Annotated in this window: 229 protein-coding genes, 3 pseudogenes, 1 riboswitch and 1 other annotated feature (2 of these 234 only partly in view); of the genes and pseudogenes, 41 read left to right on the top strand and 191 right to left on the bottom strand. The window is 57.7% G+C overall.

Features of this window, described 5'->3' with window-relative positions:
* The 43 genes from FOI68_RS01680 to FOI68_RS01470 all read right to left on the bottom strand — a co-directional run.
* Positions 1–414, bottom strand: the 5' portion of a protein-coding gene (locus tag FOI68_RS01680) for a response regulator transcription factor (protein WP_029099554.1). Its footprint begins 303 nt before the window's first position; only the first 414 of its 717 coding nucleotides appear in the window; it begins with the start codon at positions 412–414; its stop codon lies off the left edge, out of view.
* A 96-nt stretch (positions 415–510) separates the two neighbouring features.
* Positions 511–1740, bottom strand: coding sequence for a cytochrome c biogenesis protein CcsA (gene ccsA / locus FOI68_RS01675; RefSeq protein ID WP_029099553.1), 1230 nt, complete (start codon positions 1738–1740; stop codon positions 511–513).
* Between the two features lie 25 nt (positions 1741–1765).
* On the bottom strand, positions 1766–3421 hold the full coding sequence (gene resB / locus FOI68_RS01670) for a cytochrome c biogenesis protein ResB (protein WP_035297857.1): 1656 nt from the start codon (positions 3419–3421) through the stop codon (positions 1766–1768).
* 12 nt (positions 3422–3433) lie between these two features.
* Complete coding sequence (gene resA, locus FOI68_RS01665; RefSeq protein ID WP_029099551.1) at positions 3434–3958, bottom strand: thiol-disulfide oxidoreductase ResA; 525 nt, start codon at positions 3956–3958, stop codon at positions 3434–3436.
* Between the two features lie 122 nt (positions 3959–4080).
* Positions 4081–4830, bottom strand: coding sequence for a pseudouridine synthase (locus tag FOI68_RS01660; protein ID WP_029099550.1), 750 nt, complete (start codon positions 4828–4830; stop codon positions 4081–4083).
* A 104-nt stretch (positions 4831–4934) separates the two neighbouring features.
* Positions 4935–5468, bottom strand: a complete 534-nt coding sequence (locus FOI68_RS01655; protein WP_035297860.1) for a spore maturation protein — start codon at positions 5466–5468, stop codon at positions 4935–4937.
* Between the two features lie 15 nt (positions 5469–5483).
* Positions 5484–6074 (bottom strand): nucleoside recognition domain-containing protein, encoded by a 591-nt coding sequence (locus FOI68_RS01650; RefSeq protein WP_029099548.1) that lies wholly within the window; start codon positions 6072–6074, stop codon positions 5484–5486.
* On the bottom strand, positions 6067–7227 hold the full coding sequence (locus tag FOI68_RS01645) for a D-alanyl-D-alanine carboxypeptidase family protein (protein ID WP_143862140.1): 1161 nt from the start codon (positions 7225–7227) through the stop codon (positions 6067–6069). Before FOI68_RS01645 ends, FOI68_RS01650 begins: the two co-directional genes overlap by 8 nt.
* An 89-nt stretch (positions 7228–7316) precedes the next feature.
* On the bottom strand, positions 7317–7901 hold the full coding sequence (gene scpB / locus FOI68_RS01640) for an SMC-Scp complex subunit ScpB (protein ID WP_029099546.1): 585 nt from the start codon (positions 7899–7901) through the stop codon (positions 7317–7319).
* Positions 7891–8658: a segregation/condensation protein A gene (locus FOI68_RS01635; protein WP_143862139.1), complete on the bottom strand. Its 768-nt coding sequence runs from the start codon at positions 8656–8658 to the stop codon at positions 7891–7893. Before FOI68_RS01635 ends, scpB begins: the two co-directional genes overlap by 11 nt.
* Before the next feature lie 25 nt (positions 8659–8683).
* The gene (locus FOI68_RS01630; RefSeq protein WP_143862138.1) at positions 8684–9358 is read right to left on the bottom strand and encodes a site-2 protease family protein; all 675 of its coding nucleotides are present in this window, start codon (positions 9356–9358) and stop codon (positions 8684–8686) included.
* 132 nt (positions 9359–9490) lie between these two features.
* Positions 9491–10228, bottom strand: coding sequence for an alanyl-tRNA editing protein (locus FOI68_RS01625; RefSeq protein ID WP_044898933.1), 738 nt, complete (start codon positions 10226–10228; stop codon positions 9491–9493).
* Between the two features lie 402 nt (positions 10229–10630).
* Complete coding sequence (locus FOI68_RS01620) at positions 10631–11065, bottom strand: peptidylprolyl isomerase (RefSeq protein ID WP_029099542.1); 435 nt, start codon at positions 11063–11065, stop codon at positions 10631–10633.
* A gap of 26 nt (positions 11066–11091) precedes the next feature.
* A complete protein-coding gene (locus tag FOI68_RS01615) occupies positions 11092–13407 on the bottom strand; it encodes a GGDEF domain-containing protein (protein WP_143862137.1) in 2316 nt (771 codons plus the stop codon).
* A gap of 139 nt (positions 13408–13546) precedes the next feature.
* Positions 13547–14869 (bottom strand): diaminopimelate decarboxylase, encoded by a 1323-nt coding sequence (gene lysA / locus FOI68_RS01610; RefSeq protein WP_029099541.1) that lies wholly within the window; start codon positions 14867–14869, stop codon positions 13547–13549.
* 193 nt (positions 14870–15062) lie between these two features.
* Positions 15063–16535 carry a spore germination protein gene (locus tag FOI68_RS01605; RefSeq protein WP_044898936.1) on the bottom strand — a complete coding sequence of 491 codons (1473 nt, stop codon included), beginning with the start codon at positions 16533–16535 and terminating at the stop codon, positions 15063–15065.
* Positions 16462–17103: a stage V sporulation protein SpoVABEA gene (gene spoVAEA, locus FOI68_RS01600; protein ID WP_029099753.1), complete on the bottom strand. Its 642-nt coding sequence runs from the start codon at positions 17101–17103 to the stop codon at positions 16462–16464. The genes FOI68_RS01605 and spoVAEA overlap by 74 nt, the downstream gene beginning before the upstream one ends.
* A gap of 29 nt (positions 17104–17132) precedes the next feature.
* A complete protein-coding gene (gene spoVAE, locus FOI68_RS01595) occupies positions 17133–17483 on the bottom strand; it encodes a stage V sporulation protein AE (RefSeq protein WP_143862136.1) in 351 nt (116 codons plus the stop codon).
* On the bottom strand, positions 17483–18511 hold the full coding sequence (gene spoVAD / locus FOI68_RS01590) for a stage V sporulation protein AD (protein ID WP_029099538.1): 1029 nt from the start codon (positions 18509–18511) through the stop codon (positions 17483–17485). Before spoVAD ends, spoVAE begins: the two co-directional genes overlap by 1 nt.
* 12 nt (positions 18512–18523) lie before the next feature.
* Entirely contained in the window at positions 18524–19003 is a 480-nt protein-coding gene (spoVAC, locus tag FOI68_RS01585; RefSeq protein WP_143862135.1) for a stage V sporulation protein AC, read from the bottom strand.
* Positions 19004–19118: 115 nt separating this feature from the next.
* Positions 19119–19538, bottom strand: coding sequence for a stage V sporulation protein AB (locus FOI68_RS01580; RefSeq protein WP_029099536.1), 420 nt, complete (start codon positions 19536–19538; stop codon positions 19119–19121).
* Complete coding sequence (locus FOI68_RS01575; RefSeq protein ID WP_035297879.1) at positions 19535–20149, bottom strand: stage V sporulation protein AA; 615 nt, start codon at positions 20147–20149, stop codon at positions 19535–19537. The genes FOI68_RS01580 and FOI68_RS01575 overlap by 4 nt, the downstream gene beginning before the upstream one ends.
* A gap of 112 nt (positions 20150–20261) precedes the next feature.
* On the bottom strand, positions 20262–21017 hold the full coding sequence (sigF, locus tag FOI68_RS01570; RefSeq protein ID WP_035297881.1) for an RNA polymerase sporulation sigma factor SigF: 756 nt from the start codon (positions 21015–21017) through the stop codon (positions 20262–20264).
* An 11-nt stretch (positions 21018–21028) separates the two neighbouring features.
* Positions 21029–21475, bottom strand: a complete 447-nt coding sequence (gene spoIIAB, locus FOI68_RS01565) for an anti-sigma F factor (RefSeq protein ID WP_029099533.1) — start codon at positions 21473–21475, stop codon at positions 21029–21031.
* A gap of 1 nt (position 21476) precedes the next feature.
* Positions 21477–21827, bottom strand: coding sequence for an anti-sigma F factor antagonist (spoIIAA, locus tag FOI68_RS01560; RefSeq protein ID WP_029099532.1), 351 nt, complete (start codon positions 21825–21827; stop codon positions 21477–21479).
* A gap of 149 nt (positions 21828–21976) precedes the next feature.
* The gene (locus tag FOI68_RS01555) at positions 21977–23167 is read right to left on the bottom strand and encodes a D-alanyl-D-alanine carboxypeptidase family protein (protein WP_044898940.1); all 1191 of its coding nucleotides are present in this window, start codon (positions 23165–23167) and stop codon (positions 21977–21979) included.
* 407 nt (positions 23168–23574) lie between these two features.
* Positions 23575–25575: a methyl-accepting chemotaxis protein gene (locus FOI68_RS01550; RefSeq protein ID WP_255433308.1), complete on the bottom strand. Its 2001-nt coding sequence runs from the start codon at positions 25573–25575 to the stop codon at positions 23575–23577.
* Between the two features lie 296 nt (positions 25576–25871).
* Positions 25872–26831, bottom strand: coding sequence for an ABC transporter ATP-binding protein (locus FOI68_RS01545; protein WP_035297887.1), 960 nt, complete (start codon positions 26829–26831; stop codon positions 25872–25874).
* A 15-nt stretch (positions 26832–26846) separates the two neighbouring features.
* On the bottom strand, positions 26847–27842 hold the full coding sequence (locus FOI68_RS01540) for an ABC transporter ATP-binding protein (RefSeq protein WP_044898942.1): 996 nt from the start codon (positions 27840–27842) through the stop codon (positions 26847–26849).
* Between the two features lie 14 nt (positions 27843–27856).
* A complete protein-coding gene (locus FOI68_RS01535) occupies positions 27857–28771 on the bottom strand; it encodes an ABC transporter permease (RefSeq protein ID WP_035297888.1) in 915 nt (304 codons plus the stop codon).
* Between the two features lie 6 nt (positions 28772–28777).
* A complete protein-coding gene (locus FOI68_RS01530) occupies positions 28778–29710 on the bottom strand; it encodes an ABC transporter permease (RefSeq protein WP_035297890.1) in 933 nt (310 codons plus the stop codon).
* 262 nt (positions 29711–29972) lie between these two features.
* Complete coding sequence (locus tag FOI68_RS01525; protein WP_143862134.1) at positions 29973–31613, bottom strand: peptide ABC transporter substrate-binding protein; 1641 nt, start codon at positions 31611–31613, stop codon at positions 29973–29975.
* Between the two features lie 120 nt (positions 31614–31733).
* Positions 31734–32204: an Lrp/AsnC family transcriptional regulator gene (locus tag FOI68_RS01520; RefSeq protein ID WP_029099523.1), complete on the bottom strand. Its 471-nt coding sequence runs from the start codon at positions 32202–32204 to the stop codon at positions 31734–31736.
* A 383-nt stretch (positions 32205–32587) separates the two neighbouring features.
* Positions 32588–33892 (bottom strand): pyrimidine-nucleoside phosphorylase, encoded by a 1305-nt coding sequence (locus FOI68_RS01515; RefSeq protein ID WP_044898944.1) that lies wholly within the window; start codon positions 33890–33892, stop codon positions 32588–32590.
* 35 nt (positions 33893–33927) lie between these two features.
* Positions 33928–34737 carry a purine-nucleoside phosphorylase gene (locus FOI68_RS01510; protein ID WP_029099521.1) on the bottom strand — a complete coding sequence of 270 codons (810 nt, stop codon included), beginning with the start codon at positions 34735–34737 and terminating at the stop codon, positions 33928–33930.
* A gap of 36 nt (positions 34738–34773) precedes the next feature.
* Positions 34774–35949 carry a phosphopentomutase gene (gene deoB, locus FOI68_RS01505; RefSeq protein WP_143862133.1) on the bottom strand — a complete coding sequence of 392 codons (1176 nt, stop codon included), beginning with the start codon at positions 35947–35949 and terminating at the stop codon, positions 34774–34776.
* A 70-nt stretch (positions 35950–36019) separates the two neighbouring features.
* Positions 36020–36907, bottom strand: a complete 888-nt coding sequence (xerD, locus tag FOI68_RS01500; protein ID WP_065066249.1) for a site-specific tyrosine recombinase XerD — start codon at positions 36905–36907, stop codon at positions 36020–36022.
* A gap of 87 nt (positions 36908–36994) precedes the next feature.
* Entirely contained in the window at positions 36995–37234 is a 240-nt protein-coding gene (locus tag FOI68_RS01495) for a YqzK family protein (RefSeq protein WP_029099518.1), read from the bottom strand.
* A gap of 69 nt (positions 37235–37303) precedes the next feature.
* Positions 37304–38434 (bottom strand): alanine dehydrogenase, encoded by a 1131-nt coding sequence (ald, locus tag FOI68_RS01490; RefSeq protein WP_143862239.1) that lies wholly within the window; start codon positions 38432–38434, stop codon positions 37304–37306.
* 116 nt (positions 38435–38550) lie between these two features.
* Positions 38551–39015 carry a ferric iron uptake transcriptional regulator gene (gene fur / locus FOI68_RS01485; protein ID WP_035289716.1) on the bottom strand — a complete coding sequence of 155 codons (465 nt, stop codon included), beginning with the start codon at positions 39013–39015 and terminating at the stop codon, positions 38551–38553.
* A gap of 94 nt (positions 39016–39109) precedes the next feature.
* Positions 39110–39736 carry a stage II sporulation protein M gene (gene spoIIM, locus FOI68_RS01480; RefSeq protein WP_143862132.1) on the bottom strand — a complete coding sequence of 209 codons (627 nt, stop codon included), beginning with the start codon at positions 39734–39736 and terminating at the stop codon, positions 39110–39112.
* A gap of 57 nt (positions 39737–39793) precedes the next feature.
* Positions 39794–40993, bottom strand: a complete 1200-nt coding sequence (locus tag FOI68_RS01475; RefSeq protein WP_143862131.1) for an endonuclease Q family protein — start codon at positions 40991–40993, stop codon at positions 39794–39796.
* Positions 40980–41537 (bottom strand): NUDIX domain-containing protein, encoded by a 558-nt coding sequence (locus tag FOI68_RS01470; protein WP_143862130.1) that lies wholly within the window; start codon positions 41535–41537, stop codon positions 40980–40982. Before FOI68_RS01470 ends, FOI68_RS01475 begins: the two co-directional genes overlap by 14 nt.
* Positions 41538–41642: 105 nt before the next feature.
* On the opposite strand from FOI68_RS01470, the pseudogene FOI68_RS24210 reads away from it, so the two are divergent.
* A pseudogene (locus FOI68_RS24210) lies at positions 41643–41696 on the top strand (Z-ring formation inhibitor MciZ); the annotation flags it as partial.
* 7 nt (positions 41697–41703) lie between these two features.
* Here the strand turns inward: FOI68_RS24210 and FOI68_RS01460 are convergent.
* The 12 genes from FOI68_RS01460 to FOI68_RS01405 all read right to left on the bottom strand — a co-directional run bounded on the left by FOI68_RS01460 (position 41704) and on the right by FOI68_RS01405 (position 59976).
* Complete coding sequence (locus FOI68_RS01460) at positions 41704–42891, bottom strand: DUF3866 family protein (protein WP_143862129.1); 1188 nt, start codon at positions 42889–42891, stop codon at positions 41704–41706.
* A gap of 208 nt (positions 42892–43099) precedes the next feature.
* Positions 43100–44215, bottom strand: coding sequence for a M20/M25/M40 family metallo-hydrolase (locus FOI68_RS01455; RefSeq protein WP_029099511.1), 1116 nt, complete (start codon positions 44213–44215; stop codon positions 43100–43102).
* A gap of 297 nt (positions 44216–44512) precedes the next feature.
* The gene (locus FOI68_RS01450; RefSeq protein ID WP_143862128.1) at positions 44513–46069 is read right to left on the bottom strand and encodes an acyl-CoA carboxylase subunit beta; all 1557 of its coding nucleotides are present in this window, start codon (positions 46067–46069) and stop codon (positions 44513–44515) included.
* A complete protein-coding gene (gene mce / locus FOI68_RS01445) occupies positions 46062–46913 on the bottom strand; it encodes a methylmalonyl-CoA epimerase (RefSeq protein ID WP_035289710.1) in 852 nt (283 codons plus the stop codon). The genes FOI68_RS01450 and mce overlap by 8 nt, the downstream gene beginning before the upstream one ends.
* Positions 46914–46957: 44 nt before the next feature.
* A complete protein-coding gene (locus tag FOI68_RS01440) occupies positions 46958–48610 on the bottom strand; it encodes an acyl-CoA mutase large subunit family protein (RefSeq protein WP_143862127.1) in 1653 nt (550 codons plus the stop codon).
* 317 nt (positions 48611–48927) lie between these two features.
* Positions 48928–51072 carry a copper amine oxidase N-terminal domain-containing protein gene (locus FOI68_RS01435; RefSeq protein WP_143862126.1) on the bottom strand — a complete coding sequence of 715 codons (2145 nt, stop codon included), beginning with the start codon at positions 51070–51072 and terminating at the stop codon, positions 48928–48930.
* Positions 51073–51587: 515 nt separating this feature from the next.
* On the bottom strand, positions 51588–52949 hold the full coding sequence (locus FOI68_RS01430; RefSeq protein ID WP_143862125.1) for a dihydrolipoamide acetyltransferase family protein: 1362 nt from the start codon (positions 52947–52949) through the stop codon (positions 51588–51590).
* A gap of 33 nt (positions 52950–52982) precedes the next feature.
* Entirely contained in the window at positions 52983–53966 is a 984-nt protein-coding gene (locus FOI68_RS01425; RefSeq protein ID WP_035297912.1) for an alpha-ketoacid dehydrogenase subunit beta, read from the bottom strand.
* A gap of 12 nt (positions 53967–53978) precedes the next feature.
* Positions 53979–54971, bottom strand: coding sequence for a thiamine pyrophosphate-dependent dehydrogenase E1 component subunit alpha (locus tag FOI68_RS01420; RefSeq protein WP_035297914.1), 993 nt, complete (start codon positions 54969–54971; stop codon positions 53979–53981).
* 27 nt (positions 54972–54998) lie between these two features.
* Positions 54999–56420, bottom strand: a complete 1422-nt coding sequence (lpdA, locus tag FOI68_RS01415; RefSeq protein WP_029099503.1) for a dihydrolipoyl dehydrogenase — start codon at positions 56418–56420, stop codon at positions 54999–55001.
* A gap of 169 nt (positions 56421–56589) precedes the next feature.
* The gene (locus FOI68_RS01410; RefSeq protein ID WP_044897632.1) at positions 56590–57681 is read right to left on the bottom strand and encodes a Glu/Leu/Phe/Val dehydrogenase dimerization domain-containing protein; all 1092 of its coding nucleotides are present in this window, start codon (positions 57679–57681) and stop codon (positions 56590–56592) included.
* A 228-nt stretch (positions 57682–57909) separates the two neighbouring features.
* On the bottom strand, positions 57910–59976 hold the full coding sequence (locus FOI68_RS01405) for a sigma 54-interacting transcriptional regulator (RefSeq protein ID WP_044897633.1): 2067 nt from the start codon (positions 59974–59976) through the stop codon (positions 57910–57912).
* Positions 59977–60126: 150 nt separating this feature from the next.
* On the opposite strand from FOI68_RS01405, the gene FOI68_RS01400 reads away from it, so the two are divergent.
* Positions 60127–60390, top strand: a complete 264-nt coding sequence (locus FOI68_RS01400; RefSeq protein WP_029099500.1) for a DUF2627 domain-containing protein — start codon at positions 60127–60129, stop codon at positions 60388–60390.
* A 22-nt stretch (positions 60391–60412) separates the two neighbouring features.
* Here the strand turns inward: FOI68_RS01400 and FOI68_RS01395 are convergent, their stop codons facing one another.
* The 8 genes from FOI68_RS01395 to FOI68_RS01360 all read right to left on the bottom strand — a co-directional run bounded on the left by FOI68_RS01395 (position 60413) and on the right by FOI68_RS01360 (position 66099).
* Complete coding sequence (locus tag FOI68_RS01395; protein ID WP_029099499.1) at positions 60413–61288, bottom strand: hypothetical protein; 876 nt, start codon at positions 61286–61288, stop codon at positions 60413–60415.
* The gene (locus tag FOI68_RS01390) at positions 61273–61962 is read right to left on the bottom strand and encodes a glycosyltransferase family 2 protein (protein ID WP_044897634.1); all 690 of its coding nucleotides are present in this window, start codon (positions 61960–61962) and stop codon (positions 61273–61275) included. The genes FOI68_RS01395 and FOI68_RS01390 overlap by 16 nt, the downstream gene beginning before the upstream one ends.
* On the bottom strand, positions 61949–62506 hold the full coding sequence (locus FOI68_RS01385; protein ID WP_044897635.1) for a copper transporter: 558 nt from the start codon (positions 62504–62506) through the stop codon (positions 61949–61951). The genes FOI68_RS01390 and FOI68_RS01385 overlap by 14 nt, the downstream gene beginning before the upstream one ends.
* Before the next feature lie 12 nt (positions 62507–62518).
* Entirely contained in the window at positions 62519–63655 is a 1137-nt protein-coding gene (steA, locus tag FOI68_RS01380; protein WP_044897643.1) for a putative cytokinetic ring protein SteA, read from the bottom strand.
* Between the two features lie 173 nt (positions 63656–63828).
* Entirely contained in the window at positions 63829–64005 is a 177-nt protein-coding gene (locus FOI68_RS01375) for a DUF2759 family protein (protein ID WP_065066239.1), read from the bottom strand.
* 156 nt (positions 64006–64161) lie between these two features.
* Entirely contained in the window at positions 64162–64938 is a 777-nt protein-coding gene (locus tag FOI68_RS01370) for a class I SAM-dependent methyltransferase (RefSeq protein ID WP_143862124.1), read from the bottom strand.
* Positions 64935–65309 (bottom strand): VOC family protein, encoded by a 375-nt coding sequence (locus FOI68_RS01365; RefSeq protein ID WP_143862123.1) that lies wholly within the window; start codon positions 65307–65309, stop codon positions 64935–64937. Before FOI68_RS01365 ends, FOI68_RS01370 begins: the two co-directional genes overlap by 4 nt.
* Before the next feature lies 1 nt (position 65310).
* On the bottom strand, positions 65311–66099 hold the full coding sequence (locus tag FOI68_RS01360) for a class I SAM-dependent methyltransferase (protein WP_143862122.1): 789 nt from the start codon (positions 66097–66099) through the stop codon (positions 65311–65313).
* A gap of 120 nt (positions 66100–66219) precedes the next feature.
* Between FOI68_RS01360 and FOI68_RS01355 the strand changes: the two genes are divergently transcribed.
* Entirely contained in the window at positions 66220–67086 is an 867-nt protein-coding gene (locus FOI68_RS01355; protein WP_143862121.1) for a LysR family transcriptional regulator, read from the top strand.
* On the opposite strand, the gene FOI68_RS01350 is transcribed toward FOI68_RS01355, so the two are convergent.
* The 4 genes from FOI68_RS01350 to FOI68_RS01335 all read right to left on the bottom strand — a co-directional run bounded on the left by FOI68_RS01350 (position 67083) and on the right by FOI68_RS01335 (position 70573).
* On the bottom strand, positions 67083–67904 hold the full coding sequence (locus tag FOI68_RS01350) for a metallophosphoesterase (protein WP_255433302.1): 822 nt from the start codon (positions 67902–67904) through the stop codon (positions 67083–67085). The two genes, FOI68_RS01355 and FOI68_RS01350, sit on opposite strands and share 4 nt — an antisense overlap.
* A gap of 34 nt (positions 67905–67938) precedes the next feature.
* A complete protein-coding gene (locus FOI68_RS01345; protein ID WP_143862119.1) occupies positions 67939–68517 on the bottom strand; it encodes a beta-class carbonic anhydrase in 579 nt (192 codons plus the stop codon).
* Between the two features lie 148 nt (positions 68518–68665).
* Positions 68666–69082, bottom strand: a complete 417-nt coding sequence (locus tag FOI68_RS01340) for a hypothetical protein (RefSeq protein ID WP_044897641.1) — start codon at positions 69080–69082, stop codon at positions 68666–68668.
* 24 nt (positions 69083–69106) lie between these two features.
* Positions 69107–70573, bottom strand: a complete 1467-nt coding sequence (locus tag FOI68_RS01335) for an FTR1 family iron permease (RefSeq protein WP_143862118.1) — start codon at positions 70571–70573, stop codon at positions 69107–69109.
* Positions 70574–70897: 324 nt separating this feature from the next.
* Here FOI68_RS01335 and FOI68_RS01330 point away from each other — a divergent pair, with 324 nt between their 5' ends.
* The gene (locus tag FOI68_RS01330) at positions 70898–71689 is read left to right on the top strand and encodes a stalk domain-containing protein (RefSeq protein WP_185973845.1); all 792 of its coding nucleotides are present in this window, start codon (positions 70898–70900) and stop codon (positions 71687–71689) included.
* Between the two features lie 241 nt (positions 71690–71930).
* Here FOI68_RS01330 and FOI68_RS01325 read toward each other — a convergent pair whose 3' ends face one another.
* The 3 genes from FOI68_RS01325 to spo0A form a co-directional block, all read right to left on the bottom strand.
* Positions 71931–73430, bottom strand: coding sequence for an ATP-binding protein (locus FOI68_RS01325; RefSeq protein WP_052660393.1), 1500 nt, complete (start codon positions 73428–73430; stop codon positions 71931–71933).
* A gap of 4 nt (positions 73431–73434) precedes the next feature.
* The gene (locus FOI68_RS01320) at positions 73435–73830 is read right to left on the bottom strand and encodes an ATP-binding protein (RefSeq protein ID WP_044900271.1); all 396 of its coding nucleotides are present in this window, start codon (positions 73828–73830) and stop codon (positions 73435–73437) included.
* 303 nt (positions 73831–74133) lie between these two features.
* Positions 74134–74922, bottom strand: coding sequence for a sporulation transcription factor Spo0A (spo0A, locus tag FOI68_RS01315; RefSeq protein ID WP_029099484.1), 789 nt, complete (start codon positions 74920–74922; stop codon positions 74134–74136).
* Between the two features lie 51 nt (positions 74923–74973).
* Between spo0A and FOI68_RS01310 the strand changes: the two genes are divergently transcribed.
* Positions 74974–75309 (top strand): hypothetical protein, encoded by a 336-nt coding sequence (locus FOI68_RS01310; RefSeq protein ID WP_143862116.1) that lies wholly within the window; start codon positions 74974–74976, stop codon positions 75307–75309.
* Positions 75310–75371: 62 nt separating this feature from the next.
* On the opposite strand, the gene spoIVB is transcribed toward FOI68_RS01310, so the two are convergent.
* The 27 genes from spoIVB to FOI68_RS01175 form a co-directional block, all read right to left on the bottom strand.
* Complete coding sequence (gene spoIVB, locus FOI68_RS01305) at positions 75372–76703, bottom strand: SpoIVB peptidase (RefSeq protein WP_029099482.1); 1332 nt, start codon at positions 76701–76703, stop codon at positions 75372–75374.
* A gap of 154 nt (positions 76704–76857) precedes the next feature.
* Positions 76858–78588: a DNA repair protein RecN gene (recN, locus tag FOI68_RS01300; RefSeq protein ID WP_029099481.1), complete on the bottom strand. Its 1731-nt coding sequence runs from the start codon at positions 78586–78588 to the stop codon at positions 76858–76860.
* Positions 78589–78603: 15 nt separating this feature from the next.
* The gene (ahrC, locus tag FOI68_RS01295; protein ID WP_029099480.1) at positions 78604–79053 is read right to left on the bottom strand and encodes a transcriptional regulator AhrC/ArgR; all 450 of its coding nucleotides are present in this window, start codon (positions 79051–79053) and stop codon (positions 78604–78606) included.
* A gap of 5 nt (positions 79054–79058) precedes the next feature.
* Positions 79059–79916, bottom strand: coding sequence for an NAD(+)/NADH kinase (locus tag FOI68_RS01290; RefSeq protein WP_029099479.1), 858 nt, complete (start codon positions 79914–79916; stop codon positions 79059–79061).
* 111 nt (positions 79917–80027) lie between these two features.
* Positions 80028–80840 carry a TlyA family RNA methyltransferase gene (locus FOI68_RS01285; protein ID WP_035297937.1) on the bottom strand — a complete coding sequence of 271 codons (813 nt, stop codon included), beginning with the start codon at positions 80838–80840 and terminating at the stop codon, positions 80028–80030.
* Positions 80837–82723 carry a 1-deoxy-D-xylulose-5-phosphate synthase gene (gene dxs / locus FOI68_RS01280; RefSeq protein WP_035297939.1) on the bottom strand — a complete coding sequence of 629 codons (1887 nt, stop codon included), beginning with the start codon at positions 82721–82723 and terminating at the stop codon, positions 80837–80839. The genes FOI68_RS01285 and dxs overlap by 4 nt, the downstream gene beginning before the upstream one ends.
* A gap of 282 nt (positions 82724–83005) precedes the next feature.
* Positions 83006–83902 (bottom strand): polyprenyl synthetase family protein, encoded by an 897-nt coding sequence (locus FOI68_RS01275; RefSeq protein WP_035297941.1) that lies wholly within the window; start codon positions 83900–83902, stop codon positions 83006–83008.
* Positions 83899–84156, bottom strand: a complete 258-nt coding sequence (locus FOI68_RS01270) for an exodeoxyribonuclease VII small subunit (protein ID WP_029099475.1) — start codon at positions 84154–84156, stop codon at positions 83899–83901. The genes FOI68_RS01275 and FOI68_RS01270 overlap by 4 nt, the downstream gene beginning before the upstream one ends.
* Positions 84125–85504, bottom strand: a complete 1380-nt coding sequence (xseA, locus tag FOI68_RS01265; protein WP_143862115.1) for an exodeoxyribonuclease VII large subunit — start codon at positions 85502–85504, stop codon at positions 84125–84127. The genes FOI68_RS01270 and xseA overlap by 32 nt, the downstream gene beginning before the upstream one ends.
* 12 nt (positions 85505–85516) lie before the next feature.
* Complete coding sequence (folD, locus tag FOI68_RS01260; protein ID WP_035297945.1) at positions 85517–86371, bottom strand: bifunctional methylenetetrahydrofolate dehydrogenase/methenyltetrahydrofolate cyclohydrolase FolD; 855 nt, start codon at positions 86369–86371, stop codon at positions 85517–85519.
* 87 nt (positions 86372–86458) lie between these two features.
* Positions 86459–87421: a tRNA (adenosine(37)-N6)-threonylcarbamoyltransferase complex transferase subunit TsaD gene (locus FOI68_RS01255; RefSeq protein WP_143862114.1), complete on the bottom strand. Its 963-nt coding sequence runs from the start codon at positions 87419–87421 to the stop codon at positions 86459–86461.
* Between the two features lie 18 nt (positions 87422–87439).
* Positions 87440–87844 (bottom strand): transcription antitermination factor NusB, encoded by a 405-nt coding sequence (nusB, locus tag FOI68_RS01250; protein WP_035297949.1) that lies wholly within the window; start codon positions 87842–87844, stop codon positions 87440–87442.
* Positions 87845–87895: 51 nt separating this feature from the next.
* Entirely contained in the window at positions 87896–88108 is a 213-nt protein-coding gene (locus FOI68_RS01245; RefSeq protein WP_029099470.1) for a DUF2273 domain-containing protein, read from the bottom strand.
* Positions 88109–88120: 12 nt separating this feature from the next.
* Positions 88121–88684: an alkaline shock response membrane anchor protein AmaP gene (gene amaP / locus FOI68_RS01240; protein WP_176703206.1), complete on the bottom strand. Its 564-nt coding sequence runs from the start codon at positions 88682–88684 to the stop codon at positions 88121–88123.
* 92 nt (positions 88685–88776) lie between these two features.
* Positions 88777–89187, bottom strand: a complete 411-nt coding sequence (locus tag FOI68_RS01235) for an Asp23/Gls24 family envelope stress response protein (protein ID WP_029099468.1) — start codon at positions 89185–89187, stop codon at positions 88777–88779.
* 71 nt (positions 89188–89258) lie between these two features.
* Positions 89259–90614 (bottom strand): acetyl-CoA carboxylase biotin carboxylase subunit, encoded by a 1356-nt coding sequence (accC, locus tag FOI68_RS01230; RefSeq protein WP_029099467.1) that lies wholly within the window; start codon positions 90612–90614, stop codon positions 89259–89261.
* 16 nt (positions 90615–90630) lie between these two features.
* A complete protein-coding gene (accB, locus tag FOI68_RS01225; RefSeq protein ID WP_029099466.1) occupies positions 90631–91125 on the bottom strand; it encodes an acetyl-CoA carboxylase biotin carboxyl carrier protein in 495 nt (164 codons plus the stop codon).
* Between the two features lie 232 nt (positions 91126–91357).
* A complete protein-coding gene (locus FOI68_RS01220) occupies positions 91358–92038 on the bottom strand; it encodes a SpoIIIAH-like family protein (RefSeq protein WP_029099465.1) in 681 nt (226 codons plus the stop codon).
* 12 nt (positions 92039–92050) lie between these two features.
* Positions 92051–92686, bottom strand: a complete 636-nt coding sequence (gene spoIIIAG, locus FOI68_RS01215) for a stage III sporulation protein AG (protein WP_029099464.1) — start codon at positions 92684–92686, stop codon at positions 92051–92053.
* Between the two features lie 30 nt (positions 92687–92716).
* Positions 92717–93373, bottom strand: a complete 657-nt coding sequence (gene spoIIIAF / locus FOI68_RS01210) for a stage III sporulation protein AF (protein ID WP_035297951.1) — start codon at positions 93371–93373, stop codon at positions 92717–92719.
* A gap of 9 nt (positions 93374–93382) precedes the next feature.
* Positions 93383–94573: a stage III sporulation protein AE gene (gene spoIIIAE, locus FOI68_RS01205; protein ID WP_035289701.1), complete on the bottom strand. Its 1191-nt coding sequence runs from the start codon at positions 94571–94573 to the stop codon at positions 93383–93385.
* A 12-nt stretch (positions 94574–94585) separates the two neighbouring features.
* Positions 94586–94975: a stage III sporulation protein AD gene (gene spoIIIAD, locus FOI68_RS01200; RefSeq protein ID WP_029099461.1), complete on the bottom strand. Its 390-nt coding sequence runs from the start codon at positions 94973–94975 to the stop codon at positions 94586–94588.
* 14 nt (positions 94976–94989) lie between these two features.
* Complete coding sequence (gene spoIIIAC, locus FOI68_RS01195) at positions 94990–95193, bottom strand: stage III sporulation protein AC (RefSeq protein WP_029099460.1); 204 nt, start codon at positions 95191–95193, stop codon at positions 94990–94992.
* 16 nt (positions 95194–95209) lie between these two features.
* The gene (gene spoIIIAB, locus FOI68_RS01190; RefSeq protein WP_029099459.1) at positions 95210–95728 is read right to left on the bottom strand and encodes a stage III sporulation protein SpoIIIAB; all 519 of its coding nucleotides are present in this window, start codon (positions 95726–95728) and stop codon (positions 95210–95212) included.
* Positions 95716–96678 (bottom strand): stage III sporulation protein AA, encoded by a 963-nt coding sequence (spoIIIAA, locus tag FOI68_RS01185; RefSeq protein ID WP_029099458.1) that lies wholly within the window; start codon positions 96676–96678, stop codon positions 95716–95718. The genes spoIIIAB and spoIIIAA overlap by 13 nt, the downstream gene beginning before the upstream one ends.
* Positions 96679–96896: 218 nt before the next feature.
* Positions 96897–97391, bottom strand: coding sequence for a CD1247 N-terminal domain-containing protein (locus FOI68_RS01180; protein WP_029099457.1), 495 nt, complete (start codon positions 97389–97391; stop codon positions 96897–96899).
* An 85-nt stretch (positions 97392–97476) separates the two neighbouring features.
* The gene (locus tag FOI68_RS01175; protein WP_029099456.1) at positions 97477–97740 is read right to left on the bottom strand and encodes a YqhV family protein; all 264 of its coding nucleotides are present in this window, start codon (positions 97738–97740) and stop codon (positions 97477–97479) included.
* A gap of 157 nt (positions 97741–97897) precedes the next feature.
* Here FOI68_RS01175 and comA point away from each other — a divergent pair, with 157 nt between their 5' ends.
* The 3 genes from comA to FOI68_RS01160 are packed head-to-tail and all read left to right on the top strand — an operon-like array spanning position 97898 to position 99927.
* Positions 97898–98719: a phosphosulfolactate synthase gene (gene comA, locus FOI68_RS01170; protein ID WP_044900281.1), complete on the top strand. Its 822-nt coding sequence runs from the start codon at positions 97898–97900 to the stop codon at positions 98717–98719.
* Positions 98710–99426, top strand: coding sequence for a 2-phosphosulfolactate phosphatase (locus FOI68_RS01165; RefSeq protein WP_143862112.1), 717 nt, complete (start codon positions 98710–98712; stop codon positions 99424–99426). Before comA ends, FOI68_RS01165 begins: the two co-directional genes overlap by 10 nt.
* Positions 99427–99462: 36 nt before the next feature.
* Positions 99463–99927: a DUF441 domain-containing protein gene (locus tag FOI68_RS01160; protein ID WP_143862111.1), complete on the top strand. Its 465-nt coding sequence runs from the start codon at positions 99463–99465 to the stop codon at positions 99925–99927.
* 142 nt (positions 99928–100069) lie between these two features.
* Here FOI68_RS01160 and efp read toward each other — a convergent pair whose 3' ends face one another.
* The 4 genes from efp to FOI68_RS01140 form a co-directional block, all read right to left on the bottom strand.
* Positions 100070–100627 carry an elongation factor P gene (gene efp, locus FOI68_RS01155; RefSeq protein WP_029099452.1) on the bottom strand — a complete coding sequence of 186 codons (558 nt, stop codon included), beginning with the start codon at positions 100625–100627 and terminating at the stop codon, positions 100070–100072.
* Between the two features lie 42 nt (positions 100628–100669).
* Complete coding sequence (locus tag FOI68_RS01150; protein WP_029099451.1) at positions 100670–101740, bottom strand: M24 family metallopeptidase; 1071 nt, start codon at positions 101738–101740, stop codon at positions 100670–100672.
* A 36-nt stretch (positions 101741–101776) separates the two neighbouring features.
* Positions 101777–102217 carry a type II 3-dehydroquinate dehydratase gene (gene aroQ, locus FOI68_RS01145; protein WP_035297963.1) on the bottom strand — a complete coding sequence of 147 codons (441 nt, stop codon included), beginning with the start codon at positions 102215–102217 and terminating at the stop codon, positions 101777–101779.
* Between the two features lie 100 nt (positions 102218–102317).
* A complete protein-coding gene (locus FOI68_RS01140) occupies positions 102318–102806 on the bottom strand; it encodes a YqhR family membrane protein (RefSeq protein WP_082059712.1) in 489 nt (162 codons plus the stop codon).
* Between the two features lie 136 nt (positions 102807–102942).
* Here FOI68_RS01140 and FOI68_RS01135 point away from each other — a divergent pair, with 136 nt between their 5' ends.
* On the top strand, positions 102943–103878 hold the full coding sequence (locus FOI68_RS01135) for a DUF1385 domain-containing protein (RefSeq protein ID WP_044900277.1): 936 nt from the start codon (positions 102943–102945) through the stop codon (positions 103876–103878).
* 36 nt (positions 103879–103914) lie between these two features.
* Positions 103915–104253: a hypothetical protein gene (locus FOI68_RS01130; RefSeq protein WP_029099447.1), complete on the top strand. Its 339-nt coding sequence runs from the start codon at positions 103915–103917 to the stop codon at positions 104251–104253.
* Between the two features lie 62 nt (positions 104254–104315).
* On the opposite strand, the gene FOI68_RS01125 is transcribed toward FOI68_RS01130, so the two are convergent.
* The 3 genes from FOI68_RS01125 to FOI68_RS01115 all read right to left on the bottom strand — a co-directional run bounded on the left by FOI68_RS01125 (position 104316) and on the right by FOI68_RS01115 (position 106486).
* Positions 104316–105263 (bottom strand): patatin-like phospholipase family protein, encoded by a 948-nt coding sequence (locus tag FOI68_RS01125; RefSeq protein WP_035297968.1) that lies wholly within the window; start codon positions 105261–105263, stop codon positions 104316–104318.
* A 113-nt stretch (positions 105264–105376) separates the two neighbouring features.
* Complete coding sequence (mntR, locus tag FOI68_RS01120) at positions 105377–105805, bottom strand: transcriptional regulator MntR (protein WP_029099446.1); 429 nt, start codon at positions 105803–105805, stop codon at positions 105377–105379.
* A gap of 123 nt (positions 105806–105928) precedes the next feature.
* On the bottom strand, positions 105929–106486 hold the full coding sequence (locus FOI68_RS01115; protein ID WP_029099445.1) for an NADPH-dependent FMN reductase: 558 nt from the start codon (positions 106484–106486) through the stop codon (positions 105929–105931).
* 197 nt (positions 106487–106683) lie between these two features.
* Between FOI68_RS01115 and FOI68_RS01110 the strand changes: the two genes are divergently transcribed.
* On the top strand, positions 106684–107715 hold the full coding sequence (locus FOI68_RS01110; RefSeq protein ID WP_029099444.1) for a hypothetical protein: 1032 nt from the start codon (positions 106684–106686) through the stop codon (positions 107713–107715).
* Between the two features lie 15 nt (positions 107716–107730).
* On the opposite strand, the gene FOI68_RS01105 is transcribed toward FOI68_RS01110, so the two are convergent.
* Both FOI68_RS01105 and FOI68_RS01100 read right to left on the bottom strand, forming a co-directional pair.
* Entirely contained in the window at positions 107731–109731 is a 2001-nt protein-coding gene (locus FOI68_RS01105; protein ID WP_143862110.1) for a PAS domain-containing sensor histidine kinase, read from the bottom strand.
* 369 nt (positions 109732–110100) lie between these two features.
* Positions 110101–111423 carry a M28 family peptidase gene (locus FOI68_RS01100; RefSeq protein WP_143862109.1) on the bottom strand — a complete coding sequence of 441 codons (1323 nt, stop codon included), beginning with the start codon at positions 111421–111423 and terminating at the stop codon, positions 110101–110103.
* A gap of 297 nt (positions 111424–111720) precedes the next feature.
* Between FOI68_RS01100 and dat the strand changes: the two genes are divergently transcribed.
* On the top strand, positions 111721–112572 hold the full coding sequence (gene dat, locus FOI68_RS01095; protein ID WP_029099442.1) for a D-amino-acid transaminase: 852 nt from the start codon (positions 111721–111723) through the stop codon (positions 112570–112572).
* Positions 112573–112962: 390 nt separating this feature from the next.
* Here dat and FOI68_RS01090 read toward each other — a convergent pair whose 3' ends face one another.
* From FOI68_RS01090 to gcvT, 8 genes are all read right to left on the bottom strand, one after another.
* Entirely contained in the window at positions 112963–114000 is a 1038-nt protein-coding gene (locus FOI68_RS01090) for an MFS transporter (protein ID WP_143862108.1), read from the bottom strand.
* Entirely contained in the window at positions 113987–114499 is a 513-nt protein-coding gene (locus FOI68_RS01085; RefSeq protein ID WP_143862107.1) for a MarR family transcriptional regulator, read from the bottom strand. Before FOI68_RS01085 ends, FOI68_RS01090 begins: the two co-directional genes overlap by 14 nt.
* A 412-nt stretch (positions 114500–114911) precedes the next feature.
* Positions 114912–115742, bottom strand: coding sequence for a lipoate--protein ligase family protein (locus FOI68_RS01080; protein ID WP_035297972.1), 831 nt, complete (start codon positions 115740–115742; stop codon positions 114912–114914).
* A gap of 81 nt (positions 115743–115823) precedes the next feature.
* Positions 115824–116894 carry an undecaprenyldiphospho-muramoylpentapeptide beta-N-acetylglucosaminyltransferase gene (locus FOI68_RS01075; RefSeq protein WP_143862106.1) on the bottom strand — a complete coding sequence of 357 codons (1071 nt, stop codon included), beginning with the start codon at positions 116892–116894 and terminating at the stop codon, positions 115824–115826.
* A 195-nt stretch (positions 116895–117089) separates the two neighbouring features.
* On the bottom strand, positions 117090–117989 hold the full coding sequence (locus FOI68_RS01070; RefSeq protein WP_143862105.1) for a class I SAM-dependent methyltransferase: 900 nt from the start codon (positions 117987–117989) through the stop codon (positions 117090–117092).
* Between the two features lie 331 nt (positions 117990–118320).
* The gene (gene gcvPB, locus FOI68_RS01065; protein WP_143862104.1) at positions 118321–119793 is read right to left on the bottom strand and encodes an aminomethyl-transferring glycine dehydrogenase subunit GcvPB; all 1473 of its coding nucleotides are present in this window, start codon (positions 119791–119793) and stop codon (positions 118321–118323) included.
* The gene (gene gcvPA, locus FOI68_RS01060; protein ID WP_044900246.1) at positions 119786–121138 is read right to left on the bottom strand and encodes an aminomethyl-transferring glycine dehydrogenase subunit GcvPA; all 1353 of its coding nucleotides are present in this window, start codon (positions 121136–121138) and stop codon (positions 119786–119788) included. The genes gcvPB and gcvPA overlap by 8 nt, the downstream gene beginning before the upstream one ends.
* Before the next feature lie 40 nt (positions 121139–121178).
* Positions 121179–122282: a glycine cleavage system aminomethyltransferase GcvT gene (gcvT, locus tag FOI68_RS01055; RefSeq protein ID WP_143862103.1), complete on the bottom strand. Its 1104-nt coding sequence runs from the start codon at positions 122280–122282 to the stop codon at positions 121179–121181.
* 347 nt (positions 122283–122629) lie between these two features.
* A riboswitch (glycine riboswitch) is annotated at positions 122630–122723 on the bottom strand.
* 219 nt (positions 122724–122942) lie between these two features.
* Here gcvT and FOI68_RS01050 point away from each other — a divergent pair.
* The 3 genes from FOI68_RS01050 to FOI68_RS01040 all read left to right on the top strand — a co-directional run bounded on the left by FOI68_RS01050 (position 122943) and on the right by FOI68_RS01040 (position 126850).
* Positions 122943–124646, top strand: coding sequence for a DEAD/DEAH box helicase (locus tag FOI68_RS01050; RefSeq protein WP_044900244.1), 1704 nt, complete (start codon positions 122943–122945; stop codon positions 124644–124646).
* A 78-nt stretch (positions 124647–124724) separates the two neighbouring features.
* Positions 124725–125867, top strand: a complete 1143-nt coding sequence (locus tag FOI68_RS01045) for a YqhG family protein (RefSeq protein WP_143862102.1) — start codon at positions 124725–124727, stop codon at positions 125865–125867.
* A gap of 110 nt (positions 125868–125977) precedes the next feature.
* A complete protein-coding gene (locus tag FOI68_RS01040; protein ID WP_255433297.1) occupies positions 125978–126850 on the top strand; it encodes a hypothetical protein in 873 nt (290 codons plus the stop codon).
* 91 nt (positions 126851–126941) lie between these two features.
* Here the strand turns inward: FOI68_RS01040 and FOI68_RS01035 are convergent, their stop codons facing one another.
* The 5 genes from FOI68_RS01035 to FOI68_RS01015 all read right to left on the bottom strand — a co-directional run bounded on the left by FOI68_RS01035 (position 126942) and on the right by FOI68_RS01015 (position 131012).
* The gene (locus FOI68_RS01035) at positions 126942–127196 is read right to left on the bottom strand and encodes a YkuS family protein (protein WP_029099432.1); all 255 of its coding nucleotides are present in this window, start codon (positions 127194–127196) and stop codon (positions 126942–126944) included.
* Between the two features lie 22 nt (positions 127197–127218).
* Complete coding sequence (locus FOI68_RS01030) at positions 127219–127380, bottom strand: YqzE family protein (RefSeq protein ID WP_143862101.1); 162 nt, start codon at positions 127378–127380, stop codon at positions 127219–127221.
* Between the two features lie 67 nt (positions 127381–127447).
* The gene (locus tag FOI68_RS01025; RefSeq protein ID WP_143862100.1) at positions 127448–127975 is read right to left on the bottom strand and encodes a shikimate kinase; all 528 of its coding nucleotides are present in this window, start codon (positions 127973–127975) and stop codon (positions 127448–127450) included.
* A 47-nt stretch (positions 127976–128022) separates the two neighbouring features.
* Positions 128023–129852 carry a stalk domain-containing protein gene (locus FOI68_RS01020; protein WP_143862099.1) on the bottom strand — a complete coding sequence of 610 codons (1830 nt, stop codon included), beginning with the start codon at positions 129850–129852 and terminating at the stop codon, positions 128023–128025.
* Positions 129853–130046: 194 nt separating this feature from the next.
* Complete coding sequence (locus FOI68_RS01015) at positions 130047–131012, bottom strand: helix-turn-helix transcriptional regulator (protein ID WP_143862098.1); 966 nt, start codon at positions 131010–131012, stop codon at positions 130047–130049.
* 150 nt (positions 131013–131162) lie between these two features.
* On the opposite strand from FOI68_RS01015, the gene modA reads away from it, so the two are divergent.
* From modA to FOI68_RS01000, 3 genes are read left to right on the top strand one after another with little or no spacing between them, the layout of a single operon-like run.
* Complete coding sequence (gene modA / locus FOI68_RS01010; protein ID WP_143862097.1) at positions 131163–131999, top strand: molybdate ABC transporter substrate-binding protein; 837 nt, start codon at positions 131163–131165, stop codon at positions 131997–131999.
* Complete coding sequence (gene modB / locus FOI68_RS01005) at positions 131996–132682, top strand: molybdate ABC transporter permease subunit (RefSeq protein WP_143862096.1); 687 nt, start codon at positions 131996–131998, stop codon at positions 132680–132682. Before modA ends, modB begins: the two co-directional genes overlap by 4 nt.
* Before the next feature lie 15 nt (positions 132683–132697).
* Positions 132698–133396 (top strand): ATP-binding cassette domain-containing protein, encoded by a 699-nt coding sequence (locus tag FOI68_RS01000; RefSeq protein WP_143862237.1) that lies wholly within the window; start codon positions 132698–132700, stop codon positions 133394–133396.
* Positions 133397–133499: 103 nt separating this feature from the next.
* Here the strand turns inward: FOI68_RS01000 and FOI68_RS00995 are convergent, their stop codons facing one another.
* Complete coding sequence (locus tag FOI68_RS00995) at positions 133500–134264, bottom strand: LamB/YcsF family protein (RefSeq protein WP_029099425.1); 765 nt, start codon at positions 134262–134264, stop codon at positions 133500–133502.
* Between the two features lie 132 nt (positions 134265–134396).
* Positions 134397–134753: a YlbG family protein gene (locus FOI68_RS00990; protein WP_029099424.1), complete on the bottom strand. Its 357-nt coding sequence runs from the start codon at positions 134751–134753 to the stop codon at positions 134397–134399.
* 103 nt (positions 134754–134856) lie between these two features.
* Here FOI68_RS00990 and FOI68_RS00985 point away from each other — a divergent pair, with 103 nt between their 5' ends.
* On the top strand, positions 134857–135180 hold the full coding sequence (locus tag FOI68_RS00985) for a hypothetical protein (protein WP_143862095.1): 324 nt from the start codon (positions 134857–134859) through the stop codon (positions 135178–135180).
* Here FOI68_RS00985 and FOI68_RS00980 read toward each other — a convergent pair.
* Complete coding sequence (locus FOI68_RS00980) at positions 135175–135630, bottom strand: YlbF/YmcA family competence regulator (protein ID WP_029099422.1); 456 nt, start codon at positions 135628–135630, stop codon at positions 135175–135177. The two genes, FOI68_RS00985 and FOI68_RS00980, sit on opposite strands and share 6 nt — an antisense overlap.
* 59 nt (positions 135631–135689) lie before the next feature.
* Positions 135690–137585, bottom strand: a complete 1896-nt coding sequence (locus FOI68_RS00975; protein WP_143862094.1) for a hypothetical protein — start codon at positions 137583–137585, stop codon at positions 135690–135692.
* A 72-nt stretch (positions 137586–137657) separates the two neighbouring features.
* On the opposite strand from FOI68_RS00975, the gene FOI68_RS00970 reads away from it, so the two are divergent.
* Positions 137658–138086 carry a protease complex subunit PrcB family protein gene (locus FOI68_RS00970; protein ID WP_044900237.1) on the top strand — a complete coding sequence of 143 codons (429 nt, stop codon included), beginning with the start codon at positions 137658–137660 and terminating at the stop codon, positions 138084–138086.
* A gap of 164 nt (positions 138087–138250) precedes the next feature.
* On the opposite strand, the gene FOI68_RS00965 is transcribed toward FOI68_RS00970, so the two are convergent.
* The 5 genes from FOI68_RS00965 to FOI68_RS24205 form a co-directional block, all read right to left on the bottom strand.
* A complete protein-coding gene (locus tag FOI68_RS00965) occupies positions 138251–138670 on the bottom strand; it encodes a hypothetical protein (RefSeq protein WP_029099419.1) in 420 nt (139 codons plus the stop codon).
* An 84-nt stretch (positions 138671–138754) separates the two neighbouring features.
* Positions 138755–139474, bottom strand: coding sequence for a thermonuclease family protein (locus FOI68_RS00960; protein ID WP_143862093.1), 720 nt, complete (start codon positions 139472–139474; stop codon positions 138755–138757).
* A gap of 334 nt (positions 139475–139808) precedes the next feature.
* Positions 139809–140858 (bottom strand): MerR family transcriptional regulator, encoded by a 1050-nt coding sequence (locus tag FOI68_RS00955; protein ID WP_143862092.1) that lies wholly within the window; start codon positions 140856–140858, stop codon positions 139809–139811.
* 306 nt (positions 140859–141164) lie between these two features.
* On the bottom strand, positions 141165–141608 hold the full coding sequence (locus FOI68_RS00950; RefSeq protein WP_029099416.1) for a CBS domain-containing protein: 444 nt from the start codon (positions 141606–141608) through the stop codon (positions 141165–141167).
* Between the two features lie 318 nt (positions 141609–141926).
* Positions 141927–142007 (bottom strand): putative holin-like toxin, encoded by an 81-nt coding sequence (locus tag FOI68_RS24205; RefSeq protein ID WP_171565708.1) that lies wholly within the window; start codon positions 142005–142007, stop codon positions 141927–141929.
* Positions 142008–142198: 191 nt separating this feature from the next.
* On the opposite strand from FOI68_RS24205, the gene FOI68_RS00945 reads away from it, so the two are divergent.
* Complete coding sequence (locus FOI68_RS00945) at positions 142199–142543, top strand: YugN family protein (RefSeq protein WP_029099415.1); 345 nt, start codon at positions 142199–142201, stop codon at positions 142541–142543.
* An 84-nt stretch (positions 142544–142627) separates the two neighbouring features.
* A complete protein-coding gene (ftsW, locus tag FOI68_RS00940; RefSeq protein ID WP_143862091.1) occupies positions 142628–143797 on the top strand; it encodes a putative lipid II flippase FtsW in 1170 nt (389 codons plus the stop codon).
* Between the two features lie 59 nt (positions 143798–143856).
* Here the strand turns inward: ftsW and FOI68_RS00935 are convergent, their stop codons facing one another.
* Together FOI68_RS00935 and FOI68_RS00930 are read right to left on the bottom strand one after the other, a co-directional pair.
* The gene (locus FOI68_RS00935) at positions 143857–144189 is read right to left on the bottom strand and encodes an Asp23/Gls24 family envelope stress response protein (RefSeq protein WP_029099413.1); all 333 of its coding nucleotides are present in this window, start codon (positions 144187–144189) and stop codon (positions 143857–143859) included.
* 52 nt (positions 144190–144241) lie between these two features.
* Positions 144242–145897, bottom strand: coding sequence for a thiamine pyrophosphate-binding protein (locus tag FOI68_RS00930; RefSeq protein ID WP_143862090.1), 1656 nt, complete (start codon positions 145895–145897; stop codon positions 144242–144244).
* Positions 145898–146022: 125 nt separating this feature from the next.
* Here FOI68_RS00930 and sleB point away from each other — a divergent pair, with 125 nt between their 5' ends.
* Positions 146023–146778, top strand: a complete 756-nt coding sequence (gene sleB, locus FOI68_RS00925; protein ID WP_029099411.1) for a spore cortex-lytic enzyme — start codon at positions 146023–146025, stop codon at positions 146776–146778.
* Positions 146779–146838: 60 nt separating this feature from the next.
* On the opposite strand, the gene FOI68_RS00920 is transcribed toward sleB, so the two are convergent.
* Positions 146839–147096: a hypothetical protein gene (locus FOI68_RS00920; RefSeq protein ID WP_044900230.1), complete on the bottom strand. Its 258-nt coding sequence runs from the start codon at positions 147094–147096 to the stop codon at positions 146839–146841.
* 170 nt (positions 147097–147266) lie between these two features.
* Between FOI68_RS00920 and cax the strand changes: the two genes are divergently transcribed.
* Positions 147267–148310 (top strand): calcium/proton exchanger, encoded by a 1044-nt coding sequence (gene cax, locus FOI68_RS00915; protein WP_035297997.1) that lies wholly within the window; start codon positions 147267–147269, stop codon positions 148308–148310.
* Positions 148311–148399: 89 nt separating this feature from the next.
* On the opposite strand, the gene fosX is transcribed toward cax, so the two are convergent.
* From fosX to FOI68_RS00850, 13 genes and pseudogenes are all read right to left on the bottom strand, one after another.
* On the bottom strand, positions 148400–148816 hold the full coding sequence (gene fosX, locus FOI68_RS00910) for a FosX/FosE/FosI family fosfomycin resistance hydrolase (RefSeq protein WP_143862089.1): 417 nt from the start codon (positions 148814–148816) through the stop codon (positions 148400–148402).
* A gap of 219 nt (positions 148817–149035) precedes the next feature.
* Positions 149036–149179, bottom strand: a pseudogene (locus FOI68_RS23855) (RNA polymerase sigma factor); the annotation flags it as partial.
* 200 nt (positions 149180–149379) lie between these two features.
* Positions 149380–150126 carry a 4'-phosphopantetheinyl transferase family protein gene (locus FOI68_RS00900; protein WP_185973844.1) on the bottom strand — a complete coding sequence of 249 codons (747 nt, stop codon included), beginning with the start codon at positions 150124–150126 and terminating at the stop codon, positions 149380–149382.
* A gap of 128 nt (positions 150127–150254) precedes the next feature.
* Positions 150255–150515 carry an acyl carrier protein gene (locus tag FOI68_RS00895; RefSeq protein ID WP_029099406.1) on the bottom strand — a complete coding sequence of 87 codons (261 nt, stop codon included), beginning with the start codon at positions 150513–150515 and terminating at the stop codon, positions 150255–150257.
* 13 nt (positions 150516–150528) lie between these two features.
* Positions 150529–151566: a 3-oxoacyl-ACP synthase III family protein gene (locus tag FOI68_RS00890; RefSeq protein ID WP_143862087.1), complete on the bottom strand. Its 1038-nt coding sequence runs from the start codon at positions 151564–151566 to the stop codon at positions 150529–150531.
* Positions 151567–153249, bottom strand: coding sequence for a thiamine pyrophosphate-binding protein (locus tag FOI68_RS00885; protein ID WP_143862086.1), 1683 nt, complete (start codon positions 153247–153249; stop codon positions 151567–151569). It lies immediately after the preceding gene.
* On the bottom strand, positions 153246–154502 hold the full coding sequence (locus tag FOI68_RS00880; protein WP_044900227.1) for an aldehyde dehydrogenase family protein: 1257 nt from the start codon (positions 154500–154502) through the stop codon (positions 153246–153248). Before FOI68_RS00880 ends, FOI68_RS00885 begins: the two co-directional genes overlap by 4 nt.
* Complete coding sequence (locus tag FOI68_RS00875; protein WP_143862085.1) at positions 154454–155908, bottom strand: class I adenylate-forming enzyme family protein; 1455 nt, start codon at positions 155906–155908, stop codon at positions 154454–154456. Before FOI68_RS00875 ends, FOI68_RS00880 begins: the two co-directional genes overlap by 49 nt.
* Positions 155909–155918: 10 nt before the next feature.
* The gene (locus FOI68_RS00870; RefSeq protein ID WP_143862084.1) at positions 155919–156830 is read right to left on the bottom strand and encodes a hypothetical protein; all 912 of its coding nucleotides are present in this window, start codon (positions 156828–156830) and stop codon (positions 155919–155921) included.
* Between the two features lie 12 nt (positions 156831–156842).
* On the bottom strand, positions 156843–157778 hold the full coding sequence (locus FOI68_RS00865; protein WP_029099400.1) for an ACP S-malonyltransferase: 936 nt from the start codon (positions 157776–157778) through the stop codon (positions 156843–156845).
* Positions 157779–157797: 19 nt separating this feature from the next.
* Positions 157798–158559, bottom strand: a complete 762-nt coding sequence (locus FOI68_RS00860; RefSeq protein WP_255433295.1) for an SDR family NAD(P)-dependent oxidoreductase — start codon at positions 158557–158559, stop codon at positions 157798–157800.
* Entirely contained in the window at positions 158540–159181 is a 642-nt protein-coding gene (locus FOI68_RS00855) for a GNAT family N-acetyltransferase (RefSeq protein ID WP_029099398.1), read from the bottom strand. Before FOI68_RS00855 ends, FOI68_RS00860 begins: the two co-directional genes overlap by 20 nt.
* 142 nt (positions 159182–159323) lie before the next feature.
* The gene (locus FOI68_RS00850; RefSeq protein ID WP_044900223.1) at positions 159324–159971 is read right to left on the bottom strand and encodes a response regulator transcription factor; all 648 of its coding nucleotides are present in this window, start codon (positions 159969–159971) and stop codon (positions 159324–159326) included.
* Positions 159972–160227: 256 nt separating this feature from the next.
* Here FOI68_RS00850 and FOI68_RS00845 point away from each other — a divergent pair, with 256 nt between their 5' ends.
* Complete coding sequence (locus FOI68_RS00845) at positions 160228–161274, top strand: helix-turn-helix transcriptional regulator (RefSeq protein WP_143862083.1); 1047 nt, start codon at positions 160228–160230, stop codon at positions 161272–161274.
* Here the strand turns inward: FOI68_RS00845 and ltaE are convergent.
* The 8 genes from ltaE to fabF are packed head-to-tail and all read right to left on the bottom strand — an operon-like array spanning position 161222 to position 180370.
* On the bottom strand, positions 161222–162268 hold the full coding sequence (ltaE, locus tag FOI68_RS00840) for a low-specificity L-threonine aldolase (protein ID WP_029099752.1): 1047 nt from the start codon (positions 162266–162268) through the stop codon (positions 161222–161224). The genes FOI68_RS00845 and ltaE overlap by 53 nt on opposite strands.
* Entirely contained in the window at positions 162249–163505 is a 1257-nt protein-coding gene (locus tag FOI68_RS00835) for an ATP-grasp domain-containing protein (RefSeq protein ID WP_143862082.1), read from the bottom strand. The genes ltaE and FOI68_RS00835 overlap by 20 nt, the downstream gene beginning before the upstream one ends.
* Entirely contained in the window at positions 163480–164535 is a 1056-nt protein-coding gene (locus FOI68_RS00830) for a cysteine synthase family protein (RefSeq protein ID WP_044900219.1), read from the bottom strand. The genes FOI68_RS00835 and FOI68_RS00830 overlap by 26 nt, the downstream gene beginning before the upstream one ends.
* Entirely contained in the window at positions 164535–165425 is an 891-nt protein-coding gene (locus FOI68_RS00825; protein WP_029099393.1) for a GHMP family kinase ATP-binding protein, read from the bottom strand. Before FOI68_RS00825 ends, FOI68_RS00830 begins: the two co-directional genes overlap by 1 nt.
* Positions 165422–166927 (bottom strand): argininosuccinate lyase, encoded by a 1506-nt coding sequence (locus FOI68_RS00820; protein ID WP_143862081.1) that lies wholly within the window; start codon positions 166925–166927, stop codon positions 165422–165424. Before FOI68_RS00820 ends, FOI68_RS00825 begins: the two co-directional genes overlap by 4 nt.
* The gene (locus tag FOI68_RS00815) at positions 166912–170889 is read right to left on the bottom strand and encodes a non-ribosomal peptide synthetase (RefSeq protein ID WP_160297167.1); all 3978 of its coding nucleotides are present in this window, start codon (positions 170887–170889) and stop codon (positions 166912–166914) included. The genes FOI68_RS00820 and FOI68_RS00815 overlap by 16 nt, the downstream gene beginning before the upstream one ends.
* A gap of 29 nt (positions 170890–170918) precedes the next feature.
* Positions 170919–179099 (bottom strand): non-ribosomal peptide synthetase, encoded by an 8181-nt coding sequence (locus tag FOI68_RS00810; RefSeq protein WP_143862080.1) that lies wholly within the window; start codon positions 179097–179099, stop codon positions 170919–170921.
* A 29-nt stretch (positions 179100–179128) separates the two neighbouring features.
* Positions 179129–180370 carry a beta-ketoacyl-ACP synthase II gene (gene fabF, locus FOI68_RS00805; RefSeq protein WP_044900214.1) on the bottom strand — a complete coding sequence of 414 codons (1242 nt, stop codon included), beginning with the start codon at positions 180368–180370 and terminating at the stop codon, positions 179129–179131.
* Between the two features lie 230 nt (positions 180371–180600).
* Here fabF and FOI68_RS00800 point away from each other — a divergent pair, with 230 nt between their 5' ends.
* The 4 genes from FOI68_RS00800 to FOI68_RS00785 are packed head-to-tail and all read left to right on the top strand — an operon-like array spanning position 180601 to position 184950.
* On the top strand, positions 180601–181332 hold the full coding sequence (locus FOI68_RS00800; RefSeq protein WP_029099390.1) for an ABC transporter ATP-binding protein: 732 nt from the start codon (positions 180601–180603) through the stop codon (positions 181330–181332).
* Positions 181292–183766 carry an ABC transporter permease gene (locus tag FOI68_RS00795; protein WP_185973843.1) on the top strand — a complete coding sequence of 825 codons (2475 nt, stop codon included), beginning with the start codon at positions 181292–181294 and terminating at the stop codon, positions 183764–183766. The genes FOI68_RS00800 and FOI68_RS00795 overlap by 41 nt, the downstream gene beginning before the upstream one ends.
* A 20-nt stretch (positions 183767–183786) precedes the next feature.
* Positions 183787–184290 (top strand): PadR family transcriptional regulator, encoded by a 504-nt coding sequence (locus FOI68_RS00790; protein ID WP_044900212.1) that lies wholly within the window; start codon positions 183787–183789, stop codon positions 184288–184290.
* Between the two features lie 15 nt (positions 184291–184305).
* On the top strand, positions 184306–184950 hold the full coding sequence (locus tag FOI68_RS00785; protein ID WP_143862078.1) for a hypothetical protein: 645 nt from the start codon (positions 184306–184308) through the stop codon (positions 184948–184950).
* 448 nt (positions 184951–185398) lie between these two features.
* Here the strand turns inward: FOI68_RS00785 and FOI68_RS00780 are convergent, their stop codons facing one another.
* The 7 genes from FOI68_RS00780 to FOI68_RS00750 all read right to left on the bottom strand — a co-directional run bounded on the left by FOI68_RS00780 (position 185399) and on the right by FOI68_RS00750 (position 193467).
* On the bottom strand, positions 185399–186736 hold the full coding sequence (locus FOI68_RS00780) for a sodium-dependent transporter (RefSeq protein ID WP_143862077.1): 1338 nt from the start codon (positions 186734–186736) through the stop codon (positions 185399–185401).
* A 64-nt stretch (positions 186737–186800) separates the two neighbouring features.
* Positions 186801–187052, bottom strand: a binding site (T-box leader).
* A 399-nt stretch (positions 187053–187451) separates the two neighbouring features.
* Positions 187452–187730 carry an Fpa/YlaN family protein gene (locus FOI68_RS00775; RefSeq protein WP_029099385.1) on the bottom strand — a complete coding sequence of 93 codons (279 nt, stop codon included), beginning with the start codon at positions 187728–187730 and terminating at the stop codon, positions 187452–187454.
* Between the two features lie 143 nt (positions 187731–187873).
* Complete coding sequence (gene glsA / locus FOI68_RS00770; protein WP_185973852.1) at positions 187874–188806, bottom strand: glutaminase A; 933 nt, start codon at positions 188804–188806, stop codon at positions 187874–187876.
* 108 nt (positions 188807–188914) lie between these two features.
* Positions 188915–189415 (bottom strand): NUDIX hydrolase, encoded by a 501-nt coding sequence (locus FOI68_RS00765; RefSeq protein WP_035289676.1) that lies wholly within the window; start codon positions 189413–189415, stop codon positions 188915–188917.
* Positions 189408–190580: a MalY/PatB family protein gene (locus FOI68_RS00760; RefSeq protein ID WP_255433294.1), complete on the bottom strand. Its 1173-nt coding sequence runs from the start codon at positions 190578–190580 to the stop codon at positions 189408–189410. Before FOI68_RS00760 ends, FOI68_RS00765 begins: the two co-directional genes overlap by 8 nt.
* 135 nt (positions 190581–190715) lie before the next feature.
* A complete protein-coding gene (locus FOI68_RS00755) occupies positions 190716–192245 on the bottom strand; it encodes an AbgT family transporter (protein ID WP_143862073.1) in 1530 nt (509 codons plus the stop codon).
* 13 nt (positions 192246–192258) lie between these two features.
* Complete coding sequence (locus tag FOI68_RS00750) at positions 192259–193467, bottom strand: M20 family metallopeptidase (RefSeq protein ID WP_143862072.1); 1209 nt, start codon at positions 193465–193467, stop codon at positions 192259–192261.
* Positions 193468–193700: 233 nt separating this feature from the next.
* Here FOI68_RS00750 and FOI68_RS00745 point away from each other — a divergent pair, with 233 nt between their 5' ends.
* Positions 193701–194207: a molybdopterin-binding protein gene (locus tag FOI68_RS00745; RefSeq protein WP_143862071.1), complete on the top strand. Its 507-nt coding sequence runs from the start codon at positions 193701–193703 to the stop codon at positions 194205–194207.
* Positions 194208–194374: 167 nt separating this feature from the next.
* On the opposite strand, the gene sda is transcribed toward FOI68_RS00745, so the two are convergent.
* On the bottom strand, positions 194375–194512 hold the full coding sequence (gene sda, locus FOI68_RS00740) for a sporulation histidine kinase inhibitor Sda (protein WP_029099378.1): 138 nt from the start codon (positions 194510–194512) through the stop codon (positions 194375–194377).
* 329 nt (positions 194513–194841) lie between these two features.
* Positions 194842–196053 (bottom strand): ornithine--oxo-acid transaminase, encoded by a 1212-nt coding sequence (locus FOI68_RS00735; protein ID WP_029099377.1) that lies wholly within the window; start codon positions 196051–196053, stop codon positions 194842–194844.
* A gap of 223 nt (positions 196054–196276) precedes the next feature.
* Here FOI68_RS00735 and FOI68_RS00730 point away from each other — a divergent pair, with 223 nt between their 5' ends.
* Positions 196277–197668, top strand: coding sequence for a sigma-54 interaction domain-containing protein (locus tag FOI68_RS00730; RefSeq protein ID WP_370512100.1), 1392 nt, complete (start codon positions 196277–196279; stop codon positions 197666–197668).
* Positions 197669–197856: 188 nt separating this feature from the next.
* Positions 197857–199260 (top strand): amino acid permease, encoded by a 1404-nt coding sequence (locus FOI68_RS00725; protein WP_143862070.1) that lies wholly within the window; start codon positions 197857–197859, stop codon positions 199258–199260.
* A 388-nt stretch (positions 199261–199648) separates the two neighbouring features.
* Here FOI68_RS00725 and FOI68_RS00720 read toward each other — a convergent pair whose 3' ends face one another.
* Positions 199649–200866, bottom strand: coding sequence for an MDR family MFS transporter (locus FOI68_RS00720; RefSeq protein WP_029099374.1), 1218 nt, complete (start codon positions 200864–200866; stop codon positions 199649–199651).
* A 131-nt stretch (positions 200867–200997) separates the two neighbouring features.
* Here FOI68_RS00720 and FOI68_RS00715 point away from each other — a divergent pair, with 131 nt between their 5' ends.
* On the top strand, positions 200998–201879 hold the full coding sequence (locus FOI68_RS00715) for a LysR family transcriptional regulator (RefSeq protein WP_029099373.1): 882 nt from the start codon (positions 200998–201000) through the stop codon (positions 201877–201879).
* Here FOI68_RS00715 and FOI68_RS00710 read toward each other — a convergent pair.
* Positions 201867–202538, bottom strand: a complete 672-nt coding sequence (locus FOI68_RS00710; protein ID WP_143862069.1) for a phosphatase PAP2 family protein — start codon at positions 202536–202538, stop codon at positions 201867–201869. The genes FOI68_RS00715 and FOI68_RS00710 overlap by 13 nt on opposite strands.
* Positions 202535–202996: a YaiI/YqxD family protein gene (locus FOI68_RS00705; RefSeq protein WP_143862068.1), complete on the bottom strand. Its 462-nt coding sequence runs from the start codon at positions 202994–202996 to the stop codon at positions 202535–202537. Before FOI68_RS00705 ends, FOI68_RS00710 begins: the two co-directional genes overlap by 4 nt.
* Positions 202997–203079: 83 nt before the next feature.
* On the opposite strand from FOI68_RS00705, the gene FOI68_RS00700 reads away from it, so the two are divergent.
* Positions 203080–203394 carry a hypothetical protein gene (locus tag FOI68_RS00700; RefSeq protein WP_029099371.1) on the top strand — a complete coding sequence of 105 codons (315 nt, stop codon included), beginning with the start codon at positions 203080–203082 and terminating at the stop codon, positions 203392–203394.
* 84 nt (positions 203395–203478) lie between these two features.
* On the opposite strand, the gene FOI68_RS00695 is transcribed toward FOI68_RS00700, so the two are convergent.
* Together FOI68_RS00695 and FOI68_RS00690 are read right to left on the bottom strand one after the other, a co-directional pair.
* Positions 203479–204399 (bottom strand): S8 family peptidase, encoded by a 921-nt coding sequence (locus tag FOI68_RS00695; protein WP_029099370.1) that lies wholly within the window; start codon positions 204397–204399, stop codon positions 203479–203481.
* A 218-nt stretch (positions 204400–204617) separates the two neighbouring features.
* Complete coding sequence (locus tag FOI68_RS00690; protein WP_029099369.1) at positions 204618–204716, bottom strand: YjcZ family sporulation protein; 99 nt, start codon at positions 204714–204716, stop codon at positions 204618–204620.
* A gap of 241 nt (positions 204717–204957) precedes the next feature.
* Between FOI68_RS00690 and shc the strand changes: the two genes are divergently transcribed.
* Positions 204958–206826, top strand: coding sequence for a squalene--hopene cyclase (gene shc / locus FOI68_RS00685; protein WP_143862067.1), 1869 nt, complete (start codon positions 204958–204960; stop codon positions 206824–206826).
* A 69-nt stretch (positions 206827–206895) separates the two neighbouring features.
* Here shc and FOI68_RS00680 read toward each other — a convergent pair whose 3' ends face one another.
* The 3 genes from FOI68_RS00680 to rnz form a co-directional block, all read right to left on the bottom strand.
* Entirely contained in the window at positions 206896–207516 is a 621-nt protein-coding gene (locus FOI68_RS00680) for a YczE/YyaS/YitT family protein (protein ID WP_051967959.1), read from the bottom strand.
* 90 nt (positions 207517–207606) lie between these two features.
* Entirely contained in the window at positions 207607–207831 is a 225-nt protein-coding gene (locus FOI68_RS00675) for a hypothetical protein (protein ID WP_029099366.1), read from the bottom strand.
* Positions 207832–207855: 24 nt separating this feature from the next.
* Positions 207856–208833, bottom strand: coding sequence for a ribonuclease Z (gene rnz, locus FOI68_RS00670; protein WP_143862066.1), 978 nt, complete (start codon positions 208831–208833; stop codon positions 207856–207858).
* Positions 208834–208967: 134 nt separating this feature from the next.
* Here rnz and FOI68_RS00665 point away from each other — a divergent pair, with 134 nt between their 5' ends.
* The 4 genes from FOI68_RS00665 to FOI68_RS00650 all read left to right on the top strand — a co-directional run bounded on the left by FOI68_RS00665 (position 208968) and on the right by FOI68_RS00650 (position 212080).
* Positions 208968–209960, top strand: a complete 993-nt coding sequence (locus FOI68_RS00665) for an ABC transporter substrate-binding protein (protein WP_143862065.1) — start codon at positions 208968–208970, stop codon at positions 209958–209960.
* Positions 209961–209965: 5 nt separating this feature from the next.
* On the top strand, positions 209966–210763 hold the full coding sequence (locus tag FOI68_RS00660) for an ABC transporter ATP-binding protein (RefSeq protein WP_029099363.1): 798 nt from the start codon (positions 209966–209968) through the stop codon (positions 210761–210763).
* On the top strand, positions 210750–211556 hold the full coding sequence (locus FOI68_RS00655) for an ABC transporter permease (RefSeq protein ID WP_143862064.1): 807 nt from the start codon (positions 210750–210752) through the stop codon (positions 211554–211556). Before FOI68_RS00660 ends, FOI68_RS00655 begins: the two co-directional genes overlap by 14 nt.
* 116 nt (positions 211557–211672) lie before the next feature.
* Positions 211673–212080, top strand: a complete 408-nt coding sequence (locus FOI68_RS00650) for an NUDIX hydrolase (RefSeq protein ID WP_370512099.1) — start codon at positions 211673–211675, stop codon at positions 212078–212080.
* Positions 212081–212095: 15 nt separating this feature from the next.
* Here the strand turns inward: FOI68_RS00650 and FOI68_RS00645 are convergent, their stop codons facing one another.
* From FOI68_RS00645 to FOI68_RS00635, 3 genes are all read right to left on the bottom strand, one after another.
* Positions 212096–212488 (bottom strand): VOC family protein, encoded by a 393-nt coding sequence (locus FOI68_RS00645; protein ID WP_065066172.1) that lies wholly within the window; start codon positions 212486–212488, stop codon positions 212096–212098.
* Between the two features lie 70 nt (positions 212489–212558).
* Complete coding sequence (locus FOI68_RS00640) at positions 212559–213524, bottom strand: tetratricopeptide repeat protein (protein ID WP_143862062.1); 966 nt, start codon at positions 213522–213524, stop codon at positions 212559–212561.
* Positions 213525–213629: 105 nt separating this feature from the next.
* Positions 213630–214004, bottom strand: coding sequence for a hypothetical protein (locus FOI68_RS00635; RefSeq protein ID WP_029099358.1), 375 nt, complete (start codon positions 214002–214004; stop codon positions 213630–213632).
* Positions 214005–214301: 297 nt separating this feature from the next.
* On the opposite strand from FOI68_RS00635, the gene FOI68_RS00630 reads away from it, so the two are divergent.
* Positions 214302–214736, top strand: coding sequence for a DUF2621 domain-containing protein (locus FOI68_RS00630; protein ID WP_029099357.1), 435 nt, complete (start codon positions 214302–214304; stop codon positions 214734–214736).
* Between the two features lie 77 nt (positions 214737–214813).
* Positions 214814–215053, top strand: a complete 240-nt coding sequence (locus FOI68_RS00625; protein ID WP_035298062.1) for a hypothetical protein — start codon at positions 214814–214816, stop codon at positions 215051–215053.
* A gap of 53 nt (positions 215054–215106) precedes the next feature.
* On the opposite strand, the gene FOI68_RS00620 is transcribed toward FOI68_RS00625, so the two are convergent.
* The 19 genes and pseudogenes from FOI68_RS00620 to FOI68_RS00530 form a co-directional block, all read right to left on the bottom strand.
* Positions 215107–215676, bottom strand: coding sequence for a DUF502 domain-containing protein (locus tag FOI68_RS00620; RefSeq protein WP_035298064.1), 570 nt, complete (start codon positions 215674–215676; stop codon positions 215107–215109).
* Positions 215677–215902: 226 nt separating this feature from the next.
* Positions 215903–217228, bottom strand: coding sequence for an LLM class flavin-dependent oxidoreductase (locus tag FOI68_RS00615; RefSeq protein ID WP_143862061.1), 1326 nt, complete (start codon positions 217226–217228; stop codon positions 215903–215905).
* A gap of 217 nt (positions 217229–217445) precedes the next feature.
* Entirely contained in the window at positions 217446–218009 is a 564-nt protein-coding gene (gene ssuE, locus FOI68_RS00610) for an NADPH-dependent FMN reductase (protein WP_035298066.1), read from the bottom strand.
* Between the two features lie 132 nt (positions 218010–218141).
* Complete coding sequence (locus FOI68_RS00605; protein WP_143862060.1) at positions 218142–219038, bottom strand: MetQ/NlpA family ABC transporter substrate-binding protein; 897 nt, start codon at positions 219036–219038, stop codon at positions 218142–218144.
* 68 nt (positions 219039–219106) lie between these two features.
* Complete coding sequence (locus FOI68_RS00600; protein WP_143862059.1) at positions 219107–219775, bottom strand: methionine ABC transporter permease; 669 nt, start codon at positions 219773–219775, stop codon at positions 219107–219109.
* Entirely contained in the window at positions 219772–220557 is a 786-nt protein-coding gene (locus FOI68_RS00595; protein ID WP_143862058.1) for a methionine ABC transporter ATP-binding protein, read from the bottom strand. The genes FOI68_RS00600 and FOI68_RS00595 overlap by 4 nt, the downstream gene beginning before the upstream one ends.
* A gap of 4 nt (positions 220558–220561) precedes the next feature.
* Positions 220562–221941: an LLM class flavin-dependent oxidoreductase gene (locus FOI68_RS00590; RefSeq protein ID WP_143862057.1), complete on the bottom strand. Its 1380-nt coding sequence runs from the start codon at positions 221939–221941 to the stop codon at positions 220562–220564.
* 112 nt (positions 221942–222053) lie between these two features.
* Positions 222054–222398, bottom strand: coding sequence for a hypothetical protein (locus FOI68_RS00585; RefSeq protein WP_143862056.1), 345 nt, complete (start codon positions 222396–222398; stop codon positions 222054–222056).
* 71 nt (positions 222399–222469) lie between these two features.
* Positions 222470–222946: a DinB family protein gene (locus FOI68_RS00580; RefSeq protein ID WP_143862055.1), complete on the bottom strand. Its 477-nt coding sequence runs from the start codon at positions 222944–222946 to the stop codon at positions 222470–222472.
* A gap of 26 nt (positions 222947–222972) precedes the next feature.
* A complete protein-coding gene (locus tag FOI68_RS00575) occupies positions 222973–224178 on the bottom strand; it encodes an amidohydrolase (protein ID WP_143862054.1) in 1206 nt (401 codons plus the stop codon).
* A gap of 21 nt (positions 224179–224199) precedes the next feature.
* Positions 224200–224706, bottom strand: coding sequence for a GNAT family N-acetyltransferase (locus FOI68_RS00570; RefSeq protein ID WP_143862235.1), 507 nt, complete (start codon positions 224704–224706; stop codon positions 224200–224202).
* Positions 224707–224711: 5 nt separating this feature from the next.
* Complete coding sequence (locus FOI68_RS00565) at positions 224712–225476, bottom strand: amino acid ABC transporter ATP-binding protein (RefSeq protein ID WP_143862053.1); 765 nt, start codon at positions 225474–225476, stop codon at positions 224712–224714.
* Positions 225473–226183, bottom strand: a complete 711-nt coding sequence (locus FOI68_RS00560) for an amino acid ABC transporter permease (protein WP_143862052.1) — start codon at positions 226181–226183, stop codon at positions 225473–225475. The genes FOI68_RS00565 and FOI68_RS00560 overlap by 4 nt, the downstream gene beginning before the upstream one ends.
* Positions 226184–226206: 23 nt before the next feature.
* Positions 226207–226830, bottom strand: a pseudogene (locus tag FOI68_RS00555) (amino acid ABC transporter permease); the annotation flags it as partial.
* Entirely contained in the window at positions 226749–227525 is a 777-nt protein-coding gene (locus FOI68_RS00550; RefSeq protein WP_143862051.1) for a transporter substrate-binding domain-containing protein, read from the bottom strand. The gene FOI68_RS00550 and the pseudogene FOI68_RS00555, both read right to left, overlap by 82 nt.
* A 23-nt stretch (positions 227526–227548) precedes the next feature.
* Positions 227549–228568, bottom strand: coding sequence for an LLM class flavin-dependent oxidoreductase (locus tag FOI68_RS00545; protein WP_143862050.1), 1020 nt, complete (start codon positions 228566–228568; stop codon positions 227549–227551).
* A gap of 127 nt (positions 228569–228695) precedes the next feature.
* The gene (locus FOI68_RS00540; protein WP_143862049.1) at positions 228696–229619 is read right to left on the bottom strand and encodes a LysR family transcriptional regulator; all 924 of its coding nucleotides are present in this window, start codon (positions 229617–229619) and stop codon (positions 228696–228698) included.
* Between the two features lie 34 nt (positions 229620–229653).
* On the bottom strand, positions 229654–229932 hold the full coding sequence (locus tag FOI68_RS00535; RefSeq protein WP_231558699.1) for a hypothetical protein: 279 nt from the start codon (positions 229930–229932) through the stop codon (positions 229654–229656).
* A gap of 270 nt (positions 229933–230202) precedes the next feature.
* A protein-coding gene (locus FOI68_RS00530; protein ID WP_029099341.1) for a CaiB/BaiF CoA transferase family protein crosses the window boundary here: on the bottom strand, positions 230203–230686 show its end. It continues 704 nt past the right edge of the window; the window shows 484 of its 1188 coding nt (coding positions 705–1188); the start codon falls outside the window, past its right edge; the stop codon is at positions 230203–230205.

Here is a 230686-nt window from a genome sequence, read left to right as displayed (position 1 = left end):
GACCGAATGGCTGTTGAACGTATCCGTCTTCAGGTACGCGGTAGCCGAAGAACGGCGCAGGATGGCCTTGACGCGGTAGACGACCTCACGCGGGCTGAACGGCTTGACGACGTAATCGTCCACGCCGGCCTCGAAGCCGTGAACGCGGTTGGTCTCTTCCCCTTTGGCTGTCAGCATGACGATCGGCGTCGCTTTGTGCTCGCGGATTTTTTGGCACACCTCGATACCGTCCATGCCAGGCAGCATCAAGTCGAGCAAAATGATGTCGTAGTCGGTCGCCAGCGCCATCTCCAACGCCTGTTCCCCGTTGTCCGCTTCGTCAATGACAAAAGCTTCTCGTTCCAGGTACATTTTCAACAGACGGCGAATGCGTTCCTCGTCATCCACCACTAGAATGCGTGCCGCTTTTTCCATACCATACACCTCTTGGGTCCATGTTATCAATCGAATGTGAATCAGATAGTCCAAAAAGCTGGCGGACAGACCAGCTTTTTGCGACGTATGCCTGCGCTACACCCCTGCGTAGGAATGCAGACCGGCGATCACCAGGTTGACCACCACCAGCGTGATCAGGATGATGACGAACCCGATGACGGACATCCAGGCCGATTTGGCGCCGATCCAGCCGCGCGACAGGCGCAGGTGGAGGTACGCGCTGTAAAACAGCCAGACGATCAGCGCCCACACTTCTTTGGGGTCCCAGCCCCAGAAGCGGCCCCATGCCTCTTCCGCCCAGATCATGGCGAAAATCAGCGCTCCCAGCGTAAACACGGGATAGCCGATGCTGATCGCGCGATAGCTGATTTCGTCCAGCAGTTCCGGATCGATGCCGTTCAGCGAAGGCTGCATGACCGCCCCCAGCCGTTTGCGGAAAACCAGCCGCAGGATACCGTACAGGACCAGACCGGAGATGACGGACCAGAGCATCGTATTCAGCTTCCGGGCCGCATCTTTGCCTTCCATCCAGGCGGGCGCCTCGAACAGCGGCGTCATCGGTCCCGCTTTGACAACCGTGGAGCCGTTCGGCGCGACGATGGCCGGCAGGGTGTACTCTACCTTCATTTTCTCCATCTGGCCCTGATTGTTCTCCTGCTCCTGGTTCAGCTCAAAGACGGTCTTGTGATCCAGGCGGGCAAACGTGGAGTCCATGCCGATGAAGCCGACCAGCATCAGCACCACGGCCAGGACAAATTCCAGCCAGCGGGTGCTCTTCGTCGCCCTGTCCTGCGGAACGGTCCGCACCAGGTACATCAGCCCGGCGGCAAAGCCGACCGCCAAAATGCCCTCGCCCAGCGCTGCCGTGGTCACGTGAATGTGCAGCCAGTAGCTCTGCAGCGCCGGGATCAGCGGCGTCACCTCTTTGGGGAAGACGTACGAGTACGCCAGCATGATGACCCCCAGCGGCAGCACGAACATGCCGATCACGGTCAGCTTGTAGATGCGGTAGATGATCAGGTAGGCCAGGATAATACAGTAGTCCAGAAACGCGATAAACTCAAACATGTTGCTGGTCGGGCTGTGGCCGCCGGCAATCCATCGCGTCACCACGTAGCCGGTTTGGGCGAGAAAGCCGATCACCGCCAGCCAGTAGGCGGTCCGGCCATACTTCAGTTCGTGCTGTTTCGGATCGCGTCCCGCCCAGTTCTTCCCCGTCATCGCGACGACGAACACAATCGACGAGAGCACGTACAGCACAAAGGCGATATCCAGTAGCCAATCACTCAGTTGGATGAGCTGCACGTCCAGTTACCCTCCTTGGAGCCGCTTACGCTTTCGATCTGTCTTCCAGCGCGATCGGCAGCTCCGTCTGTTCAATCAAAGTTTGCATCTCCCGGCGCAGCCCGTACCAGTTTTTGTTGGTGTGGCCAGCCAGGAGCAGCCGTCCCTCATGAAACTGCACCCATATCCGGCGGTGCTGCCAGAAGAAGCCCATCACCACGCCGATCATGAAGATGATCGCGCCGAAGTAGATCACGGGTACGGCCTTGTCGATGCGCACCATCAGTCCCGAGATGTCGATCAGGTCGGGCATCTTGATCTCCAGTGTGTAACGGGAGTCGGCTTTCTGCGTGATGATCGTGCCGCGCAGGTACACCATCTTCTCCCGCACGTTGTCTTTTTCCGAGATCACTTCCAGCGCGAACATCGGATTATTCGGCAGGTTGGTCTTCGTCGCCGGTTTGTTGTCCGGCCCCATGATAAAGTCGGGGAAGTACTCCAGTACGCGAACCTTGATCCCGTCGCCCACTTGCAGTTCCGGATTGGGCTCGTAGAGATCCAGCTTGATCGGCCCGACCGGTTTGCCACCGGCCTGCCTGTCGATCAGGACAAAATTGAGGGCGCCCAACTGCATCTCCTGCACGCCCGACTGGACCAAAGACAGGTCTTCATGGATCATGGGATGGTTCACCACGATCGGTCCCCGCTTCACCTCGACCAGTTCCGGCTTGGCACCGGGCAGATCGGCGTTTTTGTTCAGGTAGAGAATCGCGTCCGTCTGGAACTTTTTCGGAATCGCGCCCCCGTTCAGATCGAGCTTTTGCGGCATCTCTTCTTCCGACCAGTACTCGGTATGGTACGCCACGTTTTTTACGTAATACGGGGTATCCGGCACCGCCACCGTCTGCCCCTCGCGCACCCAGACGAACTGGTCCAGGTAAAAGCCGGGGATATTCCGCATCAGGACGCCAATCAGGAAAATAATCAGTCCAATGTGGTTGACGTAGGGCCCCCAGCGGCTGAAGCGCCCTTTTTCCGCCATCAGCGCGTCGCCGTCGCGGAAGATGCGGTAGCCTTTTTTCCGCAGGGCTTCGGCGGCCTTGTCGGCGACCGCACCCGGCTGCGTCTCGGCGGAAAGCTCCGCTTCGCCGTACAGCTTTTGCCCTTTCAGGAACGAGACATGCTGGTTGACGCGCGGTTTGTTCAGCGCCTTGTAGAGCGGGATCACCCTGTCCAGACTGCAGATGACCAGGGACGTGCCCAAGGCGACCAGCAGCGTGACAAACCACCACGACGAGTACATGTTGTGGAATCCCAACGCGTAGTAGATCTGCCCCAGCGTTCCGTAGGTCTCGCTGTAGAACCGGGCGACGTCCGCCTCCGTCGGCACCGGCACGGGGATGTACTGCTGCTGCGGAAAGATGGTACCGATGGCGGAGGCGATCAAGATAACGATGATGATGCCAATGGCGACCTTGACGGATGAGAAGGTGTTCCACACCCTGTCAATCAAGGTATTGGTATAGGTCTGGGATCGGCGGGCCATCCCTTCGTAACGCATGTCGGGAAAGGCGGCCTGTCCGACCTGTGCAGCCTCTCCGGTCTGTGCGGTCAGCTCCTGCTCCAGCGGCCTGCCGCACGATTCGCAGAGCAGCGTGCCGACCGGATTGGCATGTCCGCATTCACATTTTCGCTGATCCATGTTGCTCCTCTCTTACGGCAAGATTTTGGCCACTTTTTGGGCGATCATGTCCTCGTTCAACTGCCCGACGAAAATTTCCTTCACTTCTCCGTCCGGATCGATGAAAAACGTCGTCGGAATCGGTCCGATGCGATACAGCTTGGTGATTTGCGACTCGCGGTCCAGCAGGATCGGGAAGGTCACGCCAAACTGCTTCACAAACGGTTCCACGGTGATCGGCGATTCCCCGATGTTCACGCCCACAACCACCAGTCCCTTGTCTTTGTACGCTTCGTACTGCTTCTGCAGGGCGGGCATTTCCTGTTTACAGGGGCCGCACCACGTCCCCCAGAAGTTGAGCACGACGCCTTTTCCCCTCAAATCGGACAGGGTGATGGACGCGCCGTTTAGCTGTTCCAGGCTGAAATTGGGGGCGTCCCTGCCCACTTTCACGGCGTTGGGGTCCTTCACAAAGCTGGAATAGACGGCGAAGACCAGCGCCACCAGCAAAACGCCCAAAACAGCCACTCTGATGTATGTGCGATTGCTCTTGTCCATGAATGTCCAAACTCCCATCTGTGCCTGTTGCCGGCCTGTTTGCTTCCTTATTTTATTATAGCGTTCCTTGATTTTCCGCCAGCGCACAAGATATGAACAGATTTTGAACGTCTCGCGCCGGATCAGCGGCGGTGCGGCGGGATTTTGCGGTCCCGGGTCAGGCCCCGTTTCAACCGCTCCACTTCCGCCGTCGTCAGCGGCCGGTACTGTCCCGGCTCCAGTCCTTCCAGCGTGAGGAAGCCCAGCTTGACGCGCTCCAGGGTCAGCACCGGATGGCCGATCGCTTCACACATGCGGCGGACCTGGCGATTGCGCCCTTCGTGAATGGTCAGCTCCAGCAGCGCCCGATCCCCGGCGGCCGACGTCTTCAGCAGTCTTGCCCGCGCGGGAGCCGTCATGCCGTCCTCCAGCTTGATTCCGCGCGCCAGCCTGTCCACTTTTTCCGGGCTGGGCACTCCTCTCACCCAGGCGCGGTACACCTTGTCGATCTCGTACGAGGGGTGTGCCAGCATGTTGGCCAGTTCCCCGTCGTTTGTCATCAGCAGCAGGCCCGACGTGTCGTAGTCCAGCCGTCCCACCGGATAGACCCGTTCCTTTACTCCTTTCAGCAGATCGGTGACGACGCGCCGGCCCTGCGGATCGGAGACGCTGGTGATGACGCCGGTCGGCTTGTACAGCAGCAGGTAGACGTGCTGTTCCAGGCGAACCGGTCGGCCGTCCACGGCGATCCGGTCCGTGCCGGGATCGACCCGCGTTCCCAGTTCCCGCACCACTTTGCCGTTCACCTGCACCCGGCCCTGCACGATCAATTCTTCGCAGTGGCGGCGAGAGGCGACGCCGGCGTGTGCCAACACTTTTTGCAACCGTTCCATGGATGGTTCACCTCTACAACATCATACCCATTCTTACCAGTGTGGACAAGAAAAACGAAAAAACTTCCCTCGACCGGGAAGTTTTCCAGCCAGCCCATCACGGCTCAGCCAAAGACGTACGAAACGATCAGCAGCGAAAAGATCACGCCCGCCAGATCCGACCACAGCCCAACCCGCAGGGCGTACGCGGAATGGCGGATGCCTACCGCGCCGAAGTAGACGGTCAGCACGTACAGCGTCGTATCCGTGCTTCCCTGCATGGTGGCGGCCAGCCTGCCGATAAACGAATCGGGGCCGTACTGGGCGATGAGGTCGGTGGCCACCGCCAGCGACCCCGTGCCGGTGAGCGGGCGAAGCAGCGCGAGCGGGACGATCTCCTCCGGCACGTGCAGCACCGCGAGCAGCGGTTTCAGGACGGAGAGCAGCAGTTCCAGCGCTCCCGATTCACGGAACATCGTGACGGCCACCATCATCGCGATCAGATGGGGAAGGATGCGGATGGACGTGGTCAGCCCGCCTCTGGCTCCGTCGACAAACGTCTCGTACACGGGAATCCGCCTGTGCCAGCCGTACAGCAGCACGAACGCGATCGTGACCGGAATGGCCCACAGCGAGATCAGGGAAACCCATTGGTACATACCGGCTTCCCTCCTTTATTTCAGCCTGCGGGTGTGACGGTATCGGTACCAGCGATCCAGCAGCAGGGCGACAGCCGTGGCGCCGAACGACGCCAGCAGCGTCGTGCCCACGATTTCGACCGGATGGGCCGAACCGTACTGCATGCGAATCGCGATCATGGTCGTGGGAATCAGGGTAATGCTGGCCGTGTTGATCGCCAACAGCGTGCACATGGCCGGCGTGGCGTGCTGCTTGTCGGGATTCAGTTTTTGCAGTTCCTCCATCGCCTTCAGTCCCATCGGCGTGGCCGCGTTGCCCAGCCCGAGCAGATTGGCGCTCATGTTGGACAAAATGTAGGCCATGGCCGGATGTCCGTTCGGCACGTCGGGAAACAGCCGGTTGATGAGCGGCGCCAACAGCCGGGCGAGCACGTCCAGAAGCCCCGCTTTCTCGGCAATGCGCATCAAGCCCATCCAGAACGCCAGCACGCTTACCAGCCCGAACGCGACGGTCACCCCCGTTTTGGCTCCTTCAAACGCCGCCTGATTGACCGCATCCAGCCGTCCGTTGACGGCTGCCACCACGATGCTGATGACGATCAGGGCGAGCCAGATGACGTTAAGCACTCCACATCCCTCCCGCCATGATCTCCCAGACATGGTCCCAGAACGACCGCGTCCGCCCGGGCGTCGAAACCGGCGACGAATCCTGTACGGTGAGCGGCACCCGGCCGATCAACCGGTCACCGAGATACACCTGCAAAAACCCGACGTGACTGCCGACCATGCGCTTCGTCACGGACGGCTGAACCAGCTCCACCTGCGTGCGGAGCTGTTCGGCCTCGCCGTTTTGCAGCGGATAGGCGAACTCGTTGATCGTCACCAGGCGGAGGGACGGATCTTCTGCTGCAAAACTCGCCTGGACTGTTTGCCCCTTGGTAACGACCCTGCTCACGGCAAAGTGCTCAAACCCCCAGTCCAACAGCTTCATCGAGTCGTTCCAGTCATCCGGCGCATTGAGCGTAATCGCCGCCAACTGCCGACCGTCCCGCGTCGCGGAGGAAGCCAGACAGCGTTTGGCCAGCTTGGTGTAGCCGGTCTTCACTCCGTCCGCGCCGTTGTACAGATGTAGCAGCTTGTTTTTGTTCTGCAAGCGCCGGTCCCATTTTTCCCCTTCCCACGAGATGCTCTTCACCTTGGTCGAGACGATCTGGCGAAAGACGGGATTGTGCAGCGCGTAGGCGGAGAGCTTGGCCATATCCTCGGCGGTGGAATAGTGCATGTTGCTGTCGTCGAGACCGTGCGGATTGGTGAAGTTGGTGTGGGTCATGCCGATCAGCGCCGCCTTCTCATTCATCAGGTAGACGAATCCGGGCACCGATCCGCCGACGTGATGCGCCACGGCCACGGCGGCGTCGTTGCCGGAGCGGAGCATCAGCCCGTACAGCAATTCTTCGAGCGTCAGCTTTTCCCCCTGCTTGAGGTAGATCGAGGAGCCGTCCACCCCGACCGCCTCCTTTGGCACGGTCACGACGTCCTGAAGCCGGCCCGACTCGATCGCCACAATCGCCGTCATGGTTTTGGTCAGACTGGCGATCCGCATTTTTTTCGATCCGTTTTTGGCGTACAGGATGCGCCCGCTGGCCACATCGATCAGGGCGGCCGCTTCCGCGGAGACGTCGGGGGGGCCGTCTGCGGCCTCCACCTGCTGCTGCATGAAGAGCATCTGCAAAAAAAGAAAAACGACGAGTACGCCGGACAGTTTTTTCCGCACTTTCATAACGTCCTCCCCAACGATTGTAGTACCGGCAGTTTGTACCAGTATATGGGGACGAGTCGTTTGGTAGTACCGAAACTGTCCGCAGGCGACTAGTCGTTTGTCGTCTCTTCCGCTTTTCCGAACAGGGCTGACGCCTCCATCCGGGCTTCCTCGATGTTCAGGTTGACGGGCGGCTCGGGCAGATCGCTCAATTCCCGCAGCCCGAAATGTTCCAAAAACTCCTTGGTCGTGGCGTACAGGATCGGGCGCCCCACGCCTTCCGCCCGGCCCGCTTCGCGAATCAGCTGCTTGGAGAGCAGCGTGTTCAGCGCCTTTTCGCATTTGACGCCGCGAATCTCCTCGATTTCCGAGCGGGTGATGGGCTGCTTGTACGCGATGATCGCCAGCGTCTCCAACGCCGCCTGGGAAAGCGTGGACTGGCTGGGCGATGAAGCCAGCCGCTCAAAATAGGGTGCGTGCTCAGGCAGGGTGGTCAGTTGGTAGGCGCGGGCCACCTCCACGATCTGAATGCCGCGTCCCGCACGGCGAAAATCCGCTTTCATGTCCTCGATCAAATCGACGACCGTTTCTTCCGGCACTTCGATTATCTCGCTGATTTGCTTGGCGTCAATGCCCTCGTCGCCCGAGATGAACAGCAAGCCCTCGATGACGCCTTTCAGCTTGTCATAGTCCATCGCCTTGGGCTCCTTTCTCCGTATTCTCGCAGATCATGATGTCGTGAAACAGCTTGTGCTGCACGCAGGTAACGTGTTTGGCCTTCATCAGCTCCAGCAGGGCGAGAAACGTGGTGACGATCTCCGTGCGCGACGCCCCCGGCGAGAAAAGCTGGAAAAAGCGGATCATGCCGCCGCCCACCCGCAAAAGCTGCCGGATTTCCTGCATTCTGTCCTTGATGGAAATTTCGTCGCGCGACACCTTGGCAATCGGGTCCCTCTCCTTGACCCGCTTCACCAGCTTTTCCAGCGCGCTCAACAGGTCGTACAGGGTGACGTCCTTGATCGTCTGCTCCTCTTCGCGGACGTAGGGGGACAAGTCTTCCGCCGGACGCGTGAACACCTGGTTGCGCCCCGTCTCCATCTCGCGGAGCTGATCGGCCAACAGCTTGTACCGTTTGTACTCCAGCAGCCGCTGCACCAGTTCCTCGCGCGGGTCGGCCTCTTCCACGTCCATGTCCAAAAGCGGTTGAAACACGTGCTCTTCCTTTCGCGGCAGCAGCATCTTGCTTTTGATCGACAGCAGCGTGGCCGCCATCACGACGAACTCGCTGGCCACATCCAACTGAAGCTGCTGCATCGTGTCGATCGTCGCCAGATACTGCTCGGTAATCTCCGCGACCGGGATGTCGTAGATGTCCACCTCCGCCTTTTCGATCAGGTGCAGAAGCAGGTCGAGCGGGCCTTCAAAGGAATCTAGTTTGATGCTGTATGACACAAGTAACTCCCTCGTTTCCCACTGGCTAGAACAGCGATAAAATGGCGGTAGCCGCATCTACCACCCACGAGACGGTCATGCTCAGCGGCGCATTCAGAATCAGGCCCCGCAGAGCCGGCAGGAAGATCAGCAGCAGCAGGAGCCACGGTCCGTAAACCTCCAGCTTGTAAAAAAATCCGTCCCAGCGGCGCGGCGAAAGAAAGCGGACAATTTTGGAGCCGTCCAGGGGATGGATGGGCAGCAGGTTGAACACAAACAGCGCGCAGTTGATGAGCACGCAGTTGAACAGCGTTTCATGAATGGCGACGGCAGCCATTTCGTGCATGCTCGCCAGCACGTTCGACTTCACCACCCAGCCGTAGATCGTCATGAAGAAAACGGCCAGCACCAGGTTGATCAGCGGCCCGGCCGCCGACACGTAGACGATCCCCAGCCGTTTGTTGCCGCGGAACTGCAGCGGATTGATCGGCACGGGCTTGGCCCAGCCAAACGGTCCGAACAAAATCAAAATCAGCCCGAACGGATCGATGTGGGGAATCGGATTGAGCGTCAGGCGCCCTTCCCGCTTGGCCGTGTCATCCCCCAGCTTCCAGGCCACGTAGGCGTGCGCCCACTCGTGCAGCGTAAAGGCGATGACGAACGCGATCAAGCGAAACGGCACCGTCTCCCACTCAAAGTGAAACAGATTAGGAAAGTCCATTCCGTTCTCCTCCGAAAAAGTCGCTATCTTCTAGCATACCAGCAGACTCGGAGGGTTACAACCCCGAGTGCGGAGGAGAACGGGTCGCTCAGACAAGCAGCGCGCCTTTGGAGCGGGTGACCGGGAACGGGCTCATCCCCGCGCGTTTTCCATGTTGAGCGGGAGCACCCGCACTTCCAGCCGCTTGTTGTTCTTCCCTTTGCTTTTTACGTCCGTGATCTCCAACCGGCCGATCTCCCCGGTTCGTTTGACATGGGTGCCGCCGCACGCCTGCTCGTCTACGGAATCGATCGACACCAGCCGCACTTCCCTGATCGAGGGAGGCAGCAGGCTGACCACCGTTTTGATGATCCCGGGAATGCGCTCCGCCTCTTCCCTGCCGATGGTCCGGTACGAGATGGGATGATCGGCGGCGATCACGCGGTTGGTTTCCGCGACGATCTCATCCAGCTCCGCCGGCGTCAAGTCATGAAGCTGGTTAAAATCGATGCGGGCCCGCTCCGGGTAAATCTGGTTGCCGGTGCAGAGGGCGCCGTACTTCTCGTATACGACCGCAGCCAACACGTGCAGCGACGTGTGAAGACGCATCATTCCATACCGGCGCTGCCAGTCGATTCTGGCCGTGACCGGACCGGCCGCCAGTCCTTCCGGTTCCTTGACGTAATGGACGATCCGGCCGCCCTCCCGCTTCACCTGGTAGACGTCAAACAGCCGTCCGTCCTGTTCAAGCGTCCCGGTGTCGCATTCCTGTCCGCCGCCCGTCGGATAAAACACCGTCTGATCGAGGATCACCTTTTCTCCGGAAATCTCCACGATGCGAGCCGCGCATTCACAACGATAGCTGTCCTCCAAAAACAGTTCTGCTGTCACAAGACATCCCTCCGGATCCGTAGAAGTTAGTAAGCTAACTACGTTTGTGGAGCTGCAAAAAAACGGTTCATCATGCTGAACCGCTGCCCTGTCACGACCTGAGCCACTATCGGATGGCTGTGCCGCAAGTTGTCCGGTTTTTCCGCTCACGATATCGGTGTTTATTCACTACCTACGTTTTATCACAGGATCGAAAATGCTGTAAACCCAGAGAAACCCAGATGAACGAAGCGGCTCCTGCTCCCCCCCTCTCCGTTCTCCTGGCGCATGGGGACACGTCTGCCCTCTTGGCATGACAAAATCCCCTCCGGCAGACTGTCTTCGCCCCTGTCCTCACCTGGGCGTTTTCCCGCAGTCCACCGCGAGGGGATTCGATTGCGCAACGGATGTGTTCCCTTGCCGTTATTCGGCGAACACTTCCACTTTTTCCATTCTGTCGCCCTGCTTGATCGCATCCACGTGCTCCATGCCTTTCGTCACGCGGCCGAAAACGGTATGTACGCCGTCCAGGTGCGGGAAGGAGTCATAGCAGATGAAGAACTGGCTTCCGCCGGTATCCTTGCCCGCGTGCGCCATCGACAGGGAGCCGCGCAGATGCTTGTGCGGATTGCCTTCGGTCTCGCACTTGATGGTGTAGCCCGGTCCGCCGGTTCCCGTGCCGTACGGGCACCCGCCCTGCGCCACGAAGCCCGGGATGACGCGGTGGAACGTCAGGCCGTTGTAGAATCCGGAATTTGCCAATTTTTCAAAATTGGCCACCGTTCCCGGCGCTTCCTGATCGAACAGTTCCAGTTCGATCTGGTTGCCGTTTTCCATGGTGATCAGCGCTTTTTTCATTCCATTGCCTCCAGACTTGGGAAGAGTCATAACGCCCCCATTTTACCACGCTGCTCTGCCCGCGTCCAATCTCTTCCGCTGTCATTCGCTTCCGCGCACTCCCTGTCCTGGTCGGAGACAAAGACGGTTCCGGGCCGCTCCTTCGCCAGCCGTTTGACCCATGCCGCCTGCTGCGCGATTTCCTCCACGCTGCCAAACCTGCCGGGAAGCAGGCTGACGCCGGCCATCGACATCGACAGGATCGAGTCGTCGCTGACCCGCCGTTTCTCATAGATGTCGGCGAAGTACGCCCCGAACTGCTCGATCAGAAACGCGACGATCGGTTCCGCACACTCCGGGGTGGTGATGACGATAAAGTCGTCGCCGCCAATGTGGCCGATAAAATCGTGATGAGTGCCAAAGCGCTTCACCCCTTCTTTCAAGAGCGCCGCCGTCCGGACGATGATCTGATCGCCCACTTCGAAGCCGTACCGGTCGTTGAACCACTTGAACCTGTCGAGATCGCAGTAGATGACCGTCTGCGCCTCGTTTCGCCTGAGCCGATGATCCAGCACCCGCTCGATCTGCAGGTTGCCGGGCAGGCCGGTCAGCGGGTTGGCCGATGTAGCCAATTCCAGCTTGATGGAGGCCAATTTGTCCAAGAGACTCTGGACCGTGATGATGCCGACGTATTCCTCCTCCTCGCCGGTGATGATCACCACGTCGTAGAGGTGGTACGCGTCCCGGGCCATCGCCCGTTTGGCCACGTCGTCGATCTTGTCGTCCTTTTTGGCCGTGAGCGGATTGGTGTTCATGATGTGCGAAACGGGACGTTCGTAGTACAGCGGGATGCCGTACGGGCCGCCCAAGATCTTGTAGAGCTGAAAACGCATCACCAGTCCGATCGGCTTGCCGTCTTCCAGGACGACCACACTCTCGATCCGCTGGTTTTGTTCAAAGATGTGATGAACGCGCCGCACCTTGGCGTGTTTGTCGACGCACACCGTCTTGCTCAAAATGTCGGTCATATCGGGCGTCACCCCCAGCGGGATTGGCTCCCTTGCCGTGCGCGTTTCCTGCGCCGTGCGGATCACGTTCATCGCCCGGCCAGAGACCTGCGCCATCCCCCTCGCCGGCCGGCCCAGATAGTAGCCCTGGCCGTAGGGGACACCCAGTTCCATCAGCGTTTCCAGCTCCCGTTCGGTCTCGATCCCTTCGGCGATGATCTTGCACTTGACCTTTTCGGCGAACTGGACGAATGTCTCCAGCAGCGCCTGCTTGATCGAATCCACATCAATGTTGCGAATGAGCGACATGTCCAGTTTGATGTAGTCGGGGTAGATCTCCGTGATGGACTCGAGGCTGGAATACCCGGCCCCCGCGTCATCGACGGCGACCAGATACCCTTTTTTCCGGTATTCTTCGATGATCTTGCGGAACACCGCGTAATTGGTAATCGCGTGCCGCTCCGTGATCTCCAGCACGATGTTGCGGGGATTCAGCCTGTACCGTTCCAACAATCCCAACACGTCCCCCCGCAGCAGATACGGATCGTCAATCGCGCGTGGATCGATATTGATGAACAACTTTTGGCTGGTTTTCAGATAGCGCAGTTGTTCCAACGCCCGTTTGCGGCAGATGTGTTCCAGCCGAAACACCATATCCGTCTCTTCCGCGTAGGAGAACAGCGCCGCCGGGGAGTAAAAGGGCGTGTTCTGCGGCCCCCTGGCTAACGCCTCCCACCCGAGCGGTTCAGCGTCGCGCAGTGAGACGATCGGCATGTAGTGCATGTCGATGTTTTCGTCCTGAAGCAGGCGGTGAAACTGCGTCACATGGGTGTACTTCTCCGAGGTGACGCCGTATTTGGCCATGTGCACAGCATGCTTGACCGAGGTGTACATCTCCTTGACCACGTCAACACCCGGGAAACGGGCATACCCGATGTGGACCCGCAGGTCTTCGCGATGGACAAAACGGACCTGGCGGTTTACCTGCATCTCCATCCGTTCCTGAAAGCTGATCGACATCAGCCGGCACTCTTCCTCTTGAAAACCGGAGGAAAATGAGACGTAGACGGCAAAGTCGTCCCCCCACAGCCTTTGGATCGCCAACACCTTTCCCTTGATCTCAAACACGTCTCGGCAGACCTCGGGCAGCGTCCGCTCAAAAATATGCAGGACCCGCTTGGCGGCCGTGTCCCCGTACCGGTTTTCAATCGCCGTCATTTTGACGATGTCTGCGTAAAACAAAACAACGGCGGCGCCTTTGCCCACCTCCTGTGCAATCATGGATGTAAGGCGGGGGCGCCTGTCCAGGGAAAGGATGGAGAAGCGCTGAAGCCGATTGAGCAACGTCGACCACATGGTGGATCTTTCCTCCTCGCTCCCCAGTATGGCAGGCCACTCTTGAGATCATGTAAACCCACGATTAATAAATGGTGAACAATTCCCCGCCGGGACGCAAAAAGCCTTCCCGATGTCGGGAAGGCTTGAACGCGCTGTCTTATCGCAGCACCTGAGCGCGCTTGGGAAGCAGGTCGTGACGGATCAGATCGGCGAGGCTCTCCCGCTTCACCACCAGTTCCGCTTCGCCGTCTTTGACAAAGACGACCGCGGGGCGCGGGATCCGGTTGTAGTTGTTGGACATGGCGTAGCCGTAGGCGCCGGTGCTGGTGACGGCCAGGATGTCGCCCGCCTGTGCCGGCGGCAGGGTGACATCCCATATCAGCATGTCCCCCGTCTCGCAGCATTTGCCCGCGATGGAGACCTGTTCCGTCGCCGGTTCGTTCATGCGGTTGGCGACAGCCGCCTCGTATTGGGCCTGGTACAGCGCAGGCCGCAGGTTGTCGGTCATCCCGCCGTCCACGGCCAGGTATTTGCGCACGTCGGGAATCTCCTTGCGGGAGCCGATGCGATACAACGTGGTGCCCGCCTCTCCGACGATGCTGCGGCCCGGTTCGATCCACAGCTCCGGCAGCGGGATGTCACGGGCAGTCAGTTCCTGCCGCACGGCTGTCGTGATCGCCTTGACGTACTCCTCCGGCGGAAGCGGCGTGTCGCCCTCCACGTAGCGGATGCCGAAGCCGCCGCCGACGTTCAGCACTTGCGGGAGATAGCCGAACCGGTCCTTTGCTTCTCGCAGCAGTTCCGCCAACCGCTCGACGGCGACGATAAAGCCGTCCGTCTCGAAGATTTGCGAGCCGATGTGGCTGTGTACGCCCAGCAGGTTCAGCCAGGCGCTCTCGTGGGCCTGCTTGATCGCGTCCAGTGCCTGCCCGCTCTTGACGTCAAAGCCGAACTTGGAGTCCTGCTGGCCGGTGGAAATGTATTCGTGTGTATGCGCCTCCACGCCGGGCGTCACGCGCAGGAGCACCGCCACCCTCTCGTTTCGCTCCTCGCCCAACTGCCGGAGGATGTCCAGCTCGTAAAAATTGTCGACGACGAAACAGCCGATGCCGGCATCCAATGCCATGACAATTTCTTCCATTGATTTGTTGTTGCCGTGGAAGTGAATGCGCTCGGCGGGAAACCCGGCCTGCAGGGCGGTGTACAGCTCGCCGCCGGAGACGACGTCGAGAGACAGCCCTTCCTCCTCCACCAGCTTGCACATCGCCATCGTGCAAAACGCCTTGCTCGCATAGGCGACCTGAAAACGGAACCCGGACTGGCGGAACGCCTCCATGTACGCCCGGCATTTGCTGCGAATCAGCGCCTCATCGTACACGTACAGCGGCGTCCCGTACCGGGCAGCCAGCTCGGTGACATCACAGCCGCCGATTTCCAAATGTCCCAATTCGTTTACTCGACTTGTCCCGTGCAAAAACATCCCCAAATCCTCTCCAATCTCCTGCTGCATACCGTGCGGTTGCGTTGTGTCTTTATACAGAAAGGCAACTGAGCGCGATTCGCCAGTTGCCGTATCCACCTAGCATCCGTTAGGCTTACCATTCAATTTACTACAATAAAGTGCGTTTGACAATGGGTCGCGGCTTTTATTGTCAGAAAATTCCCCAACTGGTCTACTGCCGCGAGGAATCGGGGGAGCGGACGATGCTCGGCCGCCTGTTTTTCATCGGCACGGCCATGCGGATGACCACGTCCTTCATCGCCTTGTAGTTGAATGGAATGAACGGCCAGAGGTAGGGCGTATCCAGCGAGCGGGTGAAGGCCAAGCCCACCAGGACGACGGTCAGGCCAAGCATCAGGCCGGTCGTGGAAAAAAAGCCAACCATCAGGATGAGGAAGAGGCGGACCAGCCGATTGGCCTGCCCCAGCTCATAACTGGGGGTGGCGAACATGCCGACTGCGGCCACCGCCAGGTAGAGGATCACTTCGGGCACAAACAGGCCCACCTTGATGGCCACTTCCCCCACCAGAATCGCCGCGAGCAGGCCCATCGCGATCGACAGCGGCTGCGGCGTGTGAATCGCCGCCATCCGCATCAGATCGAGTCCCAATTCCGCCAGGACGAACTGCCCCAGCAGGGGGATTTCCGCCTTTTTCTTGATGCCGATGTAGGCGAGCTGATCCGGTATCATCGAGGGGTGCATCGCCAGAAGCAGCCAGACCGGCAGCAGAAAGACGGAGGCGAAAATCCCGAAAAAGCGCACCCAGCGCAGATAGGCACCGACGACAGGGGTTTGGCGGTACTCCTCGGCGTGCTGGACGTGATGAAAAAAGGTGGCGGGCGTGATCATGACGCTCGGCGACGTGTCCACGTAGACCAGCACGTGCCCCTCCAGCAGGTGGATCGCCGCCACGTCCGGCCGCTCCGTATAGCGGACGAGGGGAAACGGATTAAACGACTTGCCGATGATGAATTCCTCGACGGTTTTCTCCGCCATAGGAATGCCGTCGATCTGGATGTTTTGCAGACGGTGCCGCAGCTTCTGGACCAATTCCTCGTTAGCCACATCCTTGAGGTAGGCGAGGGCCACATCGGTTTTGGTCCGCTCCCCGATCTGCATGATTTCAAAACGCAGCCGCTCGTCGCGAATCCGCCGCCGCGTCAGAACGGTGTTGATCACCAGCGTTTCCGTAAACCCGTCGTGGGCGCCGCGGACGATTCGCTCCGTATCCGGCTCTTCCGGCTGACGGGTGGGCAGCACCTTCGCGTCCATGATGATCGCCTCGGGCGACCGGTCGATGATGATCCCCACTTGGCCGACGAGCAGCTTGTCCAAAAACTCGTCGGTGGTGGACACCTTGGTCAATTGATAGAACGGGATGTACTTGTGGTACAAATGCTCAAGCGCATTGGACTGCATGTCCCGCTCCCTCAAATTGTTCAGGTCGCGCATCACCTGGACGACGATGTCGGAACTGGCAAAGCCGTTTATGTAGTACAGCAGGAGACGTGTGCCGCCCACGGTAAACTCATGCACACCCACGTCAAAACTGATGCCCACCCCCAGCTTTTCATTCAGATACTCCTTGTTCTCTTCCACGCGTTCCGAGATGGGGCGCCGTTTCGTCGCGTCTTTCTGTGCCATGGGAACCGCTCCTTTCCAGTATCCATTTCACCGCAGTCAATGTGACCGGGCACCCCTTGTGCAGATGGTCCCTGCCCTGCATCTTGCCGACGTCACCGATGCCGATGATGTTGGGCACCTGCAGCGCGTTGAGGACGTCCACCGTATCCCCGTAAATGCGGTTTTCCAGCGAGCCGTCGGCAAATCCGTCCTTGTCCACCGCCTCGTCCACGATCCGCCCCCGGTTGTCGACCGAGACCCTTACCGACGCTCCCCTCACCCATTTGGTGTTGGAGGCGACGGCGATGGCGCCCAGGACCTCAATATCGGGATGCCGGACCACGTATTCGATCGCCCGTTCGCCCTGGCCCTGTCCAAAGTCGCCGTTGTCGTCAAACATGACCAGCACCGGATCGGAGGCGGCCATCTTGATCAGTTCCACCATCTGTTCGCCGGACAGGGGCGTGGGATTTCCCGCCGACAGGGAAATGGCGCGGCCGCCGACCTGCCGGGCGACGGTCTCGACCGCTTTTTGCGCGACGTGATCGCCGTCGGTTACCAGAATGACTTTTCGCCGTTGTCCGCCCATGAGGGTCACCGTCCCGCTCACGTCCGTTTTCAGCCTTTGGGTTTGAAGACAAGCGCCGCCAGGAATCCGAAGGCGATCGCTGCGGAGATCCCTGCGCTGGTAACCTCGAATATGCCGGTGACAACGCCGATCAGCCCGTGTTGTTCCGCTTCGCTGATCGCCCCGTGATAAAGCGCGTGGCCAAAGCTGGTGATCGGCACCATGACTCCGGCGCCGGCAAAGTCGATCAACCTGTCGTACACGCCGATAAAGTCCAGGACGACACCCGAGACGACCAGCGTGCTCATGACATGGGCAGGTGTCAGTTTGGCGACGTCCATGAGCAGTTGGCCCACGACGCAGATCAATCCGCCCACCACGAACGCAATGAGGTATTCCATTACGATTCTCCTCCTTCCAACGCCACGGCGTGGGCGATGCACGGGATGGAATTGCCCTGCTGGTAGCTGACCGGGCTGAGCAAAGCGCCGGTGGCGCACACCAGCACTTTTTTCAGCAGCCCTTTGTTCAACTGGTCGACGATGTAGCTGTAGGTGACCACGGCGCTGCTGGCACAGCCGCTGCCGCCCGCGAACACGTCCTGGTCGGGCGAATACACCATCAAGCCGCAGTCGTTGTATACCCCTTCCATGTCATACCCGTCCGTTTGCATCCATTCCTTGACGATGGGATACCCGACCGCGGCCAGGTCGCCCGTGACAATCAAATCGTAATCGCGCGGGGTACGGCCGGTGTCGGAGAAATGCGCCTGCAGGGTGGAGACGGCGGCAGGCGCCATCGCCGATCCCATGTCAAACGGGTCCTTCACGCCCATGTCCACCACTTTGCCGATGGTCGCATAGGTGATGCGCGGCCCGTTTCCGCCGATACCGACCAGTCCCGCCCCCGCCCCCGTCACGGTCCATTGGGCAGAGGGCGGCTTTTGTCCGCCGTATTCGGTCGGATAGCGGTATTGACGCTCGGCCGTCGCGTTGTGGCTGCTGCAGGCGGCGATCGCCCGGTTGACGTAGCCGGCGTTCACCAGCGCCGCCGCGTTCGCCAGGGTGAGCATTGACGTGGAGCAGGCGCCGTACATGCCCAGGAGCGGGATGGCCAACTGCTCCGCCGTAAAGTTGGTTGTAATGTTTTGGTTTAACAGGTCGCCGGCGACGATCACGTCGACATCCTGTTCGGTCAACCCGGCCTTGTCCAGGGCCAACTGCACCGCGTCCTCCATCAATTGGCGCTCCGCATTCTCCCAGCAATCCTGGCCGGCATACATGTCGTCATACACCTTGTCAAAAAACGTCCCCAGCGGCCCTTCCCCTTCCTTGGGCCCGACCGCCGTCGCCGAAGACACAAGCCGCACGTCCCTGGTAAACTGCCAGGTTTGCCGGCTGACCCGGAATTCCGCTGCTTGGCTACCCACCGTTTGTCCTCCTTACGTGAACATCTTCCAGAGTGTCTTCAGGACGCCCGCGACAAAGGCGGCCACCACGCCAAACACGATGACGGAGCCGGCCAGCTTGAACATGTTGCCGCCGACCCCCAGCACAAACCCCTCGCTGCGATGCTCAATCGCGGCCGAGGCGATCGAATTGGCAAACCCGGTCACCGGCACGGCCGAGCCCGCTCCCGCATACTGGCCGATGTTGTCGTAGACGCCCAAGCCGGTCAGCAGCACGGCCAAAAAGATCAGGGTGGCCACGGTCGGATTGCTTGCGGTTTTTTCCGTAAACCCGAAAAAGTTGATATAGATGTTCTGCAAGATTTGTCCCAAGAGGCAGATCGCCCCGCCTACCCAAAAGGCGCGCAGCGAGTTGAGCAGGACGTTTCGCTTCGGCTGGTATTTGGCCGCCTGCTGCTGATACAGTTGCTTCGTCATGGGCATCGATTTGGACGTTTTCGTCTTGGTCCCCATCTTGTTCACTCCTTCTGATCATAGGTGCCGCCGGTCCTGCCACCGTATGCATATGGTTCATCCATATGGTTCCTGTTTCTATTCACTTCTATGAATGGCTGTATTTTCCACGCGATTACAAGCGAAGCAGCCACTGCAGGAGCGAACCGCCGATCTTTCCAAAAACCATCGCCATCAGCAGGACGATCAGCTTTTCGTCCACGTTCAGCCTTTTCGCCAAAATCGGAAACACGTTCAGCACTTCGGTCAATCCCGCCGCCAGCGTGCCCACGAACACACCGGCCAAGAGGCCGTACAGAGAGGTGGTCACCAGCGGCAGACGGGCCACCCATTGAAAAAAGTCAGCCATCGTAAAAAAGAGGGCCCCGGCCACCAGCGCCCATTCCAGCGCCCGTATGTGGCGGTGGGCATTGGTCAACTGCGTCAGACGCGGAATGATGTCCAGCACGGTGATAAAGGCGACGAATCCGCTGCCGACAGCCACTCCCCCTCCCAGTCCGATCAGCACCAGCAGCAGATACTGCCAGGCGTTCATGATTTGGTCCGCTCGTTTTCCTTGTTTTCGTGCTGGATGTAATACTGGTCCAGGCTTTGCTGATACATGAACAGCTCCACCTCCAGCGGACTGGGTTCTTCCGTGATCCGTTTTTTAAACAAGTGATTAAAAAACAGCACCATCCCCAGTCCGATCCCGATCGAATAGGGGATTTGCAGCCACAGCGGCTGCTCGCTTGCCTGCCCGGTAATCAGGTAGTGGATCCGCTGATGGACCTGAAGCATGCTCACGTCCGTATGAAAGTTCATGATCGCGAGACCCGACCCGACGAACAGCAGCAGCCATACCGCGGCTACCAGCACCGGTTTGGGTCGTTTCCGCGGGTTGAGCACTTCCACGATGATCTGCGTCGATCCCTGAATCTCCAGACTGGCTTCCGGATAGGCGGTCCGGATCTTGCGAATCACCTGCATGATATCGATGATGATCAAATCGCCGTCTTCCGGCCGGACGCGATAGACAGGCATCCTCGCCAATGCCGCCTCCCGCTCCCCGTCCCAATAGAGCTGGCAGATGTCTCCCAGGGTGATCACCGCCTGCGGTTTGACAGACAACCGTTTTCGCAGTCGCAGAAACAAAGGTTCTTGCACGTCAACCCCTCCTTTGTGCCCTGCCGATCTTCCGCTAGTATGCGCCGTTTGCCGGCCCGGTCATGCAGTTAGGGAAAACGTTTGTGCGGCCACAAAAAAAGACCAGACGAGCTTACTGCTCAATCTGGTCCTTGATCGTCTGCAAAATGCGCTTTTCCAGCCTCGATACCTGCACTTGCGAGATGCCCAGCCGCTCTGCCACTTCCGATTGGGTCTGGTCCTTGTAGTAGCGCAGATAGACAATGAGCTGCTCCCGCTCGTTCAGCCGGCTGATGGCGTCCTTCAGAGCGATTTTTTCAAACCATCGGTTGACGCCGTCGTCGGCAATCTGGTCAATCAGCGTAATCGGATCGCCGTCGTTTTCAAACACCGTTTCGTGAATCGACGACGGCGCCCTGCTCGCTTCCTGGGCCAGCACCACCTCTTCCGGCGTGATGCCCACCGCCTCCGCCACTTCCGAAATGGTCGGCGACCGGCCGTACACTTTGTACAGCTCGTCTTTTGTCCGCCGCACCTTGTTGGCCGTCTCCTTGAGCGAGCGGCTCACCTTGACCGTCCCGTCGTCGCGCAAAAACCGCTGAATTTCCCCGATGATCATCGGCACGGCGTACGTGGAAAATTTGACGTCGTACGCCAGGTCAAACTTGTCCACGGCTTTCAGCAGGCCGATGCATCCGATCTGGAACAGGTCGTCCGCCTCGTAGCCGCGGTTGATAAAGCGCTGGACGACAGACCACACCAGCCGGATGTTGCTGTTGACGAGAAGCTCGCGGGCCTCGGCATCTCCATTCTGGCTTTTGGCAATCAATTCTTTTACTTGATCATTGGTCAGAAAGGGCTGACTGGCATTTTTGATATCGGCACCCATTGGCACTACCCCTAATTTTGCAAGGCTTTGGCACACGAAAGGCGTTTGGTCAGGCGAACGGTGGTTCCTTTTCCGACGGCTGTCACCACCTCCAGCGTGTCCATGAAATTTTCCATGATGGTAAAGCCCATGCCGGAGCGTTCCAGTTCCGGCTTGCTGGTGTAGAGCGGCTGCATGGCCAGATCGACGTCCTCGATGCCTTTACCTTGGTCTTCCACCACCAAATCGACCAGGCCGTCTTCGATGCTGACGGAGATGCGGACCACGCCTTCCGCGTTTTCGTCGTACCCGTGAATGATCGCGTTGGTAACCGCTTCGGACACAACCGTTTTGATTTCTTCCAACTCCTCGACCGTCACATCCAACTGCGAGATGAACGATGCGACGGCCACGCGGGCAAACGCCTCGTTTTGGCTCAGTGCGGCAAACGACACCGTCATGAAATTGCGCTTGGTCATCTTACGCCACCCCCAGTACGTGCAGCGCTTCCGCTTCGCTTTCGCGGAACTTGATCACCTTGAACAGGCCCGACATCTCAAAAATCCGGTAGATGGTCGGATTGATCGAACACACGACCATTTCGCCGGAGCGGGCGGAAATCTGCTTGTATCGGCCGAGAATGACTCCGATGCCAGAGCTGTCCATAAACGCCAAATCGGCCAGACTGAGTACGATGTGGCGTATATGCGGATTGCGCAGGATCTCATCCACTTTGCTGCGCAGTTCTTCCGCCGTGTGGTGATCCAGTTCTCCCTGCAAACGGACGACCAGCACGTCCTGCTTGGTTTCCGTGGCGATGCGTAGACTCATGGCTGACACACTCTCCTTCATCCCGTAGTTCTCTCTCTTTTCTTCCAGGCCCGTTCCATTTCCTGCCAGGCGACAAAAGAACAAAAAAATCGAGCAGCCGAAGGTCACATTCGTGGCAACTCGATTCTTTTCGCGATCGTGATGTCTGTTCAGTAGCCAATCAAGACGTGTTTTGTGGTTCGCTTGAGAATCTCCCACATGCCTGCCTTCTCTATCGATTGCTCCGGATAGAGATCAATTCGGCTCACTTCTTTGCCTTCCTTGGTTCGGATGAAGATGTGACCGACAATCTGGTCCTTGCTGACGGGCGCATACACCGTCGGATTCAAGACGACCTCCCTGGTGAAGTGATCAGGCGATTCGCCCCGCTTCATCAGCAGACTGACCGCTTGCGGCGTGATGACGTTCACCTGCGGATGCTTTCCCTTGTCCACGGTGATCGGCTGCACCACTTCTCCCTTTTTGTAGACCGGCTGCACCTGGAAGTGGGTAAACGCGTAGGTGAACAGCGTGGACACTTCCGCGTTGCGCGTCTTGGTGTCGGGTTCTCCCATCACGACGGCGATGACCCGCATGTTGTTGCGCTTGGCGGTTGCCGTCAGACAGTATTTGGCTTCGCTGGTGTAGCCCGTCTTCAGTCCGTCCACCCCTTCGTAAAACCGGACGAGACGGTTGGTGTTGACGAGCCAGAACGGATTGTCCGAGTCTTTTCGCAGATAGTCCTGATAGGTCCCGGTATATTTGGTGATCAGTTCATGTTTCAACAGCTCGCGGGACATGATCGCAATGTCCATCGCCGAGGAGTAATGATCGGGGGCCGGCAGGCCGTTGGAGTTCACAAAATGCGTATTCTTCATGCCGAGCTGCTTGGCTCGCTCGTTCATCCGGGCCACAAACGCCTCTTCCGTGCCGCCCAGATGCTCTGCCATGGCGACGGAGGCGTCATTGCCGGACGCGATCGCGATGCCCTTGATCATGTCATCGACAGTCATTTCTTCCCCGGGCTGCAAAAAAATTTGCGAGCCCCCCATCGACGCCGCCCGTTCGCTGGTGCGAACCTTGTCGGTAAGCTTGATCTCGCCCCGATCCAGCGCTTCCATGATCAGAAGCAGGGTCATCACTTTGGTGATGCTGGCGGGAGGCAGTTTTTCATGCGCGTTCTTCTCGAACAAAACGGTTCCCGTATCCGCTTCCATCAAGATGGCGGACGTCGCGCGCGGCGCGAAGTTCATCTCCTTTTGATCGGGTGCGGGCTTTTCGTTGGCAGCCACCGCCATCGGAGAAAAGAAAGCAACACATGTGACGAACACACACAAACCCAGATACAGCGTCCTTTTCATAGCATCCCCTTCCCTCCATTCATGGTTTTATTCTCACCAATCGGACAGGAAAATATTCACAAGGGGGAAAACGGCGTTTCGGCACAAAAAAATCCCCCTTCGCCTGGGCGAAAGGGGGCCGCAGATTGCGGACAAACCGATTGTATCGAAGGAGAAGCATGTTTCCAGCAGAGCGACTTGTGAGCCCTACCGAGCGGAGCATCGATTTGCGGGAAAAAGGAGCGCCACCTCTGAAGGGGCTTCGTAGCGATGCTACTTTGGCGATCCCCCGCAAATCGGTGCGGAGCGTGCAGTCTATGCGTCCCTGCTGGGCGAGCATGGAGCGGATGCCGGAAACGTGCTTCTCCCCCCCAGCAGTCTTTGTCTGCACACTAAGCCCCCTTCGCCTGGACGAAAGGGGGCCGCATTCAGATGACAAACTTGCGAACGTTGTCGGACAATTCGTCTGCCAGTGTTTTCAGTTGTTCCACATTTTCGCTGATTCGCGCGATAGCGTTCAGTTGTTCGTCGACCGTTTCCACGACGCCGCTCAGGGACTGGTTGATCTCGTCCGACATGGCGGAGAGCCGGTGCATCGAGCTGGTTACCACCTGGTTGCCGGCGGCCATCTCTTCCGAAGCGGCCGACATCGCTTCGCTCTGCTCCGCCGCCGACTGGATGTCGGAGACGATGTGCTGGAAGGCGACGCCCACCGACTCCACGGACTGCAGTCCGTCGCCGACCATCGCGACGATCTCGTCCATGTGGGTGCTCATGCCCATCGCGTCGTCGTTGATCGAATGGGCGATGGAGGCGATGCGTTCGGAGAAGGCGCTGCTCTCTTCCGCCAGCTTCCGCACTTCGCTGGCGACGACGGAAAAGCCGCGTCCCGCCTCGCCGGCGCGAGCTGCCTCGATTGCCGCATTGAGCGCCAGCAGGTTGGTCTGCGAGGCGATGCTTCTGATCATCTCCACGATGCTGGTGATCTGGCGGGCCCGGTCGCGCAGGCCATGCATCTGCCGGGCCGTCCGCTCCACTTCACCGGTCGCCTGCCGGACTGTGGAGATGACATTTTTCACCAGTTCCATCCCGTCCTGAGCCCGCTCGAAGGTGCGTGTCGTGGCCAGCGTCGTCGATTCAGCCGCTACCGCCACTTGTTCCACCCCTTGGGAAATCTCCGATACGGTTCGGACGGCCGCCGCCACCTCGCCCGTTTGCAGGGAGACCCGCTCGGAAATGGTGGTGACGTTTTCCGTAATGAGCTGAATGGCCCCTTTGTTTTGCTGCGCAAAGACCGACAGCTCGTCGGCAGCCGCGTTCAATCGGGCGGCTTGTCCCTGCACGAGGGAGATCAGCGTGCGCAGTTCCGCCACCATTTCGTTCATTTTTCGTCCCACCATGGCCAGTTCGTCGCTGCCTTTGACTTCGACCTCCACGTCAAACCGTCCGGCACCGATGCGCTCCATGTCCTGGGCGATGGCGTACAGCGACTGGCGGATGCGCTTGGCGAACCACCAGATCAGCAGGGCCGACAGGGCAATGACGGGAAGGCTGATCAGGGCGAAGTAGAGCCCCATGCCGTTTACGTCGCCGTACACCTCGTCGGTGCCGGTGGTCAGGACGACACTCCAGCCGAGCGACGGGATGGGCGCCAGCGCTGCGAAGGAGTCCGTCCCGTCCGCTTCGTACAGCAGGCTGCTGCTTTGCTTTTGTCCTGCCAGCTCGAGCATCTCCTCGTAGTCGCCATTTTCGGCCAACGAAAGCTTTCCGTTGTGTTCGCGGTCGTGGTGGGCGATCACCAGCCCGTCCGGCCGCACCACAAACGCGTACCCGGCCTGCATGAACGGAATCGACTCTACTTTGCTGACGATCGGCTCAATCGTAAAGCCGACCACCAGCACGCGGGAGGTATCCTTGTTTTTCTCGCCGACCGGCGCGGCGAGGTAGAGATAGCTTCTGTCGCTGCCCTGCACGATCTCTTCATCCGAGATGACTGGGGCCGCTGTCGAGACGGCCTGTTGAACGAACTTCTTCTGCTTGAAATCAGTCTCGCTTCGCCCCGTAAGCGAGTACAGTGCTTTTCCGCTGGCCGTATCCACCAGGTAGATTTTCGCAATCTCCTTGTGACTTTGACGCAGCAGATGGAACTGCTCCATGATCAGCGGCTCCATCTCCGTCGTCATTACGCGCTTGGACGCCGTATCCAGCGTAGAGTTCATCATGTCCTGAATCCAGTCTTCCATGCTGGCGGCATGCTGTTCCGCCAGCATTTTCGCCTGGGCGGACGTGATCCCGATCAGCGTCGACTTGGAAAGGGACAGCGCTATGTATTGAAGGGAACCAATAATGACCAAAACAAGAATAATGCCAAACGCAATCATTTGGGTGGCGAGGGACCCTTGGAGCTGTTCCTTCAGCGACCCCAGCACCCGGGGCGCATCACGCAGCCAACTCAGAGACTTTCCCTTTCCTCCAAAACGTATTCCTCGAATTCCTCGAAAACGCATTTCTCGAAAACGCGGCAGTCGTATTTTCCGCATGAGCAACAGCCCCCTTTTTCAATCAGCAGCTCCATATTATGCCAGGCAGGCGGTAAAGAAAAAAGCCTCCACGAACACGTTCAGGGTGTGATACCCGGTCGTTTCGCAGAGGCCACATTGTGCAGTGTTGTCAGGAAAAACAGGATTCCCAATCGGATTGATCGGGAATACCTGTCCTCGCGTTTCTAGTTGTATAAATGGCAGGCCGCGAAATGGCCCGGTTCCACTTCTTTCCAAACCGGCTCGACAGCGGCGCATTCCGGCATCGCCTTCGGGCAGCGGGTGCGGAAATGGCAGCCGCTCGGCGGATTCATCGGACTGGGCACGTCGCCCTGCAGGACGATGCGCTCCCGTTTGCGCTCCACTTCCGGGTCCGGAATCGGGATGGCCGACAGCAGCGCCTGGGTGTACGGATGGAGCGGTTTTTCGTAGAGCTTCTCACTATCGGCCAGCTCCACCATTTTGCCAAGGTACATGACGGCGACGCGGTCGGAGATGTACTTCACCATCGACAGGTCGTGGGCGATGAACATGTAGGTCAGGCCCATCTTTTCCTGAAGCTGCTGCAGCAGATTGACCACCTGTGCCTGCACCGACACGTCCAGCGCGGAGATCGGCTCGTCGCAGACGATAAACTTCGGCTCGACGGCCAATGCGCGGGCAATCCCGATCCGCTGGCGCTGGCCGCCGGAGAATTCGTGCGGGAACCGGTTCATGTGCTCCGGGTTCAGGCTGACCAGCGAAAGCAGCTCCTGGATTCGTTCCTTGCGCTTCTGGCCGGATGCCAGGCCGTGAATGTCCAGCGCCTCTCCGATGATGTCGCCCACCGTCATCCGCGGGTTGAGCGACGCGTACGGATCCTGGAAAATCATCTGCATGTTGCGGCGCATCGCTTTCATTTCCTGATGGTTCAGCTTCATCACGCTTTGGCCTTCAAACAGGACGTCGCCTGCCGTAGGCTCGTACAAACGAAGGATGGTACGGCCGGCCGTGGACTTGCCGCAGCCGGACTCCCCTACCACGCCGAGCGTTTCGCCGCGCTTGATCTCAAATGACAGATCGTTTACGGCTTTCAGGGTATTGTCACCGATCTTGAAAAATTTTTTCAGGTTGCGCACTTCAATCAGCGTATCGCGTTTCTCCACTGGTTACCCCTCCTCTTACGATCCTGCGCGGTTTTGCGCCAGCGGGTGCTGCAGCCAGCAGGCGGCGCGCTGCGTCGAGCTGATTTCTTTCAGTTCAGGATCGTACTCCTGGCAGACGCGCATGGCCGATTCGCAGCGGGCGGTAAATCCGCAGCCGACAGGAGGACGAAGCAGGTCCGGCGGAGTGCCGAAAATCGGCGTAAGCGGCTCGTCGCGTTTCAGGTCCAGGCGCGGAACGGAGCGCAGCAGCCCTTTGGTGTACGGATGCTGCGGGTTGTAGAAGATGTCGTCGACCGTTCCCGTCTCAATCACCTTGCCGGCGTACATGACGATGACGCGGTCGCACATCTCGGCCACGACACCCAGGTCGTGCGTGATCAGGATGATGGACGTGCCCGTCTTTTTCTGCAGGTCTTTCATCAGGTCCAAAATCTGCGCTTGAATCGTCACGTCCAGCGCCGTGGTCGGTTCGTCCGCAATCAGCAGCTTGGGCGAACAAGCGAGCGCAATGGCGATCATGGCGCGCTGCCGCATCCCCCCGGAAAATTCGTGCGGATACTGGTCTACGCGCTTTTCCGGCTGCGGGATGCCGACCATGGTCAAGAGTTCGATGGCACGCGCACGGGCGGCGGCGCGCGTCATCTTTTGGTGCTTGATCAACCCTTCCATAATCTGGTTGCCGACCGTCAGCGTCGGGTTCAGCGAGGTCATCGGGTCCTGGAAAATCATCCCGATTTCCTTGCCGCGAATCGCTTCCATCTCTTTGTTCGACTTCTTGACGATGCTCTGGCCGTTAAAGATGATATCCCCTTTTTTGATTTCACCCGGCGGCATGGGAATCAGTTTCATCAGGGTCTGCGCCGTCACGGACTTGCCGCAGCCGGACTCCCCTACGATCGCGACCGCTTCCCCCTTGTTTACGTGAAAGTTCACGCCGCGTACCGCTTTTACTTCCCCCGCGTACGTGTGGAAGGAGACATGTAGGTCTTTCACTTCAAGAATGCGTTCCATTGCGATGATCCCTCCTATTTGCGCAAGCGTGGGTCTACGGCGTCGCGCAGACCGTCACCGAACAGGTTAAATGCCAACATCGTAACGGAGATGAAGAGGGCCGGGAACATCAGCCGCCACGGATAGTACTTCATCGCCGCCAAGCCTTCGGACGACATCGTGCCCCACGATGCGACCGGCGCGGAAACCCCCAATCCGATGAAGGAAAGGAACGACTCGGTAAAGATCGCGGTCGGAACGGTCAAGCTCAACGTCACGATAATCGGCCCCAGCGCGTTGGGGATCAGGTGCTTGAAGATCAGACGGTTGTTGTCCGCACCGAGGGAACGGGCGGCCAGGACAAACTCCTGTGCTTTCAACTGGAGGATCTGTCCGCGGACAATCCGCGCCATCCCGATCCAGCCGGTAATGGTCAGGGCGATGATGATCGTCACAACCCCCTGCTCCATCACCACCATGAGCAGAATGACCACCAGCAGGTACGGAATCGCGTACAGAATATCGGCAATGCGCATCATGATTTCATCCACTTTGCCGCCGTAGAAACCGGCAATGCCGCCCCAGATCATCCCGATGATCAAGTCGATGAGGGCTGCGGCAAACCCTACTTCCAGCGAGATGCGGGCACCGTACCAGACGCGGACGAACACGTCACGCCCCAAGTCGTCGGTCCCAAACCAGTGTTCGGCCGACGGCGGTTTGTTCTTGCCGGCCAGGTTGGTCGTATAATAGTCGTGGGAACTGAAGATCGGGATGAAAATGGCACAGGCGACCAGCAGCAGGATAAAGATCAGGGAGGCCATGGCCACCTTGTTCATTTTCAGCCGGCGCCAGACGTCCGCCCAGAAAGAGAGGCTGGGACGCTTGATTTCCTCCGCCTGGCGAAGGTCGACGGATATTGGCTCGAAATGCTCTTTCGTCAGTTGCATGAATCATTACTCCCTTCCTGTGTCACTCAGCTTGATCCGAGGGTCAACCAGGGTGTACGCGATGTCTACGAGCAGAACCGCCGCGACGAGAATAATCGAGTAGAACACCGTCGTCCCCATGATGACGGTGTAGTCGCGGTTCGTGATGGAGAGAACGAACTCGCGTCCCAGTCCGGGGACCCCGAAAATGCGCTCGATGACAAACGCACCCGTCAAAATGTTGGCAACAAGCGGACCCAGGTAGGTAATGACAGGCAGGAGAGCGTTGCGAATCGCGTGCTTCACGGTAATCGTAAACGTGTTGAGGCCTTTCGCTTTGGCCGTCTTGATGTAGTCCTGGCTCAACACTTCCAGCATGTTGGAACGGGTCAGGCGGGCGATAAACGCCATCGGCATCGCAGACAGCGCGAGAGAAGGCAGGATGGTGTACTCAAACCCTTCCCACTTCGCAATAGGAAACCAGCCCCATTTAATTGCAAAGAAATATTGGTAAAATGATGCAAGGATAAAGCCGGGAACAGACAATCCGAGCACGGCGATCACCATGGCGGTATAGTCCTGCCATTTGTTGTGTTTCAACGCCGCGATGACCCCCAGCGTAATGCCTCCGAAGACAGCCAGCAGCAGCGCTTGCGCACCCAGGTGTGCCGACACGGGGAAGCCGCGGTTGATCATGTCATTGACCGTAGAGGATTTTTCCGTGAAAGACGGTCCCAAATCCCAGGTGATGATGCCCTTCAAGTAATCGAGATACTGCTCGTGCAGCGGCAGGTTCAGCTTGTATTTGGCCTCCAGCGCGGCACGAATTTCGTCCGGAACGTTTTTTTCCGACGTGAACGGACCGCCCGGCACCGCCTTCATGATGAAGAAGGTGGCCGTTACGATCAGGAAAAGCGAGAGAAGCATGAAAAAGATACGCTTGCCAAGATAACGGATCAAAAAACTTACCCCCTTGCAGATTGTTTGTTGCTTTCACGACCCATCTTTGCACTGCGTTCGCGCGGAATGCAGTGCAAAAATCGGCAGTGCAAATAACCCTTTGGTTCGATCTCTTGCACCCATCTTCTCTCTCTATCGGCCTGCTGCCGTCTGTCTCTTTGGAACCGGCCCGCAAAAGATAAGGTATATGGGGTTCCATATACCTTATCCCTGCAGAACCGGTTTCCTTCTGGGAACCGCTCAGGCGGCGGGGAAATCGAGATTACTCAATGTACGCCCATTTCCAGTCGACTCCGCCCAGACCATCGATCACGACGCCTTTGACATCGTCGTCCTTCACCCAGGAAAGGGTGTAGAAATAGATCGGCATGATGGGCATTTCGTCCATCAGGATCGCTTCCGCTTCGGCGAGGGTCTTCAAGCGCTGCTCTCCGGACTCCTTCGCGGATCGGTTCAGCAGCTCCTTGAACTTCGGATTTTCCCAACGGGTGTCGTTGTTGCCGCCATCCTTCTCTTTGTACAGCTCCAGGAAGTTGATCGGGTCGTTGAAGTCACCCAGCCAGCCCATGCGGCCGATCTGGAATTTCCCTTCGTGGAGGTCTTCCAGGTACACCTTCCACTCTTTGTTTTCCAGCTTCACTTCTACGCCGAGATTTTTCTTCCACTGGTCCTGAATCGCCTGGGCGATCTTTTGGTGCCCTTCGTTCGTGTTGTACGACAGGGTGATCGGCGGCAGCTTGGAAATGCCCAGCTCCTGCATGCCTTCGGCCAGAAGCTTTTTCGCCGTTTCCACGTCGTTGTCCTTGAAGTAGCCGTCCTTGTTCAGCGCCATCGACGGAGGCACTGCGCCCATGGCGGGGAGCTGGCCGGCCTGCAGGATGTTGTCAATCAGGGACTGGCGGTCGATCGCGTAGGCAAATGCCTTGCGGATCTTCACGTTGTTGAACGGCGGCTTCTCGGTGTTAAACTTGTACCAGTACGTACCCGCGATCGGCTGGGTCGTCATCTTGCCGGAGTCTTTCAGCGCCGGGATGGCATCCGTCGGCAGATTGCTCATCGGCGCGCCGGCCCAGTCGAGCTCGCCGTTTTCAAACATGGACAGCTCGGTGGTCTCGTCTTCCACCATGGAGAACTCGATGCGGTCCAGTTTTACGTTGTCCTTGTCCCAGTAATTGTCGTTTTTCACGAGCACCATCTTGCTCTTGTGCTCCCACGACTCCATCTTGAACGGGCCATTGCCCACGTGGGTGCTCGCTTCGTTCGCCCACTTCGGATTCGCTTCGACCACTTTTTTATTGACCGGATAATACGTTCTGAACGTGGTCAATTCAAGGAAAAACGGAGTCGGGTTTTCCAGTTTCACTTCCAGCGTCTTGTCGTCCAGCGCTTTCACGCCGACGTCTTCCGCTTTGGCTTTCCCCTTGTTGTAGGCTTCGCCGTTTTTCACGTAGTAGAGCTGATACGCGTAGTTGGACGCGGTTTTCGGATCGAGCGCGCGCTTCCACGCGTATTCGAAGTCATGTGCCGTTACCGGATCGCCGTTGCTCCACTTGCTGTCGCGCAGGTGGAACGTGTACGTCAGACCGTCTTCGGAAACGTCAATTTTTTCCGCTACGGACGGCTCCGGCGTTTTGCCGTCCTTGCCAATCCGGGTCAGGCCGTCGAACGTCGCCTGAATGATCGCACCGGACGTCGTGTCTTCCGCAATGCCCGGGTCAGCCGTCGGCGGCTCGGAATGCAGGTTCAGTCTCAGAAGCTGCGGTTTCTTCTCTGCGTTTGCGGCAGGCTGCTGACCGGCAGGCGCGTTTTGGTCGCCCGTGGATGCTTGCTGTCCGCCGCAACCGGCCAAGGCCGCACCGAGAACGGCTATGGAGCTGACAAGTGCAAAAATGCTCTTTTTCAACGCAATAACCCCCAATACACAGTTCTTTTTTGTCTGTTTCTTTTTTTGTCTTTTTTCAGAAAATTCAAAAACGACGAATGGACAAGTGCGGCAAATGACTTCGGCTGGCATCAACTCCTTTCACTGGATCGGCACTTCGTCGTCACGAACGAAAGAGAAGGAATCCTTGTACTGCTTCAGTTCCAGCGACACGTCGGCCGCAGCGATTCCTTCAATTTGCGAGAGGCGCTCGTTGACGAAGGTTATGAGTTCATCGTTATTATGGAAACACGCTTGAATGATCAAGTCGTGCTTGCCGCTGAACGCACCCACGAACCGCACCTCGGGAAACTTGCTCAGCTCCTCGGCCACGCTGTTTTGCGACCCCAGCTTGGTGGTCAGTCCGATAATGGCCTGAACGTGCAGACCCAGCTTTTCCGGATCGGGGTGAATGACGAACTGGAACACGCCATCTTGCAACAGGCGGGTGATGCGCGAACGGATGGTGCCCTCGCTCAAGCCAAGTTGATGAGCAATTTCGGTATAGGGTCGTCTTCCGTCTTCCTGGAGGATCTGCAGGATCTGTTTATCAACATGGTCCAGCTTTCTCATAAATACGATTTTTGTAGAACCTCCATCAGTTTTTTACGAAATTCGAAAAAATCGTTAACATTTTGCCTGTCACCTTAAAAATATACGCAATTGTTAATGGTGTCAACGAAATTTGACAAGTAGAATTATAAAAAATTATAAACTCATTCCTAACAATAAATAATTTTTTATATTTTTGCGCAAGGCTCTTTTCTTCCATTGAACCGCAATTCAGTTGATTAATCAATAAAAATTTATCGAGAATCGCACATTTCAATCCGAATCGCGGAAAAACCGCAACCGCTCTTCACTCTCCGCCGTTCTCGCTCTATGCAAACAGGGCGTGCGGCATCGACCGCACCCCCTGTTCCGCCGAACGGGTCGGCTCCAAGCATGTTCCCTTTTTATTCCACAATCTTGTAAATGAGCGGCTGTTCCGGCGGCTGCTCGCTGCTGTACGCAAACGCTTCGTCCATTTCCTGCAGGGCATTTTGCAGCAGGCGCTCGTCGTTGGCGTGCAGGGTGGCCAGCGGTTCGCCGGCGCGCACCTGATCCCCCCGCTTTTTGTGCAGCACGATGCCGACGGCCAGGTCAATCGGCATCTCCTTGGTCAAGCGGCCCGCTCCCAGCACGACGGAGGCGTGTCCGACCGTCTCGGCGTCGATCCCGGCCAGATAGCCGTCCTGTTTCGCCGTGACCTGTGCGGTCAATCCCGCTTTGGGCAGGCGGTCCGGTTCGTACACGTCGCGCTTGTCGCCGCCCTGTGCCTGTACCATTTGCGCCAGTTTATCCACGGCTTTGCCGCTGGCGATGATCTCCTCCAGACGGCCGCGCCCTTCGTCCACGGACGATGCCAGCCCGCCCAGCATGAGCATGCGCGCCCCGATCGCCAACGCCAATTCCGTCAAGTCCTTGGGACCGTTTCCGGCGAGCGTCTCGATCGCCTCTTTCACTTCCAGCGCGTTGCCCACGGCAAAGCCCAGCGGCTGGTTCATGTCGCTGATGACGGCCACCGTCCTGCGCCCCACCTGGCTGCCGATGTCCACCATTGCGCGGGCGAGCGTCTCCGCTTCTTCCAGCGTCTTCATGAACGCGCCTTTGCCCACTTTTACATCGAGCAGGATGGCGTCCGCTCCCGCCGCGATCTTTTTGGACATGATCGAGCTGGCGATCAGCGGCACCGCTTCCACCGTGGCGGTTACGTCACGCAGGGCGTACAGCTTTTTGTCGGCGGGAGTCAGGTTGCCCGACTGACCGATGACGGCCACGCCGATGTCCCGCACCTGCTGGAGGAACTGCTCGCGGGTGCGTTCCACCTGAAACCCGGCAAACGACTCCAGCTTGTCGATTGTTCCGCCCGAGTGCCCCAGGCCGCGGCCGGACATTTTGGCCACGGGAATGCCGGCGGCCGCCACCAGCGGCGCCACGACCAGCGTCGTCTTGTCGCCCACGCCGCCGGTGCTGTGTTTGTCCACTTTTACTCCAGGGATGGACGTCAGGTCCAACTGCTCCCCGGATTCAGCCATCGCCATGGTCAAATCGCCGGTCTCGCGCGGCGTCATGCCGCGGAAGAGCACGGCCATGGCCCAGGCGGACATTTGGTAGTCGGGAATGCTTCCATTCGTATAGCCGTCGACGAGAAACCGAATCTCCTCCGTGCTCAGCTCCTTGCCGTCCCGTTTCTTCGCAATGATATCCACCATGCGCATGCTGCTTCACCTCAACCTGTTGTACTGCTGTCTGCCTACAATTTCGCCACAATCCCGTTCACGAGTGACAGGAACTGTGCCTTCACCCGTTCGGTCGTCTCCATTACTTCATCGTGGGAAAGCGGCTGTTCCAAAATGCCGGCCGCCATGTTGCTGATGCAGGAAATGCCGAGCACGTTCATCCCCATGTGACGGGCCGCGATCACCTCCGGCACGGTCGACATGCCGACGGCGTCTCCTCCGAGAATCCGCAGCATGCGGATCTCCGCCGGCGTCTCGTAGCTCGGCCCCAGCAGCCCGACGTAGACCCCTTCCTGCAGCTCGATGCCCAGCTCCGCCGCCACCTCTTTGGCCACCGCGCGAAGCGATTTGGAATAGGCCTCCGACATGTCGGGGAAACGGGGGCCGAGCGTGTCGTCGTTGGGGCCGATCAGCGGGTTGCGGAACGTCATGTTGATGTGGTCGCGAATCAGCATCAGGTTGCCCGGCTTGTAGCTCTCGTTGATCCCGCCGGCGGCGTTGGTGACGATGATCGTCTCCACGCCGAGCTGTTTCATGACGCGGATCGGGAACACCACCGCGTCCAGTCCGTGACCTTCGTAATAATGGAAGCGCCCCTGCATGGCCACGACCTGCTTGCCCTGCAGGCTGCCGATGACAAGCTGTCCTTTGTGTCCGACCACCGTGGAGACGGTAAAGCCGGGAATCTCGTGGTACGGGATGACGACCGGATTTTCGATCTCGTCCGCCAGTACGCCCAGACCGGAGCCGAGCACCAGGCCGATCGTCGGTTTTTCCGTCAGTTTCGGTTGGATGTAGGCAACTGCCTCCTGTACGCTGCTCATCGTGTTTTCCCCTCTCGATCCCATTCTTTCATCCGTTTACAGTCTGGCCAAAAAGCTTTCCCCGATCTCCGGCGCCTTGACGCCAAAGTTTTCGGCAATCGTGGCGCCGACGTCGGCAAACGTGCCGCGAACGCCCAAATCGCTTCCCTGAACGATGCCCTTGTGGTAGACCAGAAGCGGCACGTATTCGCGGGTGTGGTCCGTGCCGTGGTGAACCGGGTCGTTGCCGTGATCGGCGGTGATGATCAACAGGTCGCCGTCGCCAAGCGCGCCGAGAAGCTCCGGAATGCGGGCGTCAAACTCCATCAGCGCCCGGCCGTAGCCTTCGGGATCGCGGCGGTGGCCAAACTTGGCGTCAAAGTCGACCAGGTTGACAAAGCTCAAGCCGGTAAACTCCTCGTTCATCGTCTTCAGCAGCTGGTCCACGCCGTCCATGTTGTCCTTGGTCCGGATGGAGCGGGTGATGCCCTCGTCGGCGTAAATGTCGCTGATTTTGCCGATCGCAATCGACGTCAGCCCCGCTTCCACAAGCCGGTTCATGACCGTCGGCGCAAACGGCTTGACGGAGTAATCATGCCGGTTGGCCGTGCGCACAAACGCCCCTGGCTTGCCGACGAACGGACGGGCGATGACGCGGGTGACGGCAAATTCGTCCCGCAGCGTCAGCTCGCGGGCGATCTGGCAGATCCGGTACAGCTCTTCCAGCGGCACCACTTCTTCGTGCGCCGCCACCTGGAACACGCTGTCGGCCGAGGTATAGACGATCACGTCGCCGGTCCGCATGTGCTCCTCGCCCAGCTCCTCGATGATCTCCGTGCCGGACGCCACCTTGTTGCCCAGCACCTTGCGCCCGATCCGCTGCTCAAATTCGCGGATCAGCTCGGCGGGAAAGCCGTTCGGATAGGTGCGAAACGGCGTGGACACGTGCAGGCCCATGATCTCCCAGTGTCCCGTCGTCGTGTCCTTGCCGATGGAGATCTCTTTCATTTTCCCCCAGTGCGCCTTGGGAGCCTCCGCTGCCGGGACGTTCCGCAGCGGGGCGATATTGCCCAGGCCGAGCGCCTGCAGATGGGGCACGACAAAGCCGTCGACGCGTTCGGCGATATGGCCCAGCGTATGGGCGCCTTCGTCGTTGAAGCGGGCCGCATCCGGCAGCTCCCCGATTCCGACGCTGTCCATCACAATTAAAAAGACTCGAGAAAATCGTGGCATGTGAACCGCCTCCTGCAACAATCATCCAAGTGTTCAGTCGTCAGACGTCTGACGAGGAAAAAAAGAGAGACTATGCTCTCGGGTGGGTTTTGGCGTAAATGTCCTTGATGCGCGAACGGGTCACATGGGTGTAGATCTGCGTCGTGGAGATGTCCGCGTGACCCAGCATTTCCTGAACCGACCGGAGATCCGCGCCGTTTTCCAACAGGTGCGTGGCAAACGAGTGGCGCAGCGTGTGCGGCGTGATTTCCGTCCGGATGTTGGCCTTCTGCGCGTAGCGCTTGATGATCTTCCAGAACCCCTGCCGGGTGATCTGCTTGCCCAGATGGTTGAGAAACAGGGCGGTCTCGCCCGGCTCCTTCAACAGCTTCGGCCGCCCCGCCTGCAGGTAGTGGCGAACCATTTGAATGGCGACGGAGCCGAGCGGGATGATCCGCTCTTTGGACCCCTTGCCCATGCATTTGACGAATCCCATCTCCAGGTTGACGTCGCTCACATCCAGGTTGACCAGTTCGGAGACGCGGATGCCGGTCGCGTAAAGCAGTTCCAGCATCGCTTTGTCGCGCAGCCCCGCCGGGGAGTTGACCGGCGGGCTGTCGAGAAGCCGTTCCACTTCTTCGACCGAGAGCACCTTGGGCAGGCGCTTTTCGATTTTGGGGGTCTCCAGATGGATGGACGGGTCCTTGTCTATGTATTTGTCGCGGACGAGAAATTGATAAAAGGCCCGGATGGACGCCAGGTTGCGGGACAGGGTGGCCGTGGCCCGCCCCTTTTCCTGCAGGGTCATCAGATAGCCGATAATCTGGCTCCGCGTGGAGTCCTCGATACGGTTCACCCCCTGCTCCTGCAGGTAAGCCGTATAGGCAACCATATCCCGCTGATACGATTCGAGCGTATTGGGCGACAGCCCCTTTTCCACAGCAAGGAAATGGATGAATTGATCGATCAGCATGTCCATGAAGCTGTTCCCCTTCAGGTAAGTGTCTTGTTATGCTTTCCACGCGGAGCGGAAAAGTCCTCTTTTTTCCCGCGAAAAAGGTGACCGTTACTCTCCCGTCAGGTAAAACAACTGCAGCCGGGCCAGGTACCCGTCCCAATCTTCGGACCCCTGGGCATTGATCAGCTTCACCACTTTGACGGCATTGCCGTGCGGTTCGCGGTAGGGATCGCCTGGCATGAACCTGTCGGACAGCAGGCTGATGATCCCGTAGGACAACAGCGTGCAGGTAACGAACAGGAGGAAAAACCGGAGTATCTCCATCAGCCGCCGAAACGGAAATCGCATCGATGCCAATCCTCCCCGCTTCCGTGTTACCTCCAGTATATGCGCCTGTCCCCCGCTCCATTCGGAACGCTACACCGGCAGGTCGTGCAGCGCGTCATCCAGCGGCACATACGGCAGATTCAGCGATGTGGCCACCGCTTCGTACACCACGTGGCCGTTCAGCACGTTGACACCGCGGGCGAGCGCCCGGTTTTGCGCGATGGCGGCGCGATACCCTTTGTTCGCCAACTGCAGGCCGTAGGGTATTGTAACATTGCTCAGGGCGATTGTCGACGTGCGCGGCACCGCTCCCGGCATATTGGCCACCGCGTAGTGGACGACGCCGTGTTTGACGTATGTCGGTTCACTGTGCGTGGTAATCCGGTCCACCGTCTCGATCGAGCCTCCCTGATCGATCGCCACGTCGACGATGACCGATCCGGGGGACATTGACTTGACCATCTCCTCCTTCACCAGCTTGGGCGCCCGCGATCCGGGGATCAGGACGGCCCCGATCAGGAGGTCGGCTTCCTTCACCGCCTGCGCGATGTTGTACTGGTTGGACATCAGCGTCCGCAGCCGTCCCTGGAACAGATCGTCCAGTTCGCGCAGCCGGTTGGCGTTGATGTCGAGAATCGTCACCTGCGCCCCCAGGCCGACCGCCATTTTGGCTGCATTGGTCCCGACGATGCCGCCGCCGACGATGACCACGTTGGCCGGCGTGACACCGGGGACGCCCCCCAGCAGGACTCCCTTGCCTCCGTGCGGCTTTTCCAGGAACTGCGCGCCGATCTGCACCGACATGCGGCCGGCCACCTCGCTCATCGGCATCAACAGCGGCAGGGAACCGTCATCGGTCTGGATCGTCTCGTAGGCGATCGCCACCACTTTCTTGGCGCAAAGCTGCTCGGTCAGCTCCCGCTCCGGCGCCAGATGCAGATAGGTAAACAAGATCAGGTTTTCGCGAAAGAACCCATATTCGGCAGGCAGCGGCTCTTTCACCTTGCAGATCATTTCCGCCTGCTGCCATACCTCCTTGGCGCTGCCGAGGATCTCCGCGCCGGCCGTGGAAAAGTCTTCGTCGGAAAAACCGGAGCCGGTCCCCGCCTGCGTCTCGACCAGCACGCGATGGCCCGCCTGTTTGTATGCGCTCACTCCGGCGGGGGTCAGCCCCACGCGGTTTTCGTTGTCCTTGATTTCCTTTGGCACCCCGATGATCATCACTCATTCGCCTCCTGTGGCTCGCGTTGCGCTTTCCTTATCATGCCACCGGACGTCCCGCTCCATAACCCGGCGCGGGAAAAAAAGAAAAACTTCTCCGTCACAGAGAAGTTTTTCTATTTGAAGTCCTCCACATTCACCTTGTCAATGCAGCGATGGCAAATGCCGTAGAAGGTGAGCCGATGGTCGGTAATATAAAAGTTGTAAACATTCTTGACCTTTTCCTCTGCGGAGACAAGCAGGTCTTCAAAGATCTCATCCACCGTGCCGCAGTTCAGGCAGATCAGGTGGTGGTGGTGGTACTCGGCGTTGTCGTCGCGCAGATCGTAGCGGGCCACCCCGTCGCCGAAGTTCATCTTGTGAATGATCTTCAGCTCGCTCAACAGTTCCAGGGTTCGATACACCGTGGCGAGACCGATTTCCGGGGCTTTTTCCTTGACCAAGAGGTAGACGTCTTCCGCACTCAGGTGATCTTCCTCGTTTTCCAGTAAAACGCGAACAGTGGCTTCACGTTGTGGCGTCAGTTTATAGTTCTGGGAATGTAGTTGCTGCTTGATCTTCTCTAACTTTTCTTCCAACATAAGTGCCCCTCCCCGCTCGCATGAAACCTGCTCCTATTATAGTAGAGGGGTGTTCCAGAAGTCAAATGCATACGTTATTAGATGAGAATTATTCTTAATTAAGCACCATCTGCATCAACCGGGGGGAAACGAACGTCTCGAACAGCGCCGCCACCGTCAGGACGGCCAGCATGGCGACGACCAGCACGGTGTAGCCGACGAAGTGGGGCAGAATCACGTCCCGTTTGCTCAGGAGCCGCGTCTTGATCAGCCGCAGGGAAAACGAGATGCCGCTCACCCCGACGATAAAGAGGGCCGGCACCACCAGCAGATTTTGCGGCAGCACGCCCGCCATCGCCAGCGTCACGCCGTGCCACTGAAGCTGATTCACCAGAAAGCCGACCGTAAACCCGACGACCACCCCTTTGAGAAACAACAGCAGAAGGATCATCGGCAGGCCGATGATGGACAGCCCCAGCACCCACAGGATGCCCACCGTTTTCGCGTAGTGGCCGAACGCCTGCTGGAAGTGGGCCGTCGGCTCGGGAATGCCCTGGCTGCCGAGATTGTTGAAAAAGTACTGCAGAAAGCCGAACAGCTCCTGTCTCTGGGAAAGCGGCAAGGAATTGACGATCACCGCTCCAAAAATAATGCCCATCGCAAACAGAACGATCGTGAACCAATAAAGCGACTGATGGTCTTTCGCATATGCCTGGATTGTTTGTCCGACTCTTTCCCGCACGCCGGTTCCCCTCCCGCAACGCTGATTACTGTACAGCTTATGCGGAAGCCCCGGTGCCTATGCCTTGCCCGCCTGCACGATCCTGCCGTACGTGCCGGCTCCCCCGGCCTTGACGTTCAGCCTTCCTTCCCTAGCCTGGACGATCAGGTCCGCAATCCGCTCGCCGACGACGCCGGCCAACTCCTCCCTGCCGACCCGGTGAAGAATGTTCATCTCCGTCCCAAACGCGCGGTACAGCCTGTCCCGCAGCCTGGGGCCGACTCCGGGGATAAACTCCAGCGGCACCTGCTCCACGTACGGGGGACGAAACAGCGGATGGACGCCGGGCGGACAATCAGCCAACTGTTCGATCCGGTCAAAGACACCCCGGACCACCCGTTTGAAGCCGCACTGCGGACAGCGGCCAACGGCGTCCGCCGGAAGCGTCGACTGGCACGATTGGCACGCGGTCTGATGGTATTTCCCCAACTGCGGATGAAGACCGTAGTTGACCGCGACGCCTCTCCCCGCTTCCCTGCGCAGGGCCCGTTTCCACTCCCGAAACGAGCGTTCGCCCATGGCGATCGCCTGGTACTCGCGGCCGATTTTCGCCAGCGAATGGGCGTCGGAATTGGTCAGGAACGTCTTGTCATGCAGTTCCGTCAACCGGTCGGCCATGTCCGTATTGGCGCTGAGCCCCAGTTCGACGGCGGGGATCAGCGAGGGATCCGCCACCTCCGCGAGCGAATCGGTGCAGCTTCCGTACAAGCCTTTGTGCGGCGTGAAAATATGGGCCGGAACCAGCACGCCGCCCCCTTCGGCGACCCTCTCCTGCAGTTCCCGCAGTGTGGCGCCGATCCGCTGGGAGCTGAGATGGACGTTTTTGCAGCAGCGGGAGAGCCAGTCGGTGAAGAGCCGCATGTCCCCCACGCTCGGCAGGTAACAGAGGAAATGGGCCTCTCCCCGTCCCGGTTCCTTAATCTCCACCTCGCATCCGAGAATCAGCAGGGTCTGCTTGTACTGAACGCCGCCGTCCCTGTGCTCTTCCGCCGCTCCCTTTTCCAGCAGGCCGATCACCTCCTCCTGCACCTCCGGGGCGTGAGCGTCGATGATCCCGATGACGTCCATGCCTTTCCGCTCGGACGCTTCTTCCAGAATCCGCGTCAGGGTCATCTGCCGGGACGCGGTGATTTTGACCGGTTTGCCGCTGTTCGTTCCGCCGATGTGGATGTGCATGTCACAGAAGTAGCGCGGCAGGCGGCTGTCAACCCCGTTCATGCAGCACCCGATTCTCCCAGGCAAACAGTGCCGCGACGGTCTTGGCGTCGCAAATCTCTCCCGTGCGATGCAGTTCCTTCGCCTCTTCCAGCGTCAGCTCCAGCACCTCGACAAACTCGTCCTCGTCGGGCCGGCTTTCCCCTTTTGTCAGGCCGGTCGCCACGTAGAGGTGCATGATTTCGTCGGCAAACCCCGGTGAGGTGTAGAACGAGCTGAGGTGGTCGTACTTGGCGGCCTGATACCCCGTCTCTTCTTCCAGTTCGCGCTTGGCGCAGGCGAGCGGCTCTTCTCCCGGCTCCAGCTTTCCTGCCGGAATCTCCACGATGGTCCGCTCCAGCGGTTTGCGGAACTGGCGCACGGCCACCATCCTGCCGTCCGGCGTCAGCGGCAGAACCGCCACCGCTCCCTGGTGATTGACAATTTCCCGCTTTGCCGTCCTGCCGTTGGGCAGCAGCACCTCATCCACCTTTACCTTGATAATCCGCCCGTCGTAAATCGGCTGGCTGCTGATGGTCTTTTCGTAAAAACGGTCTTGATCGCTCACGCTCATCATCCTTTTTCGCAGGGTCTGGTTCTAAACGCGTCCGGCTGCCTCATAAGTTGGGAGCAAGACGCTTGTCCACCCTTATTGTATCGGAGGCGTACAGGGATGAAAACCTATGTAAGCGAAAAGCAGCTGCGCATGGTCGGCAAAGTGTGGGAAATCCGCGCTACACTCCGCTCCTGGTCAAAAAAAGAGCTAACGCTGCAAGAGTATCTGGCCCGACGCAGCGGTGTTTCCCGCCGCTAGCACACCCGGCCAAAAAGGGAGCGCTCCGCACCGCGAGATCCCCGGCCAGGACAGCCGCCTGAAACGGGGCCGGATCTTCCCGCCAGTGCCTGCCCATGGTGACAAACGACAGGCCAAAGGTCCGCTCCAACCGCTCCAGATGTTCATGATCCGGCGCCGGTTCGCTCACGGGCACATGGCTGCCGCCACGGATCAGATCGGCCGTTTGGCTGCGCACAATGTCGTCGCGCCCGTCGCAAAATGCGGGCACCACCAGCAGCACCGGCCGCAGCGCAAATCGGCCAAGGACGGTCCGCGTGTGATGGCTGACGCCAAAGTGGCGTTCGCGGGGATCGGCAAAGCTGAGACGGGGGATGAAAAAGGGGACGCCTCCCAAAAGGGACACGGCGTGAATCACCTCCGCCAACTGCATGCCCGAAAAGCCCAGCGGCGTCCCTGTTCCGGTCACACCCGGGCCGAGAAAGCACAGGATCACGTCCGCCCGTTCCACATGCCGGGCCGCCAAGAGGCCGTTGTGGATTGTCACGGTTTCCCGGTCGCCGCCCCAGGCGTGTCCCGTGGTGACGGTTGCCGCCAGCACGCCTGCCGACTTCAGGCGCGCCACCTGTCGGCTCAGGGCGATCGGCAGCGAAGCGGCGTCCGGCATCACGTACACCAGGCGTTTTTCCGGTGCCGCCCATGCGACCGCCGCTGCGGCTGCCGGAAGCAGGCTGTGCAGTTCGCCGATCAGCACAGGTGTTCCCTCCAGCGAAAGCGACTCATCACAGAACCGTTCGTGGTACGGGCTGTCCTGCTCTTCCACCGTATCGACGGCAAGCTGCGAGGGCGCGTAGCGCATTTTCATCACGTGTCCCCATGCCCCTGGGGACAGATCCGTTTCGACGGTTCTCCCCGTTTTCCCCATGACGATGTGGAACCCGCCCGTTCCCAGTTGAAGCCGAACGGCGGTCGTGTTCACCAGAACTTCGTCGCCCGCGGCGAACTCCTCGTCGAAAAACGAGACGGCCGGCTCGGCGAGGCCGCTGTCGTGCAGGCGCACTTCCAGGATCTGCACGCCCGGCCGCTTCTCCCGTACCTCTGTCACCATCCCCGCTGCCACGCGAAGCATGTCACTCCCCTCCTCCCCTTCTTTGTTTCAGGGGTCTTCTCATGTTCAGTCTATGTTCGGCATGGCTTGTCCCAATCATCGAGGTGTTCCCGGGATGAGCGTCCTTTCGCGTAAGCGGCATGGCCAGCCTTTCCCTTGCACAATCTCGCACGCGCACAAAAAAAGGCCGGGACCCCTGTCAGGTATCCCGGCCCGCACACCGCGCTCCTTATTCCAGCACTTCGGCGATGATCGCCAGCACCAGTTCCGCTGCCTTGTTCAGTTCCGCAATCGGCATGCGCTCGTTTTTCGTATGGATTTCTTCGTACCCGATGCCGAAGTTGACGCTCGGAATGCCGTACCCGTTGAACACGTTGCCGTCGCTGCCGCCGCCGCTGGCAATCAGCTCCGGTTCGCGGCCGACGCGCTTCACGGCGGCGATCGCCTTTTGCACCACCGGGGTCTCTTCGCTGTATTTGTAGCCGTGATACATGAAGATCACGTCGTTTTCGCAGCGTGCTCCCATTTCCGCCGCCGCTTCTTCAAAGGCGGTGGTCATCTTTTTCACCTGCGCCTCCAGCTTGTCCATCACCAGGCTGCGCGCCTCGGACCAGACTTCCACGTAGTCGGTCACGATGTTGTATGCCTTGCCGCCTTCAAAGCGGCCCACATTGGCGGTCGTGTCCGCGTCGATGCGGCCGAGCGGCATGCGGGAGATGGCCTTGCTGGCGACGGTAATGGCGCTGATGCCGTCCTCCGGATTGACGCCGGCGTGAGCGGCCTTGCCGTAGATTTTCGTGACAATCCGATACTGACCCGCTCCGGCGACGGTGATCTTGCCCACCGGTCCCTCGGAATCCAGGATAAAGCCCATTTCGGCCTTCAGCAGGCTGGCGTCCATGGCGCGGGAACCGACGAGGCCGGATTCTTCGCCCACCGTGAGCACGACCTGGATCGTCGGATGCGGCAAATTTTGCTCCTTCAGCGTGCGCATCGCTTCGAAAATGGCGGCGATGCCGGCCTTGTCGTCGGCGCCGAGAATGGTGGTCCCGTCGGAATAGACGTAACCGTCGCGCACCTGCGGCTTGATGCCGCTGCCCGGCACGACCGTGTCCATGTGGCTGCTGAACAGAATGGTCGGCCCTGGGGCGGTGCCCTCCAGCGTCGCGATCAGGTTGTTGGCGCCGTGGCCTGTTTTGGCAGCCGCGTCGTCTTCCTGCACCGTAAAGCCCAGGTCCGTCAATTTTTCCTTCAGCACCTTGGCAATGGCCGCCTCATGTTTGGTCTCGCTGTCGATTTGGACGAGCTCCAGAAACTCGTTCAGCAATCGTTCCTGGTTGATCACACCCGATTCCTCCCTGAAAGATGGCCTGCCGCTTCGCGATGATTGCTCCGCAGCCGGCAGGGCCCAGATTTTTGCGGGAACCCCGGTCCGCCGCACCACCGATGCGGCCGTGTCCTGGCTTTTCTCCTCATGCCGCACGCTGCTGCCGCTCGGGCCGGGAGGATTCACATTCCTTGCCAATTACCCACATGTACCAGTATACCGCAAAAAATTTTTTTCTACCATGCATTCCCGCAAACCGTCCGGCCGACTGCCTGAACATTCAAAAGTACAGGACTCTTCCGCCAAACAAACGGATCACAGCGGGATGTTTCCGTGTTTCTTGGCGGGCCGCTGCTCCTGTTTGTTCCTCAGCATCTCCAGCGACAGCTTCAGGTACTTGCGCGTTTCGCGCGGATCGATCACGTCGTCCACCATGCCGTGCTCCGCCGCGACGTACGGATTGGCAAATTTCTCGCGGTATTCGGCGATCTTCGCCTGCCGCGTGGCGGCCGGATCGTCGCTTTGCTCGATGTCCCGGGCGAAGATGACGTTGGCCGCCCCCTCCGGGCCCATCACGGCAATCTCCGCGTTCGGCCAGGCGTAGACCACGTCGGCGCCGATCGCCTTGGAGTTGAGCGCGACGTACGCGCCTCCGTACGCCTTGCGCGTGATGACGCTGATCTTCGGCACGGTCGCTTCGGAATAGGCGTACAGGATTTTCGCCCCGTGGCGGATGATTCCGCCGTGCTCCTGATTGATGCCCGGGAAAAAGCCGGTGACGTCCACAAACGTGATCAGCGGCACGTTAAACGCGTCGCACGTGCGAATAAACCGGGCCAGCTTGTCCGAGGAATCGATGTCCAACCCGCCGGCCATCACTTTGGGCTGGTTGGCGATCAACCCCACGCTTTGTCCGTTGATTCGGCCGAAGCCGACCACGATGTTTCGGGCAAAATTGGGCTGCACCTCCAGAAAATCGCCGTGGTCCACCACTTTCTCCAGCACTTTTTTCACGTCGTACACTTTCGTTCCGGCCACGGGCACCAGCTCGATCAGCTCTTCCAGCCAGTCGCCCGGGTCCCCCTCGTACGGGAGGCGCGGAGGTTCCTCGCGGTAGTTTTGCGGAAGAAAGGCGAGCAGGCGACGCACCTGTTGCAGCACGTCCTCTTCCGTCTCCGCCGTGAAATGGGCGTTGCCGCTGATGGCGGAATGCACCGAGGCGCCGCCAAGGTCTTCGCTGGAGATTTTTTCGCCGGTGACCGTCTCGATCACTTTGGGGCCGGTGATGAACATCTGCGACGTCTTCTCCACCATAAAGACGTAGTCGGTAATGGCCGGCGAATACACCGCCCCGCCCGCGCACGGACCGAGAATCACGGAGATTTGCGGGACAACCCCGGAGTAAATGGAATTGCGGTAAAAAATATGGCCGTACCCGTCCAGGGAGACGACCCCTTCCTGGATCCGCGCGCCGCCGGAGTCGTTCAGGCCGATGATCGGGGAGCCGTTTTTCGCCGCCAAATCCATGATGTTCGCAATCTTTCTGGCGTGCATTTCTCCCAGGGCTCCGCCAAAGACGGTGAAGTCCTGGGCAAACACGTACACCAGGCGTCCGTTGATCCTGCCGTAACCGGTGACCACGCCTTCGCCTGGCGCCTCCAGCTTGTCCATGCCGAAGTGGGTGGCCCGGTGTTTGACGAACGGCTGCAGTTCCACGAAACTGTCCGGATCGAGCAGGATGTCAAGCCGTTCCCTGGCAGTCAGTTTGCCGCGGTTGTGCTGGGCGGCGATTTTTTCGTCGCCGCCGCCCATCTCCACCTTCCGCTTCCGTTCGTACATGTCGTCTATTTTTTCGTACATCGCTTCATTCATGTGCCGCTTCCTCCTTGCTCTCGGATGCTGCCGGACCCTGACACAGTTCGTACAGGACGCCATGCGCCCCCTTGGGGTGCAGGAAAGCAATCTGCGCACCGTGGGCGCCCGGCTTGGCCGTTTCATGGATCAGCGGAACGCCGTTTTCGCGCAGGCGGAGCAAGCGCTCATTCACATCGTCCACGTCGAGGGCAATGTGATGAATGCCTTCTCCCCGCTTTTCGATGAAACGGGCGATCGGGCTGTCCGGACCGCTCGGCTCCAGGAGCTCGATGCGGCTCTCGCCGATCCCCAAAAACGCCACCCGCACCTGTTCCGACGCCACCTCTTCCGTCCCCAGCAGCGGCAGCCCCAACTGCTCCGTGTAGAACGGCAGGGCATCCTCCAGGCTTTTGACCGCGATGCCGATGTGGGCAATCTTGTTGGGAGCGGGCTGCAGGCTCATCCGTTTGCGCTTTACCTGGGAGCGGATGAAATCGGCTGTCACCCGCGTCGGCGTCCCCGGAGTAAAGACCTCGGCGATCCCCTGCGATTTCAGATAGGGAATGTCCTCCTGCGGAATGACCCCGCCGCCGATGACGAGAATGTCGTCCGCCCCCTGTTCCCTGAGCAGGCGCACCACTTCCGGAAACAGCTCGTTGTGGGCGCCCGACAGACACGACAGGCCGATGACGTCCACGTCCTCCTGTATGGCGGCGCTGACAATCTGCGCGGGCGTTTGCCGCAGCCCGGTATAGACCACTTCCATGCCCTCGTCCCGCAGCGCTTGCGCGACCACCAGAGCGCCGCGGTCATGGCCGTCCAGCCCCGGTTTGGCTACCAGTACGCGAATGGTTCGTTCCATGTTGATCCCCCTTGTTCACTGTGAATCCTTGACAGCGGCTGTTCCTACACGGCGCGGTACTCGCCGAACACCTCGCGCAGCACGCCGCAGATTTCGCCGATGGTGGCGTAGCTTCGGACACACTCCAAAATCAGCGGCATGAGGTTTTCCGTCCCCTCCGCGCCTGCCCGCAGCCGATTGAGCGTTTGCTCGACAATGAGATTGTCACGACGCGCCCGCAGCGCATCCAGGCGCTCCTTTTGTTTGCGGCCCAAGGCCGGATCGACGCGGAGCAGCTCGGGCTGCGGCTCGTTTTCCAGTTGAAAGCAGTTCATGCCGACCACTTTTTCTTCGCCCGATTCGATCTTCCGCTGCGTTTCATAGGCCTGCTTTTGAATTTCCCGCTGCATGTAGCCCGCTTCCACGGCGGCCACCGCCCCGCCCATCTGTTCGATTTTTTCCAGATATTCCAGCGCTCTGGACTCGATCTGGTCGGTCAGGTACTCGACGTAGTATGAACCGGCCAGGGGATCGACGGTGTCGGTCACGCCGCTCTCAAACGCGATGATTTGCTGCGTCCTAAGCGCAATCCGCGCCGATTCCTCCGTCGGCAGGGCGAGTGCCTCGTCGCGCGAGTTGGTGTGCAGGCTTTGCGTGCCGCCCAGCACCGCGGCCAGGGCCTGTATGGTCACGCGCACGATGTTGTTGTCCGGCTGCTGCGCGGTCAGCGTCGAACCGCCCGTCTGGGTGTGGACGCGGAACTGCCAGGACTTCGGATTCTTGGCCCCGTAGCGCTCCCGCATCAGGCGCGCCCACATCCGGCGTGCCGCGCGGAACTTCGCGATCTCTTCAAAGAAGTGGTTGTGCCCGTTGAAGAAAAACGACAACTGCGGCGCAAACTGATCGATGTCCAATCCGGCCTGCAGCGCCGCTTCCACGTAGGCCATGCCGTCCGCGAGGGTAAAGGCGACTTCCTGCACGGCGGTGGACCCGGCCTCCCGAATGTGGTAGCCGCTGATGGAAATGGTGTTCCACTTGGGCACGTGTTTGGCGCAGTAGGCAAAGATATCGGTGATCAGCCGCATCGACGGCTTCGGCGGAAAGATGTACGTGCCGCGCGCGATGTACTCCTTGAGAATGTCGTTTTGAATCGTGCCCGACAGCTTTTCCGACGGCACCCCCTGCTTTTCCGCCACGGCGATGTACATCGCCAGCAGCACGGAAGCGGGCGCGTTGATCGTCATCGACGTGCTGACCTTGTCGAGCGGAATTCCCGCCAGCAGGGTCTCCATGTCCTCCAGCGAATCGATCGCGACCCCCACCTTGCCCACCTCGCCAGCCGCCATCGGATCGTCGGAGTCGTACCCGATCTGGGTCGGCAGGTCAAAGGCCACGCTGAGCCCGGTTTGTCCCTGTTCCAGCAGATAACGAAAGCGCTTGTTGGTCTCCTCCGCCGAACCGAATCCGGCGTATTGGCGCATCGTCCACAGACGGCCGCGGTACATGTTGGGCTGAACGCCGCGGGTATAGGGATATTCGCCCGGTAAACCAATTTTTTCCATGTAAGCGTCATCAATCCGATCCGGCACGTACAGCGGATCTATCTCAATATCCGACGAGGTGGCAAAGCGCTGTTTGCGCTCCGGCGTCTTTGCCAGACGCGCGGCCAGCTCCTGTTGCCACTTCCGGTACAGTTCGGTACAATCTTTTGTAGTCACCGGTCAACCCCCGTTTCCTGTGTAATTGGCAAGGAGGAAGGAAAGGCTCCCCCTTCCAATTCTAGCACAGCGAAGTACACAATAACGCGACAATTTCCACTTTTCGTGAAGTAATTTTTGCAAGGCCCGGTTCAGGAGGTAGTTACGATGAGGAATCAGTCCCTGTTTGCCAAAGTGTTGGTAATCGTGCTGGTGATATCGCTGGTCGTCCCGATGTTTTTCTACTTTCAGCCGTAGACAGGCAGGCGGCATCCAGCCCCGTACAACGGAAAACCCCCTTCCGCATTGGAAGGGGGTTTTTCATGCGCCGCTGGGGATTAGCGGTAGACGTACACGCTGGACGTTTTGGCATCCCAGCCCACTTTGTAGCCGAGCGAATCCGTCACGAAACGGATCGGGATCATCGGCATGTTGTTTTTCAGCGCGACAGGCGCCGGCAGGGTTACCTCCTTGCCGTTGACACGGGCTGTCTTGGCGCCAACCGTGAGTTTGATCTGGTTCGTGCCGCTGACAATCGTTACGGTATTGTTGTTCCAGATGGTGGTCAGCGCCAGCGCTTCCTTAAAGAACTGCGCCGGAACCATTGTCGTGCTGCCGTTGGCCAGGTATGGCGCCGCCTGCAGCGGGTAGCTCTTGCCGTGCAGCGTGAACGACGGCGTGTTCAGTTTAAACAGCGCCGCGTTTGCCGGAACGGTCACCGCAGGCTGCGGTTGCGGCTGCGGCTGCGGCGTTGCCGGCTTTTGCGCCGGTGCCGGCATGCCTACGCCGACGGCACGGGCAAACAGCAGGCCTTTTTCCTCAGACGTAAACACGCTGATGCTGTACGCGTTTTTCACCGACGGGTTAATGATGTTGGCGCCTGCGCCGATCACGACATTGGCTGCGCCGCCAGCCGGAATGTCCTGCGCCGGATAGACCAGCACATTTTGACCGCGAACGGCGACGAAGTTGGCAGCGACGCCATTTACCGTCACGTTTGCCGGAGCGATGTAGGCAGGTACGCGGTAGCCGGCCGGGAACACGATCTCGATGAAGTCGCGCTGCTTGTACAGCGGCATCGTCACGCCCTTGATCGCGATGTTGACGCCGGTCGGTTTGCCCACGGCCGTGTTGGTCAGCGTGATGGTGGACGTGCTGTTGTTTACCTGGGCAGGCGTGCCCGCTGCCGGAGCCGGGTTCGGTGTCGGCGTCGGTGCCGGCGTGACCGACGTACCCGAGATGGTGAAAGGTTTGGACGTGATCGTTTTGCCGTCCACCGTCATCTTCAACTGGTAGCTTCCCGCCGTTTTCGGATTGGTCAGCCATGCATCGTACGAGATGTCCACCTTGACTTTGCTGGAAGAGGTGAAGCTGTACGGCGTGGTCAGGTAGATTTTGTTGCCGGACGGCGCCACCTTGCGCGGCGTTTTGCCGTTAATGGCAAAGTCGGACGGATTGAGATAGCCCGGAACCATGTCGGCGGACGGGAATTCCACGATCACGTCGCTGTCGGAAGCCAGCTTCCTGCTGCCGAAGTCGGCTTCAAACGTGTAGCTGGAACGCGCTCCCACACCAGAGTCGGAAAGGGTCACGCTGAAGTCGCCCGAACCGCTGGTCGAACTGGAGCTGGAACCTTTGATTTCAAATTCTTCCGACGTGTATGTAGTGCCGTCCCATTTGACTTCGATGACGTAATCGTCGTCCGCATCGGGATTCTCAATTTCCGCTCCTTCGTAGAAGGTGAGCGTCAATGTTTTGTCGCCGGCGGCCTTGGACGGCACCTTGATTTCCACCTTGTTGCCGGAAATTCTGACATCGTCGGGTTCATACTCGTTAATGTCCACGTCGTCGGTGCTGATTTTGCTCGGGAGCATGTCTTCATCCGGGAAGTAGACGGTGACCCAATCGCCTTTGGTCAGTTTGTCCTTCAATTTGATCGGACCCAGCTCGTATTTGGACGTTTCGCCTTCTGTCGTGCGGCTGATGTACACGTCAAAATCGTCATCCTTGGCGGAGCTGCTGCTGCTGTCGTCCACAATGTCGACCTCGTAGTCTTCCCAGGACTCCCTGGACGTTTTCACGGAGACGATGTAGGAATCCTCTTCATCCGGGTTGGTGATGCCGCTGTCGATGTCGATGGAGATATCCTCTCCCGCATCCACGGCTTCGTCAACGGTAATCTCGATCGTTCTGCCGGAGACTTCGACTTTTTTTACATCGACACTGGCATCGATGTCGTCTTCATCAATGTTGGAATCGACATCGAAATCCTTGTCAAACCTGATGTAGATGATGTCTCCCTTCTTCAAGTCCTCGTCCAGGACAAAATCGATATAATAGGCGCTTTCTTCGCCTGCCGTATCGTCCTCCGGATCAACGGACAGGTCATCGATCGCATATGCGGAATGCGGGGCCGCCAAAAGCGGCGTGGATACAAGCGCTGTTGCCAACACAATCGGAAGTGTCTTTTTGCTCTTCTCCATGTTTGTCCTCCCATGCTTCTCGTAATCTTTTACACTCTCTTCTTGTCGAACCGCTATCAGTTTACCATAAATACGAAACAGAGGGAATCTGTTCATCGGAAAATGGTAAACACAACCGGTTCATTAAGCTATGACGACGGAAGCAGGCAAAAGGTTACAAAACGGTTACACAAAAATTCAGCAAACATGAGAAAGGCCAGATTCCTGTGTGAATCTGGCCTCAGACTGAAGACAAACCGATTGCATCGAGGAGAAGCATGTTTCCAGCAGAGCGACTTGTGAGCCCTACCGAGCGGAGCAGCGAGTTGCGGGAAAAAGGAGCGCCACCTCTGAATGGGCTTCGTAGCGATGCGACTTTGGCGCTCCCCCGCAAATCGGTGCGGAGCGTGCAGTCCATGCGTCCTTGCTGGGCGAGCACGGAGCGGATGCCGGAAACGTGCTTCTCCCGCCAACAGTTCCTTTGTCCGCACACAAAAGCCAGATTCCTGTGGGAATCTGGCCTTGTGTCGCGTTGGCTAGTACAGTTTGGTGTCCGGGCCGATGGCCTCCAGCTTCTGCTTGACGCTTTGCAGGAAGCGGCCGCAGACGAGGCCGTCCAGCACGCGGTGGTCCAGCGAGAGGCAGAGGTTCACCATCGAACGGATGGCGATCATGTCGTCGATCACCACCGGCCGTTTGACGATCGCCTCCACGCTGAGAATGGCCGCCTGCGGGGCGTTGATGATCGGCATGGACAGAACGGAGCCGAACGAGCCGGTGTTGTTCACCGTGAACGTGCCGCCTGTCATGTCTTCCACCGTCAGTTTGCCGGCGCGCGTGCGGGCCGCCAGATCCTCGATCGATTTGGCGATGCCGAGGATCGACTTTTGGTCCGCGTCCTTGATCACGGGTACGAACAGCGCCTCCTCCGTCGCCACGGCGATGGAGATGTTGATGTTTTTCCTGACGATGATCTTGTCGCCCGCCCAGGTGGAGTTGAGCATCGGGTATTCCTTGAGCGCTTCCACCACGGCCTTGATGAAAAACGGCAGGAAGGTGAGGTTTACCCCTTCCTTGCGCTTGAACTCCTCTTTGACCTGATTGCGGAAGTTGACCAGGTTGGTCACGTCCACTTCCACCATCGTCCAAGCGTGAGGGGCTTCGTGTTTGCTCTGCACCATCCGGTTGGCAATCGTCCTGCGCACGGGCGTCACCGGGATGATCTGATCACCCGCCGCCACCGGGATGTCAAAGGCGCTCGCGCCTGCCGACGCCGCAGCGGAGGCGGCCGGCGCAGCGGGCTGGGCGGACGGAGCGCTTACCGCCGAAGCCTCCATAGGCCGCTGGGCAGGTGCCGCCGCTGCCGGGGTCTCGGCCGCTGCCGGCGGCTGGCCGCCCGCGTCGATGATCGCCTGCACGTCTTTGCGCGTCACCCGTCCGCCCAGTCCGGTTCCGTTGACGCGGGACAGGTCGATCCCGTGTTCCTGCGCCAATCGCAGCACCGCCGGCGAATAGCGCTGCTTGCCGCCCTGCCGTTCGGCTGCCGCTGCCGGTTGGGACGGGGCTTTCGGCGTCGCGCTGACGGGCTTGGCCGGAGCTGCGGGCGCTGCTGCCGCGACGGGCTCCGCTGCCGCCGGGGCCTGCGGCTCAGCCGCGACGCCCTCCTCTTCGATGTACAGGATCAGCGTCCCCACTGCCACCGTCTCTCCCTCGGGCACGACGATCTCCGTTACCCGACCGGAGACGGTGGACGGCACTTCCGCATTTACCTTGTCCGTGGTCACTTCGGCCAACGGATCGTATTTCTTGACCACATCTCCCACCTTCACCAGCCATTTGGTGATGGTGCCTTCGGTCACGCTTTCGCCAAGCTGGGGCATTAGCACTTTTGTTGCCATGTCCACGGTCCTCCTATCGCCTTATTGAACCCCTTAAAAATGCGCCAGTTCCCGCATCGCTTCCAGCACTTTGTCCGGGTTGAGCATGAAAAACTTCTCCATCGGCGGACTGTACGGCATGGCCGGAACGTCGGGGCCGCACAGGCGCTTGATCGGCGCATCCAGGTCAAACAGACATTGTTCGGCGATCACGGCAGCCACTTCCGCGCCGACGCCGCCTTCCTTGTTGTCTTCGTGGACGATCAGCACCTTGCCCGTCTTGGCGGCCGCTTCCGCAATCGCTTCCTTGTCCAGCGGATACAGCGTGCGCAGATCCAGCACATGGGCGCTGATGCCTTCTTCGGCCAGCTTTTCCGCCGCCTGCAGGCAGAAGTGGAGCGTCAGCCCGTACGAAATCACCGTGATGTCCGTCCCTTCCCGCTTGACGTCCGCCTTGCCGATCGGCAGGACGTAATCCTCCTCGGGCACTTCCCCTTTGATCAGGCGGTAGCAGCGCTTGTGCTCGAAAAAGAGGACGGGGTCGTCGTCGCGGATGGCCGCTTTCAGCAGGCCTTTGGCGTCGTACGGCGTGGACGGCGCCACCACTTTCAGGCCGGGCACGTTGGTAAACAGCGCTTCCACGGACTGGGAGTGGTACAGCGCTCCGTGCACGCCGCCGCCAAACGGGGCGCGGATCGTGATCGGGCAGTACCAGTCGCCGTTGGACCGGTAACGCATTTTCGCCGCTTCGCTGACGATCTGGTTGACGGCCGGCATGATGAAGTCGGCGAACTGGATCTCGGCGATCGGGCGCATGCCGTACGCCGCGGCCCCGATCCCCACGCCGACGATGGCCGATTCCGCCAGAGGCGTGTCGATGACGCGCTCTTCGCCAAACTCTTCGATCAGACCGACGGTGGCGCGAAACACGCCGCCGCGCACGCCGACGTCCTCGCCGAGAATGAACACGTTGGGATCGCGCCTCATTTCTTCGCGCATCGCCATGGTAATCGCATCAATAAACGAAATGACTGCCATCTGGATACCCCCTTATTCCCCGTACACGTGCGTGAGCGTCGATTCCGGCGCCGGATAAGGCGCGTTTTCCGCGTACTCCGTCGCCTCGTCCACTTCCATCTGCACGCGGGCCAGCAAGTCCTGCTCCTTGTTCTCATCCATCAGGCCCACCTCTTTCAGGTATTGGCCGAACAGCAGGATCGGGTCTTTTTTCTTCGCTTCTTCCACTTCTTCACGCGTCCGGTAGGTGCGGTCGTCGTCGTCGCTGGAGTGGGGGACGAGGCGGTACATGACCGCTTCGATCAGCGTCGGACCTCCGCCGGAGCGGGCCCGCTCCACCGCTTCCTTCATCACCCGGTACACTTCAATCGGGTCGTTGCCGTCCACGCTGACGCCCGGAAAGCCGTATCCGATCGCGCGGTCCGCCACGCTTTCGCAGGCGAGCTGTTTTTTCAACGGCACGGAGATGGCGTACTTGTTGTTCTCGCAGAAGAAGATGACGGGCAGCTTGTGAACGCCGGCAAAGTTGGCCCCTTCGTGGAAGTCCCCCTGGTTGCTGGAGCCTTCGCCGAACGACGTGTAGACGACGAAGTCCTTTTTCTGCATTTTGCCGGCCAGCGCGATGCCCACTGCGTGCGGCACCTGCGTCGTCACCGGGCTGGACCCGGTCAGGATGTTCCACTTCTTGCCGCCGAAGTGGCCGGGCATCTGCCGGCCGCCGCTGTTCGGGTCTTCCGCCTTGGCGAACGCCGACAGCATGCAGTCGCGCGCCGTCTGTCCGAAGACCAGCACCACGCCGAGGTCGCGGTAATACGGGCAGAGGTAGTCCTTTCCCTTCTGCAGGGCAAAGGCCGCTCCCACCTGCGCCGCTTCCTGCCCCTGGCAGGAAATGACGAACGGCACCTTGCCCGCCCGGTTCAGCAGCCATTGGCGCTCGTCAATCTTGCGCGCCAGGAGCATGTAATAGTACATGTCCAGCACCTGCGCGTCCGTCAAGCCCACTTGTTCATGACGCTTGGTTGTCATCGTCGGATACCCTCCTTGCTATTCGCGCTAAATGTGAATCGCCTTGCCGTCCACTGCCAGCGCCGCTTCCATGAGCGCTTCGGACAGGGTCGGATGCGGGTGTATGGCATGGCCGATTTCCCACGGAGCGGCGTCCAGGACGCGGGCCAGTCCCGCTTCGGAAATCATGTCCGTCACGTGGGGGCCGATCATGTGCACGCCCAAAAGGTCGTTGGTCTTCGCATCGGCCACCACCTTGACAAAGCCGTCGTTTTCGCCGTGGACGAGCGCTTTCCCCAACGGTTTGAAACTGAATTTGCCGACCTTTACCTCGTAGCCCTGCTGGCGCGCTTCCGCTTCCGTCAGGCCGACATTGGCCACCTCCGGCCGGCTGTACGTGCACTTCGGCACTTTGCTGTAGTCCAGCGGCTCCGGATTGAGGCCGGCCATGTGTTCCACGGCCAGGATGCCTTCGTGCGAGGCCACGTGGGCAAGCTGCAGCCCGCCGATGACGTCGCCGATGGCGTAGATGTGGGACTCCGCCGTCTGATAGTGCTGGTTGACGGCGATCACGCCGCGCTCCACCTTGATCTCCGTCGCCTCCAGGCCGATGTTTTCCACGTTGGCCTGCCGCCCTACGGATACCAGCAGCTTCTCGGCCGCAAACGTCTGCACGCCGCCGGCCGTCTCCGCCTGAATCGAGACGCGGCCGTCCGATTTCTCCAGGGTGTCCGGCAGCACCTTTGCGCCGGTGACGATGTTCACCTTGCGCTTTTTCAGCAGACGGGCCATCTCCTTGCTGATCTCCTCGTCTTCCAGCGGCAGGATCCGGTCGGCGTACTCCACCACCGTCACCTCGACGCCGAAGTCGTTCAGCATGGAGGCCCACTCGATGCCGATCACGCCGCCGCCGACAATCGTGACGGACGACGGCAGTTCTTCCCATTGAAGCGCTTCGTCGCTCGTCACCACATCTGTGCCGTCAATCGTCAAGCCCGGCAGTGTCCGGGGGCGGGAACCGGTGGCAATGAGCAAAAAGCGGGGGACGATCATCTCCTGGTCCCCGTTCGGCTTTTCCACCCGCACGGCCCCTGCCTGCGGCGAAAAAATCGACGGCCCCATGACGCGGCCAACCCCTTCAAAAACCGCGATGTTCCCTTTTTTCATCAGGTACTGAACGCCCTTGTGCAGCTGCTCGACGATCCCCTGCTTGCGCGACTGCACCTTGCGGAAGTCGTAGCCCACGCTGTCGGCCAAGACGCCGTACTTGTCGCTTTCCTTCAGGGTCGCGTACACCTCGGCACTGCGCAGCAGCGCCTTGGAGGGGATGCAGCCGCGGTGCAGGCAGGTGCCGCCCAGCTTCTCCTTTTCGACGATCGCCACTTTCATCCCCAACTGGGAGGCGCGGATCGCCGCGACGTAACCGCCTGTCCCGCCTCCCAACACGACGAGATCAAATTCCTGTGACATGCGTTCCATCTCCTTTCGTCCGTGGCGGGGCGGCTGGGGCCGACTCCACCGTCCGGGATCTGCTTTCGCGTCCGGCGAATATGAACATTCACTCGGCTGGTTATGTATCGGGGCGTCCGCAGCGCTGCCGCGGGCGCTCCCCGGACAAGCCGCCGGTCAGGCGGCGGTATTAGCGGTGGTAAACAGTCTTGCCGTTTCGAAGGAATGTATTGCGGGACTTGGCGACGCTGGCGATGCGCTCCTCCGCCATGCGGTCGGCCGCCTTGTAGGACGGTACGCCGTCGCGCTCGGCGATCTCGAACACCTTCAGGATGTTGTCGTAGATCGTCTCCACCTTTTTCAGCGCCCGCTCCCGGTTGTAGCCCTGCAGCTCATCCGCCACGTTGATCACGCCGCCCGCGTTGATCACGTAGTCCGGCGCGTAGATGATGCCCATCTCATGAATCATATCGCCATGCCGTTCTTCTTTCAACTGGTTGTTGGCCGCGCCGGCGATCACCTTCGCCTTCAGCAGCGGAATCGTGTCGTCGTTGATGATCGCCCCGAGCGCGCACGGTGAGAAAATGTCGCAGTCGACGCTGAAGATCTCGTTGACGCCGACCGCTTTCGCGCCAAAGTCCTCCACCGCCCGGTTGACGTTCTCCTCGTTGATGTCGGTCACGATCAGATGGGCCCCTTCTTCGTGCAAGTGGCGGCAGAGGTTGTACGCCACGTTGCCCACGCCCTGCACCGCCACCACGCGGCCTGACAGGTCGTCGCTGCCAAACGCCAGCTTGGCGGCCGCCTTCATGCCGCGGTAGACGCCGTAGGCGGTTACCGGCGAGGGGTTGCCGCTGGAGCCGAACGCCGGAGAGACGCCGGTGACAAAGTCCGTTTCCAGATGGATCATGTCCATGTCGGCCACGGTCGTTCCCACGTCCTCGGCCGTGATGTAGCGGCCGTTCAATCCCTGGATGTAGCGGCCAAAGGCCCGGAACAGTTCCTCGCTCTTGTCTTTGCGCGGATCGCCGATGATCACGGCTTTTCCGCCGCCGATATTCAGGCCGGCCGCCGCGTTTTTGTAGGTCATCCCGCGGGCGAGCCGCAGCACGTCAACAATCGCTTCTTCCTCGGATTTGTACGGCCACATGCGCGTGCCGCCCAGGGCCGGTCCCAGTGTCGTATCGTGAATGCAGATGATCGCTTTCAAACCGGAGTTTTCGTCTTGACAGAAGACAAGCTGCTCGTAGTCGTACTTTTGCATGTAATCAAAGATGTTCATGAAGAAACCTCCCTAGTATGATTCGTCTTCGCAATCCGGCAGTCATGCGGAGAGGGCCCATCTGCCTGCTCCCCGATTGGTATATTATGCAATAGTCGTGCCATAAAAGAAAGGGAATGAAAGCGCTTCATTTTTGCGAAGGACCCGCTCGGGCTTGCCTCTGCCCTGTGCATGATTTTGCACGGATAGGCAAAAGGTTGCATGCAAAAAATTGCATGGTCGTCTCGCTCAGCTCTGCTCCTCGGCGATCCCCAGCTTTTCCAGCTTGTAATAAAGGCTGCGGATCGAAATGCCCAGGCGTTTGGCCGCCAGCGTCCGGTTGCCTTGAGCGGCGGCCAGTTCGCGGATGATGTGCTGCCGCTCCGCTTCTTCCACCGCCTCCTTCAGCGTCTTGCCCGTGGAGGCGGCAAACGGCTGTCCCGGTCCGCCGAGGTTTCCGCTTTTTCGTTCCAGCGGCGGCAGATGCTCCGGCAGGATGATCCGCTCGCTGATCCGCATGTGGATCATCGCCCGGCCCAGCACGTTTTCCAGCTCCCGCACATTGCCCGGCCAGTGGTAGGAGAGCAGGATCCGCAGCGTCTCCGGGGCGATCTCCTCGACGCTGCGCCCGTACTCCTGATTGTACTTGCGCAGCAGGTGCAGGGCGAGCGGCTGTATGTCCTCCAGCCGCTGCCGCAGCGGCGGGATGTAGATCGGCACCACGAGGAGCCGGTAGTACAAGTCTTCCCGAAAGCGGCCCGCCTGGATCGCCGATTCCAGGTTGACGTGGGTGGCGGCAATGACGCGGACGTCGACGTCGATCGCCTTGGTGCCGCCGACGCGCACCACCTCCCGCTCCTGCAGGACGCGAAGCAGTTTTACCTGCATGCTCATCGACAGTTCGCCGATTTCATCGAGAAAAATGGTGCCGCCGCTGGCTTCCTCGAACAAACCCCGCTTGCCGCCGCGCCGCGCGCCCGTGAACGCTCCCTCCTCGTATCCGAACAGTTCGCTCTCCAGCAGATGCTCCGAAATCGCGGCGCAGTTGACGCGGATGAACTGCTTGTACTTGCGTTCGCTGGCGTTGTGGATGGCGTGGGCAAACAGTTCCTTGCCCGTCCCCGATTCGCCGCGCAAGAGCACGGTCGCCCGGGTCAAGGCGGCCTTTTGCGCCTGTTCGATTGCCGCCCGCATCGGCTCGCTGAAACCGATGATGTCGGCGAAGGTGTACTTGGCTTCGAGGGTGCGGATAATCTGGTGGGCCCGCTCCAGTTCTTCCGTCAGCCGTTTGATCTCCGACACGTCGTGGATCACCCCGACGCTGCCTTTCAGCTCCCCGTCCACCATGACCGGAGCCACGTTGACGACGACGTCCTTGCGTTTCGGTCCCAACTTCATATGTACGCCGCGAACCGGCTTTTTTGTCTTCAGGACACGCATGTGCATGCTGTCCCCTTCGGAGATGTCCACCGTTGCCGGCTTGCCGATGATGTCGTCAGGCTGCAGGCCGGTCAGCCGGGTGTACGCGGGATTGATTAACAGGCCGTTTCCCTTGGCGTCGACGACCGAGATGGCCTCGTCGGACGAATGAATGATCGCCTGCAGCATGCTTTTCAGTTCTTTCAGGTCGGTCACTTCTTCCGCCAGCGCCATGATTTCCGTGATGTCGCGGAAGATGGCGACGGCGCCCACCACCTCGCCTTGTTCGTTGCGTACGGGAACGCGGTTGGTGATGATGCGCGTCTGATTGGGCAGCACCTGCTCCTGGTTGAGCTCCGGCTGCCCCGTCTCCAATACAATATGTAAGCGCGTGTTGGGGATCTTCTCCGCTGCTACCGTCCCCAGCACATCCGCTGCCTCGAGGCCCATCAGCCGTTCCGCCGCCTTGTTGAACAGGGTGATCACCCCCTGCCGGTTGACGGCGATGATCGCGTCATGGGTGGAGTTCAGCATGGTCTCCCGCTCCCGCTGGTTCTGCGTCAAAGCGGCGATCAGCGCCTCCCGCTCGCTGATCAGCTTCATGATGATGCCGGTAAACGTCCCCGGAATCAGCGCCGTCTTTTCCTGTTTGAGGCGCAGGATCTCTTCATAGGCCGCCTGGTTGCCGGTCGCCTCCAGAATCACGTCCACGTCCCGGGACAGATACGGCCGAAAATCGGTGCCGACCTCGATTCCCAGCGAACGGGCCAGTTCCAGGCCCGGCGCGTCGCTCCGCTCATCCACCACGGCGATGATCGTCATCTCCTCCATGTTGCTCAGCAGCCGCAGGAGCGCCGTTCCGCCCCGGCCGGCCCCGACGATGAGCAGCTTGTGCATGCGCGATCCCTCTTTCCATCAATCAGAAATCAGACTGTTACCATTGTACCCCATGCGCGTCCGGTTGGACAGGCGCATGTTCCGTTGGACAAGGGGCGACCCATCCATTATGATGGGAAGGGAGCAAGTTGGAAAGGGGTGAAAACGCCCTTGATCGGCCAAAAACTGATCGCGCTCCTGATCATGGTGATTCCTGCAGCGCTCGCCATGTACGGAATCAAACTGATCCGCGATGCGCTTTTTTACTCCGTAACCCCCGACGTGGACTTTCTCTGGGGAAAGCTGCTGCTGGGCCTTTTGCTGTTCGTGGGTCCCGTCAGCTTTATCGGCGGGTTCATCCTGCACCACGACCGGAAGCGGAACCGCGTACAGCCCCGCTTCATGAAACGCGATCCGGAGGACGACGAAGACTAGAACCAGGCGTGACGACCTGGTTCTATTTCGTTTCGGCCGGACGGCCCCACTGGTCCAGCCGGTTCAGCCAGCCGACGGATTGGATCACGCGGGAAAAGGAGACGAATTCCGCCAGCAGGTGGAGGCCCGCAAACACGAGCAGGATGGCAATCTGCACGGCGAGCGGCAGGTTGGTCGCGAGGCCGAACCCAGCCGCGAACCCCAGGTAGTTGGCTCCCGTGTCGCCCAGCATCAAGCGGCCTGCGGCGTCATGCCGAAACACCAGCGCAGCCGCAGCCGCAACGGGAACCATCCATACCCAGCAGGGCGCGGCCCCTGCCGCAAACGCCCCGCCCCCCACGGCCACGGCCGCAAGCAGCGCGAACACCTTGAGCGCGCGCGCCGGCCGCAGGTCAAACATGTTCAATACGTTGGGCGACAGCGCCAGCAGGCCGGCGGCTGCAAGCGCCGGCAGCGTCTCCCCGTAAAGGGCGAGACTGACCAACAGGGCCGTGCTCCCTCCTCCCCACGCTTTCCACATGCCGCCGGTCATGCGCCGTTCCTTCCAGAGCGCGCCGAGGTGGCCGCGGAAGCCTTTTACCGCTTTGTCGGAACTGCAGTCGTCCAGCCAGCCCCAAAACGCCATCGACGCCGAACCGGCCAGGAACAAAACGCCCACGCGCAGCATGGCAGGCTCTTCGGCGGCAATCAGGCAGACGAGCAGCATGGCCGCCTGCGCGGCGGCTGCATGGCAAAAGACCGCCACGCCGCCTCCCGTCACCACGTCTTCGCCCCTGTAATTCTTGCGGATCATGCCCCGCTGGCGCAGCTTCTCCAGAAAGGCGGAAAACAGCAGCCAATGCCCGACCGCGGGGACGCCGACGCCGAGCGACAGCAGCGCCATCAGTTTCGCGTCCACATGCCTCCCTCCCACCATTTGCGCCCGAGCGCCCGGCCGATCGCCAAAAATTCTTTTCCCCGGTGACAGCAACCGGCCCAATCATTTCCGGTCTGCCGGTGGGAAAAGGCGACCGGCACCTCCAGCACCCGGTACCCGGCTCGAAGCGCATCGATGGTCAGCCCGACTTCGATGCCAAAGCCCGTGTCCAAACGCCCCGTGTGTTCCAGCACCTGGCGGCGAACGGCCCGCTGCCCCGACAGCGGCGCCCGTGCCCGATACCCGGTCAGCAGCCGGATGCCGTGATGCGCCAGCCCTTTTGCCAATCCCACGCCCGCCTTTCTCGCCGGAGCAGGAAGTACGGCCACTGCCATGTCGCAGGCGCCGGCGAGGACGGGAGCGAGCAGGTCGTTCGCTTCCGCCGCACTTTCCCGCAGATCGCCGTCCAAGAGCAGCACGATGTCACCGCCGGCACGCCGCCAGCCCGTCTGCAGCGCCCCCCCTTTGCCCTGGTTGCGCGGCAGTCGGATCACCAGATCGGCCCAGCCGTCCGCCAGTTCGCCCGTCCCGTCCGTACTGCCGTCGTCGACGACGATCAGTTCGTCGCAGGTGACGCGCTCGCGGACAGCCCGCAGCGTGGGAACGATGGAGTCGGCCTCGTTGTAGGCGGGAATAACCACGCTAACTGTTTTCACGCGCCTCCCTCATTTCCGTCAGCAGCTTTTGCACGTTTTCCAACAACCCCCACTGTTTGGCCGGCGAATCGGGCACCTCTTCCGCGTACAGCCAGCGGCAGTCGCGCGGCAGCTTCGCCAACCAGTCCGGCTGCACGGGGCCAAAGACCAGAAGCGGCCCGTCCAGCGGCACGCTTCCCTCCCGGTAGGACAGCACGTTTACCCCGACGGAGCGGAACATCTGCTTGAGCCGCCCCATTCGCTGCTGATCCGCATGCCAGACATACACGCTGCTTCCCCTCAGTTCATCGGAATACCGGGTGGCCAACAGCCGCTCCACTTCTTCGTGGCTCCGCTCCATTTGTACCAAGATCCGGTTTAGCTGCTGCTTCAGCTCGCTGTTGCTGCGCAGCGCCTGGTCGTATTTGGCTTCCATGTTCTTCAGGACTTCCTGTTCCTTCATCGCAAACCACGATTGTCCGGCCGTTCCCCCCAGCAGGATCCCGATACCCAACGCGAGAAACACTGCGGCCAGCGAAATCAGGTGATGACGAAAGTGAATCAATTCCGTCGCCTCCTAAAATGCCCAACTGCGCCACTGCACCCACCACATCTGCACGGCGTGGCGCGCGACCGGGTTGACCGCCAGAGCGGCCGCGACCGGAACCAGTGTGGCGGCGATCATCAGCGCCCACCAGTTCCACGACCAGCGCGGCTGGTAGAGCTGGCTGACGCCCTTGGCGTCGATCAGCTTGGGCCCGATTTTGGTGCGTACCAGCAGGGTGCTGGCCATGCCTTTGCGTCCTTTCTCCAAAAAGTCAATCATATTGGAATGCGAGCCGATCGTGACGATCAGCTTCGCCTGTTCCTCGTAGGCGAGCAGCATCGCGACGTCTTCGCTGGTCCCCGGCGCGGGCAGCAGGTGATAGCGCAGACCCAGCGCCTCGACCCTCCCCCGTCCGGGCGCGCTGCCGTCGGGAAAGGCGTGGACCACCACCTCCGCCCCGCAGCACAGGGCGCGGTCGGAAATGCTGTCCATGTCCCCGACGATCAGGTCGGGCGTGTATCCGCACTCCATCAACGCGTCCGCCCCGCCGTCCACGGCGATCAGCACCGGCCGGCACTCGCGGATGTAGGATGAGAGCATCCGCAAATCCTCCCGATAATGTCTGCCGCGCACGACCACCACCACATGCCGGTCCGCCATCCGCGTGACCAAGGGTAGCTTGCGCAGCGGATGGAGAAACAGTTCTTTTTCCCGTCCGGCGAACTGCAGGGTGTTGTCGATAAACGCGGACAGCACGTCGTCCAAGCGTTCGTCCGCCTCCCTCCGCTTCGCCGCGATCCCATCGGCGGTGACGGCCCGAACGGCGGCGACCGGACGCCACTGCCCGTCGGTGTGCACCAGCAGCGCATCGCCCGACACCGCCGCCCGCCTGCCATCCAGCTCTTCCACCAGGCCGCTGTGGCCGCCGACGACTTCGTACATGGGAATCCCCGCTTCCAGGAGTCTGATCGCCCCTTCCGCGGGGTAGGTGCCGGTCATGAACGGGGAGAGGTTGATCACGGCCTGCACGTTGGCTTCCAGCAGCGAACGGGCCGCCACCTCATCGACATCAGCGTGATCCACCAGTGCGATTTGCCGGGGCTGAAGCCGTTTGCAAAGCTGTTTGGTTTTGCGGTCGGCCGCGATCGTGGCCGCGCACGCAAACATGCCGGTATCACTGCGCTTGCCCACCTGTCCCACCTCCATCCCTAGTATGCTAATGATTTCCGTCGACCATGCAATTCGGGAAAAGAAAAGGAGGCTGCGCAATTTGCGCAGCCTCCGCATGCAACCGCTTTCGTCCCCCTCGCGAATGACCCCGTGAACGCGAGGATGGCCCCCTATACACCTTTTGTCGCGTAGTAGATAATCAGTCCGTCTGCGAACAGGAAAACAGCCAGGGACAGCAATCCGAATCCGACCGCAAACTTGTTTTTGGCTTTCATGGAACGGAACACGCCCAGTGCGATGAAGAACGTGAACACGAACATCAGGATATCGAACAGCGTAATTTTCATCCGAAAGACAACTCCTTTAAAAAAATGACGCGCAGGAATAGAATGGCACTTTCATTATATAGAATCGCCCACGGGTATACAAGTCGTATCGGAATTGTGACAAACGATTTCACAATTGTGGGGCCACTGGGGAAGGGTGGATACTGATAGTGTGTCTCATTGTTTCGCTCCTATCCAGATTGTCCAGCGATCCCGTTCCACGATGGCCCCGCCTGAAGCGAGCGGCTCCCTCATGGTATCGACCAGCGCGCGCAGCTCTTCGTCAGAGAGGGCGTGCAGAATCGATCGCCCGGTCCGCTGGAGCAAATCCTGCGTCAGTTCCTCCCATCCCGGATAGACGCGCCGAGTCTCCCACAGCACATGCGTGCGAATCGTTCGAAACCCGGCTGTCCGCAACGCTTCCCGCACATCGGCATCGGCGGGGCGGCGCCCCTTTTCCAGCTCCAGCAGACGCGGAAACCGGGCGAAAAAGTACCCGCGCAGATGTGTGGGGGAACCCGGCAGGGCCACGTCCTCCATCGTCCGATCCTGCACGATCGCCAGACCGCCGGGAACGAGCAGGCGGGCGGCTTCGGCAAAGAACCCGTCCAGCTCGTCCAGATGATGAATCAACGCTCTGGCAAACACCACGTCGGTGCTTTCCCCCGCCATCCCCGTCCGCAGGGCGTCTCCGCGGACAAATGTCACGTTTTGGCAGTCGCGACAGGTCTCTTTGGCTGCCTCCAGCATGACTTCGGAAAAATCAACGCCGACCACCGCTGACGCTCCCATTTCCGCCCATGCTCTGGTGTATATCCCGCCGCCGCATCCGATGTCCGCCACGCGCTTGCCGGACGGGTCCAGCCATCCGCGGATCGCCTCCGTCCAGCTCTCGTCCGCCCGCCGGCCAGCGTACGCATGGCGATTCTGTGCCGCATGGAAATCGATGCTCATGAATCGATCCGCTCCATGAACTCCAGCCGGTTGCCGAACGGATCGTCGGCAAAGAAGCGCTTGACGCCGGGGATCTCGTCCCCTTCCCGGACCGTCACTCCGGCCGCCTCCAAACGCTGCCGGAGCGCTTCCAGATCGCTTGTGAGAAACGCGGGATGCGCTTTTTTCGCAGGAGCAAAGGAGGCCTCGACACCGACGTGCACCGTCTGCGAACCGCATTGAAACCAGACCCCTCCCCGCCTGCGCAGCGCTTCCGGCTTCGGCACCTCCGGCATGCCCAGCACATCGCGGAAAAAGCGGCGGGCTTCTTCTTCGCATCCGACCGGCGCGGCCACCTGCACGTGATCCAATCCGATCCACCGATGGCTCATCTCATTCGCCTCCTTTTTTGCACAGGACCATCCACTCGTCGATCTGGTGCGATTGGACGCGTCCGTCTTGTACGTCCAGATTCCAGTACGCTTTCATCGCCTGCGGCGCGTCCAGCAGGCAGCGCTCCACCGCTTCCTCCTGCTCCTTGGATGAGGCGGTCCTGGCCACCCACTGCGAAAACGGGAAGCGCTTCTTGCGCAGGCGGTCCTGCAGTTCCCGCAGGCCGTTATCCTGAAACAGTCCCCGCCACTCCGCAACCGACAGACAGCGCACGTGGCTGATGTCGCGCAGTGTCTCCACCCGGTTGACGATCGCGGCCAGCTCCGGTTCCTCCGGCGCCACGTTGTCGATCAGCAAAAACAATCCTCCCGGACGAAGGACGCGGCACGCTTCGCGGACAAAGGCAGCCGGGTCGGGAAAGTGGTGGGCGGCGATGCGGCAGCAGACGGCGTCAAACGATTCGGACAAAAACGGCAGTTGTTCCGCGTCCGCCTGCACGTGCACGATATTCGTCAATCCGGCCTCCCGGTGGGCCCTGGCCGCCGCTTCCAGCATCGGCGCGGTCAGATCGGTCGCCACCACAAAGCGGCAGAGCGGGGCCAGCGTTCTGGCCACATGGCCGCCGCCGGTCGCCACATCCAGCACCACCCAGTCGCCGTTCGGCTCCAGCCATTCGACCAGGAGCGGCAAGTCCTCCCCCTTGGCGTGCGTCATGCTGGTCACATACGCCTCCGCATGCTGGCCGAATTGTTGTTGAACCGTTGTTTTCACGTCATCTTCCCGTCTCATCGGGACCACCTCCTGTCCCCATCATATTCCATGATCGCGCCGCTTTGTTATAGAATATGGATAACAAGCTATCAATGAATTCGATAACCAGCGAAGACGACATGGTTTCAGGAGGTTCCCATGGATCTGCAAAGCCTGGAGGTGTTTCTGGCGATCGCCCGCCACGGCTCCCTTAACCGGGCGGCCCACGCCATGTTTCTCGCCCAGTCCACCGTGACGCACCGGCTCAAGCAGCTGGAACGGCATGTGGGCACTCCGCTGTTCGTTCGCACCGCTTCCGGCGTCAGCCTGACCGGAGAAGGCAGGCGCCTCCTGCCGGTCGCGGCCGCCGTCGTCGAGCAGCTCCGCGCGTTTTCCCAGCACAGGGACAAGCGGCAGGCGCTGACGATCGTCGCCGGCAAAGCGTTCGCGTCGTACGAGCTGCCCCGCCTGATCGGCGAGTACCGCCGCGCTCACCCGCACTTTACCTGTTTCGTCCGCTCCACGCTCTACGAGGAATCGATTTCCGCTCTCCTGACAGGTGCCGCCGACATCGCCTTTCTCGGCCACGAGGTGTACCACCCTCACATCCATCAGGAGTTCTTGCCGAGCGACCGGATTCTCCTGGTGACCGCTCCCCAACATCCGTGGGCCGACGGGTTCCCCGGTTTCGCCCACTGGAGGGCCGAGCCCGTGATTGCCTTCGGCGACCACACCGCTCCGTTCCGACAGCGGGTCGACCGGTTCCTGGCGCAGCACGGCGTATTTCCCAACGTGATCATGGAACTGGACAGTTTCAGTGCGGTAAAAAAAATGGTCCTCCAGCAGTTTGGTGTGACCATGCTGCCGGAACGAACCATCCGGGAAGAGGTGGACGCAGGACGGCTGATTGCCATGGACATCGCCGGTGGAGAACTGACCCGCCCCACCTTGATTGCCTACCTGCATCCCAAAAAGGAGGACGAAGCGTTTCAGCGGTTCGTCCAGTGGATCAAGGAAGCCTACTAAACCAGCGTGATGACGGTCAGTTCCGGACGGCAGAGAAAACGGACGGGCAGTATGGTCGTGCCCAATCCCCTGTTGGTGTAGACCGGCATCCCGCGCTCGCCCGCATGCATCAGGCCGGACACGTATTTCTGGCCCAGCTTGGGGGCCGCCAGGTGGCCGATGAGCGGAAGCCTCACCTGTCCGCCGTGACTGTGGCCGGACAGCTGCAGATGGACCGGATAACGCGCCGCTTCATCGGCAAAATCCGGCTCGTGTACAAGCAGGATCACCGGTTCGCCTGCGGGAATGCCCGCCAACGCCGCCGCCAGGTCAGGCGTGCCGTGCAGCACGTCGTCCACGCCTGCCACATAAAAACTGGCCCCTCTATATTCCGTCCGCACATGCCGGTTGTCCAGCACCTGAAATCCCGCGTCCAAGAGCGCCTGGTGGATGACGGCGCGCTGTTTGTAGCGCCAGTCGTGATTGCCCAGCACGGCAAACTTGCCGAGCGGTGCCTGCAGCGCGCGCAGGACGGGAACCGCTGCTGAGAGCAACCGGGTGCTCTTGTCCACCAGGTCGCCGGTAAAGCAGATCAGGTCGGGCTTCTCCCGGTTGATGCGGTCCACCGCCTTCCGAAGTTCTTCGATTCCCCAGTAAGGTCCCAGGTGCGTGTCGCTGAAATGGACCATGCGGACACCTTTCAACGCCTGCGGCCAATCGGGAAGGGAGACGGGGAGCGAGACCACCTCCAGTTGGTGCCGCTCCCACCCGTACCCGTAGGCCCCGCACAGGGCCCCCACCCCGATCAGTCCCAGGAACCAGTGAATGCCTTTTGTCATGAAACGCCTCCGGGTCACGACAACCGGACGCCGCTTACTCTCCCGCAGCGATCCTCTCATAGCCGTTGACGACCAGGTCAAGCTGTCCGGTTTCAGGATTGATCAGCAAGCCGTGCACCGGTACCCGGCGCGGCAGCAGGGGGTGGTTTGCAATCACCTCCACGCTTCGTTTCACGCTTTCCTCCACACTTTCAAAGCCGCGCAGCCAGGTCTTCAGGTTGATCCCGGCGTTTTGCAGCAGGGAAATCGTCTCGGCGGTAATCCCCTGCTCTTTCATTTTGTGCAGCATCTCATCGGCGGAGATCATGCTCATGCCACAGTCGTAATGGCCGACCACCATCACTTCTTCCGCGTTCAAGGCGTACAGGGCGACGATGATACTGCGCATGACGCTGCCAAACGGATGGGAAACGATCGCCCCCGCACTCTTTACGTGCTTGAAATCCCCGTTGCGCAAATTCATCGCCTTGGGCAGCAGTTCCTCCAGCCGGGTGTCCATGCAGGACAGGATCACCAGGCGCTTGTCCGGGAATTTGGTTGTCTTGAATGCCTCGTATTCCTTACGAGCGACAAACTCGCGGTTAAACGCAAGAATCTCTTCCAGTTTGGTCATTCAGTGATCACCAGCCTTTGCGAGTGTTATTCTTTTATTGTACTAGAAAGGGCGGGCTACTCAACACATTTATGGAAGGGGGGGACCATTCATCTGATCTTCCCGCATCATAAGGAAAGCAGCGGAGGAACCGCTGCTTTCAGCTTTTTTATTTCTCTTTATCGGATAGTTCTTGAAGAGCTTGCGTAAGCTGATCGTTTAACTTTCCAACTGTTTCTTTATCGATAGGGCTTGCTTCTGTGCCAGCGATTGTCGGGTCAAGCGCATCCTCCACTTTTTTGTAAAGATCAGGATATTTCTCCTTTACCTTATCTTCAAACGGTCCCCAAGCTCCTTCAAGCTTGGCACCTTCCTCTTTTACTTTTGCTTCATCGCCAGCTTCCACGGACTTCTTGATTTCTGCCGTGATTTCAAGCATCTTGTCAACGCCAGCTTTGATTTCAGATGCTTCCTGCTGGTGAGCGGCGCCATCATGACCCGCATGATCGTTTGAACTGCTGCTGCAGCCTGCTAAGCTCAAGCTTCCTACTAATGCCAAAGCAACGATAAGATGAGAGCGTTTCATGGAAGAATCCTCCTGTTCGATACATTACACCGTTTCGTGTTGTTGTGTTTTATGAGCAAATCTCTTCCAAATCACAACTGACAGCGCTGCGATTACCAGTGCGATTTGTGGGATTGTGCTTTCCAATGATGGATAAAGTGCCAGGAACTCAATGCTTGGAATCTGAGAAACCGTAGAAGACGGCAAGACACCTGCAAGCTGCAAACTGTGAATGCCCATACCCAAGAATTTCAAGCAGAGATAGAAAACAATGACGCTCGATACCATGAAAAATGGTTTAAGCGGCAGCTTCACACCGATGATCATGATGAAATACGCAAGGACCGCCAGCAAACCAAAACCGATACATAGGCCAAGCAATAAATCTTGAATGCTGATCTGGTTCACCATGCCGATAAAAAACAGGACGGTTTCCGTTCCTTCGCGAAACACAGCCAGGAACGAAAGGAATCCAAGAGAAATCAATTTTCCCGTATGCAAAGCCGTTTCGCTCTTGGCGCGAATGAATTTTTGCCAGTCGCGAATATGGGATTGACTGTTCAGCCAATAGCTGACATAGAGGAGCATCATAGACGCGATAACCCCCGTCCAGCCCGCTATCAGTGCATTGTTGCTCCCAAACGCTCCTGAAGCAAATACAAACTTTACCACAACCGCTATCACAATGCTGATCAAAAGCCCGACGCTTACGCCAGCCAAAATCCAGCCTTTTCCCTTGTTACCGTTTGATTTGTTGACAAAAGCAAGCAAAGCGGCAACCACTAACAGAGCTTCCAATCCTTCACGAAGGATAATCATCGCAGCATCCCACAGTGTATAGCCACTTTTTGCGGCAAGTGGCGTTAAATAGGAAATCATGCTGTCGATGGTCTGGATCGCTCCTTCGTAATTGGGAGGGGTGGAACCAAGCATTGCTTGAATCGTCACCAAATCTCGTTCTGAATCATGATAAACTTGATTGGATTGTGCCAAGACAACCCCTTCAACGCTTACCCATAAATCAGTTGCCTTGTTGATATCATCCAAAGCTTCCACCTGCGACTTGCTTTCCGCTTTCTCCTTTGTTTCTTGCAAGTAACCAATGAAATCAGCCAGCGAGATGTTTTCTTGCTTGAGCTCTCCTTTGGGATACTTGCCTTGAATGAACCGTTCGTTTGTTGCTTGTAACCCTTCCAACGCCTTGGTTACTTCATCCTGCTTATTTCTTGAAAGCGCATAGACGACCTTCCCCATATGGGACTCGATGTCTTTATAGGCTTTTCCAGACTCCTCTTTCACGGAATCCTCAATGTCGCGCCAGGTTTCGTTAAACTGCTGATACAGTTCTTTTGCCTTGGCGAGATCGCCTTTTTGCGCTTCAATCAGCGCTTGATCTACAAATGTTTCCGCTTTCCTCATGTGCTCCGCAGCCAGGCTCTGAGCCAAAGCTTGAACAGGGAAAACCAATAGCATGGACAACAGAAGCAAACCTATCAACGTTTGTGATCGCATTACCAATGTGCCATCCCCTCAGATGCAAGTTCGTGTAAATGTGATAATCATTATCAGTATCATTTGTGCTCTATTATTATCTAAAAGGTTTTGCCTCACTGTCAAATAATTTGTTACTTATATGAATAAACTTTCACCCCAGTCTTGACCTACCCCATCTCCCTACACAATGCGTTACGTTTCCATTTTGGGGATCACATGACTTTTGAAACATTCCAACCTCCATCACCGTCTCCTTATCGGGGAGGTACATGATGCATGGAATAGCTTCGAAAACGAGTTACGAACAGTTCAACTTGAATCAATGGAGGAGGAATGATTTGTTTGAAACGATCGAAGATGGTCATTGTCGCAATCGCAACCGTCAGTTTGCTCGTAAGCTGTGGTACCGTGTTTGCGAAAAGAGCTGAAGAGATGATCAAAACCCGTTTTGCCAATATTCAATTGATCGTCAATGGCAAAACCATTCAGACAAAAGCCGAACCGTTTATTTACAATGGGAATGTTTACGCACCCGTAGCAACGATTGCAAATATGCTTGGGGTGAAACAGCAATGGGATAACTCCGTACCAGCCGTTCGCTTTGATGATAATCTTGCTGACGAAGAGATAACGATGGGGGACCGGGCAGCAGGACTGTTTCTGCTGGATTTCCAATATGCATTAGTATACGGGGCACAAAGTGACACGTTGGGGAATACGTATTACGATGTAGTCAATCGAAATGTTCCGCAAAGCAAAAGCATTCATTTGCCACGGATTGAAAAAGAAGGGTATGTGAATGATTTCCAACCGATCACACCCTTTGAAAGAATAACCGGGCCAGAAAAAAATGAATTTTTGATGTCCGAACGTCTTTCCAAGCAGGGGGAGACTCAACAATGGGTAACTCTGTTCCGCTTCGACAAAGTGAAGGGAACAGTGACGAAAGTGTATTCGCAGCGGCTTGATGAACCTGGGGACAACTATGTTCAATATGCCATTACCGGTGGAAGTACCCTGACAGTAAAACTTTACGAATTACAGGATAATCGCTCAAAGCTCGCTGGAGTAAGATTTTATCAATGGATGAACGGGAAATACGTGAAAACCGAAGAAGTAAAACAGCAACAGTAGTTCGTTCCAAGGCGTCGAGCCGTGCCAGCCGTTTTTACTCTGTCTGCTCGTTCTGCGAGGGACGGCCACGCTGCGGGCCGCTTTCGGGCGCAACCGTTCAGACTGGTGGCCATAACATGAGGATTTTGTGCCAATAAAAAGAACCCCTTTTCACGACGGAAAGGGGTCGATTTCCTACATGGTTGATCATGTGGGTTTTCGTTTTTTGGCATGTTTGCAGCAGGTTTAAGCAAACGCTTCTTTATTGATATTCCTCCAAGGCTTGCTGCAAAGTGGCTTTGGTGTCCACCTTTTCCGTAAACACGATCCCCAATTCGATCATGGTGTTCGCGATTTCCGGGCGAATCCCGGTGATGATCGCCTTGCATCCGAGCAGCCCGATTCCTTCTACAATGCGAAACAAATGTCCCACCACAGCCGTATCCATAAACGCGACACCTGATAAATCGATAATAATTTTTTGTATTTTGAGGCTGGCGATTTGATTAAGTGTCCGTTCCTGCACTTTTTTCGCCCGATAGGTGTCTAATGTGCCGACGATGGGTAATACCGCCATGGAAGCGGATAACGGAATAATGGGAACCGACAGGTCATCAATCGTCTCACGATGGGAACGAAGCAGTTCATCCTTGTACTCGATATAACTGGAAAAATAATGAAAAATATAATGATCCAAAATAAAATTCGTCTTGATTCCAAGTTGGAAAACACCCTCCATGTCAAGTCCGACATGCTGGTAATAGTTATGTAAAAAATTCCAATACACTTTGCGAAACGCCTGAATCAATTCCAGTTTTATGACTAACGGAACATCATTCTTTGCACCAGTCTTTCCGAGTTCCTTTGCGAGCATGATCAGTTCATGCTGCCGCTCTTCTACCAAGAGTTTTGCCATTTTATCAAAAATGTCTTGCACATCGATATTGTACATGGAGGCTTCAATGAGTTGATTCGTACCTTTTGTTTCGTAAGCAAACAACTCATGAAAACGATCCTGATTCAGCAAAAAATAATCTTGAAAACTTTGACCATCTACATATTGCAGATCCAAATTCATCACTCCAATTGGTTCGATTATGTCCGTTGGAAATTGAATGGTGAATGTCGTTCCGATTCCTTCTTTGCTTTTTACATCGATTGTGCCTCCATGTTGGTAGATGGTCGAAAATACCTGCGTTAACCCCATGCCCGTGCCTTCATCTTTCGTTGTAAAGAACGGGGTTCCCAACAGCTGCAGCTTTTCTTTCGGTACACCGACCCCTGTATCAGAAATACTGACATAAACGAAGTCACCCAAGCGGTAATGCTCGATTGTAATGGTCCCTACATGGGGAATGGCTTCAAACGCATTTTTCAAGAGATTAAAAAAGGCTTTCTTTAACTGATTTCTTTTTCCGTAGATGATCTCATCACTATTGCGAAAGTTTCGTACAATTTGAACCCGATAGATTTGATCCTGGAACAAATAGAGCAAAGACTCCAATTCGGAACAAAGATTGATCGGAATATAAGCCTCCTCTTCCAAATCTGGTTTGGAAACCTGTAACAAATCCTGCAGCGTCGCGATAGCCTGATCCAGTTCTGAGCAGGCAATCTCCAAATAACCATGGGAAAACTCTTCTTGGAGTAATTGTAAAAATCCCTTCACTGCTGTTAACGGATTTCTCACTTCGTGTGCGATTCCCGCCGCTATTTGACCGATGGAAGCAAGACGGCTCAAGGTATCATCCGTCTTTGTCACTTTATTATTTTTTTCCTGCCCATTTGATCGCAACGATCTTCGTTCCTCTCGTCGAAGTCTCAATTTGGAATTCATCCATTAATCGCTTCACACCGGATAATCCGAGTCCCAATCCTCGCGACGACGATCCCTTTTTGCCGTTTAAAACATCATCTACATGGAGAATTCCCGGCCCTTCATCTGTTACAACAAAACGTATTCCCTGATCAAGCAATTCACAACAAAAAAGTCCCTTGCTGTAGGCATGATCCAATATGTTTCGGGTTAATTCCGAAACACTCACGAAAATCTTCTGCTGATCTGACTCGGAAAAAGGGAGCTGCTTCATAAAATGACGAACGGTACTTAACGCAAAATAGATATCATCTTCTGACGAGATATTCACTTTTTGATAGATCATCGGCTCAGGAATCCTCCATGCAACATCCAACTTTTTTCATTCTAGTTTGATTATAGTAAGTTTAAAGAATATATCAATAGGAAATTACGCACATAACATTGCTTCCAACAAGAAGCACCAGGCTCGGCTATCGCATCCCTCATGCGGTCTTGCTTGTGCCTTTTCACCTTCTGTCATCGGATGCTTACGTTCCAGGTAAACGGCCGTCAAAATAGACACCCCTATCTATTGGTATCGTGATCCCAATAAATAGGGGAAATGAGTTGTTAAGGAACAACAAAGGTGTTCGGTACAAACAGACTTTTATGATATTTTCGCTTCAATCCGCAGCTTGTCGGCGACCATGGCAATAAACTCGGAGTTGGTCGGCTTGGCCTTGGTGTTGGAGATGGTGTAGCCGAACAGGCTGGAGATGGAATCCAGATTGCCGCGCGACCAGGCGACTTCGATGGCGTGGCGGATTGCGCGTTCCACGCGGCTGGCCGTCGTGTTGAACTTTTTGGCGATGTCGGGATACAGCACTTTGGTGATCGAGCCGAGCAGTTCCACGTCATTGTACACCATCGTGATTGCTTCGCGCAGGTACAAGTACCCCTTGATGTGGGCAGGCACACCAATTTCGTGAATGATGCTGGTAATACTGGCATCCAGATTGCGCCCTCTCACCGCCAGCGACGTCTGCGGCTTGACGGCGGTGATAAACGAACCGGTCGGCTTGCTGCTGGTCATCTGGCGGATGCGCTGGGCCAGCACTTCCATGTCAAACGGCTTCAAAATGTAGTAGGCGGCCCCCAGTTCCACCGCTTTTTTCGTGATTTCTTCCTGGCCGAACGCAGTCAGCATGATGATTTTCGGCTGCGGCGACAGGCGCATGGCCTGTATCTGCTCCAGCACCGCCAGGCCGTCGAGGTGCGGCATGATAATATCGAGAATCAGCACATCCGGCACGCGCTCCTGCAGCAGGCGAATGACATCGTTGCCGTTGTACGCCACCCCGATGACATTCATGTCATGCTGGCTGCTGATGTACTCTTCCAGCAGGTTTACAAATTCCCGATTATCATCTGCCAACAACACATCAATCTTGTTCAAGGTCGTTCCTCCTTACAATCAACGGTCTGTTTGGGAAAGAAGGTGGAATTGGTGATCTCAGAAGTATGTAAACGATCGGAATATGTCCAAACCATCTTTTCACATGAAAAATTATTCGACAAACCCCAGTTCATTCCTGCCAATGACGAAAGATTGAATGATTTTTCCGATATTTCGACAATTCGCGACCGCTTTTCGCCAGATTACGGTTCCCATCCGGCCGTCATTCGCGAAAGACGCGGCCGGATGCGGCAGGACGCCTTCTCCTCTACACGCCGCACGGGCCATTCTCCACCTGGCCTGTTTGCCCATCCTTTCCGGGACGCCCCCATAGAGAAGAGCCGCCGCGCCCGACGGGAGAGCGCTGACGGCTATGGAGCTTGCTGATTGGGCTTCGCGAAGCCGCGCGTTCGTGCCGGTTCCACCAAGCATGCTGTGCTGTCCTGACGCTACGCTGCACTCCCGATCGGCGTTTTGGCTTGCGGCGAGCGGACGGGGATGCCGGCCTCCTGCAGCATCCACTCGATATAGCAGCCGTATCCCGAGGTGGGATCGTTGACAAACACGTGGGTGACCGCCCCGACGATTTTTCCGTTTTGGATGATCGGACTGCCGCTCATCCCCTGGACGATGCCGCCGGTTTTCTCCAGCAGGCGCTTGTCCGTTATTTTGATGATCATGCCCTTCGTGGCGGGGAAATGCTGCTTGACGACATTGACGATCTCAATGGCGAACTCCTCCACTTTCTGGCCGTCCACCACCGTGAGAATTTTGGCCGGCCCCTCCTGCACCTGCTCGGCAAGGGCGATCGGCATCGGCTCGTTGTACAAACTGCGCTTCGGCTGCTCTTTCATCTTGCCAAAGATGCCGAACGGCGTGTTTTTGGTGATCGTCCCCAGGACTTCGCTTTCGTTGTAAAAGCGGGCGAACTTCTCCCCCGGGTTGCCGCTCTGTCCTTTTTCAATGGAGGTTACGCTGGCCGCCACGATCTGGCCGTCGCCCACGGCGATTGCCTGTCCGGTATCCACGTCGGAGATCACGTGACCCAACGCGCCGTACGCCTTGGAGTTGGGGTCGTAGAACGTCAGCGTACCGACACCGGCCGCGGAGTCGCGAATGTAGAGACCCATGCGGTACTCGTTGTCTTTTCTGTCTTTTGCCGGGTACAGGGTCACGTTGAGCTTTTCCTTGCCGCGTACGACCAGCAGTTGTACGGGGGTGTTGCGTGCCCCTGCTTCACTGACCAGTTTCTTGACGTCATTCATGTCGTTGATGTACAGGTCGTTTATCTTGACGATCATGTCCCCGACGTGAATACCCGCTTGTTCCCCGGGCGATACCTTTTCCTTGCCTGTGTCCACGAGATGGTGTCCGACGACGAGCACGCCCGCCGTCTGCAGCTTGACGCCGATCGATTGTCCCCCGGGGATGACCCGCAAATCGGGCAGCACGTTTACTTTGACGGCGGTCAGTGGAACGCTGCGCCACTTGACCTGGAGCTGTGCCTCACCCGCGCGGCGCGGCTCGACGGACAGCGGTTTGCTCAGGTCGACGGCGACTTCCCGCGTCTCTGCTCCGTTTACGTGCAAAATGTCGGGGTTGCTGTTGATCAACGTCCCCATGACGGGCACGGAGACGCGAAGCTGTTGCAGTGAACCTTCCATCAAGCGCAATTCATGGGGGAAAGAAGACAGGTCGCGGAACGGGGTGGAACTCACGACGAGCGCCGTGATGAGGAGAAGGAGACTTCCCATCCATTTTCTTCTGTTGTGACGGATCACCAGCAATCACTCCTACCGTTCCCTACCTACACCTACCTGATACACCTCCACCTTGTGTAGTTATAATGTTGCCTGGGCCCTTGCGGATTATGTCAGGAAAATCACCCACGCGCATGCTTTCCTGACGCCATCCGCACCAGTACAAAAAAAGCTGTCAATCTCCGTTGACAGCTTTTCGTTGTTGCCCGAGCAAAATCATCTCGCGGGCGTGTTCTTCGGTTTTGGCCGTGACTTCGGCGCCGCCCAGCATCCGGGCCAGCTCCTTGACGCGCTCTTCGTCGGAGAGGCGCTGGACGACCGTCATCGTCTCGTGCTCGCTCATTTCCTTGCGGATCAGAAAATGCGCGTCGGCCAGCGATGCCACCTGCGGCAGATGGGTGATGCAGAGGACCTGCCGCTTCTGTGCCACGCGGGCCAGTTTCTCCGCGATCGCCTGGGCGGCCCTGCCGCTCACGCCGGTGTCCACTTCGTCGAAGATCAGCGTCTGGACCTGATCCGTACCGGCCAGGATCGTCTTGATCGCCAGCATGACCCGGGACAGTTCGCCGCCGGACGCGATCTTGGCCAGCGGCCGGAGCGGCTCGCCCGGGTTGGGGGAGATGAGAAACTCCACCTGATCGATTCCGTTTGCATCGACGCGCCATTTGGCCCCTTCCAGCTCAATCCCGTCCTCATCCGGCACCCGGCGGACGTCGATGGCGAAACGGGCCCGTTCCATGTGCAGATCTTTCAACTGCTGCTCGATCTCCCGAGCCAGCCGCTCGGCGCATTCGCGGCGGATCACGGACAGTTCCAGCGCTTCCACGGCCAGATCGGCCGCCAGCTCGGTCAGCCGGTGCTCCAACTGCTGCAGGCGATCCTCGTAGTGCTGCATCTCGTCCAGCTCGTCCTGGATCGCGGCGGCGTACTCCAGAATGTCGTCCACGTTTTTGCCGTACTTGCGCTTCAGGTTCTGGATCTGGTCAAGCCGCCGCTCCACTTCCGCCAACTGTTCCGGTTCGAAGTCAAGCTGGTCGCTGAGCTGACGAAGCTGCTGCGCCACGTCTTCCATCTGGTAGTATGCGCTCTGGACCGCTTCCACAATCGGCGCGAGCTGCTCCTCGTACGGCGCGATCCGCTCCAGCTCGCTCATCGCGTGGCCGAGCCAGTCCAATCCGCGCTGATCCCCGTACAGGGCGCGATAGGCATCCTGAATGCCGGCGTACACCTTTTCGATGTTCATCCATTTTTTCCGCTGCTGGAGCAGTTTCTCGTCTTCACCCGGCGTCAGGGCGGCCGCTTCGATCTCGTTCAACTGGTATTGAAGCAAATCGATCCGCTGCACCAGCTCACGCTCGTTGCGGGCCATCCGCTCCAGGTCCTGTCTGGTCTTGCTGTAGGCGGCATAGAGCTGGCCGTACTCCCGCTTGGCCGCGCCCAGCTCCGCTTCGCCGTACGCGTCCAGCCAGTTGATGTGCTTATCCGCCTGCATCAGCATGTGGGTGTCGTGCTGGCCGTGCACGGTTACCAGCCACGGCCCCAGCTCCCGCAGCATCGCCAGGGTGACCAACTGGCCGTTGATGCGGATGATGCTCTTGCCCTGGCTGGAGATGTCGCGGCGCACGACCAGCGTGCCGTCCTGCTCCACGGCGACGCCGAAGCTCTCGCACAGCGCCAGCGCCGGGTGGCCGGCGGGCAGCTCAAACAGCCCTTCCACTTCGGCCCGCGTCTCCCCGTACCGGACAAAGTCGGCGGAAGCTCGTCCGCCCAGGAGCAGGCCGAGCGCGTCGATGATGATCGACTTCCCGGCTCCGGTCTCCCCCGTGAGGATGTTCAGTCCCCGTTGAAAGGAAATCGTGACCGATTTGATGATGGCAAAATTGCGAATGGACAATTCCAACAGCATCGTGTGCAACCACCTTTACAGCATGTCCAGGAAGCGCTGGGTGACTTCCCGGGAGTTCTCCTTCGAGCGGCAGATGATGAGAATGGTGTTGTCGCCGCTGATGGTGCCCATGATTTCCTCCCAGGACAGGTTGTCGATCAGCTCGGCTACGGCATTGGCGTGGCCTGACAATGTTTTCAGCACAATGAAGTGGTCGGCGTAGTCGATGCTCACGTAGGAGTCCACCAGCATCCGCTTCAGCTTTTGAATTGGGTTGAACTTCTGCTCGACGGGCATCGAATATTTGTACCGTCCGTCCGGGAGCGGCACCTTCACCAGATGCAGCTCTTTGATGTCCCGCGAAACGGTCGCCTGGGTCACGTTAAACCCGGCTTCCCGCAGACGGTCCACCAGTTCGTCCTGGGTCTCCACCTCGTAATTGCTGATGATTTCCCGAATGCGAATGTGTCGTTGTCCTTTGTTCATTGCCATTACTCCCACTCACCTTGTAGTTTCGTGCGAATCGCTTCAAAAAAGCCGCCTGTTTTCCACTTGATCAGCGGCGTGACATGCGGGGACTTCTTGACGAAAATCTGGTCGCCTCCTTCCAGCCGGTAGCCGAACTGTCCGTCGATGGACAGCCCCATCTCCTGGTGGATCGCATCCACCTCGATCCGGATGACCTGATTGGCCGACAGCACCATCGGACGGGCGGTCAGCGAGTGCGGGGCCACCGGTGTCAGGAGCAGCATGTCCACATTGGGCGCGACAATCGGCCCTCCCGCCGACAGGGAGTAGGCGGTCGAGCCTGTCGGGCTGGAGACGATCACGCCGTCGCCGCTGAACGTCGCCACGTAGTCGTCATCCACGTAGACGGCGCATTGGATAATCCGGCAGAACGAGCCTTTGGCGATGCCGATGTCGTTCATCGCGGTGTAGCTGGCCAGCGCCGCCCCGTTTCGCACCAGCGTCGCCTCCAGCATGGTCCGCTCCTCGATGTCGTACTTGCCGGAGAGCAGGTTGTCCACGGCTTCCGGCAAATCGTCCGGGTCGGCTTCCGACAAAAAGCCGAGCGTCCCCAAATTGATGCCGAGAATCGGCAGGGAACGGCCGGCCAACTGGCGGGCAATCCCGAGCAGCGTACCGTCGCCGCCCAAGACGCACAGCAGCTTCGCTTCCCGGCCGATCTTTTCCAGCGCGGCCGCCAGCTCGGGACGGCCCACATCGGAGGCAATATGTTCATCAAGCAGGACGCGGGCCCCTCTGGCTTCCAGCAGGTACATCAGCTCCCTGGCCACGATGCGGGCTTCCGGCTTCCCTTTGTTTGCTACGATACCAATCGTTTTCATATGGCCCACCCCAAACGTCGTTGGTTGGAAATCCTTATACAAGTATACAACTTTTCATGCATATAAAAAAAGCCTCGATTCAACCGCGATCGAGGCTTTTTGTCCCACACCTTACTTCAGTTCGCGATGGGCCGCGGACACCACTTCCGCCGCGCGCCGAAGCCAGGCATCCGGAGTCAGGCCGCCCTCGCTTTTTCGCGCGTGCAGGAGAAATTCGATGTTCCCCTCGCCTCCGGTGATGGGGGAATAATCCAGCCCGTGCAGCGAGAACCCGATGCTGACGGCAAACTGGCCGATGTCGACCAGCACCGCTTCATGGATGTCCGGGTCGCGGACGATGCCGTTTTTGCCAACGTTCTCCTTGCCCGCTTCAAACTGCGGCTTGACGAGGGCAACCACATCCCCGTCCGGCTCCAGGAAGCGGTACAGGACGGGCAGGATCAGTTTCAGCGAGATGAAGGAAACGTCGATCGAGGCGGCGTCCGGCCGCTCGTGTTCGAACGCGTCCGGATCCATGTGGCGGAAATTGGTTCGCTCCATCACCACGACCCGCTCGTCCTGGCGGAGGCTCCAGGCGAGCTGTCCGTACCCGACGTCAATCGCGTACACGCGGCGCGCGCCGTGCTGCAGCGCACAGTCGGTAAAGCCGCCGGTCGACGCGCCGATGTCCATCATCACCCGGCCGTTCAGATCAATCCCGAACACCCGCAGCGCTTTTTCCAGCTTCAGCCCGCCGCGGCTGACGTAGGGATGCACCTCTCCCTTGACGGCGATGGGCGTGTCTTCGGGAATCTTGGTCCCCGGCTTGTCGCAGCGCTCGCCGCCCACCAGCACCAGTCCGGCCATCACGGCAGCCTTGGCCTTTTCCCTGGTTTCAAACAATCCCCGCTCGACGAGGAGCACGTCTACCCGTTCTTTTTTCATGCTTCCACGACGCCCCTCGTCATCGGCAGCAGGGCGCGCACGCGGGCGGCGATGGCGTCTGCCGTCAGCCCCACTTCCTCACGCTGTTCCTTCACGCTGCCGTGTTCCACAAAGTAGTCGGGCACCGCCACCACGTCCACGCGCACACCATGGAACCCGGCCTTTGCCAGACATTCCAGAACGGCGCTGCCAAACCCGCCCATCGCCGCTCCTTCTTCCACGGTGACGATGTCGTAGCCTTCCCGGGCCAGGCGGAACAGCAGTTCCTCATCGAGCGGCTTGCAGAAGCGGGCGTTGACCAGCATCGGCTGGATGCCTTCGCGGTTGAGCTGCTCCACTGCTGCCTCCGCCAGTTCGAAGACGTGGCCGAACGACAGGATGGCGACGTTCTTCCCTTCTCGGACCACTTCCGCTTTCCCGATCGGCAGCACCTGCAGCTCCTCGTCCATTTTTACGCCGCGAATGGCAAGACGGGGGTAGCGGAACGAGATGGGGCCGTCTTCGTAGGCCACCGCCGTGTTCATCATGTGGCGCAGCTCGTTCTCGTCCTTCGGCGCCATGATCACCATGTTGGGGATCGTCCGCATGAACGCGATGTCGTACATGCCCTGGTGCGTCTCCCCGTCTGCCCCGACCAGGCCGGCCCGGTCGACGGCGAAGATGACGTTCAGCTTCTGGCGCGCCACGTCGTGAATCAACTGGTCGTACGCCCGCTGCAAAAAGGTGGAGTAGACCGCAAACACCGGCTTCAGCCCCTGCGTCGCCAGGCCGGCGGCAAAGGTGCAGGCGTGCTGTTCGGCGATGCCCACGTCAAACAGGCGGTCCGGGAACCGCTCGCCAAACTTGAGCAGCCCGGAACCAGCCGGCATGGCCGGCGTCACGGCGACAATCCGTTCATCCGCTTCGGCGAGGCGGATCATCGTGTCGGCAAAAACGGACGTGTACGTCGGAGCCGACTTCGGCGTGTCGCCCGACTCGATCTTGTACGTTCCGATGCCGTGCCACTTGACGGAGTCGGCCTCGGCGGGGGCGTAGCCCTTTCCTTTTTTGGTGATGGCGTGAATCAGTACCGGCCCTTTGGTCTGCTTGGCTGTCTTCAGCGAGTCGAGCAGCAGTTCCAGGTTGTGGCCGTCGATGGGGCCGATGTAGGTGAAGCCCAGCTCTTCGAATAGAACGCCGGAGACCAGCAAATACTTCAAGCTGTCCTTGAAGCGCTCCGCCAGATGGGCCAGCCTGCCGCCCACGGCGGGAATCGATTTCAGCAGGTGCTCCAGCTCTTTTTTGGCGTTCCGGTAGTTTTCGGCGGAACGCAGCTTGCCCAGGTAGTTGTGCAGCGCGCCGACGTTGGGGGCGATCGACATCTCGTTGTCGTTCAAGACCACGATCACGTTTTTCCGCTCGTGACCGATGTGGTTCAGCGCTTCAAACGCCATCCCCCCGGTCAGGGCGCCGTCCCCGATGATCGCCACGACATGGTGCTTTTCCTTTTTCAGATCGCGCGCGGTGGCCATGCCCATGGCGGCGGACAGGGACGTACTGCTGTGTCCCGTCTCCCAGACGTCATGCGGGCTTTCGCTCATCTTGGGAAAGCCGCACAATCCCTTGTACTGGCGCAGCGTCGGAAACAGTTCGCGGCGGCCGGTGAGGATTTTATGTACATAGGCTTGATGGCCTACGTCCCAGATCAATTTGTCTTCTGGACTGTTGAACACGTAGTGCAGTGCGAGTGTCAGCTCCACCACGCCCAGATTGGGAGCGAGGTGGCCGCCCGTTTTGGACAAGGTTTCCACGAGAAACTGGCGAATTTCGCCGGCCAGCGTATAAAGCTGGGGCAGCGAACACGTTTTCAAATCCTGAGGATTGTTGACGGTCGTCAGCAGCATTTTGATTCCTCACTTTCCAGTCGTTCTCCGTCAATTGGCATGCTGCAATCCAAATCAACACGCAAACATCCGCTTCGTTCAGCTTGATTCATTATAACGGTTTCTCGGCGAAAACACCACTTTCATCTGCCAGAGGCACCATTCCGCCCACCTTTTGGCACCAACACACGGACTGCCATCTCCGTGGAAGATGAACAAAAAAACCGGCTTCCCCCTGCGGAAAGCCAGCTTTTGTCGATTGGAGGTAGTTCAAAAGGACCAGGGCGTGGATGCCCGCCCCGTCTACTTCGTCCGGTTCATCACATAATCGGCCAGAGGAGTCAAGGCCGAGTGTTCCAATCCCGCGTCGGCAAGCGCGGCTTTTGCCTCCTCGATCAGCCGGACGAGCCGCTCTTTGGACGCCTCCAGGCCGAGCAGCGCGGGATAGGTAGCCTTCTGCCGGTCGGCGTCGCTGCCCACCGCCTTGCCCAGTTGGGCTTCATCCCCCTCCACGTTGAGGATGTCATCCTGGATTTGAAACGCCAGTCCGATACAGAGCCCATAGCGGGTCAGCGCGTCCATCTGGGCCGGCGTGGCCTCGGCCAGCCACCCGCCGCCGCGCAGCGCGGCGATCAGCAGGTCCCCGGTCTTGTGCCGGTGGATGTACTCCAATTCCTCCAGGTTGAGGCGTTTGCCTTCCCCTTCGATGTCAGCCATCTGCCCGCCGACCATCCCGGCGGAACCGGCCCGCTTGCCCAGTTCGGCGATCAGCCGGACCGTCGTCTCCGGCTTGACCTCGGGATCTTCCAGGTAGGCCTCGGCGATGTAGCCAAACGCCCGCGTCAGCAGCGCATCCCCGGCCAGAATCGCGGTCGCTTCCCCGAACACCTTGTGATTGGTCGGTTTGCCGCGGCGCAGGTCGTCGTCGTCCATCGCCGGCAGGTCGTCGTGAATCAGCGAGTAGGTATGGATCATTTCCAGCGCGACAGCGTAGGGAATCCCCCGCTTCAGCGGCTTGTCCAGCGCTTCCAGCACCGCCAGCACCAGCATCGGACGCAGCCGCTTGCCGCCCGCCATCAGGGAATATTTCATCGATTCGTACAGCGTATGAGGCACGCCGTCCCGTTCCAGACCGGGAAGCAGGTGTTCTTCGATCAACGCCGTCTTTTCTGTCAAGTAGGAGGCGAAAGAGTCGGTCATTGCGCTTCGCCCTCCACGTGGAACGGCTTTTGCTTCCATTGACCGTCTTCTTCCACCAACTGGGTGATTTTCGCTTCGATCGCATCCAGCTTCTGACTGCAGATGCGGGAAAGCGTCACGCCCTCCTGATAGAGGCCGATCGCCTCCTCCAGCGCGATGTCCCCCTCTTCCAGACGACGGACGACTTCCTCCAGCCGCTTCATCGCCTCTTCAAACTGCATGTCAGTCTCTTGATCCGTCTTCTTCCGCGCCATTACGCTTCTCCTCCCGGTAAATCTGTTCCACGCGTGCCTGAGCACTGCCATCACTTAATCGTACCACGAGCGCGTCTCCGGGGGCAAACTGGTCGACTGACTTGATCAACCGCCCGTCGGCGTATACCAGGGAAAAGCCGCGCTGCATCACTTTCAACGGGCTGAGCGCATCCAGTTGGCCGATCCGGGCGGCAAACGCCATCCGCACCTCCGTCACCCGCTGCCGGACCAGCTCGTCCAGGCGAGTCCGATGCGCGGCGACAGCCCGCCTGCGCTCCGCAACGGCTTCCGTTGGCCGGTACCGTTTCAACTGGGCAGCCACCAGTTCAAACCGCTCCTTGCGGCGGCTCACCAACTGCTTCATCGCCTGCCGCATGCGAATCTGCACGTCGTCCAGGCGCTGCTGCGCTTCTTCCACCCGCCGCTTGGGCCGGCGCATGGCGTACGATTGCGTGAGGGTTTCCAGCCGTTTTCGCTCGGAGGCAAGCCGCCCACGCAGTGCCCTGTGCATGCGGGCGTCGAGCTGCTTGACCCGTTCCACCCACTCCAGGTAATGCGGCACGGCCAGCTCGGCGGCCGCGGTCGGGGTTGCCGCCCGCACGTCCGCGACAAAATCGGCAATGGTCACGTCGGTCTCGTGCCCCACCGCGGAGATGACCGGAATCCGGGATGCGGCGATGGCCCGCGCCACCTGCTCGTCGTTGAAGGCCCACAGCTCTTCGATCGAGCCGCCGCCCCTGCCGACGATCAGCACGTCGATGTCAGGCTGCTGGTTGATGATGTGAATCGCCGCCACGATCGACGCCGGAGCCTCCGCCCCCTGGACGATCGCCGGAGACAGGACGATCTCCGCCTGCGGGTAGCGCCGTCTAATCGTGGTGCAGATGTCGCGAATGGCCGCGCCCGTCGGCGACGTGACCACACCGACGCGCTTGGGAAAGGGCGGCAGCGGCCGCTTTCGTTCCGGGGCAAACAGGCCTTCGGCGGCCAGCTTCGCCTTCAACTGTTCAAACGCCAAATAGAGGGAGCCCAGCCCGTCCGGCTGCATCTCTCGGGCGTACAGTTGATAGGTGCCGTCCCGCTCATAGGCAGAGATGGAACCGCGGACAATCACCTTGGTTCCATCTTTGGGCAAAAAGCGCAAAAAGCGGTTGTAGCTGGCGAACATGACCACTTTGATGCGGGACTGGCTGTCTTTCAGCGTCAAATACATGTGGCCGCTGGTGTGGTGGGTAAAATTGGACACTTCCCCCCGCACCCAGACGTCCTGCAGGCGCTGTTCCCGCTCCAGCACCTGCTTGATGCAGCGGTTCAAGTCGCTGACCGTGAATACGTGTCGCGTGTCCATGCGCTCCCTCCCTTACCGGGCGGTTTGTTTTCTGGCAGCGGCGACGGTGTTCTTCAGCAGCATGGTGATCGTCATCGGGCCGACACCGCCGGGAACGGGCGTGAGAAAGCCGGCCACCTCCCGCACCTCGTCAAACTTGACATCCCCGACCAGCTTGCCGGTCTCGATCCGGTTGACGCCGACGTCAATCACGACCGCCCCCGGCTTGACGTGTTCCCTGCCGATCAGATGAGGCTTGCCCGCCGCCACGACGAGAATGTCCGCCTGCCGGGTGTGAGCGGCCAGGTCCACGGTGCGGGAGTGGCACATCGTCACCGTGGCGTTTTCCTGCTGCAGCAGGAAGGAGACCGGCTTGCCCACGATGTTGCTGCGGCCGATCACGACGGCGTGCCTGCCTGCGATGGGCGTTCCCGTCCGTTTGATCAATTCCACGATGCCGTGCGGCGTGCAGGGAAGCAGCGTGTCGTATCCGATCATCATGTTGCCGACGTTGAGCGGATGGAAGCCGTCCACATCCTTTTCCGGCGCAATGGCTTCGATCACCGCTTTCTCGGAGATGTGCGGCGGCAGCGGAAGCTGCACCAAAATGCCGTGAACGTTCGGATTCCCATTCAACTGATGAATCATGTCCAACAGCTCCGCTTCGCTGATCGAAGCGTCTTTCCGAATGACCTCCGAGCGGATGCCCACCTCCTGACACCCCCGCTCCTTGCCGCGAACGTAGGAATGGGAGGCAGGGTCATCCCCCACCAAAATCACCGTCAAGCCCGGCACTACGCCCTGTTTTTTCAGTTCTTCCACTTCGTTCGCCAATTCGGCGCGAATGTCCTGTGCGATGTCCTTCCCGTACAAAATGGTCGCTGCCATGGAGAAGTAACCTCCTTTATCAAGATCGCTACCCTTAGTGTAGCGACTCAAGGAGTTCGTGTAAAGGCGAATTTAAAAAGTTAATTTCTACTTAATGTTCGCCTTTAGCTTCATCCACCCCAGCATTGCCACGCCGTATGCATTGTCCCCCGAGTACTCCGGGTCGCAAAAATAGAGCGTGGCCTTCACGGCCGGGTGCTCTAGCCGTTTGATCAGACGCTCCCGGATGTACCGGTTGGCGGCGACGCCTCCGACGATCAGAATCTCCCGGGGTAGCCCCGCTTCCACGGCATGGCGCAGCGCCTTTTCCAGCGTGTTGGCGATGCACTGTTCCGTCGCCCTGGCGATGTCCGCCGGAGCGGCCGCCCCGCTTTCCACCGCCCGCAGCAGCGACGCCTCCGGTCCGGAGAAACTGAACGACATGCCGTCGACCGCGGACGCCACGCGAAAATCTCCCGCCGCTTCGCGTGCCAGCTTCTCCAGGGAGGGACCCGCCGGAAACGGCAGTCCCAACGCCACCCCGATCCGGTCCACCAACTGTCCGGCGTGGAGGTCGATCGTCCCGCCCACCTTCTCGATGCGGTAGCCGGCCGCCTCCCGTTCGCACTTCAACAGCTCGCTCGTCCCGCCGGACAGGTGAACGGCGAGAAAGCGGTCGCCCTGGGGCCGTTTTTCCGCGGTGAACTCGCCTGCCGCAATGTGCCCTTCCTGGTGCGTCGTCAGGAGGCAGGGAATCCGCAGGTAGGCGGCCAGAGACTTGGCCAGTCCTTCGCCCACCTTGAACACGGGCATGTACGAACGGTCCACGGGACGCGGCTTTTCGCTGGCACAGACCGCGACGATCTCGTAGTCGTTCCACTTCAACTGCTCGCTCAGCTCCGGCAGGTTCATCACATGCTGAAAGACGGCTTCCGATTGCTGCAGGCCGCGCTTTCCTTCCTTCACCTTGAGAAGGCGCTTCGCTTCTGCCGCAATCCGGCCGTCTTCCTCTGCCAAGCACAGCGATGTCCGGTAGTTGCTCGTATCAATTCCCAACAATACCTTCGTCATGCTGTCTCACCTGCTTGTTTACGCCTGGGCGGTCTGGCGCGACTGCAAAAAGCTGGACAACACGCCGTTGATGTAACGGTGCGACTGCTCGTCACTGAATAATTTGGCGATCTCGATCGCTTCGTTCATCACGACCTTGTCCGGAACGTCCGGTTCATACATGATTTCGAAAAAGGCCAGGCGGAGAATGGCCCGGTCCACGTTGGCGATGCGCTCCAACTGCCATCCGCGCAGGAACTTGCGAATTTCCGCATCCACCTCCTGCTGGTGCTTCAAGGTGCCTTCCACCAGGTAACGCAGGTACGACGGATCTTCCTCGCTGTCTTCCATGACGAGGTTCAGTGCGTCTTCCACCTGCACGTCCGCCATGTCGATCTGGAACAGGCATTGGACTGCTTTTTCTCGTGCTGTTCTACGTTTCATCGCGTTCACCTTCTACTCAGAATCCGTTCGAAACCGATGGTCCGCTGACCATCAACGAAACTTGCCGGGCAGGATGCGATCCAGGATTTCCCGCAAATCTTCCTTCTGGTCCAGCTTGCGGCCGATGTAATACCCTGTTCCGACAAACACGACAAACACCAGTGTATCCCAAAAACCGACAAAAAGGTAGATGATGCCGAAAAAAAGACCGGCCGCCACACCCAGTAGTTTCCCCTTGTGCTCCCACAACAACTCCCATAACATGCCGTTCACCCTCTATTCCACCCGTCTGCGGGCCGCGTAGATCTCAGACTGAGCCACTTCGGTGACGACGACGGCCACTTCGGAAATCATAACGCCGGCGATGCCTTCCACCTGCTCCTTGACAACGGCCTGCAGCTGCTGGGTCAATTCCGGCAGCGGGGTTTCTCCGTCCACAGAGACGCGCAGCGTGATCATGTTCCCGCTCTCGTGGGCCCTGACCACCGTTTTCAGATCGCGAACGCCTTTCACGCGCCGCGCCGCCCGCTCGGCGATCGTCTGGATCGTCTGCAGGGTGATGTTCACTTCCCCCAGGTCGCTGCGCTGCCGGATGCCCCGTTCCCTTTTCGGTTGGCGGGAGCGGAATGAACTGAAAAAGAAACGCAGGCTGACGATCAGAAAGATTATGGCGACGATCAGATACGCCGGATGGCTGCCGGTCAGCATTTGTTCCGCATAGGGACGCAGATAGTCAGCGGGGATCAGGCCGCTGGTCGCCCCGATGGCAACGCAGGACAGGACAATCAGGGCAAAGCTGTACAGCGTCAAGATAAAGCGGTCAAACAAATTCACATGCATCTTCCTTTCGCCTTGTTTGAACAGGAGGGCCATCACGGCAATGATGAGGAAAATGCCCCCTGGCTAGCAGGGGGCATTCGTTCCGCTGCCGTCTAGCGAACCCGCTGGTACTCTTCTACGGCGGCCGGGGCTTTTTCTTCGCTCTTCAGCTCTACATCGACGATATGTACGTTTACTTCCACAACCGACAGCCCTGTCATGCTCTCGATTGCATTGCGCACATTATCTTGAATATTTCGAGCGACATCCGGGATGCGGTGTCCGTATTTCACAATGATCGATACGTCAACTGCCGCTTCGCGGGATCCCACTTCCACGCGAACGCCGCGAGCAATATTTTTACGGCCGAGCCGTTCGGCAATCTCGCCTACGAAACCGCCGCTCATATGGGCCACGCCCTCCACTTCCGAGGCGGCCATGCCGGCGATGACTTCCAAGACTTCGGGAGCGATCTGGACTTTGCCAAGCTCTGTTCTCTCTAGATCCGGAGTAAACTCTTCCATGCTTCGCACCTCCCTGCGGTTTTGTACTCCATTATAGCAAGCACCCACCCATTTTACAAATCAAGCCAAGATCAGGCTTCATCCAGGTGAAGGTCATAGGTGTCCAGGAATTTGGTGTCAAACTCACCGCTGATGAACACCTCGTGATCCATCACCTTCAAGTGGAACGGGATGGTGGTGGTGATGCCTTCGACGACGAATTCTCCCAGCGCCCGCTTCATCCGCTCGATCGCCTCCTGTCTGTCCTTGCCCCAGACGATCAGCTTGGCGATCATCGAATCGTAATACGGCGGGATGGTGTAACCGGCGTAGGCGGCGCTGTCGACGCGCACGCCGAAACCGCCCGGCGCCAGGTAGTTGGTGATGCGTCCCGGCGACGGCATGAAGTTTCTGGCCGGATTCTCCGCATTGATCCGGCACTCGATCGCCCAGCCGTTCAGCTTGACGTCGTCCTGGGAGAACGACAGCGGTTGGCCGGCCGCAACCAGGATCTGCTCCTTGATCAGGTCGATGCCGGTGACCAGCTCCGTCACTGGATGCTCCACCTGGATGCGGGTGTTCATTTCCATAAAGTAAAACTGTCCGTATTTATCCAGCAAAAACTCGACCGTGCCGGCACCGTGGTAGTTGACCGCCTTGGCGGCAGCGACGGCGGCTTCCCCCATCCGCTTGCGCAGTTCCTCGCTGAGGGCGGGGGACGGCGCTTCTTCGATCAGCTTCTGATGGCGCCGCTGAATGGAACAGTCGCGCTCGCCCAGGTAGACGACGTTGCCGTACTTGTCGGCCATGATCTGAATTTCCACGTGGCGCGGTCCTTCCACGAACTTCTCCAGGTAGACGCCCGGATTGCCGAACGCCGTTTTCGCTTCGCTTTGCGCCTGGCGGATCGCTTTTTCCAGGTCCTCGTCGTTGACGGCGACGCGCATCCCGCGGCCGCCTCCGCCCGCCGTCGCCTTGACCATCACCGGATAGCCGATGTCGTTCGCGGTACGGATGGCGTCGGCGATATCCTCGATCAGGCCGTCCGTTCCGGGAACGGTGGGCACGCCCGCCGCTTTCATCGTCTCCTTGGCGGTGGACTTGTCCCCCATCTTTACGATTGCTTCCGGTTCCGGGCCGATAAAGGTGATGTTGCAGGCGGTGCAGATTTCGGCGAAGTCGGAGTTTTCCGCCAGGAAGCCGTACCCCGGATGAATCGCGTCGACGCCCACCTTGGTCGCCACGCTCATGATGTTGGCAATGTTGAGGTAACTGTCTTTGGACGCCGTCGGTCCGATGCAGTACGCTTCATCGGCCATCTTGACGTGAAGCGCGTCGCGGTCCGCTTCGGAGTAGACGGCAACCGTCCGAATGCCCAACTCGCGGCAGGCGCGGATGACCCGCACGGCAATCTCGCCGCGGTTGGCAATCAACACTTTCTGGAACATTCCGCTCTCCTCCACTTTATTCAGGCTTCACCAGGAACAGCGGTTGACCGAATTCCACCAACTGTCCGTCTTCGACCAGCACCTTCACGATTTCCCCGGTCACTTCCGCCGTGATTTCGTTGAACAGCTTCATCGCCTCTACGATACAGACCACCTTGTCCGGCGTGACCTTGTCGCCCGGCTGCACGTACGGCGGTTTGCCCGGCTCGGACGCGCGGTAGAAGGTGCCGACCATCGGCGACACGATCTTGTGCAGGTTGGCCTCTTCCTGTGCCGGTGCCGCCGGTTTGGCTGCTTCCACAGGCGCGGGCGCTGCCGGCGCTTCCACTGCCGCCACCGGAGCCGCCGGTACAGCGGCGGGAGCCTGCACGACCGGCTGCGGAATCACGACCGTCTCGGCCGCTACAGATTTTTTCAGGGTCACTTTGGTCCCGTTCATTTCCAGTTCGAATTCGTTAATGGAAGATTGATCAATCAACTTGATGATTTCGCGGATTTCATGAATTTTCAACACGCGTACGCACTCCTTTGTTTCGATGGATGTCCAGGGAGCTTTACAAGAGTATGTAGGATCAGGTCATAAACCCATGGTAGCCTGTCACCATCCCCAACGTCAAGAAAGGATTTCCCCTCCGCTCCCGCCGGAGAAGAGGGAAAATCCTTACCAGCATACCCGTTTTGGACGCACTTTAGTATGGAAGAAAACAGGATGGGACCGTGAATCGGGCGGACAGCCCGCACGCTTACGACGCCTGGAACCTGACCGTCACGTTGCTGGCGGAGACGTTCAGGTGCTGCTTCACCTGGGCGATGATGTCAACGGCTTCATCGGCGTTCAGTTTGTCTTTTTGGACGATCACCGTCACCTTGCCGTCCTGAACGAAGACGACCGCGTCTTTGTAGCCGCTCGCCTTCAGCATCTCTTCCAGCCCCATCGTGGCTGTTTCGATCTTGGACAGCTCGTCGTACTTCGCTTTCGCTTCGGCAACCGCCTGCGGCGTGGCATCGGCGCTGCTCATGATCGCCAGTTGTTCGTCTTTTTGCTGCTGGGTCTGCGCTTCCCGTTTCATCTTGTAGCCTTGGAAGATCTCGGCCGCCGTCTCGCCCACCGTCATCTGCGCGCTGCCTTCATCCTTCTTGCCGGCAGCCTGCGGCGCGGCATCCGGCGAAGCGGCCGGCGTTTGGGACGAATCGGCCGACGCGTCGGGTTTCCCTTCCACGGGTGCGGCGTCCGGCGCCGGTTTGTCCGTCTGCTTGCTCTCCACGACCACGCCGGCCAGCGGGTCCTGCTGCTGGGGAGCCTGCTGCTCCTGGCCCAGTGCCGGCACCTGCTCCTGCGGTCCCTTCACCAGGTAGTAGCCGGACAGGACAACCATCACCGCCAGCATCGTCAACAACCATACCGTCTGTTTTCTGAGCATCATCTGCCATTCCTCCTAACCCTTTTTGGGCAATATGGATATCTTGTAAGCGGGGACGTCCAGCACTTTTTGGACGGCCTCGGTGATCCACGCCTTGACCTGAATGTTGTCGGCTCCCTTGGCGACGACCAGCACGCCCCTCACCCGGGGCTTCAGCGTCTTGATCACAACCGGCTGATCCTGCTTCCCGCTGACGACGACCACCTGCTCGTCGCGCGATTGTTCGCTCTGGTTGCGGGTAGCCCGTTCCTTGTCCGTCTCCTGATTGGTGGAAGAACGCGTGTTGCGGTTTTTCTCCACGACCAGCTCCGGGGTGGAATCCAGGTTGACCATGACCTCGACGTCGCCGACGCCGATCACATTGCCGAGGATTTCCCGCAGTTGGGTCTCGTACATGTTTTCATAATCGGCGATGATGTCGGGAGCGGACGATCCTCCAATGGCCGGCACGGTCGCTTCACCGTCCGGCGGACCGGTCGGCTCGCTGCCCTCGATTCCGAAGCTGAGCGGCTGATCCCGCTCCACTTTCAGGAAGTCGGTCAGAATCATCACCGCCACGCCGATGCCCAGGATGACGATGAAGTAGTGGATCGGCTTCAGCTTTTTGCCGCCGCCGTCCCCCTCCCACAGCTTTTTCAGCTTGGCAAACACGTCCTTCACCTCGCTTTAGCGATAACTCCTTCAGCGCTGTTCAACCGGCCGGCCGGACAGGACGACCACCTGCTCCTCCGCCAATCCCCACTGCTGGGCGACGTCGCGGGCAATCCGACCGTACAGGGGATCGTCCCGCTGCCCCGCCGCCGGCACCTCCGCCGGGCCGGAGGTGGACGGCGTCCCGCTCAGATCGATGTGCACCGGCTGAACCGGCTCAATCGGCCTGATCGCCCCGGAAGACGTCTCCTTCTCCTCTCCCACGACCAGTTCGATGCGGCGCAGGCCCGGCTGTTCGGTGTTTTGATCCAGCGTCACGTTCACGGCGGCCAGCTCCAGTCCGTACGCCTCTTTTACGCGGGCGCGGACCGCCCCCTCCACCTGCTTTTGCACGTACGCCTGCACCTGCTTGTCGCGCGCTCCCGCCAGCTTGTCGGCGATGCGCTTCCACTCGGCATCGGCGGGGCGGTCCATCTCTTCCTGATAGCGGTCAAGCCGGAGCGCCAGCTCTTCCTGCGAGAGATTGAACAGGGAAAAGACGGGCGAAATGATCGTCAGCAAGAGAATCAACCCCATCACCATTTTGACGTACCGCTGCAGGCTGGTATTGGGCAGGACCAGGTCAAGAAAGGCGGCGAGCAGCACGAGCAGGATGATTTTTTTCAGCCACAAGGTCAGCCATGTCATTCGCTTCACCTACCGAACCATCATGGAGATGTTGCCGGCCGCGATGATGATGGTAATGGCGAGGAAAAACATCAGTCCCACCGTTGCCAGCGCGGCAAAGACGAACAGGAGGTTTTTGCCGATCGTCCCGAGCGCGCTGATGATCGGGCTGTTGCCAAGCGGCTGCAGCACCGCCGACGAGAGGTTGTAGATCAAGGCCAGCACCAGAATCTTGAGGGCCGGAAACGCGCACAGGATGACGAGGATCAGCACGCCCGCCAGCCCGACCGCGTTTTTCACCAGGAGAGAAGCGTTCAGCACGGTGTCGGCGGCATCGGAAAACATCCGTCCCACGATGGGGATAAAGTTGCCGGTGAGGTACTTGGCCGTCCGCAGCGTCACGCCGTCCGCCACCGCCGATGTCGCCCCCTGGATGGAGATGACGGCGAGGAACATCGTCAGAAACGAGCCCAGCGCCCCCATCGCGATATTCCGCAGCAGCGCCGCCAACTGCGTCACCTGGTACCGCTCCGAAAACAGGCTGGCGATGGACAGCATGGCGGAGAGAAACAGCAGCGGGAAAATGATGGTGGAGATGAGCAGCCCGCTGGTGTTGATCATGAAGATAATCAGCGGATGAAACATCGTCGCCGACGCCAGGCTGCCCACGGAGGCGAGCAGGGCAAGCACCAGCGGGATCATCGCCAGCATGAAGTCGGACATGTCGGTGATCGCGTCCTTGGCGTACGTGATGGCCACGTGAAAGCTGTTGATGGCCAGCACCATCAGCACCAGATAGGCGATGGAGTAGGCGACGATGGTGACCGTGTTCCGCTCGAACGCGTTTTGCATCGTTTCCAGTATCATCGCGAACACGGTGATGATGATGATCGAACTGAGCAGTTTGCCGTTCATCAGAATCTCGTGAAAGAAGAATTTGGCCATGCCCTTGAGAAACCCGGTGATGCTGAGCTCCCCCTGCTGCATCAGCAGTTGGACGAAGCCAGGGGCTTTCACGTCGGGCAGGTAGCCCTTGTACTCGTGCTGGAGCTGCCGCCAGAACTGCTCCACGCGATCCATCTGCAGGCCGTCCACTTGATCCTTGACCAAATCGTTGACGGTCTGGGCGGCGGGAGCGGGTGAAGCCGATACGGTGACGGCCGGCAGCACCACCAGCAGCCACAGAAGGATGACCGACCAGCCTGCACGCGCCACGCGCATCCCTCCTCTCCCTCACGCCGGCAGCAGGTTAATCACGGTTTCGATGATGATTTGAATGATGGGGACGGCCATGACCAGAATCAGCACTTTGCCCGCCAGCTCGATCTTGGAAGCGATCGCCCCCTGGCCGGCATCCCGCGTCATTTGGGCGCCAAATTCGGCGATGTAGGCAATTCCGATGATTTTGAGGATCGTTTCCAGAAAGACGAGATTCAGATCGGCCTGCACGGCCAATCGCTCGAGAATGCGGATCACTTCGGCGATCTTGCCGATGAGAAAGTAGAAGATGAACACGCCGCTGGCAAGCGCCAGAAGAAAGGCGAACATCGGCTTCTGCTCCTTGATGACCAGCGCGAGAATCGTGGCCACCAGGCCCAGCCCGACGATCTGCACGATTTCCATCCTGCCTTCCCTCCTCAGTTGAACAGGAAGACGCGTTTTACCTCGGTAAACAGGTCGCCAATAAAGTGGGCCACCATGTACAGCACGATGATGAACCCCACCAGCGTCGCCCAGTGCGCGATGTCTTCCTTGCCCGCCTGCTTCAGCACCGTATGCAGAATGGCCGTGATAAACCCAACCGCCCCGATCTGAAAAACAGGTGTCAAATCAAAATCCACTGTGAACACCTCGCCTTTAGAACATCAGGATGACGACCAGCAGGCCGCACAGGAAGCCGAGGCTTTTGTACATCTTTTCGTATCGCCCTTGCTCTGCGCGCGCCTCTTCTTCCAGTCCGCGCAGGTGGGTGACGGCGAGGCGCAAATGTTTCTGCTGGTCTTCCCGGTCGGACGAGCCGAGAACCTGCCCCAGGCTGCTCAACACCTCGCGTTCCTGCCTGCGCAGCGCTGTCTGCGGCCAGTGTGCGCCGATCGCCTGCTGGAGGGCTTCTTCCGCCGTCTGGGCCCGCTCGGTGATCAACAGCTCGGCCGCGGTCAAAAACAGGCGGCCCACCTCCGCCGGTACGCGATGACCGATCTTGACGAAGGCACGGTGCAGGGGGGTCAGACCGTACACGATTTCCGTCTCCAGCATCTGCAGGGCGACCAGCAGGGCGCGAAGCTGCACGGGACGAAACGCGTAATAGCGGCCGATCTGCCAGCCTACCATGGAAGCGGAGAACAGGATCAACACGGCGCCGATCAGCTTAACCATGCGATTTTCTCCCTTTCCACACGAGTCAGGCCGCCGTCGTAGACCGCTTCGACCGTCCCCACGCCGTTTGCCCTGCTGAGCACGATGTAGCGGGAAAACGCGCCGTACTGGATCAACCTGCCCAGCGTCGGGCGCTGAGCCACTTCGCTGACGTCGGCGCCGTGGGCGGTGCAGATGACGGCTACTCCGGCGTGGATTGCCTCCCACACCGCCTCCCCGTCTTCCGTCCGGCCGATTTCGTCGACGATCAGCACATCGGGCGACATGGAGCGGATCAGCATCATCATCCCGACCGCTTTGGGACAAGCATCCAGCACGTCGGTGCGCGGTCCGACGTCCCGCTGCGGCACGCCGTTGAGGCAGCCGGCCAGTTCGGAACGCTCGTCCACAATGCCGACTTTTCGGCTGGACGACCATTCGCTGCCGTAGCTCAGGGAGCGGGCGATGTCGCGCAGCAGCGTCGTTTTGCCGCACTGCGGCGGAGAAATGATCAGGGTGTTGTGCACGCGGCCATTCTCGAACAGAAACGGGAGCACGCTGTGCGCCGCCCCTTTTTTCTCGCGGGCGATGCGGATGTTGAAGCTGGTGACGTCGCGGATGCCTTTCACTTCTCCCTTCTCCAGCACCACTTTGCCGGCGATGCCGATGCGATGGCCGCCGACGACGGTGATGTATCCCCGCTTCAGCTCTTCCTCGAGCGCGTAAAGAGAGTGATGGCTCACCTGGTTGAGCAGCTTGACCGACTGCTCCTCCGAAAAGATCCACCCCTGTCTGGCGTTGGCGGTTAGCTGTCCGGAAGGCGTCACATAGCTGGACTGCTGTCCGTAACGTATTTCCATCGGCTGATTTTGCCGCAGGCGTATCTCCTCCAGATGCTCTCTGACGGCGGAGGGCAACGCTGTCAGAATGCTGCGGACGGACGCCGGCAAAATCGCCATGATCTCCTTCACAATCGTCCCCTCCTTTTGCGGCCGGCGGGTGGCGCCAGCCTTTGTCCACTTTGACTTACCTCCATCCTATGCGGCCATGGACGAGTTTTATGCCAAGAAAAAACGCCTGCCGCGGGGCAAGCGCCGAGCGGCAGACGTGCGTGCGCGCGCAGACATGACAAGCCTGGCTGGCCGGAAATCCGGCCGTGGGGCCCGCATGTCTGCCGAGATCGCTGTTCTCATGTCGGGTTGATCGGCTCGTACACCGCTTCGTCGAGGTACGGCTCGACGATGTAGTGGTGGTACCCTTCGTCGTCCACGCCTTCGTGAAAAAAGAGGACCTCCCGGCAAGAGGGACACTCAATGGCGTGCGATGACGTCACGTGATCCCGCCCCCCTGTCTCGTACAGATAGGCGTCCTCATCATCGTCGAGATCGGCGAACGCCTCGTACGCTTCCCGCTCTTCCGCGGCGCAGTCCCCTACGGTTTCGTACAGGTTCTCATCGTCGCCGAACAGGTACAGCTCCACGTCTTCCAGGTCTTCGTCGATGGCCTCCGCGTAGCGCTCCGCTTCTTCCACGCGGGCGTGCAGCTCGCGGAACGCACCGTAGATCTCGTCGACCAGTTCGATCATCTCCGCGAGAATCTTCCCCTCGCGGCTGTGCTCCTGAACGTCCAGTCCGTCCGCCAGTCCGCGCAGATAGGCGATGCGGTTTTCCAACGCTTCCAACATGATGGGGTTCCCTCCTCTACCGGTGCTTGCCCTATTGTTCCCGAAAGACGGTCCGGTTACCAATCCAATCTGCCGCCGTGTCCGCTTACCTGCGCACGCCGATGAAGATGCAGACGACGCCGAGGAAGATCCAGGCGATTTTGGCGAAACTGATCCGGTCCGACATGCCGATCAACCCGACGGTCGTGGTCGTCAGCATCACCAGCGGTCCGACGATTGCCAGACTGGAGTTGATCAGCAGGGCCTTTTCCACCTGGTTCACCTTCAAGATCAGCAGGGCCGCCAACAGTTCAAGCGTTCCGGACATCATCCTGAGCGCAGCCATCCCGAGTATCGCTTTTTCCCACATCCAGCCTCGTCCTCCCTCCTCGTTCTCACTCTATGCCCGTCCCCGCCGGTTTCATCACACCTTTGGCTGGGCAATCGCCTATGGGCGGTCGGCTCACTTCTTTTCGTCCGCCTACATACACTGAAGCAAACGCCTAGAAGAAATGAGGAAAACGCCAATGCTAGACAGCGACATCCCATTCTGGCCCGCGAGCTGGGCTGATCCGTTCGGCGAGCGGCAAACCAAGCCGCGCTCCCGCGGATTGACCATGGTCATCGACAAAGGGCTTGGGCTGAACACCTTTCATGACCTGATGGAACTGGCCGCGCCGCATATCGACATTTACAAACTGGGGTTTGGCACCTCGACGCTCTATCCCGCCGGCGTCCTGTACCAAAAAGTGGCGCTCGCCAAGGCACTGGACCTGCACATCATGCCGGGCGGCACGCTGTTTGAAATCGCCATCCGGCATTCGCCGCCGGAGACGTACATGGCCCGGCTGCTCGACCTCGGTTTCAACGCGGTGGAGATTTCCGACGGAACCTTCCCGCTCTCCGCCGACATGCGCCGGCGGGCAATCGCCGCTGCGGCAGACGCGGGGTTGACGGTATACACGGAGTTTGGCAAAAAAGCGGCCCATTTCCGGGCTGAACGCGACGATCTGCTGCGCACGCTGGAACAGGATGTGCGCGCGGGAGCCAGCTACGTGATCGTGGAGGCGCGGGAGAGCGGAACGGTTGGCGTGTTTGACGGCAAGGGCATGGTGGATCACGCGTTTTTGCAGGAGATCGCCCAGGCGGCCGGCGACCATGCCGGGCGGCTGATCTGGGAAGCGCCGCACAAGGAACAGCAGGTGGCCTTGATCCGCGCCCTGGGGTGTGACGTCAATCTGGGAAACGTCGCCTATACGGACATTCTCGCCGTGGAGACCCTGCGCCGGGGGCTGCGGGCGGATACGGCGGGCTTTCTGGAGGGGAGGAGGACCGCTCCATGCGAATAGCGGTGGTGCCGACCGTGGAGGAGATTCGTTTTGATCAAATCAGCAACCGCGTGGTCGTGGTGATCGACGTGCTGCGTGCCTCCAGCACGATCGTTACCGCTTTGGGCAGCGGATTTCATGCGGTCGTCCCGGTGGAGACGATCGGCCAGGCCCACGCGCTGCGCTCGGCCGGCAGCGTTCTTGCCGGCGAACGGCACTGCCGCAAGATAGCCGATTTCGACTGCAGCAATTCGCCGACCGAGCTGTCCCGACAGCCCCACGCCGGACGGCAGCTGATTCTCACCACGACCAACGGCACCCGCGCGATTCAAAAAGCCGAGCGGGCCCAGGTTCTTGTCATCGGCTGTTTTTTAAACGCCACCTCCTGTATCCAGTACGCCCTGTCGCACAATCTGGACATCACCCTGTACTGTGCCGGCACCCGCTCCGAGTTCGCCCTGGAGGACGGACTGGCGGCCGGCCTGATGATCCACACGGCACAACAAATGCGCCCCCACATCCAGGTGTGTGACCTGGGGGAGGCGCTGAAAGCGGGCTATCTGTACGTATGCGGCCGGCTGGGTGAGGTGATGGCCCGCACCACCACAGGCAAGCGGCTGATCCAGCACCACTGCGAGGAGGACCTCCGCTTCTGCTCCCAGATCGACCGCTACCGGCTGGTTCCGGTGGTGAAGGATCGACGCATACTCTCCCACCTTGTCTCATAAAGTGTAAGCAGAACAGGGACAGGGGTTTTGATGCCGATGATGCCAGGAGAAGTGATGCTTGTCATCCTGATCGTGATTGGGTTGCTCGGACGTTCGCCGATTATCGCCACGGCCGCCAGCATCCTGCTGGTGCTGAAACTGACCGCGCTGGAGCGATTTTTTCCCACCGTCGAACGGCGCGGGATGGAACTGGGCCTGCTGTTTTTGACCATCTCCGTGCTGGTGCCGTTCGCCAGCGAAAAGATTTCCTGGCGGGACGTGACGCCGCTGTTTACGACGGTGATGGGCCTGCTCGCCTTGGCGGGCGGCGCCGTCGCCACGTGGATGAACGGCAAGGGCCTCGACCTTTTGCGCGCCGAGCCGCACATCATCGTCGGCCTGGTGATCGGCTCCATTTTCGGTATCGTCTTTTTGCGCGGCATCCCTGTCGGTCCCCTGATGGCGGCGGGCATTACCGCATTCGTTCTCAAGCTGTGGGAGTGGTTTGGCGGACGGTCGTAGCCGTCCGCTATTTTGGTTCGGGCGGATCGTCTCGGGGCCGATGGCACGGCGGTACGGTGACAGGTGTATCAGGCCCATGTCTTCGACAGCGCAAAAAGGCTGTACCCGAACAGGGTACAGCCTCGCCTGCGTGTATGCGCGTTTACGCGCGGGAAACGTATTGTTCCGTGCGCGTGTCGATGATCAGCTTGTCGCCTTCTTCGACGAACAGCGGCACGTTGACCACGAAGCCGGTTTCCAGCGTCGCCTTTTTCGTCACGTTGGACGCGGTGTCGCCTTTTACGCCCGGCTCGCACTCGGTCACCACCAGTTCAACCGTGTTCGGCAGTTGAATACCGATGGTCTCACCGTTGTACTGCATGATCTGTACGTTCATGTTTTCCTTGAGGAATTTCAGTTCGCGCTCAATTTGCTGACGCGTGAACGTGATCTGCTCGTACGTCTCGGTATTCATGAAGGTGTACTCGTCACCGCTGTTGTACAGATACTGCATGGTCGACGTTTCAATGCGGGCCGGGTTCACCTTTTCGCCACCGCGGAACGTCATTTCCGTGATGTTGCCGTTGCGCAGGTTGCGCAGCTTGGAACGGACGAACGCCGCCCCTTTCCCCGGCTTCACGTGTTGGAATTCGATCACCTGATAAATGTTGCCATCCACTTCGATGGTCAAACCAGTACGAAAGTCGTTCACAGAGATCATGGTAGTCCTCCCAAAATCAATCAATAACACAACTAGTATAAATTAGACGGGCAAAATGAGCAACTCTTTCGTCGAGGTTGTCAGTACCTCATGGCCGTCCGCCGTGATCAGCACGTCGTCCTCGATGCGCACCCCGCCGAGGCCGCTGATGTAGATGCCCGGCTCCATCGTGACCAGCATGCCCGGCTCCAGCACGAAGGGACTCACCGCGGACAGGTTGGGCAGTTCGTGAACTTCCACGCCGAGCCCGTGACCCGCGCTGTGTCCGTACGCGTCTCCATAACCGGCGGCAGTGATGATCTCGCGCGTAACAGCATCCGCCTCTTTGCCTGTCACGCCCGGTTTCAAGGCCTCCACGCCGGCGATCTGGGCGCGCAGGACGATGTCGTAAATCTCCTTCAGCTTGGGATCCGGTTCCCCGACGGAAAGGGTGCGGGTGATGTCGGAGTTGTACCCTTTGTAGGCTGCACCGAAGTCCAGCGTGACCATTTCGCCCGCCTGGATGACCTTCTCGCTGGCTCGCCCGTGCGGCAGCGCCCCGCGCACGCCGGAAGCCACAATGATGTCAAACGCGGCGGCCTCCGCACCCCGTTTGCGCATGAAAAACTCCAGCTCCAGAGCCACGTCCACCTCGCGGACGCCCGGTTTGATATAGCCCTGAATGTGCTGGTACGCCTCGTCAGCGATGCGCACCGCTTCGCGGATGATCGCCAGTTCGGAAGCGTCCTTGTACATGCGCAGTTTTTCCATCAGGCCGCTGGTCGGCACAAGCTCGACACCGTCAAACGCCTTGCTCCATTCCTGATAGGTGCCGAACGACACACTGCTTTCAAAGGCAAGCCGCTTTACGCCCGCATCCTTCAGCACCCGGGCGAGCGCTTCCACCGGTTTGCGTTCGTTGTTGACGACACGAAAATGGGGCGCCTGCTCCTGCGCCTGTTCGATGTAGCGGAAGTCGGTGACGAGGAATGCCTCTTTTTCCGTCACGATCACCCAGCCGGTGGAGCCGGTAAAGCCGCTCAGATAAAACCGGTTTTCCTTCTTTTCCGTAATCAGCGCATCCGCGCCGAGCTGCGACAAGGCGTCGCGAAGTCTCTCAAGCCGTTGGTCCATGACCCTCTCCCCTTCGTTTTTCGTTCTTCCGTGCCCTTATCCCCGCGTCAGTTTGCGGACCAGTGCGCGCAGCGCCCATTCGTACCCGTCCGTTCCCAGTCCGACCACCTGTCCCAGCACCACCGGCGCGATGACAGACTGATGGCGGAACGGTTCGCGGGCGTGCACGTTGGAGATATGTACCTCGATGGCCGGCAGCGCCACCCCCGCCAGCGCGTCCCGCAGCGCGTAGCTGTAATGGGTGAAGGCGCCGGGATTGATCACGATGCCGTCGTGCACCCCTTTGGCCCGGTGAATGGCGTCGATCAAGACGCCTTCATGGTTGGACTGGCAGTGCTCCAGCCTGCCGCCCAATTCCTCCATCACTTTTTCCAGCCGAGCCAGCACGTCGTCCAGTGTCTCGCTTCCGTACACGTCAGGTTCCCGCTTCCCCAAGAGGTTGAGGTTCGGGCCGTTCAGCAGCAGGACGGATACCATCGTCCATTCCTCCCCCATGTAAAATCAGTTGAACTCCTCTTTGTAAAAAGATTTTTACTAAAGAAATATTTTACCACACACAGGAAGGGCTTGAACAGCGTCAGGCTTTGTCAGACCGCTCCAGCGAGATCGTCATCCCGACAAACAGGCCGAACGACAGGTACCAGGCCAGTTCGGTGCTGAGCGTCGCTTGATTCCAATTGCCGATGCGAAAGAAAAACCCCGCCACGGCCAGCAGGATCAGGCCGTACAGCAGGCCGATCCACCACAAGCGGATCCTGCCGAACAAAAGCGAATACAGAAAGACGGCCATGATCGTCTCCACAAACAGCACCAGCGTCCCCAGCCCGATGCCCGCCCAGGAGTTTGCCCTCGCCGTGCCGAGAATCGGCCGGGCGAACGCTTCCACGCCGTATGGTGTGAAGTTCAGATAATGGGCGGCCGCGCGGACCAGCCCCCACAGAACCGTACCCCAGAAAGCGACTTCCGCCATCTTGGCGAACGGCAGCGCTTTTGTCCCGCCCTGCTGCCCGGCCGACAAGCCTGCCGCGCCCGGCTGTTCCGCCTTTTGCGTCTTGGTTGCGTCCATGTGCATCACCTCAGGTGTAGTATGCGCCGCGGTCCCGGTTTTCACTAATTGTTGACATTTGAAAGGCAGCGGGTGAACTGCTTGTAGCCTGCGCGGTCCGTTTCCGGTACAATATGTGGTAAGGAAGGTGATAGGATTGGCGCAGCAAAACGTACCCAGTTACGGCGGGCAGGCCGTCATCGAAGGCGTCATGTTTGGCGGCAGACGGGTGACCGTCACGGCCATCCGCAGGAAAAATCAGGAGATTGAGTATTACGAAGCTCCGCGCTCGGAATATACATGGGCAAACACCTTGAAAAAAATCCCCTTTGTCCGCGGGATCGTCGGCTTGATCGAGGCCAGCGCAAACGGAGCCAAACATCTGAACTTCGCCTCCGAACGGTACAGCATGGAATCGGACGACGACGTGTACGAAGGCCCGTCCAGGCTGCAAATGGTGCTCGGCGTGGCGGTGGTCGGCATACTCTCGTTCTTGTTCGGCAAGTTCGTCTTCACGCTGGTGCCGGTCTTTCTCGCCCAGTTTTTGCTCGGGCAGTGGGTGCCGGCGGGGATTCCCCAAAACCTGGCGGAAGGCGTGATCAAACTCCTGCTATTGCTCGGCTACATCACAGCCATCGCGCAGGCTCCCTTGATCAAGCGTCTGTTTCAATACCACGGAGCCGAACACAAGGTGATTAACGCCTTTGAATCCGGGGTAGAATTGACAGTAGAGAACGTGCAAAAATTTTCCACCCTGCACTACCGCTGCGGCAGCAGCTTTCTGATCTTCACGGTGATCGTCGGGGTCATCATCTACTCGCTGTTCACCTACGAAACGCTGTGGGATCGCGTGGTGCAGCGCATCGTTCTCCTGCCTCTGGTGATCGGGGTGTCGTACGAGGTGCTGCAGTGGACCAACAAATGGCGCGATACACCGTTCCTCCGCTATTTGGGCTACCCGGGGCTGTGGCTGCAAAAAATCACGACCCGCGAACCGGACGACAGCCAGGTGGAAGTGGCGATCGCCGCGTTTCTCAAAATGCGGGAACGGGATCGGGTCGCAGGCGAAGAGCGATTGATCTCCGCCGGATAACGTGAGGCATATTGAAAACCATTGAGGTGAAGCCCTATGTTACGCCGCATTCCCCCCATCATCGTCGCGTTGCTGCTGTTGGCCGCCTACGGCTTTCTGAGGCAGGTCATCGACAATCCTGTCGGCACCTTGATCGTGATCGGCTTGTCCGTGCTGCTGTTTGTGGCGGTGCGAAACTACCTGCGAAGCGGCTCGGTTTTCTCCTCCGCCTATCGGCACAAACAGGCGAAGCCGAAAACCGCGCCGCGCCCGTCGATGAAAAAGTCGTCGCCGGCAGGCCGCAAAAACCACCCGTTCCGTGTAATCGAAGGAGCCAAAAGCAGGGCAAAGGATAAGCAGGACGAGAGCGACCCGCAGAACCACATCTCGCAGTAACAGCAGGCAGAACACTCCTACCATATTCGTTTTTCAGACCGTTTTTCGTCAAAACAGGCCGCCTATACGAGGCAGCCTGTTTTTTCGTTTGGCGCAGGCGGTATGCTGCGAAACACTTCGACGTACTGCTCGAAGTTCCATTTGGCCAGAAACTGCCGGGCCGCCTCCTCCCCCGAACGAAGCAGGGACGCGCGCAGCTCGGGCGAGAGGCCGAACTGCGTGGTCCGCACCCCCAGCGTGGGAATGAAGACCGTCCGCACCGCCTGCGCCCTCTCCACATACAGCCGGTCGTGGGCGTCCAGCATCGTGGTGATCAGACTGCGGGTGAACGAAAAAAGTCCCCGGATCCGGTACGGTTCCCGCTCCACCCGTTTGCCGTGCAGCCGAAACCCGATCGTCGGCCAGCGCGGTTTTCCGGGAACGTCGAACAACCAGACCGGATAGTTGCTCAGCAGCCCGCCGTCCACGATATAGTGCGGTTCCCCGTTCTGCTCCAACCGGACCGGCTGAAAGAAATACGGGAGCGAGCACGACATGCGGACGGCCCGGGCGATGGGGAATTCTTCCGGGACGATGTCAAACTGGACGAGATCGTCCGGCAGGACCAGCATTTTTCCCGCCGTGATGTCGGACGCGATGATCCTGAGCTTGCCCGGCGGCAGGTCCCCGAAGGTGCGGATGCCTTTTCTCCTCAACAATTCGTCCATAAACCGCTCAATCCGGTTGGTCCGGTACATTCCCTGCCGCACCATCAGTTCGTACAGGGGGCCGATGACCGGCAGCCGTCCGATGCCGCGCCGCTCGAGAAAGTGCAGATAGTCGAGCCGCTCAAACACGGGCCTGATCTCCCCGCTCTTGTAGCCCGCCCCGAGCAGAGCGGCGACAAACGAGCCCGCCGACGTGCCGGCCAGGTTCGCCCACGTATAGCCGTGCTCCTCCATCACCTGTAGCGCCCCGATAAAGGCGATCCCTTTCACCCCGCCGCCCTCAAACACCGCGTCCGCCTTCATGCCCTCACCTCCCCTTTCCTCCTTATCAAATATAGGGAGATGGCTTGTCGATTACGACAAAAAACGCAAGCCGGTCAGGCTTGCGTCTGTGCAGTGCGATCTCTATGATTCGGCTATTCTTCCTTTTGCTCGTCTTCCTGTCGAATGCGGCGCAGCTCCTCAATACGCGACGGGTCGGCATGAAAATACTGGACAAGATACTCCAGGCAGGTGATCGACTCCCAACTGAGATGGTGCTCGATCCCTTCCACGTCCTGATAGATGTGCTCCTCGTCCACGCCGATGACACGCATGAACTCTTCCAGCAGACTGTGACGGTCCACCAGACGCTTGCCGATTTTTTTGCCTTTCGGCGTCAGCACCAGGCCCCGGTATTTTTCATAGACCAGGTATTTGTCTTTGTCCAGCTTTTGGACCATCTTGGTAACGGATGAGGGATGCACTTCCAACGCTTCCGCGATATCGGAGACACGGGCGTAACCTTTTTCTTCAATTAAGCTGTAAATGCGTTCCAAATAGTCTTCCATACTGGGAGTTGGCATGTGGATCCCTCGTTTCCAAACGGTATTTCTGGTGAGAAGAAAAACCTTTTGTGGCCAAGGCTTTTCAAAAGCACGTAAAAACATAATACCGTGGAAAGCGCAACGGTTGCAAGAAAAACCTGCCTACTGCGGCTGTTTTTCCGCGTTCATCACCCGCACGTACCGCACCAGTTCCCGGCCGAGCGTCTCCATGCGTTCCTGCAGGCGCGGATCTTTCAGCGTCCCGTCTGGCGCGAACGCGTTGTAGGCGCTGGGGACACTCGGGCTGGACGGCAGGGGCCAGGCGTGCAGATTGCGCATGATCACCTGCAGGGTGTTTACCGTATTGGTCGCGCCCATGCCGCCTCCCGCCACGCCGAGAATGGCCACCTGCTTGTCGCGCAAATGGCGCCCTTCCAAAAAATCGAGCGCGTTTTTCAAGGCGCCGCTGATGCTGCCGTGGTACTCCGGCGAGCCAATCACCAGTCCGTCCGCTTCCGAGACCTTTTGCACAAAACGGTGCACCGTCTCCGGATACGTGGAGGCGTCATCGCGATTGTCGTAGATCGGCATCGGCCATTCGGCCAGGTGGATCAGTTCCGTTTCCGCTCCCGCTTCCCGGGCGGCCTTCAATACGATCTGTACGGCCAGTTTGGTTGTCGATTGGGGGTTCATGCTTCCGGCAATGCCGACGATTTTCATGTCATTCACCTCGGATGGCAGTCGTTGTCAGGGGTACCTTCAGTATATCCATTTTTTGATAGTTCGTAAACACATATGTATCATTAATCCCCCTGTTCTGAACAAGCCTCCCTGGCTCATACATTGGTACCAATATGACGAATTGCATGACGCATGAGCTGCTCTTGGTTTCCACGCTGGGTAAAGGATGATGTGCAATGGACAGAAGCGCATGGCGAATCGCCGTACTGTTCGCTGGAGCCGCGCTCGGCGGTTCGTATTTCAGCGGTTATGAATGGCTGCGCTTTTTTGCCTATTACGGCTCGTGGGGGACGATTGGTCTCGTCGCCGCCAGCATCGGACTGGGGTGGACCGGCTGCCGTGTGCTGGTCACCTGCCATCGCGAGGGGGTTCGTACGCTCCACGATCTGCTCTGGCAGTGGTTTGGCCCCCAACTCGCTCCCGTCCTCTCCGTGCTGATCCACCTCTCCCTCTTGGCGTACGCGGGAGCGTCAGCGGGCATGCAGGCGGCGCAGCACGCAGCTGGTTCGTGGAGCTGGCTGTTTGTGCTTGCTCCCCTGCTCCTCGCCGTGGTGTTTGTCGCCCAGGGGTGGACGGCGATCCTGCGGGGTACAGCCGCCTCGCTCGCCGCCGGACTGTTGCTGCTCGCGTTTGTGTTTGCCGAACAGCGCCACGTGCCGATCCCTTCACTCGGATACCAGCTCAACTTCCTGTGGCTGATCCAAGCCGTGCTGTACCTCTCCCTGCACTTTCTGGTCTGTCTGGTCGTCGTCCTGCCGCTTGCCACCCGTGCGCCCCGGGAGAGCACCATACGCGTGGGCGTGATGGCGGGCACGCTGTTCTTTTTCTTCGCCACCCTGCTGGGACAGGCGATCCTGCTGGCCTACTGGCACGACGTCCACTCCGCCGCCCTGCCGCTGAAGCAGATTCTGACTTCCCTGCTGCCGTTTGCCGACCTGCTGCACCTGTTGTTGGCGCTCGGACACGCCGGCCTCATCCTGGGCGCGCTCGTCTACGCCATGGCCGTGCCCGTGGCGGTGCGCCACGATCTGCACATGGGGCCGCTGCTGCTGGCGATGCTGGCCGGGGCCAGTCTGTTCTCCCTGCTGCCGCTGGTGAGCGGCACGGCTGCCCATCTGGCCGCAAGCAGCGCCACGTACTGCGGACTTTTGCTGCTGGGGCGCCTGCTGTGGAAAGACAGGCCGCCGCGTCCTGAACCGCCCGGGTGAGCGGAACCCACCGCATCAACCGGCCAAGGCGGGGAGGATGACGTCGACCGTCGTTCCCTGTTCCGGTTCGCTTGTGATCGCGATCCGGCCGCCGTGCTCCTCGATGATCCTGCGGCTGACCATCAGGCCCAGTCCGGTTCCCTTTTCCTTGGTGGTGTAAAAGGGCTCGCCCAGGCGCGGAATCCGTTCCGGGTCGATGCCGCAGCCCGTATCCTTGATCCTGATCCGCACCTCGCCTTTGTCAAGCGCTTCCGCCTCCACCCGGAGGTGTCCCCCGTTCGGCATTGCTTCGATGGCATTTTTGCACAAATTGATGAAGACTTGCTTCATCTGGTTTTCTTCGCAGGTGATGGGCGGCAGCTTCTCCGCGATCCGGGTGTGAATCTGGATGTTGTTCAGAATGGCTTGGCTGTCCAGGAGCGAGAGCACGTTTTTCAGGATGCTGCCCACTTCGCGCTGCTGATACTTGACCGCCTGCGGCTTGGCCAACCGCAGCAGTTCGCTGACGATCAGGTTGATCCGATCCAGTTCGGAGAGCATGATCCCGCAGTACCGCTTGTCTTCGGCGGACGACTGCATCAACTGGATAAAGCCGCGCAGCGCCGTCAACGGGTTGCGGATCTCGTGGGCGATCCCCGCCGCCAACTGCCCGACGGCAGACAGCATGTCCGACTGGCGGAGCAGTTCTTCCGCCCGCTTTTTCTCCGTGATGTCGCGGGTGACGATCATAAAACTGATCACCCGTCCCGTCTCGTTCACGATCGGCTTGCAGCGGGATTCCAGGTGGACCCAGTGGCCGCCGCTGTGCAGGAAGCGGAATTCGACCGCCGCCATTTCCCTGGTTTGGCGGATGTCCGCAATCGCCTGCCGGACGGATTCCCGATCGTCCGGATGAATCAGTTTCAGGCAGTCGTACACCCGCTTGTACTGATCGAGCGGATACCCCAGGATCGATTCATGCGAGGGAGACATGTAGGTCACCGCGCCGTTCTCCTCGTACACGCAGATCATGTCGGTCATGTTCTCGGCTATCAACCGGTACTTGGCTTCGCTCACCCGCAGGCGGTGCTCCACCCGCTTTCGTTCGGTAATGTCCCGCGCGCTACCGGCAATGCCGATCACCTTTCCCTCGACGTCGTAGATCGGCGCCATCGAGAGCGAAACGTGCAGGGGCCGGCCGCTTTTGTGAAAACGGATGGTCTCCAGGCCGATGATGCGCTTGCCGTTCAGCACCTGTTGATGGTAGTAGTCGGCTTCTTCCTGCAGATGCGGGGGGATGACCGGCAGCGGACGGTCGATCAGCTCTTCCTCGCTGTAGCCAAAGATGATTTCCGACGCCTGGTTGACGCGCTTTACGCGGCCGTTGACGTCGATCAGCGAGATGGCGTCCGGGGTTTGCTGCAAAAAGGACTCCAGCAGTTCCTTCGTGGCCAGTCCGTCCAATTCCGCCCGCTTCTGGTCGGTGATGTCCCGCCCCAGCACCAGGAGGGCGGCGTATTGGGTCAGCGCATCCACGACCGGTACCTTTAGCATGTCAACGTAGCGTGCCGAACCGTCCGGCTGCACAAACACCTCGACGCGGCGGAGCGGTTCTCCCGTTTGAAAGACGAGTTCGTCGGTTTCGCGGCAGCCGCACAGACTTTGCCGGTAGCGGTCCGTCCCGGCCACCAGGTTGGGAGCGGCAAGCCGTTCGCCAACAAAGAATTCGCTGGCCGCTTGATTGACGTATAAAAGCTCGCCCGTTTTGCTCTTGATGAAAAGGAGGTCCGGGATGGCGTCGAGATATGTGCGGAAGCTGCGCTCCCGATAGCGCGCTTCCTGTTCCAGTTGCCGGACGCGCCGCAGCAGATACAAGACGAAAAGGAACGCCGCCAACGCCAACGCTGCCAGTACGCCGAACAGTAGCCTCCCGTTGAGAAGGGAAGACAATACGGGCCAGTTTGACGCGGTGAGAACCGCCAGGGCGACTACCGCCAAGAAAGAAGGAAACAGCGCGAGAGTACCAGTTTGCTTCATATCGACCTCCGTTACCGATGTACATCTCCTGTATCGCTGAAGGGAATGTTTCTGTATTCGGAAATTTCCGATAAATGGAACGACGACTGCTGCAGACCCGGATGCACCGAGGATGCGTCCACGCGAACGCGTTGCCGCACCGGATCGAGTCTCTTTCTCCGCCGAGGCTCTCTGATCCACGCTTTGTCAAAACAGAATGGGTGAATTTTTTAACATCTGTGAAAATTATACCTCTTTCAAGATAAATCGGCCATTCCTTACCATTCGACAGTTTGTGACAAGCTGCCGCCGGAAGGCCAACGAAAAGCGCCCGCGTCGAATAAACCTACGCGGGCGCTGCGTGCGTTTTCCATGATGGTTCGCTTCTCTTTACCGTCCGGATCTGGCAGCGGGTCTGCCCGCCGGATACGCCGGGGTCTGTCCGCCGGCAATCTCGCCGACAGCGGCGAGGACGACTTGCGCCGCACGGCTAAGCCGCTCCCGGCTGATCCTGTCCACGGTGTCCTGCGGATGCTCCCGCTGCTTGTCGGCGGGAACAGGAGCGACGAGCGCGGCGGCGGGAATCCCGGCGCGGGCAAACACGATCGGTTCTCCCTCTCCGCCCGCCTCGCTCAGTCGGGTGCCGGAAAAAACGGCCCCCGCCCGCGCAGCCAGGTCGGCCGGAAGGTTTCGCTGTCCGTCCGCTGTAACCGCCGTCAATTCCCCCGCGTCCGCGCTGCCGACCCCGTTGAGGCAGAACGCGGCGACGATCTGCTGCTTCTCCGCTTCGGACAAGGAGCGCACGTAGGCAGCGGCCCCCTGCGCCCCGTCGAAAGCCGCTCCCAGGCTGACGAAACGGACTTCGGTGTCAACCTCCTGGTCTGCCAAAAGGCGGGCTGTCTCCAGGAGCACGGCCACTCCGGAGGCTCCCTCGTTGGCGCCCGGCGACGCCGGCAGCGAATCGTGGCGGGCGGTCACCAGTACCGTTTGGCCCGTGTTTGCGCCGTCCGGCTTTCGCGCGGCGATCAGATTGTACGACGTGCGTCGGCTGGTCACGCCGCCGGACACGTTCAGCTCGGCGGACACCTTTCCCTTTTCCAGCAGACGCTGACGCAGGAGTTCCCCTTCCGTTCGCGGGAGCAGCACGACGGGTACGGCCATGTCGAGCGGTTCCTCCAGGGGTTCGCTCCACGCTCCGTCGGCGTCGTTGACGAGAATGGCTCCCGCCGCCTTGGCCGCCGCCGCGTTGCGCACCTTTTCCCCCAAGGGGATCTCCCCCCGCCGAATCAGGAGGATCTTTCCCTCCGCCTGTATGCGGCTCAACTCCGCCGCCGTGCCTCTCCCGGCGTCAACGATCTCGCCCGCCGCCCTGCCGTTGGGTCCGTGCGTCAAGGCGGTCACGTTCCACCTGCGTTCGGGCCAGTCGACCGTGCGCAAGGAGAGCTGCGTCGGCTGGCGGTACACGTAATAGGCAAACGGCTGCAGCCTGGTCTCGTACCCGTACAGGCGAAGCTGCTCTTCCACATAGACGATGGCGGCAAACTCCGATTCCGTCGCCGCCGCCCGCGGCAGACGGGACAGACGCTCAACGTGGCCGTACAGGCCGTCGGCGTCGATCTGATCCTGCAGTCCGGCCGCCGCCCCCGCCGGCAGCGGCAGATTCAAGCTGACAGCCAGCATGGCGACCAACGTCCATCTGCAAAACGCCCTCATGGCATTCTCCCTTCGCAACGCGTTCGTTTCTTTTTATTATGGGCAGGGGCAGGCGGCGGCGTCTAGTCAGAATAGTTTGTCAAATACAGGCACATGCCGTCATCGGGCGACAGCATTTGTGGACCATCCGCAAAATCAAATTGACCCTTGTCCCCCGGTTTGGTAAGGTGGAAGTAGAATCCATCAAGCGCTCGACGCGGATTTTCCGGTCCGCCGCCGGTGGCTGTATGTTTGCGGATGGTTTCTGCAAACCAAAAAAGACATAATATTTGTGTAATAGTGAAGGAGGATTTCGCCATGCTGTATGTGGATGGCAAATGGGTCGAGGCTGACGAACTGGCCGTACACCCGGAAGACCGCGGCTACAACTTCGGAGACGGGATATATGAAGTAGTCCGCATTTACAAAGGGAAAATGTACCAGTGGGACGCCCACTTGACCCGTCTGTTCCGCAGCGCGCGGGAGATCAAGCTGGACCTGCCCTGGACGGCGGCGGAACTGACCGACATCGCCCAGCAGTTGATCGCCAAAAACAACCTGACGACGGACGATGACGCCACCCTCTACCTGCAGGTGACGCGCGGCGTCGCTCCTCGCCTGCACGATATCCCGAGCGGCATCCGGCCGGTCATCATGGGATTCGTCCGGCGCAAGGAACGCCCGCTGGCCGATATGAAAAAGGGACTGACCGCCAAACTGGTGGAAGACATCCGCTGGCTCCGCTGCGACATCAAAACGCTGAACCTGCTCGGAGCCGTGCTGGTGAAGCAGTACGCCAAGGACGCCGGCGCCCAGGAATCCATTTTGCACCGCAACGGCATCATTACCGAGTGCAGCGCCTCCAACCTGTTTGCGGTCAAGGACAACGCCCTGTACACCCACCCCGCCGACCATCTGATCCTGCACGGCATCACCCGGCAAACCGTCATCGACCTGGCAAAGGCAAACGGCATTCCGGTGCATGAGGAGGCGTTTGACATCCAGTTCCTCAAGCAGGCGGATGAGCTGTTCCTCTCCAGCACGACGGCGGAAGTCATGCCCATTGTCGCCGTGGACGGCCAACCGGTTGGCAGCGGCCAGGTAGGCCCGATGGTGCAAAAACTGCAGCAGTTGTTCGAGCAGCACATCTATTCCGAGGTGCTCGTGTAATACGCAGAAACACCCCCTACTTTCCTATCTACGTAAGTGAAGCGGCTATCCGTATCGGGTAGCCGTTCCGTTTTTTCCGCCTTGCCTGCAAAAACCGGTATTCCTTTGTATCTTTGGAACGGAAGACATCCGCCGGCAGATTGTCCCCTGTGCCGTCAAACATCCCTTGGCAAGAATCAGGAACGGGATGGGTACCAGTGCCTCCCGCTCCCGTTGCTCCAGAAATCGGGGCAGCCGTTCGCAAGGAGGAGAATTCATCATGCCCAAACAAGCCCACCGCTGTTTGCAGCCGGTGGTCTTGTACTGTTCTGCGTGATCCGAACGGTGGGGTCATGTCCGTGCAACCCGTACGTCAATGATTCTGCTTCTTTGCTGCTACTTTTTTTCTGCTCATTCGACAGCCTCGTTCACGTTTTGGGGGCGAATCCGCGGCCACAATCCCCAACTCACCCATGCAAACAACGCTCCCAGCAGTCCAAAGACGACGACAGCTTCCATTTTCGCTAGCAGCCAGCCCGATATGACAGGTCCGGCGGCCATTCCCATGTACCGGATAAAATGAAACAGTCCCATTGCACTGCCCCTGTTGTGCTCAAATTCATTTGCCATCATTGTCGAGTACAAAGGGGTTATGACACCTATACAGATCCCGTACATCACCAGAGCCGTAAACATCCCGATTAAAGAAAATGAATGGGTTACGGCAAAAAGCAGAATGCTGCCTGCCGCCACGACGTTTCCGCCTGCACACAGATTCTTGAGCGGAATTCTGGCTTGCAGATAGGTAAAGATCATGCTTCCCGCCATTGTGCTTACCGCCAGTGGCAGATAAAGCAGCCCTACCATTTTCAGGCTTGCATGATAGTGATCCGTCAACAAGACAGGCAGGTATACAATCACGGCGAAATACACGAAGAAAAACAGGAAACTCGAGATCAGAATCGAGCTGCCTATCTTGTTTGTGAAAATGCCGCCATAGTGATTCAGGAGCCTGCCTATCCTGACAGATTGTTTCCCTTCCGGAGTATCTTTCGGGAAAAAAAGCTGATGGGTCAACAGGAGAATGGCGGAAGCGATTGCGAGAAACCAGAAGATCCCGGGATAGCCATACCGTTCTCCCATCAATCCTCCCAGTACCGGGGCTACAGCAGGCGCAACAGACAGCAGCATTTGATACGTCCCCATCGCTTTTCCGCGTTGGCTTCCCTGAAATAACCTTCCAACGAGCGGTCCGAGAACCATTTGCATGATCGCGGTAACGAAAATAAACAGCGATACCGACAGATTCACCATGTTCATGGAAACCTGGAAAGAGTCCCTGATCAGGGGAATGATGGGCGAATAAATATTTTGGTTTAACGATGCAAAGAAGGCGCTGATACAAACCAGATACAAAATGAACGCGGCACTTCCGTTAGCGCTCTTCATCAAGGGTCCCCTGCCTTTCCGTCAGTTCCTCCTGGATTCGGATGGTCAGATCTCGGAGGAATTTTACAATGGCATGCCGCTCCATCTCTGTAAAGCGATCAAGAAACTGGTAGAACTGTTGTTCTTTCCGCTTGTGAATCGCTTCGTGCATCTGAAACACTTGCCGTCCTTTTGGCGTCAGTCGAAAATACACTTCTTTCTTGTTGTCCGTGAATTGGAAGCGTTTAATAAGGTCTGCTTCCAACAATTTTGTCGTAATTTTTGTAATGTTTGCTTTGGACAAATTCATTTTTTTGGCAATGGCACTGTTGTTGATCGGTTCATGCCGACCGATACAGTCAATGACATGAATACTTGTCATATTTCGGGGGAGAAGTTTTCCTTGTTCACCTGTCGCTTGATTCACAAACTCCTGAATATCGGTATCCGCCTTTTGCTCGTTCAGGTGCAGCAGCCTCACATACAGGTCATAAATCAGCTCGTTTGTCAGATCAGACATTGTTCCTGTACTCCCTTCGAATTTATCGTCCACATTTCTTCTGTAAAAATTGTTCACTAGGAAACAAAATCATCTTATTCCTTGTTACCTTATAATGTCAATGACCCTTTTTTGATTACATAAGTAAGAAGCAGTTGATAAGTGAGCAGATATAGTTTACTTGTGAACAAAATATTTTTCGATACCCAACCTTTGTACACACGCAGTCCCTTTATTCCATGATTCGATTTATTTTACCCCAAGCATCTTCTTATCCTTGGACGTTGGCATGACCTATCCGGCGTTGTTTTTGTCACAAAAGAACATGAGAAAAAAAGCTCTCAGGTGCCGATGGTTTGGCCCCTGAGAGCTTTTGTCAAATCCGCATGCGTCCATTTGTTTACCTGTTTTCCCCCGGCGAAAAACCTGTCCGTCAGCGGCGGAAGTTCCACTCGTCGGCGGCGTAGCGGGTACGGACCAGTTCTTCGGCCAGTGCCGTTTCTTCGGGCGTCAGCTCTCCCGGAACCAGCTCCACCTCCAGACCGGATGCGAATCCGTCGCGGAAGGCTTCCACAGCCTCCTGCAGGCCGATGGGCCGGGGGCTTACCTCGTTGATCGTCACCGCCTTTTGCCGGAAGCTCTCCATCATGCGCTGCTTCACCCGCTCGGACGGGAAGTTGAGCAGCGAAAAGAGCAGCTCGACGTCCATCTCCAGGAGAATCGAACCGTGCTGCAGGATCACGCCTTTTTGCCGCGTCTGGGCGCTGCCCGCCACCTTTTTGCCCTCCACCACCAGTTCGTACCAGGAGGGGGAATCAAAGCAGGCCGACGAGCCGGGCGAGCTGTACTTTTCCTTTTCCTCCTCGGTGGCCAGCGAGACCATCTCCGCGCGCAGGCCGAGCCGTTGAAACCCGTGCAGGAGGCCCATGCTGATCACCTTGTACGCTTCCGTCACGCTGGACGGCATCTTCGGATGGCTTTCCGAAACGACGACGCTGTAGGTCAGCTCCTGATCGTGCAGGACGGCCCGTCCCCCGGTCGGACGGCGGACAAAGCCCAGCCCGCGCTCACGCAGCGCCTCCAGGTTGATCTCCTTGGCCGCCTTTTGAAAGTAGCCGATCGACAGGGTCGCCGGATTCCACGTGTAAAACCGGACGGTCGGCGGTACCTTTCCTTCGCTGTGCAGTTGCAGAATCGCCTCGTCGACAGCCATGTTCATGGCCGGCGGCATGGCTTCCGTGACGATAAAACGCCATTGTTCCATAGTTCGACCTCCTCTTGCCCCATCCATTGTACGCCGCCGGCAGCCGGGACGGCAAGGGACGGATGGGCTGTCTGCGGCTGGCTAGCGGCCGGCCGCCGCTTTGATCACCCCAAGCAGCCGGGACAGGGGATCGCCCAGTTCCGCCTGTTCCATCCGCCGCGCGAACTCCCCACGCTTGTCGGCCACACGCTGGACGGCAGCCAGAAAGGCCGAATCGCTCCAGCCTTCCTCTTCCATCACTTCGCAAAACCCCTGCCGCTCAAACGACCGGGCGTTTTGGACCTGATCCCCCCTGCTGGCCGCCTGGGAGAGCGGGATCAGCAGCATCGGCTTGCGCAGGGCGAGAAACTCGAAAATCGCATTGGAGCCGGCACGGGAAACGACAAGGTCCGCGATCGCCAAGAGATCGGCCAGTTCCTCCTGCACGTACTCGTATTGGCGGTAGCCGGGCAGGTGCAGGGCAGCGTCCACCTGCCCCTTGCCGCAGATGTGGACGATCTGAAACCGCTCCAGCAGCGCTTCTGCATTGTCGCGAATCGCCCGGTTTATCCGCTGCGAGCCCAGACTGCCGCCCATGACCAACAGCACCGGCCTGCCCGGAACAAATCCGGTCAGCGCATAGCCTCGCTCTCTTGTTCCCCGCTTCAGTTCCTCCCGCACCACCGCTCCGACATGCTCCCCCTTGCCGCCAGGGATGTGGGAAAGCGTGTCAGGAAAGGTGGTGCACACTGTCCGCGCAAAGGGAATGGCGATCCGGTTGGCGAGACCGGGAGTCAGGTCGGACTCGTGAAGCACGACCGGCACGTTGTGCAGCCGGCTTGCGAGCACTACGGGCACCGATACGAACCCGCCTTTGGAAAAGACGACGTCCGGACGGATGAATCGCAGCAGCCGATGCGCCTGCCACACCCCTTTGAGCACCCGGAGAGGATCGGATGCGTTTTTCCAATCGAAGTAACGGCGCCACTTGCCGGTGGCAATCCCGAAATAGCGCACGCCTTCGATACGGGTGACCAGTTCCCGCTCAATCCCCGCCTCCGACCCGATGTAGGCGACCTTCCAGCCTTCCCGCAAAAAATGCGGCATCAGCGCGAGATTGACGGTCACATGCCCGGCAGATCCTCCACCTGTAAAGACGATCCGTTTGCGCATGCCTCATCGTTCCTTTCCCCACGTCTCCGTACGTTCTCCTCCCATCTTACCACATGATGCAGCGGCCTGCCGTCGTCGCCGTCCGTGAAACCGGCGGGATGAACAGGCCCGCTGCCTCTTGGTGAACCAAGTATACAAAAAAAGCCGGGCACTCCACCCGGCGCACATGATCCCATGAATCGGGGCGGCCATTTTTTACGCGACAGCCCACGCAAAGCGCACGTGATTGCTCGCCTGATAACCGTCCGTTCGGCTCTGGAAATAGCGTTCCTGGATGTCGGACGGGCTTGCGTTTTCATGAAGACGGAGCCCCACACGTTCCAATTCGACAGCCAGCGTTGACGGGTCGAGGGTCGTTTTCATCGGCTCGCCGATCTTTAGCAGCCCCTCCCGCATCTCTTTCATGTGCGGCGTATCTTCTTCCGGCACAAAGTAATCGAAAATCACCGCACTGCCCGCGGGGGCCATGTCGGCAATGGAACGAAGCGTTGCGAACACCTCGTCTCGCGTCAAGTACATGGTGACACCCAGCCAGCTAAAAAAGCTTTTCGTCTGCACATCGTACGACGTTCCCCTGAGTGCATCAGCCAGACTCTCCTTTGTGAAATCCACAGGCACAAAGTGGAGATGTGACGGGATGTCCCATTTCAATTCAGCCAGCCGATTGCGTTTGAAGGCTTGCGTGGCGGGGTGGTCTACTTCAAATACCTGCACCTGGCGCAGGAGATCGGGACGGCGAAACGCAAACGTATCCAACCCGGCCCCGAGTATTACATACTGCCCCACCCCTTGTTGTACCGCCAGCTCAAGGTTGTCTTCCGCATATCGTGAGCGGCTGAGAACATGAGGCAGCCCCATGGCCTGCAATAACGACCGCAGGGGGGCTGCCGCCTGGCCGGAGCGTGCCAGGCTGCTTTCCGGAACGTGAATCTGGAGAGCCTTGGCCAATCCCTGTTCAATGAGGGCACGCCTTTCCTCTGGTATCAACTGGAAGGCGAGAAAGTCATCAAAAATTTTAGGGGTGTCATTCATGGCATGGTAGGCGCGCAAGTAGGCGGTCATGATCGCGGTCAGACTGACGTGGTCTTCTTTCATGGGCATCTCCTCCTTGTAGAGCCGATCTCCCAGGGAATGGAAAGATGGCATTTACAAAGAAGTATACCAAACCCACAGTATATTTCAATCGTTAAATTTTAATCATATCACAAAATTAAAATTTTGTCAAGGTGTGTCTCTCAGAAGAAGATCGTTCTCATGATACGCATGAACAGCCGGCTGCATGCTTTTCATTGAACGATCTCCCTGATTAACCGTCGGCCCAGGTCCTCTGCCTGTGATTTTCGCAACCTGCCGGGAGACCTCCTCATGGCGAACCGTATGGGGGCAAAACGAAAACCGCCCGAAAAAAGCGGGCGGTTTCAATCGGTTACGCTTGTTCCGGCTGGTAGCGGAGGATCGGCTTGCGAGCTGCCGTCGCTTCGTCGAGGCGCTTCACCACGGTGGTGTGCGGTGCTTCCTGGACGATTTCCGGGTTTTCTTCGCACTCGCGGGCGATCTGCAGCATGACGTCGATAAACTCGTCGAGCGTTTCCTTTGTCTCCGTCTCTGTCGGCTCGATCATCAGGCATTCGTCGACGATCAGCGGGAAGTAGATCGTCGGCGGGTGGTAGCCGAAGTCAAGCAGACGCTTGGCGATGTCCAGCGTACGGACGCCCAGCTTTTTCTGGCGGACGCCGGAGAGGACAAACTCGTGCTTGCAGACGCGGTCGTACGGCAGCTCGTAGGCCTGTGCCAGCTTTCTCATCATGTAGTTGGCGTTCAGCACGGCGTTTTGCGATACCTGCAGCAGCCCTTCCGGCCCCATCGTGCGGATGTAGGCGTAGGCGCGGACCAGGATGCCGAAGTTGCCGTGGTAGCCTTTTACGCGGCCGATGGACTGGGGACGGTCGTTGTCCCAGTAGTACGTGCCGTCCGCTTTTTTGCCCACGATCGGGGCCGGCAAAAACGGCTCCAGAATCTTTTTCACCCCGACCGGACCGGCGCCGGGGCCGCCGCCGCCGTGCGGGCCGGTAAAGGTTTTGTGCAGGTTGAGGTGGACGACGTCAAAGCCCATGTCGCCCGGCCGGGCAATGCCCAGAATCGCGTTGGCATTGGCCCCGTCGTAGTACAGCAGGCCGCCCGCTTCGTGGACGATCCGGGCCATTTCCACGATGTCTTCCTCAAACAGGCCGAGCGTGTTAGGGTTGGTCAGCATCAGCGCCGCCGTATCCGGGCCGACTGCCTGGCGCAGCGCTTCGATGTCCACCAGGCCGCGCTCGTCGGACGGAATCGTCACCGTTTGCAGGCCGGCGACCGCCGCGGAAGCCGGGTTGGTGCCGTGGGCGGAGTTGGGCACGATCACCTTCGTGCGCTGATGATCGCCGCGGCTCTCGTGGTACGCGCGGATCATCATCAGCCCGGTCCACTCGCCGGCCGCCCCCGCCGCAGGCTGCAGGGTTACCGCGTCCATCCCGGTGATTTCCGCCAGGTCATTCTGCAGGTTGTACATCAGCTCCAGGGCGCCCTGGACGCTTTCTTCCGGCTGATAGGGGTGGGTTTGGGCGAAGCCCGGATAGCGGGCCACGTCTTCGTTGATTTTCGGATTGTATTTCATCGTGCACGAACCGAGCGGGTAAAAGCCGTTGTCCACCCCGTGGTTGCGGCGGGACAGCTCGGTGTAGTGACGCACGAGCTGCAGCTCGGACACCTCCGGCAGTTCGGCCGGCGTCTCGCGGATCAGATGCTTGGGCAGCAGCGCGGCCACGTCGGCTTCCGGCACGTCGAGCGCCGGCAGGTTGTAGCTCACGCGGCCCGGTTTGCTCAGTTCAAAAATGAGTGCTTTGTCCTTGTCGTTACGCACGTGTGATCGCCTCCAGTTCCTGCGCCAGCGTGTCGATTTCGTCTTTCGTCCTCAGCTCCGTGACGGCGAGCAGCATGTGGCCGGCCAGTTCCGGATAGGCGAGGCCGAGGTCGTACCCGCCGAGAATGCCCTTCGCGAGCAGCGCTTTGTTCACCTCTGCGACCGGTTTGGACAGCTCCACCGCAAATTCGTTGAACATCGGCGCTCCGAAGGTAATCCGGAATCCCTTCGCCTGCAGCGCCTGCTTGGCGTAGTGGGCTTTTTGCAGGTTCATCATCGCCATCTCCTGCACGCCCTGCTTGCCCAGCGCCGTCAGCGTGATCGACGCGGCCAGCGCCAGAAGCGCCTGGTTGGAGCAGATGTTGGAGGTGGCCTTTTCGCGGCGGATGTGCTGTTCCCGCGCCTGCAGGGTCAGGACAAACCCGCGCTTGCCGTTTTCATCCTTCGTCTGGCCGACGATTCGTCCCGGCATTTTGCGCATCAGTTTGGACGTGGTGGCGAAATAGCCGCAGTGCGGTCCGCCGAACGAAGCCGGGATGCCGAACGGCTGCATGTCGCCGGTGACGATGTCGGCTCCCAGCTTGCCCGGCGCTTCCAGCACGCCGAGGGAGAGCGGGTTGGCGGAGACGACCAGAAGCGCTCCCTTGCCGTGCGCGATCGGCTCGATGGCCGCCAGGTCTTCCACGCCGCCAAAGAAGTTGGGGTACTGGACGATGACCGCGGCGGTCTGTTCGTCAACCAGCGCCTCCAGTTCCGCGAGATCGGTCACGCCGTCGCCGGTGAAGCCCGCTTCGATCAGTTCGACGCCTTGTCCGTAGGCGTACGTTTTCAGCACACTGCGCGCCTCCGGATGCACGGCCCGGGAGACGACCACCTTTTTTTTGCCGGTGTGGCCGGCCGCCATCATTGCCGCTTCGGCGAGCGAGGTGGCGCCGTCGTACATGGAGGAGTTGGCCACCTCCATCCCGGTCAGCTCGCACACCATCGTCTGGAATTCAAATATGGCCTGCAGCTCCCCCTGGCTGATCTCCGGCTGGTACGGCGTGTAGGCGGTGAAAAACTCGCCGCGCAGCAGCATGTGGTTGACGACGCTGGGGATGTAATGCTGGTACACGCCGGCGCCCAGGAAGTTGACGTGGGTGCTGAAGTTGGCGTTCTTGCTGGACAGCCCCTGAAAGTAGCGGACCAGTTCCGGCTCGGAGAGGGCTTCCGGGATGTTCAGGCTCCCTTTGAAGCGCACCTCTTCCGGGATGTCGGCAAACAGTTCATCCACGCTGGAAATGCCCAGCGCTTCCATCATTTCGCGCTTGTCCTGATCGGTCTGCGGCAGGTAACGGTATTTCACGTGCGAGGTCCTCCTTTTCCACCCTTGCGATTCTGAGTCGTCAGTTTTTCGGCCGTTTGTAGAACGGAGTGGCCACGACTTCCGCCTTGAGGCGCTTGCCGCGGATCTCCACGTCCAGTTTCGTGCCAATGGCGGCGAATTCCGCTTTGACCAAGGCCAGCCCCACGTTCTTTTTCAGTGTCGGGGACTGGGTCCCGGTCGTCACTTCCCCCACCTGTTGGTCGTCGACGAACACCGGATAATGCGTGCGGGGGATGCCGCGGTCGATCATTTCGATCCCGACCAGTTTGCGGGGCGCTCCGTGTTCCTTTTGCGCCTTCAATACTTCCTGGCCGATAAACGGCACGTCCTTGTCCACCTTGACGGCAAATCCGACGCCGGCCTCAATCGGCGTGACGTCCTGGCGCAGTTCCTGACCGTAGAGCGGCAGCCTGGCCTCGAAGCGGAGCGTGTCGCGCGCCCCCAGGCCGCACGGCACAAGACCGTCCTCTTTACCTGTCTCCAGGAGCTTCTCCCACACCTGGATGGCGTGAACAGCGTCCAGGTAAATCTCGAAGCCGTCTTCGCCCGTGTACCCGGTGCGGGAGACGAGCGCGGGCACACCGTCAATCAGCACGTCCCGTTCAAAGCGAAAGAAGCCGATCTGCGACAGGTCGGTGGGCGTCAGCCGCTGCAGGATGGACTCCGCCAGCGGTCCCTGCAGGGCGAGCTGGGCCGTTTGCGGGGAGATGTTTTCGATCGAGACGCCGTCGATCAGATGCTGGGAAAGCCAGTCATAGTCCTTGTCGATGTTGGCCGCGTTGATCACCAGCAGGTAGTGGTCGTCGGCAAACTTGTACACGAGCAGATCATCCACCGTTCCTCCGTCCGGATAGCACATCACGCTGTACTGCGCCTGGCCCGGCACCAGTTTGGAGACGTCGTTGGTGGTCATGCGCTGCAGGTATTCCAGCGCCCGCTCGCCTTTTACCTCCACTTCCCCCATGTGGGATACGTCGAACATTCCTGCCTTCGTCCGCACCGCTTCGTGTTCCTGGGTGATGCTGGAAAACTGGACCGGCAGCTCCCATCCGCCGAAGTCGATGGTTTTCGCCCCGTACTTCTCGTAAATCGGGAAAAGCGGCGTGCGTTTCAAAGTGGACATGCGGCACCTCCTGAACCGATTGAACTGTTTGTTGAAAGATGAACACAGCCGGCAAAGTCCTCCGACGATCAAGCCGGGTCCTTTGCGGCGGAAGTGTGGGCCGACGCAGCTCGGCATTGCGCCGGAGTGCTTCGCCTCGCGCCCGGAACGTGACCAAAGTGAAGAGGGACGCGTTCACACACGCAAAAAAGGACAGGGTGGGAGAACGGAAAACGCCAAAAAAGACGGCGCCCCCATGTCTCCCCCTCTGTCCTTGGTACCTGAGAGTTGCCTTGCGCAGGCGGGCCATCCGGCGCCGCTGGCAAGTTTCCCCGTTGGTGGCTCCTGCCGAGCTCTCTCCAGAGATGCGTCAAGTAGAGGTACTTTTGCCTGAGAGATTCACCGCTGCCGGCTTGCTCCTTCGGCGCTGTCCGAAAGACAGTCTCTCCCTTCTACTATCATTCGCGTTGGATGTTGGGCCATACATAACTTTTTCAATTGATTCCATACTAAACAACGAACCTACACGTTTATCCTACCACGAGCGTGCTTTTTTGAAAATATGCAAATTGACATTCAACTCATGATTTCGTTAACAATTTTTTCTCCAAGACAAATATTGTTAACAATCAGCTCATCATCTTCATAATAATTGGCATCCTTTAGTAAAGAGGTGCAAAAATGACGAATATTCCTGTTTCGTTCGACACGAAATGGATGGATTTGCTAACGGAGCGCATGCGGCAGGACGGCCCCTGGGACAAATGGGAGCTGTTCCAGCTTGCCCTGGAAGCGGAAGAAGCCTTGGCCGTGCGCGAGTTTGACCAGCTCCAATGCCTCAAGTATCTGCCTTCGCTCAAGCCCTATCCGCACCAGCTCAAAACGGCGGAACGCGTGCTGAACGAGCTGCGCGGCCGGGCCATCCTGGCCGACGAAGTGGGGCTGGGCAAAACGATCGAGGCCGGGCTGATCATGAAGGAATACATGGTCCGCGGCCTGGCGAAGAAGATTCTGGTGCTGGTTCCCGCCTCCCTGGTGATTCAGTGGACCAAGGAGCTGAACCAGAAGTTCGGCATCCCCGCCATCGCCCAGAAAAAAGAGTACATGTGGCGGCAGTACGACGTGGTGGTAGCCTCCATCGACACGGCCAAGCGCGATCCGCACCGACGCCACGTGCTGGACATCGACTACGACATGCTGATCATCGATGAAGCGCACAAGCTGAAGAACAAGCGGACGCGCAACTACCAGTTCGTCAAGGAAATCCGCAAAAAATACTGCCTGCTCCTGACCGCCACGCCGATCCAGAACGAGATGGACGAGCTGTACAACCTGATCAACCTGCTGAAACCGGGCCATCTCGGCCACACCAGCACCTTTGCCACCAACTACGTGGAAGGCAGGCGGCAGGCGAAAAACAACGAGCAGCTCAAGCACGAGCTGGACAAAGTGATGATCCGCAACAAGCGGAGCGACGGCGGCATCCAGTTTACCAACCGCCGTGTGCGGTCCATCCCCATCGAGCTGTCACCGGAGGAAAAGGCCCTGTACGACGGGGTCACCCGCTTTGTCAAAGAGCAGTACCACTCCGGGACGGGCGGCTTCAACTCGCTCGCCTTGATCACCCTGCAGCGGGAGGTCTGCTCCAGCCGGGAAGCCGCGTTCATGACGCTGTACAGCATGCACCAGCGCACCCCCGAGGACTCCCCGGCGAGAGACGAGATTATGGAGCTGGTGGAGCTGATCAAGCGGATCGAGACCCACTCCAAGGCGGCGAAAACCGTGGAACTGATCCGGGAGATCAACGACAAGGTGATCATCTTCACCGAGTACCGCGCGACGCAAAACTACCTGCAAAAGTACCTGCATGAACACGGGATCACCTCCGTGCCGTTTCGCGGCGGATTCAAGCGGAGCAAAAAAGACTGGATGACCGACCTGTTCCAAAACCGGGCGCAGGTGCTGATCGCCACCGAGGCGGGCGGCGAAGGGATCAATCTGCAGTTCTGCAACCAGGTGATCAACTACGACCTGCCCTGGAACCCGATGCGCGTGGAACAGCGGATCGGCCGCGTCCACCGGCTGGGGCAGCAGCGGGACGTCCACATCTACAACCTGTCCACCGTGGGCACGATCGAACAGCACATCCTCAACCTGCTCTACGAAAAGATCGACCTGTTCGAAATGGTGATCGGCGAGCTGGACGACATCGTGGAGCGGCTCAACCTGAATCAGTCGCTGGAGGAAAACCTCATCCGCATCATCATGGACTCCCGCTCCGAGCGGGAAATGGCCGTCAAGCTGGACAACATGGGCCAGGCGATCCGCGCCATCCGGGAGGCGGGCCGGCCGCGTGACGCGCTGCCGGAAGCGGCGGAGCACTAACCGATCCTGGTTGGCGGCCGGGAAACCGGCACGCCAGTGTTTCTTTCAGACAAGCCGACTACGGGAGGTGAACGACGCATGCAGCAAGAGCAGATACGCCAATTCACGGAGCGCTACCTGGCCGCCTTTTCCGCCCATATCGTGGAGACGCATCCCGACTACCTGACGGTGAAGCTGCCGGTCGAGGTGGACAAAGACATAGGCAACCGGCCGTTTTACTGGAGTTGGGTGGAGAAAATGAACCTGCCCTACCAGCCGCTGGTGCTCACCTTTTGCTTTGACCGCGAACGGATGCCGGAGGGACTGCGCGCGGAGCACCTCCATCTCGGTGCGGGGCGGCTGCAGCAGATCTTTCAATCCGCTCGCAAGCACGGCAGCTTCGTCTGCATGTACGAACAAGCGGCGTCCCCCCGTCCGGGCGCCCGGCGCACCACACCGCTCGTCCCCTGGCTGGGGCTGAACTGGAAAGTCTCCTTCATTTGCGACAAAAAGCGGGACATGCTGCTCCATTTCGGGATCAACCTGCACCAGCCCGAGATCGTTTCCAACTTTTACCCGTTCCTGCTGCAGCTTTCGCTCACCCCGTCCATCCCGGACTACTGCTACACGCTGGAAAGGCGCCTCTCCCTGGCGGAGGCCGCCGCAATCGCCGAACAGGAGACCCGCCGCCTGCTGGCCGCAGAGGACGGACGCTGGGCGGAGGAGGCGCGGCAGCGGCTGGACGAGGAGCTTCAGATTCTGGAGGGATACTATGCCGAGCTGGCCCCCCGTGAACTCGACAGCGGCGAGGCGGATGGTGACGAGCCCGGCGCAGGCGGCGGGGAGAGCGGCGGCAGTGAACCGGACGCTATTTCCCCTCCGTGCGGCCTGGCGAAGACGCAGGAAGACGCCGCGCGGACGAGCGAATCCGTCCCGGCTTCCCCTGTCCCGTTTGCTCCCCGCTCCGCCCAGCCTGCGCCCGAGCCGTCCGCTGCCGAGGAGGAGCACCGGAGAGGCGGCGGACGCATCCTGGACTTTTTGCGGGCCAACGGCATTCCCGAGACGCCGCGCGAAGAGATCGTCCAGGAAGAGTGGCGCAGCAGCACGCCGGAAGAGGAAAAGCGGCGGCGCATGGAGGAACTGCGCTGGCAGTACGAGCCTCGCATCGAGGTGCAGTTCCTGAACGGCGGGCTGTTTTACCTGCAATCCACGCCTCCCGCCAAAAACCGGCGAAATCTGTAAAAGAAGAGCGAGAAAAAACGATCGCGAAGAGACAGCAAGCAACAAATCTTTTTCGTCAACCTGGTTACAATAGGTACCAAGAAGCCTTTTGCAGAAGGTGGTGCATGCTTGTGGCCAGACGAATGACCCGATCCGTATGTGCACTGCTCTGTGCTCTCGCTGTCGCGTGGCCTGCCGTCACGCGCGCCGAAGAACCGGATTGGGACAAGCGTTTTCACACACAAGTTCAACAGTGGATGAAGACAATCGTCGAGCGGGACCCGCAGTTCCGCGACTGGACAAACGCCCGGATCGATGCCCAATCGCTCGGCGCCAACCAGCATCAGTGGCTGGTCAGCGTCACGCGGGACGGCAGGCAGGTGGGCTACATGGTGGTTGGCGAATCGCCCGCCCCCGGAAAACAGCCGACGTTTGTGCTGCTCGAATACGGGGTCGGCGAATACATTTTGTTTGACGACGCGTTTGCCCCGCGCGCAGTGGCGGCGGAACCGGTCTATGACGGATTCGCCTCCCACTGGCTGGTCGCGCGTCAAGAGCATCGGGAGCTGGTGGACGCCAAGACGGGCGAAGCATACCCCGCTTCCGTCGCATCCGGCCCGCCGGTGATCACCACGCTGCCGGACAGCGAACTGGCCCGCCCGGAAGAACGTCTGACCGCTGCCCGCGTGCTGTCCGGGGCGGTGCAGGACCCGTTTGACCGGATCGGCTGGCTGAACGACACGTCACACAGGCGTCAGGTGACCTGGACGGACCTCTGGCAAAAAACGACGTCCGGGCCGGTAACGCTTACCGTGCCGCTCTTCCAATCCGATGTGCTGGCTCCGTTCGCGGTCCAGTCGCTTCATCTGTGGAACGGCCACGCGGCATACGTCGGCGTGTGGGACGAGGGACTGCGCTTTGTGCCGTACGCCTACGCGATGAAAGTGGGGCAGTTTCATGCCGATGATACCACCTCACACAAAACAAGCTCTCTGCCGGATTGAACCGACAGAGAGCTTTTGTCTGGTGGCTGTGTGCTGTATTTCGTCAGCCCGCCTCTTTCGTTTTTGCGCCTGGGTGCGATAATTGCGCCCGTCAGCGATGCTCCGTGGGCGACAGACGGATGTGCACCGCATGAAACACTTCCTGGGGGGTCATGCCTGCGGCGTTGATGACCGGGGCTCCGGAAATGGTCTTGCTCTGGTCGTTCAGCACGTTGACATCCTGGCCGGTGATCACAATGGCGTCCACCATGTTTTGCCAGTTGCCCAGGTCCACTACGTCATACCCGTTGTCGCGCAGCATTTTGCGGATCTGGGTAAGGGAACGTTCTACTGCCACTCTCGCCATATGCTACCTCCGTCCGATGGGATTATTTGCGCCAAAACAGCTTGATCGACATCGGAATGGCCCCGAACCAGCGCGTCGACCAGGCCTCGCGCGGGTGTTTCTGCCGGCGGCGCTCTTCCTTCGGGGTCTCCACGTACTGCACAAACAAACGGGTCAGGTACTTCAAATACTCCTGAAACGACATCACACGTGCCTCCTTCGTACGCACGGTTCCGCGCCGTTTTGCCGTGAAGGCGGAGCGCTTTCTTCCCCTAGTCTCTCCCGATCAGACCGCTTTCAACCATCCTGCCGCGGATTTCCGCCACGATTTCGGACACGTCCTTGCCGGTCGTGTCGATCTGGATGGGAGCGAAATCATACGCCCCTTTCCGCTCTGCCAACAGCCTCCGCACCCGGTCCGCCACGCCGCCGGCGAGGAGCGGACGGCCGGTGTCGCCCTCCAGGCGGCGGATCAGTTCCTGCTCCGTCGCGGACAAGGCGATCACCGTTCCCTCCTGCAGCATGAGCCGGACGTTTTCCGGACGAAGTACCGCCCCGCCTCCGGTGGTCAGCACCTGCGGTCTTTCCCGCAGCAAATCCCGCAGCGCAGCGCTTTCCGCATCCCGGAAGTACCGCTCTCCCTTTGTCGCGAACAGCTCGGGGATCGAACATCCCTCCCGCTCTGCGATCGCCTCGTCCAAATCGCGGTGCGGAATGCCCAGCGCCTGGGCCAGTGCGGAACCCACCGTGGTTTTCCCCGTTCCCATGAATCCGACGAGAATCACATTGCCGTATGTCATCGGCTGTCTCCTGCCTTTCGTAGTCGTGGATGTCTGTCTCATAATGTTTACTTCAGGGTCACGGTCTTCGCCTCTTTGTCATAGGCAGCCTGCACGCCGAGCACCTGGCTGAACAAGGAGAGCGGCGCCATCGTCCTCCCCTCGATTTCCAGCAGCGGCTGCCCCAGATCGACGCGCTGGCCGTCCCGCTCGACAACGCGTTGGCCCTTTTTGAGCACGACCTGCCGCCCCCTGCCCTGCACCACCGTCGCCTGCTTTTCCGGCGACCAAGTGACGCGGTACCCCATCCGTTCCGCCAATTCGCGCAGCGGGAGGTAGACCGTCCCGTTTTTCACCCGGGCCGGAACGGACGGGTAATAGCTCGTCCCGTTCACGAGCGTCGTCACGTACGGTTCCAGCTCCACCGGCCGCAGCGGCGCCTTGTTTTCGGCCTGGACATTGGGGACGAAGTAGCGGGCTTCTCCTTGCAGCACCTGGCCCAGCGCCTGGTCGAGGTGCTCCGGACCGATGACGCTGCCGTGGTAGGTGCGCTGCACGCGCTGCAAGAAGCGCTTGTAGGCGTCGTCGCCGATCTGCCGGCGCAGGTGGTCGTACAACAGCGCCCCTTTGGAGTACCAGGTCCAGTGAAACTCCTCTTCGCCGGCAAACTGGTTGAGCCGCTTGCCCAGCCTTCCGGACGGATAGCGCTGCTTCAGCTTGTCCGCGTCGCGGCTGTACGAGGCAAGGAGGGCGGCGGACGCCTGGGAACCGTAGCGATTCTGCAGGTAGTGATAGACGCTCATCTCCACCAGCCCCTCGTCCAGCCAGCCGTGGACCGCTTCCAGCGTGGCAACGCTGTTGTACCACCACATGTGGGCCACCTCGTGCGGCAGCCAGTGCTCGATCAGGTTGTTGCGGTACATGTCCCGCTTAAACACCGCCATGTTGGCGTACTCCATCGCATACGTCGTGCCGGGGCCGGTCTCCGCAATCGCCACCCGGGGATACGGCAGCGGGCCGTACCATTCCGTATAGACCGGAAACACGGACTGGGCGATCGCTTTGATCCGCCCGATGTTGCCCTTGTCCACTGACGCGATGTCCACCGTCAAGTTGGGCGCAAAGGTAATCGTCTCCACATGATAATGCGGGCTGCCCACCAGGGCAAAATTGAGCAGTCGGCTGCCGCGGAACCGCACTTCCTGCCGGCTGCCGGCCAGCGGCTTGGCCTCTCCACGCCCCCAGGAACTCACCCATTGGAAGCCCTTTGGCGATACAAACGACACGTCGTAATCGGCGTAATGGTAAACAAACGGATCGCCGAAATCGATCCGCTGCGGCGGGTTGTACCAGTTGCCCCGCTGGTCCATTGCACCCAGCATCGGATACCAGGTGGTCAATGTCCAGATGTCGTCCTTCACCCCAAAACGGGTGCCGCGGCGGGGAACGGGATTCTCGAAGGTGACCGTCAAGCTCCCCCGCTTCGCCGAGCCGAACGGATTGGTCAGATGGATGACCGACTGGCGCCGTTCGAACGGCAGCGGCTTGTCCCCAAAGCGAATCCCCTTGATCGCCATCGGATTCCACGGGTAGTCGTAGATAAACAGGCGAAGATCGGGTGTGCGCGGATTATCGAACTCCACCGTGACACTTCCCGTGATGGTCGCCTGTGCGGTATGCAGTTCGGCGCGAATCGTATAGGTCGGATGCAGGTCTTTCACATAGGAGGGAAGCGGCGGATTGTAGGCGAACGGATCGGCTCCCGTTTCCGCCGTCACCGGCGCGTTTTTCATGAGAAACGGCGCCAGCGCGGGCCACTTGGCAATCACACCCGCCGATGCGAAGACGACAAAAATCGTCAAACAGATCAACAAGCTCGTTTTGTGCAATGGTTTCATGTCAGCCCCCGACTCATAAGCGACAAGCACGATGCTTTTTCGCCGCAAAGCTTATCCAATTTATTGTAGCAAATCCCGACAAGGCTGAATAGAAATTCTTGCCACCCCACGCCCCCATGGCGGCGGCCCGCACGCGACGGCAGCCAACGGAAAAACAGCCGAACCCGATCGCAGGCTGCGGCTGTTTTTTGTCATTACCACGTCTCGTACATGATCTCGCCGGTGTGGGTCAAATCGTATCCCCCGATCGCGGCCAGTTCGTTGCGAAACGATGCCGACCGCAGGATGTCGCACACAAGCCGGATCAGCTCCTCGTTTTCCGCCGTTTTGAGGATGACCAGATCGTACCGCTCCCGGATCGCAGGCAGAAACTCCACCCCCACGATTCGGGCGGCCTTTTCAATCCCCACGCCGACGTCCGCCTCGCCCCTGGCTACCGCTCCGGCCACGGCGAGGTGATTGGCCTCTTCCCAGTCGTATCCCGCCACGTCCCGTCCGGCGATGCCGTGCAGCCGAAACTGTTCCTCGATCAGGGTGCGGGCTCCGGAGCCTTTTTCCCGGTTCACCATGCGCACCCCGGGTTTGACGAAATCGGCCCAACCGGCGATCCGCTTCGGGTTGCCCTCCTGGACGTAAAAACCGGCCCAGCGGGAAACCAGATTGACGATCACGAAGCGGTATCCGGACAAGATCCGCCGCACATACGGCGTGTTGTATTCCCCGGTGTCGCCGTCGAACAGGTGCGTGCTGACGACATCCGCCTCGCCCGCGTACATCGCCAGCAGGCTGTTGATGCTGCCCGCATAGGAGCGAAGCGGCCGCATCGTTTTGCCCCGCCGTTCGAGATGATTGGCCAGCATGTCGAGACTGACGTCCTGGCCGCTGATGATGACCGGACGAGACTGCGGCGCTCCCTGTGGCACGGCGCTGCGCCGCATGGGCGTCACAGCCGCCGAAGGGATCGGGGCCGCCGCGGCCGAGCCGTACTCACCCTTCGCTCTTGCCTTGTACGCTTCCAGATCGGACGCGTCCACCCGCATCTGCCGGCCGACGCGGTACGCGGGCAGTTCGCCTTTTTTGATCAAATCGTACACGGTCAATTTGGAAATCCGCAGCATCTTGGCAATTTCTTCGGTCGTGTAAGAAATGTCGTCGTTCATCGCCGCCTCCCGGATCAATTGCTGACTTGTCTTTCTCCATTTTCGTTCACCATTCGCACTTTTGCAATTGATGAAACGAACGAATTCAGATAATCTAATTATAACTAATTATTACTACATATAACAAAACAGAACTCAGGAGGACTTATCATGCGAAAACAATTGACTGCACTCTTCGCGGCGCTCAGCATGCTGTGTGCCGCCGGTTGTGGTGCACAGGCGCCATCCGACCAGCAAACCGCCCCGCAGCAGCAGCCGGCCAAGCCGGCGGAAACGACGCTGATGGTCTCGGCCGCCGCCAGCCTGACCGACGCGCTGAATGACCTGAAGTCCGCGTTTGAGCGCGAACACCCCGGAGTGACGGTCACCTACAACTTCGGCAGTTCCGGCAAGCTGGCCTCGCAAATCGAGCAGGGCGCTCCCGCCGACGTCTTTTTGTCCGCCAGCAAACAGGATATGGACAGACTGGAAGAGAAACAGTTGATTGCCAAGGACACGCGCCTTGACTTTGCCAAAAACGAGCTCGTTCTGATCACGGCCGGTTCCAGCCCACTGGCGCTTGCGTCCTTTGAAGAACTGGGCGGAGACGCCGTCAAGCATCTCGCCGTCGGCGAACCGGAGAGCGTCCCGGCCGGCCGCTACGCCAAAGAAACGCTCGAACACCTGAAGCTGTGGGACAGCCTGTCGGGCAAGCTGGTCTTTGCCAGCGACGTGCGCCAGGTCCTGACCTACGTCGAGTCGGGCAACGCCGACGCCGGCATCGTCTACGCGAGCGATGCCGCCATTTCGCCCAAGGTGAAGGTGATCGCCACAGCCAAACCGGAATGGCACAAACCGATCGTCTATCCGGGCGCCGTCGTCGCCGCCTCCCGTCAGGCGGACACCGCCAAGGCATTTCTCGAGTACTTGACCAGCGAAAAAGGCAAGGCGATTCTGCAAACGTACGGATTTCGTGATAAGGGAAAAGAACAGGAGGCGGACACATGAATCATCCCGATCTGACACCCCTGCTGCTGTCGCTGAAAGTGGCCGCCGTCTCCACCTCCATCGTATTCGTCGCCGGTCTGCTGATCGCCCGCTTCCTGACGCGAAAGCACTTCTGGGGCAAGCACGTACTGGAGTCGTTTCTGCTGCTGCCGCTGGTGCTGCCGCCCACCGTCGTCGGGTTTGGCCTCCTGCTTTTATTCGGAAAGAACGGGATGTTGGGCAAGTGGCTGTCGGAGTGGTTCGGGGTCCAGGTCGTCTTTTCGCTGACCGGCGCCGTGATCGCTTCCGTGGTCGTGTCGTTTCCGTTGATGTATCAGAGTGCCGCCGCCGCCTTCAGCGGGATCGACCGGCGGTACGAAGACGCCGCCCGGACGATGGGGGCCTCGGAGTGGCGCGTCTTCTGGACGATTTCCTTTCCGCTTGCCTGGCCGGGGCTGTTGGCCGGATTCGTGCTCTCGTTCGCCCGGGGACTGGGGGAGTTCGGCGCGACACTGATGCTGGCGGGATACATTCCCGGCAAGACCGACACGATCCCCGTCGCCATCTATTTCGCCGTGGAAGCCGGCCAGATGGACAAGGCGCTCTTTTGGGTCATCGTGATCGTCTCGCTGGGCATGGGGACGACGATGTGGCTGAACTGGTGGAGCCGACGCAGCGTCCGCCGGTTTGCCAACACGAAATGAGGCGGGAGAATGACCATGCTGTATGTCGACATTCAAAAACGGCTGCCCGACTACGTCCTGCACGCGCGGTTTACGGCGAAAGACGAGATTGTCGTCCTGTTCGGCCCTTCCGGTTCGGGCAAGACCACCATTTTGAACTGTGTGGCGGGATTGACCCATCCCGACGCCGGCCTGATCCGGCTGTCCGACACCGTCTTTTTCGACGGCCATCCGAAAAAGGCCCTGCCGCCGCAGCGGCGCAACGTGGGCTATCTCTTCCAGGACTACGCCCTGTTTCCGCATATGACAGTGGAACAAAACATCCGCTACGGGATGAAAAAGGGAACCAACCTGCGGCTTGACGAACTGCTCGCCTCCGTCGGGATCGACCGGCTGCTGGACAAATACCCGCACCAACTGTCCGGCGGGCAAAAACAGCGAGTCGCGCTGGTGCGGGCGCTGGCCACGGAACCGGACATCCTGCTCCTGGACGAGCCGCTGTCCGCCCTGGACGCAGACACACGCCGCCAGTGCCAGGATGAACTGCTCCGGCTGCACGAGATGTGGCGCATTCCGTTTCTCCTGGTCACGCACGACCGCGAAGAGGCGGAAAGGCTGGGCGACGTGATCCTCGTGACGGAGAACGGCCAGGTTCACCCCCAGCATCTTCAGCCGTCAAACAGGACGTCCCTCCACGCCGGGATCGAGCGCGAATCCTCGGGAGGGAGGAGCTGATCCGCCATGTGGAGCTGGACGGACACGACAAAAGCCGTGCCGCATCCCCGCCGCCTTTTCGATGGCGGCCGGGACGGCACGGCTTTTTCTTTCGTTCCCTTCGTTATTTGGCACTGAACGGTTCGATTTTCACGTCATGCTGTTTGGCCCAGCGGTGGAGTTCGGTGAGAAACGGCAGCAGGTCGGGGCTTTCGGCGTGTACGCAGAGCGTGTCCGCAGCCAGCGCGATGACGCTCCCGTCGACGGTTTGCACCGTCTGTTCCAGAACGAGCTGCCTCGTCTGCTGCATCTGCTCTTCCTTGCTGATCAGCACGCTGCCCTCCAGTTCGCGCGGAGCCAACCTGCCGTTTGGCAGATACGCGCGGTCGGCAAACACCTCTTCCGCCACCTGCAGGCCGTATTCCAGCCCGATCTCCACCAGTTTGCTGCCCGACAAGGCGTAGAGGATGAGGTCACCGTCGATATCGCCGATCGCCTGCACCACCGCCTCGGCCAGCTCCGGCTGCTCGGCCGCCTCGTTGTACAGCGCCCCGTGCAGTTTCACGTGATGCAGGCTCCCTCCCAGCGCCTTCGTCACACCGGACAGGGCGGCCACCTGATACAGCACCAGTTCGTACACCTCCCGCGCCGAGAGGTTCATGGAACGGCGGCCGAACCCCTGCACGTCGGGATAGCCCGGATGCGCGCCGATTTTTACCCCGTGCCGGAGCGCCGCTTCTACCGTTCTGCAGATGATGTGGGGATCGCCCGCATGCAGGCCGCAGGCGACGTTAACGGACGTAATCCACTTCATGATGCCCAGGTCCTCCGATTGCCGTCCGCGGCCGAACCCTTCCGCCATGTCGCAGTTGATATCCAGGTGAATCATGTACGCACCCGCCCTTCTGTAAACGCTGTCATTGTCAGTTTCGCTTTCCATTTCCATTTCATTTTCCATTTCTTACAGCATATCATGCCGCTCCGACCAGCAAAAGCAAAAAAGCTGCCGAAATGTGGCAGCTTAACGGACGTTTTCTGTCGAAGCGCCTGTCGGCACCAGTCCATCTTCGCTTTGCAAGGTTTCCGCCAGGGCCATGAGCTGGCTCTTCTCCTGTTTGTAATCGTATTCTTTCGCCTTGTCCGGCTTGGCGTTGTTGTACTCGATCGGAATCTCGTGTCGGTGGGACCGCTCGATTTTCGTGACGAAATGCAGCTTTTCCATCATGCGGATCGTTTCGTCGATCTGATTGGCATCGACGTACATCGACACGTAGTTTAGCCGCTTGGAGATGTAGTGAATGGTGCCAAATTTGCGTAAATTTTTGGCGGCACGCGTGTTTTTCACCCACACGGCGACCCCAAGACGTCGTTCTCTCATGCTGGTCGTCGATCTCCTTCCCGAACGTGATATAATCATTCGTAACAGACGCGTTGCGCGGTTTTGTCCCCCTTGGGAGACTCCTGGAAGCGAGGGATGGCACATGCTCCTGGACACGTACTACCAACAGCTTACGGCCGCGATCCTGCAGCAGGACTTCGCCGATCAAGCGTGCTGGCGCGTGTTCGCCGGCCAACGCTTTTTCTATGTAGCGAGTCCGCTCCCCGCCTCCCAACTGGCCGAGCGGCTGTTGGCGACGGGTGAACGGATCACGGCGGACACGAAGCTGAAACCGGAGTGCGTCTACGTGCGCTCCGCCGGTCTGCAGCACGTCTTTCGCTTTCGCTTCCTCGTGCCGCAGGAGAAGCAGTTCTGCTGCGGGAACCTGTGCGAAGACTGCTTTCTTCTCAGGCAGCCGCGGTCATGAGCGTTTTTTCACGCTGCACCCGCAGCTTCCTCCGCTGCCGCAGCCGCTGCTTTTCGCCTCCAAAAACGGGTTGTTGCTGGGGACCTTGATCGTCTCCGAGACCGCGTCGGCGATGGTTCGCCCCACCTGGTACAGCAGACGGTCCAGGTTGTCCTCCGCCCGCTTGAACGCCTGGACGGAATCCAGCATCTCGATGGACCGCTTTAACTCGCGGACCTCCTTGGATATCTGATCGTAGTCGGGATGGTATTTCCCGAACCGCTGAACATCTTCGTACTGGGCCTTTTTGCGTTCGAACAGCGCGAGCAGCCGCTGCGCCTCCTCGTCCGCTTCCATCCGCTGCTTGGCGTGGATGTACTCCGAGACCTCGCGCGAATGGTTGATCATCGTGGACAGCTCGTGTGAATGCAGGATGAGCTGGGCCATGTCCACCGTTTCCAATGCTTCCATACAGCGAGACCCCCTTTCTTGAAAGCCCTTATCTTGCATTGTACCACGAAACAATCCGGCTAGTACAGATAATCCGGCAGGAGAATGCGCACGCGGTCGATCTCGTCCAGCCGGCAGCGCCTTTTTCCGCTGCGCTCCTCTAAGGTCAGATGCCAGTACCCCATCTCCACGGCCACCTGCCGGGGAATGCCTTCCCACATCTGGCCGCCGCTGAGACGAAGCTGAACCTCCAGTTCCAGCTCGCGGGCCCGCTGCAGCAGATCGCGCAGGGTTTGGGGATGGTAGGACTGGAAATGCTGCGTCCACATTTTGGGCAGAGCGGCCGCCTGGGGCATGCCTTCCCACTGGTCGGGAAAGGTGTTTTCCACCGCGTACCCGTCCCAGGGTCGGTCCACGGTAAAGAGACCGGCAGCCGGCACATCCTCTGTCGAATCAGCCGCTTCCCTCTCCTCGCGCATCGGCGCACCCGCCTGCGGCTCGTAGCCGTACGCCCGAAACAGGGCCAGGAGGTTCGCCTCCTGCGCCGGCGTCACGAGGAAATCGGTCGGGGAAATGACCATCTGCAGGTACGGCTGGAATGCTTCGATCTGCCGCAGCTCCTCCAGCAGGCCGGGGTGGGCGGTCCGCACCCGGACCAGCGGTTCCAGTTGGATTTGCCGCGCGTTTTTCCCCCACATCGCGATCAACTGCCCGACCGCTTCCGGCAGCGGGTGGGCACAGGACTGGCGCAGCGTCTCCACCGCCTGCCGCTCCGTTCCGCCTGCAGCCAGAAACGCCTGCAGCGGTTTGGCCTGCAGTTCGCCGCGCAGCAGGTCCCCGTCAAACGCCAGCGGGCAGAACCGGCTCAACGCCCAGACCGCCTGCAGCGGAACGAGCGGCGGTATGGTGATGCCCCCGGCGGGATCGACAAACCACCCTTCTTCCCGGGGTAGGCGGGGCAGGCTGTTCCATCGCCAGTATAGTGCTCCGTCGGCCGCGGTGCCGAGCTGAATCCAGCCGAAGCCCAGCAGCAGATGGAGCCACTCGTCGACCACCCGCCGCTTCGCCTCGTCCGGCAGGGCAAATCCGGCCTCCGCCAAGCTCCGCAGCATGCTGTCGAGCGAGTGCCACTGTTCCAGCGGGGAACGCTTCATCCACAAGGCCAGCGCGTCCCACCAGCCTTCGTGAGGCAGGTACTGCTCGGCTGCCAGCTCGTACAGTTGTTCCCAACTCTGTTCCGGTGTCATGTCCAGCCATTGGAGCACGCGGCGCTCCGCCAGGACGAGCCGTTTCTCCTGCGGACGGACAAGCCCGAGGCGCAGCGCCACGTCCAGCACCACGTCCAACGGCAGCCCGTCCGGTTCCTCATCGGCAAGCGGCGGCAGTTTCCATCCGTCTACATGGCTTCTGTCCAGCGACAGCAGCGCTGCCATCTTTTGCCGGACCCGGCGGTGAAGGCCGCCTTTTTGCGTCAGCGGCACGTCGTTGTCGCGAATGAACAGCAGGACGGCAAAAAGATCCAGATGTAACCCCCGTCCCGCTGTTATATAATAAGGGAGCGTTTTTGGCGCCGGAGAAGGGGATTCCGCCTCCGGCAGCAGGCAGCAGGTCAGATGCTCCCGCACTTCACGGGGCATCAGATAACCGATCTCGCTCCACATCTTGCGAACGGTAAGCACCAGGCCGAGCCTGCGCAGTCTGTTCAATCCGACGGCCAGATGCCGGTGGTTTTTGGCGCTGAGCCGATCCCACTCTCTCTTCCGGAAAAACCCTCTGGCGGAAGAGGTGACGAACAGCCGGATCGCCTGCCGCTCGGGTTCGCTGGCCTGCTTCCACACTTCCGCGGCAAAGGCCGGATCGGCCAGGCGGACGTGCACGTCCCGTTCGTCGCGGATGCCCAGTCGCTTTTCGTGCTCGTCCCGCATCGCTTGCCGGGTCGAGTGGGAAAGGTATTCGACGCATTGCTGCACACGCACGCTTGTCACCCCGCTTTCGCCGTTATTTGCCACATGGTCGTCAACCTACAATCATCATGGAGGGATATCGCCGTGTTGCACGCATTGTACAGTTTGCTTCTGACTGCCGCCCTGTCGATTCCGGCGGGACAGCCGTTTTCTATAGATCATCCTACCCCATCTGCCGTCTCCGTGGAAAGGGCGGACGCGTTTGAAACCGTCTCCGCCCCCTACCCGCCAACCGTCCGGGACGCCCTGAACCAGGTGCGGAAAAGCGGCGGTCACACCGTCGTCCGCGCCGACGGCAAGACCTATGTCGTCATCGGTGTCGGGCAGCGCCCGACCGGCGGCTACCGTCTGGTGGCCGAGCGGGTGCAGCGCACCGGCGCGCACGGATTTGTCATCCACGTCCGTGAACAAAAACCGGCCGCCGGCGCGATGAAGACACAGGTAATTTCCTATCCGACCCTGGTTGTCGCGCTTCCCGACGCGCAGGCCCAGGTGCAGGTAACGATCTCTTGACGCGACAGAGGGGCCGGCAACCAGCCTGCCCCTCTTTGCGACACAGGAAAGCCGGCCCATGCTTGTCCCGCCAATACGGGATGGGGGTCGGCTTTTTGTATGCAGTCCGCCTCGGATGCGCTCCGCTTTTCCGGACTGCCACTCCCGGTTTGACGCCGGCCGGGTTACGGCTTGACGTCGATCTGCAGCTTCTGCTGCACGCCGTACGATTCGTGGTTGTTGTGCGCCAGTTCCACCACGACTTCGTGCCGGCCCGGGGGAATGTCTTTCAACACGTACTGCGGTTCAAAGATTTTGGCCACCTTGTTCCCGTCCAGGTAGAGATGGACGTGCCCTTCACCGTACCGGTTGTCCTTCCCCATGTTCTCCACGGAAAAGGTGAAGCCGGTCACGTTCAGCTTCAAATGCAGGTCGTCCTGTTTGAGCGTATGGGACACGTCCAGCGTGGGGGGATGGTGATGGTCGTGAACGGCTTCGACCGGCGCCTTGGTTTCCGCATCGCGGCTTGCATAGACAAACAGTTCGATGCACGCGGCCGCCCCGATCAGCAAAAGCAGGCGGGAAATCAGTCGTTGGGCCTTCATCGGGACACTCCTTTCCACATCCAGTCACACACCAGTGTTCCCGAACCGGAGCCGCTTCATTCGTTTGCGCCTGCTGATCGGCAGCTACCGCTTGGGCGGGCGGAATCCCGCTGCCTTGGCCTCTTCTTCCGTGGCGAACCAGACCTCCGCTTTCGTCCGTTCATAGTTGGGCGATCCGGGCACGTGATAGATTTTCTCCCCTTTGGCATTGATGTTGCCCTTGATCGGCTTGCCCGGCGGCGGGGTCTCCTGCGCGCTCTCCGCCTGTTTCGCTTCATTGTTTTCCTTGGCGTTATCGCCTTCTTTCGATTTCGATGGGTTCCGGGCATCGGACAGTCCCCACAGTCCTCGGTTGTGTTCCCGCGCGTCCCGCTCCGCTTCCAGAAACAGATCGGCGTAAGCCACGTTGGGCGGGATGGTCATGATTCGCGCGTATCCGTCCCGGACCAGTTTCTCGTTGACAAACGTGCCGTCCGCCATGTACACATACGCCAGCAGCCGGCCGTATCGGTCGCGGGGTTCGACGTCAAACTTGAGCGTGACCGTCTGCCCCGTCAGCAGCTTCTTGCTGAAGTTGCTCGCTTCCTTTCCGTATGGTTCCACGGGGTGGTTGGGCTTGACCGTCTCGGGCGTGTCGACGCCGATCATCCGCACTTTTTCCCCGCTCGCAATCTCAAACGTGTCCCCGTCCACCACGCGCTTGACGACCGCTGTCATCTCGCCGTTGGGACGCGGCTGATCCTCGGCCGCACAGGCGGTCAGCAGGAGGGACAGGGCGATCAGCCAATGGATGATGTTCTTCATCGGTGTTCTCTCCTTTTCTCGCTGCGCTGTTTACCAGCGTAGCCGATCGGCCCGAAGAGGTCAACCGGCATGACGGCGGCCGGGAGGGAAAACACAAAAACGACCCAGCAGGCAGGTCGTTTTGTCGAGGATGTTCAATCCCGGTCGCTGAACAAAAACAGCAAGATCACCACGACGATGATAATCCACAAGAAATCATCGTTCTCCCGGTCAAAAAAACCATCCAGAAAACCCATGGTGGAGTCCCCCTTTCCTTCTCGCTACAGCCTATGCAACTGACTAGACGGGTGTCAGTGGCTGGATGAGCCCAAAAGTGGCAGGGACAGGGGGTCGCTTACGTCAATCTGGCGAAAACGAGGTGAACATAGGTCGTCAACTGTTCCGCTTCCGGCTGAAATCCCAGTTCCTCCAGCGCGGCCAGCAGCCGCGAGCGGTCGGCGTAGTACTCGTACTCGATCCGTTCGATGACATCCGTCTGGCCGGACTGCCGCAGCGCCTCCAGGTGCTGCGCGCGATGGTCGGCGTCCGTGAACATGAGATCGGCAATCGCCAACCGCCCCGCCGGTTTCAGTACGCGCCGGCACTCCGCCAGCGCCAGCACTTTCTGCTCGTCGGTCAAATGGTGCAGCGCATAGCTGGTGGCGACGAAGTCAAAGCGGCTTTCCAAAAACGGAAACGCGAAAAACGTGCCGAGCTTGGCCTCCACCCCTGGATTTTTTTGCCTGCATCGCTTCAACATCTCAGGCGACTGGTCGAACGCGCAGATCGTCGCTCCCCGTTCCCTCAACCGCCGGGCCAGATTCCTCGTGCCCGTCCCGGCGTCAAGACCGGTTTCGCCCGGCTGGGGGGCGACCTTCTCGACCAGGGCGTCGAGCACTTGTTCATATCGTTCGTGCGGATTAAACCCTTCCCGCGATTCCGTGACCATTTGGTCGTAGTCGGCCGCCAACTGGTTGAAATTCCACCGGTCCACCCAGTTGCTTCGCGCCAGGCGGAGCCGTTTGCTGGCTTCCGCCAGTTCAAACAGGGAGGCGGGATCGCTTTCTCCATCCCGCTTCACCCGCTCAATCATCGCCTCCGTGGTGTGGATCACCTTGCTCAGCTCCACCCAGCGGTCGTACACGAAGGAAAGCTGCAGCTCCAGGTAGTGCAGGAGGCCGCCCTCCCCTTCGTCCAACTGCCGCAGCAGTTGGCGGATGTCTTCGATGGACATGCCCACCTCGCGCAGGGTGATGACGGTTTGCAGGCGCCACACGTCCTCCTCCGTAAACTGCCGGTATCCGGAACCGTCCGCCTTTTTCGGCGTGACCAGTCCCTTTTCTTCGTAAAAACGGATCGCCCGCGGCGTGATTTGCAGGCGGCGGGCCATCTCCTTGATATGCATGTGCCGCTGTTCTCCCCTTTTTCCGATTCTCTCCCCATTGTAAACCTTGACGCTGCGTGAATGTACAGCCCCTGTTCCGCGACGGGTAAAGGACCGCGGAAAGGACCGCGGTGTTATTGGACCGTGCCGGGCGAGCGGGACGGCTGCTCCCGCCTATTCCCGCCTATCCATATAAAAAAGGAAAGGCTGCCGGTCGCGCGCCGACAGCCTTTCCGTTCCATTCCCAGGACAGACGTCCTCCTGCCGCCGTTACATGGCGGCGTATCATGTGCCCTGCGACGTGCTGCGCGATCCGCCGGCAGCCGCTCAGTGGCGGGGCGCCTGTTCGGAGATTTCGTACAGCGCTTCGCTGGCTTCGTCGTGGTGCGCCTGGCGGACCGCCATGTCACCCAGCGCGACAATTCCCACCAGCTTGCCGTTCTCCACCACCGGCAGACGGCGAATCTGATGCTGGGCCATGATTTTGGCCGCTTCGTCCACCGTCATATCCGGCCGGCCCAGGATGATGTCGCGGGTCATCACCTGTTCCACGGCAGCCGATCCTTCCCGCTTCTCGGCCAACCCGCGAATGACGATGTCGCGGTCGGTGATGACGCCGATCACATCCTGCTTTTCATCCACTACGGGGATGACGCCGACATTCCAGTCGCGCATTTTGCATGCCACTTCGTAGACGTTATCTTTAAGCGTAACAGTCGCCACGTCTTTCGTCATGATTTCGCGCAGCGTGCGGTTTTCCACTTTTGCCATCTTCTTCTCCTCCTTGTCGCTGGTAACGTTTGTAGTGTGTCCGGCCCTCTTCCGTTTCATGCACAAAATGGGACAAGCGGAGTGATTTCCATCTGGAGATGACCCTGTGAATTGTGATAAGATGGAAACATGATGCTGTCAAAAGACGGCATCAATCTCACGTTCGGCCCCCCAGGCTTTTTGCCGTGGACGGGCGCAAAAAAAGACCGCCGGGTGGGGCAACACCCTACGGTCGAAAGTACAATAGACGTTCCCCAAAAGGGGGGCGGCTCTGCATTCCTGGGTGTAGACCCCCTGGCTGTTCAGCTCAAGGGAGGTCTACTTCTTTTTACTAGACGACAGCATTAAGACTAAAGTCCCAAACGCCAACATTAGACTTAGTGCTTCGAATACTGTCATGGTATCACCCCCTTTCCGATATCGGGGATGAACCGACCACCCTTGAGGAGCCCACCTATTGTGTTACCCGATTATACCATATAATGGGAACAGGGTCATCATTCTTGAGGCACGACTTATCCATTGCGCTGTATCCAAAAACAGACTATCATAAGGGAGTGAACAACTTACCAATTGTAGGAGGAAAATCGATGGTTATCAAGGATACGGGAATCGGCGGCAAGGAAGTCATGCTCACCGATCTGGATCATTACATGAAAGATCTCGGATTTAACCGCGGCGCCTGGGATTACCGCCACGCTACATACGATTACAAAATCCTCGATAAAGGCAACGTGTATTACCTGCGCATCGAAGCCAACGTGACCGAAGGCAAACTGGAAGATCCTCATGCCGTGCTGAAGCTGGAAGAACCGTACATGGGCAAGCACCTGTTCCCGCACGGCCTGGATTACGATTCCCCGATTCCGGATTCCGTCGTGCAGACGGCCAAACGGAAGCTGCAAGTCCTGAACGAGAAGCTGTCCGCTTATTGATGCGGCTCCTGCCCAATTGAAAAGAGCGCACACGACTACAGAGAGGCACCCCCTCTCTGTTTCACGTCAAGGGGGGTTTTCGTTATGAAGACACGGGGCGTCCCCGATTTCCTGCTGCTGCTTTTGACCGCCCTGCTGGTTGGATTCGGCATCACGATGGTCTTGAGCGCCAGCTCCATCTTCGCCCTGACCAGCTTCATGGGAAAAGGCTGCACGTATTGCAATGGAGACGAGCTGTACTTCGTCAAAAGGCAGGCACTGTGGCTGGTGGTGGGTACCATTGGCATGCTCATCGCCATGAACATCCCCTTTTCCTTTTACAAGCGCAACTTTCTCTTGATTGCGCTTATCAGCCTGTTCGCCCTGCTGCTGGTATTGATCCCCGGGATCGGCTACTACAACAACGGGGCCCGTTCCTGGTTCAGAATCGGTTCCTCCACGATTCAGCCGGTGGAGTTTGCCAAGCTGGGTCTGATCCTATACCTGGCGGCGATCGTCACCAAAAAGGGAGAGGGCATTCGCCGGTTGAAAACGGGCTTGATGCCGCCTCTCGTGGTGACCGGGGTGTTTTTCGTCCTGATCATGGCCCAGCCGGACCTGGGGTCGGCCGCGATCGTGCTGGGGACGGCCGTCATCATCATGATCAGCGGCGGAGCGCGGATCGGCCAACTGTTTTTGATCGGATTTCCGGTGACGTCGCTGGCCCTGATCAGCTACATCCTCGCGAAGGAACACGCCTGGGAGCGGATCACCTCCTTTTTGGACCCGTGGCAGGATCCTCGCGGCAGCGGCCTGCAAGTCATCCAGTCATGGATTGCCATCGCGCACGGCGGGTTCTCCGGTACCGGCTTTGGGAAAAGCATCCAGAAATACCTGTACCTGCCGGAAGCCCATACCGATTTTATCTTCGCGATCATCACCGAAGAGCTGGGCTTTATCGGCGCCACCCTCTTTCTCTTGGTCTACCTGCTGTTCCTCCTGCGCGGTCTTCACATCTGTCTGCGGGTCAAAGACACCTTTGCCAGCCTGGTCGGGATTGGCATCGTCAGCATGATCGGGCTGCAGGCGTTGATCAACATCGGCGGCGTCATCGGGCTGATTCCGCTGACCGGTGTCACCCTGCCGTTCATCAGCTACGGCGGCTCGTCGCTCCTGGTCAGCCTGGTGTCGACAGGCATCCTGCTCAGCGTCTCGCGGGAGGTAAGCCGGCAAAAAATTGCCGAACAACTGCAAAAGCAGCCGTACTCCGCCTGATGCTTCAGGGAAACGGCGAACCAATGGAAAAAACGACCTGTGTGCCGACAGGTCGTTTTTTACGTGAGATCGATCGCGTCGACGTGGACATGGACGGCCTCCACGAACAAACCGGTCAGCGATTCGACGATCTCCTTCACTTTTTCCTGGAGCTGGCGGCAGACGTGATGGATCGGCAGTCCGTATTTGACCGACACCCGTATCTCGATGCGGATGCTTCCGTCCGCAAGCGACACGGTAATGCCTTTTGTGCCGCCGCTGATTCGTTTCGCCAGGTCCTGATACAGCCCGCCGGAGTGCACGGAGATGCCGGATACCTCCCCAGCCGCCGTTCCGGCGATCACCGCCACCACTTGATCCGCCACGCGGATTTCGCCGCGCCTTTCTTCCATGGCGCCCCCTCCTTCCTCTCTCCGTCACCAGGGCTGCGGCCGCGCTCGGTTTTCAGATTTTTCTTTCATTATAAACAGAGGAAGCTTGGGCTTGAAAGGGGATTTCTCGTTTTCGCTCGGTCAGTGTCGGAAGCGTGCAGTGCACGTCGAGAAGCGTCAGACGGTCGGACGCGCACGCCTCGGTCAGCGCGGACGCCAGTTCGCCCCTGCTCCGAACGGATCGTGCCGGTACGCCGCAGGCCCTGGCCCACTGGACGAAGTCGGGGTTTTGCAGGCGGGTGCCGAACGGGACGAGGCCGGCTTGCGTCATCTTCCATTCCTCCAGCCCCAGCGTTCCGTTGTTGACGACAATCAGCGGAAACGCTGTCTTCTGCTCCACGGCCGTCATCAGTTCGGACAGGCACATCTGCAGGCCGCCGTCTCCCGTCACGCAGACCACCTGCCGCTCCGGCTGGTTCAGTTTGGCCGCAATCGCCGCGGGAAGGCCGTACCCCATCGTCCGCCACTTGCCGGAAAAAAGCGGACGCTGACGGACGGCGCGAAAGGCGCGGTTGAACCAGATGGTGTGTTCGCCGGTGTCCAGGGTGATGACGGCATCGTCGTCCACGGCCCGGGACAGCGCATGCATGAGCGCCTCCGGCGTGACCGGCTGGTCGGGCCCGGCGGCGACGGCCTGTTCGGTCTCCTGCCAAAAGGCGGCGTGCCACCGCTCCACCCGGGCCAGCCAGTCGGGGTCGGGACGCTTGTTCTCCAGCCGGCGCATCCAGAGCGGCAGGACCTCTTCCAGATCGGCCGTCACCGAAAACAGGTCGGGATGGAAGTGGATCGCCTCCGGCAGCCGGTCTACCTGCACGACCGGCACGCCGGCCGGGATAAACGCCTGCGGGAACCAGCTCGCACCGAGAATCACCAGCAGGTCGGCTGCGGCCAGCGCGTCCAGTCCGGCTCTGCTCCCTCCTTCGCCCAGACCGCCCAGCATCAGCGGATGGGATTCCTCTACGACGCCTTTGGCCCCCAGCGAGACCAGCACGCCCGCTCCCGCCTGCTCCGCCAGCCGCCGGCACGCGTCCGCGACGCGGCGCGCGCCAACCCCCAGCAGCATGAGCGGCTTTTTCGCGCGGCCCATCCACTCCGCCGCCTGCTCCACATCCCCTCTGTCCGCCCGCAGGCCGGACGCCTGCCGCGGCAGCGCGGGGATCAGCGGGCAGCCGGTCGTGCGGGAAAAGACATCCTTGCACACCGCCAGATGGGCGACGCCCTGCTGCGACGCGGCCGTGACGAACGCTCGCTTCAGCACCGCGCCGATCGCTTCGGGATGGGCGACCGTCGTCGTGTACCGGCTGATCGGGCGCATGACGTCTTCCTGGGGCACGTACTGCTTGTACTCTCCTCCCAGCCGGTACGTCTCCACCTGTCCGGTAATGGCCACAACCGGAGCCCGATCCGTCTGGGCATCCGCCAAACCGTTCAAGAGCTGAATGGTGCCCGGCCCGCTGGTGGTCGTGCAGACAGCCGGTTTCCCCGTCAGTTTTGCTTCCGCGGACGCCATCATGGCGGCGGCCGATTCGTGGCGGCAGGCCACATAGCGGATCTGCCGCTGCTTGCCCAGCGCGTCCAGCCAGGGCAGAATCGCGTCGCCGGCGACGCCGTAAATCCGGGTGACGCCCCACGCGGCCAGTTGTTCAGTGATGTATTGAGCGACTTGCATCCTGAATCCTCCCCTTTCGCGTCTGAACGTAGTATGCCGTTTTTACCATCATTTTACTATCCAAACCTGTCCCAAATTGGAGAACCTAGTAGGCAGGATCAGGCGAATCAAAAGGAGGATGAATCATGAAACAGCCTGTCAAATGGCTGGTGGCCGTGCTGGCAATCGCGCTGCTCATCACCTCGGCGGCGCTCGTCTCTCCGAAGCGCTCCGACGCGTTCAGCAATCAGATCGTCAAAGTAGGGACTCAGGGCAAGGACGTTCGCGAGATGCAGGGACGGCTGAAATTCCTGGGGTTTTACACCGGCAAAGTGGACGGGGTGTTCAGTTGGCGTACGTATTGGGCCCTGCGCAACTTCCAGTACGAATTTGGCCTGAAAGTAGACGGGGTGCTGGGGCCCAAGACAAAGCTGAAATTGTACAACGCGACGAAAAACTGGCGTCCCACCGCGGAAGAACTGGGTGTGCCGCAGACGGCCAAGACACCGTCCAAGCCGAAAGCGCCCACCTACCACGCCCACGGCATCTCGGAGAACGACATCCGGCTGATGGCCAACGCCGTCTACGGCGAGGCCCGCGGCGAACCGTACGTCGGACAGGTGGCGGTGGCGGCCGTCATCCTGAACCGCACGCGTCACCCGTCCTTTCCCAACACGCCGGCCGGCGTCATTTTTGAACCGCGCGCCTTTACGGCTGTGGCGGACGGCCAGATCTGGCTGACGCCGAACGAAACGGCGAGAAAGGCTGTTCAGGATGCGTTGAAAGGCTGGGACCCTTCCGGGGGCGCCATCTATTACTTCAACCCGGATACGGCCACGTCCGCCTGGATCTGGAGTCGGCCGCAGATCAAGAAAATCGGCAAACATATTTTCTGCCGGTAACCGGAAGCAAAACAGGCACGGTCATATTCCGTGCCTGTTTGTCTGTCTGCCCGCCGTCCATTACGGCCGCTGTCCCTGCATGTGCTCCGCCATTTTGACAAAGCGTTCCTCCTGTTCCGTCGTGCCGCACACGCCGCATTGGACCAGGAAGCGCTCCCCCTTGTACGGCTGGTGAAACACGTCCAGTTCGTCGGGCGACAGCTCCGCCACGACGTCGCCGGACTGCGGGTCGAGCCGAAAGTAGCGGGGCGTTTGTTCAATGACTGTGAACCTCATCCGGTTCGACTTGCATGTGGGACACAGATACGGTTTTGCCATGCTGATACCTCCTCAGACGATGATTCACCCGTTAGTTTCCGCCAATGAGGCCAGGCTATACCCGTCCCGTCTGGTTCGATTTTCTCGTGACTGGAGCATCCGATTCGGGTAAACTAGAGTACGCGGCATCATGGTGGTACATAATGTAAAATCGGTTTTGAGGTGAACGTATGAATCTGCGACTGTTCTTTTCCCTCGTCGGGGGCAGCTTCCTGTTGGCAGCGTACGCCCACTACTTTACGGACAACGAGATTTTTCGCTTTGCGACCGCCTCGTTGGCCATCATTTTTCTCGCCGCCTGGCTGGGGAAATCGACGGAGAGCGTCGCCCATTACGCCGGCGACCGCATCGGCGGTTTTCTCAACGCCACGTTCGGCAACGCAGCCGAGCTGATCATCGCCTTTTTCCTGGTCAAGGAAGGGCTGTTTGACATGGTCAAGGCCTCCATCACCGGCGCCATTATCGGGAACATGCTGCTGGTGCTGGGGCTGAGCGTGCTGTTGGGCGGATTGAAATTCAAGGAACAGACGTTCAACAGCAAGCTGGCCGGCCACAACGGCTCGCTGATGATGCTGGCGATCGTCGCCCTGTTCATTCCCGCCGTGTTCATGCAGCAGCTTCCGCCTGCAGAGATCGGCACGCTCAGCATTGTGATCGCCGTGGTCCTGATCCTTGCCTATGTGCTGTGGCTGATCTTCTCCATGGTGACCCACCGGGAATTCCTGTCCGACATCGAGCCGCACGAGAGCGAAGCGGTGTGGTCCAAAGGCGTCTCCATCCTGATGCTCGCCCTGTCCACGGTCTTCGTCGCCATCGTCTCCGAATGGCTGGTCCACAGCGTCGAACAGGTCTCCCATTCGCTGGGGTGGTCGGAGCTGTTTGTCGGTGCGTTCGTCATCGCCATTATCGGAAACGCCGCCGAGCACAGCGCTGCCCTGCTTCTGGCCATGAAGGGGCGGATCGGCGCGGCAGTGGAGATCGCCATCGGCTCCAGCCTGCAGATCGCCCTCTTTGTGGCGCCGACGCTGGTGCTTATCAGCCTGCTGTTGGGGCAGCCCATGGACATCGTGTTTACGCCGTTTGAGCTGGCCGCGATCGGCGTCGCCACCTTTATCACCATTTCGATCACCAAAGACGGCGCCACCAACTGGTACGAAGGCGTTCTCCTCCTGACCGTCTACGTGATCCTCGGCACCGCCTTCTTCTTCGTCTGAGAAAAAGACTGCCCGATTCGGCAGTCTCAGATTGCAGACAAACTAGAGGGCATGTAAAAGAAAAAGCTCGGTTTTTTGCCGAGCTTTTTTTATTCATGGTGATCGACTTCCCTGTAAGCGGATAATCGTTCCTCCAATGTACCGGTGTGCAATTCAAACAGGTTGTTATCGTAATCATAGAAATAGATGGAGTATCCTTCTCCCTTGATCCTTGGGCGAGGAGGTTTCATTTCCAGGTGTAACGCTTTGATTTTATCGAGATAGTAGTCAATGTCTTCTTCTTTGATTTTGAACGCCACATGATGATAGGTTCGGTTTACGATTTCTTTATTTTCCATGACAGCGATCCACTGGCCACCGATAATGAAAAATCGTTCTCGTGATAACGAGTGTGTCTTGTCTCCGCTGTAATAGACTTCTTGAGCATCAAACAATTCTTTATACAATGCTGTTGTTTTCTCTAAATCTTTTACCACAAATGTAATATGGCTTACATTTTCAATCATGTTCATCATCCTTTTTTAACACGAAAATTGACGAAGTTTTTTCTTTCTTCACAAATCATTTTTTATTTGACACGCTCTATCCCTCGCTGCCGCAGCTCAGAGGGGGTTTGTCGTATATGCATCAAAAATGCAGCGCGCCGTAAGGGCCAAGCATTCCATCCCGTTTACATAAGCAGATGATACTATTCATTACTAGGACGCGCAAATCCATCCTACTAAGAGACTACCTAGGACACGAATGAAAGTCTCTTGGACAGGATCGTCTATATCCTTTCGTCCCGTATAGTAGGCGAGAAAACGATAAATATCGCTGCTGTATGCCAGAAACCACTGCTCAATACGTGCGTCGGCCTGATCATCCAATTGTGTTCCACCTCCTTGTCACTGTATAGACGGAGAAACTCCCGGCAATCTTTCACTTTTGTCCGAAAATGTTTTTGCTTTTTGGCGTCCCACGGTCCTTTTTCAACAATACAAAAAAACACCGGGTCCAAAATCGGTGTTTTTTTGCATATCCACATGCATGCAACAAGAAAAATTTGCACAAAAAATCTGTCGAGTTTTTATCCATAGAATGCACCGCGATATGGTGTGAAACCCATGCTTGCTTTTAATTCTGTAAACGCGACCCTTTCGACTGCATAGAGGATTTCCGATTCTTCCTCTCTTTCTACCACTGCTGAAACCATATACCCTTCCATGGGTGCAAATGTATAATAGGAAAACGACTGTTCGTCGACTCTGCCCCGGGCAAGCGGCACTGAAAAAGACAGAGGCGGAAGCGAGAAGCCTTTCCCAAGCGCCTTCATCACTGCTTCCTTTCTCGTCCAAAGCTGATAAAATGCTTCTCGCTTCATGGAAGGTGTACCTTGCTGCTCCACATAGGCTATTTCCTTTGGCACGAAAACACTCCGCATTACTTCAAAACAGCAATCCTTCTTGGCCGCTTCAACGTCGATTCCCGTCGTCTCGATCTCGGAAATGGCGCATACCAACATCCGATCGGAATGGGATAAATTAAAAAACAACGGTCGCTTTATACTACCCGTCACATTGCGGCTGTCTAAGAACAGCTTTCCGTACTCATTCTTGATAAACCTGACTTCTTGCGGGAGGACTCCCAGTTTTTGTCCGATCATCCGCTTGAGCAACATCCGTCCCAGCAAAAACTCCACTTTTTTGAAATCGACACGATATCTCTCATACACCGCTTTTTCTTCTTGATCCAGTACTTCCAAACAGCTATTCAGCTCCGCAGGCTGTACCTCTTCATCGACATGAAGCCAATAGATTTCAACCTTCTTTCCCATTGATTCCCTACTTCCTTCACGATAGTTTGCATGTAGAAACGTTCTCCATCTGAAACGGCTTTGCCTGCTTGACCAGGCAGCTATTGCCATTCATGAAAAAAAGGGGGAGGTCCCCCTTCTTTCTGCCATCATTTCGACAACTGCATGCCCTTTTGCTTTTCAATAAACGCCACAATGCTGTTTATCGTTTTAAACGTGTCTGTATTGACAGCACCGATGTCCAGATCAAACTCCTTTTTGATCAGATTGATGAACATCAAAACGTCCATGGAATCAAGGCCATACGGCGAGTCGGGACCAAACAATACCTGATCATCGTTCACATCTTCCCAAGAAACGTTCAATTTATACGCTTCCAGAAACTTCTCTCTTACCTTTTGTTTGATCATAAGTCATTCTCCTTTACTGGTTTTTTGTATATTTTACACATAGTGAACCCCATAAAAATCCGGCGCCAATGGCGGATATCACCAGATAATCCCCCGGTTTAATCGCTTTTTCTTCCAAAGATTTATGCAGAGCGGAAAAAAGGGAAGCAGCCCCTGTATTTCCATACTCCTGAATGGTTACGGTCGTTTTCTCCATCGGCACGTCCAATGCCCGCATCGTTTTCTTAATGATATTCAGATTGGCTTGATGCAGGATAAAGTGATCGATATCCGATACTTGCAATCCAGCCTTTTGCACGGCATTTTGAATAGAGATGGGCAAGTTTCGGGTGGCCGTCTTCCAGACCTCTCTTCCGTTCATCCTGATAAAATGGCTGGTAAACAAGTCTGCTCCCTCTGGCATCCGTGCAGTACCTCCGCCGTGCAAGGTGACTGCCATGTTTAAAGAAGAGTCCAGATCCCATGCCAGCAATCCGCTGCCTTCGCCTGTTTTTTGAAGGAGGATCGCTCCGGCAGCATCCCCAAAAAACGTCTTGGTAATCCGGTCTGCCGGATCGATGTATCGCGACAGGACTTCTGCCCCGATAACCAGCACATTGTTGATGAACTGATTCTGCAAAAGATGAGACGCAAAGAGGATGGAGTAAATGCCTCCTGCACAAGCTGCCTGCGTTAAATCGAAGGGAATCGCGTTTTTCGCACCTAATTTCTCTTTGACGATCAGAGCGGTAGAAGGAACCTGTTGATCCGGGGTCGTGGTACACAGGACAATCGCATCGAGATCCTCCATCGCAATGCCTGCATCACATATGGCATCCAAGCTGGCGTGTACGCACATATCAGATGTGGTCATATCGTTTTGCAAATACCTGCGCTCGCGAATCCCGGTTTTTTCCTGAATCCATTCGTCAGTCGTGTCCAAGGTTCGGGTGAGCATCTCGTTTGTCACAATGTCTTCTGGTACGTAAAAGCCTGAACCTTGAATGCTAAACGAAGTGGACAGCCCACTTTGGTTGACAGTGGATGGCTTCGTTAACGTTCCTGTTTTCATTTACACCAGCTCCTTTGCGGGAAAATCCCCCTGTAGTCTTTTTATGGGATCCGGTACGTCATCAATCGACACAACCGCTTCTATCACGACGATTTGCTTTTTCTCATACTCTTTCAGAGCTTGCTCAACAACATGTGTGATCTCTTCACGTTTTTGCAGCCGTATTACCGTCAAATTCGGATGAAGACTGTCCATCGTCTGCACGGTCTGGTTTAAAAATCGGGGTTTCCCCTGTCGTCCCGTATTGATATGTTGGAATTCAAGCCAACCGTAGCCCCCGTTTTTCAATACCACATAGATGAGCGGAATCCGATAGGTTAACGCTGTTGGCAAATCGCTGCGGAACAGATTAAATGCGCCATCTCCAACGAATGCAACGACAGCCTGCCGCGGCTTGGCTTTGGCTACCCCGATGGCGGCACATGCCCCAAAGCCCAGGCTTGTCTGTTCGCTTGGAACAAAGGCATTCTGCTCTTTGCCAAGCCCGAGGTACGGAAAGAAATACGACCACATGTCCTGCAAGCCGTTTTCATGCACGTAGATGCTGTTCGGAGGAAGGCGTGCTTGCAGTTCATCGAGAATATCCGCGACTCTCAACCGGGAGGAATCGCGCTGCCTTTCCGCTTTTTCCGAAAACATCTCTCGCTTGCAGCGCTCTATCCCCATTTGCCATTCACGGTTCGCAGACTGCTTCCGAACATGTGCGAGGAGCTCATTTGCGACCGCTTCCACATCGCCAACCATGTATATGCTGCTATAGTCCAGATGAAAATGCTCTTCGTTTAGATTCACTTGAATGATGTCCATCGCTTGGAGCTGCTCTTCCCAACCAAACAGAGCTGTTTCCTCCAGCTTGCTGCCCATGGCAATCACAAGGTCCGCCTCGTGTAATAGCGTTTTGACACGCCGGTGCAGATACAGCCCCGCCAGCCCGCAAAACAGTGGATGCTCTTCATCAAAACTGCCTCTGCCTGAAGCCGTGACAAGGACAAGAGCTCCCATTCGTTCGGCGAGTGCTTCCAGGACGCCGCGTGTTTTGATCCGTTTGCATCCTCCGCCCAGCAATAACACCGGCTTTTTGGCAAGCATGATCTTTTCACATGCAAGCCTAATACCAGACGGTTCTGGCAACGGTCTGGAGACAGAGAGAGGAAAAAAATTCAGCTTTGCCTCATCAAGCAGCTCGCTGCCAATATCTTCGGGAATTTCGACGTAAACCGGACCGGGTGTTCCTTGTGCAGCCATAAATACCGCTTTTCGCAAAACCCATCCAATCGCGTCTTTGTTCTCCAAGCGATGACTCCATTTCACCAGCGGGGAAACGAACGCCATTTGGTCCGCTTCTTGAAAAGCTTTTTGATTTCCATATGAGCGCGTTGAAGTGCCTGATGAGATGATCAACAGCGGGCAGCTTTGGGAGTTTGCCTCCAACAAGCCTGTGATCACGTTGGAAACGGCAGGGCCTTTTCCCACGATGCAAACGCCCGTTTTTTGCGAGGCTAATGCGTAGCCTGTCGCCATAAACACGGCATTCCGCTGATCCTTGGCAACCAAAAATTCAATTCCGCAATCCTCGATGGCATTCATAATATGAAGCTCGTCATTGGGAAGCCCAAACACCAACTCCACTCCATACGCTCGCAGTCCCTGCGCGATTGCTTCGTATACACTGATTTGGTTCATTGGTCACCTCGTTGCCAATACTCATGTAAGATTTGCGAAATCAAAATGGGTTTGATGATCAATTCCCCGCGATAGGACACATAGTTGGCCATGGGACCATAGCCGCCGAAGGGAGAGTTGCCATTTTCAATATCAAACAGTGTTTCATTGACGGAAACGGTATGTTTTTTTCGGAGAATCTCAATGATCGGACTGTCTGACCTGCCGTAGAAGGTCGCTCCCAGTGCTCTTTCCACAAAATACTCCTGAGTTACGATCCGTTTTAAATCTTCTTCTTTGCTGTAGATGACTACATTAAACACAGGTGAAAAAAACTCGACAATTTTTACCTTATCTGCAAGGGTGCTCAAGAGAACTGTCGGCTGAATGACTTTATCCCGGTAATCAATCCTCCCGCCGTACACAATCTTCTCGCTGTATTGGGTGAGATGCTGGCCTACCATTTCCAGCGTTCCGGTATAGTGTATGGGACCGTATGCGGAATCCTTGTCTGCATTGCTGCCGTATTTAAGCGCATCCAGCTTTGCTGTCAACAAAGACAGAAACGAATCCTTCATGGTTTCTGAAACATAAACGACATCCGGTCCCATGCAGTCTTGTCCCGTGTTGTATAAACGGGCCTGGATGAGATCGTGAACCGCTTTTTCCAAATCAGCCGTTTCGGATATGATAAACGGATTGATTCCCTGTCCAAAAAAGATAAACAATTGTGTTTTTGCCAATTGGAACTTGATGCTTTCCGCATTTTGATACGTACCGGTAAAAACGACAACATCTGCACGCAAGACGGACGCTTTCATGAATTCTTTATGGGAGAGTTCCAATAAGCTCAGCGGCAGTTGGTGTATGCTTTGCAGCAAATGGTGAAGTTTCCTTACTTGAGGAAGCACCGAAGTAGAACTGCGAAATTCAATACGATTGATATACAGCGAGGGAATCAGCAGATACAAGACGTACGAATACAGAATGACATTTGAAGGCATAAACACGGACATTCGATTGACGAGGGGAGGCCGATTGTTGTGCACCTCGTTGAAGGCATTTTTCAAAGCCCGCAATGATGCTTGAATCTCCAGTTCCGCCGTCTGGTATGTCGAGATTTCCGTCAAGATCTCTCTGAGCATTTCCGGATTTGTCTCGATGAAGTGAATGCAGCGGGTTATCGCTTCTCTGCGCTGGCTTAACGGGATAGACAGCTCCAGGTCTACTGTTGTACCATGCACTTCCCTTCCTCCTCTCTCGCGTTCTTCCATTGAACCGCCTGATTTTGCAATGCCACAAAATCAACCTTTCCATTTGGACGATAAGGAAAAGTGGGCAAAAACAATATTTTGTCCGGCTTTAAAATAGACCCAAGCGCCTCATTGATCGCTTGCTCGATCTGCTGCGTAAATGTTTGCCTGGTTTCAACGAAAAGGATCATATATGCGCCCTTTTTCTCATCCTGAAGAGATACGACTCTCACCCGGAGCTTCAATTCATTCTCCAGCCTGTTCTCGATATGCGCCGGGTAGATGACATAGCCTTTGCGTACAATTTCGTTTCCCTTTCTCCCCAGAACATGCAGATTTCCGTGTTCATCCAGATACCCCAAGTCATTGGTTTTGAACCACCCATCGGCCAGCACTTCTTCAGTCTTTTCAGTCAAATGAAGGTACCCTTTCATGACACCCGGACTGCTGACATAGATTTCGCCTGTTTCTCCGGCTGGAAGCTCATTACCCTGATTGTCCACCACTTTGAGCTTCACACTGGGAAGCGGTTTTCCGCAGCCTTCCCGAAAATCCCCCGTGTTTAGAGCGACATTGCCGACTTCGGACAAGCCATATCCGTCCAACAACGGCTGTTTTATCAAGTCGTAAAAGCTTTCGGCCAATTCCTTGGATAACGGCGCCCCGCCCACACACCACATGCGGACCGCGGAATCCCTTACTTTTACGCACACCTTTTCCCGCTTTTTGCACATTTGGGTCAACATATAATAGGTAGAAGGAATGCCGTCTACAACGGTGGCCCCTTTTTCCGTTACTGCTTTCAGAATGGTGCGGATGTTCTTGTAATTGCATAAAACCATGTCGCACCCCGTAAGCCACCAGATGAAAACGATCGACAATCCGTAAAAATGTGTAAACGGGATGAGGGGCAACAGCACGTCCTCGCTTTTGTATTTCATGATTTCCATGCTTTCCTCCAGGTTGGAGAGAAAAGAATGGCCGGACTTCACAATCCCCTTAGGCTTACCGGTCGAACCCGACGTATAAAGAATGAGGGCATCTTCTCTAGATGACCACGCTGAAAATGACAGTTCCCTGGCTGAATTCCTCCCCCCGTCTCTCACGATTTCCGAAACCAGTAACGTCCTGATCGGATCGGACAGCAGCAAAGGACGGTCAGAAATGCATAATCGACTCTCAGAATCCAGGGCAATTTCATTGATTTCCCGCGCATCCGCCATACAATCAACCAAAGCAATGGAACAGCCTATTTCAACCAGGGCGAAAAAGGCGATCAAAAATTCATAGGAGTTCTCGACTGTGACGATAACCCTGTCCTCTTCAGTGATCTGACTGCCCTTCAATTGGGCGACACAGCTTTGAATATCCCCCAGAAACCTTTCCTTCGAGTAGCTTGTTTCATCCGACTTTAATACGTGAGCCATGGAATACACCTCATGAAATACCCACCTGATGCATGACTGTGTCAGGCGATATTCCAACAGTTTTAAATTCGTATTTCAACAGTTGCGTAAATAAATTCCGCGGACCAACCACATATGCGGTTTCGATCTGCTTTTGCTTCATGGATTTGCTTACAAGATCCCATCTGACGGGATGGTCGTAGCCATCCAGAAGCATTTGTTTCAGCTCCTCGGGATCTTTGTAAATGTGACCGTCAACATCGGAAATAATAGGGGATTGAAGTGGCTTAAAGACAACCTGGCTATAGTATTTGTCCCGAAGCTGATGCTTTAAGTCCGTCAGCAAACGGCTGTGAATAGGCTGTTTCATCGTATGTAACGAAAAGCATTTGCTTCTTTGATTGATGACTTCCTTTAAGGATTGAACAACGCTTTTCTCGGCACATAAGCAAACGACTTTTTCCAGATGCCCCACCAACTCCAGCTCCATTCCCTTGCTGTTGAAGCTTTTGATTAATTCCTCCGTCTCCTCAAGGGACAAATTGAAAATAAAATGAGTGTGGTACTCTCCATCCATTCGCTGGAAGTAGCCTCTTGCGTGTTTCGCACTTTCGTGCGTCAGCCACATGGACTCCGCAAAGGTTAAGCCGGCTGACTGAACAGCAACGGACATTCCGCCAAAGCTTGCTCCGATCGAATAGTGTGGCTGCAAACCGTACCGGTCGTAAAAATAATCGAGCAATGCAATTGAGTTCGCCAAAAAGGCGGATTCAAACACTTCGTGCTGTTCTTCATTCGCCTCTCGAAACGCCTCGGCCAAGGAGTACCCAATGATGTCGCTTGCTTCTTGAAAACGCTTTTTCGCATAGGGATTTGTTTCGATAAAATCCTTTACTTCTTCATAGCTTGAAGGAGCTAAACCAGGCAATACCAATCCAATCATGTACGGGCCTCCTTACTTCTGCTTCGCTGCCAGGACTGCTTCTATATCATGACTGTCCAGCAGCTTCTGAACGGCAAAAGGTATATCCGTGAATCCCAAAGACTTGTGAATAAAGTTTCCGGGACCGAGCATGATTACTTTTTCCACACCTTTCCTCCACAATTGCTGCAGGCATTTATACCAGCATACGCTGTTGGTATATTGCTCGATCAGTTCGGTTTTCAAGCCAGCCGCGTCGGTAATTTCCTCAGCGTTCACGTTGCTGAGCAAGGGCACGTTGGGAGAACGGAAGGTGAAAGATGGAAGCACCTCTTGTTCCAAACGCCTCCTGACGTTGTGAAGCAGCGAGCAATGTCCAGGAGGGCCATAGGGGATCGTGACACCCAGACCGCCGTAAGCACTTACCATTTTGGTAAGCAGCTCCAGACTCTCCCGATCACCGTTCACGATCATTTGCGTGGCGTTTACCGTCACACAGGGCTCGACAACTCTGCCCTCCGCTGCAAGCTCTTGGATGAAACGCTCAAGAACAGCGATATCAATGTTGTAGAAGAAGTAGACGCCGTATCGCTTGTCAGGAAACTCCTCTTCCTCCATTTCACACAACTTTTTCAGCAAGCGAAGCGTTTCCGGGAAGGATAATCCCCCTGCGCAATGAATAGCCGTCACTTGTCCCAGGCTTGGACCGAGGAAAAACGCCGGCTGCCCGATCTCCTCCCGCAGCAATTCAAACAGTGCCGTGCTGATTGTGACGATACTGGGCCTGGCAATTACACCGGTATTCGTCATGGCTTCACTTTCAAAAAAGAATTTGCCAGCAAGATCCACGCCCAAAATTTCGCTGGCCTCTGCAAACTTGGCCTGCACACTGGGAAAGCTCTCGTAAAGGTCCAAAAAGCTCCCCTGCTTCAATGTCACCAAAGGCGGAAAGATCAGTGCCGTTTTCATTGATTCTCACGCTCCTTTTCTACATATAGCCTCCATCGACGACAAGCGTTTGCCCCGTTATATAGCTGGCCTTGTCCGATGCAAGAAAGGAAACCGCCTCTGCTATTTCCCTGGTTGTTCCCAACCTTCCCATGGCGATTCGCTTCTTGAATTCGTTCATCTGTTCTTCAGGAATGCGCTCAACCATGCCAGTATCTTCCGTATAACCGGGAGCAACCGCATTCACTCTCACGTTGTACGGGGCGTATTCTTTCCCCAATGAACGAGTCAGCCCGACAACCCCTGCTTTACTCGCACTATACGCGCTTAAACGATCCACCCCTATCAAGCCGGCTACCGAAGCGATATTGACGATTGCCCCCTTTTGTTCCAGCAGCATGTGAAAAGAAACGGCGTGGATGCAGTTGATGGTCCCCATGACATTGATCTGGACGATTTCCTCCCATTTTTCGAGAGGATTGCTCGGAATCAGCGCTCCTCCGTAGCTGACTCCCGCGTTGTTTACGAGAACGTCTATTTTTCCGAATTGTCCAATGATCTCTGAAACGGCATCCTGCACCTGCTGCCTGTCGATCACGTCGAGTTTCACGAATGAAACCGCCTCGTTGCCGGTTTTCGCTTTAATCTCCTCAACCGCATGTGTGACTTCTTCCAACGAGCTTCTGTATCCCAGAATGACCCGGTCTCCGGAACTGGCGAAATGACTTGCGATCGCTTTGCCAAGACTCTTGGAAGCGCCTGTTACCAGTACTACCTTTTGCTTATCTTCCAATTTTCTCACCTTGTTTCAACAGTTTTGGAAAACACTCTTCTTTCCAATAACCTTGGAGATACTCGTACAATTCCTCCCGAATCTTCTGCTTCTCGCTTTTCGGGATCATATCTTCCGGTTCGCTGTAGCCGTAGTATTCATCCCGCAAAATGGAAGAAATGACTGCGTCATGATACTCGCCATCCAGGAAGAAATGATCGCGAAGGATTCCTTCGATCGTCACTTTATTCTTGATAAGAAAGCGAACCGACCGCATATTGTGCAAACCGTTAATAAATTGAATTTTATGGGCATTTTTAAAATGGAACAGGTAGTCCATGAGCAATAGAGAAGCTTCGGCGCCATAGCCCATATCCCACAATTCGGGATCTCCAATCACGCCGCCAAGCATGTAGCTGCCTTCGTATTTCAATGTTTCCCACGATACAAATCCGATTTTTTTCCCGTCATGAGTTACCACTGTGGCATAGCGGGTGCTTCCGTTTACAATATCTTTTCTGATTTCATCCTCGGTCGCAAAGTCTTGTCTCCCTCTTGCCAAAGCACTTACTTTGGATGGACATACCCATTGGGAGAAGAGCTTGTAATCTTCTTCTTCGAGCGCCTGCAATCTGACAAAATTACCTCTCATTGTTTCCCTCCGCATAAGAGATGTATCTTCATCATAAGCAAGCTGCGACAGCGATGCCCCCGTATTTCCCGCAAAGTATAAACAGCTCTACCATTTTTCCTGATAGAGCTGTTCATCGTCGGTCTGCCACTTGCAAGACCTGTCAAAGTATTCGCTTGTTCAGCATCTGCCTGAACATATTTACTTTTGTCATCTTCACAGCCAGTCCAACCCTGCTTTTTACCCCCAATTTTTGCATGCACGCGGCGATATGGTACTCCACTGTTCGCTTGCTGAGGTAGAGGGTATCCGCTATTTGTTGATTGGTTCTGTCATTCGCCAGTTCCTCAGCCACGCGAAGCTCCATTTCTGTCAATGTTTCCGGCAAATGGAACTCCATGTCGAAATCGTCTGCGGTCTTCTCTGCCCTCCAGCCAGAAAAAAGCGTATCCATGAACTCGCTGGAGAAGTAGCAGCTTCCTCTTTCCACAACATTGATGGCGATTTTGAGTTCGCTGGGGCATTCCTTCATCAGGATGGCCTGGGCGCCTTGGACAAATTTTGCGTAATGCTTATATTTAGTGCTCAGCAGGATAATCGTTCGAGGATGCTTGTTTTGTATGTGGAGCGAGAGAGTATCCTTCGTGAGACTTAATATGACAAGATCGAACTTTTTCATAAAAACGGGATCCGAGAGTAAATCCTGGTTGTTCAAAAAATGACAGGCGTACCTTTTTACAGACAGCAAATTCGAATAAAATGATTGCTTCCCTTCTCTCTCGTCAACGATTAAGATGTTGCGTACACCCATTCTATGTTCACCTCTACTTGCATGTACGCATGAACGGGACGGAAGAAAAATCCTTTAATTTGCTGTCCGTTTCGGCGACCGGGACGCGAGGAAACCGCTGCGATTTTTGAAGAAACATGTATGCCATCTTTTTACTTTCCATATTTTTTATCCCACCTTTTCAAATTTCTACTTCAAATATACGGAAGAATTCTGTTAAAATGTATATGCAAACATGCATTTTTTTACATGTAAGTATCAAAAAGGGAGTCAACCTATGAAAACGATAGGGGATAAAATCCAGTATTTTCGAGAGAAACGGGGCTATTCCAGAAAGTATGTTGCCGAAGACATTTGTGACGAATCCACATTGTTTCGGATTGAGAAGGGGAACCATATACCGCGTTTGGACATTTTGCAAAGCATCTGTCTGAAATTGAAGATTCCGGTCGATTACTTGCTTACCTATGAAAACGAAACGCTCATTCATTTTGTTGCGAAAATTCATAGATTATGTAGAGAAAGTCTTTATTTCCACGATTATACCACGCTGCAATACCTCATCGAAGAAGCAATCACATTTGTTAAAAGGAACAAAAGCTTTCGGGACAGCAGCTTCTTGAAATTTATTGAATGGCAAAAAGGCATCCTGTATTACCGGATTGACCGCCATCCGCGAAAAGCAGAGCAAACGTTTCGCAAGCTGATTTCAAGCGGCAAAATTGTCAATGAACTGGACATCAATGTTGCCAATTCGCTTGCGCTGCTTCTGATCGAGATGGATCAAAAGGCTGAGGCATACCGCCTGTTGACAGATAGCATGAGTGCATTGGAAAGTCTACCCTTCGTAGAAGACAAGACCCTTTTCCCCAGATTAGGCTACAACCTGGCGTACATGCACTACCACCAAAAACGATATGATCTCTGCCTGGAGCTGGGCTATCGATTGCTTCTCTACTTATATTCGCATCACTTGCACTACTCGGCAGGAGAGATCTACCATATGCTGGGCATTGTGTATAGCAATGCGGGCAACCTGGAGCATGCCAGAGAGTATCTGGAGCATGCCGTTTCCATCTTCAAATTTGAACTTCGCGAGCAATTGTACGTCCAAGCGGCAAAAACCCTTGCCGAAATCCATTTCAAGCTTGGAGAAACCGATCAAGGCCACATCATTTTGCAAAAGGCCCAAGATTTGTGCAAACGCATTTCGGACCTGCACTCAGTAAAGAAACAGGGACAAAAAATAGAGCATACCGAAAATCAGTATGCTAAAATGGGCCTTTCTTCATCATCTCTTCCACTACTTGAACCGCTCTATTAATATCATCAGTCGTTATATGTCTATGAACAACCGCTCTAATCCTTCCATAGCCCATCTCTGAAAAAATCACGCCACGAGACTTTGCCGTTTGCAAAAATGAATCCCAAGAATAACGAGGATCGGTTACTCGAAAGATGACGATGTTTGTTTGCACCTGCTGGACATCCAATTCGATTCCGTTGATCCTTGCCAATCCATCGGCCAATTGTTTTGCATGCCTGTGATCCTGATCCAACCTTGCAACCATCGTATGTAACGCTATAATACCAGGCGCCGCAGCAATCCCTGCTTGCCTCATTCCTCCGCCCAACATCTTTCTTATTTTTCTCACTTTGTTTATATGAGACTGAGTTCCTGCTGCAATCGAACCAATTGGGGCAGACAATCCTTTTGACAAACAAAATTGAACCGAATCGGCATATCGAGCGATTTCTCTTACGTCCAGATCGAGGGCAACTGCCGCATTAAAAATACGGGCACCATCCATGTGGACAGGAACATTGCGTTCCGCCGCAAATTCCTTTACCTCTTGCAAATAAGCGATCGGCAAAACTTTTCCGCCGCAACGATTGTGGGTATTTTCCAGACAAATTAAAGAAGGCAAAGCAAACTGAGGATCCTCTTCATCAAACGGAAACGCCTTTGCAAGATCGTGCAGCAATAGTCGTCCATCCGCCTGAGTAGGTATCGGCTCGTATACAATCCCGCCGCAAACGGAGGCGCCGCCGGCTTCGTAAATATAGATGTCTGATTCATTGCCAACCAGCACCTTGGAGCCGCGAGGACAATGGGCCATTATGGAAGCCAAGTTTGCCATTGTACCGCTTGGCATAAAGCAGGCCGCTTCCATCCCCAGCATGTTGGCGGCCAATCGCTCCAGTTCATTCACAGTTTGATCCTGCCCGTACACGTCGTCTCCCAGCATGGCATGTTGAATGGCATCCATCATTTCCTGCGTCGGCAGGGTAACCGTGTCACTCAGAAAATTCAGCAACAGACACACGCTCCTTCATCTTTACTTCCACATTGTCCATTTGACTCAACAGCTGATGCAGCTCTTTTCCATCTGCTGCAGCCGCAATGATGTAGCCCAGTCGTCCGTACGCATTTACGACTCTTTGCACCAGCTTTCCCGGCTCTGCCCTGCATACGACTTCCTTCACACCCGGCAGTTGCCGAAGCTGTTCGATGCCGGTCACCTCCTGAATTTCTCCCGCTTCTTTTGGGATCAGAAAGCGAATCCCTGCATATTGTAGAGGCTGGCTGCCAAGCTCAGGGGACAAGCCAACCGCAGCTTTGAGTTGTTCCTTTAACACATCCATACCGGTCGCATGCCGAATCAGTTCGGGAATCATCCCCCCGGCCAATCGTCCATTGCACTCTACAAGGAATAGCTTTTCGTCTACGATTTTGATTTCCAGATGGCACGGCCCGAAGCGCCAATCCAGCTTTTTCAGCATGGACAGCACTCCCGTTTCCACGACCGTTTTGATTCGATTTGAAGCCAGGGACGGGAAAATATGGCCAGTTTCGATACAATAGGGCTCTCCCCCGATGCTCTTATCCGTTATGCCGATGATGGAGTGTCGCCCCTCATATGAAAAAACCTCGACACTGTACTCCGGTCCCTCCACGTACTCTTCGATCAAAGCGACTTGAGCGGTCGGTTGTTGGCGGACATTTCGTTTCACCGCCAATATCTCCTTCACCTGCCCGTGCAGCTCCGTAAAGGAAAGGCATTTTACGACCTGGTTGGACCCACTGTCATCGACTGGCTTGACTATGCACGGGAATTTGATATGCTGCTTGATTTCCTCCAACTGCTGTACATGGTCGACAGTAAAAAACCAGGGCTGGTAAAGCTCAGGAAGGTCCCGCAGCAAGGCGCGGACAGCCGCCTTGTTCCTGCACGTTTTCATCGCAATGGGCGGGTTGCCGCGCCATCCAAATCGCTTGGCCAGAAGCGCGACTGTATAAATGTAATATTCGCTGGTCGTCGTTATGCCCGCGATGTCCTCCCGTTTAAAATGAAGCGGAATCGTTTCTGCCAGTTTTTCCGGATCGTTTGTATCGCACACGACGATCTCGCAGCTTTGGTCGCGCAAGCCCTCATAGCGGTTCGGTTCACTGGTCAACAGCACCGGATCATATCCCAGTTCCTTTGTTCGCTGCAAGGCAAGCATGCCTGTTCCGGTTGTATTTGACTCAATAAACAGCAGTTTTCGCTTCATGTCCAAATTTCCCCTTGTTAAAGTGAAAGTACGTCCATTCGGAGACATCCTTTAATTCTTCAATGCGAGCAGGCGAAACACGCAAGCTCTCCTTTTTCAATTGGTGGGCGTTGAAAAAATCATCGCTGTAAATCGAGTGAAGATAGCGATCCCCTCTGTCCGGGAAGATGCAGGCAATCACTGACTGTTCCGATACCTGGCTACTCAGCCACCTTGATACGGCGTACACGCTGCCTGAACTGTTCCCCGCAAAGATTTTTTCCTGAACGGCGAGCTCCCGCGTCCATGTGAAAGCTTCTTCGTCATTCAACCAGTGAACTTCATCGATGACAGAGAAATCAACATTGGGCGAGCGCAAGCTGTTGCCCAGGCCGCTTTGCAATCGTTTGGGATTGTCTGTTTGGTAGAAGATAACGCTGCCTACGGCATCGACAGCGATGACGGTCAAATCGGGATTTCTTTCCCGCAATGCTTTGGCTGTTCCGCATAGAGAGCCTCCACTCCCTACTGAACCGACGAGATAATCGACGCGCCCCAGCTCTTGTACCAAGTCATCCGCCAACTGCCGATAGGCCAGCGGATTTTGTGGATTCTCGTACTGCTTTGGCCAATATGCATGGGGATATTTGTCCAGCAAACCATGCAAATAATTCAGCCTTGCTTTTTGCCAGCCCCCATCCGCTTCCATTTTCTCCACAATATGCACCTGCGCCCCCAACGCCCTGAGTTTTCCTAGCGTTAATTCATCAATGCGCGGGTCGGTGACAATGTGGACTTCATGCCCCAGGTATGTGCCAATCATGGCAATGCCCAAGGCCAGCGTTCCCGACGAGCTTTCCACGATCGGCGCATGATCCTGGAGCTCGCCGGTTCTCTTGGCAGCCATAATCATTTCCTTGGCTACCCTGTCTTTCATGCCATAGGGATTCAACAGTTCCAGCTTTGCGTATACAGGAGCTTTACTATTGCCATCCAGCCGCAGCCGGATTAGCGGCGTCTTTCCAATCAGGTCGATCAGGCTTTTCTCCATCACACCAAAACCTTCTTTCTTTCCATAGTGGACATTGATTGGAATATTTCTGTCGGGCAGCCCAACTGTTTCAACAAAGACAGCCCTTCTTTTACTTTTTCATAATAGGCGCTGTCATTTTCAGAAAGGAGGATGCCGATAAATGTCCCGCTATGAGCCGTAACTATCCCCGCCCCTTCAATTGACCGACAAATTCTGTTTACCTGAGCAAACGTCTTCTTTGGATGCAGCTTCTGGTTCAATTCCGCGCTTCTCGTAGCGACCGCTCCTATTCCCCCCGCATCCTGGGCACGTATGGCAGCGGTTATCCTCTCAAGCAGCACGGCATATTCTTGCCTGTCTTCTTCTGTGAAAGGCTTGGGCAGGCAATTGAAATCGACCGTATTTACTTCGCCGCCCTCATCCAGGGCGATCACGGTAAACGGAGGGCACTCCCCTATCCGTTCTCTCAATCTCACTTCTTTGTGGTAATAAGAGACGATGCCAGGGTACATAATCCCGTCGGATGGCTCAATATCGCGAAGGATGTCCTCGATCACCTGGGTAGGAATGTCAATGTCATGGCAGGATTCAATGGCTTTTACAGTCGCCATCATATCTGCCGTCGAACTCGCCAGCCCCTTTCCTTGCTGAAGCTGACTTTCCAAATACAATGTGCCTTTGACGGGCAAGCCGTAATACTCAAGGATTCTCTTGGCAAAATGAAGCGACTTCCGCTTCCACGCAGGATATACGCTTAACTCTTGATCCTGAGCTGAGCATACATATTTGCACGTCGAGTACTTCTCGACAGGAAACGTTACCAAAAAGTCCTGGCCGCTCGGCAAAACACCTTGCAGCAGCTCTCCAAAGGTGCCATGAGCTTCCCCTTTCCCCACTTTCAGTCTCATCGGTCATACTCCTTACCTTCAGACGTCATCCATCTGGCCAACTCTTCCCGCTGCTGCTTCAGATCAGTGGCAATTCTGCTGAATACCTGTTTGCATTGGGCGGCCTCTTGCGTTTGCAAGACAATCATGTCCTTCACTGCGTCCGGGTTTGTAGATCCTGCCGATCGCTTCATGGTTAAGGCAGCATGTAAGCCAAAGAGCGATTGCAGCTCTTGCTGCGTGATTCGATTGACAAAGCCGTGCTCACGGCAAATCTCCTGCAAGACTTCCACAGAAACATGCTGTGGAGATTGTCCGGCTTGGATCGACTGGGTGATAAACTGTCCGGCTATCACCTGCGCCTGCCGATACGGTATTCCGCTTTTTTCCGTGATCCGGTTTGCCAGCGAAAACCCCCCATAGTAATCCTTTGTGCAGCATTGCTTCATCTTTTCGCTTTGAAACTGGATGTTTTCAAATACGAGCATGAGTAAATCAAGCAGCACTTGCATTTCCTGGAACAGGGAGAGGAGGTTTTTGCTCGCCTCCTTGGAAACCTCCACCAGATTGCTGTAGGCCGTGTTTCTTTGGCCGAGCAAAAAATCGACATAGTATGTGAGCAGATGGGCGGTTTTTCCCCTGGTTCTTTCCAAAATCGGAAAATTTCTCTTTTGGGGCATCGAGGATGAAATGCCGGCCAGTTCGTCGGGAAAGTCAATAAATTGGTACTCGCTGCTCCCCCAGTTCATCAGGTCGGTCAGGAAGCGGCTCATGTTGTTCGCAAAAAAAGCCAGGCAGCTCCCGATGTCCAACAGCCAGTCCCGCGAAGCAACCCCGCTCAGGGCATGGCCAATGTACGATGTAAATCCCAAAGACCTTGCCAATTGCAGGTTGTCCACGGGATATTCCTGTCCGGACATTGCCCCGGAGCCAAGCGGACAATATGTGTTCATCGCTTCCAATGCGGCAATCATCCTTTTTTCTGTCTCCAGAAGGTGTTTGCTGATCGCTGTCAGATAGAAGGAAACACTGATGATTTGCGCGGATTGAAAATGCGTGTACCCCGGCATGATGACCGTATGGTACATGTTTGCTCGATCCAAAATGACATCCCGCAGCATCTGAACTTTTTCGATCAGCGCGACCCACTGCTCCCTTGCATACATGAGCTGCGCGCATGCTTGAAAATCGTTGCGGCTCCGGTCGATATGCCATTTGACAACAGGTTGTTCCAACCGATTTTCAATCGACCGCTCCAGCGTGAAAGCCATGTCCGTCATATTTTCTTTTGATGATTGAAGCAGCGTTTCTTTCGTAATGCCCTGGATGGCTTTCAAAAGCGAACGCACCTCTTCTTTCGTCAAAATCATTGCCGTTTCGTACGAACGCAAAAGAGCCGCTTCAATCTGAATGTAATGGTCGAAATAGTGGTGCAATTCATATTCAAACTGGGGATAAAGCACTGCCGTAGTATAAGTGTTATGCGGTGAATTTTTCACACGTCCGGTCAACCGTGCTTGCATAAGCTCAGCTCCAATTTCAAAATTTCCGAGATTGTTTTCCCTACATGTTCCACCTGCGGAGATGCCATCAAATTGTTGTGGTGTCCTCTCAAGGAATAGGTGTAGACCCTTCCCGTCGTTCTTTTTTTCCACTTCTCGATGTCAACCAGCTCATGGGGGTTGCTCGGATCGATCTCCTCGCAAGCGAGAATATGCAAATCCGTTTTGATGGGGGCAGAGAAGACGTAGCGGTCGCATGCCATGTTATTGGCAGCCATGACGTTGATAATGCGATGTACGTCTTCCAATTCGGCATTTGGCGGCAATCGCTTGCTTCGCACCGCTGCTTCCAAAATCATCTGACATTTTTCCGTTTCAGTAAGCCCGGCGAATGTTTCCGTATCAATCGACAGGCTGCTTGCCCACACGGTCAACGGATCTTCGCGATGCTCCCTGGTGGCTGCCTCATCAAACGGATGCGCATCGAGTAAACCGAGAAACACGATCGGTTCCCCGTTTGCTTCCAGAATCCGGGCCATTTCAACAGCGATGGTTCCCCCCATCGACCACCCCGCGAGCTGGTACGGTCCCTTGGGCTGAATCTTTTGCATTTCCTTTACATACAAGGCCGCCATCTCCCTTATATCATGGAGCGGGGCCGTATTTTTCTCATAGCCTTGTGACTGTATCCCGTACATGCTGATGTCCCGATCAATATTCCTGACGAGGGGAACATAGCATATCGTTCCTCCTCCCCCGGGATGAATCAGAAACAAGGGGGGTTCATCGCAGCGACTTTCTTTCAGCTTCACAACAATCCCGCTGTCATCTGGAGTGTCGTCTTCCGCTTGCAAGTACTCGCCCAAAGCTTCAATGGTTCTGTAAAGAAACAAATGTGAAGGAGCAAGCCTTACGTTCATGCGTTTTCGCAGCATACCGACGATCTCAATGACTTTGATGCTATGTCCTCCCAGATCAAAAAAGTCTTCGTTGATCCCGATCTCGCTTACATGCAATACTTCTCTCCAGATAGCAGCCAGCTGCTGTTCCAGCTTGGTTCGAGGCTGTATTTTCTCTTCGCTTTCCAACGCATTTTTTTCAAACGAGAGCCGGCTTTTATCCAGCTTTCCGTGAAGCGTCACCGGCAATTTGTCCAGCCAGTTGACCACGTGCGGAATCATGTAATGAGGCAGTTTTGTGGCTAGGCGTTTTTTCAATTCCTTGGCCGTAAGCGACATCCCGGTTTGTTTGACAAGAAACGCGAAAATTTTTTTATCGCCGTGCACCTCTTCGACCAGAACGGCCGCCTCGCTGATTTCCGGCTGCTGCAGCAGCGCATGTTGAATTTCTTCCAGTTCAATGCGGAATCCCCTGACTTTGACTTGGCTATCTTTCCGCGAAACAAACAAATAATCTCCCGAGTCGAGTTGTTTGACCAAATCTCCGGTACGATAGTATCGCTGCGCTGTCCCCGTTATGTCGATCAGAGGAAAGGCCTTTTCCGTCAGCTCTTGATTGTTTACGTACCCTTTGGCTACACCGGGCCCGCCGATAAACAGCTCCCCGATGACACCTTGCGGGACCGGTTGAAAATGTTCGTCCAGCACTACGAGATGATAATGGGGGAACGGTTTGCCGATCGGTGCAATCAAGCAGTCCTGGTCAGCGTCGCACTTCCAATAGCTTGCGGCCACACACGCTTCTGTCGGTCCGTACAAGTTAATCAGCGGAATCCCGCTGTCCATGTTTTCGGCAAATTTCCGAACGAGCTTGTGCTGCAAGGCCTCTCCGCCCGTAAATACATATCGGAGATGGCTGTTTTGGGTAAACGCAGGCTGATCCAGCAGTTTCTCCAGCAAGCTGTGGAAAAGCTGGGCTCGCGTAATCCGTTCGTCTCTGATCAAATCTCCCAAATAGTCCGTGTCGAATTGCTTGTCAGGGTGGGTGATTACCAATGTTCCCCCGCCGATCAGCGAACAAAAAATCTCTGTCATCGCCGGGTCAAAGCTGCACCCGATGTTTTGGAGGACCTTTTCCTCTGGGCTGAACGGAAACTCCTGAAGAAAACCGGTGATATGGTTCACCAGAGACGCATGCGTAATGCCGACCCCCTTGGGCTTCCCTGTCGTTCCCGACGTATAAATGACATAGGCCAAGGCTTCCTCGGGGCAAAGAGAAAGCGTCCTTTCAAGCTCGTCGGCAGGCTGCCTGTCGAAAATGTCCCGAGGCGCAAGAATCGTCATGTTCTCTTTCCACGCATGGAACAAGGGATCGTCTGTGATCATGACAGTCGATTGGGCATCTTCCGCCATGATTCTCACCCGCTCAATCGGCAGCGCAGGATCGACGGGCATATACACGCAGCCGCTTTTCAACACTCCCAGCAAAGCTGCGATTTGCTCGGGTGATCGCTTCAGACGAATGCCGACGATGCTGCCCGGCTGAACTCCTCGGCTGACCAGCTCATGTGCGATTTGATTTGACCGTTGATTCAGCTCTTTATATGTAAAGGCTTGCTCATGCCCTTTGACCGCAATCCTGTCCGGCATCAGCCGTCCCTTTTGCTCCACCAGGGTATGGATAAACTGGGGAGTCATCCTGGCAAGCAGCAGATTTTGGGAGTGCAGCCTCTTCCTCTCCTCTTTCGTTAACAGATTCAGCTTACAAATCGGCTTTTCCGGGTTGCTCAAGATTTCTCTGATCAACGTTATGTAGTGCTGACTAAAACGTTCGATTGTTTTTCGATTGAAAAGATCGGTGCTAAATTCGATCTCGCCTGACATTTTCCCGCCTTCGCATGAAATGTACAGCACCAGGTCAAACTTCGACGTATTCGTATTGATCTTTTCGTTTTCAATCGCAAATGGAACGTCTGTATACTCTTCCTGACCCTCATGGAGAGTAAAGAGCGCCTGGAAAAACGGATGATAGCTGCTGTCTCGGTCCGGGTTCAATTCCTGTACCAGTTTTTCAAAAGGAACCTCGTTGTTTTCATACGTCAGCAGAAAGGATTTGATCGTTTCTTTGATGATTTTGTGGAAGCTGCTGTACGGTCGGATAAAGGTCCGAACCGGCAACGTATTGACGAAAAAGCCGATCAGGTCTTGCGTAAACGGATGAGAACGGTTGGCAATCGGCGTACCGATCACAATGTCTTTTTGCCCGGTATAGCGGTAGAGAAGCACATTGAATACGGCCAGAAAAAAGGTGTAATGAGTGGCCTGATGGGATCGGCAAAACATGTTGATCGGTTCGACCAAGGCGCCGGGAATTTCAAATTTTACATTGCCCCCCGCATAAGACTGTTCCTTGGGTCTCGGTCGGTCGGTCGGGAGCTCCAGCAACGCAGGGACTTGATCCAGATGCTGCTGCCAAAAGTGCAGCTTTTTCTGCAAATGCTCTCCTTCCAGCCTCTCTCTTTGCCAGTTTGCGTAGTCTGCGTATTGCAAAGGAAGCTCCTCGTATCTCTCGACTCGGCCCTGTTCGATCATCGGGTAGATGGTTACCAGTTCTTTTTTCAGAACCTCCAGCGACCAGGCATCAAAGATAATATGGTGAATATTGATCAACAGATAATGGTAGCCTGGATTGACTTCGATCAACTGAAATTTGATTAACGGGCCATTCTCCAAATCAAAAGGCTCCAACGCAAATTTCTGGAGGTATTCCGAAAAGGGCTGCTCCCGCTCCAACTCCTCCATTCTTTTTGGTTCAAGCGTCAAGGGGGGAGCTTGAAGGGAAACCTTTTGCTTCAGTTCCCCTTCTATTTCAACAAAAGTGGTTCGCAAAATTTCATGTCGCTCGATGATTTTTTGAAGTGTTCTCGTCAGGACATCCGGCTTCAATTCTCCTGTTATTTTTAGCTGCAGCGGAATATGATAGGTTGCGCTATGTGGGACCATTTGTTCAAAAAACCAGATTCTGTTTTGTTCGTAGGAAGATGGCAGCAAGTATACTTCATTTCCTGCTGAAAATGAGCACATGTTATCCCTTCCTTTACGGGTTGGACACATTACAGTTTTTGTCTAACCCTTGTTACTTTTTGAATGGGAAGATCGCTTTTCTTTTTCTTCTTTTGCAGGCAAGCAGCCAGTTCTCGGATGGTTGGATGCTCAAAAATTTCCATCAGGCTGGCCTCGTAGCCAAGCCGTTCGCTTATGCGGGCGATCATTTTCACCATCAGAAGCGAATGTCCCCCGCATTCAAAGAAGTTACTGCTTGCTCCAATGGATGAGACAGGCAGCAGCTCAAGCCATATCTTCTTCAGTTCCCCTTCTACCGGGTTTTGCAAGTGATCGTTCTCGTTGCCAGCTTCGGCAGCTCGCATGGCAGCCAGTTTCTTTCGATCGACCTTGCCGTTTTTGGTTACAGGCACCTCGTCGATCTGCATAAACCGGTTCGGGATCATGGCGAGGGGCAATTCATGGCGCAACTGCTTCCGCAGCAGTTCGGAATGCAGCTTGCGCTTGCCTTCCATCACAATGTAGGCATGCAGCTGGATTTGGCCGGCCTCCATCGTGTCCATGATCACGCACTGTTTTGCGTCGGTCTGCCGCAAAATCGCCGCAGCTATTTCATTTTTATGGATGCGAACGCCTCTGATCTTGATTTGATCGTCTGCCCGCCCCATAATCTCCAGGCTTCCATCGGGACGATACAAGCCGAGATCGCCGGTACGGTACAAACGGTCATCGTCTTGCGGACGGAAGAAATTTGGCGTAAACGGCTCTGCTTGCTTGTCCAGGTAACCGGCCGTCCGATAGGGGGTTCTAACAACGATCTCTCCTGGTTCCCCAACCCCGCACAGTTGATTCTGCTGATTGACAACGAGCAATTGCGTATCCGGAATCGGCTTTCCTATCGGGATCACTTCCTCGCAGAATTCCTCCGGCACGATATGGAAGCATTTCGCCATCGTTGTTTCGGTTTGGCCATAGAAGTTATTGATTTGCGCATCGGTCACTTTCCGCCAGGAACGAACCAGAGCGCCCGTCAATGGTTCGCCTGCGAAAAATATATGCCTGAGCGTATGCAGATGCTTGACGTTTTTCGACTGCGACAACCAATGGTCGGCCAGTGACGGCACCGCATGAAGCAGCGTTATCCTTTTCTCGGCGAGCCAATCGACGATTTCCGTCTCCTGCCTGGAAGGAATGACGAGTGTAGCGCCGCTTGTCAGAGGCAAAAAGACATCCCGCAAAAACACGTCAAATGTACTATTGGTTAACTGCGCGCTGCGATCCGCCGGTGTCACGGCAAACTGGTTTCGCTGCCAATCCAGGAAATGCGCCAAGCCATTATGCGTGCCCAGAATGCCCTTTGGCTCCCCTGTCGTTCCGGAAGTAAAGAAAATATAGGCATACCCGCAAGCCTCTTCCGGTGCAAAGCCTTCGTTTTCCTCTGTCTTGTCACTGATCAGCTCACTTACTTTATAGGCAGGCAGCTTCGATTCCGTGCCTTGATGCGTCGGCTGAAGAGGCCCGGCGGTCAGCATCAGGCGCGGATTTGCGCTTTGCAGCATCGACTCCATTCTTTTGACAGGCAACTGCGTGTCCAGGTTCATAAAAACGGCATCTGCCAAATGTACGCCGATCATGGCGGCGACCATTTCATAGCTTCTGTCCCCATACAGCGCGACGACATCCCCCGATTTTACCCCTCGCCTGCGCAAGCCATTGGCAATCTGCATGGAATCCTGGAACAACTGCCGATAGGTATAGCTTGTACCCGCATCTTCCACGGCGATCTGTTGGGGGATTTGCTCGCTCCAATGCTTTATGTTCCGCGTGATGCGCGGAAACTTGATCGTCCGCAGGCTTTCTGCAGGATCAGGCAAAATCCTCTTTGCTTCCGGCGTCACCAGCGAAAAGGACCCGACAGCCAGATCCGGCGACTGGATGGCTTGCTTTAGCAGGTGAACGAATTGATTGAGGAATTCCTGCATTCTCGCCTTTTCAAACAAATGGTTTTGATAGGCCAGCGCCAGTTGGAAGCCGCTGCTTGTTTCTTCAATGTAGAGCGTCATGAAAAATTTCGATTCGATTTCGTCCTGTTCGATTTCTTCAACCAACAGGTTCTGGGTGACAGATGTTTTGAGTTCTTCAAAATTGCGGTAATTGATCAACACATCAAACAGCGGATTTTGGTTTAGATTTCGATTCGGATTCACTACTTCCACAATTTTTTCAAACGGAATATCTTGATTGGCAAACGCCTCGAGCACTGTTTGTTTTGTCTGGTCCAATACGTCCCTGTAGGCTGCATGTTGGTCCAGAACCAGCCGCAACGGCAGCGTATTGAGGTAAAGTCCCACCGATTGCTCCAATTCAGAAGAATTCCGATTGACTACGGGAGTTCCGATGACAAGATCGTTTTGCTGGGACAGTCTGGACAGCAGCAGGCCGAAAACAGACAGCATCGTCATAAAGGGAGTGACCCTTCGCTGCTGGCTGAACGCTTTGATATCTGCTGAGACTTTTGGAGACAAGGCTGTTCTCAGCGTTTCATTCTCTACCTCGCCCTCCCTTTGTCGCCGTCTGTTCATGGGAAGCTGCAGCAGCGGAATCTCTCCGTCAAACTTTTTGATCCAATAGGAAAGCTGATCCTGGTACTCGGCCTGATTGATAAAATGATTGTGTCTTAAAAGGTAGTCGACATATTGTACAGGTTGATCGTCCAAAAACGTTTCTTCGCCGCCATACAGCTTGAGCAGTTCTTCCTTGATTACCTTTAGTGACCAGCCATCACAGATAATATGATGGAAGACGAGAATCAGCACATCGGCTGACTTCCCTTTCACCAGATGAGCTCTTGCCAAAGGTGCCGCAGCGAGATCAAACGGAATGGACGTCTCACGTCGCACAATCCGCTGCAACTCCTGCTCTCCCCACTCCTCCACCTGCAGAGAAATGTCGGCCTGGGGCAGGATGATCTGCACGGGCTCCCCGTTTTTATTGCGGAAAGCGGTACGCAGCGATTCATGTCGGGCGATCAGTTGGTTGAGGCAATCGCGCAATCTTTCCGCATCAGCAGACCCGTGGAATTTCAAAACCAGCGGCATGTTGTATTTGGTGTCTTGATAGAGCTGATCCAAAAACCAAACCCGCTTTTGCGAATCCGACAGGGGGAATTGCTGATCGCGGTCAGCGGCCTGGGTAACCGGACTGTTTGCGTCGCTGGTCGCGCGTCTTTCCAAAACGCCAGCCAATGTTTCAACCGTTGGATTTTCAAACAAGTCTTTCACGTAAAGCTTTGACCCGCATTTTTTGTTGATTTCTGAAATAATCTGCACCGCTAGTAAAGAATGGCCGCCTAATTCGAAAAAGTTATCCTGGACACCCGTTTTTTGCACTCCTAATTTCTCACGCCAAATAGATAAAATGGCTTGTTCTCTATCGTTTTTCGGGGCGACGTAAGCGCCGGCGGAAGCCAGATCGCGTTCGGTTGGCTTGGGCAGCTGCTGCCGGTCGATTTTCCCGTTGGCATTTAGCGGGAATGCCTGTACTTGTACGTAATAGCTCGGTACCATGTACTCCGGCAGCACCTTTTTCAGCTCATGCTTCAATGCGCCGGGCGGAATATTGCCTTTTGCGGACGTGTAGTAAGCAGCCAAATATTGGACGTCGCTCTCGGTTTTATGCACGATGACCACAGCCCCGGAAACCCCGTCGATGGACCTGAGCGTGGTTTCGATCTCTCCAAGCTCGACCCGCATTCCTCTCAGCTTGATTTGATTGTCCTGACGGCCGAGGAACATAATGTTTCCATCCGGCTTGAAGTACCCTCTGTCGCCTGTCCGGTACATGCACTCTCCCGGATAAAACGGATCGGGGATAAAGGACTGACTCGTTCTCTCCGGATTGTTGATATATCCTCTGGCCAAGCCTGTGCCGGCAATATACAAATCACCAGGGACGCCTGGCGGAACCGGTTCCAGGAACTTGTCCAGAACATAGATGCGGTTATTGTCTATCGGACGTCCTACGGAAACGATTTCCGAGCCGTTCTCCGGCTCAGGCTCGCAATCATAGCAGGTGGAATCAATAGAAACCTCCGTTGCCCCCCATGTGTTAAACAGCTTGCCCGGCATCCTTTCATAGAACGAGCGGACCACGTCGGCGTGCAATGCTTCTCCGCTGGACACGACAATGCGCAGGTTTGTCAGTTGTCGTCTCTGAAGAGGAGTGATTTGCTCCAGGACCATTTTCAGCATGCTCGGAACAAACTGAAGCAAAGAAACATTGTGCTTTATCGCATATTCGATGATGCTGACAGGATCCCGGTGCGCTCCCTTGGGAAGAAACGCGATCTTCGCTCCGACGGTCAATGGCCAGAAAATTTCAACGGCGGAATCGTCAAACGTCAAAATCGTCTTTTGCAGTACGACTTCATGCGCCTTCAAACGATGCTTGTTCTGCATCCAGTTCATCCGGTTGACCCAGCCTTTATGCGTGTTGCTGACACCTTTTGGCTTTCCGGTCGAGCCTGACGTGTAATAGATGGATACGAGATTCTCCGGAGTGACGGAAACATCCGGCTTCGTGACTGGATATCCGTCCAAAAGGCTCTCGTGCAGCAAATAGGAAAGCAGTTCGATATCTGTTCCTTCCTGCAGACTTGTCCCCGGCTGTGTCAGGCAAATCGAAGCCTGCGCATCCCGCAAAATGGCGTAAGCCCGTTCCCAGGGGACTTCCGTATCGATTGGCAGATAAGCTCCACCCGCCTTCAAAATTCCCATGATGGACACGATCAGCTCCAAGGAGCGCTCCATGCATACCCCCACCGGCGTGTCGACCGTTACGCCCTTTTCCCGCAGCAAGTGAGCAAGCTGATTCGCCTTTTCATCCAGCTCTTTGTAAGTCAGGCACTCCCCTTCATACTCGGCGGCGATGTTGTCCGGCGTCCGCTTCGCTTGGGCTTCAAACCATTCGTGCAGGGCAACATCCGGGAACTCGTAGGCCGTCTCATTAAACGTGTGGATCATGAACCGTTTTTCCGTCTCGCTCATCACGGGAACCTGTTCAACAGGAATGAACGGCTGTTCCAGCACTCCCCGGCAAAGCTGCAGAAAATGCGAACTAAACCGCTCGATCGTCTCTTCCTGATACAAATCGGTCCGATACTCCCATTTCCCGATATATTCGTCGCCGCTCCGTTCGATAAACAGCGTCAGATCAAACTTGGCAGTCTGGTTATGGAGGGGAACCGGTTCGCTGACAGTCAGGTTCTTTCCATGGTCAAACTCAAACGAAAAGTCCTGGAAGCTGAACATATATTGAAACAGAGGCTGCCGGTTGACAGAACGCTGCGGTTGAAGCTCTTCCACCACCTTGTCAAACGGGACGTCGCCATATGAGAATGCTTTTACCGCAGTGTCGCTTACCTGCTGTACAAGCTCTGAAAAGCTGGAGCCTTCGCGGATTTCATTTCGGATCACCAACGTGTTTACGAAAAAGCCGATTAACCCCTCCAGCTTGGCGTGATTCCGCCCTGCGGAAGTCGTACCAATCGCAATGTCTTTTTCCTGCGACAAGCGATAAATCAACAGTGTAAAGAGCGAAAGCATCGCCATGAACGGGGTCGTATGATGTTGTTTGCAAAACGCCTTCAATTGCTCCAACAGTTCATTCGGGATCCGGAACATACTTACTGCCCCATCATGAGAATCGGGACGTGTTTTTTTCTGATTCGCCATCAGCTTGATAGACGGGGCCTCGGTTGCAAGCTGCTTTTTCCAAAAATCCATCTGCTCCCGATAAACGGGGGAATCGATAAAAGCATTCTGCCAGCACACATAGTCGCTGTATTGAATGACATGCCCTTCCCGGCCTTCCTGCGCCTCACAGTCCGTCCCGCCCGTCATGTCGTTGTATTTCTTGAGCAGGTCGGATTGGAACACGTAATTCGACCAGCCGTCCCAGACGATATGATGGACATTGTAGTAAAAGAGATGCCGATTATCCGCCAGATGATACAGCTTAAACCGGTATAGCGGATCGGAAGTCAGGTCGAACGGGATCCTCGCGTCTTCCGCCATCGCCTGAAGAGCTGTTTGCCTGGCTGATTCGTATGGCAGCCCGGATAAAGAGACAAGCTCCAGATTGCTCTTTTTTGAGGCATCAACAATCTGGAAAGGACGGCCATCCTCCTCGAAAAAGTTGGCCCTCAACACTTCATGACGGGCCAGCACAGACTCCAGGCTGGCAACAAACGCATCGTAGTCTAGAGGTCCCGTTATTTCAAAATAGTTGGGCAGGTTGTACAAGGAACTGGTTCCTTGCCATTCATTGATAAACCAGAGCCGCTTTTGTGCAAACGACAAGTCTCTCTTCTGCTCCTTGTTTCCGGCCGGCAGCAAATTCGGCTCTTCCGCGATGCAAGACTGTGACTCGATAAATTTGCTCAATTCATAAATGGTTGGATGCTGAAAGACATCTTTCAAAGCAAGCGGAATCTGGAACCGCTGTTTTACGCGAGCCACAAGCCGGGCAGCGAAAAGCGAATTGCCCCCTGCGTGGAGAAACGGCGTGTCAATACTTACTTCGTCCAATGACAAAAGCTCTTTCCAAAACGAAGCGACTAGTTTTTCGATCTCGGTCTTTGGTTGACAGTCTGCAGGAACAAACCCGCTTTTTTGAGGGGCGGGCAGACTGTTTCGATCAACCTTTCCGTTGGCCGATAAAGGGAATGCATCCAGACGGACGAAAAAGGCTGGAATCATGTAGTCGGGCAGTTGCTCCGCGATTTGTTCGCGAACGCGACTCTCTTCCCATTTCTCGTCGTCCGGGACCGTCACGTACGCGGCGAGGTAGGTGTTGTCGCCTTCGCGAATGGCAGTGACGACACACTGTTTGATATAGGGCAAACGCTCCAGTGCCGCTTCAATTTCCCCCAGTTCAATCCGGTATCCGCGTATCTTTACCTGAAAATCGACCCTGCCGATATACTCGATTGCACCGTCTTCGCGGTATTTACACAAATCGCCGGTTTTATACAAGCGTCCCCCTTCTCGGAAGGGATCGGCAATAAATTTCTCCGCTGTCAGCTCCGGTTTGTTATGATAGCCTCTCGCAAGCCCAATTCCTCCGATATGCAGTTCGCCTGCTATCCCCGGCTCCGTTATCAGCTTGTCCCCATCCAGAATCAGCAGGTGAATATTGCTGATCGGAAAACCGATGGGCACCGACTTTTCATGCTTGTCGCCTGTACACTTCCAGTAGGTGACGTCGATTGCTGCTTCTGTGGGACCGTATAAGTTGTACAGCTCCACCTGGTCAAATTTTGCGAAGAAAGCGAGCTCCATCGACTTCGTCAGTGCTTCTCCGCTGCAAATAATCCGCTTGAGAGACGGAAGCGGCGTACCCGTTTGATAAACATCCAAAAAAATTTGCAGCATCGACGGTACGAAGTGCATGGTCGTAATGTTCATCGTTTGGATGGTGTGGATCAGGTATTCGGGATCTTTATGCGCTTCCGGTCTGGCCATGACAAGGGTTGCCCCGGCAAGAAGCGGCCAAAAAAATTCCCAGACGGAGACGTCGAAGCTGAACGGCGTTTTTTGCAGGATGCGGTCGGAACTGTTTAATCGAAACTCTTTTTGCATCCACTGCAGCCGGTTGTTTAGAGCCCGGTGTGTATTCATGACCCCTTTGGGATTTCCCGTGGAACCGGACGTATAAATCATGTACATGAGATTGTCGGCAGTTATCGGAAGGTCAAGATTCGTTGCAGGCTGCTCCTGCCATTCCCCGCTCTTGTCGGCAACAATCAGCGTCGCATCCCCCAAAGACTGTTTTGCCAGGATCCCTTCCCTGCTCTTGGAAGTGACAACGATGGGGGCCTTCGCATCCGTCAGCATGTATTCCACGCGCTTTTGCGGATAATTCGGGTCAATCGGAACATAGGCGCCTCCCGCTTTCAACACGCCCAGCAATACAATGACCATCTCCAGAGAGCGGTCCATGCAAACAGCAACAGGCTCTTCTATCTGCAGCCCGCATGTCACGAGGTAATGCGCAAACTGATTTGCTTTTTCGTTAAGCTGCCGATAACTGAGCCCGGTTTCTTCATACATGACTGCGGTCTGATCAGGCGTCAGCGCTGCCTGTCGTTCGATTAAATGATGAATGCATGCGTCCATGTTCGGAAACTGCTCTATATTCACGTGTTTTTCCCGTAGATTGATCACACTCATTGCTCTTCCTCTCCCTCCGATCCGACAACTTACCCTTGCCATTCTTTGACGACGATACAAGCATTGTACCCGCCGAAACCAAACGAGTTGTTCAAAACGGTCCGCACCCGATGCGCCTGCGCCTCATTTGGCACATAGTTGAGATCGAATCCTTCATCAGGCTGATGGTGATTAATGGTTGGCGGCACGATTTGATGCTGAAGAGCCAGGATGCAGGCAATCAGCTCGACTGAACCGGACCCGGCAAGCAAATGCCCTGTCATCGACTTGATGGAGCTGACGGGAATGGACCTGGCCTTTTCGCCAAAAAGTTTCTTTATCGCGAGCGTTTCGATTTGATCGTTCAATCGCGTACTGGAACCGTGGGCACTGATGTAGTCGATGTCAGCAGGCGAAACATTGGCATCCGCCATTGCATTTTTCATCGCCATAATCGCACCTTTCGCTTCCGGATCAGGCGCCGTGACGTGATAGGCATCTGTGGTGGAGCCGTATCCCGCTATTTCCGCGAGAATCGTAGCCCCTCTTTTCTTGGCTGATTCCTCCGATTCCAGCACAACAATACCCGCTCCCGCGCCAATCACAAAGCCGTCCCGGTCCTTGTCAAAAGGACGGCTAGCCGCTTGCGGATTGTCATTCCGGGTGGATAAAGCCTTTATTTTACAAAAAGAGGCCAAATCAATGGGCGTGAATTGACCTTCCGTTCCGCCAGCAATCATAACATCCGCTTCTCCGTGTTGAATCGCTCGGCAGCCTTCGCCGATACAGTTGTTTCCTGTTGCACATGCGGTTACCCAGGCCCCGCTTTTTCCTTTTGCGCCTATCATCATCGAGATTTCGCTTGTCGGGGCTTCCACAAGCGAGGCAAATGCCAAGTAAGAGCTGACTTTTCGATACCCGTGCTGAAGCAGGTCCCGGTTGTTCTCCAGTATGAGCCTCGTTCCCCCCATGCCTGTTCCGACAATGACTCCCACGCGGTAGGGGTCTAGTTGACTCATGTCCAGCTTTGCCTGGGAAATGGCTTGCCTTGCGGCGATAATCGCATATTGCGTATTGCTTTCCATCCGTATCTTTTCTTTGTGGGTAAACCATTCATCGAGGTCAAGGTCTTTCACTTCTGCACCGATAGTCGTCGGAAACCCTTCGGTATCAAAAGCCTGAATATAGTCAACCCCGCTCACGCCCCGTACAAGGTTTTCCCAAAATGTTTTGATAGTTACTCCTATTGGCGTAACGACACCCATCCCGGTCACAACCACACGTCTTTTCATGATGAGTCCCCTTTATCCCAGCAATTTACCCCTATCATACAAAGGGAGGTTTTCTCATACATCCGTAAATCCCGCAACAATTCACTTCCACACGATTACCGTGGAATTGAATCGTTGTGACCATGTTAGGAAAAACAGGAAGTGTTCGATTTCCTATTTTTGCATGTTTCTCTTGATAATGCCACGACCCCCTGTATATACTCGGTATATACTTTCTTGGGAGGTAACCAATGATCACGGTAAAAAACCTGACGAAATGGTATCAGACAGGAGAAACGTCCTTTCAGGTACTAAAGGGGATTGATCTGGAAATTGCGCAGGGTGAATTTGTTGCCGTCATGGGACCATCTGGCTCGGGGAAAAGTACGCTGCTCAATCTGTTGGGTGGCCTGGATACCCCGGATTCGGGAGAGGTTTCCATTGGAGGAAAGTCGATACATGACTTGCAGGAGCGAGAGCGAACGTTGTTTCGCCGGAAAAACGTCGGCTTCGTTTTTCAAAACTACCAATTGCTTCCTGCGATGACCGTCGAGGAAAACATTGCGTTCCCGATGGAAGCTGAAGGCCTACCTAAATCGGTGGTGAAAGCAACGGTATCTTCCCTGGTGAAAGCCGTACATCTTCAAGGAAAAGAAGGGAATTTCCCCTCGCAATTAAGCGGCGGCCAGCAGCAGCGGGTGTCAATCGCAAGAGCGCTTGCGATGAAACCGAGCGTTATTTTGGCCGATGAGCCTACGGGCAACCTCGACCGAAAAACGGGAACAGAGGTGCTGGATTTGCTGCTGTCCTTGCAGCAGCAAGACCGTTTAACGATCATCATGGTGACGCACGACGTCTTCTCTGCCAGCTATGCTGATCGGATCATTTTCCTGAGGGATGGGGTTATCGAAATGGATATCAAGCACAAGGAAGGAGATAAGCATGATGTACTGGCGGGTATCCTGGCGCTACTTAACACGTAATAAACTGCGCTCCTTTTTTACGATACTGTCCATCCTCATCGGAATATCCAGCATCTTTGCCGTCGTGAGCACAGTCGAGACCGCCAAAAAGATGACGATGGAACGGTTGAAGCTTTACACGGGAAACGCAGACTATTCCATACAGTCAAGCAGCCATACCTTTTCCGGCAGCGTCCTGGACGACATACAGCAAGACAGCAACGTAAAAGCCGCCATAGGCGTCATTCACAAGCAGGCAAGATTTGATTTGGGCGGTCCCGAGAACCTTGCCCAAACACGCTTGCGCATAACGGGTCTGTCATCGCTCCGGAGCGAGCTGCTTACTTTGGAGGCCGTTTCCGGGAACCTTGCAAACGAGGGGATCATTCTCCCTCAAACAACTGCTGGCTTGTGGAAAAAGAACGCCGGGGATCTTGTCCGTTTGCAGTTGCCTACGGGCAATATGGAGGTCCCTGTCGCGGCGATTGTCAAAGACACGCCGCTGTTGGAAGGGCCAAGCAGTTGGGACGAAGCCAGCAGCAAAAGCTGGCGGGCTTTGGCTCCCCTCCAGACAGTCCAGCAATGGTACTCTCTGACCGGCCAAGTCCAGGAGATACGCATAAAATTGAACGATACAGCGGAGGAACAGTCCGCTCTTGCCTCTATCGGCAATAAAATTAGCGATCCGTCTGTTTTCATGGAAAAAATTGTGCTGGACGAAAAACAAACCAATCAACTGGAAGAGCTGTATCTCATGCTTTATGCCATTGGCGGCCTGTCTATGATAATCAGTGCTTTTATTTTGTACAACACCTTGTATGTCAGCGTGGTGGAGCGAAAAAATGAGATTGCCGTCATGAAAACAGTCGGTTTCATCCCCTCACAAATCAAAAAGCTGTTTTTGTGCGAGGTTCTGATTCTTTCTTTGCTCGGGCTGATTTTTGGAATTCCTCTCGGGTTGGGGCTGGCATCCCTAATGCAGAAAGGATTATTCCATTCCTTCCAAGCCAACATCAGCTATTCGCCGGAGTTTGCCATCGCTCTGCCGATCACGATCATCTTGGGCTTGTGCATCCCGTTGGCCGCTGCGCACATCCCGGTTGCATATGCGAGTAAAATCGATGTGATCGCCACGCTGAAACAAGTTCCTGCTCAAAAGAAGGAAAAAACAACCTATCGGGTTGTAGCTGGCATTGTGCTGTTATTTGGCGTGTTCTTGAACAGCATTGTCTCGCTCCTGTTTTTATTGGCGGGGGTCACACTGCTGTTCCCGTTCATACTCAGCCTGTTCACGCGCTTTTTCAAAAGGATCGGCTTCATGGGCTACGAGGGAAAGATCGCCAGCAACAACATTCTTCGCACGCTCAATCGCTCGGCCAACATGTCGGTCATCCTGGCCTTCGTCATTTGTCTAGGCCTGTTCGTCTCCTCCATCTTCGCTTCCATGGAAACGAGCATTGAATCAGAGGTGAATCACTCCTTCGGGGGAAACCTGCAGTTGTCCACGGAAACCCCACTTACTCCCGAGAAACTGAATGCGATCCAACAGTTCGAAGGCATTCATGGCGTCACCGCTTACAAAGAAAAAGAGGTTCTATGGAGTGGAGACAAGAAAACAAACCGGTTTACCATCATCAGTGCCAATCCGGACTGGTACCAAAAACACCCGTTGTTTTATGATCCCCAAAGGAAAAATACGGATTTGCTCCAGCTTCTGAAAGCGCACCCGAACGGGGTATTGCTAGGCGACTATGCTTTTCGCGAATGGGGCGGAAAAGCAGGCGATCCGATACGAATCATCCGGAATAACGTACCGACAGAGCTGATCGTGCTCGGCAAGGTCAGCACTTCTCAATACGGCGGTTATACCGCTTTTATGGAAGAAAGCCATTTCGACAAGCTGTTCCCCGAAACGAATGCCTACAAAGGCTTGATTACAGTCGCGGATCGCGCTGCCGAAACCAGTGTGAAGGACTTTCTCCTGAATACGTTCCCGTTTGATCTTGAGCGCGTGCAGACTTTATCCGAGGAGCTGGAAAAACAAAAGCGCGCCCTTCCAGGCGTAAAGAGTCTGTTCAACGGCCTGTTAATGATCTCCATCGCCGTCGTCGGGATAGGCATTCTCAATACGTTGATCATGAATGTCATGAATCGGATGCGGGAGATTGGCGTAATGAGGGCAGTGGCGTTTACTTCCGGGCAAGTCATAACATCAATCGTGAGCGAGTCGGTTGTGATGGGAATATGCGGGACCTTGATGGGCACCCTTCTGGGAATCGCGATGACTTATGTAAATGCGTTGACCATGCAGGACACGGCCGCCTCCTTTGTCATTTCTATAGATACGCTGTTGCTGTCTACCTTCAGCGGTTTGCTGATCAGTCTGCTGGCAGCTGTCGTTCCTGCCCAAAAGGCGGCGAGATACAAACTTGGTCAAGCGCTTAAACATGACTAAACAATAAGGAATGGGTTTTTATGTCTGTGAAGTACGCGATATTGACCTTGTTATCGGAAGCACCCCGTCACCGCTACGATCTGAAGGTTTCATTCGAGCGTATGGTTTACCATCAATGGGAACTGAATGCCGGTCAAATCTATACAACCATTGACCGGCTTGTCCGTGACGGACTGGTTGAGGAGGCAAGGGACGGCTCCTCCGAACTGAAAGTTTACAAAATTTCCGATAAAGGAAAGGAAGATTTGTCTGCCTGGCTTCTGCAGCCCGTTGAAAAAACATTGTTGAAGGACGAGTTTTTCTTCAAGCTGCTGTGCGCCAAGAAGCTCCGCTTTGATTCGTTGCACGACATGATCAAAAGCCAACAGGAGCTCATTATTCAAACCATTTTTCAATTGCAAAGGCTGCGCAGAAGTATCGATCCAACCGGCGACAATGAATACATTCTGTACCTGATCGAGGGAAAAATCCTCCATCTGGAAGCCGACATGAAGTGGCTCACCATGTTTTCACACTCTTTGTAAAGGGAGACAACAACCATGGATTACATTTTAGCCCATAAATGGATGTTCTTGATTCTCGCAGAAGTCATCTTTTGGATTTCCATCATCACTTTCTTGGTCCTCAGGTATTGGTTTGGCAAAAAAACTCTCAGTTTTGTGTTTTTTCTTCTCTTTATTATCAATGACCTGTGGATCGCTTCCTTAGGCTTTTTCGATTATTTGCAAACAGGGCAGTTTTCCAGTTACCAAGTCGTGATCGTGGTTGTTTTCCTCTATGCGATCACGTATGGGAAAAGCGACTTCAAAAAACTTGATTACTACATCCAAATCTATGTAGCCAAGTGGAAAGGGGAGCCTGCACCCGCTATCGCTCCGCCGAAGAAGCTGGTCGGCAAGGAACACGCACAAAAAGAACGGAAGCATTTTTACGTTCATCTGGCCGTCTATGCGGCAGCCCACCTGGTTTTCTTCTTACTGTTCGGGCTGTCCTCACGCGTCTATGAAATGGCAAGCATGAACCAGTTTTTTGACGAGTTTTTCTCAGCCAAGGAAGGAACACTGCCTTTTGCCAATCCAACTGTCAACAACCTTAGCAGAATTTGGACCTTGATCTTCGTAATCGACAGCATCGTCGCTCTTTCGTATACCGTATTTCCGAAGGGCGGCGGGAAAGCCTCCTAGACTACTTCAGACATGCATTCCACACTCCCATGCGAGAACAGCCGCGAAGAAATAGACCTGTTTTTCTTCGCGGCCCCTTCTTTTTAAGGGGCTATGACCATCCCGGTGAGAGTATCGGCTTGGACCTTGCCCGAGAACGCCCCGCGAATATTTACACCTCCTCGAACATTCACGGCCAAGTCACATTCTTGAATTTTACAGAGGGATTCACAATTGTGTAAAGTCGAAACCCAGAAACCACCGATAGGCGATGTTCGTTTCGATCATCATCCAAACGAACCTGCAGAATTTTGATAACGGCCTTCATCCTGTTGATTGTAGAGCATAGTGCCACCTCTTAAAACGATTGCTGATATGAATTCCTGTATTCAACAAAAAAGCCTGCAGACCTGTTCCTTACGAAACCTTGTCTGCAGGCAAAGACTGCCCGACGCGGCAGTCTTTTTTCTCACAGGAAGCCGAGCGAATGCAGAAAGACGACGATGATGGCAAGCGGCGCCGCGTACTTGAGCAGCAGCAGCCAGGCGGCAAACAGCTTTCTGCCCAGCGGCGTACGGGCCTGCAGTTCGCGGATCAGGACCTCCCGCTTCATCTTCAACGGCACGAACACCGCGATCAACAGCGCCCCCAGCGGCATCAGCACGTTGCTCACGAGAAAATCGGCGGCGTCAAACATCGTTTTGCCGAAGACGGTGACGTCCGACCAGACGCCGAACGAGAGCGCGGACGGAATCCCGACGGCGAAAATCAGCATGCCGACGATCCAGGAAAGCCGCTTCCGTTTGTCTTCGTTCCCCCTGGCGAGCGAAGCCACGATCACCTCCAGCATGGAAAAGGCGCTCGTCAGCGTCGCAAACAGGAACAAGGCGAGAAACACCAGCAAAAACAGGGTGCCGAACGGAATATGCTCGAACACCGACGGCAGGATGATGAACAGCAGGCCCGGCCCCGCCTCCGGCTTCATGCCGAGCGAAAACACCGCCGGGAAGATCGCCAGCCCCGCAAAAAAGGCGACCAGGAGATTCAGGCCGACAATCGACCCGGCCGATTTCACCAGGTTTTCCTCTTTGCCGAGGTACGAGCTGTAGGTCACCATCACCGACACCCCGACGCTGAGCGAGAAAAACGACTGCCCCATGGCGTACAGGATCGACTCCGCAGACAGCTTGGAAAAGTCGGGCATCAGGAAGAACGCTACCCCGCTTCCCGCCCCGTCCAGCGTCAGCGAGCGGACCATCAGCACCAGGAACAGGAGAAACAGCCCCGGCATCATGTACCGGTTGGCCGATTCGATCCCGCTCTGCACCCCGCGGGCCACGACCACGATCGTCGCCAGCATGAAGATGAACTGCGCCGCGACGGAGCCGATCGGGTCGGCGATCACGTCCTGGAACAATTGCTCATAGGGCTGCCCGATCAACTGACCGGTGAGGCCGCGAAAGAAATAGGTGAAAATCCAGCCGCCGACCACGCTGTAAAACGACAGCAGCAGGAAGCAGGTGGCCACCCCCAGCCGCCCGATCCAATGCCAGCCCGTACCCGGAGCGATGGTGCGGTAAGCTGAAATGGCCTCCTGCTGGGTGCTCCGTCCGATGACGAACTCCCCCAACAGCAGCGGCAGACCGATCAGCACGGTAAACAGCAGGAACAGCAGAAAAAATGCCCCGCCCCCGCTCGTGCCCGCCACGTAGGGAAATTTCCAGATGGCCCCGAGCCCGATCGCCGACCCGGCGGCCGCCAGGATGAACCCCAACCGGTTCGTCCATTGTTCCGTTTGGTTCGTCATACACGAACCCCTCCTTCACCAAATCGTATGTCCTGTATGGAGAAACAAAAAAACTCGTCCCCCTGAAAGGGACGAGTCGATTTACTCGCGGTACCACCCTTGTTAGGCCAGGGACAGACGCTGCTGCCAGACACCCGGCCTCACTCGTGCCATTGATAACGGGGATGACCCGGTTCCTCCTACTGGGGGCGCCAGCCGTTCAGAGGACAGCTCCAGAGGGAATTCGGCGGGGCGCGCTTCGGATCGGCTCTCAGTCAGGACCGATCCTCCCTGTGAAGCCGCTGGTCCGCTTACTGGTCTCTGTCATCGCTGATGATGGATGCGGTTGTGTGGGTGTGGCAACGGGCCCATGAAAAAAACCCGCCCCTGTAGGGACGAGTCTGCTCGCGGTACCACCCTGCTTAAGCCTGAGGTGCCTTCGGGTGAAGGACAGCTCAGCTTCTCTTTGCCATTGGTAACGGGAATGACCCGGTGCTCCTCCTACTGGGACAACCGTTCAGAGGACAGCTCCAGAGGGAATTCCACGGGGCGCGCTTCAGAACCGCTTTCAGTCTCCGGCGATTCCTCCCTGTCAAGCCGCTGGACCGTGTACTGGTCTCTGTCATCGCTTTTGGCACAATGAAAATGATATGTATAAATGTAATGCAGTCATTGAAAAAATGCAAGGTTTTTTTCGTGAAAATGAAAAAGCGAGGAACGTCGCCACCCCCTCGCTTTACTTCTGCCGGTGCTCATGAAGATCGGCCAGCTTCCGCTCCAACGAGCCCATGATCTCGCGGCCGATTTCCTCCTCGATCAGTCCCAGACGGACGGCAAATTCTACTTCACGCGACAGCCCGAACATCTGCGTGTCCAGCACTTCTTCATACAACGGGCACTGCGGCATGGTCAGGTTTTCCATCTGTACGTCGATCAGTTTATAGATCTTTTCTGCGTCCGCTCGCAGCAACGCTAGCGCTTTTTGTTCCAGATCGGGAACCTTAATCTCTGTCAAAACCTATCCCTCCGTTTGCCACCATCCTTACCATACATAGTACGCCATTCTGGCGCATTTGAAAAGGGGAGATGGGGAGACAACTGTAACCGGTCCGCCCTCCCGAACGGCACAGATTGTTCCGAAGACCCGCAACCGCGCTCCTAAAAGATGCTCAGGTTCCACTCGGTGGAAATGGTTTCCAAAAGTTTGACCCCGGCCAGCGAGTTGCCCTTGTCGTCCAAAGCCGGGCCGTACACGCCGATTCCCATGCGGTTCGGAACCGCGGCCATGATGCCGCCGGCCACGCCGCTTTTGGCCGGTACGCCGACGTCGATGGCAAACGCGCCGGACGCATTGTACATGCCGCATGTGACCATAAACGTTTTGCAGATCCGGGCCACCTCCCGCGGGATGAACCGCTCGCCGCTCGCGGGATCGCATCCGTCGGCGGCCAGCACCGCCCCCAGCCGGGCCAGCTCTGCGGCCGTCGTCTCGATCGCGCAGTGACGAATGTAGAAGTCGAGCGTCTCTTCCACGTCGCCTTCCAGGATGCCGCTGTCCTTCAGAAAGTAGGCGAGCGCCCGATTGCGGTTGGCCGTCTCCTGTTCCGAACGGTATACCGCTTCGTTCACGGACAGGTCAGGATTGCCCGTCATCTTCCTTAGCAGGCGCAGCATGCGCGCCAGCCGCTCCTCCACGCTCGCGCCCGCGATCATCCCGGCGACGGCAATCGCCCCCGCGTTGATCATCGGGTTGAGCGGTTTGTGCGGCTTGATCAATTCCAGCTTGACGATGGAATTGAACGGGTCGCCGGTCGGCTCTTTTCCCACCCGCTCAAACACGTACCGCTGTCCGTGGTCGCACAAGGCCACCATCAGCGAAAAGATTTTGGATATGCTCTGCAGGGTAAACGGCACATGCGCGTCTCCCGCCGTGAGCAGGGTGCCGTCAAGGAGGCAGACGCTCGCTCCCAGCCGGTTTTTGTCCTGTTTGGCCAGTTCCGGTATGTACGCGGCCACCTTTCCTTCGCCGGTGAACCGAGCCGCCTGCTCGACGGCCGCTTCCAACTGCGACTGCATGTCCTTCAGACCCATCCTGTTCATCTCGCATCGCCCTCGCTGCCAGTGTACAGCCTGCAGCGCCTATGGCTGCCCGTTCCCTCATTGTAATGAGCGGGCATGCCGATGTCAAATTCAGGAAGTTCACCGCGTTTCCAACGGGAACTGCTCTACGCTGACCAACCGCTCCTGATCGTACAGGCAGGCGAAGCGGCGCGGACGCGGATCGCGCAGCATCACCGGCAAGAAGTGGCGAATGTTGCTCACCACGCCCCGGTTGGCGGGATCAAGCACCCAGGCGAGCGGCTGCCAGGCAAGAATGCCCTCCGGCGTGTCCCGCACGCCCTGTACAATGGTCTTGGGAGGTACGGAAGCGAGAAAGACGTGCATGCCGCCCGCTCCGCCCTCCCACTGCCAGGTGACGACACCGCCGTAGACGACGTCCGGCAGAACCAGCCCGGCCTCTTCCCTCACTTCCCGCAGGATGCTCTCGGTCGGCGTCTCCCCCGGCTCGATTTTGCCGCCCAGCCCGTTCCACAAGCCCATGTTGGGGGCGCGGCGGCGGTTCAGCATCAGCACGTACTCGCCGCTCGTCACGAAGCAGATGGTGTAGCGAAGGTCGCACAGCGCTGCCGCCCTACTCATGGAGAGCCATCTCCAGGCGGGACATCGCTTCCTCCAGGACGACGCGCGGGCAGGCAAAGTTGATCCGCTGAAACCCTGCCCCTTCCTTTCCAAACACCGTCCCGTCATGCAGGCCCAGCTTCGCCCGCTTGCGCACGAGTGCGTTCAGTTCGTTTTGGCTCAGGCCCAACCGGCGGAAGTCCATCCATCCGAGATAGGTGGCCTCGGGAACGGCCATGGATACTTCGGGAATTCGCTCGGCCAGAAAGTCCCGGATGTATTCCGCATTCCCCTTCAAATAGACGAGCAGTTCATCCAGCCACGGCTCGCCGTACCGATAGGCGGCAATGGTCGCTTCGATGCCGAACAGGTTGAGGAATGGGTGCCCCATCCGCCTGGCCGCCTGCCTGAACGCCTGCAGCAGCCGGGGAGCGGGGGATATCACGAACGCGCTGGTCAACCCGGCGAGATTAAACGTCTTGGTGGCGGAGACCAAGGTAAGGCTTTGGCTTGCCAGGGGATCCGGGAGCGAGAAATAGGGCACGTGCCGCCCTTTCTCGTAGACGAGGTCGGCGTGGATTTCGTCCGACACCACCACGATGTCCAGTTCCGCGCACATCTGTCCAAGCCGCACCAGTTCCTCCCGGGTCCACACCCGTCCCACCGGATTGTGCGGACTGCACAGCAAAAACAGTTTCGGCCGGTTCTCGTCCAAGACCTGCCGCAGGCCGTCCCAGTCCATGACGTACCGGCCGTTCTCTTCCCGCAGCGGATTTTGCACGAGCCGGCGGCCCAAGCTTTCCACCGCGTAAAAAAACGAATGGTAGACCGGCGTCTGGATCAGGACGCTGTCGCCCGGTTCGGTAAACGCTTCGACGGCGATGTGCATTCCCGGCACGACCCCCGGCACCGTTCCCAACCAACCGGTGTCGACCGTGACGCCAAACCGCCTGACGAACCAGTCCGCCACCGCCTCGTACAGCTCGGCCGGCCGCCCGGGATACCCGTAAACGGGATGCTGCGCCCGGCGAACCAGCGCCTCCGTCACCGCCGGCGGGCACGCAAAGTCCATATCGGCCACCCACATCGGCAGGACGTCCTCTTCTCCCATCATCCGCTTGTTGTAATCCCATTTCAAACTGTTGGTGCCTCGTCGTTCAATCCGGATGTCAAAGTGATGCGGCACTGTTCTCCCCTCGCTTTGCATGTTTCTTCCTTTTCACCATACCCCTTTCTCCCGCAAATGTCCAAGCCTGAATGTCTTGCGTTCCGGCAAAAAGAGCCGCAGCTTCGACAGCATGCGGCTCTTCGCCTGTCGGCCTCAGCGGGGATAGACGCCGGGACCGACCGGCAGATCAAGGACAAACCAGACGATCATCTGTACGATCCAGATCAGCAGGAAGGACAGCGCGTACGGTGTCATCGTCGCGAAGATCGTGCCCATTCCCGCGTCCTTTTTGTACTCTTGATAGTAGGCCAGGATCAGCGGCAGGTACGGATTCACCGGCGAAATGGTGTTGGTGGCCGAGTCGGCGATGCGGTACGCCACCTGGATAAACGCCGGATGATAATCGAGCAGCATCAGCATCGGCATGAACACCGGAGCCAGCATCGCCCACAACGCCGAACCGCTGGTGATGAACAGGCTGGCGAATGCGGTGAACAGCGTGAACCCGAGCACGACCGGCAGCCCGGTCAGCCCGATGCTTTTCAGGAAATCAGCGCCGCTTACGGCCAGCAGAATGCCGATGTTGCTCCAGTTGAAAAAGGCGATGAACTGGGCGGCCGTAAAGGCCATCACGATAAAGCCGGACATGTCTTTCACCGCTTCCGTCATGTAGCGCGGAATGTCCTTTGTAGTCGTGATGAGCCCCATCTTCTTTCCGTACACGGCGGAAACGGTCACGAAAAAGAGCAGGATGATCGGAATGATGCCCTTCAGGAACGGCGACGTCAAAAAGTCTCCTGTCTTGGGATCGCGCAGGAGCGCTCCTTCCGGCACGACGAGCAGGGCCGTCACTGCCGCAAATACCAGGGCGGCGATGCCGGCTGCGCGCAGCGCCTTGTTCTCCCGCTCGCTCAACTCCTCAAAGCGGACCTGCTTTTCTCCCTGATACACGCCCAGGCGCGGCTCGATCACCTTGTCCGTAATCCAGGCGCCGATGAAGGACAGGAGAAAGACGGACGCGGACATGAAAAACCAGTTGTCCAGCGGGGAGACGTGGGCGTGGGGATCGATCGTCTTGGCCACCTCCGTGGAGATGCCGGAGAGCAGGGCATCCGTGCCCGCGATGAACAGGTTGGCCGTGAACCCAGACGAGACCCCGGCCATGCCGGCGGCGATACCGGCGATCGGATGGCGGCCCATCGCCAGGAAGACGAGACCGCCCAGCGGCGGAATGATCACCATGGACGCGTCGGAGGCGAGGTTGCCCAGCACGCCGACAAATACCACCGCGTAGCTGACAATCGCTTTCGGCACGCGGGTCATGATTTTGCGCAGGACGGTCGTGAGCAGGCCCACCTTTTCCGCCAGACCGATCCCCAACGTCATGGTCAGCACGAGGCCGAGTGCCGGGAATTCGGTGAAGTTTTTCAACATGCTGGTAAAAATCCAGTGGATCCCTTCGACGCTCAGCAGACTTTTCACCGGGACGGCTTCCCCTTTGCCGGGGTGCATCACGGAGATGTCCAGTCCGGCGAGAATGGCTGAGATCACCATCAGGATCAGGCACAGATACACAAAGAGCATAAACGGGTGAGGCAGTTTGTTCCCCACGGTTTCGATCCATTTCAAAATCCCTTTTTGGTTTTGCAGGTCTGGCTGCAAGCCTGCCGCGCCATTTGCCATTCTCTTTCGCCCCCTACTTGGTTCCTGTTGGTTGGCCGGTTTCCGCACCCGTCAATTTCAATACGCCCCGAACGAACAGGGCAACCCCATCCCGCAGGGCGTCTTCGTCAACGGTGAAGCGCGGATGGTGATGCGGATACACGATGCCCTTTTCCACGTTGCCGGCGCCAAGGCAGATGTAGCAGCTTGGCACGCGAGCGGCGAACGCGGAAAAATCTTCGCCGCCCATCATCGGCGGCATGCGCAGAAGCGCCTGTTCGCCCCATTCCTCCACGATCAGTTCCTCCACCGCCCTGGTGACCTGTTCATCGTTTACCACTGAAGCGTACCCGTACCGGTAGTCAAAGCTGTACGTGGCGCCGTGCGCTTCCGTGATCCCCTTGACAATCTGTTCCATTCGCTTCACCGCCGCTTCGCGAACGGCTTGGCTGAAACTGCGCACGGAGCCGCGCAGTTCCGCCTTGTCGGGGATGACGTTATAGGCCCCCGTTCCTCCGTGAAAATTGGTCACGGAGATGACCAGTTGTTCCAGTGGATCGGTGTTGCGGGAGACGATCTGCTGCAGATTGGCGATCACCTGCGCGCCGATCGCCACCGGATCAATCGCCGAATGCGGCGTGGAGGCATGACCGCCCCTGCCCTGGATCGTAATGTCGAACCGGTCGGAATTGGCCGTGACCGGACCGTAGGCAAGCCCGATTTTGCCGACCGGGACAGACGACATCAGATGGATGGCGAGCATGGCATCGACGCCCTCCGCCACGCCTGCCTCCACCATCTCACGGGCGCCGCCGGGGTGCATCTCCTCCGCGTGCTGGAAAATGAAGCGCACTTCTCCCCTGATCTGGTCCTGCAGACGGGAGAGCACGTTCGCCGCGCCCAGGAGCATCGCCGTATGCCCGTCGTGCCCGCAGGCATGCATGACGCCGGGAACCGCGGATGCGAACGGAAAGTCGTTCTCTTCCTGGATCGCCAGTGCGTCCATGTCGGCCCGAAGACCGATCACGGGTCCCGGTTGGGCACCGATGAGACGGGCGACCACACTGGTTTTGGTCGGCCGGGAGAGTTCCAGATTCCCGAACGACTGCAGCCGGTCGTACACGAACTGCGCTGTCTTCTCCTCCTGAAACGACAGTTCCGGATGCTTGTGCAGGTGCCGCCTCCACTGGATCACGTCGTCCGCAACGGAGTCCAGCAGGGCGCGAACGCTTTCCCTGTTCATGACAACAACCCCTTTTCCGTACATGCTTGTCCATCCTGCCGTAAGCCCAGGGTGGTAAAAAGCAGACAGGTTTCCGTATTGATTGGTTACTATTATTAATGAATTCAAAATCATGAGTCAATTATAACATTACTCTTATTTCGGAAAATTCCCTTTTCCAAGATCCGTTTGCCGCATCCCGGCATGTACAGTACAATCAAGGGTAGGATTTTGTACAAACGGAGGAATGCTGGATGTCAGATGTGATCGTGTTCAAGGGGGCCGTGTCGTTCCCCATCACGCTGGACCCGAGTGTGTGGATCTTCGACGAACGAAAAATCGACCTGCGCACCTACCGGGGAGAAGAAGAGCAGACGGACGGACGGCAATCCGCCTACCTGCAGGGAACCGGTTCCCAGTGGGACAAGGAACTGCGGGAAGGAGCCGCGCTGCCGTCGGAACGGCGGAGTCTGGCGGAAGAACGGAAAGCGCTTGAGGGCGATTACGGCATGCGGCTGGCCCCGTTTATCGACAACGCCAACCCGCTGCCGGAAGCGACGCACGTGCGCATCCACCGGCACGGACAGGAGCCGGTGACGCTGCCGATCGAACAGGCCAGACGTGCGATCCTGCAGTTTTCCCGAGACGGCAAACCGCTGCGCGAAGACGGCCCCGTCTACTTTTTCCTGCCGGAGTGGTTTGCGTCTGGCGAACCGCCGCTCAAGGCCATCACCGCGTTTGAATTCGTCACGGCAGAGTAAGCGGCTGCCCCCAACCGGACATGCCGCGGAAGACAGCCGCCGTACCCGAGCGGTGCGGCACAAGCGAGGGACAGTGTCCCGAACATACGTGTGGAGACGCATCAAAAAAAGCCATCCGCCGAAACGGATGGCTTTTCTATGATGGATGCTGTCTTGAGGTTTGCCCATCAAGCGCTGACTTGTGTAATGCGGAGGTTTCTCCTTTCCATCTCTGCGCAGAGCAGCTCGATGAAGGCGGGATCCAATTGAAGGTCGACGGCACGCTGATATACTTCTATCAACATCTGGTCGCTCAAGTATTTCACCTTGGTCACCTCCATCTGTTTCATGTGCCCATTGTAGCAGAAGGGACGTGCGCGAACAACCGTTCCGATATCCACAGCCCATGTGGACATCGTGTGGGTAAGCTGTGGGCAAATTGTTGACAACTGGAAAAAGATACCGGTTTGTCTCTGTGGATTTCCATCGAACGCTTATCCACACCATGTCACAATTTGTCGAACGATTGTGGCCGGTCAGGAGCGGCAGCCGGACTCCGCCCCCATCCCCGGCGTCAGGATCAAGGTAAAACGCAGCAAAAAACCACCCGGTCGGGGTGGTTTTCGTTTTTCAGCGGTATGGGCGCAGCCGTGCTTTACGCGTTGGCCGGCTCGGCGATGTGCAGCACCTGTCTGATCCGCTCGATCGCCCAATCCAGCTCTTCTTTGCTGATGACCAGCGGCGGCGCAAAGCGGATGGTCGTCTCGTGCGTCTCTTTGCACAAGAGACCCCGTTCCTTCAACTGCTCGCAGTACGGACGGGCGGCCGTTTTCAGCTCCAGTCCGATAAACAGGCCGCGGCCGCGGATTTCCTTGATCAGCGGGTTGCGGATCTCTTTCAGCTTTTCCATGAAGTACGCCCCCAGCTCGCGGGAGCGATCCACCAGCTTTTCGTCGATCAGGACGTCCAGTGCGGCCACGGCGACGGCGCAGCCCAGCGGATTGCCGCCAAACGTGGAGCCGTGGGACCCCGGTTCAAAGACCCCGAGCACTTCCCTGTCCGCAGCCACTGCGGAGATCGGGAACACGCCGCCGCCCAGTGCTTTGCCCATGATGTACACGTCCGGCTTGACGTCCTCCCAATCGGACGCGAACAGCTTGCCCGTGCGGCCAAACCCGGTCTGGATCTCGTCGCAGACGAGCAGCACGTTGTTGGCTTTGCACACGTCGTACGCCTGCTTCAGGAAGCCGTCCGGCGGAATGATGATGCCGGCTTCGCCCTGGATCGGCTCCAGCATGAACGCCGCCGTGTTCGGCGTAATCGCCTGCTTGAGGGCCTCGATGTCGCCGTACGGGATGATTTTGAAGCCCGGGGTGAACGGCCCGAACCCGCGCTTGTAGGACGGATCGGATGAGAACGACGTAACCGTGATGGTACGGCCGTGGAAATTGCCTTCACAGACGATGATTTCCGCCTGGTTTTCCGGCACCTTTTTCACCTCGTACGCCCAGCGGCGCACGGCTTTCAGCGCTGTCTCCACCGCCTCCGCTCCGGTGTTCATCGGCAGGATCATCTCCTTGCCGGTCAACTGCGCCAGTTTTTCATAGAACACGCCCAACTGGTCGTTGTAAAAAGCGCGCGAGGTCAGCGTCACCTTGTCCGCCTGGTCCTTCAGCGCCTGGATGATGCGGGGATGGCGGTGGCCCTGGTTCAGTGCCGAATACGCGCTCAGCATGTCCAGGTATCTGTTGCCTTCCGGGTCTTCCACCCAAACGCCTTCCGCTTTGGAGATGACGATCGGCAGCGGATGGTAGTTATGCGCGCCGTATTTCTCGGTTTGATCGATGACCGCCTTGGTCTTGTTCATGTTGTCTGCCTCCTTGAATCGCTTGTTGTCCTGTTCATCCATTCAAGAATGATGCCAACCGAGCCAAATCTTGCCGCAGCTTGAACCCCCGGTGGTTCCATTCCAGCAGTTGCAAAATTTTTTTGCATGTCCCTCGCATGTTTTCGCACAGGTGCACAATCATTTTGCACATGCCTCCTCCTATGGTATGATAACCTTCATAGGAATGACAGGCAGGTGCATGATGATGGCGAACGAGTCGCATGAAACCTTCTTGCGCATCTACGAACACATTCTCGACAGCATCAGCGAAGGGGTCCACGTCATTGACGCCCAGGGGACGTCCATCGTGTACAACCGGAAGATGACGGAACTGGAGGCGATGAACAAACGCGACGTGCTGGGCAGGCCGCTGGCAGAGGTGTTCCAGTTTCCGCAGGGGCAGGAGAGCACGCTCCTTCGCTGCCTGCGGACGGGCAAAAGCGTGCGCAACGTGCGGCAAACCTATTTCAACGACAAAGGGATCGAAATCACCACCATCAACAATACCTTCCCGCTTATGGAGGACGGCCGGATCATCGGGGCGATGGAGATTGCCAACGACGTCACCAAGATGGAGCGGCTGATTCGCGAAAATCTGTGGGACAAGAACGGCGCCCGCTACACGTTTGACACCATGATCGGCGAGAGCCCGGCCATCCGCGAAGTGATCGAGAGCGCCAAACGTGCGGCGCGGACCTCGTCTTCCGTGCTGGTGGTGGGTGAAACCGGCGCCGGCAAGGAGCTGTTCGTGCAGAGTATCCACAACGCCAGCCTGCGCGCGGGAGGCCCGTTTATTTCGCAAAATTGCGCCGCCCTGCCCGATACCCTGATCGAGGGGCTGCTCTTCGGCACCGCGCGCGGCGCCTTTACCGGAGCGGTGGAGCGGCCGGGGCTGTTTGAACAGGCGGAAGGCGGCACGCTGTTTTTGGACGAGATTAACTCGCTTAGTATGCCGCTGCAGGCCAAATTGTTGCGCGCCCTGCAGGAAAAGTCCATCCGGCGCATTGGCGACACGAAGGACCGGGCGATCGACGTGCGCATCATCGCCGCGCTGAACGAAGACCCCATCGAGGCGATCTCCCAACAGCGGCTGCGCAAGGACCTGTACTACCGGCTGGGTGTGGTCACGCTCTTCATCCCGCCATTGCGCGAGCGAAAAGAGGACATTCCCCTGCTCGTCGACCATTTTATCCGCAAGTACAACCAGTTGTTTCAGATGAACGTGACGGGGATCAGCGACGAGGTCATGCGCTTTTTCCTCTCCCACGACTGGCCCGGAAACGTGCGGGAGCTGCAGCATGTCATCGAAGGCGCGATGAACCTGATGGCGGACGAAACGGTCATCACTTCCGCGCATCTTCCCTATCACTTTTTGCGCCGCACGGCAGGAGCCGCCAAGGAAAAGATGCCGGTTCAGCCGTTTGCGGACGAGATCAAGCCGCTGAAAGAAAAAATGCGGGAGTTTGAGACATACTACATACAGCGCGTGGTCGAAAAGCACAACGGCAACATCTCCCGCGCCGCCAGGGAATTGGGAATCAGCCGGCAGAGCCTGCAGTACCGCCTGCGCAAACTGGGCGTGAAGCCTTCGTGAGGTGCGCCAACATTTTTGGCGGCTGACGAATTTTTTTGCGCTTGCTGCCCAATTCGTTTGCAGAGGCTGTCCCCGTTTTTGCAATTGTCCGCAAACGCAAGACAATTCCGACTTGGTACACTCCTTGCATGACATGTCCTCGCAGGTTATGCAAGGCTGTTTGTATTTTTCCTGAAGGAGAGGGTTACATGACATCACGGAAAGAGCACCACCACGAATTGAAACGGGCCATGAGCAGCCGCCACCTGTTCATGATTTCGCTCGGCGGCGTAATCGGAACCGGCCTGTTCCTGGGCTCCGGCTATACCATCAGCCAGGCGGGACCGATCGGAACGATTGTCTCCTACCTGGTTGGCGGCCTGATCATGTATCTGACGATGCTCTGCCTGGGCGAGCTGTCCGTGGCGATGCCGGTGGCCGGTTCGTTCCAGACCTACCTGACCCGGTTTGTCAGCCCGTCGCTCGGGTTTGCCGTCGGCTGGCTGTACTGGTTCGGCTGGGCCGTCACGGTGGCGCTGGAGCTCTTGTCTTCGGGCATGCTGATGCAGCGCTGGTTTCCCGATTCGCCGGTCTGGATGTGGTGCGCGATTTTCGGTGCCGTCTTGTTCGTATTGAATGCGCTTTCGGCGCGGGCGTTCGGGGAGACGGAATTCTGGTTTTCGAGCATTAAGGTAAGCGCTATCATCCTGTTCATCATTCTGGGCGGCGCCGCCATGTTCGGCCTGATCGAGATGAAATACGGCCAACCCGCCCCGATGCTCTCCCATTACCTGGACAGCCCGCTTCTGCCCAACGGGATCACCGGTCTCTTGCTGACGATGATCACCGTCAACTTTTCCTTCCAGGGAACGGAGCTGATCGGCATTGCCGCCGGCGAGAGCAAGGAGCCGGAAAAGACGATTCCCAAATCGATCCGCAACACCGTTTGGCGCACGCTCGTCTTTTTCGTGCTGGCGATCTTCGTCCTGGCCGGCATGATCCCCTACCAGCAGGCGGGCGTGATCGAAAGTCCGTTTGTCGTCGTCTTTGACAGCATCGGCATCCCGTATGCGGCCGACATCATGAACTTCGTCGTGCTGACGGCGCTGTTGTCCGTGGCCAACTCCGGCTTGTACGCAGCCACCCGGATGCTCTACTCCCTGTCGAAAGAAGGCATGGCCAGCGACAAACTGGCGACAGTCAACCACAAGGGGATTCCGATGCACGCGCTCCTGATCACCTTTGCCATTTCCCTGCTGTCGCTCTTGTCCGGCTTCATCGCGGAAGACACCGTATTTATGGTCCTGCTGTCCATCGCCGGTCTGGGAGCGCAGGTGGGCTGGATTTCCATTTCCCTGTCCCAGCTCGCATTCCGCCGCCATTACCTGCGAAACGGGGGCTTGCTGGAGGACCTGAAGTTCCGGACGCCGTTCTACCCGGTGCTTCCGCTGATCGCGCTGATTCTCAACATCACCGTGCTGGTCAGCCTGGCGTTCGACCCGGAGCAGCGGATCGCGCTGTACTGCGGGATTCCGTTCCTCGCGGCCTGCATCCTCATCTACCATCTGCATGTCAAAAAAAAGAACGGCTGGACGGATCAAAACGCGGCCTGACCGGCCGGATGCACGCTGATCCGGGATGGGGGCTTGGGCGGCCCCCTGTTTCCCGAACCAAGCCAAACCGAACCGAACGCGGAACGCGCCTTTCCACACAGAAAAGCTTGCGGCCTTTGAGGGACCGCAAGCTTTTCGTTTCCGCAAGCTATTCATGTAAGTTGCTATCGTGCGTCGTACGGCGTGTTACATGGCTACGCGTACAATCTCCGTGATTACCACCATGGCAAAGACGGCAAATCCAAGGGAACTGGTTACAAGCAGCATCCGTTTCAGTTTCTTCATGTCTTCCATATGTGATTCCCTCCCTTTCTCTTGTGCCAACCATCTCTACCGTTATATACGAGCGGAAGATGGAAAATGTTTCAAGCCAGCACAAAAAAATTTTTCAGGAGCGGGCCATCCTCATACAGTCGCTGCCGGATTGAGCCATCTCCTGCTCCATCCGGTACAGCTTCCAGGCCACCCAGAGGCCGACGAACAGGCACAGCGTCCACGGCAGCCAGGACATCTCCAGCCGCTGGGCCGCATCGTACACCCAACCGCCGGCAAACTGGCCCACGGAACCGCCGATCGCCAGCGAATACCCGTTGAAGCCGTAGTAGGCACCGACGTGCTCGCGCGGCGCAAAACGCTGCACCATGTCCATCATATGGGGCACGGCGATCATCGTGCCCAGGGCGAACAGGAGCGCATCCGCGATCAACATCCACAGCGTATCAGCAAACGCCAGCAAAAACAAGCCGAATCCCATGACCAGGGTGCCCAATCCGATCAGGGTGAGGCGCTGCGCGTACCCCTCCAGCCACTGGCTGACCTTCATCTGCAGCAAAATGACGGAAACGGAGACGGCCGACAAGACGATGCCGACGGCGGTTTTGCTGTGCGTCACGTCCTCCGCCAATTGCGGGATGGTGAGAAAAATCTGCATGTTGAGGTAGTAGTAGCCCATCAGGATCATCGTGTAGCGGACAAAGCGCCTGTCTTTCAGGACCAGCGACATGCTCGCCCAGACGCCGTGCCGCTCGTGTTTCGCCTCAATCGGCTGCAGCAGGAACAGCGCGATCAGCCCGTTCCCCGCGAATATGGCGCCGGCAAACAGCGACAGGTACGTAAAATCGACGGCGGCCAGGGCGGTCCCCACGACCTGGGAGCCGACGACGCCGATGTTGGTCAGCACGTTGCGAAACGCAAACACGTCTTTGCGGATCGATTCGGGAGTCAGCACGGCAAAAGCGGCCGACATGGCCGGTTCAAACAGCGAGCCGCCCAAACCGGAGAGAACGGCCGCCAGAAAAAAATGCCACGGCTCTGTACAGAACGCAAACAGGGCAAAACCCGCGGCGCGAATCAACAGGCCCAGTACCATGGTGCCCTTGTAGCCAAAGGTGTCGGCCACCACCCCGCCGAGAAAGGCAAATCCCTGCTGCGAGAATTGACGCACGCCAAGGACGAGGCCGGCCATCGCCACCGTCCACCCGATGCTGCCCGTCAAGTACAGGGTCAGGTACGGAATCAGCGCGTAAAACCCCAGGTTCATCAAAAACGAGGTGGCCAGCAGCAACTTGACGGAAAACGGCGTTTCGCTCCACACTTCCCTCTTCATCTCTCTCACACTCTCTCTACCGACTGTCAAACAATTCGCGATACCCTCAGCTTACGGAAGCGGGTATAATTTGAGAAACGAACATTTTTGCACAGAGTAATCAAAGAATGTGATAAGAGGGAACCCAGCATATGGATTTCGAACAGTTGCGTGCCTTTTATACCGTGGCGCAAACGAAAAACTTCACAAAAGCTGCAGAAATGCTGCACGTTGTCCAATCGACCGTTACGACGAGAATCAAACAACTGGAAGAAAAAGTAGGCAAGCCGCTGTTTACCCGGGACAAGCGCAGCGTGAAGATCACCCAGGCCGGTTTGACGCTGCTGCCGTACGCCGAACGGATCCTGAAGCTCGCCAACGAGGCGCTGAACGAAGTGGCCGCCCTCCAGCCGTACGAGGATTACCTCTCCATCGGCAGTCTGAATTCGATCTGGACCTCCATCCTGGAGCCAATTCTCAAGGAGTACCACTACCGCTACCCGCACATTGCCATCAGCACCAAAACGGGCCACTCCGCCGACGTGATTCAATTTCTCCTGGACAACGTCATCCAGATCGGGATCGTCTACGTGCCACCGTCCCTGCCCAACTTTGAGGTGATTCCCGCCTGGGAAGACGAGATCGTGCTGGTCAGCCCCCCGGACGACTCGATACTCGCGGCGACCCGCGTGGACGCTCGCGAACTGCGCAACCTCCCCCTGCTTTTCATGAATTGGGGGCCGCCGTTTGACGAGTGGATCCGGCAGACGCTGCCGCGCAGCTTTGTCCCCAAACTGCACGTGGACAAGGCGGAGCTGGCCATCGACCTGGTGAAGGAAGGGCTGGGCGTCAGCCTGCTGACCCGTTCGACGGTAAAGGCCGACCTCGCCGCCGGAACGCTGAAGGAAATCGCCATTGTCGGCAGCAGACCGCCCAAACGTTCCGCCTACATCGTCCTGCCCCGGGACAAAAAGAACAAGCCCAGCGTGGAAAAATGGCTGGGCCTGATGCAGGAATTCGGCTATTCCGTCTGAGCGGGCGTGACAGGACCGACCGTCTGCGGCCGCGGCCGGCTGCCCCACGCTTCCAGACCGTATCGGACAAGGCAGTACCAGAAAGCGCCAAGACAGAGGCCTGTCAGCACATCGCTCAGGTAGTGCACGCCGAGGTAGACGCGGCTTGCGGCGATCAGGACGATCAAGAGCACACCAGCAGGTGTTATGTACACGGCCCACGCCTTGTCCGCCAGCCGCCCGCGCAGCAGATGGGCGAGCATGGCGTAAAAAGGCGGGCTCACCATCGCATGACCGCTGGGAAAGGAGTACGAGTCGGGCCGCTCGATCAGGTTGAAGCCGATCGGCCGCGGCCGGGCAAACCAGTGCTTCAGCCCCTCGTTCAACAGTTCGCTGCCCAGGAGGGCGATCAGGACGGCAGCCGCTTGCGAACGGTACCCGTTCACGAACAGCAGCGCGGCCGCGAGCAGCCCGAGCGGCGCGAGCACGATTCCCCCGCCCAACTGGGTCACCGCCGTCATGGCCGCCGTCAGGGGCGCGGACCGCATCCCGACGGCTGCCGCAAACGCCGCTTGATCCAGCGGGCCGAACCAATCCCGGTGCCACATCGCGATCAGGGCGAGCGACAAGATCAAAAAGAATCCGGCTCCCCACAGGAGACCGGCCAAATGGCGATTCATCCTCGTCCTCCCTCCTCCATCAACAAGCGCAGCGCGTCCGCAAACCGCTGATCGTCCTCCTGCGTGCGCGCGGACGGTCCGCGGGTTCGCCCGCCTCCCCGGCGGAAGCGCGCTTTTTCGTTTCGTTCTTCCAGTTGAAACGCGATCCGTTCCGCATCGAACACCGACCCGTGCGGCGTCACGGCCCTGGACCGTTTCCCCAGCACGAGAGCGGCCAGTCCGATGTCCTGGGTGACGACGATGTCGCCCGCTCCCGCTTCGTTGGCCAGCTTCATGTCCACCGCCTGGGGGCCGGCGTCCACCACGACGTGATCTTCGCCGTGAAGCTGGTGATGGTAGCTGGCAAAGGTGACGCAGCGCCACCCTTTTTCCTCGCACAGCGCCCGGGCAATCTCCAGCGCGCTTCGCGGACAGGCGTCGGCGTCAATCAGCACGCGGCCGTTGGCTGCAGTCGTCACAATGGTTCACCTCTTTGCGGGCTTGGCCCTCCCCCTGCGGCTCCTTTTTTGGTATGATGGGAGCGGAGAGGAGTGAAAGGGCTTTGCGTTACCAATTTCAGTACGACGAACGGCTGGGCATTCGGCTTCCCGTCCTCTACCACGACTGGGACGAGTATTCGCCGGAAGAGCGGGCCAGCATGCTGCTGGAGTGGGAAGAGATTCGCGCAACGATTCCCGACCGCATCATACAGTTGGAAGCCATCATCATCGAAAAGCAAAAACAGATGTTCGAGGAAGAAAACTTCGCCCGCTCCTGCGAGTTGAACAGCGAGATTCACGAATTGGCCAGCGTTATAAACGATCTTAATATATGGTTTCGCGTCCAGCAAGACTACGAAACAAAAACGCACCAGTAACCGCAGGCGGAACAGGACGGCACAAAGGAAACGGGCAGGCGATAAGCGGCATCGCCTGCCCGTCTTTGTGGAGCCTCCGGCCGGTCAACTCGCGGCCGTTTTTTTCCGCCGCGCCAAGCGCAGCGCAATCAATCCGGTCACGTGCGGAGCCGCCATCGACGTTCCGTTCAGCTTCTTGAAGCTGTTGCCCGGCCAGGTGGACAAAATGTCCACGCCCGGCGCTGTCGTCGTCATCCCTTTTCCGCGCGAGCTGAATTCGGCCAGCTTGCCGTTTTGGCCCACCGCCCCGACACCGATCACCTCCCGATACCGGGCCGGGTATTCCACCGTCCCCCCGTTGTTGCCGGCCGACGCCACCATGACGATGCCCCGGTCTGCGGCCTTTTTGACGATCCGCGCCAGCGCCTCGCTGTACTGCGGCATACCGAAGCTCATGTTGATGATCTCCATGTTGTGTTCAATCGACCAGTTCAACGCCCGCATGATGTCGGACAGCGTGGCGGTGCCGTCCTCGCGGAACGTGCGCACATCGTAGAGATCGGCCTCCGGCGAGACGCCGACAATCCCCCGCTGGTTCATTTCCGCCACGATGATGCCGGCCACGTGAGTGCCGTGTCCGTTGCGTTTGCCCCGGACCAGTTCGATGCCTCCTTTCACCCGATCCCGCAGTTCGAAATGGCTGCGGTCAATCCCCGTATCGATGACGGCGATCTTCACCCCGGTTCCCTTGCTTCTCTTCCACATCCGTTCCGCCCCTACATACTTCACGCCCCAGGGCACCTCTTCTTCCGTGTGCACGCTGACCACCACGTTTTCTTCCACGATCGGATTGTGCCGCAAAAAGTGGTCCTGGTACATCTGAAACAGTTCATCGCGAACGCACATGCAGGAGACGTCGTCAAAGCAGCGCCACGGCTGTTTCACCGCCCGGGTGGCCAACTTCTCCTTCAGCTCCGCCAAAATGTCGGCAAACGGCGCTTGATGATGAAACGTCAAGATCTTCACCTGGATTCCTCCCTGTCGTGACAAATGTCTGCATCATCCTATGTACAGATGCCGCGTTTGGGGTTGGGTGTTCACACAGGTTGGAAAAAAAGGGCGAATGGCTGTGCGCTGTTTCTACCGCCCGCCAAGCTGCTGCGTCTTACGTCACCACAAAACCGCAAAGCAAAAGGGAGCGCTTCCGCTCCCCATTTGCTCAATACCTGCCAGTTGTGTCCGGATTAGTTGTCGCAGGCGCACCCGACGATCGTCAGCAAGACAAACAACACCAGCACCAAGGCAAAATCGTCAAAAAAACCGCCATTAAACAGACTACTCATTACGCTTCCCCTCCTTTGTCGGCAACTACTCATACGGTATGAGTCAAACGTATGGATTGATTGGACGGACGCCCATGAGCTGCATTTCAGCGCCGTCCAATTTGGCGGCCTGCCCCATCGGTTCCCGTGCCGCCGCATGCGGCGGGGAGCCGGACAATCCCGGCGGTCATAGCAATAGAGTGTGAGCTGATTTCCCGGCAAACCGCAATCGAAACGATGACAGACGAAGGAGGTGGCGCGCGTGCCGCTGCGCGTGAACAGCGAGCTGGAACGGCTGACTGCTGTGCTGCAGCGCGAGCAGCAGGCCGACGGCTCCTGGCGGTACTGTTTTGAAAGCGGGCCGTTGACGGACGCGTACGCGATCATCCTGCTGCGCACCCTGAACATCCCCAACGAACCGCTGATCAGCGGGCTGGCGAAGCGGATCGCTTCCCGGCAGGCACCGGACGGCACCTGGAAGCTGTATCCCGATGAGAGAGACGGCAATCTCTCCACGACGATCGAATCCTATTTCGCCCTGCTGGCAGCCGGAGCCGCCGCGCCGTCCGATGAGCGCCTGCAGGCGGCCAGACGGTTCATCCGGGCCAAGGGAGGACTGGCGCAGGCCAATCTGGGCACGAGGGTCATGCTCGCCCTGACCGGCCAACATCCCTGGCCGCCGTTTCCGATTCCGGCGGAGTTCATGCTCGTTCCGCCCTTTTTTCCCCTCCATCTGTTTGATCTGGTCGGCTTTGCCCGGGTACATCTGGTCCCGATCATGGTGGCGGCTGCCCGGACGTTTGCCGTCAGGTCCCGGCAGATGCCCGACCTGTCCGACCTGTTTCGCGGACTGCCATCGGCCGGTCCGCAGCAGCCGGACCTCATCTGGTTCCACGAGCTGATCGACAGCGGAATCCGCAGTCTCCCCTCTTTCTTGCGGCCTGCCCGCGAGCTGGGGCTGCGGGAGGCGGAGCGTTTTCTCCTGGACCGTCTGGAGCCGGACGGCACCTTGTACAGTTTTTTCACCGCCACGTTTCTGATGATCTTTGCCCTGCTCGCGCTGGGCTACCGACCGGATCACCCCGTCATCATCCGGGCGGTTCGCGGCGCTGAGCGGTTGGTTTGTCCCGTTGGCGACGTTTTGCACATGCAAAACTCCACGTCCACCATCTGGGATACGGCACTGCTCAGTCACGCCCTGCAAACGGCCGGCATGCCGGTCTCCCACCCCGTAATCCAACAAGCGACTCGTTACCTGCTCAGCCGCCAGCACAACCGATACGGCGATTGGGCCCGGCGCAGTCCGGGCGTGCCGCCGGGCGGGTGGGGCTTTTCCGACATCAACACGATCAATCCCGACGTGGACGATACGACGGCGGCGCTGCGTGCCCTGCACCGCGCCGGCAGAGGGGACCCGGCGATTCGGCAGGCGTGGGACAGGGGACTGCGCTGGCTTCTTTCCATGCAAAACAGTGACGGGGGATGGCCGGCGTTTGAACGAAACACCGCCAATCCGCTGGTCAAACTGATTCCCGCCGGCGGAGCGGAGGCCGCTTTTACCGATCCGTCCACAGCCGACCTGACAGGGCGGACATTGGAATTTTTGGGGAATCACGCCGGTATGACGCTGCAGCATCCGGCCGTCCGGCGGGGCGTTGACTGGCTGCTCCGTCATCAGGAGGCAAACGGCTCTTGGCACGGACGCTGGGGCATCTCCTACCTGTACGGCACCTGGGCGGCCCTGAGCGGGTTGATCGCGGCAGGTGTCTCTCCCGATCATCCGGCGATCCAAAAAGGCGTCTCGTGGCTGCGGAGCGTTCAAAACCGGGACGGCGGCTGGGGGGAGTCGTGCCAAAGCGACGTGCTGAAACGATACGTTCCCCTCGGCGCCAGCACGCCGTCGCAAACGGCCTGGGCCGTCGACGCGCTGACTGCCGTCTCCCGCAGACCGGGCCCGGAGCTGGAAGCGGGCGTCCGCTTTCTCCTCGCGGCGGGAAAGCGGCGGGACTGGACGTCGTCTTATCCGACAGGCGCCGCCCTGCCCGGAGGCTTTTACATTCATTACCACAGCTACCGCTACATCTGGCCGCTCTTGGCGCTCGCCCAGTACCGGAACAAATTTCAGCCGTAGCCGAACGGCAAAACCGCCCGTCGTCCGTCCTCCCTGCCGTTTGCTAACGCCAAAAAAGCCTGCGCTCCGTCAAGAAGCTGCAGGCTTTTTGGCTTGGGGGGCAGGCGCCATCCCGTACGGTTTTTGCATGACGGTTTGCCAGAACGGGATCGTGCGCTGGATCAGCGGGCCGGTCAGCAGCGCGATCAGCACGGTGCCGATCGACACCGGTCCGCCCAGGGCCGCTCCCGCCAACAGGACGGTTACCTCGATGGCGATGCGCACCTTTTGAATGCTCCAGCCCATCCGTTCGTTCATCGCCAGCATGAAGCTGTCGCGCGGCCCTGCGCCCAGCCGCGGGGAGATGTACATCCCGGTGCCGACGGCCATCACCAGCACACCGGCGAGCAGCATCAGCAGCCGTTCCAGCATGGTTTCGGCTGTCGGGACGACGTCCAGCCAGAGAAAAAAGTCGAGAAAACTGCCAAAGCAGACCATATTTAAAAACATGCCAAACGTCGGCTTGATTTTCGCCAGCACATACGAAAGAAGGATGACGATGACCCCCACGATTTGCGACCAGATGCCGATCGTCAGCCCAAAGGTCTTTTGCAGGCCGATGTGCAGCACATCCCAGGGCGAGACGCCCAGGTGGGCCTTGATCGTCAGCGCGCAGCCAAACGCGCCGATGAACAGCCCCAGCACAAACATGGCGTAGCGAACCACGAGCGGCCCGCCGATTCGTTTCCCGGACACTCCCGTTCACCTATCCTCTCCGGTTCTCTCTCTGTTCTTCACCGGTTACCGCCATCCGGCCACCACTTCGTGAAAAATGCCGTCTTTGCGGAAGTACGCCTCCGCTTTCGGGCGGTCGATGTAGGCTTCCAACTCGTTCAGCCGCTCTCCCGCCAGGACGACCTGCCGCTGCCGGTTTTCCTCGTCACGGTACTCCACGATCAGGGAAAGGTTCTCCCGCAGGCAGTGCTCCCGCAGTTCTTCCGGTGTTGCAAAGGTAACCCGTTTCATGCTCTCCCTCTTTCCTGATGATGATCATTCATTATAGCAGGGATTTTCCGTTTCTCCCACCGTGCCGCGTACCCGTTTTACGGGGATGCTGGCAAAATCCTCCGCCAGCGTCGTATTGGGAAAGACGTCCTGCGCCTCCGCCAAGAGATCGGCCATCGTCAGGTCCCCGTCTTCATTTTCATAGCGCGGGCTGAAGTGGGTGAGGCAGAGCGCCTTCACCCCCGCTTCCCGGGCCAGCAGGGCCGCTTCCCGGGCCGTGGAGTGGCCGCTGCGCACGGCCAGCTCCTTGTCCCGATAGGCGTACGTCGCCTCGTGAATCAGCAGGTCGGCCCCGGCCGCCAGTTCCCGGACGGCGCGGCACGGCTGCGTGTCTCCGCTGTAGACCACTTTCCGCCCCGGCTGGGCCGGACCGACAAAATCGCGGCCATCGAAGACACGGCCGTCGGACAGGGTGATCCGCTCTCCCCGCTTCAGCGCCCCGTACAGCGGCCCCTGCGGGATGCCGGCCCGTTTGGCCGCGTCCGCCAGAAACGCGCCGGGGCGATCCTTTTCCACCACGGCATAGGCGTACGCCGGCACCCGATGCTGCACCCGGCGGCAGGACACCGTCATCTCTTCGTTTTCCCAGATGGTCCCTTCCTCGATGATGTGCACATGCAGCGGGTAATGCAGATGGACGGGGCTGACGTCCATCACCGCCTGGATGTAGCGGTCCACGCCCGGCGGCCCGTACAGCTCCACTGCCGATGCCTCGTCATTGCGCAGCGAGCGGCTGGCCAGCAGGCCGATCAAGCCGTACAGGTGATCCCCGTGGAGGTGGGTAATGAAGATTTTTTCCAATTGACTCACTTTTAGCGGCGAACGCAGAATCTGGTGCTGCGTGCCCTCGCCGCAGTCAAACAGCCACCACTTGCCTGTTTGGACAAAGCGAAGGGCAATCCCGCTGACGTTTCGTCGCGTCGACGGGGCACCCGATCCGGTTCCCAGGAAGGTAACGATCATGTAGCGATTGGTCTCCTTTTCATCCTGACGTCCAGGTGCCTGTCCGGACGCTGGGCATTCACCCTTTTTTCAGGGGGCGCATACCCTACATCAGGCAAATCGTTCAGGCACTTGACCTGTCAGGAGGGATTATGATGAAGCGACTGCTCTCTCTGGGGCTTGCCGCCGGACTGGCGCTGACGGCGCTGTTGACCGGCTGTGCCGACGCCCCGGAAAAAATACGGATCGGGGAAGTAACCCGATCGATCTTTTACGCCCCCCAGTATGTCGCGCTGGAAAAAGGCTTTTTCAAAGAGGAAGGGCTCGACGTGGAGCTGACCACCACGTGGGGCGGGGACAAAACCATGACCGCCCTGCTCTCCGGCGGCATCGACGTGGCGCTGGTCGGTTCGGAGACGAGCATTTACGTCGCCCAGCAGGGAGCGGCCGATCCGGTCATCACCTTTGCGCAGCTGACGCAGACGGACGGCACCTTTCTCGTGTCGCGCCAAAAGCTGGATCACTTCAGCTTCGACCAACTGAAGGGAAGCGTCTTTCTCGGCCAGCGAAAAGGCGGCATGCCGCAGATGGTCGGCGAGTACGTGCTGAAAAAGCACGGCATTGATCCGCACGCCGACCTGCAGTTGATTCAGAACATCGAATTCAAAAACGTCGCTTCCGCTTTTGCCTCGGGGACGGGAGCGTACGTCCAGTTGTTCGAGCCGCAGGCGTCCCAATTCGAGGCGGACGGCATCGGGTACGTCGTCGCCTCGTTCGGCAAGGAAAGCGGCACGGTTCCCTACACCTCGTATATGGCCAAACAAAGCTATCTCGACGAGCGGAAAACCGCTATCCAAAAGTTTACCAATGCCATCTACAAAGGGCAACAATGGGTGGCCAGCCACTCTCCCAAAGAGACCGCCCAGGTGATCGCGCCCTACTTCCAGGAGGTCAAGCCGGAGATTCTGGAAAGCTCCGTCAAACGCTATCTGGAGCAGGGCTCGTACGCCACCGACCCGATTCTCGACGAAACCGAGTGGAACCTCCTGCAGGACATCATGGACCAGGCGGGTGAACTGAAACAGCGCGTCGATTACGCCAAGCTGGTCGACACCTCGTTCGCCAAAACCGCCAAGGAAGGGAAGTAAGCTCCATGAACCAGCTTCTTTCTCTGCCGGCCAAGATCGAGCTGCGCCACGTCACCCATCTCTACGTCACGACGTCCAGGGCGTTCATGGCGGTCAGGGACATCAACCTGCGCGTGGAGGAAGGCGAGTTCATCTGCCTGGTCGGCCCCAGCGGCTGCGGCAAAACGACACTGCTCTCCCTGATCGCCGGGCTGGAAAAACCGACGGCCGGCAAGATTCTGATCGAAGGACGGCCGGTGGAGGGCACCTCCCGCCAGGTGGGCTACATGCTGCAGCAGGATTTTCTGTTCAACTGGCGCACGATCGAGGAAAACATCTTCCTCGGCCTGGACATACAAGGCATCCGCAACCGGGAGACGGAAGCGTACGCCCTGCATCTGCTGGAGGAAATGGAACTGGCCGACGTGCGCAAGGCATATCCGTCGCAGCTTTCCGGCGGGATGAGGCAGCGGGTGGCGCTGGTTCGCACGCTCGCCTGCCAGCCTGACATCCTGCTGCTGGATGAACCGTTTTCGGCGCTGGACTACCAGACCAAACTGAAGCTGGAGGACCTGATTTTCTCCGCCCTGCGCCGCCACAAAAAAACGGCCGTGCTGGTGACGCACGACCTGTCCGAGTCGATTGCGATGGGCGACCGGGTGTACATCCTGGCGCGCAATCCCGGCCGCATCAGCAGCGAAGTGGTCGTGCCGGCGGCGATCCGTGAAGCGCTGCCGTTTGACGCCCGCAATCATCCCGGGTTTCACGAGCTGTTTCACCAGGTATGGAAAGAGATGGAGGTGGTGTCCGATGCAGCCAAATGAGATTGACGCGATCCACCGCAGCCATTTGAGACAGGCAGCGAGACAGCGCTGCCTGATCGTCGCCACCCAATTGGCCCTGTTTCTGTTGTTCATCGGCGTCTGGGAAGGCCTCGCCCGCGCCAACGTCATCAACGTGCTGATCTTCAGCTACCCGTCCAAAATGTGGCAGTTGTTCTGGTCGCTGTTGCTGGACGGCAGCCTGATGCCGCACGTGGCGATGACCGTGGGGGAGACCGTTGTCGGCTTCCTGCTGGGCACGCTGCTCGGCACGCTGCTCGCCACCCTGATCTGGTGGTCCCCCTTCCTCTCCCGGGTGCTGGAGCCGTATCTCGTGGTCGGCAACAGCATGCCCAAGGTGGCGCTGGGCCCCGTCTTCATCGTCGGTCTGGGGCCCGGCCTGCTCTCCGTGATCGCGATGGGCTGCGCCATCTCCGTCATCATCACCACCATCGTGATCTACACCAGCTTCAAGGAAGTGAACCCCAATTACGTCAAGGTGGTCCAGACGCTGGGCGCCAACAAGCGGCAAACCTTTACGATGGTGATCCTGCCCGCCACGATCCCGACGATTCTCTCCACGCTCAAGGTAAACGTCGGCCTCTCCTGGGTGGGCGTGATCGTCGGCGAGTTTCTCGTCTCGCAAAAAGGGCTGGGCTATCTGATCATCTACGGTTTTCAGGTGTTCAATTTTACCCTGGTGATGGTGAGCCTGGCGATCATCGCGGTGGTCGCCACCCTGATGTATCAAGGCGTCGCCGTTCTCGAACGGCTGCTCACCCGCCAGTTTCAATAGAGGCTTGGCACCGGCGCCGTTCCGCTCTCGCGGGGAACGGCGCCGGTCTGCGTGAAGCACGTTCCGTTTGTCCATGGTAAAATGATGCCAAGACAAAGGAGGTGGCTCACTTGTTCGTGTGGGAAGGATCTGCCGCCGTGTGTGTCAATGACCACAGGCAATTGCTGATGGTGCTTCAGGGAACACCCGAAGAGCCGAAACGCTGGTCTGTTCCTTCCGGCGGCAAAAAGCCGGGCGAAACGCTTCAAGAATGCTGCGTCCGCGAGGTATGGGAAGAAACCGGGTTCGTGGCACGGATTAGGCGCGAGATGTGGGTGAAACGAATGAAATCGAACGATGCTCAGATTACGGTCCACTACTTTGAAACGGAGATCATCGGCGGCCATCCTCGTCTCCACGATCCGGACGGCCTCATTCACGAGGTGGCATGGATTTCACCAGAGGCGCTGGAACATCTGGAACTTTCCTTTCCGGAAGACCGCGACCCGCTCCTTTCCGTGCTCCGCTCCCGCCGGTCGCCGTGAAGCATGCCCGCGCCCTCATCCCCACACCGGCGCCACCACTTCCACCTTGATCCGATCCGGATCTTCAAAGTACACCGCGTAGTGATCAGGCCCTCCGGCATGGGGATGACGGTCCTCGTACAGGATCGTCACGCCCCGCCTGCGCAGTTCCTCCGTCAGCGCATCCACCTGCCTGCGGCTGCGGGCGTGAAACGCCAGATGGTTGAGCCCCACCCGGCAGCGGTGGTAGGGAATGTCGAGAAACCGTTCCTCCGCCTGGACAAAGACCAGATACGTCTCCCCGCATCGCCAACTGACGCCGTTTTCCCACTCCTGAAACGGCTCGTATCCCAACTGTTCCAACAGCCAGCTCCAAAAGGCGGCCGACCGGCGCAAATCGGACACGTACAGTTCCACATGGTGCAGCATTGCCGTCCCCTCCCCTGTACAAAAAAAGCGTCCGGCCGTACGTACTGCCGGACACCTGGACGCAAGCGGGCTATTGCCAAAACTTCCACCAGCTCTTTTTGTTCGATTCTTCCTGTCTGGGTACCGTCTGCGCCTGCGCCTGCTCCCGCATCGCCGCTTCCGTCTCCTGCGCTCCCGGCACCCGGGCCAAAAAATGGTCCACCATCGGCTTGTACTTGTCGGGCAGATGCTGCTGCATCTCGCGCAGCACGGCGATGGCCTTCTCCTTCTGGTCGGTGGCCAGCAGCGCGTTGGCGTAGTTGAACCCCGCGTACGGAAAGGGGAACGCGGGTGACCAGTACTCCTCGCAGATCTGGATCAGTTGATAGACGTACCCGGCTTGTCCCAGCTCGCCGGTGACGGTCATGACCACTTCGTCCTTCCCCTTGGTTCTCTCGATGGCCTGCCTGTACCACTGCATCGCCTTCAGCAGATTGCCCTCCGTCAGGAACAGGCGCGCCATGTGGAGCTGCGGCATCCACGCCCCCTCTTTGGCGGCAAGCGCCTCCAGCCGCTGTTTCAGCTCGTCCCGCTTGCTGAACTGCAGGAAGCTTTCCACGTACATGTTCAGCCCGTTTTCCTGATTGGGGTCCTTGAACAGCCCGGCTTCCAGGGTTTCAAACGCTTTGGCCTCTTCGCCCTGAAACGCGTAGATTTTGGCCAGATTGGTGCAGGCGGTGCCGGAGGTGGGAAAGCGCTCCAGACAGTCGATCAGCATCGTCTTGGCCTTGTCGAACTCGCGCGCCTGCATGTGCACCACGGCGCGAAAAATGAGCGCAGACTCGATCGGTCCGTACAGTTCCAGCAGGCGATCGGCCGCGACGGCCGCCTGTTCGGTGAACTGGTCGCGCACCAGCCCCATCGCAAAATCGCGAAGCTTTTCCTTCTCGTCCCAGTACTTGTCCAGATAGTTCGGAATCACTTTCTTCTGGTAATCTTCGCGCGACATCTGGATCGTTTGGCCAAATTCGTTGGTAAACGTCACAAATTCCGACATGCAACAGCCTCGCTTTCGTCTCTGTGCCATGTCAAACAGGGAAATGTCCCCAAGAAGAAGAACGATTTCCCCGAAAGGAAACCGTTCGCTGTCCATGGGCCCCCGTTAGATCCAGGCTTTTATGTTCACTTTGCGAATGAACTCTTCCATTGATTCCTTAACAGGGTCGCCATTGTCCGCTGCTTCGTCCTGCATGCCCATCAGTTGGCGGAAGAGGGCCTCGTTGCGCGTAGCCAGCGCAAAGTCAAGCAGAGCTTCCCGCTGGATGCGTTCCGCCTCCTGCTCGATCAGCTTCTCTTCCAAGGCGATGTCCTCTTCCGGCACAGCGTACTGCTTATCTATCTTCGGAATGCGTACAATCCACGCAAACGCGCTGTCGGGATTTCGGTCACGACCAATCAGATACCCGTATTCACCAATCGGCATCCCTTGTTCAAAGGAGTCAGCAACGATGACGACACGTTGTCCTAGCTTGAACATGGGCGTCAGCTCCTTTTGAGTCTCATTCTAATAATACTAAATTGTATGTGCGCTTGGGAAGAGCAAACCGCCCACTCTGCACATCCGCCCGACAACGCGGACGGAATGCCGCCTTCCGCTCGCCGCTGCCGGCCGGCCCGTCCGTTTGCAAACGGCCTGCGCTTCTAGTACGCTGTAACCAGGCACCCCTGGTGAGAGCGGCGTACAGCGCGTGGAAAAAAGATTTGTTGGAAAGCGTGAAATGCGCTATAGTTGCGCTTAGAAGAACAGGATTGAGGTGTTGCACACGCTATGCAAATGTCCACGGGTTTTTCCTTGTTTATCATCGGCTGGACGTTTGTTCTGGTCGCGCTGATGGGCATCGGCGGGTATTTCATGTTCCGCAAGTTCTTGAAATCCATGCCGAAACAGGACGGCAAATCCGATCTGGACTGGCAGGACTACTATATCGAACAGACCCGCTCCATGTGGACGGATGAAGGGCTTGCGCTGCTCAACGAACTGGTGGAGCCGGTGCCGAAGCTGTTCCGCGATGTGGCCCGCCGCTCGATCGCGGCGAAGATCGGCCAGCTCGCCCTGGAGGAAAAGGCGACGACCATCACCATCGAGCTGATTGTCAAAGGCTACATCATCGCCACGCCGAAGCGGGATCACAAGTGGCTGATTCAGCACCTGCAAAAAAAACAGATCGATTACACGCCGTACGAACAATATCTGCACGCGGAATCGTAGGCTCGCCGTTCTCCTGAAACCGGACGCCGGCCCGTTCGTACAAACAGGTAGACCCACATGACAAGGAGACGATGAGCATGTCAGTCATTCTCGCCATACTCGGCATCGGCCTGCTGCTGTTGATCATCGCGGCGGTCGTGGTGATCGCCCTGCTGAAAAAGGGGGCCGGCCTGCTGATGAAAACGGGCGGACACCGCCGATACAGCAGCAGCGATTACCGCCACCGCGGCCCCTTCGGCCACACCGGTCACACTTCTTACGGCCACGCGCACTACCGCCGCAGACACTCCAGCCGCAGCGGCTTTTTCAGCAGTTGACGGCTCTGATTCAAGATTAATCCCTTTTCACGCAGAAAACAGACCCCTCTCTGTCAGGAAGGGGTCTGTTCGATGTTGGGCTGTTTTCCGGACACCCCGCCGGAGACGAGGAAGGTCATCGCCTCCGAGCTGTCCACCTCCAGCGGCTGCACCTGCTCTTTGGGAAACAGCAGGAGATTGCCGGCGAAATTGTACGACTGCGGCAGGTAGACGGCCACATGGTCATGCAGGCCATACGCCTCCAGGCTCTCTCTGGTGACAAAGCCGATCGCCTTGGCGTGGCCGTCGCGGGTGAGCGTGACCAGCACCGGCTTGTCAAAACTTTTCTTTTCTCCTACAAACGCGCCGATCAGATCCTTGATCGCCGAGTAAATCAGCTTGATGACCGGCATTTTTTCAAACAAGGCGGCCACCAACGAGAGCAGCCCGCGCGTAAGGACGTTGGACGCAAGAAAGCCGATGGCCGTAATCCCCGCGATCGTCAGCAGGAATCCCGCTCCCGGCACGGGCAGCCCCAGCCAACTGTCCACCGTGACAAAGATCGTGTACAAAATGTAGACGGTGGCGGCCAAGGGGATGACGTACAGCAGTCCTTCCAGGAAATAGCGCACGACACGTTTCACAGACGTTTCTCCTTTCGCTCCCTTCTCCCCGATCATTGTACCCGACTGACGGGGAGAACGACAGCACCATTTCCCGTTCTGCGTACGTGCGCCTTTTTTCATGGGCAAACAGCAGGACTTCAGGCTGGCTGCCGCCCTCTACAGGCATGACAGCAGCGTCTGTACATGTTCAAGCACTCTTTTGTTATTATTTTCCACATAACCATTATCGGTCGGGAACCGCCCGTTACCCCTTCACGCTCTCCTTGGCATACCGGTTTGCCGGGATCGGCAGCCCCAGATTGCCGCGCAGGGTATCGTGTTCATACTCGGTTCGGAAGATGCCCCGCTCCTGCAGAATCGGCACGACCAACTCGACGAAGTCGTCCAATCCCCTCGGAACGTTGGCATGAATGATAAATCCGTCCGCCGCCCCCTCTTCAAACCACTGCTGGATCAAATCGGCCACCGTCTCGGGCGTCCCGATAAAGTTGTCTTTCGGGGTCGCTGCGCGCAGCGCCACCTGACGCAGCGTCAGACGCTGTTCTTTCGCGATTTGCTTGATTCGGTCCGTGGTGCTGCGGAAGCTGTTGCTTCCGATCTCCCCGATATCGGGGAAGGGCTCATCCAGCGGAAACTGCGAGAAATCGAAGTGATCGAAGTATCGGCCCAGATAGTTCAGCGCATGCTCGATGGTGACCAGCCGGGCCATTTCCTCGTACTTCCGTTCGGCCTCTTCCCGGGTTCTCCCGACAATCGGACCGATTCCCGGGAAAATGAGAATGTCGTCCGGGGAGCGGCCGTAGCGGGCAGCCCTCTGCTTGACATCCTGATAAAAGCGCTTGGCGTCCTCGATGGTTTCATGGTTGGTAAAAACGGCGTCGGCCGATTTGGCCGCCAAGGTTTTGCCGCTGTCCGACGACCCCGCCTGGAAAATGACCGGCTGCCCCTGCCTGGAGCGGGCGATGTTGAGCGGACCCTGCACGGAAAAGTACGTCCCTTTGTGATTCAACCGGTGCATTTTCCTGGGGTCGAAGAAAATGCCCGATTCCTTGTCTCGGATAAAGGCGTCGTCTTCCCAGGAATCCCACAGCCCTTTTGTCACTTCGAGAAACTCCTCGGCAATTTTGTACCGCTCCTCGTGGGACGGGTGTTTTTTCCCGTAATTGAGCGCAGAGCCTTCCAAGGGTGACGTCACGACATTCCAGCCTGCCCTGCCTCCGCTGATGTGGTCGAGGGAAGCGAACTGCCGCGCCACCGTAAACGGCTCGCTGTAGGAGGTTGACAGGGTGCCGACGAGGCCAATCCTGGAGGTAACCGCGCCCAGTGCCGACAAAATCGTAAGCGGCTCAAACCGGTTTAAAAAGTGCGGAATCGATTTTTCGTTGATGTACAGGCCGTCCGCGATAAAGATCAGATCGAACTTCCCGGACTCCGCCTTCTGCGCCTGCTGCTTGTAAAATCCGAAGTTCACGCTGGCATCGGAGAGGATGTCCGGATGCCTCCAGCCATCCATCGTGCCCCCGACACCGTGGATCATCGCGCCCAGTTTCAACGTCCGTGCCGCTGCCATTTGGATTCCTCCTTTTCAAAACGCTTGTGCCCGTTTCCCGCATGCGCGTGTCCGACAAACGTCCTGCTCACCATGCGGGAATGTCCGCCAACCAAAAAGGAGATGCGTCACTCCCATCGGGGGGTGAGGCATCTCCAGTTGACTGGTCGACAGATGGATATTCTCCGTGCTTTCGCGAGACGTTCGTAAGAGGCAGACCGGTCGATCCGTGTCCCGGTTACAGTGACTTCGCTTCCTTCGTTTCCTTCGCAGTCCCCTTCACCGCGTGTACCCACTCGGCCAGCGATTGCTGCAGGCGGGCTTGCAGCTCTTCGGCCAGCTCGAACCCGCCGCCCTCCAAACGGGTGACCTGTGTGTCCAGCGCATAGACACCCGTGAAAATGTGGTTGGCTCCGAGTGCCGACAAGACCGGCTTCAAGGCGTAGTCGATGGCCAGGAGGTGGGCAATGGTGCCCCCGATCGCCAAGGGAAGCACGATTTTCTTCTCCAGCCCCTTCTGCGGAATCAGGTCGAGAAACGACTTCAGCACACCGGTATACGACGCTTTGTAAATGGGCGTCGCAACGACGACCGCGTCGGATTTGGCGATGATTCGGTTCGCTTCCAGAATGGCCGGGCTGTCAAACCGGGTATAGACCAAATCTTCCGGGGGGAGCTGCCTGACCTGGATTTCATGGTACTCCCATCCCTCGGATTGGACCGTTTTGCGCACTTCCTGCAGCAGCCCGTTCAACCGTGACGACTCGGTCGGACTGCCTGAAATCACCGTAATGATTGCCATTCAGAGCACAACCTTTCACATGGATTTGACAAACAAAGCCGTTATTTCCCACCTGTTTACTAGGTTATGGAAAGTATAGCGCGGCTTCGGCAGGGTGTCAACGGCCGATGCCGGAAGCTTGACCGTCTCCCCTCAAAACGCGGGCACCACGGCGACCCCGTATTTGTTCTGGATAAATGTCTTCACGTCCGGCGTTTGCAGAGCCGCTCCCAGCTTTCTGATTTCTTCGCGGTTTTCGTCGCCTTTGCGGACCACGATCACGTTGGCGTAGGGGGAGTTCCCGTCTTCCCGGAACAGCGCGGAGTTGGGATCGATGTTGGCTTCCAGCACGATGTTGGTGTTAATGACAGCGCCGTCCAGATCCGGCAGGGCCCTCGGCAGGGTAGCGGCCTCGGCCTCCACGAATTGCAGGTGTTTCGGGTTTTCGACGATGTCGTTTGGCGTTGCCTCGTACGTGGTCAGGCCGTCTTTCAGTTTGATGAGTCCCTGCTCCTGCAAGAGCACCAGCGCTCTGTACTCGTTGGACGGGTTGTTGGGAATCCCGATTTTGGCTCCGTCCTTCAGCTCGTCTCTCGATTTGAGTTTGTCCGAATAGAAGCCGATCGGTTCCACGTGAACCTTTGTGGTCACGGCAAAGTCATACCCCTTTTCCTTGCTGACCGAATCCAGGTACGGGACGTGTTGAAAGAAATTCGCATTGATTTGGCCGTCCTGCAGCGCGGGATTCAACTGGCCTTCGTCGTCCAGCACGACCACTTCCAGATTGATGCCTTCTTCTTTCAGTTTCGGCTTGATGAATTCCAAAATCTCCGCATGTGGGACGGGGGCGGCCCCTACCTTCAGCGTCACCTCTTGTTTCGGCTGCGCGGTTCCTCCCGCGTCGGATGACGTACCGGCGTTGGCCGGGCTGCCCTGCGCGGCTGTGTCCGAAGCGGCTGGTGCGCTGCTGCCGCCCGAGCCGCAACCGGCAAGGACCGAACTGAAGATGGCCAAAAGTGCGATAACGACGAACAAACCTTTCTTACCCATACGAACACTCCCATTTTCTTTGGATTTAGGTGAAATGAATGAAACCGTGGCTGTTCCTGTCTGCTGTCTTACTCGAATTTGTAGCGCTTCTTGCTGATTTGTCCGGCAATAAAGTCGCCGCCCCACTGAATGAGTTGAACCAGCAGGATGATCAGAATGACGGTCGCAAACAGCACGTCCTCCCGAAACCGTTGATAGCCGAAGCGGATGGCCAGGCTGCCGAGGCCGCCAGCGCCGATCGCGCCGGCCACGGCGGTAAATTCCGTGATGCCGATAATGCCGATGGTGATCCCCCGCACCAGTGCCGGCAGGGCCTCCGGAATCAGCACGTGAAAGATGATGGTAAGCGGCGGCGCACCGATGGATTTCGCCGCTTCGACTTTTCCCGGACTGACCTCCTTGAGCGTGTTCTCGATGATTCTCCCGAGAAACGGAGCCGCACCGATGGAAAGCGAAACGATGGCGGCGGTGGGGCCCAGCGTCGTCCCCACGACCCAGCGGGACAAGGGCAAAAGCAGCACGATGAGGATGATGAACGGAAGCGAACGGACACTGTTGATCAGGGTACTGATCACCTTGTGCAGCCGGGGGGCTTCCAGAATGCCGCCCTTCTCGGTCACGACCAGCGTAACCCCCAGTGTCATTCCCAGAACGAGGGCAAACAAGGACGACCAAAACACCATGTACAGCGTTTCCAGAAGGCCTTTCCACAGCAAATCAATCAGATCGTCCCTCATATCCCCGCCCCCGTTCCTTCCATGACCATGCGCTTGTCGCGGTAATACTCGATGATTTTCACGAACCGTTTGGCGGTGTCGCTTTCCGGATTCAGGAAAAACTTGTCGACGGAACCGTTTTCGACGATTCGGCCGTTCTCGATGACCGCCATGTTGTTGCAGATGTGCTGCAGTACGTCCAATTCGTGTGTTATCAACACGATGGTAAGGTGCAGCTTCCGGTTGATGTCCTTCAATAGTTCCAGAATCGAGTAGGTGGTTTGCGGATCGAGCGCGGAGGTGGCCTCGTCGCTGAGCAGGACATCCGGCTCGTTCACCAGTGCCCTGGCGATGCCCACGCGCTGCTTTTGTCCGCCGCTGAGCTGGAACGGATAGACATTTTCCTTGTCACTCAGTTGGACAAGATCGAGCATCTCTCTGACCCGCTTTTGAATGTACGGCTTCGGGTGACCCGCCACCTTCAGCGGGAACGCCACGTTCTGGAATACCGTCTTGGAGTCGAGCAGGTTGAACTGCTGAAAAATCATGCCGATTTTCCGCCGCGCCTGCTGCAGCTCCGACTGGTTCAACTGCGTGATCACTTTGCCTTCGATCTCGATGCTGCCGGAATCGGGTTCCTCCAGCCGGTTGAGGCAGCGGATCAACGTGGACTTGCCCGCGCCGCTGAAGCCGATAATGCCGAAAATATCCCCTTTTTCAATGCGCAGGTTGATGTTCTCCAGCGCCGTGACGGTGCCTTTGGGGGTTTTGTACGTCTTGTTGAGGTTGGAAATGACGATCATGTATTCACCACCTGTGTCGGGACGTGAGCGTTTTCTCGACGTGATGCTTATTCTCGGACAGGGCAAGGCGATGCGGCGGGATCGGCAGTCCGAGATGCCCCCGCAGGGTGTCGCTGTCGTAGTCGGTACGAAACAGCCCTTTTCGCTGCAAAATCGGCACCACGTGATTCACAAAGTCCGCCAAGCCGTCCGGGAGCAGCGGCGCCATGATCATGAAGCCGTCCGCAGCCCGTTCGGTGAACCACCTTTCCAGCGTGTCGGCGATTTTTTCAGGCGGGCCGACCAGGCTGTCATCGCTGAACGATCCGGTCAAGAGGGAGTACAGCTCCCGCAGCGTCGGATTTTCCCTGGCGATGACAGGCTGATGCTTTTTGTAGTCGGCTTTGGTCTCCGGCAGCCGGTCCAGTCCCAGTTCGGCGGCGCGTGTCTCCAGCGTGGCGTGGCGAAAATCGACGCCCTTGAAATAGTCGGCCAGGAAGCGCAGGCCTGTTTCTTCCGTGATCAGCGATTCGAGAAGCTTTTGGGTCGCCCGCGCCGCTTCTTCCGTTTCGCCGATGATGGGAGAAATGCCCTGCAGGATGCGCACATCCTCGGGAGAACGGCCAAAGGCGGCCGCTTTCTCCTTGAGGGAACGGTAAAACGCCTTGGCGTCCTCGATGTTGTATTTGATGGAAAAGATGACCTCCGCCGTCCGGGCGGCGAGGTTTTGCCCCGATGCGGAAGAGCCGGCCTGTACGAGAACGGGGTGACCCTGTCGGGAGCGTCCGATGTTCAGCGGCCCCTGGACGGAGAAGAACCGTCCTTTGTGGTTGAGGCGGTGCAGCTTGTTCCGTTCGAAAAACCGGCCGCTTTCCTTGTCCCGCACAAACGCGTCATCTTCCCACGAGTCCCATAATCCTTTCACCACATCCACAAATTCCTCCGCACGCTGGTAGCGGAAGGTGTGGTCGTAATGCTCCTCGCGCCCAAAGTTGAGCGCGGTGTTTCCCGACAAATCACGGGTGGTGACGACATTCCAGCCGGCTCTCCCTTTGCTGATGTGATCGACTGACAGAAACTGCCGGGCCAGGTTGAACGGTTCGGCATAGGACGTGGACGCGGTCGCCACAACGCCGATGGTCGAAGTCGCTCCCGCCAAAGCCGTAATCAGCGTGATCGGCTCAAACCGGTTGAGAATGTTCGGGTGAGATTCTTCATTGATGGCCAAACTGTCCGCGATAAACACCATGTCGAATTTTCCCCGTTCGGCCAGCACGGCAAGCCGTTTGTAGTAGTCGATATCGATGCTGGAATCGGCCTGTGCATGCGGGTGCCTCCAGGAAGCCACGTGCATGCCCGTTCCGACCAAATAGGCGGCCAGTTTGATGTGACGGTTTCGGATCACGAGAGCACCTCCACTACACCAAGTTATGAAAGTTGGATACTCGGATATGAAGCGGCGCCATTCTGTCAAGCGGGACGATCTCGGCCGTGTGCCGCCTCCTTTTGATCTGCCGTTACGTCCCGGACCACCTGGCTGCCGGACGATCCCGTTCCGCATCCGCAAGCAAACGGGTGTCCGTGTACTGTTTCAGCGACGCCGCCAGCGCTCCCTTTCCCAGCTTCAACCGGTTTGTCCGGGGCTTGCGGCCGGTCGCCTGCAGCCGCTGCAGGAAATCAATCACGATCCTTCTGCGGGAGACGATATGCTTGACGCCGCATTGGTAAAACCAGAGGTCGATTGTATTGTAGCCCCCCCTGTTCACACCGTACTGCTCCAGGCACCAGGCGGCGAAGGAAATGTCGGGCTGGTGCAGCACGTCCGGGTCATCCGAGGGTGGCGCCGGTTGACTGACAGACAAGATGGTTCCTCCCATCGCCTCATCCACTCCACGCTCGTAAAATGGTTTCAATATGCCGCAGCCAGCCCCCGTCATACTGCGGCGGCCATGGCCTGCTTGATTCGCTCAATCTGCCGCAGATGAACCTGCACGTGATCGATAAACGCTTGAACAACCTCGGCCAGACTGATGGTCTCCCCTTTTGCGTTCACGCCCGTTTTTCCCCAATCTTCGTCCGTCAGCCGCTGAAACAGCAAGCTGTTGTAGATCAGCAGGGCGTGAAAGATGGTCAGAATCACCGAAGCGGAACTTTCGTTGGCCTTGGAATGGCTTACCCACGGGTCTTGTGCGAAAGCCGGCAGCCTCGCCGAAGAACCGGACAGAATCTCCCGGATTCGGAAGGAAACGACGATGTTATGGTCGGCCAGATGGGACAGCACTTCCGTCACGCTCCACACATGCGGCGCCTCTTTCCACTTCAACTGCGTTTCCGTCAACCCTTCGATGGCCTGCTTTAGCTGCTGATGCGTATCCATGTAGTGCCGAATGTCAATCTGGTGTTGACTCATTTTCCATTCCTCCCCTGTTCTCCCGTTCACGGCGTTTGCCCGGCCTCCACCCGATGTCCCGCCGCGTCCGGCTCGGACCACCTCTCCGCCGCGTACAGGGCCGCAAGCGCGAACAAGGCGGCGCTTGGCACGAGGGCCTCTTCGTTTACCGTAAACCGGGGATGATGCCACTCTTCCGTCCCGCTGGTCCCCATCCAGATAAAGGTACCGGGGACTTTTGTCTGATAATGGGCGAAGTCTTCCCCGCCGGTGGAAGGCTGCGCCTCCACAATCGTCAGATGCAGGGCTTCCGCGGCGGCGCGAATCACCTCGGTCGTCACCGGATCATTCCGGACCGTTGGCGTTCCGGCAAACCATTCCAGCCTGGCGTCGGCGCCGTACCCGGCTGCAATTCCTTTCGCGATCCGCTGCAGCAGGCCGGGCATGTTTTTTCGGACGTGCGGTTCGAACGTTCGCACCGTCCCTTCCAGAATGGCCGTGTCGGGTATCACATTCCACGATGTGCCGGCGTGGAACTGGCACACGCTGACCACCGCGCGTTCAAACGGACTGATGCTGCGGCTGATCGCCGTCTGCAATCCGCCGACGATCGCGCTGGCCGCAACGATCGGATCGATGGCCGATTGCGGAACGGCCGCGTGTCCTCCCTTTCCGCTGACCGTGATGGCAAACCCATCGACGCTGGCCATTAACGGACCGGTTTTCACCCCGATCGTTCCCACCGGCAGGTCCGGTTTGTTGTGCATGCCAAAGATCGCGTGCACCCCGTCCAGCGCGCCCGCTTTGATCAAGACGTTGGCGCCGCATCCCTTTTCTTCACCGGGTTGAAACAGAAAGCGAACCCGGCCGTGGAGATGACGGACATGCTTTTGTAGAAGCACCGCCGCCCCCAGCATCGCCGCCGTGTGAAAATCGTGGCCGCACGCGTGCATCTTCCCGTCGATCCGAGACGCAAACGGCAGTCCCGTCTCTTCCTGTACAGGCAGCGCGTCGATGTCGGCTCGCAGCGCAATCGTAGGGCCGGGCCGCTCCCCCGCGACTTCCGCCACCACCCCCACCGGGACGTCCAAGGGCAGAATCACGATGCCTTCGTCCTGCAGAAACCGGCGAATTCTGCGCGTCGTCTCAAACTCCGCCATGGACAGCTCCGGATACTGGTGCAGTTCGCGCCGGATGTCCACCAGTCTGGGCCGCAATTCCTCAGCGTCCTTGCGAAACCGTTCCGCTACCATATTGCAATGGCCCCTCCTCCCTCACTCTGCTCCCCGGATCGTGAAGCCGGTCCCGACGAGCTGCTTTTTCAAAAAGACCAGCGTGTCGTCATGCCCCAACTCCCGTTCATAAAACAGAACATACCCTCTTCGTTCATACATGGCCAAAAGCCACGGGTGCTTGCGCGATGTCGCCAGGGTGACGGCCGGCGCCTGCAGCGTATCCCGCACCACCGTTTCCTCGACATACCGCAGCAGCTTGGACCCGATTCCCCGATTCGCGCGGGCAGGGTCTACCGCAAACCAGTACAGGAACGGATACTCCGTCACCTCTTCCAGCGTTTTCAGGGAAATGGTCGCCACAAGCGAGCCGTTCTGTTCCAGCACATAGCACGTATGCTGCGTCAGATTGTCCTGGATCATGCCGAGGTCGGCCTCGGTCGCGGTAAAGGCGATGTCCAGCGCCCTGATGGATTCGTATGCACGCGTGATCAGATCCAGCAGCGTCTCCGCGTCTTTCCATGTCGCCAACCGGTACGTGTCGCTCACCTTCCTCACCTCAACGCTTCCATCGGATAGCTCCATTCCGGCGTGATTCGTTTCAGGAACTGTCGTGTTCGTTCTTCCTTCGGGTCAACAAAGATGTCGGCCGGTGTTCCTTGTTCCACGATGACTCCTCCGTCCATAAAGACGACGTGATTGGATACCTCCCGAGCGAAGCCCATTTCGTGCGTGACGACGATCATGGTCACCCCTTCGCTCGCAATGGTTTTGATAACCGCCAGGACTTCGCCGACCAGTTCCGGGTCAAGCGCGGATGTAGGCTCGTCGAACAAAATCACCTCGGGATTCAGCGCCAAGGCGCGGGCGATCCCGACACGCTGCTGCTGTCCGCCCGAGAGCTGGCTGGGGTAATGATCGCACTTGTCGGACAGCCCCACTTTCTCCAGCATCTCTAGGCTTCGCTCCCTTGCCTCTTTCTTGGGCACCTTTTGGGCGACGATCAGCCCTTCCATGACGTTTTCCAGGGCCGTTTTATGCTTGAACAGATTGTAGTGCTGAAAGACCATGGCCGTTTTCCGGCGCAGTTCCAAAATGTCTTTCCGGCTTGGATGCCTGCAGTCAACCGTGAGCGCGCCGATGGTCACCTCGCCGTCGTTCGGCCGCTCCAAAAAGTTGATGCAGCGCAGCAGCGTGGTTTTCCCCGACCCGCTGGGGCCGAGAATGACGACGACATCCCCCCTTTCCACCGTCAGATTGATGCCGTTCAGCACGTTCTGCCTGCCAAAGGATTTCTGAATGTTTTTCAAGTGGATCATGCCATGCCTCCCCTGCTGTACGCAGTGACTCGTTTTTCCAGAAACGCCGTAATCCGTTCGGCGATGATCGTCATGCCCCAGTAGATCAGGGCTGCGGCGATGAACGCCTCGAGAAACTTCAGGTTTACCGACGCGACCACGTTGGCTTTGCCGAGCAGTTCCATCTGAGACACGGTAAAGGCGAACGTCGAGGTATGCAAAAATCCGATGAACAGGTTGCACAAATTGGGCAGAATGGCGCCGAACGCCTGCGGGAGCACGATCCGCCACATCGCCTGCGGGGTGCTCATGCCGACCGCATAAGCGGCTTCGATCTGGCTCGCGGGTACCGACAGGATGCCGGACCGGATGATTTCCGACATGTACGCGCCGGCCGTCAGCGAGTAGGCCGTCAGCACAAACAGAAGGATCGGGATCGACGCGGATTTGAACGACCAGCCGAAATAGGCGGACAGGCTGTCAATCAGCTTCGGCATAGCGAAGTAGATGATCAGCACATGCAGCACAATCGGCGTTCCGCGCAGAAAGGAGACGTAAAACTCGGCCAGCCGATGCACAACGCGCACCTTGTACAACCGGATCAACGCCGTCGCGACCCCGATGCCCAAACCGAAAATCAGCGGCACGACCGTGATGGTCAGCGTCAGCGGCAGGGCCGTCAGAATCTCAAAGAACGCGGTAACGATAAACGCTATGTCAATCGTCATCCCCTCTCACCTCCCCCTCTCCGTCAGGCACTGGCCCATTTTCGCTCGTGCTGCTGCAGTTTTCGTTCCGAGGCGGCAAACAGTCTTTCCAGCACAATCACGACGAGGTAGTAGATTACGGCGAGGCTGATATACACCTCAAGCGCATGGGCGGTGGCCGAGATGAGCGTCTGCCCGCGTCCCATCATATCCATCACGCCGATGGTAAAGGCGAGCGAGGTATCCTTGAGAAACCCGATCACCTTGTTGGCGAAGTTCGGGACAGCGACCATCAGCGCCTGCGGCAGCACGATGCGCCTAAACGCCTGACGCGCGGTCATCCCCACCGCATAGGCCGCTTCCGTCTGTCCGAGGTCCACACTGTTCACCGCGCCGCGTATGGTTTCGGACAGAAACGCCGCGCTGCTCAGCGCATACGTGACGATCACGAACAACAGCGGATCGGCTCGTGACAGATCGAGATGGACCAGGCCGAGCACTGCCGGCAGCCCGTAATAGACCAGAAACAATTGGATCAGCACGGGCGTTCCCCGGATAAAGGAAACGTACACGACAACCAGTTGGGTCAGCACCGGAATGTTGTAGAGCCGCGAAATCGCAAGCAGCAGGCCGAGCAGCAGGCCAAAGAACAGGGACGCGGCCAGAAGTACACTTTCGAATTGGAGAGCGTCTCCCCCACCGTCTTTAATTGGGCGTCCACCGACTTGTTGAGAAAATCGATCGCAAACTGCGTGCTGATCGTCGCGTCGACCCGGCCCGATTTGATTTGCTCGTTCGCATCCTCGCCGGCGCCGGTGTACACGATTTGGATCGGGTTCCCGTGTTCGCTGTTCCACTTTTCCGCCAGCACCGCCGAGTTGCTGGTCGCCGTCACAATCAGTTTTTTGCCTTTCAGATCCTCAATCAACTTGACGGTGTTGTTATCCTTGTGAACGACCACTTTCAGGGGAAAAATGTTGTAGGCTTCATCGTTGTACAGGAATTTCTTCTGACGTTCTTCGTTGACTTCCATCTGGTGCGCGATCAGGTCGATTTTCTTCGTTTCCAGGCTGAGCAGCAGATTTTTGAATTCGAACGTCTTCAGCTCAAATTCATAATCCGGCAGGCGCTTGTCGATTTCCCTGATCAGTTCGACGTCATACCCGGTCAGCTTGCCGTTCGCGTCGATGAAGCAGATGTTGGGAAACTGCGTCCCGGTCCCCACCACCACCTTTTTCACGCCTGCCGAGGCTCCGCCCCCCTGACTGCCCGGGTTGTCTTTGGATGTGGCCGCGTCGGAAGAGCATCCCGCCGCAACCAACAGCGTACTGATCAGAGCGGTCAACATAATTTGCTTGTTCATGAATCATCCCCCTCCTGTGTCCTCTATTTGTGTGAAAGGCTCGATTCGGCAAACGCTTCCCTGAGCAGCACGCACGTCCGGAGACGATCCGCAAATCGCTTCACGGCCAACGTGATGAGCAGCTCATCCACTTCGTACTTTTTCTGCAGGGCGAGCAGTTTCCGGCGGACCGTTTCCCGGGAGCCGCAGATGAGGTTGGCGTCCTTTATTTCGATAGTGTACCTCTCATCCGACTGCCGCCCGTACGATTCCGCCGCTTCGACGCTGCTCACCGTCAGCGTTCTTCCGCTTTCCAGATGAATCTTCACATTCTTCACATCAGCCGCCAGCGCTCCGGCTTCCTCATCCGTATCCGCCACAATGACACCGAGGGCAAGAATGGCCTGCGGGCGGGCAGCTTTTCGGGTGTCGAATCGGTTCCGGTATGTGTCAAAAGCCTGCTGGATGACGGTTTCGTCGCCGTTGATGAACTGCGCAAACACGTAGGGAAGTCCCTGCTGCGCCGCCAACTCTGCACTGGAGGGAGTGGTTCCCAACACGTACAGATCCACAGGCTGCTGCGGGATGGGAACGGCCCGCAAGCCGTAAAGCGGATGGGCCGGGTCCAATCGGCCACTCAGGTACTGCTCCAATTCCGCCAATTTCTCCGCCAGCGATCTGGTATGACCGCCGTCCTGCTGCAGGGCTCTGGTGGACAAGGGAAGTCCCCCCGGCGCTCTGCCGATTCCCAGGTCGATCCTCCCCGGCGCCAGCGCCGCCAGCACATGAAAGTTTTCCGCCACCTTGTACGGACTGTAATGCTGCAGCATGACACCGCCCGACCCCAGGCGGATCCGGTCCGTCTTCGCCGCCAGGTATGCGAGGAGCACCTCGGGTGAAGACCCGACCACGTCATCGGAGTTGTGGTGTTCCGATACCCAAAAGCGGTAGTATCCCAGTTCTTCCGCTTTCCGGGCCAGTTCAACCGTGTGACGGAAAGCCTCTTCCGCCGTTTCTCCCGTATCCAGCGGACTTTGATCCAGAATGCTGATCCGAATTCCCATCGTACACCCCTCCCGGAAGCATGGAGATGCCAATTCGTAGTAATCACATTTGTTTAGTATGTTTTATTTTTTACACACGCTACCACCTGCGTTTTTCACCGTCAACCGGCTTCATAATCAGGTTTTTCTATCGGCACATCGAAACATTCAATGAAACTTCCGATGCCGCATCCGCCGCCCCAACGTCCCACGGGATCTCTGCAAACAGTTTTCGAATCCCGGCTCCTTCCCCTTTCAAGGAGATGAGGTTGGTGCGCAGCGAGAGGCTTGCCAGGGACGGAATGCGGATCGGAAACAGCCGCCTGTCCTGCACTTCCTTTCGAACGCACAGGTCCGGCAAAAAACCGATGCCCATCCCTTTGGCGATGCATTTCTTGGCGGCTTCCAGGTTGTCGATGTACACATCGATCACCGGCGGCCAATGCAGGGTTTCGAACAGACGGTGCAGCTTGATCCAGTCAAGCGAGCCGCACTCAAAAAACACCAGGGACTGCCCGCCCACCTCTTCCATGGTGCTCGGAGGCTGTTCGATGAACCGATGCCCCTGGTGCACATAAAGGCGGATCGGGTCTTCATAGAACATGACGGAATCCACAAGCGGATGGCTGATATTCCGCACCAGCCCCACATCGATCTCCTTTTGCAGCACCTTTTCCAGAATCGTTTCGGTGGAGGCCGTCACCAGCTTGATCCGCAAGCCGGGATATTGTTGTTTCAGACGGGGGAGGATCTCCGGGATGATGTAAGCGGAAACCGAGGCCGTGCAGCCGATCCTCAGTTCGTCGAGCGTGGTCTGGTTTCGCTGCAGATGCTGCTTCCCTTTTTTGTACGATTGGAGGATTTGCTGCGCGTACGGCAAAAACTGCTTTCCTTTCTCCGTCAGGGAAACGTTTCTCCCGTCCCGCTGAAACAGCTTCACGTCCAGTTCACGTTCGAGCGACTGGATGCGGGCGGTAATGGATGGCTGCGACAAAAACAGCGCATCCGCCGCTTTGTTGAAGCTGTTGAAGTGAACGACGTATACGAACGCTTCGAGGTTCTCAATGTTCATCCGTTCCCCTCCTTCGTCTCCAAACCCCTTTGGCCTATTCCAAAATGGACACGATTTTGCCGATGGCGTTCACTCCGGTGCATGTCTCAGCGTTGAAATCCTCGATGCATATCGCCTCTGACACCATCAAGGGCTTTTCGCTTACCATCGCTTGAAACTGTTCGTCACTCAAAAATTCATACGCATACCGGTGGAGATAGCGAATGCGCCAGACTTTTTTCCCGTGGAGAGACGCGAAGAAGCTCAAGAGGTGTGGACAGATTTCCGCTTCCGCCTGGAATACCTGATGGCAGGTCGGACAGAGATACTCCATGTGCATTCCCCCTGATTGCGATATGGATGGGGGATGAAAAAGGCTCCCGCACTTGCGCCTGGCAAGCAGTCGGGAGCCTTCAGTTGACTGATCGGCTGGTTATGGATTCAGTTTAATCTGATTATTCCTACTGGTCAAGTGTGAATTGAGTGTGCTTGGCTGTTTCCTGCCCTGTTTTCCTCGCGCCGCCGCACCCGTCATGAAAAAGCAGCCCCCCACCTCGCAAAGAAAACCGAGGCGGAGGGCCGCTTGGGACGGAGGAGGAAGCTGTCAGATGATGTGGTTCTCCTCCAGCTCCCGAATTGCGTCTTCCGAATAATTCAGTTCCCGGAGCACTTCCCTGGTGTGTTGGCCCAGGTAGGGGGCCGGGCGTCTGACTTGTCCCGGGGTTTTGGAAAACTTCGCGGGAAACCCCAGATTCACAATGGGGCCGGCAACCGGATGCTCATACTCGATGATCATCTCGCGCGCCCGGATATGCGGATCGTTCATGGTTTCGTCATACCGGTAGATGGGACCGGACGGAATGCCCGCCTTGTCCAGCTTCTCCAGCCAGTATTGGGACTCTTCGCGGATGATGATCTCCTGGATGATGGCTTCCAGTTCGTCCACATGCCGGATGCGGTCGCTGTTTGTGAGGAACCGGGGGTCTTCCATCAGCTCCGGCCGGTCAATGACGTCCTGGCAAAAACGCTCCCACAGCTTTTGATTGGCCGCGCCGATCAGAATGTGCCCGTTTTTGGTCCGGAACCCT

Origin of the sequence: Brevibacillus sp. LEMMJ03 (assembly GCF_007197875.1) — a bacterium.
GTDB classification, from domain to species: Bacteria; Bacillota; Bacilli; order Brevibacillales; family Brevibacillaceae; genus Brevibacillus; species Brevibacillus thermoruber.
Note: the sequence above shows the minus strand (reverse complement) of the source record. Positions and strands in the feature narration are given on the sequence as shown.

Excerpts from the sequence above, each read along its gene's own strand:
- resB (WP_035297857.1), bottom strand. The coding sequence starts at position 3,421 with ATGGATCAGCGAAAATGTGAATGCGGACATGCCAATCCGGTCGGCACG.
- resA (WP_029099551.1), bottom strand. The coding sequence starts at position 3,958 with ATGGACAAGAGCAATCGCACATACATCAGAGTGGCTGTTTTGGGCGTT.
- FOI68_RS01660 (WP_029099550.1), bottom strand. The coding sequence starts at position 4,830 with ATGGAACGGTTGCAAAAAGTGTTGGCACACGCCGGCGTCGCCTCTCGC.
- FOI68_RS01655 (WP_035297860.1), bottom strand. The coding sequence starts at position 5,468 with ATGTACCAATGGGTTTCCCTGATCTCGCTGTGGGCCATTCCGGTCACG.
- FOI68_RS01645 (WP_143862140.1), bottom strand. The coding sequence starts at position 7,227 with ATGAAAGTGCGGAAAAAACTGTCCGGCGTACTCGTCGTTTTTCTTTTT.
- scpB (WP_029099546.1), bottom strand. The coding sequence starts at position 7,901 with ATGGACTATGACAAGCTGAAAGGCGTCATCGAGGGCTTGCTGTTCATC.
- FOI68_RS01630 (WP_143862138.1), bottom strand. The coding sequence starts at position 9,358 with ATGGACTTTCCTAATCTGTTTCACTTTGAGTGGGAGACGGTGCCGTTT.
- FOI68_RS01620 (WP_029099542.1), bottom strand. The coding sequence starts at position 11,065 with ATGAAAAAAGCGCTGATCACCATGGAAAACGGCAACCAGATCGAACTG.
- FOI68_RS01615 (WP_143862137.1), bottom strand. The coding sequence starts at position 13,407 with ATGTGGTCGACGTTGCTCAATCGGCTTCAGCGCTTCTCCATCCTTTCC.
- lysA (WP_029099541.1), bottom strand. The coding sequence starts at position 14,869 with ATGTTTTTGCACGGGACAAGTCGAGTAAACGAATTGGGACATTTGGAA.
- FOI68_RS01605 (WP_044898936.1), bottom strand. The coding sequence starts at position 16,535 with ATGGCACAGAAAGACGCGACGAAACGGCGCCCCATCTCGGAACGCGTG.
- spoVAEA (WP_029099753.1), bottom strand. The coding sequence starts at position 17,103 with ATGGGCGGACAACGGCGAAAAGTCATTCTGGTAACCGACGGCGATCAC.
- spoVAE (WP_143862136.1), bottom strand. The coding sequence starts at position 17,483 with ATGGAATACCTCATTGCGTTCGTGGTGGGCGGATTGATCTGCGTCGTG.
- spoVAC (WP_143862135.1), bottom strand. The coding sequence starts at position 19,003 with ATGGGGACCAAGACGAAAACGTCCAAATCGATGCCCATGACGAAGCAA.
- FOI68_RS01580 (WP_029099536.1), bottom strand. The coding sequence starts at position 19,538 with ATGAACGCCTGGCAGTATCTGCTGCTGGTGCTGATCGGACTGGGAGGG.
- sigF (WP_035297881.1), bottom strand. The coding sequence starts at position 21,017 with ATGGGTGCCGATATCAAAAATGCCAGTCAGCCCTTTCTGACCAATGAT.
- spoIIAB (WP_029099533.1), bottom strand. The coding sequence starts at position 21,475 with ATGACCAAGCGCAATTTCATGACGGTGTCGTTTGCCGCACTGAGCCAA.
- spoIIAA (WP_029099532.1), bottom strand. The coding sequence starts at position 21,827 with ATGAGTCTACGCATCGCCACGGAAACCAAGCAGGACGTGCTGGTCGTC.
- FOI68_RS01555 (WP_044898940.1), bottom strand. The coding sequence starts at position 23,167 with ATGAAAAGGACGCTGTATCTGGGTTTGTGTGTGTTCGTCACATGTGTT.
- FOI68_RS01540 (WP_044898942.1), bottom strand. The coding sequence starts at position 27,842 with ATGGAACGCATTCTTGAAGTGAAAGACCTACATGTCTCCTTCCACACG.
- FOI68_RS01535 (WP_035297888.1), bottom strand. The coding sequence starts at position 28,771 with ATGCAACTGACGAAAGAGCATTTCGAGCCAATATCCGTCGACCTTCGC.
- FOI68_RS01520 (WP_029099523.1), bottom strand. The coding sequence starts at position 32,204 with ATGAGAAAGCTGGACCATGTTGATAAACAGATCCTGCAGATCCTCCAG.
- FOI68_RS01515 (WP_044898944.1), bottom strand. The coding sequence starts at position 33,892 with ATGCGCATGGTGGATATCATTGCGAAGAAACGGGACGGCAAGGAGCTG.
- FOI68_RS01510 (WP_029099521.1), bottom strand. The coding sequence starts at position 34,737 with ATGAGCAGCGTACAGGAGGCAGTTGCCTACATCCAACCGAAACTGACG.
- deoB (WP_143862133.1), bottom strand. The coding sequence starts at position 35,949 with ATGCCACGATTTTCTCGAGTCTTTTTAATTGTGATGGACAGCGTCGGA.
- xerD (WP_065066249.1), bottom strand. The coding sequence starts at position 36,907 with ATGGACATGCTGATCGATCAATTCATCCATTTCCTTGCTGTGGAAAAG.
- FOI68_RS01495 (WP_029099518.1), bottom strand. The coding sequence starts at position 37,234 with ATGCGATTTCCGTTTCGGCGGCTGATGGAGATACTCCGGTTTTTCCTC.
- ald (WP_143862239.1), bottom strand. The coding sequence starts at position 38,434 with ATGATCATCGGGGTGCCAAAGGAAATCAAGGACAACGAAAACCGCGTG.
- fur (WP_035289716.1), bottom strand. The coding sequence starts at position 39,015 with ATGTTGGAAGAAAAGTTAGAGAAGATCAAGCAGCAACTACATTCCCAG.
- FOI68_RS01475 (WP_143862131.1), bottom strand. The coding sequence starts at position 40,993 with ATGAACGGGGTTGACAGCCGCCTGCCGCGCTACTTCTGTGACATGCAC.
- FOI68_RS01460 (WP_143862129.1), bottom strand. The coding sequence starts at position 42,891 with ATGCTTCGCGTGGCAGCGGGGATGGTGACAGAGGTACGGGAGAAGCGG.
- FOI68_RS01450 (WP_143862128.1), bottom strand. The coding sequence starts at position 46,069 with ATGAATGAAGCGATGTACGAAAAAATAGACGACATGTACGAACGGAAG.
- mce (WP_035289710.1), bottom strand. The coding sequence starts at position 46,913 with ATGGAACGAACCATTCGCGTACTGGTAGCCAAACCGGGGCTGGACGGC.
- FOI68_RS01435 (WP_143862126.1), bottom strand. The coding sequence starts at position 51,072 with ATGGAGAAGAGCAAAAAGACACTTCCGATTGTGTTGGCAACAGCGCTT.
- FOI68_RS01430 (WP_143862125.1), bottom strand. The coding sequence starts at position 52,949 with ATGGCAACAAAAGTGCTAATGCCCCAGCTTGGCGAAAGCGTGACCGAA.
- FOI68_RS01425 (WP_035297912.1), bottom strand. The coding sequence starts at position 53,966 with ATGGCAGTCATTTCGTTTATTGATGCGATTACCATGGCGATGCGCGAA.
- FOI68_RS01420 (WP_035297914.1), bottom strand. The coding sequence starts at position 54,971 with ATGACAACCAAGCGTCATGAACAAGTGGGCTTGACGGACGCGCAGGTG.
- lpdA (WP_029099503.1), bottom strand. The coding sequence starts at position 56,420 with ATGTCACAGGAATTTGATCTCGTCGTGTTGGGAGGCGGGACAGGCGGT.
- FOI68_RS01410 (WP_044897632.1), bottom strand. The coding sequence starts at position 57,681 with ATGAACATCTTTGATTACATGCAAAAGTACGACTACGAGCAGCTTGTC.
- FOI68_RS01405 (WP_044897633.1), bottom strand. The coding sequence starts at position 59,976 with ATGCACAAGCTGCTCATCGTCGGGGCCGGCCGGGGCGGAACGGCGCTC.
- steA (WP_044897643.1), bottom strand. The coding sequence starts at position 63,655 with ATGTTTGCGTGCGCGGCCACGATCGCGGCCGACCGCAAAACCAAACAG.
- FOI68_RS01375 (WP_065066239.1), bottom strand. The coding sequence starts at position 64,005 with ATGAAAATTACGCTGTTCGATATCCTGATGTTCGTGTTCACGTTCTTC.
- FOI68_RS01370 (WP_143862124.1), bottom strand. The coding sequence starts at position 64,938 with ATGAGCATCGATTTCCATGCGGCACAGAATCGCCATGCGTACGCTGGC.
- FOI68_RS01365 (WP_143862123.1), bottom strand. The coding sequence starts at position 65,309 with ATGAGCCATCGGTGGATCGGATTGGATCACGTGCAGGTGGCCGCGCCG.
- FOI68_RS01360 (WP_143862122.1), bottom strand. The coding sequence starts at position 66,099 with ATGAGACGGGAAGATGACGTGAAAACAACGGTTCAACAACAATTCGGC.
- FOI68_RS01355 (WP_143862121.1), top strand. The coding sequence starts at position 66,220 with ATGGATCTGCAAAGCCTGGAGGTGTTTCTGGCGATCGCCCGCCACGGC.
- FOI68_RS01350 (WP_255433302.1), bottom strand. The coding sequence starts at position 67,904 with ATGACAAAAGGCATTCACTGGTTCCTGGGACTGATCGGGGTGGGGGCC.
- FOI68_RS01345 (WP_143862119.1), bottom strand. The coding sequence starts at position 68,517 with ATGACCAAACTGGAAGAGATTCTTGCGTTTAACCGCGAGTTTGTCGCT.
- FOI68_RS01340 (WP_044897641.1), bottom strand. The coding sequence starts at position 69,082 with ATGAAACGCTCTCATCTTATCGTTGCTTTGGCATTAGTAGGAAGCTTG.
- FOI68_RS01335 (WP_143862118.1), bottom strand. The coding sequence starts at position 70,573 with ATGCGATCACAAACGTTGATAGGTTTGCTTCTGTTGTCCATGCTATTG.
- FOI68_RS01320 (WP_044900271.1), bottom strand. The coding sequence starts at position 73,830 with ATGATCTATCAAAAAGTGAATATCTCGTCAGAAGATGATATCTATTTT.
- recN (WP_029099481.1), bottom strand. The coding sequence starts at position 78,588 with ATGCTGTTGGAATTGTCCATTCGCAATTTTGCCATCATCAAATCGGTC.
- ahrC (WP_029099480.1), bottom strand. The coding sequence starts at position 79,053 with ATGAACAAAGGACAACGACACATTCGCATTCGGGAAATCATCAGCAAT.
- FOI68_RS01290 (WP_029099479.1), bottom strand. The coding sequence starts at position 79,916 with ATGAAAACGATTGGTATCGTAGCAAACAAAGGGAAGCCGGAAGCCCGC.
- FOI68_RS01285 (WP_035297937.1), bottom strand. The coding sequence starts at position 80,840 with ATGAAAAAAGAACGGGTAGACGTGCTCCTCGTCGAGCGGGGATTGTTT.
- dxs (WP_035297939.1), bottom strand. The coding sequence starts at position 82,723 with ATGCTGCTGACGACCGTCAACAATCCTCAGGATTTGAAAACGTGTTCG.
- FOI68_RS01275 (WP_035297941.1), bottom strand. The coding sequence starts at position 83,902 with ATGACCGACTCTTTCGCCTCCTACTTGACAGAAAAGACGGCGTTGATC.
- FOI68_RS01270 (WP_029099475.1), bottom strand. The coding sequence starts at position 84,156 with ATGGCGCGGAAGAAGACGGATCAAGAGACTGACATGCAGTTTGAAGAG.
- xseA (WP_143862115.1), bottom strand. The coding sequence starts at position 85,504 with ATGGACACGCGACACGTATTCACGGTCAGCGACTTGAACCGCTGCATC.
- folD (WP_035297945.1), bottom strand. The coding sequence starts at position 86,371 with ATGGCAGCGACCATTTTGTACGGGAAGGACATCGCACAGGACATTCGC.
- FOI68_RS01255 (WP_143862114.1), bottom strand. The coding sequence starts at position 87,421 with ATGACGAAGGTATTGTTGGGAATTGATACGAGCAACTACCGGACATCG.
- nusB (WP_035297949.1), bottom strand. The coding sequence starts at position 87,844 with ATGAAACGTAGAACAGCACGAGAAAAAGCAGTCCAATGCCTGTTCCAG.
- FOI68_RS01245 (WP_029099470.1), bottom strand. The coding sequence starts at position 88,108 with ATGTTATGGGAGTTGTTGTGGGAGCACAAGGGGAAACTACTGGGTGTG.
- amaP (WP_176703206.1), bottom strand. The coding sequence starts at position 88,684 with ATGCATGTGAATTTGTTTGACCGCTTTATCTTGACGCTGTACAGCTTT.
- FOI68_RS01235 (WP_029099468.1), bottom strand. The coding sequence starts at position 89,187 with ATGGAAGAGTTTACTCCGGATCTAGAGAGAACAGAGCTTGGCAAAGTC.
- accC (WP_029099467.1), bottom strand. The coding sequence starts at position 90,614 with ATGTTCCAGAAAGTGTTGATTGCCAACCGCGGCGAGATTGCCGTGCGG.
- FOI68_RS01220 (WP_029099465.1), bottom strand. The coding sequence starts at position 92,038 with ATGATGCTCAGAAAACAGACGGTATGGTTGTTGACGATGCTGGCGGTG.
- spoIIIAF (WP_035297951.1), bottom strand. The coding sequence starts at position 93,373 with ATGACATGGCTGACCTTGTGGCTGAAAAAAATCATCCTGCTCGTGCTG.
- spoIIIAE (WP_035289701.1), bottom strand. The coding sequence starts at position 94,573 with ATGCGCGTGGCGCGTGCAGGCTGGTCGGTCATCCTTCTGTGGCTGCTG.
- spoIIIAD (WP_029099461.1), bottom strand. The coding sequence starts at position 94,975 with ATGGAAATCGTGCAGATCGTCGGGCTGGGCCTGGTGGCCACGATTCTC.
- spoIIIAB (WP_029099459.1), bottom strand. The coding sequence starts at position 95,728 with ATGGTTAAGCTGATCGGCGCCGTGTTGATCCTGTTCTCCGCTTCCATG.
- FOI68_RS01180 (WP_029099457.1), bottom strand. The coding sequence starts at position 97,391 with ATGTTGGAAGCGTTGGAAAACCGCATCGCCTATCTGCGCGGACTGGCG.
- FOI68_RS01175 (WP_029099456.1), bottom strand. The coding sequence starts at position 97,740 with ATGTGGGAAAAAGCGATACTCGGGATGGCTGCGCTCAGGATGATGTCC.
- comA (WP_044900281.1), top strand. The coding sequence starts at position 97,898 with ATGCTAGACAGCGACATCCCATTCTGGCCCGCGAGCTGGGCTGATCCG.
- FOI68_RS01165 (WP_143862112.1), top strand. The coding sequence starts at position 98,710 with ATGCGAATAGCGGTGGTGCCGACCGTGGAGGAGATTCGTTTTGATCAA.
- FOI68_RS01160 (WP_143862111.1), top strand. The coding sequence starts at position 99,463 with ATGATGCCAGGAGAAGTGATGCTTGTCATCCTGATCGTGATTGGGTTG.
- efp (WP_029099452.1), bottom strand. The coding sequence starts at position 100,627 with ATGATCTCTGTGAACGACTTTCGTACTGGTTTGACCATCGAAGTGGAT.
- FOI68_RS01150 (WP_029099451.1), bottom strand. The coding sequence starts at position 101,740 with ATGGACCAACGGCTTGAGAGACTTCGCGACGCCTTGTCGCAGCTCGGC.
- aroQ (WP_035297963.1), bottom strand. The coding sequence starts at position 102,217 with ATGGTATCCGTCCTGCTGCTGAACGGCCCGAACCTCAACCTCTTGGGG.
- FOI68_RS01140 (WP_082059712.1), bottom strand. The coding sequence starts at position 102,806 with ATGGACGCAACCAAGACGCAAAAGGCGGAACAGCCGGGCGCGGCAGGC.
- FOI68_RS01130 (WP_029099447.1), top strand. The coding sequence starts at position 103,915 with ATGTTACGCCGCATTCCCCCCATCATCGTCGCGTTGCTGCTGTTGGCC.
- FOI68_RS01125 (WP_035297968.1), bottom strand. The coding sequence starts at position 105,263 with ATGAAGGCGGACGCGGTGTTTGAGGGCGGCGGGGTGAAAGGGATCGCC.
- mntR (WP_029099446.1), bottom strand. The coding sequence starts at position 105,805 with ATGCCAACTCCCAGTATGGAAGACTATTTGGAACGCATTTACAGCTTA.
- FOI68_RS01115 (WP_029099445.1), bottom strand. The coding sequence starts at position 106,486 with ATGAAAATCGTCGGCATTGCCGGAAGCATGAACCCCCAATCGACAACC.
- FOI68_RS01110 (WP_029099444.1), top strand. The coding sequence starts at position 106,684 with ATGGACAGAAGCGCATGGCGAATCGCCGTACTGTTCGCTGGAGCCGCG.
- FOI68_RS01105 (WP_143862110.1), bottom strand. The coding sequence starts at position 109,731 with ATGAAGCAAACTGGTACTCTCGCGCTGTTTCCTTCTTTCTTGGCGGTA.
- FOI68_RS01100 (WP_143862109.1), bottom strand. The coding sequence starts at position 111,423 with ATGAGGGCGTTTTGCAGATGGACGTTGGTCGCCATGCTGGCTGTCAGC.
- dat (WP_029099442.1), top strand. The coding sequence starts at position 111,721 with ATGCTGTATGTGGATGGCAAATGGGTCGAGGCTGACGAACTGGCCGTA.
- FOI68_RS01090 (WP_143862108.1), bottom strand. The coding sequence starts at position 114,000 with ATGAAGAGCGCTAACGGAAGTGCCGCGTTCATTTTGTATCTGGTTTGT.
- FOI68_RS01085 (WP_143862107.1), bottom strand. The coding sequence starts at position 114,499 with ATGTCTGATCTGACAAACGAGCTGATTTATGACCTGTATGTGAGGCTG.
- FOI68_RS01080 (WP_035297972.1), bottom strand. The coding sequence starts at position 115,742 with ATGGAACAATGGCGTTTTATCGTCACGGAAGCCATGCCGCCGGCCATG.
- FOI68_RS01075 (WP_143862106.1), bottom strand. The coding sequence starts at position 116,894 with ATGCGCAAACGGATCGTCTTTACAGGTGGAGGATCTGCCGGGCATGTG.
- FOI68_RS01070 (WP_143862105.1), bottom strand. The coding sequence starts at position 117,989 with ATGAAAGAAGACCACGTCAGTCTGACCGCGATCATGACCGCCTACTTG.
- gcvT (WP_143862103.1), bottom strand. The coding sequence starts at position 122,282 with ATGTCCACTTTGAAACGCACGCCGCTTTTCCCGATTTACGAGAAGTAC.
- FOI68_RS01050 (WP_044900244.1), top strand. The coding sequence starts at position 122,943 with ATGACGAATATTCCTGTTTCGTTCGACACGAAATGGATGGATTTGCTA.
- FOI68_RS01045 (WP_143862102.1), top strand. The coding sequence starts at position 124,725 with ATGCAGCAAGAGCAGATACGCCAATTCACGGAGCGCTACCTGGCCGCC.
- FOI68_RS01035 (WP_029099432.1), bottom strand. The coding sequence starts at position 127,196 with ATGGCGAGAGTGGCAGTAGAACGTTCCCTTACCCAGATCCGCAAAATG.
- FOI68_RS01030 (WP_143862101.1), bottom strand. The coding sequence starts at position 127,380 with ATGTCGTTTCAGGAGTATTTGAAGTACCTGACCCGTTTGTTTGTGCAG.
- FOI68_RS01025 (WP_143862100.1), bottom strand. The coding sequence starts at position 127,975 with ATGACATACGGCAATGTGATTCTCGTCGGATTCATGGGAACGGGGAAA.
- FOI68_RS01020 (WP_143862099.1), bottom strand. The coding sequence starts at position 129,852 with ATGAAACCATTGCACAAAACGAGCTTGTTGATCTGTTTGACGATTTTT.
- FOI68_RS01015 (WP_143862098.1), bottom strand. The coding sequence starts at position 131,012 with ATGAACGACGACATTTCTTACACGACCGAAGAAATTGCCAAGATGCTG.
- modA (WP_143862097.1), top strand. The coding sequence starts at position 131,163 with ATGCGAAAACAATTGACTGCACTCTTCGCGGCGCTCAGCATGCTGTGT.
- modB (WP_143862096.1), top strand. The coding sequence starts at position 131,996 with ATGAATCATCCCGATCTGACACCCCTGCTGCTGTCGCTGAAAGTGGCC.
- FOI68_RS01000 (WP_143862237.1), top strand. The coding sequence starts at position 132,698 with ATGCTGTATGTCGACATTCAAAAACGGCTGCCCGACTACGTCCTGCAC.
- FOI68_RS00995 (WP_029099425.1), bottom strand. The coding sequence starts at position 134,264 with ATGATTCACCTGGATATCAACTGCGACATGGCGGAAGGGTTCGGCCGC.
- FOI68_RS00990 (WP_029099424.1), bottom strand. The coding sequence starts at position 134,753 with ATGAGAGAACGACGTCTTGGGGTCGCCGTGTGGGTGAAAAACACGCGT.
- FOI68_RS00985 (WP_143862095.1), top strand. The coding sequence starts at position 134,857 with ATGCTCCTGGACACGTACTACCAACAGCTTACGGCCGCGATCCTGCAG.
- FOI68_RS00980 (WP_029099422.1), bottom strand. The coding sequence starts at position 135,630 with ATGGAAGCATTGGAAACGGTGGACATGGCCCAGCTCATCCTGCATTCA.
- FOI68_RS00965 (WP_029099419.1), bottom strand. The coding sequence starts at position 138,670 with ATGAAGGCCCAACGACTGATTTCCCGCCTGCTTTTGCTGATCGGGGCG.
- FOI68_RS00960 (WP_143862093.1), bottom strand. The coding sequence starts at position 139,474 with ATGAAGAACATCATCCATTGGCTGATCGCCCTGTCCCTCCTGCTGACC.
- FOI68_RS00955 (WP_143862092.1), bottom strand. The coding sequence starts at position 140,858 with ATGCATATCAAGGAGATGGCCCGCCGCCTGCAAATCACGCCGCGGGCG.
- FOI68_RS00950 (WP_029099416.1), bottom strand. The coding sequence starts at position 141,608 with ATGGCAAAAGTGGAAAACCGCACGCTGCGCGAAATCATGACGAAAGAC.
- FOI68_RS24205 (WP_171565708.1), bottom strand. The coding sequence starts at position 142,007 with ATGACAGTATTCGAAGCACTAAGTCTAATGTTGGCGTTTGGGACTTTA.
- FOI68_RS00945 (WP_029099415.1), top strand. The coding sequence starts at position 142,199 with ATGGTTATCAAGGATACGGGAATCGGCGGCAAGGAAGTCATGCTCACC.
- ftsW (WP_143862091.1), top strand. The coding sequence starts at position 142,628 with ATGAAGACACGGGGCGTCCCCGATTTCCTGCTGCTGCTTTTGACCGCC.
- FOI68_RS00935 (WP_029099413.1), bottom strand. The coding sequence starts at position 144,189 with ATGGAAGAAAGGCGCGGCGAAATCCGCGTGGCGGATCAAGTGGTGGCG.
- FOI68_RS00930 (WP_143862090.1), bottom strand. The coding sequence starts at position 145,897 with ATGCAAGTCGCTCAATACATCACTGAACAACTGGCCGCGTGGGGCGTC.
- sleB (WP_029099411.1), top strand. The coding sequence starts at position 146,023 with ATGAAACAGCCTGTCAAATGGCTGGTGGCCGTGCTGGCAATCGCGCTG.
- FOI68_RS00920 (WP_044900230.1), bottom strand. The coding sequence starts at position 147,096 with ATGGCAAAACCGTATCTGTGTCCCACATGCAAGTCGAACCGGATGAGG.
- cax (WP_035297997.1), top strand. The coding sequence starts at position 147,267 with ATGAATCTGCGACTGTTCTTTTCCCTCGTCGGGGGCAGCTTCCTGTTG.
- fosX (WP_143862089.1), bottom strand. The coding sequence starts at position 148,816 with ATGATTGAAAATGTAAGCCATATTACATTTGTGGTAAAAGATTTAGAG.
- FOI68_RS00900 (WP_185973844.1), bottom strand. The coding sequence starts at position 150,126 with ATGGGAAAGAAGGTTGAAATCTATTGGCTTCATGTCGATGAAGAGGTA.
- FOI68_RS00895 (WP_029099406.1), bottom strand. The coding sequence starts at position 150,515 with ATGATCAAACAAAAGGTAAGAGAGAAGTTTCTGGAAGCGTATAAATTG.
- FOI68_RS00890 (WP_143862087.1), bottom strand. The coding sequence starts at position 151,566 with ATGAAAACAGGAACGTTAACGAAGCCATCCACTGTCAACCAAAGTGGG.
- FOI68_RS00885 (WP_143862086.1), bottom strand. The coding sequence starts at position 153,249 with ATGAACCAAATCAGTGTATACGAAGCAATCGCGCAGGGACTGCGAGCG.
- FOI68_RS00880 (WP_044900227.1), bottom strand. The coding sequence starts at position 154,502 with ATGGAAGAACGCGAGAGAGGAGGAAGGGAAGTGCATGGTACAACAGTA.
- FOI68_RS00875 (WP_143862085.1), bottom strand. The coding sequence starts at position 155,908 with ATGGCTCACGTATTAAAGTCGGATGAAACAAGCTACTCGAAGGAAAGG.
- FOI68_RS00870 (WP_143862084.1), bottom strand. The coding sequence starts at position 156,830 with ATGATTGGATTGGTATTGCCTGGTTTAGCTCCTTCAAGCTATGAAGAA.
- FOI68_RS00865 (WP_029099400.1), bottom strand. The coding sequence starts at position 157,778 with ATGAAAACGGCACTGATCTTTCCGCCTTTGGTGACATTGAAGCAGGGG.
- FOI68_RS00855 (WP_029099398.1), bottom strand. The coding sequence starts at position 159,181 with ATGAGAGGTAATTTTGTCAGATTGCAGGCGCTCGAAGAAGAAGATTAC.
- FOI68_RS00850 (WP_044900223.1), bottom strand. The coding sequence starts at position 159,971 with ATGGGTGTACGCAACATCTTAATCGTTGACGAGAGAGAAGGGAAGCAA.
- FOI68_RS00845 (WP_143862083.1), top strand. The coding sequence starts at position 160,228 with ATGAAAACGATAGGGGATAAAATCCAGTATTTTCGAGAGAAACGGGGC.
- FOI68_RS00835 (WP_143862082.1), bottom strand. The coding sequence starts at position 163,505 with ATGAAGCGAAAACTGCTGTTTATTGAGTCAAATACAACCGGAACAGGC.
- FOI68_RS00830 (WP_044900219.1), bottom strand. The coding sequence starts at position 164,535 with ATGGAGAAAAGCCTGATCGACCTGATTGGAAAGACGCCGCTAATCCGG.
- FOI68_RS00825 (WP_029099393.1), bottom strand. The coding sequence starts at position 165,425 with ATGAGACTGAAAGTGGGGAAAGGGGAAGCTCATGGCACCTTTGGAGAG.
- FOI68_RS00820 (WP_143862081.1), bottom strand. The coding sequence starts at position 166,927 with ATGCAAGCACGGTTGACCGGACGTGTGAAAAATTCACCGCATAACACT.
- FOI68_RS00815 (WP_160297167.1), bottom strand. The coding sequence starts at position 170,889 with ATGTGCTCATTTTCAGCAGGAAATGAAGTATACTTGCTGCCATCTTCC.
- FOI68_RS00810 (WP_143862080.1), bottom strand. The coding sequence starts at position 179,099 with ATGAGTGTGATCAATCTACGGGAAAAACACGTGAATATAGAGCAGTTT.
- fabF (WP_044900214.1), bottom strand. The coding sequence starts at position 180,370 with ATGAAAAGACGTGTGGTTGTGACCGGGATGGGTGTCGTTACGCCAATA.
- FOI68_RS00800 (WP_029099390.1), top strand. The coding sequence starts at position 180,601 with ATGATCACGGTAAAAAACCTGACGAAATGGTATCAGACAGGAGAAACG.
- FOI68_RS00795 (WP_185973843.1), top strand. The coding sequence starts at position 181,292 with ATGATGTACTGGCGGGTATCCTGGCGCTACTTAACACGTAATAAACTG.
- FOI68_RS00790 (WP_044900212.1), top strand. The coding sequence starts at position 183,787 with ATGTCTGTGAAGTACGCGATATTGACCTTGTTATCGGAAGCACCCCGT.
- FOI68_RS00785 (WP_143862078.1), top strand. The coding sequence starts at position 184,306 with ATGGATTACATTTTAGCCCATAAATGGATGTTCTTGATTCTCGCAGAA.
- FOI68_RS00780 (WP_143862077.1), bottom strand. The coding sequence starts at position 186,736 with ATGACGAACCAAACGGAACAATGGACGAACCGGTTGGGGTTCATCCTG.
- glsA (WP_185973852.1), bottom strand. The coding sequence starts at position 188,806 with ATGGGTCTGAAGGACATGCAGTCGCAGTTGGAAGCGGCCGTCGAGCAG.
- FOI68_RS00765 (WP_035289676.1), bottom strand. The coding sequence starts at position 189,415 with ATGAGTAGGGCGGCAGCGCTGTGCGACCTTCGCTACACCATCTGCTTC.
- FOI68_RS00755 (WP_143862073.1), bottom strand. The coding sequence starts at position 192,245 with ATGGCAAATGGCGCGGCAGGCTTGCAGCCAGACCTGCAAAACCAAAAA.
- FOI68_RS00750 (WP_143862072.1), bottom strand. The coding sequence starts at position 193,467 with ATGAACAGGGAAAGCGTTCGCGCCCTGCTGGACTCCGTTGCGGACGAC.
- FOI68_RS00745 (WP_143862071.1), top strand. The coding sequence starts at position 193,701 with ATGTCAGATGTGATCGTGTTCAAGGGGGCCGTGTCGTTCCCCATCACG.
- FOI68_RS00735 (WP_029099377.1), bottom strand. The coding sequence starts at position 196,053 with ATGAACAAGACCAAGGCGGTCATCGATCAAACCGAGAAATACGGCGCG.
- FOI68_RS00730 (WP_370512100.1), top strand. The coding sequence starts at position 196,277 with ATGATGGCGAACGAGTCGCATGAAACCTTCTTGCGCATCTACGAACAC.
- FOI68_RS00725 (WP_143862070.1), top strand. The coding sequence starts at position 197,857 with ATGACATCACGGAAAGAGCACCACCACGAATTGAAACGGGCCATGAGC.
- FOI68_RS00720 (WP_029099374.1), bottom strand. The coding sequence starts at position 200,866 with ATGAAGAGGGAAGTGTGGAGCGAAACGCCGTTTTCCGTCAAGTTGCTG.
- FOI68_RS00715 (WP_029099373.1), top strand. The coding sequence starts at position 200,998 with ATGGATTTCGAACAGTTGCGTGCCTTTTATACCGTGGCGCAAACGAAA.
- FOI68_RS00710 (WP_143862069.1), bottom strand. The coding sequence starts at position 202,538 with ATGAATCGCCATTTGGCCGGTCTCCTGTGGGGAGCCGGATTCTTTTTG.
- FOI68_RS00690 (WP_029099369.1), bottom strand. The coding sequence starts at position 204,716 with ATGAGTAGTCTGTTTAATGGCGGTTTTTTTGACGATTTTGCCTTGGTG.
- FOI68_RS00680 (WP_051967959.1), bottom strand. The coding sequence starts at position 207,516 with ATGTTTGTGCTGGGGCTGTTCATCGGCGCGTTTGGCTGCGCGCTGACG.
- FOI68_RS00675 (WP_029099366.1), bottom strand. The coding sequence starts at position 207,831 with ATGAAACGGGTTACCTTTGCAACACCGGAAGAACTGCGGGAGCACTGC.
- rnz (WP_143862066.1), bottom strand. The coding sequence starts at position 208,833 with ATGATCGTTACCTTCCTGGGAACCGGATCGGGTGCCCCGTCGACGCGA.
- FOI68_RS00665 (WP_143862065.1), top strand. The coding sequence starts at position 208,968 with ATGAAGCGACTGCTCTCTCTGGGGCTTGCCGCCGGACTGGCGCTGACG.
- FOI68_RS00660 (WP_029099363.1), top strand. The coding sequence starts at position 209,966 with ATGAACCAGCTTCTTTCTCTGCCGGCCAAGATCGAGCTGCGCCACGTC.
- FOI68_RS00655 (WP_143862064.1), top strand. The coding sequence starts at position 210,750 with ATGCAGCCAAATGAGATTGACGCGATCCACCGCAGCCATTTGAGACAG.
- FOI68_RS00645 (WP_065066172.1), bottom strand. The coding sequence starts at position 212,488 with ATGCTGCACCATGTGGAACTGTACGTGTCCGATTTGCGCCGGTCGGCC.
- FOI68_RS00640 (WP_143862062.1), bottom strand. The coding sequence starts at position 213,524 with ATGTCGGAATTTGTGACGTTTACCAACGAATTTGGCCAAACGATCCAG.
- FOI68_RS00635 (WP_029099358.1), bottom strand. The coding sequence starts at position 214,004 with ATGTTCAAGCTAGGACAACGTGTCGTCATCGTTGCTGACTCCTTTGAA.
- FOI68_RS00630 (WP_029099357.1), top strand. The coding sequence starts at position 214,302 with ATGTCCACGGGTTTTTCCTTGTTTATCATCGGCTGGACGTTTGTTCTG.
- FOI68_RS00625 (WP_035298062.1), top strand. The coding sequence starts at position 214,814 with ATGTCAGTCATTCTCGCCATACTCGGCATCGGCCTGCTGCTGTTGATC.
- FOI68_RS00615 (WP_143862061.1), bottom strand. The coding sequence starts at position 217,228 with ATGGCAGCGGCACGGACGTTGAAACTGGGCGCGATGATCCACGGTGTC.
- ssuE (WP_035298066.1), bottom strand. The coding sequence starts at position 218,009 with ATGGCAATCATTACGGTGATTTCAGGCAGTCCGACCGAGTCGTCACGG.
- FOI68_RS00605 (WP_143862060.1), bottom strand. The coding sequence starts at position 219,038 with ATGGGTAAGAAAGGTTTGTTCGTCGTTATCGCACTTTTGGCCATCTTC.
- FOI68_RS00600 (WP_143862059.1), bottom strand. The coding sequence starts at position 219,775 with ATGAGGGACGATCTGATTGATTTGCTGTGGAAAGGCCTTCTGGAAACG.
- FOI68_RS00595 (WP_143862058.1), bottom strand. The coding sequence starts at position 220,557 with ATGATCGTCATTTCCAACCTCAACAAGACGTACAAAACCCCCAAAGGC.
- FOI68_RS00580 (WP_143862055.1), bottom strand. The coding sequence starts at position 222,946 with ATGAGTCAACACCAGATTGACATTCGGCACTACATGGATACGCATCAG.
- FOI68_RS00575 (WP_143862054.1), bottom strand. The coding sequence starts at position 224,178 with ATGGTAGCGGAACGGTTTCGCAAGGACGCTGAGGAATTGCGGCCCAGA.
- FOI68_RS00565 (WP_143862053.1), bottom strand. The coding sequence starts at position 225,476 with ATGATCCACTTGAAAAACATTCAGAAATCCTTTGGCAGGCAGAACGTG.
- FOI68_RS00560 (WP_143862052.1), bottom strand. The coding sequence starts at position 226,183 with ATGACGATTGACATAGCGTTTATCGTTACCGCGTTCTTTGAGATTCTG.
- FOI68_RS00550 (WP_143862051.1), bottom strand. The coding sequence starts at position 227,525 with ATGAACAAGCAAATTATGTTGACCGCTCTGATCAGTACGCTGTTGGTT.
- FOI68_RS00545 (WP_143862050.1), bottom strand. The coding sequence starts at position 228,568 with ATGGGAATTCGGATCAGCATTCTGGATCAAAGTCCGCTGGATACGGGA.
- FOI68_RS00540 (WP_143862049.1), bottom strand. The coding sequence starts at position 229,619 with ATGAACATTGAGAACCTCGAAGCGTTCGTATACGTCGTTCACTTCAAC.
- FOI68_RS00535 (WP_231558699.1), bottom strand. The coding sequence starts at position 229,932 with ATGGAGTATCTCTGTCCGACCTGCCATCAGGTATTCCAGGCGGAAGCG.